Here is a 230,686-nt window from a genome sequence, read left to right as displayed (position 1 = left end):
GGCTTGTTCTGGATCATCGGCGACCGCCTGGAGGCGGCCATCCTGCTGCTGGCGATCGTGCCGCTGCTCGGTATGGATGCCTGGCTGCACCGGCGCACCCTGGCGTCGACCCAGGGCCTGGCCAGCCGCCTCGCCGCGCATGCCACGGTCCTGCGCGACGGTCGATGGCAGCAGCTGCCGGCGCGCGCCCTGGTTCCCGGCGACCTGGTCGAGCTGACCGATGGCGCCTGGTGCCCGGCCGATGGCCTGGTGATGTCCGGCGCGGACCTCCAGGTCGACGAATCCTCGCTGACCGGCGAGTCGCTGCCGGTCCGCAAGCGGCCCCTGCCCCTGCCGGCTGGCGACCGCGCAGCGACTGAGCACTGGTTGCTGGCCGGAACGCGCCTGCTCTCGGGTACGGCACGAATGCGCGTGGCCTGCACCGGCACGGCCACCCGCTATGGCGAGATCGTTGAACTGGCGCGCACCGGTCCGAAGTCGCGCACGCCGCTGCAGCGCTCAGTGACACGGCTGGTGGCAATGATGGTGCTCGCGGCCACCGTCCTGTGCCTGGCGCTCGCTGCGGTTCGCCTGGCCCAAGGCCACGGTCCCGTGGACGCCCTGCTGAGCGCGCTCACCCTCGCGATCGCCGCGCTGCCCGAGGAATTCCCGGTCGTGCTTTCAGTGTTCCTGGGCGTCGGCGTGTTCCGGCTGGCGCGCCGCCAGGCGCTGGTGCGCCGGGCCGTGGCGGTGGAGGCGATCGGCCGGGTCGACGTGCTGTGCAGCGACAAGACTGGCACCCTCACCGAAGGCCAGCTTCGCCTGGTCGGCAGCCATCCGGCCGACGGTGCCGACCCGGCCGGCCTGCTCGCCCTGGTCGCCGCCTCGATCCGCGCCGACAGCATCGATGCCCTGGACCGCGCTGTGCTGGCGGCGACCGCCGGGCGCGCTGGCGAGCGGCTCGGCGGCGTGCCGTTCACCGAGGCGCGCCGCCGGGAATTCGCCCTGTTGCGCCTGCCCGACGGCGGACTGGCCGGCGTCCTGAAGGGCGCGCCGGAACAGGTGTTCGCGCATTGCACGCTGGACCCTGCGACGCAGGCACGCTGGCTGGCGCGGGTCGCCGACCTCGCCAGCCAGGGCCAGAAGGTGATCGCCTGCGCGCAGCGCCCGCTACCGCCGGGCAGCGAACCGACCGAAGAGCCGACGCATGGCTTCCTGCCCGCCGGCCTGCTCGCCTTCGCCGATCCGCTGCGCGCTGACGCCCGGGACGCGGTCCAGGCCTGCCAGACGCAAGGCATCCGCGTGGTGATGGTCACCGGCGACCATCCGGACACGGCGCGCGCCATCGCCCTTGCGCTGGGCCTGGGCGGCGGCGATCCGGCGATCCGCGTGCCGGGCGATGGGGCCGGGGCGGCCGATGACCTGGCTGCCGTCGACGTGGTCGCCCGTGCCACGCCGCGCGACAAGCTGGATCTGGTGCGCGCGCTGCAGGCACGCGGTCACACCGTCGCGGTCACCGGCGACGGCGTCAACGACGTCCCCGCCCTGGAGGCTGCCGACATCGGCATCGCGATGGGCGAGCGCGGCACCCGGCCGGCCCGCGAGGTCGCTGCCATCGTATTGCTCGACGATGCACTGGCCACCCTGGCCGGTGCGGTCGCCGAGGGCCGGCAACTGTTCCGCAACCTGCAGCTCGCCTTCGTCTATCTGCTGCTTGTGCACATGCCGTTCGTGGCCAGCGCCGCGCTGTTGCCCCTGCTCGGCCAGCCGCTGCTGTTTCTGCCCATCCACGTCGTCTGGCTGGAGCTGGTCATCCACCCGACCGCCCTGCTGGCCTTCCAGCAGGCCGCCGACCTCCGCCACCGCGCGCCGCCGCGCGGGCGCCATGCGCTGTTCCCCACGGGCACCGTGCCGCGACTTCTGCTGGCGGGCACGGTGGCGACCGCGGCGGTCGCGGTCGCCTACCAGGCCGGCCTGGCAGCGGGCGCCGAAGTGCCGGCGGCGCGCAGCCTGGCCCTGGCGGTGCTGCTGCTGATGATGGCCGGGTATCTGACCGCGCTCACCCGGCTGCGCACCCGGGTGGCGCGCGGCCTGGCGCTGGCGACCCTCGCGAGCATCGTCCTGCTGCAGGTGCCGGCGGCCAGCGCGGTGCTGATGACGCGGCCACTATCGCCCGGGCAGTGGCTGCTGATCCTGCCCCTGGCCGGTGTCGGCCTGCTGGCAGCGCTCCCGCTGCTGCACGGACTCGCCGTCGCGCGCAGATTGGCGCCGACGCCGCGCACCGCGCGACCCGGCTATGGCCGCGAGGACGCCTGCTGATAGGCCGGTCAGCGCAGCGTTCGGTCGAACAGGGCCAGGGTACGCGACCAGGCCTCGCGGGCCGGGCCCTCGGAGTAGCGGGGTGTGGTGTCGTTGTGGAAGCCGTGCAGGGTGTCGTCGGGCTGGAACAGCGACCAGGCGACATCGGCGGCATCCAGGGCCTCGCGGTAGGCCGGCCAGGCGTCGTTGACACGGGGGTCGTCGCTGGCCAGCACCACCAGCAGTTCGGCACGGATCGCCGGCACGTCGTCGAGCGGCGCGGGGCCGCCGTAGAAGGGCACGACGGCGCGCAGCGACGGCACCCGCGTGGCCAGGAAGTTGACCATGGCGCCGCCCCAGCAGAAGCCGACCGCGCCCATCCGCCCGTTGCCGCCCTCGACAGCCGCGAGGTGGTCGATGGCAGCGAGGAAGTCGTGCCGGGTCCGCTCCTGGTCCAGCGTCGCGAACAGCGCACGAGCCTGGTCCTCGTCGCCCGGATAGCCGCCGAGCGGGAACAGCGCATCCGGCGCGAAGGCGATGTGGCCGGCCAGGGCCAGGCGCCGTGCGACATCCTCGATGTGCGGATTGAGGCCCCGGTTCTCGTGGGCCACCAGCACCAGTGGCAGCGGAGCCTCGGCGGCCACCGGCCGAACCAGGTAGCCGCGCCCGCTGCCGTTGCCACGGGGAGCGTCGAAACCCACGTAGCCGGCCTCGATCCGGGGATCGTCCTCGGCCACCTGCCGGGCCTGGACGAAGCGCGGCATCAGCGCGGCCGCGACGCCGGCCGCCGCGGCGCTGCCGACCAGTTGCCCGAGCCGGCGCAGGAAGCCGCGGCGGTCCAGCTCGCCATGCACGTAGGCGTCGAACGCGATCAGCACCTGGGGGTCGAAATCGCGCGCACGGGTCCGATCTGGGAGCGTCATTGGCGGGGCCGTCCGGGAAGGAGGGTCCCAGCCTGCACCGGGCGGCGTGAAGGATCAATCGCCGGTGTCGACCCGGGGCTTCCGGCCCTGCCCATGGTTGGACCTTGCGCCTGGAATGGCGCCCCCTCAGTCCGCCCCGAACTGCCGGCCAAAATGATCGAACGCCTGGTCGAACGCACCCTGTATGCCGCCCGCTGGATCCTGGCGCCGATCTACCTGGGCCTGAGCCTGGCGGTGCTGGCGCTCGGCCTTAAGTTCTTCCAGGAGGTGTTCCATGTCCTGCCCCGGGTGTTCGAGATGGCCGAGGCCGACCTGGTGCTGGTGGTGCTCTCGCTGATCGACCTGGCCCTGGTCGGCGGCCTGCTGGTGATGGTCATGCTGTCCAGCTACGAGAGCTTCGTGTCGCGCCTGGACACCGCCGCCGGCGACGGCCAGAAGCTGGGCTGGCTGGGCAAGATGGACTACACCAACCTCAAGAACAAGGTCGCCTCCTCGATCGTGGCGATCTCCTCGATCCACCTGCTGAAGGTGTTCATGAACGTGCCGGGCACCGAAAGCGACAAGCTGATGTGGTACGTGGTCATCCACCTGACCTTCGTCGTCTCGGCGGTGGGCATGGGCCTGCTCGACAAGGTCACCCGGCAGGCCACCTGAGCCTTCGCCTGCGGCCGGTGCACGCCGTCAACGTGCCTGGATGCCGGCCACCTCCAGCGAGAAAGGACCGGCGCGGCGATCGGCGATCAGCAGGCCAAGGTCGAGCACCCGACTGCGCTCCAGACGCGGCGCCGGCACCTTCTCTCCCCGGCACATCGGCACCAGCGCATCCAGCTCGACCTCGACCTGTTGCCATGGCCCGGCATGGGCGACGAACCGGCAGCCATGACCGACGCGCCGGCCCTGCCAGAGCGCGCCGTCGTGAAGGCGCAACTGGTATTCGCGTCCGTCTCCCCGCACGGTCAGCAGCAGCGCGGTGCGGCCGGCCAGGTTCCAGGTCCGGCCCACGGTGCGCACCGACGAGAAGCCGCCGCCCCCCGCCAAGGACAGCTCGCCGGTGAAGCGCATCACGCCCGACTCGAACAGTACCTGTCCATGCGAACGTCCGCCCATGACGGGGTCGTCCACCGCCTGCCAGGGCGGATCGCCCGGTCCCCGGGCGGGATCGATCAGGGTCAGTGGCTGTTCGGCCATGCCCCGAGACTGCACCACCTCTGCGCGCCCTGGCAAGACGCGCTGGGACGGGAATGCCGGGCGGCGATGCGCCCGGGTCGCTCCGCACCCCCGACCTGCGCCGTCGTGGCCCGGTCACCTGATGTCGGGGCGTCGTCGGCCGCTGCGGAAGTCCTCGAACACCTGGACCATCCGGTCGGCCTCGAGCACCCCGATGTACCGCCAGAGCGTGCGGCCATCCGGCCCCAGCAGCAGATGCTGCGGTACCGTCCGCGTGCTTTCCTCCTCCACCGCCACCCGGTCGGCAGGCACGCCGAGCGCGACGCTCCAGGCGAGCGCATCGCCCGGCGTCGCTGCCTCGAAGACCTGTGCACCGCCGGTCAGCACCACGGCGACGGACGCAGCCTCGGGAAACGCGCGGAAGGCCTGCGCCGCCCAGGCCTGCTGTTGCCGGCTCGCGCTGCACCAGTCGGCCACGTAGAGCACCCACAGGTGGCGACCCTCGTGGCCCTGGCAGGCGCCAAGGCGGGTCCCCGCGGGCGTCGCCCCCCAGGGCGCGTGCACGCCCGGCGCCCGGCAGGCGCCCGCGCGGTCCCAATCGCTGTACCACTCGCCTTCGCGCGCCGTCCGGCAAGAGGACAGTGCAAGCGCAAGCACCAGCCAACCGATCAGGTGGGACGCACGCAATACACGGCAGGTGGGCGCTGGCCGTTTCACCTGGATGCCGGACTCCGGTTCCGATCGCACACCATTCGCAGCTTCCACCCGTTCATCAGCAACGAACCCGGATCGCCGGGCGTCAGGCAAGCCCGCTCGATCCCCGACGCCGGGCGGGACATGAGGTAGGAAGGTACCGCGGCTTCGACTTCGCTGTCGCGACGGCGGGCAGTTCCGCATGGGGGCAAGGATCCTCCGGAATGCATGCGGCAGGTCCGACGAGACCCATCCACAGCCTTGTGAAACGCAAAGGTCCCGCCCGCCATCTCCGCTCGCCCAGCCGGCACACTTGCCGACGCGATCCCGGCGAGACGACCGCTCGCCTTGTCGCTTCGCCGGGCTGCCATTCATGGCCGCTGCCCGCAGGACGCGTATCGACGGCCTGCTAGGCTTGCGCCTCTCCTCGCCCCGACTCCCCATGGCCAAGCTGTCCATCGGTCCCGGTGCCCTGGTCGCTGCCGCCTTCATCGGACCCGGCACGGTCACCGCCTGCACCGTGGCGGGCGCCGACTTCGGCATGGCCCTGGTGTGGGCCCTGGTGTTCGCCACCGTGGCGACCGTGGTGTTGCAGGAGATGTCGGCGCGGCTGGGTGTCGGGGCCCGGCTGGGCCTGGGCGAGGCCCTGATGGCCGGCGCCGGCGCCCGCCCGCTGCGCTGGGCTGTTGCGCTGCTGGTGCTGGTCGCACTGGGCATCGGCAACAGCGCCTACCAGGCCGGCAACCTGACCGGCGCGTCCCTGGGTGTCGAGGCCCTGGTCGGGCCTGTCGATCGCAGGCTCGTGGTGGCCGTGCTGGCCCTGTTGGCGGCTCTTGCGCTGATGAGCGCCAGCTACCGCCGTATCGAGCGTGTGCTGCTGGTCCTGGTCGCGGTCATGGCCCTGGCCTTCGCGGGCAGCGCGGTGCTGGTCCGGCCCGATCTGTCTGCGCTGTTCGCCGGCCTGGTGCCGAAGGTGCCGGCCGGAGGGCTGCTCACTGCGGTCGCCCTGATCGGTACCACGATCGTGCCCTACAACCTGTTCCTGCATGCCGCGGCAGCGCGCGAGCGCTGGTCCGCGAGCGATGGCGACGCCCTGGCCGCAGCGCGGATCGACACCGGCGCCAGCGTCGGACTGGGCGGCCTGGTCTCGATCCTCATCCTGGCCACCGCCGCCGCGACCGTGTTCGGCACCGGCGCGACCGTGACCAGCGGTGCCGACCTGGCGCGTTCGATCGAACCGGTGTTCGGGACGGCGGCGCGCTGGCTGGTCGGGGCCGGCCTGTTCGCGGCCGGCCTGACCAGCGCCATCACCGCGCCATTGGCGGCGGCCTACGCAGTCGCCGAGGTCGCCGGCCGACCGCCACGCGGCGCCCTGTTCAGGGGCGTGGCGCTGGCCGTCCTGCTGGTCGGCACGGCGGTCGCCCTGCTCGGTCTTTCCCCGGTCCGCCTGATCCTGCTCGCCCAGGTGGCCAACGGTATCCTCTTGCCAGTGGTCGCCGGCTTCCTCCTGTACACCATGAACCGTGCCGACCTGCTGGGTCGGCACCGCAACGGCCCGGCCAGCAACCTGCTCGGCGCCGCGGTGCTGCTGGTGACCATCGGCCTGGGTCTGCGCCTGGTGCTGCGGGCATTGGGCCTTTGGCCATGAACGGATCGATCTGTCTGAACGCCGATCTCGGCGAACTGCCCGGCCGCGCCGGTCGCGACCTCGATGCTGCGCTGCTGGCCCTGGTCAGTCGCTGCAACATCGCCTGCGGCGGCCATGCCGGCGACCCGGAGTCGATGGCGGCGACGGTAGACGCGGCCGCCCGACGGGATGTCGGCATCGGCGCCCACCCTTCCTATCCGGATCGCGCCGGGTTCGGACGGCAAAGCATGGCGATCTCCCGTTCCGCCCTGGCCGATTCACTCAGCGCCCAGGTCACCGCACTGGTCTCGATAGCGACCGCCCAGGGCAGCCGGGTCCGCCATCTCAAGCCGCATGGCGCCCTCTACAACGATGCCGCCGCTGATCCCGCCCTGGCGATGCTCGTTGCTCGGCTCGCCATCGATGCCCGGATCGGCGAATTGCTGGGACCGCCGCGCTCCGCCCTGGCAGAGGCGGCAGCACACACGGGTTTGCGCTTTGTCGCCGAGGGCTTTGCCGATCGCGCCTATCAGGCCGATGGCGGTCTGGCGCCACGCAACCTCCCGGGCGCGGTTCTCGGCCGACCGGCGGCGCTGATCGCCCAGGCGCTGCAGATCGTGCGCACGCACACGGTCACCGCCCGCACCGGCGAACTGCTCGAGCTGCACGTGCAGACCCTGTGCCTGCACGGCGACACGCCCGCAGCGCTGAGCCTGGCCCGCGCGCTGCGCGATGCACTGGACCAAGCCGGCATCGCCGTCCGGGCCGGGGAATGAGGTCTTCGTGAGGATCAGGCCCTGCGGCGACGACGCGCTGCGCATCGAACCGGACGATCCGGGCGCCCGTCATGCCCTGGCCGAGCATCTGCGCAGCCTGGCCGTCTGGAAGGAGGTGGTTCCGGGTCGAACCGGCGTCACCGTGCAGATCGATCCGGTCCGGCATGGACTGGCGCAGGCCCGGGCCTTGCTGGAGAAACAGGTCGACTGTCGGATCCCCGGTCTTTCCGAGGCGGCTGGGAAGCGCAACCTGACGGCCGTCTTCGGCGGCGAGGCGGGTCCGGACCTGGCGGCACTCGCCGCGCTCAACGGCATGGCGCCTGCCGAGTTCGTCGCCCGTATCTGCGGCGCCGAGCTGCGGGTCGACCTGATCGGCTTCACGCCGGGATTCGCCTACCTCGACGGGTTGGATCCGGCCCTGCGTGCTGCGCGCCTGGCCACGCCACGCCGACGCGTCGCGGCCGGATCGATCGGCCTGATCAGCGGCCAGGTCGGCCTGTACGTGTTGCCGGGGCCCGGCGGCTGGCCGTTGGTGGGACGGCTTTGCACGCCGCTGTTCGATGCCGCGAGTGCGCAGCCGTTCAAGCTGCGGGTCGGCGAGCTGGTCCGGCTGGTCTCGGTGCAGCCCTCATGAGCCTGGAGGTCCTGGTCGGCGGGCCGCAGTGCACCGTCCAGGGCGCGCCGCGCATCGGACTTCGACACCAGGGCGTGCCCCTGGGGGGTGCGGCCGACCCTCTGTCGATGGCGCTGGCCAACCGGCTGGTCGGCCAGCCGGCCTGGGCCACGGCGCTGGAGGTCGCCCTGGGTCCGGCACGGCTTCGGTTCGGGGCAGCGGTCTGGTTCGCCGTGACCGGTGCCCAGGCGGCGCTGCATCTGGCGGGTGCGCCGGTCTCCTGGCACCGGGTTCTGCACGCCGACGCCGGGGACGAACTGTCGATCGGACCCTGCCGAGCCGGGGCGCGCGTGTATCTGGCGGTGGCGGCCAGATTCGATGCCGAGGTGTTCCTCGGCTCCACCTCGACCCATCTGCCGGCGGGCGTCGGCGGCCACAAGGGCCGCGCCCTGCGCACCGGGGACGTGCTGGGCTGGACGGATGCACGCGAGGCCGATCCTCGCCTGGAAACGCCCCAGTCGCTTCGCCCGCCCCTCAGCCGCCGTTGGACGCTGCGCGCGGTCGCCGGCCCTGACTGGCCGGTCGCCGCCGGCTGGCCGGCGACGGTCGGGCTGCGTGCCGGCGGCCGGATGGACCGCATGGGCGTAGCGCTTTCCGGCGAAGTCCTGCCCGGTTTCGATGCGTCGTCGTCGCACGGCAGCGAAGCGGTGTTTCCGGGCGCCGTCCAGTGCACGCCCGATGGCCAGGGCTTCCTTCTGCTTGCCGACGGCCAGACCACCGGCGGCTACCCCCATGTGCTGCAGGTCATCCGCGCCGATCGCCATCTGGCCGGCCAGATCCGTCCCGGCGACGCAGTGCGTCTGGCCGGCATCGATCAGCGCGCCGCCGAGGCAGCCCTGGCCTACAAGCAGTCGCTCCTGGCGGATTGGCTGCCCGGGTTCCGGCTTCCCTGATCCGCAATCCCACACTCGCCGGGAGCACCGCCCACCCCGGCCGGCCCGCTGCCCCGACCGACCGATCAGGTGCAGCCTGCTGCCCGCCATGGCATGACAGGGCCGCCTTTTGCGTAACTACCTTTGATGGTCATGCGCTGGTCGGCAAAGACGCTGCCGGTGCGGGGTCCCCGGTTCGCGGGGAAAACTGAGGAGGAGAGTGACTATGAGCGGTATCGTGTCATTGACGGCGGCCCTCGCCGTCGCGTCCCTGTCGGCTTCGCCGATCCAGGACAATGGCGTCACCGGGGAGTGGCGCATGCATGTCGGATCGCCCGAGGCGCCGGTCACCCTGGACGTCGAGTTCGATCCTTCCGATGCCGGCGTCGCCGGCGTGCTGCCGAGCACCGGCTGGGTCAACGCCCTCGGCTTCGAGATGCGCGGACGAAACTCGACGCTCGACTACGCGACCAGTACCTCGGCGGGTTCGATGTGGTGCCTGGCCAGCAGCACCGAGAACTTCGCGGACATCCGGCTGCACGTGCCGCACAACGCCCGCATCAGCTTCTTCCGGATGTGGGGCTTCGATGGCTCGGCCGACCACGACCTGGCCTCGTTCCTGTTCGAGAGCTGCCTGCCCAACCTGTCGGCCGGGTCACCCGTCAACACGGTGCTGGCGCAGCTTGCGAGCTCGGGCTCGCCCGGCAGCTTCACCGAAACGATCAGCATCCCCACGCCACACCCGGTCACCGACACCCGGAACTGCACCTACTGGGCGAGGGCGCGCTTCGCATCGGCCTGCCAGCCGGGCGGCGGCCTGATCCTCAGGAAGTTCCGCATCCAGTACACGCTGGTGCCCTAGGACGAGAACCGGAGACGACCATGAAGACACTGGCATGCATCACCCTGGCCATGGCCGCGACAGCCCTGGGCTCCGCGCCGGCCGCCCTGGCGGTCGAGGAGGACCCCCAGGTCATCGCCGGCACCCCCGATCTCGGCTTCTACCGGCAGGACTTCCGCTCCCAGGTGGGCATGGGCGCCCGTCGAGCGGCACCCAGCGCCCGCTATCGCAGCAGCGACGGCACGTCGTCCTACAACTGCAACAACAACGCGGCGGGCGGCGAGCGCACCATCCGCTACCCGTTCACGGTGCCCGACAGCCGGGTCCTGGAATGGGTCCGGGTGTGGGGCGTCAAGGGCGCATCGACCTCGGACCTGACGCTCAATGTGCACCGCAGCTGCATGGCGCAGAGCCAGGTCACCCCGACCACCGACCTGATCGTGGGAACCACGCTGACCTCAACCTCCGGCCAGTTCTCCACGACCCTGTTCGCGGGCAACAACGTACCCAACAACCTCGACTGCAAGTACTGGCTGGAGGTGGTGTTCGGCAGCAATGCAACGGCATGCGCAGCCAACCACGTCAACCTGCGCATCTACAAGATGCGCATCCAGACGCTGATGCCCGACCGGCTGTTCCGGCATGGCTTCCGCATTCACGTTCCGGGTTGAGGAGGCCCCGACCATGAAGATCATTCCCGTACTGGGCACCCTCGCTGTGCTGGCCTGTGGCAACCTCGCCGCGCAACCCTCCGAACCGGTCGAATGGATCACCGATCCGGCCGAACTGGCCGCCCGCGGCTTCGATCCGAACGGTCCGCCAATCCAGCGGCTGATCATCGAACCGGACACGCGCCCCCTCGCCGAGCGCCTGGCGGAACGCGAGCTGATCGAGAGCGCCGTCGATGTCGGTGGCGGCGACGTGCGCTGGGCCAGCGTCCAGGCCACCGATTTCATGCTGCTCGGCGACGAGGCGGCCTACACCACCCAAGGCAACTTCAATTTCAGCTGCCTGGAGGGCACGCCGACCAACCTGTTCGCGGACGCGCCGATCCACTTCCGCGACGACCGGCGCCTGCGCTTCTTCGATGTCTGGACCCACGACTCGAGCGCCGGCGGCGATGTCGAGGTCCTGCTCTACCGCGTCTGCCAGCCGGCGTTCGACGCGGAGGCCCCAGTGGTCACCGAGCTGGCCTCGCGAAGCAGCACCGGCTCGGGCGGCAACCAGTTCAGCTTCGTCAGCATCCCGGGCGTGGTCCACAGCCAGAACAGCACCTGTTCTTACTGGGTGCGGACGCGCTTTCCGAACTGCTCGGCCGGCATCGACCTCAAGGTGCTAAAGGCCCGGGTGATCTGGGACTGACCGACCCTCGGTGACCGGCGCGGTCCGCCCCTGGCCCGGGCGGATCGCGGCGGTCCGGAGGTTGGACCAGGCGTCCCGATCCGGCAGGGCCGGGTCGGGGCGCTGTATCGGCCCGCCTCAGCGGGCGGCCACGGGCTGGGGCAAGGTCAGCGCAGGGGCCGTCGCGAACGGCCGGGTGCCGAACTCGGCATGGATCTGCGGCGGGTAATAGACCGTGCCGTCCTTGACCACCATGCGGATCGCCTTGAGTGTGCGCAGGTCGGCCAGCGGGTCGCCGGCGACCAGGAAGAAATCGGCCAGCTTGCCGGTCTCGATCGAGCCCAGGGACTGGTCCTGACCCAGGTAGCGGGCCATGTCCAGGGTCGCCAGGCGCAGCGCCTCGGCGCGGCTGAAGCCGACCTCCTCGAACAGCTGCAGCTCGCGGTGGAAGGTCAGCGCGCCGCCCAGGTCGGTGCCTGGGATCAGTTGCACGCCGCGCTCGCGCAGCGCCCGGACCGTGGCCAGCAGGGTTTGCCAGGCCCCGGCATAGGCCTCACGGTCGCCCGGCGCCGACATGTCCGACCAGGCCCGGCGCGCGTCGCGCTGCACGCCCACCGGCATGTGGTCCAGATAGTCGGCCGCGCCGCGCGGCACCTCGCCGTGCTGGTTGAGCAGCAGGTTCTCGTGGATGGCGATGGTCGGCTCGACCGCCACCTTGTTGGCGACGATCGCATCCATGGTCCGCCGCACCCGGGGCGAGTCCAGATCCAGGCCGTCCAGGCGCTTGAGCGCGGTCAGGCGCAGCAGGGTCCGGGTGTCCTCCTCGGGCTCGAGCACCCAGCCCAGCATGATCTGGTTGATGTGGGTGAGTTCGTCGTAGCCGGCCTCGATCATGGCATCGGCGTTGCTGAAGGCCGGCACGTGGCCGGTGGCGCGCAGCCCCAGCCGGTGCGCCTCCGCCACCGCCGCGGCGCTCCAGGCCGGGTTCATGCTGTTGTAGAGCTTGACCTGGTGGAAGCCCCGGGCGGCATACCAGCGCACCGCAGACAATGCCTCCTCTTCGCTGGCTACCAGCATGCCGTTGTTGGAGCTGTAGGGGCTGCGGCCCTCGATGAAGCCCGAGCGCACGATGCGCGGACCGGCGATGGTGCCGGCCTCGATGCCGTCGATCATCGCGGCCAGCACGGCGTTGTCGTTGCCCATGTCGCGGATGCTGGTGACGCCGGCGGCAAGATTGAGCAGCGCCGCTTCCTGGCCGGTATGGCCGTGCATCTCGAACATGCCCGGCACCAGGGTGCCGCCCTCGCCATCGATCAGCACTTCGCCCGGGCTGGGTGTCGCCCCGGCCGGCTGCACGCTGGCGATGCGCCGCCCGGATACCACCACGTCCACGGCCGCCGAAAGTTCCAGGGTTTCGGGCTGGAAGAGTCGGACATCCCGGATCCGCACGGGCGCGTCGAAGCGCTGCGCCAGCCGCTGCTGCATGCCTTCCAGGCGCTCGCGTCCGAGACGCTCCGCCAGGGCGCCCAGCCGCTCGTGTTCGGCTTCATGGCCTTCACGGACGATCACGAAGCGCGGCGAGATCACCGCGAAAAATGCCGCTTCCTCGTCCAGGAGGAAGTGGGTCGGGCCCAGCGACAGGCCACTGATCGAGTGCACACGGACCTGCCGGCGGCCATTGCCCTGCCCCACCTCGAACATCTCGCCCACCTCGAGACGGAGCTCCCCGGCCGGCAGTACCGGCAGGCTGCGGTCCGGGGCGGCGAGCAGGGCGCGCGCGTAGATGCCAAGCGCCCACGGACTGGCACCCTGGCCGATGTACAGGCGCCCACCGCCCTCGGCCGCGCTGCCCTCCCCCGTGCTGTCGGTCCAGCGTGCCGACCGGCCTTCCCGGGCGAAACGCTCCTCCACCCGGCTGCCGAACGTGCTGGTGCCCTCGATGGTCCATGTCGACGGCAGGCCATCGGCATCCAGGACCAGGGACTCGGTCATGGTCGGCCCACGACCGTTGTTCTTGAAATCGAAGTCGATGGCGACCCGCCCGCCATCGACCGTTGCCACCAGGTGGCCGACACGGGTACCGGCAACCAGGACGCTGTAGCGCTGTTCGTCGGGCTGGGCGAGCGCCGTGCCGGCGGACAGGACGGCTGCCAGCAGCACGCAGGATCTCGACATGAGCGACTCCAGAAAGGACACCCCGCCACTGTCGGCCATGGCCACCCGCAGGGCAAGGCGGACTGCCGTGGACCGACGGCGGCCTGTCGCTTGCCAGGGGGCCGGGAAGCACGAACGCGCAAGGCGCGGGTAGCCGCCAGCCCGCAACGCCCTGCGCCTCCACTGCAGGGCAGTGTCGGTGCACGCTACCCGGGCCGACTTCCGGATGCCCCGGCGTCAGGAGCCGCGACCGGCCGGTAGCCCCAGTCGCGAACGCCCTGGATGGCCTCGTCGACGTCCTCGGTGGGAACGTCCAGCATGCGCAGGGCAGTGCCAGCCAGTCTGAGGCTGGCCTCGATGATTTCCGGATAGGCATGGACGGCGCCGGCCTCGAGCAGCCGCGTGCTCGAGGCCAGGTCGCGGGCGCGCGCAAGCACGGGCACTTCCGGGCACAACCGGCGCAGGTGGCTGACCGCCGCCAGGGCGATGTCCGGCTGGTCGACGGTGATCACCACCAGGGCCGCGCGCTCGACATGGATTGCCGAGAGCAGTGCCGGGTCGCCGATGTCGCCGTAGAAGACCGGGTAACCGTCGGCGCGCCCCTGGGTCACCCGGGCCGGGTCCGGGTCGAAGGCGATGAACGGCACGCCGCTGGTGTGCAGCATCACCGCCACGGTGTGGCCGACCCGGCCATAGCCACCGATCACTACCAGGCGTTGGGCATCGACCGGCAGCTCCGCAGTCTCCACGGCCTTGGCCGTCGGTTTTTCGCGCGCGCCGGCCAGACGCGCGGCAATGGCGCCGTTGAAGCGGACCAGCACGGCGCCCAGAACCATGGCGAACAGCACCGAGGCGATCGCCACCTGGCCCAGGCGATCGTCCAGGACCGTTGCGTCGAGAGCGATCGCCACCAGGGCCAGGCCGAACTCGCCGCCCACCGAGAGCAGCAGTCCGGTGCGCCAGGCGGTCTGCAGATCGATTCCGGTCCGTCGCACCATCGCCGCCACCAGCAGCGTCTTGCTGGTGAGGATCAACAGCGCGCCGAGCATCACCAGATGCCAGATCGGCGGCAGTGCAAGGGGGTCAAGGCGCATGCCTATGCCGATGAAGAACAGGCCGAGCAGGACGTCCCGGAATGGTCTGACGCTGGACTCGACCTGATGCCGGAACTCGGTCTCGCCCAGCATCATGCCTGCGAGGAATGCCCCGAAGGCCAGCGACAGGCCGAGCCCGAAGGTAGTCCAGGCCGCCAGCAGCGCAACCAGCAGCACGGCCAGCGTGAACACCTCCGCGGAACGCCGCTGCGCGACCAGGAGGAACAGCGGCTTCAGCAGCCAGCGCCCGGCCAGCAGCACCAGCGCGAAGGCGAATACCGCCTTGGCCAGCGCCCAGGCCAGGGTGCCGGCCAGCACACCGGCGCCGACCGCCGTGCCCAGCACCGGGATGATCACCAGGAAGGGCACCGCCGTAACGTCCTGGAACACCGACATGGCCAATCCCAACCGGCCGTGCCGGCTGTTCTGCTCGCCCTGCTCGGCCAGCAGGCTGGCGATGATGGTGGTGGACGACTGCGCGAACACGGCACCGAACACGAAGGCCACCGGGAGCGGCATGCCGGCGAGCCACACCAGCAGACCGACCAGCCCGGTGGTGAAGGCCACCTGGCCACTGCCCAGACCCAGTACCTGGTGGCGCAAGGCCTGCAGCTGCGGCAACGAGAAGTTCAGGCCGATGGTGAACAGCAGGAACACCACGCCGAACTCGGCGAGCTGGACCAGCTCGGGCATGGCGATGTTCGGCCCGAAGGTGTAGGGCCCGAGGATCAACCCGACCAGCAGGTAACCCAGGCTGGTCGGAACGTGCAGCCGCTGGCAGATGAGCACGACGCCGAGCGTCACAGCCAGCAGGAGGAGAATCTGCGCGAGGTTTTCCATGGGCCTGGTTGGAGAACGTTCCAGCGGCGAGGGACCTGGGCCGATCATTCTAGTCAACGGTGCCGTTCTCAGCGTGCAGTTGCCGCCGCGCGCGCTATGGAAGGATGTGCATGCACCCGTCCGGCGGCTGCCGCGTCCTGCCGGCTTTGGCCTGCCCGGTCAGCGCTCACTCCTGCCCGCACTCCGATCGACCGGATCGTCCTGCAGAGTCTGCGCCGCAATGGTCCTGCAGCCGATCGTGCAGGACGTCGGAAGGCGGTGAGTGCCCCTGCGCGTATGATCGGCAGCCTGGAGACCAGCGGGCGACATGGACGAGACGGAGAAACTTCGGGAGCAGGCCCGCCAGGCGACGCGGGCGATGGCCCCGGCACGACCGGCGGCCGGCGATCTGGAACGCGCCCGACGGGGCGCCCTGCGCGTGCTGGATGGACAGCTTGCCCGGCTGCCGTCGGCGGTGCGCGGCCAACTGGCGTGCCGGCGCGGGTGCGCGCTGTGCTGCCACCTGCGGGTTGCGGTCACCGCCGTCGAGGTGCTCGCGCTTGCCGCCTATATCCGAAGCCAGCTCGACGAGGCGGGCTTCGTGGCATTGCGGGAGCGGATTGCAGACAGCGCGGCGCAACTGCATGCGCTGCCCACCGGACGCCTGTTCGCCACCAACCTGCCCTGCCCGCTGCTGGCGGCGGACGGCGCCTGCAGCATGTACGCGGCGCGTCCGTTCAACTGCCGCGCCTACCATTCGCTGGACTACGCCGCCTGCCTGGCGTCGTTCCAGCAGCCCGAAGATGCCACCCTCGGCCATCCCCGCAGCGTCGCGGTGGCCCGCGTCCACGCCGGTGTCCAGCAGGGTCTGCGCGAGGCCGGAGAGACGGCCGGCACCGACACCGATCACTACGAACTGGTCACCGCTCTTGCGGAAGCCCTCGGCGATCCAGGCGTCGATGCGCGCTTCGCCGCCGGCGAGACGGCCTTCCGGACCGCACTGCGGCTTTAGCCTTCTGTCGCCATCGGCGGCCACCCGCATGCGCCGGGGCGGGGCCGGCCCCGACCGGGTCCTGGCCTTCGAGGTGCGTTGGCGTATGCTGGGCCACGCGCGATTTCCAGTGCGAGGGAGGACATCATGAGCAAACGACTGTTCGCCGAGTTTCTCGGCACGTTCTGGCTGGTCCTGGGTGGTTGCGGTGCCGCCGTGCTCGCGGCGAACTTCGGCGGCGCGGGGAACCCGCTCGGTATCGGGTTGCTGGGCGTCTCGCTGGCGTTCGGTCTGACCGTGCTGACCGGCGCCTATGCGTTCGGGCATGTCTCCGGCGCCCACTTCAATCCTGCGGTCAGCCTCGGACTGTGGGCCGGCGGACGCTTCCCGATTCGCGACCTGCTGCCCTACGTGCTGGCCCAGACGCTGGGCGGCGTCGCCGCCGGGCTGCTCCTCTGGCAGATCGCCGGCGGCTCGCCCGCCTTCTCGCACGATCCGGCCGCAGCCGGCAACTTCGCCAGCAACGGCTACGCGGCGATGTCGCCAGGCGGCTATAGCCTGACCGCCGCGCTGCTCGCCGAAGTCGTGCTCACTGCGATGTTCGTGGTGGTGATCATGGGCGCAACCCACCACAAGGCCCCCGCAGGCTTCGCGCCGATCGCCATCGGCCTCGCCCTGACGCTCATCCATCTGATCAGCATTCCCATCACCAACACCTCGGTGAACCCGGCGCGATCGTCCGGGGTCGCCCTGGTGGCGGGCGGCCCGGCGCTGACGCAACTGTGGCTGTTCTGGCTCGCCCCCCTGGCGGGGGGCATGGCCGGTGGCCTGATCTACGCCTGGCTGGGTCGGGAGGACCGGCCGGCCATCACCGGTCACGGCTGATTCCGGGGCCGGCGGCGGTGGCCGCCTGTCGGACCTTGCAGGCCAGGGACGGCCCGCTGGCGCGTGGCCCGGTCGCCGGGACCGGGCCCAGGCGCCGGGAGGCTGATTCGCCAGCGCCCAGCCCGGGTGTTTGCTGAGGGTGCGTGGCGAAGGCCGCGCAGTGGCGGTCTTGTCAGGTTTCCGGGTCAGCCGCCGGGCAGGAGTTGCGATGGCGGACAGCTCAACCGGGTCTCCATGCGCGCCGTGCGCTGGTCGAACTGGCGTTGCTGCGCTGTCACCGACAGCCCCCCTGAGAACAGCGTCGCCTCGGCGATCACCTCGGCGGGTAGGGTCGTGCCGAACCGGTTGGCCAGCGAGAACCGGTAGCTTTCCTGCCAGTCGCCGGTGCCGCACCGGTTCTGTCCGGCGATCGAGGGCTCGAAGGTGGATCCGAACGGCGACACCAGCGGTTCGCCGTTGATCTTGATGTCGATGCACTGGTTGTTGGACGAGCGCAGGCTCACGGAAACCTCGGCCAGCGGCGGACCGGGGCGATCCAGGCAGAGCACGGGCGGACTGAGCGACACGCCGAGTATCTCCCCGGTGGTTTCGGCCCGGGTTCCCGGCGGACGGGAGGTGCCGACGATGCTCGCCACACCGGCAAGGATCACCGCCGCGGCAAGCAGCGGCCTGCTGCGCATGGATTTCATGGATTCGACTCCTCGCTTGGGGTTGGTTGGATGGATCCCGGCGCCGGCGCGCCGGTCGGAAACAGGACGATCGCCAGCACGGCACCGGCGATCGCGGCCAGGACGTCCAGCGGATCGGCCTGGCAGCCCAGGCCACCGGGGAACAGCGCGTGGCTGCCGTACAGCGCCCCGCCAAGGCAGGCCAGCTCCGCCAGCAGGGCCACGGACACCCAGAACGCGCCCGCGATCAGGGCGACCCGGCGGCCCCCGCCCATCGCGACGCCTAGCAGGCACGTGAATGCGAACGCGTGCAGGGCGCTCGGCCACCAGCCGCCGAGCATCGCCGGGCAGGCCACCGGTGCCCACCTCGCGTCCAGCCAGCCCAGCAGCCAGGGCGGTTCGGGACGGCATGCGCGATACAGCAGTGCGCCTAGCAGCAACGCCAGGGCGGCAACGGTCAGCAGCTGAGCCGCCCGCCTGCTGTCCGCCCGCGGTGGCTCTCGCCTGCGCGGGCCGGGCACGCCCTGCCCGGCAAGTCGTCCGGTAGATGACGATCTCGCCCGGGGGTGCCGATGCATGCGATGTCCCCGAATGCCCATGCCCGCCACCGATCCGTGATGCGTCCCTATCCTTGTCACGGCAACCGGATCGGGTTTTTGCCACGACTGGAGCTTGTCGCCGGGTCCGAACGCCTGGACCGGGCGACCGACGCGCCGTCTGCCGGAACGATGCGTCCCACCGGCATTACAATGGCCGCTCCCGATCCGTCTCCTGCCCATGCCCTCCTTCGACATCGTCTCCCAGGTCGACAAGCACGAGCTGACCAATGCCGTCGACCAGGCCAATCGCGAGCTGGCCACGCGCTTCGATTTCCGCGACACCGAGGCTCGCTTCGAGCTGGCCGAGCCCTTGATCACCCTGCAGGCACCCAGCGAATTCCAGCTCCAGCAGATGCACGACATCCTCAAGGCGCGGCTGATCGCCCGGAAGATCGACATCCGCTGCCTGGACATCGCCGATCCCGAGGTCAACCTGGCCGGCGCCCGCCAGAAGGTCACCGTGAAGCAGGGCATCGAGGCGGCCCAGGCCAAGAAGCTGGTGGCGGCGATCAAGGCCGCGAAGCTGAAGGTCGAGGCCCAGATCCAGGGCGACAAGCTGCGCGTCACCGGCAAGAAGCGCGACGACCTCCAGGCAGCGATCGCACAGCTCCGGGCGGGCGAGTTCGAGCTGCCGCTCCAGTTCGAGAATTTCCGCGACTGAGCCGGCATGCCGCGCCCGGCGCCGGCGCGGCACGAGGCGGCCCGGTCCCGGTCGTCCTCGGGTAGCGGCTCCGAGCGCAATGAGGCATTCGCCGCGCTGCCTGCGCAGTACCCAAGGCAATGCCGACGGGCCGCCTCCGGCCGGCCCCGACACGACCGACTTCCCTCACCGACACAGCTACCGCGGCTTCGCCCATGCCTGCCCGACCTGCCGCCGCGATCACGCTCCTGTGCGCCCTGCTGACGGCGGTCGTGGCGTCTGCGCCGGTCCGGTTGCAGGCCGATGCCGGATCGCAACCTGGCGGTGAGCCCGATTCTGACTACCGTCGGAACTGGCGGGGGCAGCCCTACTGGTGCCGGGGCGGCAACTGCCTGGCCCATGGCCGCCGGCGCATGTCCGGCGCCGACCCGTCCAGCTTCAGGCCCCTGACCGGTGGCTATGCCGTCGATCGCCACCGGGTCTGGTTCCAGGGCCGCGAGGTCGAGGCCGGCGACCCAGGCACTTGGCGGGTGCTGGCGCCTGGGTTTGCACGGGACCATCGCCATGTCCATGTCGGTGGCCATGCCGTGCCCGGGCTGGATCCCGACCGGACCCGCTACCTGCCCCGCCACTACCTCGCCGACCACCGGCAGGCGCTGTATGGCGAGTTCCAGGAAGAGCGCCCGTTCTTTCGCCGCCTGGCCGATGTCGATGCCGATCGCCTGGCCCTGCTGCCTGGCTTCAGCGATGTCCTGGCCACCGATGGCGCCCGCCTCTACGTCGCAGGAGAGCCCGTGCCGCTCGACCTGGAGGCGGATTTCCGGCCGCTCTGGTCGGGCGGCGGCATCGGCCTTGCTTTCGCCTCCGGCGGCCGCCTGCACCTGCTCTCCCGATCGTCCGGCGTCGATCCGCGCTCCCTCGCGCACCGCGTTCCCGCTCGCAGGCAGGACCGGCTGCTCAGCCTGCAGGTCTCCTGGCAGGGCGACGGCCACTGGGGCCTGGCCGACGGCCACCTTCTGGTGGTCGCCCACCAAGGCGATCTGCTGGTGCTGCGCGAGGGCGTTTCCGAGCTGCGCCGGCTGCCAGACACGCCCTTCCATGCCGTGGTCGACGGCCACCTGCTGTTCCGCCACCCGAACCGCCCCCCGGAGCTGATCGATCTGGGTCCTGCCAAGGAGGGTCTCCGGGTGATCGATGCCTGGGTGGTGGAAAACGGCGGCAGTCGGTGGAAAGGCGGAGTGCTCGATCCTTGAACGCTGCGCCTGCGGCGTCCTGTTCGCCCCTGACCTGCCCAGCCCACACCCAGCGCTGGTCCAACCCTGTCCTGTGCCCGTCTTCGGAGAACTTCCTGTGCAAACCTGCCGACCGCTGATGCTGTGCTTCCTGTGCCTGCTGTCCGCCCCCCTGGTGGCCGAACAGCTCCCCGGCGGCGACCCGGCGCCGGGCGCGCCCCAGGTCCTGGCCGCAGACGGCCAGGCCGCTCCCGACGCCGCGCGTGAAGCGAAAATCGCCGGACTCATCGAAGCGCTGGGCTACCGTGAACAGGTGGCACGGGGCATGGCGCGCATGGGCACGGCCGCGGCACAGCGGCGCGTCGAGCGCACCAAGGACCGGCGCCAGCGCGAACAGCGCCTGATCCGCCTGCGGAACCTGGCAGACCGCTTCGAGCAGACCTTCAACTGGGATCGCATCCAGCCCCTGATGGTCGCGTCCTGGCAGGACCACCTGGACGACAGGCAGGTCGATGCGCTGACGGCGTTCCTCGAGACCGAGGCCGGCCGTCTCTACGCCAGCAAGGGTCAGGTCGTGATCAACGAGGCGGCCGTCGACCAGGCCATCCATCTGGATGCCGCGATCGATGCCGTGTTCGATCGACCCGCCGATGTCGCGCCGCCCAGGTTGCCACGGGTCCGCGAGCCGGCGCCCGGCAGCCATGCCGGCCTTGCGCTGCGCTGGCTGCGCCTGCACGATCCGGCGCATGCCCAGGTCTTCGCGGAGCGCAAGGCGCTGGGCCTGGAAGGCGCGCGCACAGCCTTTCAGGCCGCGGCGGATGAAACCGGACTGCCGCCGGAGTACCAGAGGATCCTGGACGCCTACGAAGCCGAGATCAGGCTGGTCGACCTGGAGCAGATCGCCGTCCGTCGCGTGGTCCGCGAACTCAGTCGCGCCGAGCTGTCGATCCTTGCCGAGGCCTTCGACACGCCGGCCATGCAGTCCCTCGCCGCTGCGCGGGCACGGGCCGACCGGGCCAGCGGCGAGCGTCTGGGCGAGCTGGTGCAGCAGGAGATGGCCGGCGGCCTGATGTGGGAGCTGCTGCGCGTGACGATCGACTAGCAGGCTGTTGAAAAACAGCCTGCTGGCGGCGGTCATGGATGGTCGCTCGGCGAAGCAAGTGCGTAAGCAGTTGATTCGACGGGAGCCCGTCGGGACATGCGCCGGACGGGCGACTTGAAAAACGACCAGGAAGGTCGTTTTTCAACAAGCTGCTAGCGCGGCCGTTTTCTGACGACGCTCAGCGAGGACGACGATTCCTGCGCCCTGACGGGCAGATCGGTTGCCCCAGTCCCGACGCTCCGGGGCTCCCGGGCCGGGCCGGCCTCAAAGGGGCGGCAGCGACTCGAACCCTGACGCGAAGATCGTGTCGGACTGCCGCTCGAGCGCCCCCAGGTCGGTGAGTGCTGGCGGCGAGCGGCGCATGGTCCCGGCGAAGTCCCGCTCGGCATCCGCGCGGCGCGCCACCTGGGACAGGGCCGGGGTCGCCTGCGCGGTCAGGCGCAGGTCGCCCGCGGCGGCGTCGACGAACCAGGAGGTCTGGGCCGATGTGACGTTGTGCCCCAACACCGGTACCGCCCCGTTGCGCGGCATGATCGCGGCATCGGCAAGGTTGCCATGGACCTCCACCCCGGTGGCGCCTGCGTAGCGGACCTCGACGGCATTGCCGTAGCGCCCGCGGGTCAGCACCGTGTTGTGCAGCAGTCTGGCGTCGGGGGAGGTGGTGTACAGGGGTACGTCTACGGCATAGCTTGCGCCGACGTCCCAGCGCACCAGGGAGTTGCGCACCATGCCGCGCAGGTGGTCGGCCGGGCCGATCAGGCCCAGCGCGACGCCGCGCGAGGAGTCGAGGATGACGCTACGGTCCACCACGGTGTCCATCGACCCCTGCCAGGCCAGTATCGCCGGGCCGGCGAGACTGCCGTCCTGGCAACGGATGTCCCGTATCAGCGAATCGCGGATGGTCCAGCGGTGGCCGCCGGTGATGTCGATGCCGTTCGTGTAGCAGGTGTTGGGCGGGCTGGCATGCGGATGGGCGACCGCACCTTCGGTATAGAAGGCCTCGACGTATTCGACCAGCACATCGTCCGCGCCTGCCCCGGAACCCTTGATCAACTGCTGTCCGGCATCGAACACGCGCAGATTGTAGAGATGGATGTCGCGCGCACCCTGCGGACCCTCGATGCCGATGCCGTGGTAGAACACACCCGACACGCTGAGGTTGGCGATCGTCACCTGCCGGGCGGTGAACACCTGGAAACCGTAGGGAACCCGGGCATCGAGCATTCCCGCGCCCCGGATGACGACATCGCGCGGATCGTCGGTCGCGCCCCGGATCACGATATTGTCGATCGGCGCCGCACCGAAGCGGCCGACGGTCAGCCTTCCGTCGACGCCGTTGGGGAAGCTCACCGACGCCAGGTCGTAGGTGCCTGGCGCGATCACGATGGCCCGGTTGCTGGCCAGGTTCCAGCAGGCATTGGCCAGCGCTTGTGCGGTCGCCACGTGGACGACGGTGTACTGCTGCGGGTCCGGCATCGGCAGGACGGGCGCCTGCGCGGGCCAGCGCGCGTGACCGGCCGGAACCCACAGCATCGCGACGATCGCCAGCACGACGCCCCGGACGTCGTGCACGACCGGCGCTGCGAGCACGGGAGCGGGCATGCGGTCAGCATAGCCGGACCGCCCGACCCGCGTCATTCAGCGGCGCGGCTCCGGCCTGCGCGTCGGGGCGTGTTTGCGGCTGGAGATCCTCGCCCGCATACTGACTCGACGCAGAAACGATCCCGGCGCACCGCAGGGTTTCCTCGGGAGTTTGGATCATCGCAAGCCCGCAAAGCTTCGCGGCGCAGCCTGACTCAGGAGTGAGTCCTCCCATGGGCGACCCGGCACATCAGCGATACTGGTGGCTCTGCCTGCCCGAGATCATCGGGCTCTTCCTGCTGGGCGCCGCCACGCTTGTGCTCGGCGGCCTGGCCATCATCGGTTGGTCGGTGGAACGCTGGGCCGCCGGCGCGCATGCATCCGTTGTCGGCGTGGCGTCTGTCGCCATGCTGTCCCTGTGCGCCTTTGCCGTCGCGACGCGAGGAAGGCGTCGCGCGCTCGCGCTGTTGGCGGTGGTGGTCTGGGTGGGCCTTGTGGCCTGCATCCTGGCCGGTTACGGCATCTCCATCCCACCGGGATGGTGGTCCTAGCCGCAAGGGCTCGAAGCGCCAGCGACCGTGGGTGATTCGCGCGCAGCCGCGCGCGTTGCCGGTTGTCGAACGCGCACGGTCAGCACGCCGACACGTCATACACGGGGCGCATCGTCGAGACGCCGGTACCGACTGGGCGGGGCCGTCAGTCCCGGCCGACCGAGGCCAGCGCGTGGTCCAGGGCCCCGCATACGGCGGCGACCTGGGCTGCGATGCATTGCGCGGGGGTGGCCCTGGGACTGTCCGGGTACACCTCGGTGGTGGTGGTGAACGGGGCGTCGCTCAGGCCCGCGCACAGGCCCAGGGTCTTGAACGGGTAGAGGATCACGCCGTGCGCCACGACCGGCGAGCCGATGATCTCGCCCTTGTCGTCGGGCGGGGCGATGTGGGTCACCGGCGCCACCGCGGCGATCACCGCGCGCTGGAACTCCAGTTGCGGATTCGCGCTGTCGCCCACCGTGTAGAAGCCGTCCGGAATGCTGCCTGGCTCGAAGGCCTTGCCGTCGCGCGCCGCGACGGCGGGTCGGAACTCGCTCTCGTCCGTGTCGGTGGTTTCGTGCAGGTCGATGTGCAGCAGCAGGTCCTGCATCGGCGTCGCCAGCGCCAGCAGGGCCGCCGCCTCCGGCACCGCCGTGCCGATCCGGAAGGAGCGGTTCGGGTCCTCGGCGTCGGCATTCCAGCGCTGGATGTGCTCGTACGCCCAGGGGCTGACGCAGGGCGCCACCACAAGGTTGGCGCGGCCGGCGTACTCTCCGGCGCGCTCGCGCAGGAACGCCAGAGCGCCGTGCACGCCGCTGGTCTCGTAGCCATGCACGCCGCCGGTGACCAGGGCCACCGGCAGCCCGGGTTGCCAGGTGCGGCTGCGCAGGGCGTGGACCGCGTGCCGGGCCGGGCCATGCTGGATCTCGCCGTAGGATTCGATGGCGAAACGGTCGCCGAGTCTTGCGATCTCGCGCTCGACCTCGTCCGCATAGCTGCGCTGCCGGCGTTGCCGGTCGAGCCAGCGGGCGCGCTCGGCCGCAGTCCAGGGCACGCCGGGGGTGCCGATCGGATAGCCGGTCTGGTGGGTCATGGGCGGTCCAGGTGACAGGCAGGAAAGCATAGGACCGCAGCATCGGGGCGCCGTCGCGACGCGGCTCGATCCGGCGCGGGCCGCGCTCCGCTGACCTTGCCCGGTCCCCGGGACCGGGTGCGATCCGGAGCCCTGTTGAGACGGCAACCGCACGGACGCCTGCGACAAAGAGGGCGCAGGAGGTGCGATGACAGCCGCCGCGACGACGCCGTTGCCGGGTCGTCCGGCGCCGGTTCGAGCCCCTCGGCAGAACGCGCCAGGCCCGTTGCACCGGGCCCGTCGCGCCGCCAGCCTGCTGCTCGGCGGCTGAAGGCGGCTGGCTGGCCCACCGGCACGCTCAGGGCAGATGCTCGCCGGCGCCGCCGGCGGCGCCAACACCCGCGCCAAGTCCGAGGGCGGCGCCACCTGCGGCAGCGCCGCCACCCATGCCACCACCCTGCCCCCCGCCACCGCCCTGGCCACCGCCACGGACGCCACCTGGTCCGCCGCGGCCACCGCCCGCAGGACGCGTCGGTCCCTGCGAGGGCATCTGCAGTTCCGGCGGGATGGGATCCAGGTCGAGCACCTCCCGGATGAAGGCGCGCAGGGAGGCGACCAGGGGCGCGGTACGCACGCGGCGTCCGGCGACCAGGTCGGCGGCCGCCTGCGCGGCCAGGCGCACCTGCTCGTCGGTGCCCAGCAGCAGGATGTCGGAGAGCGCAGCCTCGACCGCGTCGCGGATGCGGCGGGCGCGCTCGGTACTGCCGCCGGGACCCTCGTCGCCCTCGGTCTCCCCGCCTGCGTCCTCCTTGCGCGGTACCGTCTCAGGCCGTCCTCGGAGTTCGCGGAGATGGGTGGGGTCGACCTCGAGATCGCCGGTGAAGGAGCCGCCCAGAACCTTGTAGGCGGCAATCAGGGTCCGCAATCGCTCGTTGATCTGGCGGTTTTCACGTTGCCGGCGGACCTGGATGGTCTGCATGACCAGCAGGCGGATGCCGACACCGATCAGGGTGATCAGGGCCAGCGCCACGATCGAGAAGGCCACGCCCTGCCAGGTGCTGAAGTCGAGTATGCGCATGGATCGAGCGTCCGGTGAGGACCGCCAGTATGGCCCGCACCGCTGCCCCTTGGGCGCCCGGCGGCGCGCATCACGCGGCGGATCAGGGCATCTCGCAAGGGCTGAGGGGTACAGGTGCCGTTTGCGCGGCCATGTCAGCAGTTGGCCCGTCTGTTTCCTTAGGAAGCATGGCGCGTCCGTAGAGCTTCCATCGTGGCACGGGCAACGACGCGTTGGACAGTGAATGATCCAGGCTTCAGGCCGCTGCGCTCAGGGATGTTCGTACGGCTGGCCACCTGTCGAAACGACCGGGACCACCCTGTTCGACATGCTTCTAGCGGCAGATCCGCGCCCGGCCCCGGTCGAAATGGAAGTGATCGGCGTGTCCGGCGTTGTAGTCGGGGCCCAGTACCGCGTCGAACCACCTGCAGGCCTGATCGCGCAGCGCCAGGAGGAAGCGCGCTTCCGGGGTCGGCAGGGCGTCCTCGCTGCCTCCCACCGCTCCGGTTCGGCGCCAGTCCCGCAGGACACGGATGCGGCGACCGTCGCTCAGCACGAATCCGCTGATGTCCAGCGCATCGGCAGTCGCATGCTGGCTGCGCCGCCGCCCCTCGGCGCCGTACAGGTTGCGACAGGCATAGCTGCCCAGCTGCTCGATGGCCCGGACCTCGGCACCGAGGTGCAGGCGCGCCGCCTGTTGCAGCGCATGCCGCTCCCACAGCGCCAGCGACAGGGCAGCCGGACAGCTGAGCGTGAACGGCGCGCCGACGTCGACCGTGCTCCGGTCGATGCGGAAGGCATTCTGGAACCCGCAGCCCGGCCCGGTCTCGCGATCGGGGACGGCCGACAGGCGGAAGCCCGAACCGGCCAGTGCCCGTCGGCAGGCCTCCGGGTCGGCACTGGCGCGTTTCAGCTTGAAGCCGGTCAGCAGGCCAGGCGACTCGGTCAGGTCCAGGGCTGCCCACGGATTCCAGCGCGGGGCCACGATTAGGCGCCCGGAGGACAGGGCCCAGACGACCAGTGCCGCGAACAGCAGCAGGAGCAGCAGGGCACGGCGTCGCGATGCGGGGACGGGATTCGGCACGGCCCCAGCGTTGGCCAGTCGGCGTCGCGGACGCGTGCAGACGCCCGCTCAGCCTGAATGTCGATACAGGAGGGCGCGCAGGCCGTGCCCGAAACGGCAGGGGCGGCGCCAGCGCCGCCCCTGCCTCGCCGCAGTGGTGCGCTCAGCCGCGACCGAGGTCCATCACCTTGGCCCAGGCGCGGGCGAAGTCCTCGACGAACATGTCGCGGCCGTCGTTCGCCGCGTAGGCCTCGGCCACCGCCCGCAACTCCGAATGCGACCCGAAGACAAGGTCGACCGGCGTGGCGGTCCAGCGCAGCGCGCCGGTGGCGCGATCGCGGCCTTCATAGAGCCCATCGTGACCGTCGGCCTTCGACCACTTTGTCGACATGTCGACCAGGTTGACGAAGAAATCGTTGCTGAGCGTGCCGGGACGGTCGGTGAACACACCGTGCCGGGCACCGCCGGCATTCGCATCCAGCATGCGCATTCCAGCCACGAGGACGGACATCTCCGGGACGGTGAGGGTCAAAAGGTTGGCGCGTTCGACCAGGGCCTCGGCCGGCGACAGCAGGTTGCCCTCGCCATACCAGTTGCGGAAGCCGTCGGCGGAGGGCTCCATGGGCTCGAACGAGGCGGCATCGGTCTGCTCCACCGTGGCGTCGGCACGCCCGGGCGTGAACGGCACGGTCACCGCGTGGCCGCCGTCGCCGGCCGCCTTCTCGACCGCCGCCACGCCGCCCAGCACGATCAGGTCGGCCATCGACACCCGCTTGCCGCCGCGCTGGCCCCGGTTGAAGTCGCCCTGGATGCGTTCCAGCGTCGACAGCACCTGCGCAAGCTCGGCCGGATCGTTGGCGGCCCAGTCCTTCTGCGGGGCGAAACGGACCCGTGCGCCGTTGCTGCCGCCGCGCATGTCGCTGCCGCGGTAGCTTGCCGCCGACGACCAGGCGGCGCGGACCAGCTGCGGCACGGACAGGCCACTGGCCAGGATGCGCGCCTTGAGATCGGCGATGTCGCGCGCATCGATCAGCGGATGGTCGACCGCGGGCAGCGGGTCCTGCCAGATCAGGTCGACATCCGGTGCATGGCTGCCCAGGTACCGGCTGCGCGGCCCCAGGTCGCGGTGGGTCAGCTTGAACCAGGCGCGCGCGAAGGCGTCGGCGAACTCGTCCGGGTTCTCCTTGAAGCGCAGCGAGATCTCGCGATAGGCCGGGTCTTCACGCAGCGACAGGTCGGTGGTGAACATGATCGGTGCATGGCGCTTGGCGGGATCGTGGGCATCCGGCACCAGGGTGGCGGCCTGGCCGTCGGCGGGAATCCACTGGATGGCGCCCGCGGGGCTGCGCGTCTGCACCCACTCGAAGGCGAACAGGTTGTCCAGGTAGTTGCTGGTCCAGGCGATCGGGTTGAACGTCCAGGCGCCTTCCAGGCCGCTGGTGATCGTGTCCGGGCCGCTACCGGTGCCGCACCTGTTCTCCCACCCCAGGCCCTGCTGCTCGATCGGCGAGCCGGCCGGATCCGGACCCAGGCACTCGTCCGGCTTGTGTGCGCCGTGCGCCTTTCCGAAGGTGTGGCCGCCTGCGATCAGGGCGACCGTCTCCTCGTCGTTCATCGCCATCCTGCCGAAGGTCTCGCGGATGTCGCGCGCCGCGGCGATCGGATCCGGATTGCCGTTCGGTCCTTCCGGGTTGACGTAGATCAGGCCCATCTGCACCGCCGCCAGCGGCCGCTGCAACTGCCGGTCGCCGCTGTAGCGGGCGTCCTCGAGCCACTTGTTTTCCGGGCCCCAGTAGGTGACGTCGGCCTCCCAGTCGTCGGTCCGACCGCCGGCGAATCCGAAGGTCCGGAAACCCATCGATTCCAGCGCCACGTTGCCGGTCAGCACCATCAGGTCGGCCCAGGAAATCGCCCGGCCGTACTTGCGCTTGACCGGCCAGATCAGGCGTCGGGCGCGGTCGAGCGCGACGTTGTCCGGCCAGGAGTTCAATGGCTCGAAGCGCTGCTGGCCACCATCGGCGCCGCCTCGACCGTCGAAGGTGCGGTAGGTGCCTGCGCTGTGCCAGGCCATGCGGATGAAGAAGGGCCCGTAGTGGCCATAGTCGGCCGGCCACCAGTCCTGGGAGTCGGTCATCAGCACCCGGAGGTCGGCCTTCACGGCATCGAGGTCGAGCGCGGAGAACGCTGCCGCGTAGTCGAAATCCGTCCCGTAGGGATTGGAGCTCGGGGCGTGCTGACGCAGCCAGTCCTGGTTACCCATCGAGCGCACAGGGATCTCCCCCTGTTGCGCCATGGTCTGCACGCTTTCCGCGTGCGCGCCTGCGGCGGCACCAAGCGCGGCGGCGAGCGCCAGCACGAGGGTTCTGATCCTGATCATGGCTATCTCCCTTGTTGGTTGCTACGGTCCGGACAGCCTAGACCTGCATGAATCGTCGCTGAAATCGATTGATCCGATCCGTTTCATTGACGCCTCGAATGACGCGCCGCGGCAAATCCGGCTATGGGCGTATCCCGTCCAGCTGTGCGCCGACTCACCGGCCCGAACAACGCGCGAAAAAAAAGTCCGCCTTCTCTGGCACTCAGCCGATCAGCAGATACACCCCGATCGCCAGAGCAAACAGCAGCACCAGTCCGCCGAGGGTGCACGGCAGGCACCATGTCGGTTCCGCCCTGGCTTGTGCCGGTGTCGAGCGCACCGAGCGATCGTCGCTCATGGCGACTCCCCGCGCCGGGCGCCGAACATCGTGTTGGCCAGCGTGCCAGCCAGGCAGCCGACATGCGCAACGGCGACCAGTGCACGACACAGCGCCTGCCCGATGCCACCAAGCAGGTTGCCGACCAGTGCCACCACCGCCTGCGCAAGCCGGCACGCCACCACCACCGCAACGGCCGCAAGGGCGACTGCGCCGGCGACCAACAGTGCGCCGACGGCGATCGCAAGATCGACCACCCCGGCAACCACAGCGACCGCCGCGCAGCCGGAAGCGGCAACCACAGCGGCGGCGCGACAAGCGGCGCCAGTCGCGATCGCGCCAGCCACACAGGCTGCGCGCTGGGCCTCGGCGCCCACCCTGCAAGCCAACCTGCGGGTGGCAGCAAGGGCAACGCACGCAATGCGCGACGCACGGCAAGAGTAGCGCCGGGGGTCGAAGGCGCCGAAGTCGTTGCAGTTGGTGAATTGCGTGCAGCTGATATTGCAGGCCCCGGCCAGCGTTTCCGCAAGCGTTGCGTTGCATTCGGCGATCGCGGTCGCCTCGCTGGCCGCGCAGGCGTCGATTTCCGCGCCCGTGCCCGCGAAGCAGTCAGCCGCTGCCGCCGGCGCGGCGGCCATGCGGTTCCAGGCCGCAGCAGCGACGCCGAGCACCTGTCCGGCAATGCCGAACAGCCCACCTGCCGCACCCTGGCACGCTTCTTCCATGGTTGTACGCAGGCGCATCGCTCCGAAATCCCAGCCGTCGCGCCATGCCGTGCAGCGCCGTCGACGCCTGGCCCGATTCTGGTCGCAAGGTGTGCGGCTGGGTGAGAGCAGTCCGGCGAACTCAAGCTCGTCGATGATCGAATCCGCGTAGTCGCGGGCGCCGGCGACATTGGGATGTCCGACCGAGGCCATGATCGCCTCGAGATCGCGCAAGGGGTCGCCCATCGCCGCCGCGGTCACCGCCGCCCGCCGCTGCACCGCCACCTCGTCCTGCGGTGTCACCCCGGCCAGCAACAGCGCCACGTCCAGAAGGTCGACGGGCAGCGCGTCGATCTTGCCGTCGTAGTCCCAGAGCATCGTGGCGGGGCCGAACAGGCAGTGGGGCCCGGCGATGCCTGAGCGGGCGAAGCAGACGGTTCGCCCCGGAAACTCCGCCGCAATCCGCCTGACTGCCTGACGCAGGCGGTGGTTGCTGGCGATCTGCCAGATCCTCGATGCCCGGGCCACGGCGTCCAGGGACGCCGGAGCGACCCAGCCGGAACCAGGCACGGCGAACATTGCGGCCACCGCCTGGATGCGCAGCAACGCCGCCCGCGAGTACCAGGAAAAGATGGGGAAGTAGCCGTTGACGACCACCGTGGCCGCCGGGAACGATGTCAGGGCGAAGCGCAGCGTGTCCTCCATCTTGCAGCGCACCTTCCGCGCTGCCGCGAAAAGCCAGGCCTCCCAGGACGCCAAGGGGCCGCCCTCGTCGAGCGCGGCGGTGGGGGTGAGGATGTTGATGATGCGGGCATCGTTGATGCCCCCATCGAGAAGGATCAGGCGCACCGCTGCCGGGTCGCCGCCACTTGCGGGCGCCTGCAGCATCCCGAGGGCGGCCTTGAGCTGGCCCAGCGTGGTCGGGGTGGCGCTGGGCAACTCCCTGACAAATCCGTCCGGGTTGTAGAACGGCCGGATGGACGGTGCCGTATCGGAGAGCAACCTGTTGACCAGTGCGCGATCGTCGGGCTCCACGGAGCCGTTCGAGGCCGGAATCGGCGTCGGCGTGCAGCGGGCGCCGGAACGCGCCATGGCCAGTTCGGAGACGGACGCCTGCAGGTCCGCCTGCAGGCGCGCCCTGACCAGCTCCCGGAACCGGTTGCCCGGCAACAGGCCCTGGCCCCACATCAGCGAATCGCCGGCGCTGATCATCAGCGGCGCGGCTACCGGAGGGGCGGCGGTGGCGCCGTTGAACGCAACCAGGGGGACGGCCATGCAGGCTCCTCGGGACGGATCGGCCCGGCAGGCCTGACACATCGCGTCCATTCCAGTACACGCGAACGGAACCCCGGGTTTGCCATGTCCCACATTTCCGGATGTCGGTCATTGCCGTGTGGTTCGCCATGGCCCAACGCAGTCGGGCGACCGCCAGCCCCCAGGCAGATCCGGTCGCGGGGCTGCTCCACCGCCGCAGCGTCTCCGTCCCGGCCCACTGCGACCGTCGGCCGGCGACGGACATCCCTGCAGTCGTCCGTCCGCCCAGGACGGACGATCGGGCGCCCGTCAGTGGCGAACGCGGACATCGAGGAAACCAATGAAGCGACCCAAGATCCCGAGCATCATCCGCTACGTGCTCATCCTGAGCATGGCACCTGCTCCGGCGACGGCCGGATCGCCCTGCCCCGCCCTGCCCGGCAACCCGCTTCCTGCCTGCCTCGTCACGCCGGCCGGCTGGTTCTACGCGCGGACGGATCAGGATGCCGAGCGGCTGGCGGCCGATGCCGCGCTCGCGGGCGAGGGTTTCCAACGCCACTTCGGGCGCGCGCCGGCGCGCGGTGCCGTGCTGGCCGTGGGGACATCGGGCGGGATCACCGAGGCGCAGCGCAAGGTACTGCGCGCGGCGGGCGCGCAGTGGCTGCTGCCGTGGCTGGATCCGGACGAGCGGCGGGCGCTGCGCCGGGAACACCTTCGTGGCGCGATCACCCGGCAACTCGGCGAGCTGGCCACGCCGGCACGTGTCGAGCAGGCCCTGACCCAGGCGCTGGCGGCTTCCGAGGGCCAGATGGGCGCCGTCGAGGTCAACCGGGGGGCGCTGCGGCACGAGATCGGCCACCTGCTGCTGATCTCGGGCTTCTGGCCCGACGCGCTGTCGGGACCGGCGGCCGATGGCGCTCAGCATTACGGGGGGCCGGGACCGGACTGGCTCGACGAGGTGGCCGCCATCCTGCTGGAAGACCCCGAGCTCGCCCGGTCGCGCCGCACCGCCCTGCGCGAGGCGCGCGACGGAGCGGCCCTGCCGCCCCTGTCCGGATTCCTCGCGGGCGATCACCCCCTGCGGGCCTGGGCCCTGACCCAGGCAGCAGCCCGGACGGCCGGAGCGGAGCGGTCCGGGGAGACCTTCGTCCAGGTGGTCAGCGGCGAGCAGGCCCGTTCCCTGGTGGACCAGGGTGCCGTCTTCTACGCGCAGGCCCGGGGCTTCGCCGACTTTCTCGAGACGCACGGCGGCACGTCGGTGTTCGGGGCGATCGCCACGGCCCTGGCCGGGGGCCGGTCCTTCGACGACTGGCTGGCCGCAGCCGGCCCGGCCCATGGCTTGCCGGCGACGGTGGCGGCCCTGGAAGCGGCCTGGGAACGCTGGCTGGCCGACGAGTGACCGGGCCCGCTCACGCCCGCCAGTTGGCGTGGTGCTCCCAGTACGCCACGCTGCGCGCGTAGGCAGCGCGGTCGATCGCCACGCCCGAGCCGCCTTCGGCCACGCCCAGCGCGTTGCGCAGCAGGGTCGCCGGCGCCATCGGGATCTCCTCCGGACCGGCCGTGTACAGGCAGCCGACCACGCCCCAGTCCGCCTCGATGGCCGTGCCCTCCCGCGCCAGTTGCGCGCGGTCGTACAGGATCGCCAGCAGGTACCCGGCCACGGGCGGCTCCACGCCCTCGAACCAGCGCACCAGGACCGGCAGTTCGGCGTCGTTGCGGGCCTCGTAGCCGGAGCGCAGCAGATGCCGGTTGGCCGCCGTGACCGGCACGGTCAGGCAGCGTGTCGAGGTCCAGTTGCGGTGCACGTGCAGCACGCAGAACGGCGCGTAGCCGGGCAGGACGCGCTCGGGCGCCTGGCTGTTGAGGTGCCGCTCGAAGGCCTCGGGCGTGCAGTCCTGGATGGCATTGAGTCGGGGCTCGCGCGGGAACAGGCGCCGCCGCGCGAACTCGGTGAGGACGATGGTCATGGCGGATCAGGGCTGAAGGGAGCGCCACGATAACGCCCCGGATGCCGGAGCGCGCCGGGAGGATCCGGGCGACGTGCCCGGAGGGCCGGTCATCCTGGGCCGCCTGTGGAACGCGCCCCGTCAGGCCGACAGTCGCGCACCACGTCCTGGCGCGGATCGCGGCGGCATCAGCAGCCGCCCATGAGGCACCCGGGCAAGAGGTCCATGTCGAGGCCGGCATGCGACATCGCAGTCGATTCCTGCGCCATGCCGGAAAACCCCGTGCCGGGGCCCAGGGAGTCTACCCATGCCTACCCGATCGCCATCGCCCACCGTCCGGTGCGCCCTCGTGTGGCTCTGGCTGTTGGCGACGTGCGCGCCGCCCGCACTGGCCGTGGTACCCGGCCTGATCGCCGATATCAACCCGATACCGGCCGACGCCGAGTTCGGCGAGGCGATCCGGGTCGGCAACCGGGTGTACTTCGCCGCGTCCAGCGACTGCACGGGCCTCGAGCTGTGGGTCACCGACGGCACGCCCGCGGGCACGCGCATGGTCAAGGACATCCGGCCTGGTTCCGCGAGCGGGATGGGGCTGCAGACCGCAGCGATGACGGCCTTCGGTGATCTGCTGCTGTTCTTCGCCGACGATGGTGTCCACGGCCTGGAGCTGTGGCGCAGCGACGGGACCGAGGCCGGCACGGTCATGATCAAGGACATCTATCCCGGGCCGATCGCGGGAGTGAACCCCTTTGGCGGCGCCATCCCTGTGTCGTCGGTGGCGGTGCTGGATGGATTCGCCTACTTCAACGGCCGTACGCCGACCCATGGGCGGGAGCTCTGGCGCACGGACGGCACCGAGGCCGGAACCGTCATGGTGCGCGACATCTTCCCCGGCAGCGGCGATTCCAGTCCGCGCGGGTTCACTGTCATGGACGGGACGCTGTACTTCGCCGCCAGTCCGTCGGCAACGGTCGGATTCGAGCTGTTCCGGTCGGATGGGACCTCGGCCGGCACAACGCTGGTGGTCGACATCAACCCGACGAGCAATCAAAGCGGCGTGCCGCAGGGGGCGATGATCGCCGTTGGGAACACGCTGCTGTTCCAGGGAACCACGTCGGCCAGCGGCACCGAGCTCTGGCGCAGCGACGGCACCGCTGCCGGGACCAGTCTGGTGCTGGACATCAATCCAGGTAGCGCCAGCGGCGTCTCCAGCGAACCCTGGGTTCAACGCGACGGCGTCCTGTACTTTTCCGGCTTCACGCCCGAGCACGGCCTCGAGCTGTGGCGCAGCGATGGCACTGCGCAAGGGACCTTCATGGTGCTGGACATCAATCCGGGTCCCGCCAATGGCCTGATGGGGTCGCGGCGACTGGTGGCCGCCCAGGACTATCTGGTGTTTTCCGGGACGACACCGGACGCTGGGCGGGAACCCTGGCGCAGCGACGGTACGGCGGCGGGTACCTTCCGGCTGCGCGATGTTGCGCCGGGCACCGCCAACGGCTGGTTGGATCTGGGGCGTGCACTGGCCGTCGGAAACATCGTCTACTTCCCGGCCGCCGACCCGGCCACCGGTGGAGAACTCTGGCGTACCGATGGCACTGTCGCCGGCACAGCGCTGGTCCGAGACCTGTTTCCCGGCGCCGGCAGCGCATTCCCGGGGGCGCTTGCCGCCCTCGACAGCCAACTGCTGTTCCGCGCCAATGATGGCCTGAGCGGCCAGGCGCTGTGGCGCAGCAACGGCACGGCCGTCGGCACCACCCTGCTGGCCAACCCGGAACCCGCAACGATGAACGCGACACCGGAACTGCTGACGGTATCCGGCAACCGGCTGTTCTTTCGCGCCAATGACGGCGTGACCGGCGCCGAGCTGTGGGTCAGCGACGGCAGCGCGGCAGGCACCCGCCTGACCCGCGACATCGGCCCGTCGCTGGGCAGCCCGGGGCCGGCGTCCCTGCATCCGTTCGGCGGTGGCGTCCTGTTCAGCCACTCCGAGCTGACCGCCGCCAACCGCGAGCTGTGGAAGAGCGACGGCAGCCTCGCCGGCACCACCCTGGTCCGCGACATCAATCCCGGCGGATTCGGGTCTTCGCCCGCCGATTTCGTGACCATGGGCGGCATCGCCTACTTCTCCGCCACCACCGCCGCGAACGGTCGGGAGCTGTGGCGCAGCGACGGCACCGAGGCCGGCACCTTCCTGGTCGTCGATCTCGTGCCGGGCAGCGGCAGCGGCAATCCGCAGGAACTGTTCGTACTGGGCACCACGCTGTACTTCAGTGCCACCGATGGCGTGCACGGCTTCGAGCTGTGGCGCAGCGACGGCACGGCCGCCGGTACCAGCATGGTCAAGGACATCCAGCCCGGCGCCGGCAATTCGCTGCCGCAGTTCATGGCCGCGATGAACGGCGTGCTGTACTTCTCGGCGCGCACGGCGGCCAACGGCTTCGAGCTGTGGCGCAGCGACGGCACCGAGGCCGGCACCTGGCTGGTCCGGGACATCCAGCCCGGCCCGAACGATGGCGACCCCTATGCCATGACCGCGATCGGCAACGTCCTGTACTTCGCCGCCTCCGAGGACGACATCGGCTATGGCCTGTGGCGCAGCGACGGCACCCCGGCCGGCACCACCAAGGTGCTGGAGATCGACAGCGGGACCGACAACGAGCTGTGGACACTGCGGGCGATGGATGGCGTGCTGTACTTCTTCAACATGCCGAGCGATACCGGCACCCAGCTGTGGCGCAGCGACGGCACGCCGGCCGGAACGACGCTGGTCCGCGATTTTCCGGGCGACGAGCCCTGGTACCCGCTCGACGCCGCCGTCTTCGACGACGAGCTGTGGTTCCAGGGCCGGGACGACCTCCATGGCTACGAGCTGTGGCGCAGTGACGGCACCCCGGCCGGCACCCGGCTGGCATCGGACGCGATCCGCCCCGGCCGCTGCAGCGCCTTTCCCTACGAGCCCGTGCCGATGGCCGGCCGCCTGTACTTCGGCGCGTTCGGCGCCGGCAGCGGCTATGAGCTCTGGTCGGTGGCAGGCGAGCGGATCTTCGCCAGCGGGTTCGAATAGCCTCACACCCTGCAATCACGGGGCCAGGATCGGGCCGGCCACGAGCCTGCCCGGTCCATGGAAGGACGACACCGGTGAGTTCCGGCGCATCGATGTCAGTTGCTGGCCTGGGTGTCGTCGGCCATCCCATGGCGACACTCGCCAACTTCCCGCGCTGTTTCGGAGGAAATCCCATCCGCTGGCGCGGCCTGCAGCGCCCCGCCCAGCATCCGATTCTTCTTGTGTCGGACCGCATCGGTATGTATGGTTTACCGGACACTTGATCCGGTTAACCAGACATCCATGCCACGCATCCTGTTGATTCTCATCGCCGCCTTGAGCCTGGGCGCATTGCTTGCCTTCAGTACTGGACAGCTGCCGGTTCGTCCCGGCGTGATCGGCTTGCTGCTGATGCTGGCGAGTGCCGGCCTTGCCCGTCGTCACTGGCATCGGCAGCCGCCCGCCGAGGCGACCGGCTCCCCCGAGCGCGCGCTCTGGCACGGCCTGGCCAGTCACGGCGTGCTCGCCGGGCACCTGGCGATGGGCACCTGGATGCTGGCACCGGCGTTCGACATGCACGGTGCCCTTGGCCACGCCATCGCCACCGACAGCTGGACCCTGATCCTGGGCGCGCTGCTGAGCTACGCGATCGCCCGCGATCCGGCGCCCCGCCAGGACGAGCGCGACGCCGGGATCGCCAGCCTGGGCTGGCGCTGGGCCCATGGCGCGCTGCTGGCGATGCTGGCGGCCCTGATCCTGGGCCTGGGCTTCGGCGCCGGCACCGCCCTCGCCCGGGCCAGCCAACCCATGCTGGCGCACATCCTGATCCTGATCCTGCTCGCGCACGTGCTGGTCAATTTTGCCGTGCGCCTGCATCTGTACGCCCGGGAGGCCGTGGCCAACGCCGCCGGCGAGGGCCCGTCGGCGTGAAGACCGGGACGCCGGTCGGCAACCACCTGCGCCGGTTGCGCTTCGAGCACGGCGAGCTCAGCCAGGACGCCCTTGCCCGGGCGGTCGGCATCACCCGTCAGACCATCGTTGCCCTGGAGGGTGGCCGTTACGCGCCGTCCCTGGAACTGGCCATGCGCCTGGCGCACTTCTTCGGCCGCACCGTCGACGAAGTTTTCTTCTGGCGCGAGGGTGCTCCACCCGCGCCCTGATCCAGCCTGCCCAGATTCGCCCCCCACCCTCCCTGAACGAGAAACTTCGATGAACTCCGCTTCGCGTACAAGGCGCCCGGGGCGCTGGCTTGCCCTCGGTCTGCTGCTCGCCCTCGCCTGGCTGGTGTTCCACCTGTTCGAGCCGGTGTTCACCTGGAAGCTGGGCTGGCATGACCTGCCCCTCGGCGAACCCCAGGCGGTCGGTACCTCGGCGCCTTACTGGGCGAGCGTTGCCGAACGCGCCGACGCACTGCTTCGGCAGGCCTACGGGCGCCTTCAGGCGCCCGCGGTTTCCGCCGCGGTCATGGTCGATGGCGAGCAGGCCTGGGCCGGCGCGATCGGTCTGGCCGATGCCGGCACCGGGGAGTCGGTCACCCTGGACTCCCGCTTCCGGATCGGCAGCACCTCCAAGGCGGTCACCGGACTGGCCCTGGGCGTGCTTGTCGAAGCGGGCCTGATCGACCTCGACCACCCGATCCATCGGTACCTGCCGGAATTGCCCGGACACTACCGGGACGTCACGGCTCGCCTGGCAATGAGCCACCTGGCCGGCATCCCCGATTACGGTTGGTGCCCCTGCTTCCCGGTGTGGGAACACCGCAACCGCCGACACTTCGAAAGCGTCCGCCAGGCACTGACCGTGTTCGTGGACCGGCCACTGCTGGCGCCGCCAGGCACCGCGTTCCGCTACAGCAGCTATGGCACCAATCTGGTGGGTGCCGCCATCGAGGCCGTCGCGCGACAGCCATTCAACGATTTCGTCGCGGAAGCGGTGTTCAGGCCGCTCGGCATGGGTCACAGCGGCCCGGACCTGGCCGGTGCGAACCTCCCCGAACGGGTCGCCTTCCACGAGATCGAGGGGGGGCGCTGGAAGTATGCCGACCCGGTCGACAACAGCATCCGGTACCCCGCCGGCGGCATGCTGTCCACGCCGTCCGACATGCTTCGACTGGGCCGGGGCTTCCTGTCGGACGCGCTACTCGACCGGGAGACCCGCGACCTCCTGGTGACCCCGCAAGTCCTGGCGGATGGCAGCGCGAACCCGCAGGGCTACGCGCTTGGCATCCGGGCAGGCACGAAGACGACGCTGGCCGGCCTCGGGCATGGCACGGCGATCTGGAGCCACCACGGCACCGCCGTCGGCAGCACGTCCTACTTCGCCATCTATCCCGAGCTGGGCATCGTGATCTCGGTGATGATGAACAAGGGACAGACCAGCGTGGAAGCGCTGGCGCCCGAGGCCGACCGCCTGGTGGAACTCTTTCTGCCGCCACCCTGATGCCACACCCGGGCGAACAGGCGCACTGGGACGCCGCCATCGGCCCGCGTCAGGCAGGCCTCGACAGCACGATTCGGAATCCGGGACATCGCCTGACCGCAGTGCCGCGGCACCGGCGGCGTGCGATCGGCGGGGGAAGCCGAGGCTCGACGCTGAGCGGACCAGGAAAGGTGCGCCGCTGCTTCGCTCAATCCGAGTCCGGGCGCCGACCCAGGCGGGTGCCCTCGAAATAGGGCTGCAAGGCCTCCACGAAGGCATTGCGCAGGATGCCGAGGATCGCACCCCAGGTGCCCAGCTCGGCATCGCCCAGCTCACCGCGGATCTCGATGCGCGTCGCGAACTGGTCGGCCGGCGCGTTGCGAAAGAGCCGGGTCACGCCCTCCGCCACCGCCTCCCAGGCGATACGGAACGGATTCTTGGAGGCCTCCACCACATCGCTTTGCCAACTGAAGATCTGCAGGTTCTGCAATAGCGGCTTGGCATAGCCGGAGAGTTGCCGGTCCCTGGCTTCCAGTTCCATCACGAACTCGCCGTTGCCGGATTCGAAGTCCAGCGCGGCATAGGCCTGCGCAAGGTCGTTCAGGCGGGTGAGCTCGATGTCGAGGATCCTGAGCGCGAACTGGAAATCGTCCGGCCGACCGATGGGGTCGAACCTGGCCGAGGCTTCGAGGTCCGCGCTGTCGAACAGTCGTGCTTCGGCCTCCAGCTCGGCCGCGCGGCGATCGTCGGCGTCGCGCACATTGGTCAGGTTGTCGATCCTGGCCTGCACCTGCGTGGCCTCGAGGTTCACCGGCGGATCCGACACGAAGTTGTGGAACACGACGCGGCCATCCCTGATCCGCACCTCGTCGATCCGGATCGGCACGAGGTCGGCGAGTCTGGCGCGCCAATCGACGCCCGTGCCGGCCTGCGAATCGCCCGTGGACACGCCGTCCACGAAATGCACCGTGGGGCCGTCGAACAGGACTTCGGCAACCACCGCGCCCCTGAGAAGATCGTTCCAGCTGATCGAGATCCCCACCCTGGGCGCCTCAAGCAGGGGCACCGCCAGATCGCCCGTAGCCTTCTCGATGCGCAGGTCGCGCAGCCTGTAGGCGCCGCGCCAGATCGCCAGGCTGACGTCCTGCACGGAACCCGTGTAGTCGCCCATCGACGCCATCCGGGCGTTCAGGCTGTCGCGCACGATGCCGGGAAGCAGCAGGCGGATCGCCACCGCCGCCAGCAGCAGCACCGCCACGACCATCCAGACTGTGCGCCGACGCGTCATGGGTCGAGCTTGTTGGTGCGCACGCACCGGGTCAAGGTGTCTTCACCTGGTCACCACGATCGCGTTCCAATGGGATTCACACTGCCGCGCTACGCGTCGGAATCGATTCCCCTGCACACCGACAACGGGCTCCGGGCAGGCGGTCTTCTTGTCGGTGTAGCGCATAGTTCGCCGACTGTTGCCCGAACCTCTGCGGGGGCTCGCTTACCTGGAGGCTGGACACGGCTCAGAGGGTCTGCGTCACCTTGCCGCCCAGGGCGGCCAGGCATTCCGCTGCAGCCGTGCGCTGCCGGGCCGATAGCGCATGCACCACGACCGCGGTACGACCCGCCGCGAGTGCGTCGCGGGTCGCATGAATGTAGGGATCGTGATCCGGACGCAGGGAGACCAGCCCGCCCAACAGCAAACCGGCGATGCCGCCGAAGCCAACCATGGCCAGGCCCGCCGCCCACGGCGACTCGACCACGAAGGCGACCCCGCCGACGATCAGCAGCACGAACAGCAGGCCGCCGGCAACCATGCCGGCAAGTCCCAGCCAGACGTGCGCGACGACGATGGTGCGCCGGATTCCGCCGCCCTCCGGTTCCAACTGGATGCCGACATCCGTGGCCCCGGGTGCCAGCACCCGAACCTGTGCCTGCTGAAGGGACAGGCGGGCGACCGCCGAAGCAGCCGCTGCGCGGGCCGACTCCTGATGATCGAAGACCGCGACCAGCTTGCTGTTGGATGCCTCTCCCGTCACTGCGATGTCGGACATGGCGCGACTCCTGAACAGTTTTCGCCAGTGTCGTCCTGACCGCCCTGTACCCGGGATGAGTGTGGCGATGTTTGCCGGCACGTGGTGACCCGCGATTCAGGTCGAGTCGGCGGGCAGCGGGCACAGCCTCCCCCCGGGGTCGACAGCGCCTGCCCGATGGCTCAGGACCATCGCGATAGCCGTGGCTAACGCTCCTGTCGAGGCAAGCCCGGGATCACCACACTTGAGTCGTCGATAGGAACGTCCTGATCCGATCCGAACGGGCATCTATCGATCGGACAGCTCGACACGGATCTTGCCGAACGGGCTGTGATTGCGCCGCATTGCGCCCCCACCGCTCATGGCGACCACGCCACCCGCCATGACCCCCGTGCCCACCGTGGGCGTATCGTGGAACCGGCCCAACTCATTCGATGGGGTATGGACGATGAGGTATCGCACGCTGTCGCCCGGCTCCAGTTGCAGCGTGTTGCCGAATTGATACCGGCCGCGCGCCTCGACCCGCTGGAATTCACCCGCTTGCACCTGGCGCACCACGTCGAACCGCTCGTCGAGCAGTGTCAGCATGGGCATGAAGATGTCGCCTGCGTAGTAGCTGCCCACGTAGAGCCGAAGGGCCTTGTCCGGCTCGGCGATCCGGAACGCCAGAAAGTAGCTCTTGCCCTCTGGAAACTGGAAGGCGGGACTGGCGCGATCGATCTCATGGGTGCGCGCATGGCCCACCGGAAGGAACTGGTAGGGGAGCCGATCCAGTCCGCTGCAGCAGGACGGCGTCGCGCGCAGGGTCTGCAGCGCCTCGTCGACTCTGGGCAAGGTGATGCAGCCGGCGAGCATCAGCAGGCACCCCAGTCCGCAGGCCAGAAACCTCGATGAGATCGTTCCCATGAATGGACTCCCGAAACCGGCCTAGGGCCGTGAATGACACGAGGATATCAGCCGATCGACGCACAGCCGCGTGGATGCACGACCTGCGCGGGCCGGTGCCAGCGCCCCCACGCTCAGCCGCAGGGCGGCAGCTCGAAACCGTCGCACCAGATGCGGTCTGACGGCGGACCGGCGTGCCGTTCGAACGCACCCAGGTCAGGACCCGCGCCGACATGGTCGTCGTTGATGTTCGGCAGGACCTCGCCGACGTCGACCACGCGCGGGTCGTCGGCCAGCACCAGCGAGACCGGCAGGTACTGAACCAGGGGGTTCTGGGGAAATGCTGGCACGTTCTCGAACACCGTCATGTCGACCTGCTGACCCTGGGTCTCGCTGGTGTTGCTCCGCATCTGCGCGAGCGATTCGAAACTCGCAGCGCCGATGCGGCCACGGAAATCGCTGCGCGTGGTGCCGTAGCCGTTGAAGTTGAGCGAGGAGTTGACGGTCTGCAGGGACTGCAGGTCGACCACCCGGCCGCTGCCGCTCGAGTAACCGTTCCAGGTGCCGGCCTCGCCACCAAGGAACAGGTTGTTTCGTGCGTAGGCGCGGGCGATCGGCGTGCCCGGGTAGGCGTTGAAGCCGTCGCCGGTCTTGACGATGGTGTTGTGCAAAAGCACGTCGCCGACGCTGCCGCGATACAGCTTGAACGGGATGTGGACGACGTTCCAGGCGCTGTTCCGGATGAACCAGGTCGGTCCGCCCAGCGAGGGTTGCGAGGAAAACGCGATGAAGCTGTTGGTCAACCGGTTGCCGACGATCCGGCAGTTGTGCTGGCAGAAGTCCGCCTCGATGCCGTCGTCGGCGGATTCGCCGACCTCGTTGTCCAGCACATCGATGCTGTACTGGTCGACCGCCTGCGTCTCCTCCAGGAAGGAGATGCCGTCCCGGAACCCGCGCACCGTGTTGCGCACGATGACATGGCCCGGCCCGGTGACCGCGATGCCCTCGCCCCGGTTGACGCCATTGCTGCCGAAGGCCGCCTCCGTCCAGGCCGTGGTGCCGATCACCGTGTTGTCGGCGATGTAGGCGCGCGCGCATCGCGCGAGGCAGACGATGCCATCGCCGTTGAACTGGGTCGCCGATGCGTGCACCGTGCTGCCGATGATGCTGATGTCGTCGGAGGCGTTGAAGCGGATCCGGCCGTGGACGGTCAGGTCCTGGAGCAGCACGTGCTGCCGCGAGAACAGCCCGAGTTCGCCATCGATACGGGATCCCGGCAAGCCGCGCAGGGTCAGGGGTTGGCCGGCGGTTCCGCTGCGACCGAGCACGAAACCGGGATAGCTGCCGGTGGTCAGCTCGACGATGTCGCCGGGCTGCGCCTGGCCGAGCACGGTCGCCAGGCTGGCCGGCGTGGCTGTATGCACGCTGCCCGTGCCAGGCACCGGTACCGGTCGGGTACGGGCGCCGACCACGTGTTGCGCACTGCCGCCATCCGGGTCGCTGAGGGTGAGCTCGATCTCGTAGTCGGTATTGGGCTGCAGGCCGAACAGGCTGCCGGCGTGCCGGTTGCCCCAACTGAAGCCGCTGCCGCTGCCAGCCGGGACCCGCCGCAGTGGCAGGCCTGGCCGCCACTGCGCGGCGCCCTGCGCACGAAACCGCACAGTCACCTGGCCATTGGCGTTGTCGTCGCCGCCGATCGCCCAGACGATGCTCAGATGATTCAGGGTCGGCTCGGGCAGGCTGACCGCCCCGGGCGTGGTCGCCGACTGCGCGTGCAGCAGCGCGCCGGGCAGGAACAGGAGGATCGCCGCGAAAACGCGCAGGACCACGACAGGCAATCCAAGGACAGCAGGATGGCGGCGGCCATGCAGCCCCTCCCGACAAGGCGGCTGCGCGGGCGGTCGAACAGCCGGAAACCGCTCAGGTCCTGCGCCGGAGGGACGTGTGCGGCGACCGGGTCGGTCGTCCTTCGGCAGGCTGATCGGGGTCTTCATGTCCTGCTCGCGTTCGAGGTGGTCGCGACAGGGCCGCGCCTGCGCGTCGTACGTGCCCGATGCGGCCTGGTCCGTGCCCTGCCGCTACCAGCGCGACTCCAGGTCGAGCAGCACACGATGGGTGGCCCGGTCCAGGCCGTCGCGGGTCTCTCGGAATCCGCTCAGCCGCAGTCGCCAGCGCGCGTCGAAGGCATACGTGTACCAGAGGGCGTGGCCACGGGCAAAGCTGTGGAACCACCAGTCGTCGTCGCTGAAAGCGGCCATCACGGCATCGCGCTGGAAGCGCTGCACCGCCCAGCCCAGCTCCCATCCGCCAGGCGCCGTGGCGTCGCCCAGGTTCAGGTCGAAGCGTGCGCCATCGCGCAGATCGTCGGCGCCGAGGTTGCGGACCAGGTCGAGCCGCGCGCGCAGCGGTCGGTCGGCGATGCGGACCCGGCCTTCCAGCAGCAGGTCGAGCAGGCGGTAGTCGCTGACCAGGCGGCCGCCGGCCACCCGGTTGGTGCGCGCCAGGCCATTGCGCGTCAGGGTCTCCAGGCGATCGAAATCGAGCAGGGCCAGGTGGACCGAGGCGCTGGCTGGCGCGCCTTCGCGCCCGTGCCAGGCGATCTGGACCGCACTGAGGCGCGAATCGTCGCCGAAAAGGTGCTGCCCGGCCCAGTGGCCGCCGACCAGGCTGAGGCGATCGAAGTCCCCAAGCGCCACGGCATGGTCGATCGCCAGGCCCGCGGGTCGCAGGTCGGGGTCCCAAAGCAGCGGCGTGAGCGTCAGCGCCAGCGCATCCTTGCCCAGCGTCGCCCGGGTGTGCTCGCCCAGTCGCCAGCGCAGCACCAGGCGGTCGAGGCCGAAGGCGCGGCTGCGCTCGTTGTCGTTGTTCACCCGCGTCCGATCATTGCCGGTGCTGCCGGCCAGCAGCCTTGCGCTGGCCGCCATCTCGAGCCGCTCGCCCAGCCAGCCCTCGATGCCGAACCGGAGCCGACCGCGCAGGCGCTCCAGGTCGGCGCGCTCGTTGGGCAGGCCCGATGTGTGCTCGCCGCGCACCTGCAGGTCGCCCCGCCAGGACCAACGCCGTTCCTCCTCGACGTCGGCCAGCGGATCGAAGGGGTCCTGGCCCATGGCCACCGCCGAGAACGCAGCCAGCGCGAGCACCTGGAGCGCACGTAGCCGCCCAAACCCGGTACCAGGGGCGCTCATGCGCGGACCCCGGCAAGCGCCTGCTGGAGGGCCTGGGCGGATCCGAACCGGTCGTCCGGATGCAGCGCCAGGCAGCGCAGCACGATCGCCTCCAGACCCGCCGGCAGCGCGATGCCGCGCGCCGAGGGCGGTACCGGCTGCTCGCGCATCTTGGCCACGTAGAGATCCATGGTGTTCGCCGCCTCATGGGGCAGGTGCCCGCCGAACATCTCGCACATCACGACCCCCAGGGCATAGATGTCGGCCTGGGGTCCCACCGCATCGCCGGCCATCTGCTCGGGCGCGGCGTAGCGCGGCGTGCCGACGAAGCTGCCGATCTCGGTGTGTCCCTGCCCCTGCCGCTGCACCGGACGGGCAATGCCGAAATCCATCAGCTTCGCGTTGCCGCTGGTCTCAAGAATGATGTTTTCCGGCTTGATGTCCCGGTGCAGTACGCCCACCGCATGGGCGGCAACCAGACCGGCGGCCAGTTGCCGGGCGATGCGCAAGCCTGCCGAGGGCGGAATTCGCCCGCTCGCGGAAAGCAGGTAGCGCAGGGTCATGCCGCGCACGAACTCCATCGAGATGCACGGGCCACCGTCGATCTCGACATAGTCGAAGGTGCGCAGCACGTTGCCGTGCGTGATCCGGCGCGCCAGCCGGATCTCGTCCTTCAGCCGTTCGCGCTGCGTGGCGTCCGGTGCGACATCGGCGCGCAGCATCTTCAACGCGATCACCTCGTCCAGTTCGAGGTCGCGCACCTTGTACACGGCCCCCATGCCGCCGCTGCCGAGCAGGGAAATCACCTGGTAACGGTGGCCCAGCACGCTGCCCGAACCCGCCACCGGGCCATCTACGGGTGCTGCCTGGTCGCCTGGCGATACCGGGACCGGCGCGGCGGGGCTGGGCAAGGCCTGTGGGCGCAGGCTGAGGAAGGGTGCGCCGCCTGGACCGCGCGCCACCACCACCGCGGCCGCGCCCAGCCCGGTCCGGCATCGCGCGGCGGCGGCTGGCGTGAGCAGCAGGCCGCCCGCGGCGACCTGCGACAGCAGCCGGCCGGCCAGCTCCGCGGCCGGGCCTGCCACCACCGGCAACGCCGAGGCTCCCGTGAGCCTGAGATCGCCATGCAGGACACGACCGACATGCAGCACCGCCGCAGTCCGCCCGGCGGTCCAGCGTTGCCGCAGGGCAGCCAGGGCCCGCAGCGCAGAATCGAGTCCATCCTCGCCGGGGCAGGCCATCAGCACGTGCACGCCATCGATGGCGACCAGGGCACCCGGTGCGCTTGCGAGCGCCGCGTTCACCCCCTCCTGGTCCAGGGCGAACACCTTCTCGGGTCGATCGTCCTCGTCGACCGTCGGCAGTCGCACGGCAAGCAGCACCGCCTCCAGGGTTCGCGGCACGGCCCGGGTCGTCGGCAGGTTCGACGGCGCATCGCCGCCTTCCGGAAGCGCGCGTGCCAGGTCGCCCAGGTAGCTTTCGATATCGCTCTTCTCGCGAAGACTGGCCAGCAGGCTGTCGATGCCACGCGACAGCCGGCCGAGTTCGTCGCGGCCGCCCACGGCGACCTCGGCGCGATAGTTGCCTGCGGCGGCCGACTCGGTGGCTTCGGCCAACCGGCGCAAGGGTCGCAGCACGCCCTTCGACAGCAGCAGGGACAGCAACAGGGCCAGCGCCAGGGATGCGAGGCCCGCCAGCAGCACCGAATCCTGGAACTGCCGGAAGGCGGCGGTCGCCGCGCGCGAAGAGGCCAGCGTCAGCACCTGACCGAGCGCCGGCTGGGCGTCCCCCGCCGTGGCCATCAGGCGACCCATCCAGGGGTGCTCGCCCAGCTGCAGTTCGAGGCGGTCTGGTCCACCGGTGGCATCGCCGCCGGGTGTCGCCTGGGCCAGCGCCGCCGGCAGGCCGGCAGCGACCTCCGGCGCCAGGGACGAGGCGATCACCCGTCCGGGTGGTGCGTCGAGCAGGAAGGCGATCTGGGCGCCGCTCACCCCGGCGATGCGGCTGGCAAAGGCGTCGTCGACGCGCACTGCCAGCAGCAGGAACCCCACCAGGTCGCGATCCTGCTGCAGCGGCACGATGGCCGCCTGGTACAGGGCATCGTCCAGGCGCCAATAGCCGCTGTAGGGCGTCAGCGCGTCGTGCGCCGCGCCAACCAGCGGGTCGTCGCGCAGGTCCTCTGCGAAGAACTCGGAACTGTCGGTGCGGGCCAGGACCACCGCGCCTTCGTCCAGGACGATGGCCAGGTCGAAATCGTGGACCTCGCGTCGCTCCAGCAGGAGATCGCGGATCGACAGGCCGCCGGACGCCGCCTGGCCGTCCAGGCCGAACGCCAGCGCACCGGCATCGGCGATATAGGTGACCAGGCTGGCATCGGCGGCGAACTGCTGGACCATGAACTCCAGCTGCTCCAGGCGGCGCTGCTCGAACTCGCGCTGCACGGCGATGCTGGTGGCCAGCGCCCGCGACAGCTCCTGTCCGGCGATGCGCGCACCCTGTCGCCAGGCAACCGCCAGCGCCGTGGCGGCGACCAGCACCACCAGTGCGGCACTGAGCAGGAAGATGCGCAGCCACAGGGGCGGTACCGGCAGGCCGGCCATCAGTAGCCGCTCCGCGGGGTGGTCTCGTAGGGGCGACCGAACTTGTTCATGTGTGGCGGAACCCGACGCTGCGAGAGCTCCATACGCACCGCCAGCGACTGCGATGCCTGCCCCGGCGTGGCCGGCTGCCGCCAGGGTCGCGCGCGATCGTGCCAGACCACCAGTTCGCCAGGCCCGGGCGGCAGGCCGTCCAGACGGAACCCCCCCTGGGCATCCGGCCGGGTGAAGAACGGCGTATCCAGTACCAGCAGGTGCCCGACCATCGCGTGGTGCACGTTGCAGTAGATGCGCACGTAGCCCGCACGGTCGAACACGACCTCACCGTGCTCGCCGACGCCGAGCAAGCCGACATCGAATGCATTGCCCGCCGAGGTCGAGAACACGTTGTGCAGGATCGGATCCTCGTTGGGAAAGCGCACCCGGCTGCCGACCGTGATGGCGAGCGTGCGCGGCTGGAAGCGCTTGCGGCGGGTGGTCATGACGGTGACCTCCGGCATCGGCACCACCGCCACCGGCGTCCGTGGCCGGAAATAGACGATGGCCTCCCGGGCCTCCTCGGCACGCAGCGCGCGCTGCTCGGCGAACAGCTCGATGCGACCGGCCAGGCTGTCGGCTGCCGCTGGCGGAACCAGCGCCGCCAGCAGCACGAGCAAGCCGCCCCGAGTCCCCCGCATCCTCCACCCCCCAGCAGTCGCGCCGATCATAGCGCAGGCATCCATTTCCTCGGGGGGTGTCCAGGAGTGCCGGTCGGTGCCCTCCGGGGGCGGATCCGAACGGGCGCGGCTCAGGAAATGCCCGGCACGCCCCTGCCGTCTCCAGCCCAGACGCCGCCTTGCCCGCCGCCCGGAACTGGCGGACTGGCGAAACACGCGGTTGGGACGTGCCGTCGCGTTTTCCGTACACTGCTCCCATCCACCCAGCGAGCAACCATGGCCAAGCCGAATTATTCGTTCGAAAAGCGTCAGCGCGAGCTGGCCAAGCAGAAGAAGAAGGATGAGAAGGACGCGCGCAAGCGCGCCGAGCGCGAGGCCGCCAAGGAAGCCACGCCGGAGCCCACGCCCGTCAACGAATGAGCGACCCGTCCCCGCTCGGCCCGCAGATCTGGGTCGACGCCGACGCCTGCCCCGGCGTCGTGAGGGACATCCTGTTCCGTGCCGCGGAACGCACCGGGGTGCCGGTCACCCTGGTCGCAAACCAGTGGCTGCGTACGCCGCCATCCCGACATGTCCGCGCCCTGCAGGTCTCGGGGGGCTTTGATGTGGCCGATGATGCCATTGCCGAACGGGCACAGCCGGGCGACCTGGTGGTGACCCAGGACATCCCGCTGGCCGCGCGGGTGCTGGAACGCGGTGCCGAGGCGATCACCCCGCGCGGCGAGCGCTTCACGCGCGAGAACATCGCCGAGCGGCTGTCGATACGCAACTTCATGGACGAACTGCGCGGCGCTGGCGTCCAGACCGGCGGTCCCGCAGCATTCCATGCCCGCGACCGCCAGGCCTTCGCCGCGCAACTGGACCGCTGGCTGGCCGCACGCCGCCGGGCCTGAGCCAGGGACGCTGCAGCGCTGGCAGCTTGTTGGAAAACGACCTTCCTGGTCGTTTTCCAAGTCGCCCGTCCGGCGCAGGTCCGGACGGGCTCCCGTCGAATCAACTGCTTACGCACTTGCTTCGCCGAGCGGCCATCCATGGGCGCGGCTGGCAGGCTGTCTTTCAACAGCCTGCTAGCATTGACGCAGTTTCCCGGTATGGAGTGTGCAATGTCCTACATCGATGGCTTCGTCATCGCGGTACCGACCGCCAACAAGCAGGCATTCATCGAGCACGCCCGCCGGTTCGACCCGGTCTTCGTGGAGTACGGCGCCACCCGCGTCGTCGAGTGCTGGGGCGATGACGTTCCGGCCGGCAAGCAGACCGACTTCCAGCGCGCCGTGCAGGCCCGGGACGACGAGACCGTCGTGTTCTCCTGGATCGAATGGCCCGACAAGGCCACCCGGGATGCCGGCATGGCGAAGATGATGGAGGACCCGCGCATGGACCCGAAGACCAACCCGATGCCGTTCGACGGCATGCGGATGATCTTCGGCGGTTTCGAGCCGGTCTTCGTCCTGGGCGGTTGACGGGGCGGCCGACTTCAGTCGCCGAGGGCCTGGATCACTGCATCGATGAACGCCGGCAGGTCGTCCGGCATGCGGCTGGTGATCACGTGGCCGTCCACCACCACCTCGGCATCCCGCCATCGGGCACCGGCGTTGCTGACATCGGTGCGGATCGACGCGTACGAAGTCATTTCGCGGTCCTTGGCGACGCCGGCCTCGACCAGCAGCCACGGACCGTGGCAGATGGCGGCGAGCGGCTTGCCCTCGGCGTCGAAGTGGCGGATGAAATCGATCGCCGTCGCGTCGCCGCGAAGGCGGTCGGGGTTGATCACGCCCCCGGGCAGGATGAGGGCGGCGTAATCGGCCGCCGCAGCGTTCGCCAGTTCGACGTCGACCGCCACGGGCTCGCCCCAGTCCTTGCCCTGCCAGCCGCGGATCCGTCCCGCTTCCGGCGACACGACATCGACCTTGAAACCGGCCTTGCGCAGGGCGTCGCGGGGCTCGACCAGCTCGGACTGTTCGAAACCATGGGTGGCGAGAATGGCGATGCGCTGATTCTTGTGCATGTCGGTCTCCGGACGATGGATGATCCGGGACTGTGCCAAGGGCGTGCTGAACGAAACCCCGGAGACCGGTATGGCGCGCCCTGCCCCTCCGCTCCCGCCCACCGCGCGCTGCCGCCCAGCTCGCGCCGGCCGGTTCGTTCCGCCGGTCGCTCCGAGCCCGATCGCGCGCGACCCCCGTCCTTGCAGATCGGCCGTCAACGCCCGGGTGTGGCGGCAGCCTGGTCTGCACCTGCCTCGAGTACCGGACGGAACATGCGCCGGTAGTCGCCGGGGCCGACCCCGGTGCGGCGCCTGAACAGTCGCCGGAAGAACGAGGCATCCTCGTAGCCTACGGCCGCGCTGATGCCGTCGATGGAGCCTTCGCCCGATTCCAGCAGGCGCTTCGCCCGCTCGATGCGCAGGTCCTGCAGGCGCTCGATGATCGAACTGCCGGTTGCCGCCTTGAAGCGCCGCTTCAGGGTTCGCTCGGGGACGCCCGATTCCCGCACCACGCGCTCCACCGCGCCGGGCTCCAGGCAGTGCGCATCCAGCCAGTCCTCGCAGCGCCGGACCACCGCGTCGCCATGAGGGCCCCGCCGCACCAGCGCGGTATAGGGAAGCTGCCCTTCCGCATGCCACTTCAGGAGGTAGACCTGGGCGATCCGCATGGCCTCTGCCGGGCTGCCGTGGCGGGCGATGATGTGCAGGGCCAGGTCGTGCCAGGACGTGGTGCCCCCGGCGGTAACGATGCGTCCGACCGGATCGGCGAAGGCCAGGTTGGGTTCCGGCCGGAAGCGCACCTTCGGGTAGTCGCGCCGGAACAGACCTTCGTAACCCCAGTGCGAGGTCGCGTCGCAGCCATCGAGCAGACCGGCCTCGGCCAGCAGGATGGCACCCGAGCATGCCGAGTAGAGGGCCGTGCCAGCGAGATGGCGACGACGCAGCCACTCCATCATCGCCCCATGGCGACCCGCCAGCGAGTCCTCGGGAGCGAGCCAGATCTCCGGAACGATGACGATCGCCGCCGCCGGATCGTCCTCCAGTGCCAGGTCCGGCGTCACCGGAATGCCATGGCCGCACCGGAACGCCGCCCGCGATGGCGACACGACTCGCACCCGGAACAGGGGATGGCCAGGTGCCGTGCCTGCCAGCGTCTGCCAGATCGTTCCGGCCGCCGACAGCACGTCGACCATGCCATAGAGCGCCGACCCCGCTGTCTCCGGAATCGCCAGGACAAGCACCTCGATGGGCTCGGACATTTGCCTCTCCGAAAGTGGCACGAATGAACCGATATTGACCGGATTGCCGCTTCTGGCCGTGTTGCTCGCCGCCTAACCTGCAGTCACGCCGGTTCCCCGCACCTGGGTGGCCGGTCACCCCGCAACCCGACGAGGCCTGCCATGACCCTGCAAACCACCGCTTCCCAGTCCGATATCCGCCGCAACGGCGTCAATGTCACCGCGTTGTTCGACACCATCGACACCGTCAGGGCCGACCCAGCCCTTGGCGCGTTCCGCTTTCGTGCCGACAACGCCTGGCGCTCTGGAGGCCACAACCGCTCCAGCATCCGCTCCTTCTACGGATGTGGCAAGGAAGACGCAAGCCGCCAGGCGCCGTTCGTGCTCGACGCCGACGAGCCGCCCATCCTGCTTGGCGAAGACCGGGCCGCCAACCCGGTCGAGTTCGTGCTGCACGCCCTGGCGGCGTGCCTGACCACCACGCTGGCGTACCACGCCGCGGCCCGCGGCATCGAGATCGGCTCGATCGAATCCTCGCTGGAAGGCGACCTCGACCTGCGTGGGTTCCTGGGGATTTCCGACGAGGTCCGCAGAGGCTTCAGCGAGGTGCGCGTGCACATGAAGGTGGCCGGTGCCGCCAGTCCGGACCAGTTGCGGGAACTTGCCGCCTTCTCGCCGGTGTACGACATCGTCTCGAACTCCCTGCCCGTGCGGCTCAGCTTCCAGTCCTGCTGAGGCCGCAACGGCGTCCGGCCGGATGGCCGGACGCCGTACTCGAACCTGCACGCCTGGCGGCATCGCGCACTGGCCGGCAGGAATCGTCCCAGGAGCGGACCGGCGGGGCGGTCATCGGTGTCGCGGGCATGAGGCATCCGCCAGGGACTAGACTGCCGGCTGCGGGCCTCCTCGGGTGACGTCCGTCCCACCGTTGCAGGAGGATCGGGTGATCACACGACGCACAGGCGCTGCTGCCCTGCTCTTCCTGGTCCTCCCGGGCGCGCTGGCGCAGCGTGCCGCTCACGCCTCCGACGCGTGGCGGGACAACGGCCAGCTGCATGTCTGCACCGGACCCCTGCCGGCTCAGGCCGCAGTGCTGTGCGTGCGTGCCGGCAGCCCCCCCGGCGGTTCCGGGACCGCGCCCGCACCCTACGCTGGCATCGGGGTGGCCATCGCGGCCGCCAAGGCCGGAGACATCATCCAGGTCGCAGGCGGAACCTACCTGGAGAACATCGCCATCGGCTCGCTTGCGAGCCAGGCCGCCAAGCCGTTGACTCTCCTCGGCGGCTTCGCTACGGACTTCACCGCCCGTGATGCCGCACAGCATGTCGCCACCATCGACGGCGGCCAGCTCGCACCGGCGGTGCAGCTCCACGTCGCCTCCGCCCAGACCACCACACTCGACGGCTTCCGCATCACCGGTGGCCGCGGCCTGGGAACGTCCTGGCAGGACGGCGGCGGCCATGGCGGCGGCGTCTACGTACGCCAGGGCGGCAACGGCACCACGGTGGTCTCCAACAACCTGATCGAGGGCAACCGCAGCAACAACCACACCAGCATCGACTCACGTGGCGGCGGCATCCATGCCGACAGCCAGGCCTGGGGCGGCGCCACCGCAACCGTGCGCATCGAGGACAACCGGGTCCGCGACAACCATGCCGGCAAGGGCGCCGGCGTCAACGTGGTCGGTCGCCGCGCCGAGCTGCTGCGCAACCGCATCGAGGACAACACCGGACACAGCGACCACGGCGGCGGCCTGTACATCTCCACGGCCAGCACCCTGGTGCAACACAACACCGTGGCCGGCAACGTGATCGGCGCCACCGTCGGCTACGGCTGGGGCGGCGGCATCCTGGTCGCCGGCGCCTCGGCCGACCTGATCGGCAACCTGATCACCGACAACCATGCGCCGACCACCGGCGCCGGCATCTTCTGGGACGAGGGCGCCACCGGCACCATGCGCAACGACCGCGTGGTGGCCAACCGCTGCCCCTCCGGCAGCCGCTCGGGTGCCGGCATCTACCTGGACGGCGGGCCCGGCGGTCCCTCGATCGTCAGCATGGAGAACCTGACCATCGCCGGCCATCTCTGCCCGGGCACGGCGCCCGACGGGGCCGCCGTGGTGATCGAGGCCGGCTCGACGGCCAGTTTCAGGAACACCATCCTGTGGGGCAACACCCGCGAGTTCCTGACCCTGTCCGGTGGCAGCTTCAGCATCGTGCATTCGCTCACCCAGCAGGCCGGCACCGGCAATCTCCTCGCCGACCCGCTGTTCGCCGATCCGGCGGGCGGCGATTACCACCTGCGGTCGGCGCATGGCCGATACACGCCGGGCGGGTGGGTCAGTGACCTCGTCACCAGTCCGGCGATCGATGCCGGCGACCCTGCCTCCGCGTTTTCGCTGGAGCCGCTTCCGAACGGCGGACGGATCAACCTGGGCGCCTACGGCAATACACCCCAGGCCAGTCGAAGCGCAGGCGGCGACCTGATCTTCGCAAACGGTTTCGATCCCTGACGGCAGGCGACCGCGCGGCTGCTCCGCCTGCCCGGTCGAACCGGGTTGTTCATGTGCACGCGTTGCGAGGCAGGCGAGATCGCCTCGCGGTGCGGGCGGCGGACCCTCGCACGGTGAGGGCGTAGCCGACACCAGGTCGAACTGGTCAACGGACGCGGACCCCGCCGAGGTGCCAGGAACGGCAGCCGCAGTAGCAGCTTCATGAACCAACCGGATCAAGGCCGCCCTGCTTTCGTCGGGGCCGCCGTCCCAGCTCTGCGGAGCGCCCCTGCACGCAGCTGCCAACCCTTGCATGAACCCGGCGCCGGGCGCGTTCATCCAGGTGAACCCTGGCTGGACGCTGGATGTGCATATGAGGTGAAGGTTTTCGGCCGCTTCAGGAAGGCGGCGTTGAACTGTGTGCGAACGATCCGACGAGACCAGATCGATCCCGAATGGCCGATCTGCGGCGATCAACGCCTGTCCCGTCGGAGCGCACCGCATCCACAACAGGAGACCTGCCAACCATGAACCATCGAATCCTCCCCCTCGCCCTGGCCGCCGCGCTGGCCGCGCCGGCCGCCTTCGCCCAGTCGGGGGACTCCTATCGTCCGGACCTGCGCAGCGGCCAGGGTCACTGGTTCGCCTCCGGCAATGTCGGTCGCACCGACGGTGGCACGGCGGGCACCTTCGGCTCCGGCGATTTCAACCTGTTTCGAAGCGCGGAAGGTCGCCGTACCGGCTACGGCGTCGCCACCGGCTACCGCTGGAAGGTCGGTCCGGCCTGGGGCATCGGCATGGAGGCCGGCTACACCGATCTGGGCAACATCCGGATCACCAACGTCTTCGAGGACGATCCGGTCAACCAGCGCGAAAGCCAGAACGCGCTGCGCGGCTGGCATCTGGGCGGCAATGCGCGCTTCAATCTCGGCCCCGCCTGGTACGTCGGCGCCCGTGGCGGCTACTTCAGGGCCTCCGACAACAATGCCCGCTACTACAACAACGTCGGGCAGGAGCTCGGCCTGGTCAGCGGCGGCCGGGATGGCCGCAACAGCTGGTACGGCGGACTGGGTACCGGATGGAACGCCACGGAGCGGCTCAGCGTCGGCGTTCATTACGACTACTTTCGCGCCAAGACCGGGGACCTGCGCGATCCGGAGACCGGCTTCGAGTTCGCTGGACCCAAGCGCTCAACGGCCCTGCTGGGCCTGACCGCCGAATACACCTTCTGAGCGCGCCTCGACGGGACGGCCGGAGGCCATGACAGGGCGGCGCGATCCGCCCGCCGGACAACGAAGCCGCGCCACGCGGCGCCCCATCGCCGGGGAGGGCGCATCCGCCCTCCCCGGTCAGTTGCCGAAGCCGTCCGCGAAAATCAGGTCGGTGGGCGCCAGGCCGACGTCGATCGCGCCAAGGATGACCCGGCCGGCCGCATCCCGGGGACTGCTGTGCAGGGTCACCGGGGTGCTGCCCGGCACCATGGGCAGCAGGCGGGCACGCAATGCGTAGCCGCCGGCTGGCGTGCCCTGCGGCAGCACATGGTCCTCCTCCACGAGCAGCGCCTGGTCAGGCAGCACATCCCGCAGATCCGCGCCGGACAGCAGGCTGAAGCGCACAACGCCGCCGCTGTCGACGCCGTCGATCGCCAGCAGGTAGCGGTGATACAAGGGAGCCGTTCCGCCATTGCCCAGCTCCAGGGTCAGGGAGAACGGCTCCCCCGGCACCAGCGCGTCGGGCAGCACGACACGGTCCAGGTGCAGCCGGTAGCCCAGATTCGCCCGGATCTGGCTCATCGCACCGGCATGCCCGGGCTCCTGGTGCTTGCCGGCGGGGCCGAGAAAGCTGAAGTGGAACGAACGCAGCAGGCTGACGACGTCCGCGGTGCGTTCGGTCCAGGTGTTCTTCTGGTCACTGAACGGACTTTCCCCGGACAGTGGCGCGCTGCGCCAGTTGTCCTGCGAGGCGGGCGTGACGTTCAACATCGCCCACTCCAGGTTCCAGTCGCCGGTCGAACTGCAACGCGGAAAAGCGGGGACGAAACGCGAACACAGCGCGGTGAACGAGGGGAAGTAGTCCTCGTGGAAACCGAACTCGACGCCGACCGCGTCCGGGTTGCGCGCGTAGCGGGTCTGCAGCGGCGTCTGGCCGAACGCCGCGGCATAGGCATCCCGGACGCTCGCCTTGACCGCCGCACCGGGTGCGTTCTGCGGACAGCCGGACTGGTGCCATTCGCCCCACAGCCCAAGCAGACCGACCTGGATCGCCGTGATCCGCGGGTGGCCGTCGTAGCGCGCCGCCATCGCCGCGACCAGCTCCGCCATCTGCGCCGCCATCCGGGGATGGTTCCAGTCCGGCGTCCTGCCGGGGCCGTCGCCATTGCAGCTTGCGTAGTCGACGCCGGGGATGTTCAGGGGCGGCTGCTCCAGGAACAGCGGGTAATCGCGCTGGTTCTGGCCCCCGCTGTAGTACGTGGTCAGGCCGCTGGCGGCGCCGTTGGGATAGTCCGCCACCAGCCTGAGCACGAAGGTCGTGTCCGGATTGGCGGTCAGGAAGGGCTGCAGACGCCGCTGCTCGAAGCCGTCCCAGTCGAACACCTGATCGCTGGTCTCGATCTCCCGCCAGGGCACATAGACGTGGCGGATACTCGCGCCATAGTGGTTGCTGGCGCCCGTGGTGGTGCCCCACAGCATGAATCCGACGTGCGGATTGGCCAGGAGCTCCTCGGTGCGGCCGGGACGGAACTCCGCAGCCAGCGACGCCCCGGACAGCGTCAGAGCGAACTGCAGCAGGACTGCGTGCGCCAATCCGCAGCGGAGCAGGACGATCGACGCTGGACGTGTCATTGGCGTGCCCTTCGTAAAGATCGGCGGCCGGCAAGCAACGCCGAGTGCCGGGGATTCTGACGCCATCCGTGCCTGCCGACAGCAACCGGCTGCACTGTCGGGGTCCTGAGCAGTGTCCTGTCTCAGCCATCCCCAGCCAGGCCGCCCCCCCAGCGAAGCGCGTGCCGCCCCTGCGACGGCACCACACTTCTCCCCTGCCACCGCGCGGGGGAAGGGGCAGCGCAGAGGGCTTCCCCGGCCAGCGTGCACTCCAGGAACGGCAACGATGCAGGCCATGGCAAGCGCCGGTCCTCTGCCCCAGCCCTGCTCCCGGAAGGTGAGCAGGGCAGATTGCGCTCCGCTGAGCCAACCCCAACGGCCGGTCCCAGCCCGTCCCGCTCTCCGCTCTGCTGCCCGATCGCGAGCTGAGACACCGCGCCGACCAGGTACCCGAGCACAGGGCGGATACCAGCCCGGACGAGCGCCCGGGAGTGCCGATGCCGGCCGCGCGGCCTCCCCGGTGATCGCCACCAGCGATGGAATGCATGATCGCGGCGGCAACGCTTTGCAGGCGCAATCCACCTCCAGCGCCCTGGCTATCGGCCGCCGCGCCGAACCTGTCCACAAGCACCTGCATCTGCCGCTTTCATCCTGAAGCACCAGGGAATCCACCTTGCAGCGGGGCTGGAAGGGCTGCCTGGATCAGGCCAAAGCCGGCACCAGCACCTCGTCGTGGTAAGGCGCCGCGCCCAGCGATTCGGTGGTCTGCAGCCGGGTCTCCCTGTCCAGCGCGTTGACCAGCTTGCCGCGCGGCACCTCGGTGTCGTTGTCCTTGCTGCCGTGCTTGCCCTCCAGGGTCGATAGCAGGGACACCATGCGCCGTGCCGCACCTGGCGCCGCGCTGCCCTCGGGGAACCAGATCCGCCACAGCGACTTCGGGGTCGCGTTCAGGCTGCCATGGTGGCCCACCTTGTAGACGGAGATGTCGTCCAGGTGCTTGCGCAGGGACGGGGTCTTGAGGGCGTACTGCCAGTTCTCGATCTGGGCATCGCCGGGGAACAGCAGCTTCTGGTCGCCGCACTCGAACAGCAGGACCAGGCTGGTGTTGTTCATCGCCGCATCCAGGATGCGCACGATCTGCAGGAGCTGTTCGGCGTTCTCGGAACGCATGGCGTTGACCAGCCAGCGTGCCGTGGTGGGCGCGGCGCCGCCGCTGGTAGACCGGTACCCGCCGAACAGGGCGTCGGTCCGGGAAGCCGCGGCCCTTGCCCCGAAGGCGAGCGAGCGCGCCTGCAGGTGCCAGAACTCCTCGTTGTCCCGCGCACGCTGGCGGGCAACGCCTTCATGCTGGCGGACGGTCGGTGGACCGAGCACGCGGACCGTGACGCCGGGCAGGAACCGGGTCAGGCGGGTACCCCTGCCGGCATGCACATAGTCGTTCGGCGCCATGGTCATCAGGTTCTCGACCGCGCGCAGGTTCTTGATGTTGTCCCGACCCAGGAAATCGAGCTGAGCAGCGAACCGCTTCGTGGTCTGGCTGCGGCGCAGGCGCGGCACGTGGTGCGCCACGACCTGGCCGGCGACGGCGTTGAGCTGCTCGAGCGTGTTGCGGCGCAGGGCCATGCCGCGGCGGGCCACCGGGGCACGGGCCTCGGTCGGAAGCGCCGGATCCTCGGTCCAGGGCTGGACCACGAAGCGCGGCTTCAACCCGGCGATCACGGCACCGGGACCCTTGCCGTTCGTACCGGGATCGAATCCGGAGACATGGTCGGCGTGGCGGTGGGTGGCGACCACCGCGAACGGATCATCGCCCACCGTGTCCGCGATGTGCCGCGCGACCCGCATGATCAGGCCGGCGGGCGCACCCTTGGGCGAGGCCATCGAACCGCAGTCGATCAGCACGTGCCTGGCCGGCCTTGGCGCGTAGTCGAAGCTGAGCAGGAAGCAGTCGCCGAAGCCGACCTGGTACATGCGGATGCGGATGGAAACCGGTGCGCTCATGTTGGCTGCTCCCTAGAGTCCGCGGGCACGCGCCAGGTGCAGGCGCGAAAAGAATCCCCGGCTGAACGCCGCCTCTGAGCGGTGCTCGAAGAAGCCGCTCTCGGCAAGATGGTCCAGGCGCCGCTGCTGGCGCTCGATGTTCAGCACGCTGTTTCCGACACTGAACTTGAGCTGCCCGTACTCGTCGAACACCAGGACCGCGCCGCCGTACAGGCGCACCTCCCTGAACGCCGGCATCTGCGGCGGTTTGCGCAGTCCCAGGCGCGCCAGTTCGTTGCTGCGCACCGACAGGATCTGCATGAAATCGACCACGGTCTCGCGCACGATCAGGCCATCCGGCGCGACTCGCGCAAGAGGACGCACACCGGTGACCTGGGTGTAGGCATCGTTGTTCAGACGCAGCGCCGCGGCGTTCTGCCAGATGAAGCGAAAGGCCTCGTCGGCGTTGCGTTGCAGGGACTCGAAGCGGATGTTGCCGTGGTCGACCGGATGGCAGAAGGACTCCCAGCAGCCGTCTCCGTCCGGCCGGCTGGTGGCCACGATTCCCCACTTGCCGAACTGCTGCCGCACGGCGTGCCGGTAGCCATAGCGGGTGTCGTCCGGGACGGTCTCGCGATCGGCGGTCAGCAGGGCACTGAGGTAGTCCCCGAACTGCAGGTCGGTGGGCGGCGCATAGTCGAGCGCGCGGATGCACATGGTCAGCAGGTGGGAGGCCGCGGTGGCGCCTTCCTCCACCACGCGCTCGGCATCCAGGTGACCTTTCTCGATCTCGCCCAGTCCGCGCAACCGGCTGCGCCAGACCTCGATGAAGGCGTTGAGCACGGCCGCCACCAGGATCTCGCCCCGGCGGTGCGGCTCCGCGAACCCGGGGTCGTCCAGCAGGGCTGGATCCGGCCTGAGTTTGGCCGACTGCCGCAGAGCCGTGGCGGCACCGTTGGGCAGTGGCGAGCCCATGCACTCGGCCAGGCCGGTCAGCGTGGATCGCCGCAGCGCCCGTGCCTCCAGCTTGCCCTTGGGCACCAGCTTCCTGCCCTTCCTGATGATCTTCTCCTGGGTCAGGACCGCCTCGACGATGCGCCGGTCGGACAGGATGGACAGCAACGCGATGATGTCCGAGAAGCCCTCGTGGAAGCCGCCCTGGTCGGGCGAGGACGGGTCGATGTAACGGGGCCTGAGCCCGTCCAGAAGGGCATGGGCGGTCTCGTGGGCGACGATGTCGTGGGACAGGCAGGTGAAGACCATCTGGCCGGCGCTGTCGGGAAAGTAGCCGAAGCACAGCGACCGGCTCTCGCGCGAGTAGTAGGCGTTGGCCTCCGCGAAGGCATGCGGCGCGATGTGCAGCTGGTGGCTGTTGAACCCGAAATTGACCCGACGGCCCAGGGCATGCTCGAACCGGCACAGGATCCGCATCGCGACGGCATAGGCGTTCTGCTGGTGGAACCGCGGATCGCGCAGGCGATGTTCGCCGGGCATGGCGGCGTAGGGATCGAGCGGCTGGCCATCCGCCTCATAGCCACCCTCCAGCGGCAGGTACAGACGGTCCTGGCTGGCGTCGTAGTCGACCACCTTGACGCGTGCGCCGCACGGGCCGGGCAACAGCGGCTCGCACGGCAAGGTGACGTCGGACCACAGCGGTTCGCCCGCCACCCGGACATTCGGGTCCTGGGCCAGGATGGTCAGTTTCCGCCACAGCGTCCGATCGCCGCGGGTCACCACGCCGGGACCGGGGGGAGCGTGGCTGGAGCCTGTGGACCTGGTCATTGCGATTCTCCCTGGTTGGTGACGGCCTGTGGAACGACGGTCGCATCGGCCGCTTCCTGATGTCGCCCGTTCGCGGCAGGTCTATTCGGACTCCGGGCAAATTCCCTGCCTGCGCAGTCGCATGGCCAGGATGTTCAGCAAGGTCGCTGTTTCGGTTGCGTGTCCTTCGTTGGAGCCCAGGCTGTCCGGCCCGCCCTGCATCGCCTCAGCCGCCCGCCTGTCCATCGACGGCCCGCCAGGGCCCTGCCCCGGCGTCCGCGCTCAGGCAGGCTGGTCGCCATGCAGCGTGGCCAGCGACAGCCCGCGCGTCTCCGCCCAGGCGTCCAGGTTGGCCGGTCGATAGGTGGCGTCCGCGTGGTACTTCACGAACACGCTGGCGTCGATGGTTTCCCCGATCGGTGTCGACCAGCCACCGCGGACCTTCCGGCTGGGCGCGCCGATCGGGCGGTGGAAGCGCTTGCCCAGGCGCACGATCCTGTAGACCCCCTTCATGAACCGGGCATAGGAGTCGACCGGCGGGGTCAGCACGTCGTCCGGGCGCAGTGAGATATCCGAGGTGAACACCAGGCCGTGTGCGGCAGCCATGCGCTGCATCCAGTCCAGGGGCAGCAGGTACAGGCGGTCGTCGCGGTAGCCACCGCCGACATTTGAATGGGCACCGACGAACCAGCGCTGCTCGATCCGGGGCGGCGGCACGTGCGGGTCCTGGGCGGGGTCCTTGCCTTCCGGCGTGAACCGCGTCCAGAGCGTCGGCTTGTAGGGACCGCGGTGCTCGTCGATGGCCAGCGCGTGGTAGCAGTGGTCGAAGATGTTGCTGGGGTTGGTGTTGTGGAAGTAGAAGTTCTTCCTGCCGACCAGTGGTGCGGCGGTCCAGGGCACGCCCAGGGCGCCGACGGTGTCCCAGACGCCGAGCATGTGGATACGCACGCGCCGGCTGTCCGCAAGCAGGCGCGTCTCCTCGTCGTCGAGCGGGCGCTGGCCGGTGCGCCTGATGTGTTCCAGGCGGTAGATGGGCTCGACGGCCTTGCCGGCCCGGTAGCGTGCATAGACCTGGTCCGCGGTCAGCGCGGCGCCGGACCGAAGCAGGCCGCAGTTGACGATGACGCCGGCCAGGCTACGCGCGCTGTAGGCGCCCCGACTGAAGCCGAACAGGTAGATCTGGTCGCCATCGGCATGGTTGTCGACCAGCCAGCGGTAGGCGGCCAGCACGTTCGCTGACAGGCCGGACCCGAAGGCGCCGCCGCGCAGACGCTCCGTCCATCGCGTACCGACGCCGGTGCGGTAGAAGCTGCGCTGTTCGACGCCATCCGGGGCGAGGCCCACCAGGGTGCGCTGCCGCAGTTCATGCACGCTGGTGGCATCGTCGGGGGTATTCCAGGTGCCGTCGAGAAAAATCGCAAGTCGCTTGCTCATGAGGTCCGTCCTTCTCCTGCTGGACGATGATCGCGAAGGCCGGCCGGCACGCGGGGCACCGCCCGTTGCCGGCAAACCGCCTGGCGGCCTGTTGGCGACCGACCGGCCCGGTCCTGGTTCTGACTGCCCGACCGGGACACGCCGGGGCCGGCTTCCGGTCATCCGCGTGGGGCGTTGGCGGTCGGCTCCTCAACGGTCTGCTGGTCCGGTGGCTACCGCTCGACGACGATGCGGTCGAGCTGACGATGGAGCCGTTCGACGTTGGCCGCGCTCGCCTGCAGTTCGGTGCGGACGCGTGCGGTGTCGAGTTCGTCCAGGCGGGCGCGCACGGTGGGCCGGGACCCATCCGCACCGCCCTGGGCCTGCTCGAGGAGTATGCGATGGGCGCGGTCGAGTTCGGTGGCGCGCGCGGTCGCCCGTGCCAGCTCCTGTTGCAGGGCCTGCGCCTGCGCGGAGAGCTCGCCCTGCGCCCGGACCAGGCCGACCTGCTGCACCGCCAGCGCCTGAGCCTTCTGCTCGACCTGGGCCCGGTTCACCACCGCCTCGGCCCCGGAGATCACCGGCCCCCAGAAGATGCCGCAGGCCAGGCTGAAGGCGATCGCATGGCCGGTCTGGGCGGGATCCGTCTTGGCGATCAGGTACACGCCCAGGTAGCCGGCGATGCCGCCGAGGAACATGTAGGCGGGAACCGCGAAGATGGTCTCGCTGATCAGCGGGTCCGGCCCCACGGTCCGTGCCCAGACCCAGGCACCGAGGCCGCCGACCACGCCGGCGATGATGATCATCAGCGGTTTGCTTTCCATGACGCAGGATCGCCCCTCGCCTTCCAGTCCGGCGCCGGTTCGATACCGCCGCCTGGACTACAGGAGCAGCCACCGGGCGGGCTGTCCCACCGCCCGGCGGGACGCCCTCACCCCCCCTGCAGCCCCGAGGGCATGTCCGTCATGCGTCGCCGACCTTGGAGACATTGGGCGGACCAGCGCGCGCCGCTGGGAAGGCGACGCTGCAGATCAAGGCAAGCGCCGGCTCTTTCCCCGGCCCGCTGTCGGGGCGACTGGATCAGCGGCCGATCTCAGCCATCCCCAGCCAAGGCCGGCGCTCACCCAAGCGCGTGCAGCCTTGCGACGGCACCGCACCCTCCCCTCCCCCGCCCTGCGCGCGGAAGAGGGCCGCCCCGACCTGCGCGCCGCTCGAGAGGCGACGCTGCGGATCATGGCAAGCGCCGGCACTTTTGCTGACGGATCAACATGTTAGGGCCGGACCGTCACTCCACTCGGCGGGACGCCATGGCAGTCCATCCGCGGGCCGTGGTGGCGAAATCTGACGTATGCAGACCGTCCTTCGCGGATCGATAACAGTTTTTCCCCGGGCCTTGCGTTTCCGAAAAAGCAGAACCTCTTGAGACCTTCGCCATGCCGTCCCCGGTCCGCACCCTGCTCCTGCTCATCCTCGCGATTCCGCCCCAGGCCCACGCCGAAGTGTTCCGGGTCGGCAGCGACGTCCATTGCACCCATGCCACGCTGGCCGCCGCGCTGGCGGCCGCCGCCGCCAACGGCCCCGGGCACGACGAGATCCGCCTGACGGTCGGCGTGCAGACGACCCAGGCACGCTTCCACATCGAGCACACCGACGTGCTGATCGCTGGCGGCTACACGGCCTGCGGCGTGGTCTCCCCGGGCGCGGGTGCGCACTCCCTGGTTGTCGGCAACGGCCATGATTCGGTGTTCTACATCGGCAATGGCCGCCAGGTGGAGCTGCGGCAACTGGCGATCACCAATGGCGGCCGGCATGGCATCGCCAACGGCGACTTCGCCGTCGGCGGCGGCCTCTGGCTCAACGGCGGCGTCGCGGTGCTGCGCGGCGTGCGGGTGATGTACAACCGCGCCCGGCTTGGCGGCGGTCTGGCGGCGACCGGCAATTCGGTCCTGGTGATCCATGGCGGTGCCCAGCGCAGCGAGATCGACCACAACGAGGCGATGCTCGGTGGCGGCATCTACGTCGGCGAACGCGCCACCGTGCGGATCGGCAACGACAACGTGCACGTGGTCCACAACGCCGCCAACGGCAGCCCGACGGCCTGGGAGAACGCCGGCGGCGGCATCTACGCGACCGGCGGCGCGGGCAGCGCCTCGTCGGTCGAGGTCGGCTGGCTCGACGTCGACCCCGACCTGCCGATGCCGGTGCCCCGGGGCTTCCTGCTCGCCGACAATCTCAGCACCGGCAATGGCGGCGGCATCGCGCTGAACGGCGCCGCCAGCTTCAACGCAACCGAAGCGACCATCCGCGACAACGTCGCAGGCGGCTCTGGCGGCGGCCTCTACCTGTACGGAAACCAGGTCGGCGCCGGCGCCTCGGCGCAGATGAACCGGCGGCTGACCTTCCTGCCCGCCTGGCTGCGCAATTGTGAGGGCCGCTATGGCTGCAACGCGCTGACCGGCAACGTCGCGCGCACCGGCGGTGCGGTGATGGTCATGCACGGCCAGCTGCGCCTGGGACAGCTGCTGGTCGCCGGCAACCGCAGCACCGACGGCGGTGGTGCGGCCATCCACTCCGGCAGCATCGCCAACGTCGCCGCGCCGGTGAACCGGATCTGGCTGGATTCGATGGTGCTGGCCGGCAACCAGTGCACCGGCACGGCGAGCACGCACTCGCCTTGCGCCACGCTGTTCCTCGGCGCCGGACCGAACCAGGTGCACATGCAGCACCTGACCCTGGCCGACAATGTCCTGGCCAGCGTCGGCTCGGCGGGCAGCCGCTACGAGATCTACTACGGGCCCTCGGCGCTGCCGCTGGTGCTGCGCTCGTCGATCGTCGAGCCGGCGGCGGGCGTGACGCCGGTGTTCTCGGTGGCACCGGTGGATGGCGACTGCCTGATGGCACCGCCGTTCTCCGGCATCGGCACCCGCGCCCTGCCGCGCACGCCGCCCTATGCCTTCGTCTCGCGCGCCGCCCTCGACTACCGGCCCGCGGCCGGCGACGCCGCCATCGACGCCTGCGACACCGGCCAGCTGCTGGACAGCGGGATGGGTGGCCCGGACCTGGTCGGCCACGGCAGCGTCGACGACCCCACCGTGCCCAACCGTCTGGGCCCGAATGCCCGGGCCGACATCGGTGCCTTCGAGAAGGAAGTCAGCGACGTGATCTTCGAGAACGGCTTCGGCGGCTGAGTCGCAGCCGTTGCGACCAGTCGCGACGTGGCCTGTTGCCCGACGCGGCCTGAGCGCCCTGGCGAAACCGACGGCTCAGTCTTCGAAGCCGTCCGCGAACAGCACATCGGTGACGGTCACCTCGACCGGCACCGACACCGAATAGTCGCCCTCCACGATCAGCACCGCGGACGCCTGCGGCTGCTGTGCGGACAGGTAAAGCGTGCAGTCCCCGCCCGGGAACAGCGGATCGGTGCAGCCCGCCAGGTCGATCTCGATGTCGACACCGTCCGGCACCACCACGCGCAGGTCGTCGACGACCACGGCCGGCTCGCCCAGGTGCAGCACCGTCAGCGCGCCGCTGCCGCCCGCCGGGAACGCCAGGGTTGCCGGCAGAACCTCGAGGTTGGCGAGCAACGGCGCGGCCACCGTGATCTGCAGCGTGTTCGCGGCGCTGGGCTGGTAGCACTGGTTGGGATTTCCGCCGATGCACATGACCGGTCCGCCGGAGACCCCGGCGGGTGGCAGCGCTGCACCCAGCAGGACCAGTTCCAGCACGCAGGACCCGTTGCCGGGCACCGGAACGTCCGGCGCGCAGCGGCCTGCCCCGATCGCGATCTGCTGGATGCCCTGGATCGGCGCCATGACCAGCAGCCGGGCAATCTGGGTCGTGTTCTGGACAGAGTAGGCAACGCTCGCCGTGGAGTTCACCGGCACCGCGACGGTGGTCGGCGTGAGCGGCTGGAAGGTGATCAGCGGCTGCGCCGACAGTGCGGATGCCGCAATCAGCAGCGGCACGCCGAGGGCGGCGGAAACGCTTTTTTGCCGCCGCGCATCCACTCTGCCCGACCTCCCGGATCTACGACACCAGTCTAGCGGAGGACCGCCCGCACAGGCCATGCGCAAAGCGCAAAACCGTCCGCAGACAGCGGCCCCGATGAATGGTTCCACAGCGGAACACCTCGTCGCAGCCCGCAATCGCCCGGCCGCAATGCCGTGCCGGTCGTGACTTCCGGGCCATCGCCCCGGCGCCTGCCAGGCGCATGGTGCGCACCGTCCCGGGCCCTGCGTGCCATGCCATGAAACTGACCGAAGCCTCCCTGCGCAATCCAGCCGCCGTCGCGGTCGCCGTCGCGCTGGCCTGCCTGTTCGGACTGCTGGCGCTGGGCAAGTTGCCACTGCAACTGTTCCCGGAGATCGACCGGCCGCAGTTGTCGATCGTCACCGGCTGGCGCGCCGCATCGCCGCAGGAGATGGAGGCGGAGATCGTCGAGCCGATCGAGACGGTGATGCTGGGCCTGCCGGGCCTGGAGGAGATCGCCTCCAATGCCTCGCCAGGTTTCAGCAACATCAACCTCACCTTCGCGGTCGGCAGCGACATGGAGGCGATGCTGGTCGAGGTGCTGGCGCGCATGAACCGCCTGCCGCCCCTGCCCCGCGACGCGACGCCGCCGGTGGTCCGTACGGCGGCCGACGTCGCCAATGCGTCGCTGACCTTCCTGTTCGTCCAGAAGCTGCCTGGCACGACCGGCGACGTGCGCGACTACCGGCAGATCGTCGAGGACCGTGTGGTGCCGCGACTGACCGCCATCCAGGGCGTTGCCGGCGTCGAGGTCAATGGCAGCGAGCCCGAGGAGCTGTCCATCACCGTCGACCTGGCGCGCGCCGCCGCCCTGGGCATCGGCATCCCGCACATCGCCGCGGTGGCCGCGCGCGCCACCGACGTCTCCGGTGGCACGGTGCAGGCCGGCCGCCGCGAATACGTGCTGCGTTTCGCAGGGCGCTACAGCCCCGACGCACTGGGCGGCATGATCCTGGACTGGCGCGAAGGCGTAGCCGTGCGCCTGGCCGATGTGGCGACCATCGAGGTGAAGCGCCCCCAGCAGCGCTTCTACGCCTACCAGAATGGCAACCCGGCGATCGGCCTGCGCGTGCTGCGCAGCAACGGCGCCAATGTCCTGGACACCCTGGCCCAGGTCCGGGCCACGCTCGAGGACCTGCGCGTGCAGGAACTGGCGCCGCTCGGCCTGGACATCGCCCAGAGCTTCGATGCCTCGGTGTTCATCCACCGGGCGATCAGCCTGTTGTCGGGCAGCCTGTTCGCCGGCATCGTGCTGGCGGTCGGCTGCCTGTGGTGGTTCCTGCGCGACGCCCGGGCCACGGCGCTGATCGCCTGCGCGATCCCGATCTCCTTGCTGACGACCTTCATCGTCCTGCAGCTCACCGGACGCAGCCTCAACGTGGTCTCGCTCGCCGGCCTGGCTTTCGCAGTGGGCATGGTCATGGATGCCGCCGTGGTGGTGGCCGAGAACATCGTTCGCCTCCGCGAGCAAGGCATGCCGGCGGCGCGTGCCGCGCTGACCGGTACCCGCCAGGTCGGCGGCGCCCTGCTCGCCTCGACCCTGACCACGGTGGCGGTGTTCGTGCCGGTCGTCTTCATGCGCGACGTGGAGGGCCAGCTGTTCTCCGACCTGGCGATCACCATCTCGATCGCCGTCGCCGTTTCTCTGCTGGTCGCCGTGGTGGTGCTGCCCGCGGCCGCGGGAAGCTGGCTGCGCACACGCCCCGATGCCGGTCTCCGCCACGGCTTCTGGCGGCTGGCCAGCGACTGGGCGATGCGCGCCACCGAGGGCCGTTCCCGGCAGTGGACCTGGGTCGGCGCCCTGGTGGTCGCGCCGGTCCTGCTCGCCGCCGTGCTGATGCCGCAGGTCGACTATCTGCCGCCGGTCAAGCGCGCCGCGGTGGACGCCAGTTTCAGCTTTCCACCGGGCATGAGTCCGGAACGCGTCAACCGCGAGATCGTGCCGACCCTGCTGGCGCGCATGCAGCCCTACATGGACGGCGAGCGCGAGCCCCGCCTGAGCAACTGGTACATGCAGTTCTGGCCGGGCGGTGGCGCCCTGGGCGCACGCGTCCAGGATGCCGCTCAGATCGGTGAACTCGAGCGCATCGTCCGCGACGAGGTGGTCAGCGGGTTCCCGGATACCCGCGCCTTCGCCCGCGAGGGCGACCTGTTCGGTGGCTTCGGGGGGTCGCCGCGCGCCATCGCCATCCACCTCCAGCACGGCGATGGCGAGGCGCTGTCGCACGTCGCCGAGCTTGGCCGTCGCACGCTGGCCGAGCACTTCCCCGGCGCCAACGTGCAGGTCTGGCCCAATACCGACATCGCCACCCCCGAGCTGCGCATCTCGCCCAACGACCGCCGACTGGCCGAGGCCGGCTGGCAGCGTGGCGACCTCGCCACGGTGGTGCGCGTGCTCGGCGACGGCCATTGGCTGGGCGAGCAGTTCGATGGCGACCGCCGCCTGCCGATCATCCTGCGCAGCGACCGCGACGATGCCCTGGAGCGCTTCGGCCGCGTGCCCCTGGCCACGCCGCTGGGCGGCGTCCTGCCCCTTGCCGAGCTGGCCCAGATCGACACCCTGCTGGCCGCCACCCAGCTGCGCCGGATCGACCGTCGCCGCACCGTGACCCTGACCGTCGATCCGCCCGCGAACCTGTCGCTGGAGCAGGCGCTGAGGACCGTGGAGGCCGACATCGTGCCTCGCTTGCGCGAGGCCCTTCCCCCCGACGCCGCCGTGCGCATCGCCGGCAGCGCCGACCGCCTGGAGGGCGTGATCGCGACCATGGCCGGCAACTTCGGCCTGGCCCTGCTGGTGCTGTTCGCGCTGATGGCGGCGATGTTCCGCTCCTTGCGCGACAGCGCCTACGTCATGGCCTCGCTGCCGCTGGCCGTCCTGGGCGGTGTGCTCGGCCTGCGCGCCCTCGACCTGGTGGCCGGCCAGACCCTGGACCTGCTCTCGATGATCGGCTTCGTGATGCTGATGGGCATGGTGATCAACAACGCCATCCTGCTGGTCGCGCAGACCCGCGAGGCCGAGGCCGGCGGTGCCGGGCTCGACGATGCCCTGCGCCAGGCCCTGCAGCAGCGTCTGCGGCCGATACTGATCGCCGCGACCACCGGCGTGTTGGGCGCGTTGCCGATGGCGCTCAACCCGGGCCCGGGTGCGGCGATCTACCGCGGCATCGCCGCCCTGTCGATCGGCGGCATCGCCCTGAGCCTGGTGTTCACCGTAGTGCTGGTGCCGGCGTTGCTGCGCCTGGCGTACCGGCCCCCGCGGAGGACGCAGGTTCAGACCGCCCCCGCCCTGCCCCTTCCCTCGATGTAGCCCCAGGTGGAGTCCGCCATGCGAACCGTGCACAAGGTCCTGATCCTCTCCGCCCTGACCGGCGCCGTCGCGCTGTCCTTCACCCGCTGCGACGTCACCGCCAGCACGCCGCCGCCCGGTCCACCCGCCGCCACCGTGAGCGTCGCGCCGGCCATCGATGTCGCGTTCTCGCCCAGACACTGGGCGCCAGGCAGCGTGATCAGCCGCCGCGACGCCCGTGTCGCCGGCGAACAGGCCGGCCGCGTGACCGGGGTGGCCAACGTCGGCCAGACCGTCGCCGCCGGCGACGCCCTCGCTGTGCTCGACGACACCGCCCTGGGCCTGCGCGAACGCGAGCTGGTGGCTGACGCGGCACGGATCCGTGCCCAGCTGACGATGGCCAGCCAGCAGGTGGAACGCTACGCCTCCCTGGCTGCACAGCAGAGCATCGCCCGCGCCCAGCTCGACCAGGCCGGTGCCGACCGCGACGTGCTCACCCAGGAGCTCGCGCGCGCCCAGGCGCAGCTCGACCAGGTCCGGCTGCAGCGCCGCCAGATGGTGGTGCGCGCACCGTTCGCCGGCGTGGTCGCCGAGCAGCATGTCCAGCCGGGAGAGTATGTGGTGCCCGGGGGCGTGGTTGCGCGGCTGGTGGATACTGGAAGCCGGGAGATCCGCGTCCGCGCACCGGTCGAACTGGCCGCCCTGGTCGCAGCCGGCACCCCCGTGCAGGTCCGCGACGGCGCCGGCAGCCACGCACTGCAGGTCTCCGCCCTGGTGCCGATCGGCGACGAGGCCTCCCGGCAACTGGAGTTGCGCATCGACATCGCCGGCCATGCCTGGCCGGTCGGCGCCGCCCTCGACGTCGGCCTGCCACGCGCCGCCGCCCGCAAGGTCGTGGCGGTGCCGCGCGACGCCCTGGTGATGCGCCGCGAAGGCAGCTATGTGCTGCGCGTCGGCGACGACGGCATCGCCGAACGACTGGACGTCACCCCTGGGGAGGAGATCGATGGACTGGTCGAAGTGGACGGCCGGGTGATGCCTGGCGACGCCCTGGTGGTGCGCGGCGGCGAGCGCATCGCTCCGGGACAGGCAGTCGTGGTCGAACCCGGCGGCAAGGCGCTGGCGCGCCGCTGACGGTCACGATGCGGACCGCACTGGAGCCGTCTCCTGAAGCCCAATCCAGGGCCGGAGAACAAACGCTTCGTAGCACCACCCTCTCCCCAACCCCTCTCCCGCGTCGCGGGAGAGGGGAGCAGTTCAGGACCCGAGTTTCGAGTTCACGGTTCCGAGTTCACGGTTCCGAATTCCGAGTTGCAAGTCGCAAGTCGCAAGTCCCGAGTCCCGAGTCCCGAGTCCCGAGCTTCGAGTTCCAGGTTCCGAACTGGCCGCGGCCCCCCACTTCGCCCCTCCCCCGCCTGCGGGGGAGGGGCGGGGGAGAGGGCCGCCTCATCCAGCGCGCCAGGCCTCCAGGCGCCCGGATTGATCGCAGGCCCGCAAGGCGGAAAGCAGGCACTCTCCTGCCCGCACGAACCGGATGCGCGCTCCACACAGCAGCCGCACCCGACACGCTGTTCGACTCCGAAGCCGTCGCCGCGACGGGAGCGCGTCCGGACCTGCGCCGGACTGGCGTCTTGAAGAACGACCAAGACGGTCGTTCTTCAACAAGCTGCTAGTCCGCCTCCTCAAGTAGGTTCTGCAGCCTGCCGGCACTGGCCTCCAGCGCCTCCGGATCGCTCAGGCGCGAATGCGCCCCCAGTGCCGCCATGAGCCTGTAGAGGTCTCCTGCTGCACTGCCATCGGGGAAATCGGAAGCATCCGCGCAGAGCCAGCCAGCCACCCTCACGCGCAGCTCGTCGCCGTGCAGCACCTGGTCCTGCAGACGGTCGAACGATTGCCGGGACCGCGCCTGCATCAGCGACCTGGCCACCTGGTCTTGGATCCGTCCGATCAGCGCCGCCGAGAGCGGGGCCGACACCTGGACGGGGCGGCTGGCATCCGGCCCGCGTGCCTCCCCATACGCGGGGCGCAGCAAGCGCATCGCTTCCTGCAATGCGATCGAATGGACCCGGTCGCTGCCCAGCACCACGGCCTCGTCGTCGCCCCAGGCGTCCAGACGCAGGAACCAGAGCGCGTCGGGACCGGAGGCGAAGTCCAGGACCCGCTGTTCCAGTGCGTGGGTCCGGGTGTCCGACTGCTGCGGGCACCAGAACAGTTGCCCCGGCAATGCCACCGAAGGCTGCTGCCCAGGCTGCTCCTCGAGTGCGAGTCGGGCTCCCACCCTGACGCCCGCAGTGAAGAGAGCCATGGTGGCCGCCATGGCGAGGGTCAAAGCCAGGATGACGCCCCATCGAAGAGCGCGCTTCGGTTTCGGGCTCACTGCATCGGCCTCCGTTCCGTGATGGGCGGCATCGCCATCGCGCAAGGTTTCCCTGACGGGCCAGGCAGCCACTCAGCACGCCTCAGTCCTGGCTGCGCGCACCGTGCCGTCGCGTGTCCGGTCTTCGGCAGGGCGCCGTGCCTGGTCCATGGGCCAGCGAATTCGCGCGATCGCTCGACTGCCCTCCCCAATCCCTGGCCACAGCAGACGCCTGCGGCCACGATGTGGCGATCAACTTTCACCGGCCACGCACTCGCCGGTCAGCAGCCGGGCCGGCGCGTCGCCGCCCTCGAGCCAGGCCTGCGCACTGTGGTAGGCGAAGCGCCGATTGGCCGGATTCATGACAAAGGATACGCCGGGGTATGCCGAGCCGGCCACGTACAGGGCCCCAGCTGTCGGCGCCGGCGCGCCATCGAAATGCCGCCAGCCGTCGGGGGCCAGGAAGGCCGCCACCCAGGTCCCGCCCGGAACCTCCGATACCCGGAACTCCACCGGCGCAGTGAACAGGGCCGGCTGCCAGCTGCCCTCCACCCATTCGCTGCCGCCACCGGTGGCCTGGCAGGTGTAGACGGTCTTCACCGCGGACGCAGCGGCGTCGGCGCCAGCGCCGAGGATCAGGAAGAACGATGCGAGAGCGCGAGTGGCAATGCGGGCCATTGGTTGATCTGCCTTTGGTCGGGAGGGTCGGGGCGCACGGCGAACGGTGTCAGGGGCTGGTCGCGGGATCCGGTGTGCCGGGCGGGGGCTGGCAGGTGGGGGCGGTCTCTGCATCTCGCCGGAGCCGGAGCCGGAGCCGCGACAGCGTAGCGGAGTTACGCCTGGGCAGCGCGTCGGCGTCGGCGCGTGCCGTGAGCGGTTCGCCTGCAGGCAGGAAGCGAAAAGACAGACCGTTGGGTGCCTGCGAACTCCAGCGGCCTTCAAGGCAACCGACTCGCCGGTGCTGCCACCGCCCGCCACCCAGGTCGCGCCGGGCGTGACTTGCGGCCCATTGCATCGGGTGAAGTTTCGCGTATTTTTTCACCCATGCGCCGGAAGCCCGCCCCGTTCGTTCCCCACCCCGTCGACCGCCCCGACCAGATCCGGGCACTGGCCTCGACCGTGCGCCAGGACATCGTCGACACCGTGCAGGCCCTGGGCAGTGCCTCGGTGCCCGAGCTGGCCCGGCACCTGTCCCGGCAACCGGACTCGCTCTACTACCACGTGCGCGCCCTGCTCAAGGTCGGCCTGCTGGTGCGCCAGCCCGCCGACCGCGTCCAGGGCGGTCGCAGCGAGGCGATGTACGCGACGGCGCGCCCGGACCGGCGCCTGCAACTGGCCTACCCCAGCCGCGACGGCAAGGCGCGGGCGGCCCTTGAAGCCCTGGTCGGGAACATGCTGCGTTCGGCGCATCGCGATTTCACTGCCGCGAGCAAGGACCCCGATTGCATGCTGACCGGTCCCCGGCGCGCACTGTGGGCCGGTCGCAGCAAAGGCTGGCTGAGCACGACCGAACTGGAACGCTGCAATGCCCTGCTTGCGGAACTGACCGGCCTGCTGTCCAACGTGCGCACGCCCGAACGCGACCGGCTGTTCACCCTGCAATTCCTGCTGGCACCGGCCCGACGGCGCCCGGAGGCGCCGGGGGACCCGGCAACCGGCGGATCCACTCCCCGCACTTCGACACGCCATTCGCCCCGGAGCCGATCATGAACAAGCCCGCCCTCGTTCTCGCCCTCACCCTGCTGTCGGTGGCCGCAAGCACCCCCGCTGCCGAGATCCGCTTCTATCCCGGCCAGGTCCTGTGGGCCCAGCAGACCGAGGCCGCGCGTGGCCTGAACAATGTCGTCATGGCGAATGCCGCGGTGGTCCATACGGGCGATGCGCCGCGAACGCTCGTGGAGGTTCGCTTCGAACTTCTATACGGCGACGAGCCGCTGCAATCGCAGTACCTGCGCGGATCGCGACTGGACGCCGTGGCGCGCAACGGCGGTGCCCTGGCGCGCAGCGGCATGATGCAGGCGCTGGACTTCCAGTTCGGCGGCACCGACCTGCTGGGCGAAGGCACCACGGTCTCGGAGGACTCCGTGCTGCAGCAGGGCGAGGCCCTCTACCTGCCGACCCGTTACTTCGCCTATGCCGGTCTGCCGGATCGCCTTCGGGTGACCGCGATCTTCGACGATGGCGAGCCTGCCGTCGGCGAACTTCCGATCCGCCATGACACGGCACCCGGCGCCTTCGGCTTCCCCGCCCGCGGCCGCTGGTTCGTCGGCGCCGCAACCACGCCGCACAGCCACCATCGCTGGGCGGTGCCGCAGGAATTCGCCCTGGACCTGATCCGCATCGGCAAGGACGGCCGCAGCCACCGCGGCGATGGCACCCGGGTGCGTCACTACTTCGCCTACGGCCAGCCTGTGCTGGCGACGGCCGATGGCGAGGTGGTGGCGGTGCGCGACGAGCTGCCCGACAACATCGACCTGCTGCGCCGCTCCGGCGAACCGGTCGACGCGCAGATGGCCCGGGTGATGGCCTTCCAGGACGCCGCCCTGGCCGGCGGCGGCGAGGACATGATCGGCAACCACGTGCTGCTGCGGCACGCCGAGGGCGTGTACACGGTCTATGCCCACCTCGCCCCCGGCAGCGTGCGCGTGCGCGCCGGCCAGGCAGTCGCCCGCGGCGAGACGCTGGGCGCGGTCGGCAACTCCGGCAGTTCCACCGAGCCGCACCTGCACTTCCACGCCTGCGATGCACCGCAGGTCCTGCGCTGCGCGGGCCTGCCGATCGCCTTCGACGACGTCGAGCTGCCGTTCGCCGACCACCCTCGGCAGATCCAGAGCGGCGACTTCGTCGACGCACGCTGAGCACCTCTGCTCCGCTATTGCGATACTTCCTTTCGCAGCCCCGGTCACGGCGCCTGATCGCGTGCGCCGGGGCTCTCGTCAGACAGCACTCGCACAACCGCCTGGCCGGCTCACTGGCGGAGAAACGTCTCCGGGTCCTCGGGCAAGAGGCGCTCGACCATCCTGCCGCCAGCCTCGTCATGCAGTGCGGCGAGGTCATCGATCATGCAGGTCTGGCTGAGCCGCTCGATAAGGGCGGAAGTCCGCTCCGGCCCGAGGCGACGCTCCAGCGCCACGTCCATCGCAGGAACCGACAGGGCCGTGTAGATGGCGGCGTCCGGACGTCGATCTCCCGCCAGCCGGTAGGTCGGCAGGCTACTGGCCGCGATGCGTGCGAAGAAGTCTGCCGTGACCGTGCAGCGCGGCGGTGGCGATCGTACCCAGAGCAGCAGGCCGCCCGCCGGCTTCACACTTCCCGACGTCTCGATGATCACGGGCAAGGCCACGCAACCGTAGCCAATGCGGAACCTGCCATCCACGGTCAATTTGGCCAGGGTGCGTCCCTCAGGGACCCAGTACTGCGGCAGATCCCGCTGCGAAACCACCACGAGCTCGCTCGCCTCCACAGCAGAGGCGGCAAGAAGCAGACTGCCAAGCAGGAGCGATACGGCTCGCAGCCGCGCAGCCACACCGATGCGTTTCCTGTTCGAAACGACTGCCATGTGTCTTGCATCCCCTCCAGGGCCGAACGAATGTGGATTTTGACCGCTTCTGGCGCGGGCCACCAGCACCAGCCGGAGTGGGGCCGCTGGAACCCGACCAGGCAGGTGACCCAACTACCCCTCCATCCATCCTGATCCATGTCGTACCTCGGCCAGCCCCCAACAGCCAGGCCTCACCTTCCTCCGAGGCGCGCGGCGCGAATGCGACGGAACCGCATCTCTCCCCCGCCCCTCGCGGGTCTCGATCCCTGCCCTACGATCATGCGCTGCGCTTCCACGTTGATCGGGTCGCGAGCAAGGCAAGCAATCTCAGTCGCCGGCAGCCGCCGAGCGCGTTTCGTCTGAAGGCTGGACACCCCGAGCGGCCGGCAGCCCCCATGCCTCCGGATGCAGATAACGCCCGCGCTCGCCGGCCGGCTTCATCTCCTCCACCGGAATCCGGTGCGCCTCCGCCCAGGCATCCTGGCGGATGCCGGTGACCATCCAGGACACCCGGGCGCCGGGAAGACCGCCTGAGATCACGAAACGTCCATCGCGCATGGTCTGCGAAATGAACAGACCCGGCATCGAGGCGTCCAGGGCCGTGAGCTGGTACCGGAAGTCGCGGTTCAAGGCCTCGAACCAGTCCGCCATCTCCACCACCGCCGAACCGCTGGCATCCAGCATCGCGATGCCGTCATAGATGTTCTTCATGTCCGGCGATTCCACGAAGGAGTGGTAGAGGTACTTGTTCTCGGGATCCAGCGGGTGGTCGATCCGGAAGCTGCCGCCGCCCTTGCTCAGGCTGCCGCTGACCTGGACGTTGCCGAAAAAGCGGCCCGCCAGGGCGCCGCTACCGGACGCGCTGCCCTCGACCGCGATGTTGTTCGCGCCATTGGCGATGCCCCAGATCGCCCGGCTGCCGCCGGCCGCGATCGCCTGCCCGAACACCGCGGCGGAGTTGGGATTCGTGCTGGAGGTGGAACCATAGACGCCCACCGACTGCGAATCGGCGTTGAAGATGAGGCCTGCGATACCGGCGCCGTTGAAATCGGTCAGGGTCGAGCTGCTGCCTTCGATGGCCCGCGCATTCTCGCTGCTGGGGACGACCCGAAGCCCGTTGCCCGAACCGGACCAGACCTGTCCGTAGTGGTTGTGATCGGACCGCGCAACGTTCGTGGCGGAACCGCTACCTGCGAAGTTGACTGAGAGGGCGACAGTGCCCGCGCTGCCGCCGCCGCTCAATCCAGGGCCGGACTGGACGCCGGCGATGCCGGTGCCCTGGATCTGGATGGTGCTGCCGCTGGTGACGACACCCACCGTGCCCGTTCCGCTGAGGCTGACGCCGTCCTGCAGGCCATTGAGACTGCGCACGACGTGGCCGTTGGCGATCTTGCTGCCGGTGACGACGGCCGGCGCGAGCGCGGTGGCGTTCTGGGATCCCACCACCTCGCCGGCCAGCGGGGCAGTGAAGGTCGCAGCAGTATCCGCGCTCACGGCGTGCTGGGCGTTGGTGGCGTTGGTTGCGTTGGTGGCGTTGGTGGCGTTGATCGCATTGATCGCGCTGGTGGCAGTCTGGGCCTGGTCGGCCGTACCTGCGTGGCTGGCGAAGCTGGCGCTGTCGGCGTTGCCCTGGACATCGCCGCGCAGCAGGCTTGCCTCGATGGCGCCATCGCCATCCCGGCGGACCAGGGTATCGGCTTGCACGCCCACCCGGGCACCCGTCACCCGGGTGCTGCGACCGGAACCGGTCACCTCGCCCCGAAGGTCGACATCCATCGCGAACTGCGAGACCGGCGAGGCAAGGATGGGCTGCCGCGGAAGAATCACGTCGCCATTGACCGCCATCTGCAGCCAACGTTGCCGGCCGTCGAACTGGCCGGGAAAGCTCAGCTCCGCGATCACCAGGCCATCGACCACCGGCCAGGCCGGCAACTCGACGACCGGGTCCATGGGCCCGGTCAGCACTTCGTCGGCATGCAGCGAGAAACGCAGATCGAATTCCCCCGTCGCCGGAATCCCCTGCTCCAGCAGACGGCCCTGGTAGCTGAACTGTTCGGTCTGCAGCCCCTGGGCCGCAACTCCGAACACGAAGAACCCGCCGACAAGGAAAAGCAGGGTGCGCAGCGTCATGCTCATGGACGACATTCCTCGAAGCGATGGAAGAAAACGGTGTCGGCACGCGTGGCACCGGCTCCGGCCCAGAACCCGTGTTGCACCGACCAGCGGCCTGTGACGTCGGCCCCTGTGCCGGCCAGGTCGGGACCCGGCTCGCCACGCAGTTCGAAGCAGGTGCCTCGCCGCAACCGGTTGTCGGCAGCGCCCAGGTGCCCCGCGGAAAGCGAAAAGCGAGGCAGCCCGGACAACCCTTCCGCCGGCGCGTCCGCCTGCAAGGGCAGGCTGACCGCCAGCCAGGCAAGGGCCGGCACGGCAACGAAGATCAAGCGGACGGATCGGCGCATGGACTGACCTGAGGTGGCGATGATCGGGTTCTGCTGGCGCAAGCGTCGGATTCGATCGATTCCTATCACGCGGCTCCGGGGCGGGAGAACAGGCAGTTCCAGGTCATCGTCGACAACCGGATCGTCCACTACGAAATGCGCTGGACGAACGGTCCCAGCAACGCCACCGGGCACCAGGTCTGCTTCGCCGTCGGGCAGATTGCCGCCGAGGTCCCGGGCTGTGCGCGGGCCGGCCACTGCTACTCCTGCAACCCTGGTACCGGTTGCGACTGCGACCATCGGGTGCGTGATGTCCTCGTTGGAAAATGTCCCTGACACCTTTCCTGTCAGCCCCTCGGCGGTCCGGAAATGTCCCTGGCACCTTTTTTAGGTCAAGATGCGCCAGCAGGTAATGCCAACAAATGTCCCTGACACCTTTTTTGCCCGAGGCATCATGAAGCTGATTTCTCTTGGCCTGATCGCCAGCGCTGTCCTTTCCTTTTCGCATCACGCACTGGCGCTCGGTCCTGAGGCGGCGAGTGCCACGTCGCACCGGGCCCAGGCGGCGTCGGGTCAGGCCTTGTCCGGGGACAGGCCCTACCGGCGGGCGCTGCATGAGCTGGTCCATGAGCGGACCGCGCATTCAAGGACCCTGCAGAACGACGACAGGACGCGCACGGTCGTGATGTCCTCGGTGCCGCTGCACTACCAGGACGAGCACGGCAACTGGCTCGGCATCGATCAGCAACTGACCGATCTCGGCAACCGGCTCGTGTTTCCCTCGCACGGCCCTGGCCTCGTCTACGACAAGCACGACGGCAGCATCGAACTGGCGGGGGCGGATGGGCAGGCCGTCACCCAGTCCGGGCGTTCCCGGCTGCTGCAGGTCGGTCCGTCCAGCCAGGTCATCGCACGCTTCGAGCGCGCGCAGCGGCCGGCGCAGCGGCTCGACGGCAATACGCTCACGTACGAGGACGGCTTCAGCGGCATCGACATCGAGCGGCAGTTCCAGCATGGCGGCCTGACGAACACCTACGTGCTGCGCAACGCCAACCTGCTTTCCGCGACGATCGATCAGCTGGTCTTCGAGGAGGACCTGGCGCTGCCGGCGGGCTACTCGCTGCGGCATGCGCCGGGCACTGCCGAGTCGGGCAACGGCATCCAGGTGCTGGATGCCCAGGGCCAGCTGGCCTTCATCATCGAGCCCCCCCTCGCCACCGACGCCCAGCCGGTCGAGGCCAAGACCCGGCACCTGTACGCGCCCCACCAGGCCGGGCTCTCCTTCCAGGACAACGGCGATTCGAACTACACGGTGCGGGTCGCGCTGGCCGCCGACTGGCTGCAGCGCGCCGGGCGGACGCTTCCGGTGACGGTGCGATCGACGATCACTGTGGTGAGCAACGCGGTGATCGCCTCCTGCCACACCCCCGCCTTCCAGCAGTCGACCCTGGTGGTGGACGTGCCCGAGGGCGACACCATCCTCTGGACCGACATCGAGTACGACTTCGTCTCCATCAACCAGGCCTGGCGCTCCGAGCAGCGCAGCTTCGTGTCCGGACCGGCCGGCCAGACCCCGGTCTTCTCCGGCACCGGCGACACCACCGGAACGCAGACCTACGCCCTGCCCCTGTCCGAGATCGGCAATGGCGTGTCGACCGGGACGGTGCCCTACGTCTTCCACTCGGCCCGGACCTGGGGCGGCTCGGGCTGCAACAGCAGCTTCAGTTTCCTCAACCGGCGGCAGCTCTCGGTCACCTACGGCACGGTCGAGTTCGGTGACGGGCCGGTGTCGATCAACGAGTACTCCGCCTCCAACCGGACCTTCCTGGACGGCTTCGGCCGGACCGAAGACTGGATCGAGCTTCGCAACGCCGACCCCGAGCGCTTCTTCGACCTCAGCGGCTACCACCTGAGCAACGATGCCAGCGCGCCCACCAAGTGGCGGATCTCGAACGGCATCATCCCGCCCGGCGGGCACGTCATCGTGTTCGCCTCCGAGCGCGACCTTTCCTCGGGCATGGTGCAGCACGCCAGTTTCGATCTCACCCAGCTCAGGCCCGACCAGATCGTGCTGGCCGACCCGGATGGCGTCATCCTGGAGTCGCACACGATGCACGTCACCCAGGTCAACCATTCCTACGGCCGCATCCACGACGGTGCCGACCAGTGGGGCGTGTTCACCTCGCCCTCGCCGGGCAATGCCAACGCCAATGCCCGGGTGACCTACGCCTCCCGGCCGACGCTCAGCGTCGCGGCGGGCGCCTACCAGGGCAGCGTCACCCTGGCGATGGCATCCGCCGGCAACAACGAGCAGATCCGGTACACCACCAACGGCGCGACGCCGACCGCGTCGTCGAGCCTGTACACCGCGCCCATCATGCTGAACCAGACCGCCGTGGTCAGGGCACGCGCCTTCAGTACGGACGCCGACATCCTGCCCAGCTTCATCGAGACCCGGACCTACCTGATCGATGAGACCTTCACCCTGCCGGTGTTCTCGTTCTCAGGCGACCAGGACCTGCTGAGCCTGTTCGGCGGCAACCAGAACCTGGAGCCGCTGGGGCACTTCGAATACTTCGAAGCCGACGGCCAGTTCGTCGACGGCAATTTCGGCGACTTCAACAAGCACGGCAACGACTCCTGGAGCTACCCCCAGCGCGGCGTCGATTTCGTCTCCCGCGACGACTACGGCTACAAGCGCAGGCTGGAGCACCGCTTCTTCGAGACCTCCGACCGCACGCGCTTCCGGCGTCTGATGGTCAAGGCCGCGGCCAACGACAACTACCCGTTCCAGAACGGCGGCGCGCACATCCGCGATTCCTACATCCAGCACCTGTCGCAGCTTGCCGGGCTGGACCTGGACGAGCGCAGCTCGAGCCACGTGCTGCTGTTCGTCAACGGGCAGTACTGGGGGGTCTACGACCTGAGGGAGCGGGTCGACGACAACAACTACACGGACTACTACTACGGGCAGGACTACACCTACCGCGAAAGCGACGTCCACCTGCAATTCCTGAAGACCTGGCAGGGCACCACCGCCCACTTCGGCAACCAGCCGGCGCTGAACGACTGGGCCAGCCTGCGGCAGTACGTCCAGAACAACAACATGGGCGACCCGCAGCACTACGCCTATGTGCAAGGCCAGCTCAACATCGACAGCCTGATCGACTACTTCGTGATCAACTCCTGGGTGGTCTCGCGCGACTGGCTGAACTACAACACCGGCTGGTGGCGCGGCCTGAACCCCGCGGGCTCGGCCCAGCAGTGGCGCTACATCCTGTGGGACCTGGAGGCGGCCCTGGGCCACTTTCACAACTACACCAACCTGCCCAACCCCACGCACACGGCGCCGCCGTGCCAGGCCGAGGCGCTTCCGGTCGGCAATGGCCATACACAGATCCTGAGCAAGCTGATCCAGCAGAACCCCGAGGTCCGCCGGCGCTATGTGACCCGCTACATCGACCTGCTCAACACGCACTTCTCCGCCACCAACGCCGTCGCCGTCCTGGACGGCATGATCGACACCATCGCGCCGGAGATGCCCAGGCAGATCGCGCGCTGGGGCGGCAACCTGACGACCTGGCAGAACAACGTCGCGGCAGTCAGGAACTTCGTCAACAACCGCTACACCTACCTGATGAACACCGGGCTGGCCAGTTGCTACGGCGTGACCGGGCCCTTCGCCACGCAGTTCGATGTGGTGCCCGCGGACGGCGGCCGGATCCGGATGAACTCCGAATGGCTGCCCGACTATCCGTTCCAGGCCCGGCTGTTCGGCAACATCACCACCCGGGCGCTGGCCGAGCCCGCCCCCGGCCACACCTTCAGCCACTGGGAAATCGACGGCGTGGCGGTCCTGCCGGTGCTCACCGACCCGCAGATCGAGGTGCTGATCAGCCAGGCCAGTTCGGTGACCGCCCACTTCACGCCCCCGGTATCGGGCGGCGAGCTGATCCACTACTGGCACTTCAACGACCTGGTCACCCCCAACGACGTGACCAGCATCGCCGCCGACCATAGCCTGATCGCGGGCGCCCCCCCGCTGATGACCTATACCGGCAGCGGACCGCGCGACATCGATGCCTACAACGAGGGCTCGGAGCTCAACCTGCACCTGGGCCAGCCGCCAGGACGCAGCGCACGGGTGCGCAACCCCTCGGCAGGCCGCAGCCTGGTGTTCGACCTGCCCACCACCGGCTATGGCCAGATCAACTTCAGCTACGCCGTGGAGCGCACCAACAACGGCATGCTGCGCAACCTGCTGTCCTACAGCATCGACGGCGTCAATTTCATCCAGAGCGGCCTGGACCCCGTCGAGTTCCCGCTGGACAGCGCAGAGACCTACTACCTGGTGAACCTGGATTTCGCGGCGATCGCCGGCGCCAGCGACAACCCCGACTTCAAGGTCAGGATCGCGTTCGACGGCAACACCACGGGCACCAGCGGCAACAACCGCATCGACAACGTCAGTCTCAACGGCGTCCGGATCGATGGCGCACCCGCCACCCGCCTCGGCTTCGGTGCGATCAACGGCGACAGCCCGGTCCATGTCGGCGAGCCCTTCTTCGCCACGGTCCAGGCGCTGGACGACCTGGGCAACCCGGCGCCTGTCACGCAGGACACCGAGGTGAGCCTGGCGCTGGTCGCCGGCGCCGGGACGCTGTCCGGCACCCTGGCCGGCATCCTGCCCGCCGGCAGCCACACCGTGGTGATCGACGGCATCGTCTACAGCCAGGTCGACCAGGACGTCCGCCTGGGCGCCACCGCCAGCGGCCTGGCCCCGGCCACCAGCGCGCCCTTCAGCGTGCTGCGCCGCAGCTTCGCCCTGGTCCTGGGCCAGAACGTCCAGGGCGCCGGCACGGTTGACGGCGGCGGCATGTACTTCGAGGGCGACCCCGTCACGCTCACGGCAAGCCCGGCCGACGGCTTCGTCTTCGAAGGCTGGATCGACACCACCGGCCAGGTGGCGTCGACGCAGGCGCAGTGGAGCTTCGCCATGCCCGCCGCCGCCCTGCACTACACCGCCCGGTATGCACTGACCGACAACGGCGCCCTGATCCACTACTGGCACTTCAACGACCTCGCGGCCGGCGACCTGGAACTGGTGCCCTCCGACTTCTCGGCGGTCGCCAGCGGCCTGATCACCTATCCCGGCATCGCGTCCGCCACCCCCAACGGCATCATGGACCGGCGCAGCCACAACAGCGCCAACCCGGTCAGCAACTTCAACCTGCGCCTGGACCAGCCGCCGGATGACGGGCACGTGCTGCGCGTGCGCAATCCCTCGCACGCGCACATGCTGCGCGTCCAGGCCCCCTCCACCGGCTATCAGGACCTGGTCGTGTCCTTCGCCACGACCCGCACCAGCAATGGCGCCTCGGAACAGGCGTTCCAGTTCTCCAGCGACGCCGGCCTGACCTGGATGGACGTGGGCGAGGCCTACGCCGTGTCCATGCTGGACGAGACCGGCTACCTGGCCCGGACCTTCCACCTGTCCGCGTTCGATGCGGTGAACGACAACCCCGACCTGGTGTTCAGGATCCTGTTCACCGGCGACGGCGCCAGCAACCTCGACGGCAACAACCGCTTCGACAACCTCAGCATCGAAGGCACCTCGGTCTTCAAGATCTTCGATCGCATCTACGCCAATGGCTTCGAGGTGCAGGCGGGGGTGGATGGGGGTACTGCGGTCGACCCGGGTGGTGCGGGCATGCTCGACGGTGCCGTGGGCGACCCCTGGGATACGGGTGTGGCGCCCGGCGCGGGCGATCCGCATGCCGACCATCCGATGTCCGGATCGCCAGCCCATGCCTCGGGCGACGAGGATCCGGCATGCCGCCCGATCGGTCATCCAGGTTCCGCGAACACCCTGCCCTGCCGTAATGCGAGTGCAACCCCGGAGGGCGAGGTGCGCGGCACGCAACCGGCCGCCGTTCCCGTGCCCGTGATGCGTCCGGCCGCACTCGCGCTCATGGGCCTGCTGTTGCTGCTTGCCGGGCTGTACGGTTTTCGGGTTCAGGCGTCCCGACGGGTCCCAGCGGGTCGGGCATGGCGATCAAGCTGCGCAGCCGCACCTGCCGCAAGGGAACGAAGCGAGTCGGCCTTGACCTGATCCATTGAGCGCAGGGCCCGCGCCCTGCATCAGCCTGTTGATACGGCGACCACCTGGTCCCGGCCGCGGCGCTTGCCGGCGTACAGGGCCTGGTCGGCCGCCTTGATCAGGGACTGGGCGCTCATGCCCGGGCGCGCGGTGGCGACGCCCTGGGTGATGGTGAGCATGACCGCCTCACCGGCCACCGTGAACGGGGTGGCCGAGATCGCCTTGCGCAGGCGCTCGGCGATGGCGTGGCCGGCGGTGAGGCCGGTGGCCGGCAGCAGCAGCAGGAATTCCTCGCCGCCCCAGCGCGCCAGGGTGTCCTGGCTGCGCAGGGTCGCGGCGAGCCGCTCGCCGATGGCGACCAGGACGGCGTCGCCGGCATCGTGGCCGTGGCGGTCGTTGATGGCCTTGAAGTGGTCGACATCGGCCATCACCAGGGTGAGCGGCTGGCCGGTCTCGCGCGAATGCGCAAGGGCCTCCTGCAGGCGCTCCAGCATGGCGCGCCGGTTGGCCAGGCCGGTCACGGCATCGGTGCCGGCGGCCCGCTCCAGCTCGCGGGCGACGCGGCGGCCCACCGTCAAGCGCCTGTAGGTGACCGCCGCCAGCAGCGCCAGCAGCAGTCCAGCCAGGGCAACCACGCCCAGCACCAGACGCTGGCGCTGCAGCTGCAGGGCCTGGATCTCGCCGGCGCTGCGCAGCAGCTCGATCTCGCGGGCCTGGCTGTCGGTATCGAAGCGCGCCTGGATCTCGGCGACCCGCTCGGCGTGGCCCTGGGCAGCCTGCGCGTCCTGCAGCCGGGTCACCTCCCGCTGCTGCGCCAGCGCCTCCCGGAAGTCGCCGCGGGCCTCGGCCACGGCGACCCGCTTGCGCACGATCTCCAGCCGCAGCCCGACCTCGGTGGCGTTGTCCGGCAGCAAAGCCTCGGCCGCATCCAGGTGGGCGGCCGCCCGGGCCGGCTGCCTCATGGTCAGCGCCGAACCAGCCAGGGTGACCCGCGAGTAGATCTCGCCATGCAGATCGCCCACCGCGGCGCGGATCGCCAGGGCGCGCTCATGGAAGGGCAGCGCCGCCGCTGGATCGCCCAGCCGATCAAGCGCCAGACCGACATTGCTGGCCGCATAGGCGATGCCGCGCTCATTGCCGAGCTGGGTGAACAGCGTCAGCGCCTCGTCGTTGAGATCGCGCAGACGCCGGTTCTCCGCACGCGCACCCTCCTCGTCCCCGGCGCGCTCGGCAGCCAGCGCCCGCTTGGCCGCCACCGAGCCCAGGTTGATCAGCGAGCCGGCGATGCCCGGCAGATGCTCCGCCTCCCGGAACCCGTCCAGCGCCTGCTCGTGGTAGCGCTGCGAGGCGTCCAGTTCGCCAAGATTGTTGTACAGGTTGCCGATGTTGCCGGCGGTCTTGGCCGCCTCAAGCGCATCGTCGGCACGCTGGCTGTGGTCCAGCGAGGCCAGATAGGCATCCAGGGCGCCTGTGTAGTCCTCGCTGTCGGCCAGGGCCAAGCCGGCACCGCGGTGCACCGTCGCCCACTGCGCCGCACCGGCATCCGTGCCGGCCAGCAGGTCCAGCGCCGCGCGGAACCGCGCCAGCGCCTCGGCGTTGCGGCCCAGGATGTGCAGGTTGCTGCCGACTGCCGCCTGCACCATCGCCGCCGCCACCGGACAGCCGCCCTGCCCGTCCGGCAGCTCCGCCAGCAGCGCCTCGCCCCGAGCCACGCCGGCCAGGGCGTCGCGGTCGCGCTGGGCGACGATGGTGTCGGCTTCGGTGAGGAGGTGCTCGCAGGGCTCGTTGGCCGTCGCCAACGACGAGGCAAACAAGAGGCCGACAAGCAGGGGGAGTAGCGTTGGCATGCGGAGATTCTACGCAGCTTGCAGGGCCCCGCGCCCCCGTCGACGCAGCTGAGGGTGGCGACACAAAGGTGTCGGGATGGAAGACGCCCATGTTTCCCAGACCGCGGGGCAATCTGTGTTCGGGACTGGGAAATGACAGCAGTACCGCCAACCCAGGTGAGACATCCATCACACATCCCGCTCCTGAACTGCCAAACAAGGCCCGGAGCACCCCCGTCTCCTGGCCACATCGCTGCCCAGGTCCGGGAGGAACACGCATGGCCACGCGATCCAGCAAGCACTCCAGCACTCCGGCAAAACGGAGCAGCAGGCCGGCAGTCAAGCGCACCCGAAGCACCGAGGCCACGACCGGCGCCGACCCGGGAGACAACGAGACACTGGCTCGCACAGTGATCTACGTGCACGGCATCGGCCCCAAGCCGGCCGAGGCGGTACTCACCTGCCAGTGGGATCGGGCACTGTTCGGGCACCTGATGGGAGATCGCACCCGGATGGCCTATTGGGTCAACCATGCACGGCATGGCTCGCCGGTGGAGGCCGAGTGCGACGATGGCGACAGCTCCGTGTCGGCCAGTGCGGTGCGCCAGTTCGGCGCCCTGGAGGCTGATTGGGACCCCCACCATGAACGCCTGATCGAGCACCTCTCCACCAGCAAGGAAGAGCGCGACTTCCTCCGGGAAATGCGCGACAACCTGGAGGAGCAGGCGGCGCCAGGCTCGTTCGGCGCCAAGGGCGTGTCATCCGCGTTCTGGAACAGTCTGTCCTGGCTGTTCACCCGTGCCTTCATCCGCGACACCCACGACTTCTTCTTCGATCAGGACGCTCGCACGCGGATGCGCGAATCGCTGATGGACGTGCTCAAGCCTGGCGGTGCGCCGTTCGTGGTGATCGGCCACAGCCAGGGCTCGATGATCGCCTACGACGTGCTGCGCGAGTTGGATCCATCCACCTACCCCGTCGACCTGTTCCTGACGATCGGTTCACCGCTCGGACTGAACACGGCGCGTGCGCGATTCAGGAAGTGGACTGGCAGCAAGCGGCTGCCCTTCCCACCCTGCGTGTCCCGTTGGCTGAACGTGGCCAACCGCGGAGACATCGTGTGCGCCGACCTCGACCTCACCAACGACATCCAGAAGACCCCGCGCTTCCAGAACGTCATCATCTCTTCGCCCAACCAGGAACTGAAGGACGACAAGCACGCCGCCACGGGCTACCTTCAGGTCGCTGAAGTGCGCCAGGCCGTGACCGAGGCCACCGGCCCCGGATTCGTGCAGCCGGTGGGCCCGCAGACCATCATGTCCGACCTGGACAGGGAGATGAAGGGCCGCCCCCGCACCGCCACCCATCCGGTGCTCATCGAGTTGGGCATCAAGCGCTTCGCCAGCCCAGCCGAAATCGGCGAAATGCGAGCGGCACTGGACCGGCGCATCCGCGACCTCGTCCAGACCCGGCCGGACCCCGATGCACGGGAACCCTGCGTGGAGACGATGCGCTACTGGCTGTCGGCGCAGCTCACCCGATCGGAGGTGGAGACGCTGCGCACCGAGTTCGCCGAGCTCAGCATCCGGCGCGTCTGGAAGGATGCCCAGAAGCACGCCCTCATCAACGTCTCCTCCGCGATGGTCCAGGCCAACGTCGCCAATGCCGCCTACTCGGCGCGCGGCCAGGGGATCACCTGGGCGGTCCTGGACACCGGCATCCGCGCCGACCACCCGCACTTCCAGACCCACGACACGGTCAAGGCGGTCTGGGACTGCACAGGCCGCGGCGAACCCACCGAGCTGGCCCTCACCGGCAAGGACCTTAGGGCGCTGGATCCGCAGGGCCACGGCACCCACGTCGCCGGCATCATCGCCGGCCAACTCGAGGTTGCCGAAGCGCCGGACGACGAGCCGAGGGTATTCGCTGGCCTGGCACCCGAGGCCAAGCTGATCGGCTTCAAGGTGCTGGACGAGGCTGGAAACGGCCGCGACTCCTGGATCATCAAGGCGCTCGACAAGATCGCAGAGATCAACGAAGCCGCCGGCAACCCCGTGATCCACGGCGTCAACCTCAGCCTCGGCGGCTACTTCGACCCGTCGGTCTACGGCTGCGGACATACGCCCCTGTGCCGCGAACTCAAGCGACTCTGGCGCCAGGGCGTCGTGGTCGTGATCGCCGCCGGCAACGAGGGCTACACGGTGCTGCGCACCAGCGGCGGCTCAAGCTGGCCGTCCAACATGGACATCTCCATCGGCGACCCCGCCAACCTGGAAGAGGCGATCGCCGTCGGATCGGTGCACCGGAAGAACCCGCACACCTATGGGGTCAGCTATTTCAGTTCGCGGGGGCCGACTGCGGATGGTCGGAACAAGCCGGACCTCGTGGCGCCTGGGGAAAAAATTCTATCCGCGCGCCATCACTGGCCTGCAAGTGGGCCAACCCAAAAGCATGCGGAAGATCTCTACGTAGAGATGAGCGGCACCAGCATGGCAGCGCCGCATGTTTCCGGGCTGCTGGCAGCGTTCCTGTCCGCACGACCCGAATTCAAGGGGGAACCCGACCTAACCAAGAATGTTCTTCTGAGAGCCTGCACATCTCTTGGTCGGGAAGCCAATGTGCAAGGATCAGGCATTCCGAATCTCGTAGCGATGCTAGCCACCAGCTAAGCGGCTTTGCCGGCGCACTCCTGCCCAATTGCGCTTCGAAACGGACTTCGATAAGGCATTAGGCGAGCAACCCCATGCCGCACTGCTCTCAAATCACTCCACTCCTCAAGACAAACTAATCGCCGGGAACAGAACGTGACTACCGAGCCCAACACTGAGGACCTGCGAGTCCGCAAACTGAACGATCTGCTCTTAGGTCTTGAGTCCAAGGTGGAGGCGACAAGGATCGAGTTAGATCAGGTTGGAATGGAGCTTGAACGGAAAATCGAGGCGTTCGAGTACCGCGTTGTTTCCGAAGCCACTTCCAAGCTAGTTCGAACCGTCAAGATTTCACTTGCAGCAGCAACTGCCGTGGTCGGCCTTATTGGAGTCAACATATACGATCAGTTGGCAAAGTTTCGCAATGAAAGGTCCGACTTGGTTGAATTGAGCGACCGCCTTAGGCAGCAGATTGACAAAAGCAATGAAGGCCTCTCCCAAAATATGGCTCAATTTGAAATCCTTAGGGAAAGAGAAGGAGAATTGTCAGTCGTTATTCGTGACGCCGAGGCCAACATTGATCTATTCAACTCGAAGGTCGAGGCTTTAGCCATGCAAGAGATTGGTCCTGCCCTCAACACGGCCAGGGACTCCATGAGGAGCATCTCAGAGGCTGCCAGAATGTACTCTGCACTGCCGGCGACCATTACAGACGTGGCTCATGATCTTGCACTTATTCGGTCCGATCAAGACGCAAGCACTCACGCTATTGCGGAAGTTGGCCTTCGCATAGAAACGGTAGCTAACGACCTTAGCCAGAACAAGAACTTGTCCCGAGCGCCTTTTGTGTTTTCGATCAGGCGTGGAGAGCCAATGGCTATTCCGGGTTTCGATGCATCAATAGTCGTACATCAAATTGGACGACGCGAGTTGACAAACTCCACCTTGCGCATCCACAGCGGACAACATCTGCGATTGCCATCCATTCCGTTCCACGAGCCAACCAACGTCCGAATTGGCAATCGGCCTGCCTGCCTGTTGGCCAGCCCGGCAGCCGGTGCGCCTTGGAACAGATACGCACTGTTGAATGTAGCTGACGGCGCATGCCCAGGACTAGACCCATGAAATGGCTCACGAAACCCCTTACCCAGACCACAAAGCTATTTCTCCTCTTGCTGTTCTTATTGGCACTCAGCGCTGCTGCGGCATGGTTCTCGCTAGACTACAACCCATGCCCAGGAGAATCAGCACAGCAACTGTGCGAAAAGGCAAGACACTTCATTTCCATTATTGAGAGGATGTTGGATGTCTTGATGTTGTCTGCAATTTTCGTGCTGCTATGTCTAATTTTCTCGCTCTTTGAAGACAATGATGAGCAGGCCGCAAGAAGGCGCGGGGCGCGAAGAAGAATTGTTGGTAGAAAACAATGAACTTCATTCTCCTGTCGATGTTCGTCGACACGGTTGGCGACAGACACCTTTCAGTTTGAAGTTCGGGATCAAGGACGCCTAGTAGGCAAATCTGAGCAAAGGATGAGCAAATCTGCTGCGACGTCTACGCCCCGATATCCAGACGCGTGACCCGGCCCCAAACCGACCCGTAGATCCAATCACCTCAACGCCCGCCTGACCCCCGGCATCACCCGCCGGCTCACCGGCACCGGGTCGCTGCCGCGCAGGTGCAGGGTGCCGGTGCAGGCGTCGCTGCGGTCCAGGCGTTCGATACGGCGGGTGTTGACCAGATGGGAGCGGTGCACGCGCAGGAAGGCGGGGGCGAGTTCGGCGTCGAGGTCGTTGAGGGTGGCGGTGTGCAGCAGGCGGCTGCCGTCGTCCAGGTGCAGCTCGACGTAGTCGCCGGCGCCCTGGATGCGCACGATGCGGTCGACCGACACCTGCCGCAGGGTGCCGGTGCCGGGGACCGATCGGGGTCAGGTTCACTTCCCGACAATGGATTCCCGATTGGCCAGCAGTCGCCCTCCCCTTCGGTCTCGTCGGCCACCCGCCTCTTCCGCCTGAGATGTGCCAACCGATGCGCCTCGGACAGTGACCTGCCCCCGTCAATAGGCCTTGGTGCGGGTGCGAGGCCTGGCCGGCGCGGACATCAGCCCGCCACCGTGTCGGCGGCCTCCGCATCGGCCATTTGCGCCTGCCAGTGCTGCCGGCGCCGGGCCACGCCGCGGACGATCTCGTCGCGGTGCTTGTCCAGGGCCTTCTGCAGTTCCTCGTCGTAGCCGTAGAGCGCCCAGGGCACGCGCTCGTGGATGATGGAGAGTGCCTCGTCCAGCTTCTTGTCCTTGGCCTGGATGCTGGCCTGGCCGTCGACGAAGTGGAGTTTGGCGACCACGCGGCTGCCCACTGGAACGAAGTAGATGCGCTGCCGGGTCACGTGCTTGTAGGCCCAGAGCAGGTCTTCGAGACGCAGCACATCGAAGCTCAGCCAGCGCGATCGCACAAGGAAGTTCTCGCCCAGCACCCAGCCGCTGAGCTTCATGCGGCTGGCGCCAAACTCCTTCTGCAGCGCTGGGCCAAGCGTCGATATGTCGCCCCAGGTGGCAACCCGCCGGGTGACCGGCGCCAGGCCGGGGTTGCGGACCTGTCGCACGGCCGGCACCGCTGCGCGCAGGAAGAAGAACAGGAAGACAGCGAACGCGGCAAGCGCGGCGTAGCCGGGGCTGCGGTAGTCGGACGTGTCGAGGATGAACGGGTAGAAGTGCTGCTTGTTGGCCGCCATTTCCGGCGAGGAGAACAGCTCCCCGGACAGCCGGCCCGGCATCGGCACGAGCTCTCCCTCGAACTCCGTACCGCCGAGATTGGACTTGACGATGAGGAATCGTCCGCCTGTCGCCAGCGCGTAGTAGTTGGCCGAAACACCGCGACTGGTCTCGCGGCCCCGCCGCTTGCGGACAGTGATCTCCTGGATCCCGGTCTCCATGACCTGCTCGCCCTGCACCCGCACGAACGGCGTGGCATGGGTTCTGACCTCGCCGATGCCGGCCAAGGTCTCGGAACTGGTCGGGAACGGCCCGAATGCGAAGTTGTACAGGTAGCGCCCTTGCAGGGCGAACAGCGCCAGCACCGCCGCAAGCACCAGTGACCAGAGCACCAGCCGCCGCCGGGCCGTCGTCCGTACCCGTTCTGTAACCCAGTTGTCCATGCGTTGCCTACCTGGAATGAAAAGAGCGATGTCACCCGGCAACGCGATGCAAGGAGGCGCCAGGACCGTGGTGCCGGCAAGTCTACGTTGCCCGTTGATGTCGTCAAGACGGATTCGGGGGCGGCTGCATATCCCGAACCGATGACGGGGCGAATGCCGGTGCCTGAGCCGGATTCGGGCTATTGCTGTGCAAGCCTGGCCGGGTGGGACTGCGGCCATGGCCCGCCTGCCAGAACACGCCCCCGACATTCCGCAGCAGGTGGTCCAACGCGGCAACAACCGTCTGTCCTGCATCCTTCGCCGGCATCCGCCGCCCCAACGCCTCCGCCCTCAAGCAGTTCCTTCCGACTGAGCAACCACCCGCCCTCGCCCACCCTGAAAGCCAACCTGACCCCGTTCGGCCCTCGCCCACCCCGAAAGCGAACCTGACCCCGTTCGGCCCACCTTTTCCGGGCTTTGAGTTATGTGAGACAGCGGGTCCCACGCCGACTCCCTTAGTGAGCAGTGCACTACAACCGGGTACCGCGTCGAAGCGTTGGCCGCCAGTCTTGCGCCTGCTCCACCACCTCGGTACGGAAGCCAGGTAGCCACCGGGGCTCTTGAACGGATCAATGCCAGGAAGAGCGAGATGCAGGAAGTCGATCGCACCACCGCGACTCGAAGGGCTCGGCGCAGGCTCATGCCCGCGGTCCTCATGATCGCCGTCATGACCTTATCGGCGTGCGCGAGCAACGGCATCATCGTCGAAAGCGTCAGCGACTATGGTCCCGATGATCAACTCCCAGCCGCCGTGATCAGTGGCGACGGCTTCCTCAAGGGCATGTTGGTTGGTTCGGAATGGGTGGGGAAGGCCCGGTACACCAACAGCGCCGTGTACGACACGGACTTCCTGGATCGAGATGTCGACTCGCGGGGCCGCGACGACCTGTACTTCGACCGCCCCGGCATGGCCATCTCGTACTTCACGGGACACGGCATCCTGGCAGACGGTTGTACGGCGACGCCCTGCACGTCATCAGGCACCTGCATGCGCCTGGGGGTGGGCAACCAGATCGACTACGGCGCCTGCAGGTTCAGCCCCCTGGATGCGCCCCGCTGCTGCTACATGACCCCGAGAGCCCTGGTAACCCGCAGCCCATTCGACAAGTTCAATGGGGTGGTGAACTACACCTCCGGACCGGTGCGGTTTGGCGAGAGCCGACAATCCGGCGGCTGGGCGGGTGCCGGGACCAACGGGGGCACCAACCTGGTGGTGCTGGATATCAGCCATGGCGTGCTACCACCGTATTGGCGGGAGACCCTGCAGGACGCCTTTGCGGGCGTTCATCTCATCGCCACCTTGATGACCGCAGGAGGCGATACTGCATCGGTTGCCGAACGCGGCCCGACGTTTGCTGCGCGGTGGGCGGCGGCACCGGATGGCAACGTGGCCCAGGCCTGGCTGGACACCATGGCCTGGCTGCCAAGCAGCTTGGGACATTCCTGTCCCGGTGGCGGTGGAGGCCGGGGATTCAACGGCTGCGGTTGTCACATCGTCGTGGCGATGGACGCAACGGCGCGGGGTGCCGCGAACAAGATGGCGGCGGGCTGGTCCCAGCTCCGCAATGATGGCTACGACGGCAAGGGAAATCGCTTCTACAGCGCCCGATGGCTCTGCAACTATCGCCTGGACACAGGAGATCAAGCGGCGTGGGTGCGCCCATGAAAAGCCTTGTTCCGCTGCTGGCACTTGGACTTTTGAGCGCGTGTGCGGGAAGGCCTGCACCGGTGCCCACCCTGGGTCCATCGGGTGCTGTCACCCGAACGCCCGACGACGTGCCGGGCTACCAGCATGGCGCGGATCGAACGAGGTTCGTGGTCGGCAACCGACCCCGCTGGCGTTTTGCCAACGGCCATGTCAGTTGGCAGGGCGACAACGGAACGTTCGCCATCAACCCGGTGAGCGGCGCGGCCGTGGGAACACCTGCCCGTGCGCGCCTCGCCGCCGCCGAAACCCGGGGCGGCACGCCACTGGACGCCGCGCGCCACTCTTCGCTGGTGCGGCGCTATTTCACCGAAATCGGCGTGCCCGATGAGCAGATTGGCAGCATCGACGACCTGACCTTGCTGGCCGAACACGGCGAGGTCTCCTCGCCGATCCAGCCTGCGCCGGTCGTGATCGGCTACGTCACCGCGCTGCGACGGGAAGTTGACGGGATACCGGTCCCCGACTCCGTTGCCTGGGCGCGGCTCGATAGTCAGGGCGCGGTGCTGGCCGAAGGAGTGCACTGGCCCCCCATTCCCAGGAGCGCCATCGACGAAGCGCGCAGGCTGCAGAACATTGCCGCAGATCCAGCGCGCCTTCGTGCCGTCATGACCGATCTTCCAACGGATGCTTCCCCGGGTATGGTCGTCATCCGCCATACCACGGCAGCGTCGTACGAGCAGCCAATCGCAGTAGCTGCCTATGTCGTCACCGCTGAACCCCAGGTATCCCACGGGAGAGAGACGCGGCGGACGGCGTCCCCGGATCTCTACTTCGACAGCAGCGGGAAAAGAGTGGTGCTGCCCAGCGAACGCGAGACACCGGTCGAGGAAACACCGCGGCGGTAGTCCGGTTACGCCCGCACCGACTGCTCGCCACCTCAACGGTCTGATATCTTGGCGACCCTGATCCGGGAGCACAGGCACCAAGTGGCGGGGCCCAGAGAGCGAGGCGGTCGCGGAGCTCGTCAGCCTGGCGGTGGGCACGCCGACTTCGGCCGCCTTCCTGGCCTCGGAATCGGGGTCCGGAATCGGAGTCAGGGTCACTTCCCGGGCCGGTGATGAGGCCAACGCCGGTACCCGCGCCGGAATCGGGGTATCGCAGCGCAGGCCCGGCCGGCAAAGCCCTGGGGCCATGACCCCGGATACCCGTGGCCGACCAGGGGCCCCGACGAAGGCCCCTTGCGGGGCGGGCGGACCGGTACTAGCGTGCGAATCCTGGGCCAGGTATCGGAGCGCTCATGAACCCGTTCCCGCAACTCGACGGCAGGCGAACCGGCACCGGTGTCGCGGCGCGCGGCCGCGCCTTCGGCCGCAGCGACAGCCGGCCCGGGCAGCAGCCATGAGGCAGGCGGACGACAAGGCGCTGCTCGAGGAGCTCGGCAGCCGCTGGGAAGTGCTCGTCGAGGCCCTGGCCGACCACCCCGGAAACGTCGCCCTGCTGACCGAGGCGCAATGGGTCAGCAACGAGATCATGTCCCTGTGCAGCCACCTGGGCACCAACCCGGTCTGGTTTCTGCTGTCGCACATGCATTTCTAGCGCACCCGCGAGGAGATCGGGGTCGAGATCGGGGTCAGGTTCACTTCCTGATGCATGCGTGGGCGAATTCCGGCGCCCGCGTCGGAATCGGGCCATCGAAGCAGCGCGTCCTGGGCCGCGACAGCTTCCGCGCAATGGTCGAAGCCCGTACCGCCCGGTTCAAGGGCATCCGCCTGGCCCATCGACCGCGTCTGAAAACCAAAAAAACGAGGTCAGGTTCGCTTTCCGACGCATGGTTGGGGGATTTGCGGCAACGGCGTCGGAACCGGGCCGTCGCAGCGCAGGGCTGGGCGATGGAGGCGGTGGCGGCAACGCCATCTCCACTGGCTGAGCGAAAACCTTTGACCCGACCCGGGCTACCGCGAAATTGCGCTCTGACCCCGGCTTCCGTGCCACCCCGGCCGGGTCACGGCCCGGTCCCGGCCAGAGTGTTTCCGCCGCCGGTCAGGGACAGGTCGCTTTCGCGCAGACGTTGCCGCCCATGTCGCGCACGGTGCCGTTGTACTGAGGGTTGGCGTTGTCGCCGTTGTTGTCGAAGAACGTGTTTCGTCCGAGGGCGATCTGAGGACTGCCGACATTGCCGTGGAATCCGAGCAAGGCGTTGGAGTAGAACTGATTGTCGAGCAGCGTGACGCGACTGCTTGTACGCGCGCCGGCACCGCCGTTGCCGATGAAGACGCTGTTGGTGATCCGCTGGCGCGTATCCCCGCCGAACGTCAGGTTGATGCCGTTGCCGCCGTTGCGAACGACGCGTACGCGCTCGATCGCCAGCTCGCTGGGGTTGACCGGTGCACCCAGGCCTGAGCGGATGCCCTCGCCCGGATTCTCGGTGATCAGCACATCCTGGACGACGAAGCCCCACCCAAAGCCGCCGCAGACCCCGTGTCCTGCGCCGCCGCGTACGGTCCCGTTGCGTAGCGTGCCGCTGCGAACGCTGAAGTTGATCATGCAGCTCGACGACGGACTGAACGAGCAGCTGGTGACTGGCGTTCCGCTGCAGGTGGTCGGACCGCGCACCGTGAAGCCGTTGAGATCGAGTCGGACGTCGCCATCGACAAAGGCGTTGATGACGGGGGAGGTGGTGTCGATGCTGAGATCGCTGGTCAGCCGGTAGTGGCCGGCCGCGGTTATGGTGACCGGAAAGCCAGGCGAATCACCGGTCATGCAGCCGGCCATGGCGCAGTCCTGGTTGATCTCGATGACGCCGTCGGCACGGGCAGCGTCCACTGCGAGCATGCCCGCAGTCAGTACGGCGAGCGGGAGCAGGATTCGGTACATGGCGTTCTCCTTAGGGGCTCTGAAAACCGGAACAGAACAGGTGGTCGGGGTGCGACATCACGGCCAGGGCCGCCAGCCTGGTTCGGGTCCAGTGCGGTGAGCGGCTCAGAAGGTCGTAATCGAGGCTCACTGCGCCGGTGCCGGGCCGATAGGCGAAGACGCGCGATCCGGTCAGTGCCAAGCCGGCCAACTGGCCGGTACCCGCGAACGCGATGCGCCAGTCATCCGGCGCCGCCAACGCGATAGCAGCGACCCGGGCCGCCGTGGTCAGGCCGGCGCCGGTACCGTCGAACTCACGTACCAGCGTGCCACCGGACTCGACGCGGACGACGTCGATCGGCCGGATCAGCAGGTCCTGGTGCGTGAAGCTGCGATCGAACGCCAGGCGCAGCCCGGCGCGATGGTCGAGGGCAGCGATGCGCACGCCCGGGGGCACGCCATGGGCGGTTCCGTCGAAGGCCTTGCTGAAGGCGCCGCTGGCATGGGCGACGACGTCGTTCGGACGATAGGTGACGCCGGCCAGCGTCACCGTCGTGTCGATGGCGAACCAGAGCTGGCCGGCGGCGCCGACGTCGAGCGCAACGATCCGGGCGCGGTCGGGCAGCGCCGCGACGACTTCGCCGGGGAGGTAGAGCTGGCCGTCGTCGATCAGGTGGCGGCGGTGGTCGACATGGAGGCCGTCGAAGGTCGCGGTCGAGCCGGGCTTGAGCGCCCACAGCAGCCGGTCCGGGCATTGCCCAGGCGCCGCGACGGCGCTGGCGGCGCTGGCGGCGCTGGCGGCGACGAACAGGGCCCCGGCGATCAGTGCACATCTGGGGTTCGGCATGGCGCTTCGGCTCCGTCGTCCGTGGTCTTTGCACAGACAACACGCGGAGCGGCGACAAGGGGCCACCGCGCCCTACGGGGTCAGGTTCACTTCCCGAAACGTCGATGGGGCGGATTCTTCTGCCCACGTCGGAATCGGTCCATCGCGGCGCAGGACCGGACGCTCGAGACTGCGGCCCTGCCCCCGTCATCCCCGTCCGGACCTGCCCGGCATTCCGCAGCATCTGCTGCAGCGGGGCGACAATCACCAGCCCCCCGTTGGTAGCGACCGCGGGAGCTATCGGTTCAATCGCCAGAAAGTGAACCTGACCCCGTTTGGTTGGGCGTTCGGGGGTACCATGCGCCCCCGTCTCAGTGCAGCCGCCAGCGGCGCGCCCCCAGCCCCACGTACCTCGTCCATGACCCACCCAACCGACACGCCCGCCGCCGTCACTGTCGATGACGACCCCGCCACCCTGCCCGACCGCGTACGTGTGGCCGTAGGGGTTCTGGAGGCGATCCGCGACGACCGCAGCCTGCTGGCGGCGCTGCCGGAGGCCGACCGGGTGCGGCTGCTGCAGGCGGTGGCGCTGGTGCACCATCCGGAGCCGCGGGCGCGCCGCAAGCAGGCGCGGGAGACGGCGCGGGAGGAGGCCCGGGAGAAGGCGCGCCGGACCGAGGCCCTGCTTGATAGCACCGGCATCCGCACCCTGCGCCGCAAGCCGGTGTTCACGACGCCGAACTACTTTCCGCCGCAGCCCGCGGGCCAGCACCAACCCGGCCACGACGCCGCCGGCGCCGCCAGCCCCGGGGAGTCGCCGGAGTTGCTGCACTGCTATGTCTGCAAGAAGAAGTACACCCAGGTCCACCACTTCTACGACCAGATGTGCCCGCCGTGCGCGGACTTCAACTTCGCCAAGCGCACCGAATCCGCCGACCTCGGCGGCCGGGTCGCGCTGCTGACCGGCGGGCGGGTCAAGATCGGCTACCAGGCCGGCCTGAAGCTGCTCCGCGCCGGTGCGGCGCTGATCGTGACCACGCGCTTCCCGCGCGACTGCGCCCAGCGCTATGCCACGGAGCCGGACTTCGAAAACTGGGGCCACCGGCTGCAGGTGTTCGGCCTGGACCTTCGCCACACGCCGAGCGTGGAGGCGTTCTGCGCCGAGCTGGCGGCGACCCGCGACCGCCTCGACTTCATCATCAACAACGCCTGCCAGACGGTGCGCCGACCGCCGGCGTTCTATGCCCACATGATGGCCGGCGAGACCCAGGCCCTGCACGCGTTGCCCGACCACGTGCGCCGCCTGGTCGGCGGCTACGAGGGCCTGCGCGCCGCCGACCTGCTGCCCGGCGAGGGTGCGGCGCTGGTCGGTGGCCGGGGTGCCGCGTCACTGCCCGGCCTGGCGCGGGCCGCCGAGCTGTCCCAGGTGCCCCTGCTGCCCGACGACCTGCTGGGCCCGGCCCACCTGTTCCCCGAAGGCCGCCTGGACCAGGACCTGCAACAGGTCGACCTGCGCGGGCGCAATTCCTGGCGCCTGCTGATGCACGAGGTGCCCGCGGTCGAGCTGCTGGAAACGCAACTGGTCAACGCCGTCGCGCCGTTCATCATCAATGCGCGCCTGAAGGCGCTGATGCTGCGCACGCCCGAACGCGACAAGCACATCGTCAACGTGTCGGCGGTCGAGGGCCAGTTCTACCGCAACTTCAAGACCAGCAAGCACCCGCACACCAACATGGCCAAGGCGGCGCTGAACATGATGACGCGCACCTCGGCGGCCGACTACCACGGCGACGGCATCCACATGAACGCGGTCGACACCGGCTGGGTGACCGACGAGGACCCGGCCGAGATCGCGGCGCGCAAGGTCGTCGAGGAGCGCTTCCATCCGCCGCTCGACATCGTCGACGGCGCCGCCCGCATCGTCGACCCGATCATCGACGGCTTCAACACCGGCCGCCACGTCTGGGGCCAGTTCCTGAAGGACTACGCGCCGACCGACTGGTGAGCGCGGAACGGGGCGCGGAACGGGGTCAGGTTCACTTCCTGACGCGCGGATGGGGCGAATTCCGGCGCTCACGTCGGAATCTGGCCATCGCAACGCAGGGCCGGACGTTCGAGAATGCGGCCATGGCCCGGCAGCCGCGACTCGATCTACCCGGCATCCCGCAGCATGTGGTCCAGCGTGGCAACAACCGCCTGCCCTGCTTCCTGGACGACTGCGACCGGCAGCGCTACCGACAACTGCTGTTCGAGGGCCTCCAGCGCACCGGCTGCGCCCTGCATGCCTGGGTGCTGATGGACAACCACGTCCACCTGCTGCTCACCCCACCCGCAGCAGGCGCCGTCGCCCAACTGATGCAGGCCCTGGGCCGCACCTATGTCGGGTGGTTCAACGCCCGCCATGGGCGCACCGGCACCTTGTGGGAGGGTCGCTACAAGTCGTGCCTGGTCGACAGCACGTCCTATGTGTTGCGCTGCTACCGCTACATCGAGCTCAATCCGGTGCGGGCCCGCATGATCGACGACCCGACCGCCTATTCGTGGTCAAGCTGCGCCAGCCACGCCAGCGCCCGCGCCGACCCGATGCTGACAACGCACCCGGCCTACCTGGCCCTGGGCAGCACGGCCGCGCTGCGCGCCAGCGCCGACCAGGCCCTGCTCGCCGAGGCGCTGCCCGACGAACAGATATCCGAGATCCGCGCCTACCTGCAACAACAGCGCGCCCTGGGGCGCGACAGCTTCCGCGCCATGGTCGAAGCCCGCACCGCCCGCTTCGCCGGCATCCGCCCAGCCCATCGGCAACGTCGTCAATCCGGCCCCGCGGGCTGAACTACCCTACGGTCTCGCCAGCCCAGGAAGTGAACCTGGCCCCGTTCCGGATCGGTTGAGGCGCCGGTGGGCACGGAGTTCCGGCCACCCCCGAAACAACTGTACGCTTGGTCTACATGTTGTTCGCTTCGTCCGCTTGATCATCGCCCTGAGACTTAACGTGGTTCAGCGACTCCTTTCCAGCTGGGACCTGAACAGTACAAGGCAGAACCACAATGAGCACACGCGCAACCTACGTCGCCTGCCTCATGGCCGTTGTCTGCCTGCTCCTTAGCGGCTGCGCCCGGCTTACCTCAATTCACCGCACGGCCAATCTCCCTGGCGACAAACCGCACGCCATCAGTGTGGACGCAAAGCAACGTATGGTCCTGACCCAGCCATGGTCAAACCAACACGGAACAGTTCTCAGGATCTGCGCGGAGCCTCCACCGGATGCGTTTACGGCCTTGGCAACAAGTGTTGGCGCGGAGGCCTCTGTTTCCGGCGAAGCGTCTGCGGACATCGCCGCTAAACTCGCAACCTCGCTGTCCGAAAACGCCGCGACCATCGAGCGTTCGCAGACAATTAACGTGCTGCGCGAATTCATGTACCGCAACTGCGAACGCTACCTTAGCGGCGCTATAGATTCGGACGAATTTGTAGTCCAGGCTGCGCGTGACCAGCAGCTAATTGTGCAGGTCTTAGCCATTGAGCAACTCACCGGGGCATCTCGCGCCCAGGCGGCTGTCCTGACAACGATGGCGCAGGCGGCTGCCTCGGGGGTATCCGACGCGAGCCTAGAGATTCTTGCTGCGGCCCGATCGGGCCTGGAAGCCGCGCAAGCCACCAGCGACAAAGCGCTAGTTGACGCCAATGGACTGCCGCCCGTAGGCCATTGCCCGGCCTTGCCGATCGATCCGGCAGCTCCTCCCGCCGGAGTCACCGCAGCCCAGGCAACCGCAAAAAACGATGCCTGCGCAGCGGCGAAGGTAACGCAGGCACGAACAAGCGAAGCGCAAGCGCATCTGGCCGTGGTGCAGGATGCCGTGGCTCGTCAGGCCGACGTTGGCAGCATGGCCGCGGGCCAGATGTCCTCCGCAGCTCGTGACGCATCACAGGCTTCGAGTTCGTTGGCTCGCCACGTTGTCGATATCGTGAAGCAGAACCATGTCTTCGATGAGATTGTCATGGCATGTGTTGTGCAATTGCGCAGGGGAAACGTTTCACGTCATTGTGAAGAAATTCTTTCCCAGAGCGTCGGCGCTCGGCAGGCTCAGCTGCTGAGCCTGGAGAGCCGCTTCGACCCAGATTTGTGGCGACGCGTCGGCCAGCTCGTACCGGAAATCGACGCGTCCGCGGAGGCGGTGCTTTCTTGGCTGGTTCAGCGGGGAGGTAACAACGCAGCGAACTGGGACACTCTGCAAGAAATGGCTGGACACCAGGTTCCCCGGCCGATACTTGCAGACCTCATAGCAGCGGGGGTGGACCGAGCCAGGTTCGCAGTCGTGTTCGCGCGCCTAAGCCAACCGATTGCAGACGCACTTCGAATGTCCTTGAACTAGTGCCCGCCAGGAGAAGCAGGATGACCGAACTACTGATTATCTGGGGAGCCGATCGTGTTTCTGTGGATGCTCTCGCCCTTGTTAGGACTCAAGGTCGTGAAGCGAGAGTGTTACGACGCGACGAATTCGCCCTTGTAGCCGCGGAGGATGCCCGTGGGCTCGGCGCGATAAATAGTCACGAGACGGCCTACTGTCTCGTGCTGGAAGTAAAGTAGTCGAGTTGTGCCCACCACGGGCGCCGTAGAGTGTCACTCATGAGAAATAGGTGTAAGGCGACGCTCTAGCCTTCCTCTAAGGCGCCACTGAATCGTAGACTCCCCCATCCGGTTGACCGACCAACCGTGCCGAGCCTGCCCAAAAGGTGAACCTGACCCCGTTCGGGTAGGGTAAGCACTCAGCTAAACCCTTTACGATCACTAAGCGGCGCCATTACGCGATCCCGGGATATTTCAACTGAGGCGGTCGGTGACAGAAGCGAATCCCTATGAGAGTACTTCTGGTCCAGGCCGAGTCTGGCAGTTGCGCGACCGCTTCTTGCCGGGCAGACTGCCCGTAAAGGGCGATTGAACTTTCTATACGTCGCTAATTTCCAGTTCTACCGCACCATGGGTACCCTCACAGAGCACTCTAGAAATGAATGGACAGTCGACGTCAAGCGAAGAGGTGCGCCGTGTGGTGGTTACTGTGCATGGGATTAGAACCTTCGGGCAATGGCAGGAGCGTTTGTCGGCCCTTATCCACAAGGCAAATGATCGGGTGGCCACCGAGAACCATCACTATGGCTATTTTTCCGTCCTTTCGTTTCTCATCCCGCCGCTGCGATGGTTTGCGACGCTCAAGTTTCGCCGCCATCTACGCCAAATCGCAGAGCGCTATCCAAATGCGGTGCTGGATCTCGTGGGGCACAGCTTCGGGACGCACCTGATCGGGTACAGTGTGTACAACATGCGCGATCCGAGTGCTCCGCGATTCGGCACGATCCTACTTGCGGGCAGCGTCCTTCGTTCCTCTTTTCCATGGGGCGATCTGATCAATGAAGGTCGTGTGAGCCGCGTCATCAACGACTGCGGGATTCACGATAACGTCCTGCTCCTGAGCCAGTTCGCGGTGCTATTCACGGGCATGGCGGGTCGACTGGGCTTCCGTGGAATGACCAGCACGCGTTTCCTCAACCGATACTTCGAGGGCGGGCATAGCCATTACTTCCTTGCCGACGGCAAGGAAAGCGACGCTTTCATGGAGCGGTACTGGCTTCCTGTCCTCGCATACCAGCAGGAGCCGGAACATCACGACGCTCGTGCAGTAAAGGGACCACTGCAAGGCGTCGTGGTAACCGCACTGCAGATCGCCGATCCAATCAAACTGGGCGCATATGGATTGGTCGCAATACTGATTGTGCTCAATGCCTACGTTTACCCCAAACGCGAGGCGCGGGCGAACGCAGCGGCAGCGGTCGAGGCAGACAGGGCTCGGCGAATCGAGCTGGCGCGGATGTACTTCGAAGGCCGAAACGACCTCGCTCGCGCCACGGCGACGCTCGCGGATCTGCTCGGCGACATTTCCGGCCTGGTAGGGGACACGCGAACCGAGAAGCAGTTGTTGAGGTATTGGCTTCCCCAACTCGTCGCCGCTGATGATGCCGTGGCGAATGTTGCCAGGCCTGCGGTTCTCAAGCACTCATTCGCTTCCTATCTACTCGGAAGCGATGTATACCGAGTCGATGGCGGCGAAGTGGAGGTCGCTATTCCACTCGATGGCGGCAAACGCGGCGCGCTCTTCATGATGGGAGGTACGGTCGAAATCGTTGATTTCGAGACGCTCGAGACAAGGTCTATAGCGCTCGGCATGGTGCAAGAGGCGATGCAGAGTGATGCGTTCGGGACAGCCCGAATGGAAATGAGACTTCGAGATCGTGTCCTAGCGCGATTCGACGACTCAGGAGAACTCTGGAGTGCCGAGGCCGAATTAATCGACAAGACCAGTCTGGACGGCGCAGTATTTGCCGACCTGGACCAAATCAAAGAGGGGCAGATCGAGGATTACCAGACCGTCGTGGAGCCGCTCACCTGGCGCTATGCGGCACAGGACGAACAAACCGGACGCATTGTAACTTTCGGGTACAAGAAGAGCCACTCTGCAGGCGGACAGATTCCCAAGATGCTTGTTATCGATCCGCGCACCGGCACAACGGGCGCTATCGAAGTGGAACACATTTACGGAGCAGGTCCCGCCTGCGGCGAACTTCGCCTCCAAGGCGCCCTCGTCAGACCCGGGTTGGAGGGCGAAGACCCAGTCGTGGTCACTCCCGCCGTGAGTGATCTCAGGGGGAGAATAGAATTCGATCTTGAATCTCCGCCCCACTGTCCGAGGCGGACCACCCTGCTGACGCGAATGGCATTTCCCAGAGCTCGGGAAGAACATGAGCTCTGGTCCCAGAGCACAACGACGTACGAGAACTGGGAGCAAAAACACCGCTTCGACGAGACCGAACTAGTGGATAACGACTATTCCCGCGAGACCGACGCTCAGCTTTCCACCCCTTTCCGGACCATCGACGGTCGAATCGATCCGACGGTTTTCGCTGGGCTGGAATCTGGAGGCGTGCCCGCTGGTGCCATCTACGAGGGGGACTTTTCGGCGTACAACCCGAGCGTGCTCGCGTGGGATAAACAGATCGCTTTCGTCAGCGGTTCAGACGGGTCGAAATACGGCTTCACCACTATGTGTCGATTCCAGGACGGCATCACGACTGCATGCGTGCGAATCCGGTGCATGGGCAACTTCTGTCACAGGGCCGAGGCCCCGGGTCAGCGACTGATCGCGCTCTCCTCGATGAAGGAATTCGGCAACGACAGCCTCTATGTACTGGACGTGGACAAATTTGAGCTGATCAGCCTGCCCTCCACTCCAGAAGGCGGCGTAAACAGCTTGGAGTTCGACATGATAGGGCGCCTCGCTGCAGTAACCAGTCTCGGGGAACTGTGGACTTACGGCAACCTGAAAGGCGACATCACCGTGAATCAGACGGCTCTCACGCCTTTCCATGGCAACGAAGACGAAGTCGAGTTCACCTTCTACCCGCCCGAGATCGACGACGATTTCGTTTCGATCTTGACCGATGCAAGCGTATCCCGCGTCAATCGGTTCACCCACCAGCCGCGCTGGATAAGCACGCCCGCGTTCCCCACAGTCAAGGGAAGACTCGGCGTGGTTGCCGAGGACGGGGTCATCGCCGTTTTTGACGTCTCCAGCCTGCGCTTGCTGGATGCGGAAACCGGTATCTATTTGTCGGGCGTGATGAGGTTCGAGAAATTCCTCGCAGAGCTCCCCGGGGCCGACCAAGACTTGGCGACGACGCTGCATCAGATGCTGTTTGGAGTGAACGACGACGGCAGCGTAGACATTGTGTTGAACGGGATCGAATTTACCCGCGCACGTCCTTTAAGCGATTCCGAGCTTTCTGAAGCTTTGGAACGTGTTCCGACGTTCACTGGCGTTGGTGCACAAGGGACTTCGCTCCCCGATCTGCCGCTGAGCACGACCGCGAAGACGAGAGCCGATCGCGGCGCTGCCGACAGGATGCCCGAAGCAACTCGAGCGGCAGGACAGGCCGGCGACTGAAACTGCGGCAGGCGATTTCCCATGCCCTGCAGCGGTGTCCTCAAGTTCGACACCCAATTTCCCAAGTACCGTAAGCTCCCCCATCCGATAGACACCCAATAGGTAGAACTTTCGTAAGCGTCCGCCGTCGACACCTTGCCGCTCCCGGCTGAACCGTGGCAGGGCTCAGCTCAGCGGGTGATCGGTGTCGCCAGGGGCAGCAGCGAGTCGATGTCCCGCTGCAAGGTGGTAGGCAGACGGGTTAGCGTGCCGGTCAGCCAGGCGTGGGGGTCCAGGCCGTTGGCTTTGGCCGTGGCCAGCAGGCTCATGATGGCCGCGGCCCGCTGGCCGGCGCTGTCGGAGCCGGCGAACAGCCAGTTCTTGCGGCCGATCGCGATCGGCCGGATCGCGTTCTCCACCGGGTTGTTGTCAAGCGGATAGTCACCATCGTCCAGGAAGCGCACCAGCGCCGGCCAGCGGCCGAGGGCGTGGTGCACGGCCTTGGACAAGGCGCTGCCGCCCAGCGCCTTCCCGGACAGGTCCAGCAGCCAGGCGTGCAGAGCCTCGACCAGTGGCCGGGCATGCTGTTGGCGCCAGGCGTGGCGCGCCTGGGCGGTCAGGTCCCGCGCGCCCGCCTCCACGGCATAGAGCGCGGCGATCCGCCGCACCGCTTCCTGCGCGATCGTGCTGCCGCTGGCCTGGGCCACATCCACAAATTTGCGTCGCACGTGCACCCAGCAGGCCAACTCCGTCACGCCGTCCCGGAACAGGGCCTTGTAGCCGCCGTAGTCGTCCACCATCAGGGCGCCGCGCCAGTCCCCCAGGAACTGCCGGGCATGCTTGCCGCTGCGGCTGCTGGCGTACTCGAAAACCACCTGTAGGACGACACCCTAGCCTGCCGCTAAGGCGACACCCAGATTTACGCACCCCCGGGTCGGTCACCTAGCCTTGCCTGCTTTCGTGGTCCACGGAGGCGGGCGTGGCGATCACCGATCTGGAGCTACGCATGACGATCAAGACTCTGGCAGCCAAGGGGCTGCCAAAACGGGCCATCGCCCGGCAACTGGACCTGGCCGAGGGCACGGTCCGCTACCACCTGCGCCGGCAGGCCAGCGGCGCGCAGGACGGCCGGGGGAACCAGCCGCGCCGGGCTGACCAGGCTGCCGAGGCCATCGACCACTGGCTCAGCACCCAGTCGCAGCGCAACCTGGCCGCGCTGCACGCCTGGCTGGTGGCCGAGCATGGCTACGAAGGCAGCCTGCGCTCGGTACAGCGCTACGTGGCGCAGGCTTACCCACCGCCTGCGCGCCGAGCCCGACGCCGCGTCGAGACGCCGCCGGGTGCCCAGTCCCAGGTCGACTGGGGCTTGTTTCCCGGTGTCGTCGTGGCGGGGCAGTCGATGACTCTGCAGGACTTCCACATGGTGCTGTCGCACTCCCGCATGGATGCGGTGGTTTGGGTGTTCAGGCAGGACCAGTTGTCGTGGCTTGCCGGGCACAACGGGGCCTTCGAGCGCCTGGGCGGCATCCCCGCGGTGGTCCGGGTCGACAACACCAAGACCGCCGTCGTGCGCGGTGCCGGTGCCTGGGGCCAGCTCAACGAGACCTACCGTCGCTACGCCCTGACGGTGCGCTTTCACATCGATCCGTGCCAGCCCTACAGCCCGGAGCACAAGGGCAAGGTCGAGCGGGCTGTCCGCAGCCATCGCGGCGCCGCCGATCCGACCGCCCGGCCATGGGACAGCCTTGAAGAACTACAGGCAGCCACCGATACCGCGATTGCGGAACTCGCCACGCGCCGACGCTGCCCAGCCACCGGTGCCTGGGTGATCGATGCCTGGCAGGCCGAGAAGGCCGCGCTGGCGCCGTTGCCGCGGCTGCCGCAGCCCTTCGACCACGTGGCCACGCGCCGGGTCGGCACCGATGCCCTGGTCAGCTTCGAGGGACGCCAGTACTCGGTGCCGTTTGCCTACCTCGGGCGCATGGTGGAGGTCCGCGGCGGCGCAGGCACGGTCCAGGTCCTGGCTGACCAGGCCCTCATCGCCGAGCACCCGCGTGCCACCGCGCAGCGGCTGCTGATCGACCCGGCGCACTACGACGGCCCCAGCACCGCCCAGGTCCAGGCGCCGCCCCCCTTGGGCCGTATGGGGCAGCGCCTGGCAGAGCTGATGGCCACGCCCGTCGAGCGCCGGCCGCTGGACCTGTATGCCGCACTGGCGGAGGTGGCCCGATGAGCAAGCGCAGCCTGGATGTCGATGGCACCCGGAACCGCCTCAATGCGCTGGGACTGGCCTATGCCGCCGAGCAGCTGGAGCCGGTGCTCAGTGAGGCGGTCAAACAGGGCCACGCGCCCCATCTGGTCCTGGACCAGTTGCTCGACCTGGAACACCAAGCCCGGGAGGGACGGCGAGTCCGAACCTCGTTGCGCCTGTCCAGCCTGCCCACCGGCAGCACCCTGGCCGATTTCGATTTCGCCTTCCAGCCGGCGATCGAGCGGACGCGGATTGAGACCTTGGCGACCTGCGCCTGGATCCGCAGCGCCGAGACCTTGCTGATCCAGGGGCCGCCCGGGGTCGGCAAGACCCATCTCGCGGTCGGGCTGGCGGTCAAGGCGGTCGAGCACGGCTTTTCGGCCCAGTTCTACCGGTTCGACGAACTCAAGCTGCAGCTCAAGGCCGACGCCCACCTGCCGCCGGCACGCCTGCGCCGACGCAAGTACCTCTCGACCGCACTGCTGGTCATCGACGAACTGGGCTTCGAACCGATGAGTCGGGACGAGGCCAGCCTGTTCTTCCGGCTGGTGACGTACCGATACGGCCGTGGCTCGATCCTGATCACGACCAACAAAAGCGTGCGCGACTGGACCGAACTGCTGGCCGGCGACGAAGCCCTGGCCGCAGCGATCCTCGACCGCCTGCTGCACAAGGCCAACGTGCTCAACATCAAGGGGAGGAGCTATCGACTCAGGGACCTGGATGCCACGCTCGGGACCGCCCGGGCCTGACCTTGCCCCGACCCGGGGTGCGTAAAGGTGGGTGTCGCCTTAGTGCGTGAGACTGGGTGTCGCTTGACACTGTGTCCACGACGACCGACATGTGTTTGGGCCGACAGGCAGGGGCCGCTCCGGCGGCCTTGATCCAGAAGGGTGACTGGCGCGGTTCTCGCGCCCCCGACCAACACTGCGGAAGCCGGTCAATGCCCAGGACGGGAATTTCCCCCCACTACCCGGCTTCGGGAGAGCGGCATTCGCCCTGTTAACAGGCTGCGGCGAAAGGGTGACCCCGTTCGGACGATCCATCACCAGAAGCTATGCCGATGTCATTTCTGGATCAAGAAGGGGCTAGTCGAACGGTGTTCGTCCTCATCACCATCGCCGGTCAGTTCGTAAGCCTGCTGCGGATTTACCGTCTGCAAGTATCCTAAGATCCCGGCACGGCTGTGGTTGGAGCTAGCGGCCCGATACGCATCTCGGAACTGCGCAAGCCTCCTCCCGGTAACCCGCAAGCTGCCCCGAGATAGCTCCAGGTTGAAGGTCGTGACCTGGGGTGCCGGGCCCTGCTTCTTGGCAGCACTCAGTGGAAATCCAGCAGCACCGGCAACGTCTTCGAGTTCGGAAGCGATCCTCAACAGCTCCTGTTCGTCGTGGCCCGATATGAGGATGTCATCGACATACAGGCTAAGGCTGAGATCACTTCGACCGTCCAGCTTTCGCAGATACGGGCCAAGCTTGCTTCTGTCGAGCGCCAGTGAGGCAAGGATCGGCGACTGGACGAAACCGTAGGGCAACACGAACCCTTCGAACCCTGGCCTCTTGACCACGCTTTCGCTCGCCATTGTCCGTGCGTCTTTGTATGACAACCACGTCTTGAGGCATCGGGTGACCCGCGAGCGGTTCACCTGTCCGAAGAAATCAGCGATGTCTGCGTGCACGAAAAACGAACTGGACGCATGGCGGCGAACCGCCGCGAGATGCCCTCCCGCCCGTAGGTGGAAGTAGAAGCTAGGCGCCTTCCAGTGCTTGGCCACCAACTGCTTGATTCGTTTGCCGAAGGCCCGGCTCTCGTCAGTCGGTGCGAACGCCCACCGCCCCGGGCTGATCTGAAACCGATGGGTCCACTTCGTAGTCACGATGCCGAGAATAGTTAAAGACCACGTCCACGAGTGCCGCCAGGAAGCGGAAGAATCCGCCACCAAAGATCAAGCACGCGAGGACTAGGCGGAATCTACGATTGTTCATCGGCGATTCTCCTTTACTCAAAGCCTTGGCACGCCTAGCACCGAGGTGCATGGACATTTAACCAATAGCAAGCCCATGACATATAAGGGCAAGCAAACGGTCACTAAGTGACAGAGCAAAGGGATAGGCAAGGTGCCTATTGCCAAGGCGGCGCTAGTATAGCAGCTACCTACCGCGCATAGAATCACTTCTGACCGCGGTTGCGGGCTCTCAGGGTGTACCCTCAGCGTCAGAGTTGTTGCCGTCCCGATAGGATCTTCACCTCAGGGGCGAAAGGACTCGGAACGTGGCTCGATACGGAAAGGCATTCAAGGACCGGGCGTAGCGCGTTTTCTGCCGCCTGAAAGTGCGGATGTGAAGGTGGTGGCTCAGCAGGTGGGCGTGTCGGCGGCGACGTTGGAGCGCTGGCTGGCCGAAAGGCTGGGAACTTGTCATCCAGAAGCAAGGAGCTGAACTCTATCCGATCGTCTACCTGCAGGGTATGCGCTAGGACGTTCTGAATCTCAGCAAGCTTGACCGCAGCCTCCGCTGCCATTCGTTCGAATTCCTCGATGCGATCGGCCATGTAGCGTTCCTTGGACTCGCGATCTGCGACCTTGCGACGCCGCTCCGCTGCCGCATGGTCTCGACGCTCCTGTGCCGCCAAAGCACGAGCGGATGCGGCGCGAGCACGGGCGTTCCTTTCTGCCTGCAATGTCGCGTGGCGCTGCCGGGCCTGCGCTTGTCTCGCAGCCTGCGCATTTGCGCGAATGATCCCTGCCAAGAAGCTCCTCGTTGCCATTTCCGTCCCCGCAACAGTTCTAGCGAACCAATTGAAGGGAGTCACACTACAGCGCTTGGAATGCTTACTCCATCACTAACTGGCGCCTGTAACAATCATTCACATGCTGCACTACGGAAACGGGTTGATGCTGATGCTCTGCAGATCCCCGGATTCGGCTGGACGTGTGTTTGGGCCGAAAGGCAGAGGCCGCTTCGGCGGCCTTGATCCAGAAGGGTGACTGGCGCGGTTCTCGCGCCCCGACCAACACTGCGGAAGCCGGTCAATGCCAGGACGGGACTCCATCGCACCACCCGGCATCGGGAGAGCAGCGTTCGCCCTGTTGACAGGCTGCGGCGAAAGGGTGACCCCGATCGGTTGTCTGGCTAGTGTTACCTTCACTTGAAATACGTGCTGAAAAGGTCATCGCCGAGCGCCTTCCAAGCACTGGACTTGTACTTATCAAATTTGAACGTCGGAAGGCCCGAAAGTTTTGCCTCGTAACTCGAAGAACTGCCCAGCTTGCCGTGCCTCACCAGCTGACGAAGACAAACAATAAAACCGTTCACAACGGTGGGCGACAACTTCTTTTCTTTCTTGTTTTCCGGCAATCTCCAGAGGGACGTGTCGCACTTCTTCGCGGCATTAAGTAGCGCATTAATCGATTCAACGCAAAAATCGACGTAATCCTTCAATATTCTGTCTGCCCCTTCGACTTGCCCGCCAGCCTGCATGGTCACCATCTTCATCTTCTCTTTGTCCGTCCAAGCTGAGAAAAGCGAGTCTGATCCGTCTAGTTTAAGCAACGGCCGAAGCCCATAGCTTACAATCGACGTTGTTTTCAATAGACCAGGTGAGTCGAAATAATTTGTCTGAAGCATCCCCTTAAGTGCGCCCGAACTGTTTAACCTCTGAATAACCGACTTCGCTATGGATATCGTCGAGAACGGATTCAGGATTAACTCGATGCTTTGTTTTAACTCAGAGCCTGTTCGCTTTTGTTTATCGTTAATTTCAAGAAAAAGCTTTGCCTCGAAGCGTCGCTTTTGGAGATCCGAAAAGCCAGGAGGAAAAATTATTCCGGTGACGAGAAGGTTCTGACGGTCACGGATGGCTCGAATCTGAGGCTCCAGCTTATCGTTGCCTTCGTGATAACAGAAGACTCGGTGCTGACCGTCAACTATGCCTATAGTATTCGAGCGACTCGGGACAGTAATGTTTGCAGCCACGACGCCACTAATGCTCTTTGGATCAATGTTTTTTCCACTGCCACCGATCTCATTGAGAACAGTATCATCCGGCAATGTTACGATTATGTTATTTACAAAAACGCGCTTTTCCGATGTCAGATACTTCCGCATTTGGTTCATGCGACCCTTCTGCAAGACACGCTGATACATTGCCTCCTCATCCCGCCAGCTGTCGCGGCGAAAGACGTAAGACATTTTCAGAAGGGTAGCGGGATCCGCGTAGAAGGAAACGATCTTAAAGTCTTTGGGGAAGCTGCTAAATGTCTCCGGCAAGACATGACCTTCAAATCCCGTTCTAGCCGTCGAGGTTTTTTTTACCTGATCGCCGATTTCTGTAAATCGAAGGCCTAGATACTTGAAGAACTCGAAACGCGCAGTTCGATGAATTGCCTTTGCAAGCGCATCAAAGTATCTGAAGGTCGTCCCATCAAGAAAGTTGATATAGTCAAATGCTTCCGACACTTCGTCCGAAACGCCTTCGGTGGAGATATAGCAAACCGCAACACGGTAATCGCTTTCCAAGTAGCCGCTCTGGTCAAATAATGCTTGAAAATCGGCGTATTGCGTTACGGCATAGCCTATCCATGCCGTAGGGGCACCCCTTATTTTACTGTAAAGAATGGACTTTTTTGAAACGTGCGCGGCAGTCTCCTTGCCGACCGTGTACTCAACGAGCAACATAATGTTCTCGCTTACGTAGATGTCATCCAGCTCACCGGTGCGGCCATCAAACTTGATTGTTTTGCCGTCGCTTTTCACTCGAACAAAGCCCAAGCGACCGAACAGATTGCGAGCGGCCCGGAGCTGTTTTCGCTTAGCAATGTCTTGAGGGCTGAGAACCGCTTTCGGATTCGCCTTGTTCCTGTTGACAGAGCCGCCCCCCTTTCTTTTCGCCGCCTTCTTCGCGGTTGCAGACCACGCAGACTTCCCAAGTACAGGCGCCACGACTACCCCCTAAAGTGCTCGGGCTTCTTCGCGACCGCGTCAGTCGGCCGCGGCTCATGAATTGCCTGCTCTAGTGGTCGAAAACGAGCGACGCCTTTTCTCGCATCGCGGATGCGCTCGACGGCAACATCGACGTACACCTGTTGGATCTCTCCGCCCAGGAAACGCCTGCTCTCAACAGCAGCCGCGACTCCTGTAGAGCCGACACCCATGAACGGGTCAAGCACTAGCCCGTCAGGGGGGCACACCGCGCGAACAAACTTCAGAGGAAGGGCGACGGGAAACTGGCAGGGATGCAGTGTCTTTTCGACGTGGTGCCCCTTAACGTTGGGCACGTCCCAAACGTCTCCCGGGTTTTTACCCAAAGGGTTCCCGCTAAACTCGCCCTTATTCGGGCCTCGGTAAGATCGTTTACCTGGGTACTTTTGTGGGATGCGGACCGAGTCGAGATCAAAATGGCTGCTTTCACCCTTGGTGTACCAAAGAACAACCTCGTGCCTACCGCTGAATCGCTTTTTTGCATGCAACCCGTGTGCGAAGGACCAAATAATCCGATTACGCAGCCGGAGCTCTTCGGACCTCGTAAATATCTCGTGCGCAATGAAGTCAAGAGGAGTAACTTGATGCTTAGCAATGTGGTAGCCCACTTGCCAACAGATGGACCCCCCCGGCTTGAGAATACGGATCAAATCCGGGGCGAGCGCTGAATGACTTTCTCGGAAGTCATCGACCGAGGAGCTGCTCTCGTATTCCTTCCCCATGCAATAGGGAGGCGAGGAGAAAATTAGGTCAACTGACGAGGCTGGCAACGCTCTCGCCAGCGCATGCGCATCACCATGAAGAACGACATCGCGAGCCTGGCGCTCGCATGCACGTTTCGCCGCCCAAGCGGCATCGCGGTAAATTATCGGCTTAGACACGATTTGGCTTACGGCCTTCTGTTCACTCGCGCAACCAACTTGCGCCGCTGAATTGGATTACGCACCAAACTGCTTCATCCGCGCAAGCCAACAGGGGTCCACCTACCATCTCATGCGAGAAGCGTTTCACATATTCCTCCGATACTCCCCGCCCACGTCGTAAAGGGCATGACTGATCTGCCCCAACGAGTGGGTCTTGACTGCCTCCAACAGCGCCTCAAACACATTCCCCCGCCGTCTCGCCGTGTTCTGAAGATACGCCAAACCGTGGCCATTGTGAACTTCGTCGGAACCTGTTTCGCCTTCCACTAGGTGGCCATGCTCGGTCTCGCCTTCCGGCGCCAGCGGGTTGCGCGAGGCCTGCCAGGCCTTGACGTTGGCGATCTGCTGGACCTTCTCCTCGGGGGTGGAGCGGATCAGCTCGATCTCGGTGGCCACCTCGCCCGCGTGTTCCTTGGGCAGGAAGGTGTTGACGCCGACCAGGGGCAGGCTGCCGTCGTGCTTCTTGTGCTCGTAGTACAGGCTCTCTTCCTGGATCTTGCCGCGCTGGTACATGGTGTCCATGGCGCCGAGCACGCCGCCGCGCTCGCTGATCGCCTCGAACTCCTTGTAGACGGCTTCCTCGACCAGGTCGGTGAGCTGGTCGACGATGAAGCTGCCCTGCCAGGGGTTCTCGCAGAAGTTCAGGCCCAGCTCCTTGTTGATGATCAGCTGGATGGCGACGGCGCGGCGCACGCTCTCCTCGGTGGGCGTGGTGATGGCCTCGTCGTAGGCGTTGGTGTGCAGGCTGTTGCAGTTGTCGAACAGGGCGTACAGGGCCCGCAGGGTGGTGCGGATGTGGTCAGCAGCGGCCTTCATCGGTCAGGAAGCGCGCGGCCCAGTCGCACCAGGTCGATGCTCGGCGCCTTCAGGCTCACCCACAGCGAACGGAGCGCCATTGGCATCGACACTCACAAATCCTTGCGACGCCCGCGACCGGGCCACCGCGAAGCCCAGGTCCATGGCCTGCGCCAGCCACGTCCAACGGCGGGCATGCGACATGGCCAGCGCGTCGCGTCGATGGTTTTCCGCCGCCTGCTCCCAGGACACCGCCAACGGATCGCTCATGCGCCCTCCCGCTCGCTGAGCCGCAGTATATGGCGAAGCTCCTCGATGTCGCGCAGGTCCTGGGGCCGGCCCGCCTGCGCCTTCATGGCGATCAGGTCGTCGATGCCGGCGATGCGGCAGGCGGTTCGCCCAAGGTCGACGTGCTCCGAATTCGACCAGAGTTGCGCGAAGTCGATCGGGTTGCGAATGAACACGTCGACCGTGCAGAAGGCATCGTCCGGGTCCCATAGCTGGAATACCAGCATGTTGCGGTTGTGAAACCAGTCGTCCCGCTTCGCCGGGTCCGCGAACTCCTCGATGGCGACCGGAACGCGCGGCTTCATGCCCAGGGATGCCAGCACGCGCATGGCATGGCCGGCGTTGTCGGGCTCCAGGTCGATCAGCAGATCCAGGTCCTTGGTGAAGCGGAGGAACCCGTGCAGGTTGACGGCGAATCCGCCCGCGACGACATAACGGACCTGCGCTTGCTCCAGCGCGGCGATGATGTCCTCGAAGCGGGCGGCAGCCATGTTCGTTCCCGCTACATGTTTCGCCGGTACTCGCCGCCGACGTCGTAGAGCGCGTGGCTGATCTGGCCCAGGCTGTGCGTCTTCACCGCCTCGATCAGCGCCTCGAACACGTTGCGGCGGTCGCGGGCGGTGCGCTGCAGGTAGGCCAGACCGTGGCCGTCGTGCGGCTCGGTGGCCGCGGCCGCGTCGTCCTCCACGACATGGCCATGCTCGGTCTCGCCTTCCGGCGCCAGCGGGTTGCGCGAACCCTGCCAGGCCTTGACGTTGGCGATCTGCTGGCCCTTCTCCTCGGGGGTGGAGCGGATCAGTTCGATCTCGGTGGCCACCTCGCCGCCGTGCTCCTTGGGCAGGAAGGTGTTGACGCCGACCAGGGGCAGGCTGCCGTCGTGCTTCTTGTGCTCGTAGTACAGGCTCTCTTCCTGGATCTTGCCGCGCTGGTACATGGTGTCCATGGCGCCGAGCACGCCGCCGCGTTCGCTGATGGCCTCGAACTCCTTGTAGACGGCTTCCTCGACCAGGTCGGTGAGCTGGTCGACGATGAAGCTGCCCTGCCAGGGGTTCTCGCAGAAGTTCAGGCCCAGCTCCTTGTTGATGATCATCTGGATGGCGACGGCGCGGCGCACGCTCTCCTCGGTGGGCGTGGTGATGGCCTCGTCGTAGGCGTTGGTGTGCAGGCTGTTGCAGTTGTCGAACAGGGCGTACAGGGCCTGCAGGGTGGTGCGGATGTCGTTGAACTGGATCTCCTGGGCGTGCAGGGAGCGGCCGGAGGTCTGGATGTGGTACTTCATCATCTGGCTGCGCTCGTTGGCGCCGTAGCGCTCGCGCATGGCGCGCGCCCAGATGCGGCGGGCGACGCGGCCGATGACGGTGTATTCCGGGTCCATGCCGTTGCTGAAGAAGAAGCTCAGGTTCGGCGCGAAGTCGTCGATCTTCATGCCGCGCGCCAGGTAGTACTCGACGATGGTGAAGCCGTTGGACAGGGTGAAGGCGAGCTGGCTGATCGGGTTCGCGCCGGCCTCGGCGATGTGGTAGCCGGAGATCGACACCGAATAGAAGTTACGCACGCCGTTGTCGACGAAGTACTGCTGGATGTCGCCCATCATGCGCAGGGCGAACTCGGTGGAGAAGATGCAGGTGTTCTGGGCCTGGTCCTCCTTGAGGATGTCGGCCTGCACGGTGCCGCGCACGGTGCGCAGGGTCTCGGCCTTGATCCTGGCGTAGGTTTCGGCGTCGACGAGCTGGTCGCCGGTCATGCCCAGGAAGGCCAGGCCCAGGCCGTCGTTGCCCTGCGGCAGGCCGCCGCTGTAGGTGGGGCGCGGGCGGCCGGAGAAGAAGGCGTCGATCTTCTTCTGGGCGGCGGCCCAGCGCTCGGGGTCGGCCTTCAGGTATTTCTCGACCTGCTGGTCGATGGCGGTGTTCATGAACAGCGCCAGGATGATCGGCGCCGGGCCGTTGATGGTCATCGACACGCTGGTGGTGGGCGCGCACAGGTCGAAGCCGGAGTACAGCTTCTTCATGTCGTCCAGGGTCGGGATGTTGACGCCGGAGTTGCCGATCTTTCCGTAGATGTCCGGGCGCTCGGCCGGGTCCTCGCCGTACAGGGTGACGCTGTCGAAGGCGGTGGACAGGCGGGCGGCGGGCTGGCCGACGGACAGGTAATGGAAGCGGCGGTTGGTGCGCTCGGGCGTGCCCTCGCCGGCGAACATGCGGATCGGATCCTCGCCGGTGCGCCGGTACGGGTAGACGCCGCCGGTGTAGGGATAGCTGCCGGGCAGGTTCTCCTTGCCCAGGAAGGTCAGCAGCTCGCCCCAGGACTTGTAGCCGGGCGCGGCGATCTTGGGAATCTTCTGGTGGCTGAGCGATTCGCGGTAGTTCTCGACGCGGATGGCCTTGCCGCGCACCTCGTACTCGGTGACCTCGTCGGTGATCGACTTCAGCCGCGCCGGCCAGGCGCGCAGGCTGCGCAGGTTCTCGGCGGTCAGCGCCTGCACGGCGTCGTTGTAGCGCTGGCGCAGGGTGGCCAGGGAGCGGTCGCCGGGCACGGCGAGGTCGGCCTCGTCGTACAGGTCCAGGGCCTTGGGGCGCTTGCCGTCCTCGAGTTCGCCCAGGGCGGTCCAGAACGCCTGGGCGCGGTCGGCGGCTTCGGCTTGCTTGACGATGCCGGCATTGATCGCCCTGCCCTGCTCGGCGATCTCGGCCAGGTAGCGGACGCGGGCGCCGGGGATCAGAACCGTCGCCCGCGGCTCACGCAAGCTGGTATCCAGCGCGGGTTGGAAATCGCAGCGCGGCGACGAGTACCCCGCACCCTCCGCTTTCCCCTGTCCCCGGTCCCCTGTCCCCGGTCCCCGCTCCAACAGCAACCGGCAGAGGTTGACGAACATCCAGCTCACGCCGGGGTCGTTGAACTGGCTGGCGATGGTCGGGTAGACGGGGATGTCCTCGTCCTTGACCTGGAAGGCGGTGCGGTTGCGCTTCCACTGCTTGCGCACGTCGCGCAGGGCGTCCTCGGCGCCGCGCTTGTCGTACTTGTTGAGCACGATCAGCTCGGCGAAGTCGACCATGTCGATCTTCTCGAGCTGGCTGGCGGCGCCGTAGTCGGAGGTCATCACGTACATCGGGAAGTCGACCAGGTCGACGATCTCCGAATCGCTCTGGCCGATGCCGGCGGTCTCGACGATCACCAGGTCGAAGCCCAGGCCCTTGAGGAAGCCGATGCAGTCCTTGAGCACGGCGTTGGTGGCGACGTGCTGGCGACGGGTCGCCATCGAGCGCATGTAGACGCGGTGGCTGCGCAGCGAGTTCATGCGGATGCGGTCGCCGAGCAGGGCGCCGCCGGTGCGGCGCCGGGTCGGGTCGACGCTGATCACGGCGATGCGCATCTGCGGGAAGCTGGCAAGGAAGCGGTTGAGCAGCTCGTCGGTCACCGACGACTTGCCGGCGCCGCCGGTGCCGGTGATGCCGATGACGGGGACAGGGGACCGGGGACCAGGGACCGGGGGCGACTTGCCGGTGTCCAGGCCGGACTGCCATTGCCGGCGCAGCAGGGCCAGCTCGGCCTCGGTGTATCGGCCATCCTCGATGTCGGACAGTACGCGGCCAATGGCGATTTCATCGTCGATCGCGGGGCGGGCGTCGTGGGACCGGTCCCCGGTCCCCGGTCCCTGGTCCCGCGCGCGCGCAGCGCGCGCAACCACATCCTCGATCATCTCCACCAACCCCATCTTCATCCCGTCGTTGGGGTGGTAGATGCGCTCGACGCCGTAGGCCTCGAGCTCGCGGATCTCCTCGGGGGTGATGGTGCCGCCGCCGCCGCCGAACACCCGGATGTGGCCGGCGCCGCGCTCGCGCAGCATGTCGACCATGTACTTGAAGTATTCGACGTGGCCGCCCTGGTAGCTGGACAGGGCGATCGCGTCGGCGTCCTCCTGCAGGGCGGCGCGCACCACGTCCTCGACGCTGCGGTTGTGGCCCAGGTGGATGACCTCGGCGCCCTGCGCCTGGATCAGCCGGCGCATGATGTTGATGGCGGCGTCGTGGCCGTCGAACAGGCTGGCGGCGGTGACGAAACGCAGCGGCGTGCGCTCGGTCTGCGCCTGGCTGGCCGGCATCTGGCTGGCGGGTGTGCTCATGCGGTCGTTTCCCCTGCGGGGCAATGGCTTTATGGGATTGCCCGATTGTAGCCGGTGGGGTTGGTGGGGATCAGCGGGGTGGGCGGGGCAGGCGTCGGGGACTTGCGTGGTGTGGGCGTGGCCTGAAGGGGCATTTCGGCGGCGTGGTGCTGGGCCTGATACGGCTTTCCCGCGGGGTGGTGTCGGGCCCGATGCGGCTTTCCCGCGACGTGGTGCCGGGCCTGATGCGGCTTTCCCGCGGCGTGGGCCCCTCTCCCCAACCCCTCTCCCCGGGGGAGAGGGGCTTTTTCTCGCGGCTTGGGTAGCTCGCGCTGTGGAGCTTTCCGGCGGCGTGGTGCGGGGCCTGATGGAGCGGCGCGGCGGCGGGGACCCCTCTCCCCAACCTCTCTCCCCGGGGGAGAGGGGCTTTTGTCCGGTGGCTTCGTACATCTCGCGCTGTCGAAGTTCGGGTCGGTGACGCGGAGGTGACGTGGCCCGCGCGTGCAGGCCTTCGAGCGGGGTGGCCCTGCACTGAATCGCCCCGGCTTTCCCGGAGGCTTCTTCCCTGCCCGGCTGCTTGCCGCGGCACCGCACTTCTCCTCTCCCCCGCGATGCGGGGGAGAGGCGGGAGAGAGGGCTGCCTCAGGCAGGCGTGGTCCTGCGGGCGATACCGCGCACCGGGATGCCGCCCAGATGAACGGACACCGCACCGCAGGCCGCCCCTTCCACGCCCTGTTCAGGCGGCCGTTGCTGCAATCGGTCAGGCATCAGGGCACCTGTGCCCGTCACATGGAGATCGCGCCATGAAAACTCCCATCGCAGCCGCCCTTACCACCGTCCTGGTCGCCGGCGGCGCCGTCGCCGCCTGGCAGGTCACGCGCGGCGAACATGCCGAGGTGATCGAGGTGCAGCCGGTCACGCAGACGGTGGACGTGGTGGCCCGCGTGGTGGCCAGCGAACCGGTCACCCGCACGGTCACCGGCACCCGCGAGGTGTGCGAAGACGTCGAGGTGGTCTACCAGTCGCCCGATCCGCGTGACCCCAACCGCATCGCCGGCACCGTCGCCGGGGCGGTGATCGGTGGCGTGCTGGGCAACCAGGTCGGCAGCGGCAGCGGCCGGCGCATTGCCACTGCGGCCGGTGCCGCCGGTGGCGCCTATGCCGGCCGCGAGATCCAGGGCCGCCAGCAGCAGGGCAACCAGCGCAGTGAGGTGCGCACCGAGCGCAACTGCCGCACGGAATCTGCACCGCGCGAACAGGTGGTCGGCTACGATGTGCAGTACGAACTGGACGGCGTGCTCGCCACGATGCGCACCGAGGCCAAGCCCGGCGACACCCTGGTGATGGGCCAGCGCGACGAGGTGATCGGCTATGACGTCACCTGGCGCCATGACGGCCAGACCGGATCGGCGCGCCTGGCCAGCGACCCGGGCCGGCGCCTGCCGGTGCGCGACGGCGTGGTGATGGTGCCGGCGCCGCCTGCCGGCGACTGAGGAGAACCGGGGTCAGAGTGCCTTTTCCCGGCGCCTTCTTCGCCTTCCCTGAGCCGTCGGGGAAAAAGGCACTCTCACCCCGGTGTGGAGAGGGCGCGGGCGGCATGGCGTGAATCCGGCGCGGATTGCGTCCTGGTTGATGGGGCGGCGGGACCGCTCCGGAAACCGGGGTCAGAGTGCCTTTTCCCGGCGTCCTCTTCGTCCTTCCCTGAGCCTTCGGGGCGGGAAAAGGCACTCTGACCCCTTGGAGAACCGCCGCATGTCGTTCCGTCCTTCCCTTGCTCTGTGCGCGCTCGTCCTGCTCGGCGCCGGGCACGCCGCCCAGGCCCAGTCCTGCGGCGACACCCTCACCCACTCGATCACGCTGAGCGCCGACCTGCACTGCAGCAGCGGCTGGGTCGCCTTCGATGTCGCCGCACCGGCCATCACCATCCGCCTCAACGGCCACACCCTGTCCGGCACCTCCGCGTTACAGGGCATCCGGGTCATCGGCCAGGAAAAGGTCCGCATCCTGGGGCCGGGGCGGATCAGCGGCTTCTGGGGCGGCGTGAATACCTACGATGCCAGCCGCCTGCTCGTGCAGGGCGTGGAATTCGCCGACCTGGGCGCAGGGATCATCCTCAATCGCAGCGGCGGCTCGAAGATCGTCGGCAACGGCTTCTTCCGCATCGGCAGCGAGGCGGTGAGCATCATCGATCCGCTGGTCGGCAGCACCCTGCCCGCCGGCAACAACGTGGTCTCCGGCAACGTGATCGGCAAGGTCGACACCGGCATCACCCTGTGCGGCGGCGCCGCCGGCGGCAACCTGGTCGAGCACAACACCATCAACGCCGCCTACGCGCGCGGCATCCACGTGGTCGATCACAGCAGCGGCAACTACATCAGCGGCAACCGCCTGCACAATGCTGGCGCCGGCATCGTCGTCGAGGCCTCCAACGGCAACACGGTGATCGACAACCAGGTCGCGCAGGGCAGCGCCGGCATCGCCATCGGCGCCACCTTGCAGGGCCGTTGCCAGCCCGATCCGCTGCAGACGCACGACAGCGTCGGCCACAAGGTCTACGACAACCGCCTGAGCGACGTGGTCACCGGCATCCATGTCGGCAACGACCCCTACCTGGGCAAGGCGATCGGTTCGGTGTTCGCCGGCACCGTGGTCGAGAACGCGACCTATGGCGTGCTGCTGAACGTCAACAGCGTGTCCAACCATGTCTTCGGCAGCACCTGGATCGGAGTCGCGACGCCGATCCTGGACCTGGGGTACGACAACCACTGGTAGGGCAAGGCGCGGGGCAGCGGCGCCCCACGGATCGCCTGCTGCCCACCCGCTGCCCATCCTTGTGAAAGGCGGCCGTCCTGGCCGCTTTTCTTCGCCCCCCGGTGCGGGTCCCTGCGGGCTTTCGACCGGGCGTGGATTCCGGCGTTAACCAGCCGCCGCCCCGCCCTCCGGCGGTGCCAGGCATGCCTGCCCTGCCCCTGCCGACCGCCCGGACGGCGCCCTGGCCGTTCCCCGACGTGATCGGGCGCACGCTGCGAGCGCGAACGCGCGCCGGGAATCGGCGATGGATCGTGAACATTGGTGACCGTTCGCCAATTGTGCGAACGCTGTCACCAACAGCCGGGCGCGGCTGTCCTGCAATGGCACCACTACAGGTCCGCCGCAATGACGGCGGGCCAACGCTCAAGTGGTCCCACCCTGCACGGAGTCCGCCATGCCATGGCCGGTCGATCCGCTCCACCCGCACGTCACGTCCCGCCGGTGCGCACCCGGCACCCGTCCCCAGAAGCCGTCGTGAGCCGGCCCAGGTCGCCTGTCGTGGGCCTGGAATCGCGACACGGTACCTTGCGGCGGCTGCGCCAGCGTCTTGCCGAGGATTTCCGGCTGGCGGTGATCCTGCTGTGCGGCGGCTGCACGATCGCCGGCATCCTGCCCTTCCTCGTCACCCGCGCCTTGCGCGGCGAATGGCTGGTGGTGGCGCTCGATGTCCTGGTCATCCTCGCCATCGCCAGCGCCAATGTCTACGCCTGGGTGCGTGGTCGCACGCGCGGACCCGGCGCCTTCCTGGTGCTGGTCAACAACGCCGGTGCGCTCAGCCTGACGCTGATGGCCGGCATCGCCGGCGTGCTGTGGACCTTCCCCGTGCTGCTGATGAACTTCTTCCTGGTGGACCGCTTGCCGGCGCTGTTCGCCAGCATCGCCCTGGTCGCCCTGGTCGCAGCCCAGCCGACACTGTTTGCCGATCCCATGCACGCGGCAAGCTATGCCGTCACCGCCGCCCTAGTCGGCCTTTACGCATTCATCTTCGCCTTCCGGGCGGCGCGTCAGCACGGCCACCTGGAGGGGCTGGCACGTCGCGATCCGATGACCGGTGCCGGCAACCGGCGCCAGATGGAGGCCGACCTGGCCGCGGCAGTGGCGCGCTTCGAGCTGACCCGGCCGGGCATGGCGGTGGCCCTGCTCGACCTCGACCACTTCAAGGGCATCAACGACCGCTACGGCCACGAGGCCGGCGACCGGGTGATCGTCAGCTTCGTGGACCGGGTGCGCGAGTGCGTGCGCGGTCGCGACCGCCTGTACCGCTTCGGGGGCGAGGAGTTCGTCCTGCTGCTGGAGAACGTCGACGCCGCCGGCGCGTTCGCGGCGCTGGACAAGGTCCGCCGGCATGTCGGCATGACCCTGCATGCGCCTGGCGGGCCGGTGACAGTGTCGATCGGCGCCGCGGTGCTGCGCGAGGACGAGCCCTGGCAGCCCTGGCTGGCGCGCGCCGACGCCGCGCTCTACGCCGCCAAGCGCGGCGGCCGTAACCGGGTGGTGCTGGCCGGCACCATGGAACCCTCGGCCAGCGCCGCCAACGAGCCGGCCTCCGACCCCCGCCTGCGGCTGGTGACCTGAACGCCGCAAGCGCCACGGTCGGACGCGATCGCCAAGGCTGCCTGGTCGTCGTCGATGCCGCGCGACGCCGGCACTGAAGACAGGCAGCGCGGTGTGTGCGGCCTTGGCGGTCGGCACGCCACTGTCGCGCTTGAGCCTGGCAGCACGGGGCCGGGCCTGCCCTCTCCCCCGCCCCTCCCCCGCAATGCGGGGGAGGGGAGAAGTGCGGTGTCGCGGCAAGCAAGTTGAAGGCTGAAAAGCGCGGCGCGCTGGATGGATGGCGGGGCTGCGCGGCGCACTGGATGCATGGCGGGGCTGCGCGGCGCACTCGATGCATGGCGGGGCTGCGCGGCGCACTGGATGCATGGCGGGGCTGCGCGGCGCACTGGATGCATGGCGGGGCTGCGCGGCGCACTGGATGCATGTCGGGCAGCGCGGCAAGCAGGACGCAGGCCGGGCAGCGCGACGAGCGGGGGGCGCCTCGAAGGCGCGAATGGTCGAAGCTGCAGCGCGAGGTCGCGTCACCAGGCCATGGTTCGCAGCGGCGCCGATGCTTTGCCGGGTCGTCCGAGCCGGCGGGTTGCTCGCGGCGGCGCCCCACTTCTCCCCTCCCCCGCCATGCGGGGGAGGGGCCGGGGGAGAGGGCCGCCCCAGGGTCGCCGAAAACCTGGAACACCCCAGGGGCCGACCCCGGAAGCCCCGCCGACGTGAACCGCCCTGCCCCACACTGCGCCGGGACGCCGGAGGACCTCAGAACGGCGTGGCGTTGACCCGCGGGTCGAAGGGATAGCCGAAGATGCGGTCGGGATCGGCGAGCGGGAAGGCGCCCTCGTTGATCCAGTCCATGATCACCGACTGCTGCAGCAGGCTGAGATAGGGCGGTCCGCTGCGCGGCATGCGCAGGCCGTAGGCGTCGTCGAGGTTCTCGCAGTTGATCTTACGGAACAGGAAGCTGGCATCGATGTCGTCGGGCTCGACGCGATCGCGCATGGCTGCGGCATTGTCGGCCGGCACATTGACCAGATTGGCGTACGAAACGCCCGGGTCCAGCGACAGATTGCCGAACGCGCCACCGATGTGACAACCGTCGCAGTGCAGGTCGAAGATCGGCTGGACCTGGGTTTCGTAGTCGATGTTGTAGCCCAGCGGCACGGTGGAAAGATCCTCCGGCGAGCAGGCCAGGGTGGGACCGGCCAAGGCGATGGCCAGCAGCGCGGCCAGGCCGGCCGGACGAGGCGAAGTCGGATAGCGCATGTGTGCTCCGTGGGCCGCGCAGCGCGGCCAAAGTGGATCGGACCGGCCATCCTGGCCCCGAGGCGTGACGGTCGTGGTCGCCCTCCCGCCGGGGTCCGCCGCGCCCGCCTCACCGGCGACCGCGCTGACCCCGATGCCTACTTACGGAAAAAGCAACGCAAACCCCTCCCTGCGCGCGGATCATGGCAGCAATCGATGGCAGTGTGGCCTTTGGGTGCTCCGCCGGATCCGACCGCTACCACGCCCCGTGGCAGGCCGACGCTCACGGCCCTGGCGCCCGCCGGCGAGCCGACCGGGGAAAGGCCGACTGGCGCGCCTGCGCGCCGGCGTGTACGCGCTGGCTGCGACCATGGATGGCCGCTCGGCGAAGCGACTGCGCAAGCAGTCGATTCGACGGGAGTGCATCCGGACCTGCACCGGACGGGCGAATTGAAGAACGACCGGGATGGTCGTTTTTCAATTCGCTGCTATCCGCGCGCCTGCGCAGGCAGCAACCCGCTGCGGATCAGCAGTACGGCACCAAGCGCCGAGGCGACCGGCGCATGCTCGGTGCCGGGCTCGGCCAGCAGGTAGTCACCGCTGGCATAGGTTTCGCCGTCGACCAGGACAGCGCCCTGGATGACCAGGCACTCCTCTTCGCTGGCATGGCCGTGGCTGGGCACGCGCGCATGCGGCTGCAGACGCCAGAGGCTGGTCTCGCTGCCGGCAACGGGGTCCCGGCGCAGCGATTTGACCTGGATACCGGGGCACAAGGGGCGCCAGCTGCCCTCGTCGGCGCGCAGCACCCGTGTGGTGGCACCGGCGGCGCGGGCCAGGACCTGCTCGCGCAGCGCGGCCTTGCGCTGCGGCGACAGACTGCGGCCGGGCATCAGGGTCGCCAGCCGCGCCGCCAGCCAGCGGGTCAGTGCATGCGGCCGGTCAGCCATCGCCGCGATCCCCGTCGACGCGCAGGGCCCGGCGCAGGCTGGCCAGCCCCCTGCGCAGATGCGATTTCACCGTGCCCAGCGGCAGCCGCTCGCGCTCGGCGATCTCGGCATGGCTGAGGTCCTCATGAAATGCCAGGGCCACCATGCGCCGCTGGTCCGCGCTGAGCGCGGCCAGGGCACGGTTGATGCCCGTCGCGCCGGCAAGGGCTTCTATCATGGCGGCGGCAGGGTCTTCATCCGGGGCAGCATACGCTCGCGTGTGGCGCTCCGGATGCAGCTCCTCGCAGCGCCGGTGGCGGCGCTCACGGCGAACGCGGTCGACCGCACGGCTCCAGGCCATGCCGAGCAGCCAGGTGATTGCACTGCCGCGCGCGGGGTCGTAGTGGCCAGCCCGCTGCCAGGCCTGCTGGTAGACGTCGCCAGCGACCTCCTCGGCATCGGCCTCGTTCCTCACGATGCGCAGCGCGGTCGCATAGACGCGGTCGATGGTCAGGTCATAGAAGCTGGCCAGCGCGGCCTGGTCGCGGCGAGCCATCGACGCGACCAGCGCAGACAGGGCGTCGTCGCCCTCGAACCGGCCTGCACGCGATTGATTGCCCGTCACCGCCTCTCCACGATCGCTGCGTCAGGCAGTCTCGATACCCAAGCTTCGTGAACGCCCTGCGCAGATTCTGTGAACGCGGCTTCCGCGGGTCGCTGCCACCCTGCCGGGTGCCACGCCCGAGGCGACGACCACCGGCCTCCCGGGTACCTGATCAGCGTCGTGTCTCAGCTCAGGATCGGGACCAAGGGTCAGGACCCGGTGTTCGGTGAGCGGATCGCGCTGTGCTCCCCTCTCCCTGTGGGAGAGGGGCCGGGGGAGAGGGTCGAGGCTGGCCATGATCTGCATCGTTGCCGACCCAGCGGCGTGCGCTGGCCGGGACGGCCCTCTCCCCCGCCCCTCCCCCGCAGGCGGGGGAGGGGAGAAGTGCGGTGTCGTCGCACTCACGTAAAGCCGCCCGGCAACGGGCTGAGACACGACGCTGATCAGGTCCCGGGCAAGGGGGACACGAGGCGCCTGCGCGGCCCGACCCGGCCGACCGCCGTTCAGTGATCGCCCTGCCTGGCAGCCTCGACCTGGGTCCGCCATGCCGGCGTGGCGATCGGTTTCAGGGGGCCGGGCACGGTGTCGCGCACCAGCAGCAATGCCGCAATGTCTTGGCGCTGCGCGAATGCCAGACCGGCATCCGGCCCAAGCACGCTCAGCGCCGTGGCCAGCGCGCCGGCGCGCGTCGAGTCCTCCGCCAGCACGGTGACCGATGCCAGGCCATGGCGCACCGGCCAGCCGCTGTGCGGGTCGATGGCGTGGCCATAGCGCACGCCCTGGTGTTCGAAATGCGCCAGATAGTCGCCGGAGGTGGCGATCGAGGCATCGCGCAGGGCGACGATCGCCACCGGCGGGCCGCCCAGGGGATCGACAACGGCGACCTGCCACGGCCGGCCATCCGGACGCCTGCCGCGGGCGCGCAGCTCGCCGCCGATCTCGACCAGGTAATCGGCCACGCCATGGCGCTCCATGGTCTCGCCCAGGCGGTCGACGGCATGGCCCTCGGCGATCGAGACCAGGTCCAGCATCACCCCGCCGGGCTGCAGCACGCGGCCGCTGCCGGGCTCGTGCCGGAGCCGCTGCCAGCCGATCCGCTGGCGCGCAGCCGCGATCTCCGCGTCCGAGGGAGGCGTGCTGCGGGGCGCGGCGGCACCGAACCCCCACAGGGCGACCAGGGGGCCCACGGTGGGGTCGTAGGCGCCGGCGGTGGCCTCGGCCAGGGCCAGCGCCTGGGCGAGCAGGTCGTTGAAGGGCTCCGGAAGCGGCTGCCAGGTACCGGCCGGCGCCCGGTTGTAGCGGCTGATGTCAGAGTCCGGCTCCCAGGTGCTGAGCTGGGCGATGACCCGGTCGAGCTCGGCCTGCAGCGCCGCCGCCAGGGCTGCGCGGTCCAGTCCGGGCGGGAGCTGCGCCTGCACCGACCAGGTGGTGCCCATGGTTGCGCCGCCGTGCCGCCAGGTGCCCACCTCACCGCCTCTGCAGGCCGCCAGCGCCAGGAGCGCCAGCAGGAACAGGGCGCGTGGTCGGCCGGGCAGCAGGGGCGGACAGGTCCTCATGCCGGGATTATCGCGGCGCGCACGCGCTGGAAGCCGCTGGGCCGGCCCGCCCCGGCCAGGGGGGCTTGACGTCTGATATCATCGTGATATCTTTTCACCATCAGCCCACCCCATCCCCGGAGCCTCGCCATGGCGCACGAACGCCTCGTCAACGTAACCACCGGCCTGCCGGTCCTGCTGTTCCTGCTGCTGGTCAGCGCCGCCACGGTCTGGGCCTTCGTGCACGGCATCCAGATCGCCTCGACCTGGTGGGCCCTGGGCGCCGCGGTCGCCGCGGTGGTGCAGATCATCCTGTACGCCGGATTCTTCGCGCTCGAGCCCAACCAGGCCGTGGTGCTGACCCTGTTCGGCCGCTACGTCGGCACCGGCCGCGATGCCGGCCTGCGCTGGGCCAACCCCTTCTACGGCAAGCGCAAGCTGTCGCTGCGCGTGCGCAACTTCGAGAGCGGCAAGCTCAAGGTCAACGAACTGGAGGGCTCGCCGATCGAGATCGCCGCGGTGGTGGTCTGGCAGGTGGTCGACAGCTACGAGGCCAGCTTCCAGGTCGACGACTACGAGAACTTCGTGCATATCCAGTCCGAGGCGGCGCTGCGCCAGATGGCCACGCGCTATCCCTACGACCTGCACGAGGGCGTCGACATCGCCCTGCGCAGCCATGGCGCCGAGATCGCCGGCGAGTTGCGCACCGAGATCCAGGAGCGCCTGGCGACCGCCGGCGTGCAGGTGATCGAGGCGCGCATCAGCCACCTGGCCTACGCCGCCGAGATCGCCCAGGCCATGCTGCAGCGGCAGCAGGCCGGCGCCATCATCGCCGCGCGCGCGCGCATCGTCGAAGGCGCGGTCAGCATGGTGCACATGGCCCTCGACCAGCTGCGCGCCGGCGGCCAGATCGAACTGGACGAGGAGCGCCGCGCGGCGATGGTGTCCAACCTGCTGGTGGTGCTGTGTTCGGACCGGGCGACCCAGCCGGTGGTGAACACCGGCACCCTGCACACCGGCTGAGCGCGGACCCCGATGACCGAACGCAAGGCCTACCCGTTGCGCATTTCGCCGGCCGTGCTGGAGGCAGTGCAGCGCTGGGCCGACGACGACCTGCGCAGCGTCAACGCCCAGATCGAGTTCCTGCTGCGCGAGGCGCTGCGGCGCAGCGGGCGGCTCAAGCCCAGGCCGCCGGCCGAACCGGTCCAGGACGACGGCTGACGGGCTGGCGAACGACCGCAATCCGGCCGCGGCCAGGCAGGGCCGCGCTGCCAGGAGAACGCGCAGACCGATCCTTCGCCGGCCGCCGGTCCCGAATTGCTCGCGACGGATGACCCGCGCGACCACCCGCGACCTTGGTCGCTTCACCGCCACCCTGGCGCACCGGCCGGCCCATCGCGCCGACCCCAGATCACCAAGGAATCCGCACCCATGAAACGCTGGCAATACCGGACCATCGAACTCAAGCCGACCCTGCTCGGCGGCCTGCCCCGCGACCTCGACCAGATCCTCAACCGCGAGGGCGCACAGGGCTGGGAGCTGGTCAACATGTTGCGCGGCGCCCGCGTGCGGCTGGTCTTCAAGCGGGAGAACTGACCATGCGCCGGCCACGCCCCACCCTGCTGCCCGTCCTGCTCTGCATGCTCGCGCTGCCCGGCCTTGCCGCGGCGGCGGCGGTCGATGCCGAACTGCGCGAGGAGCGCGTCGCGGCGCTGCTGGACGCCTTCGCCCAGGGTCGCGTCGAGGATGCCGGAGCGCACTTCGACGATCGCATGCGCGCCGGCCTGCCACCGGCGCGCCTGTCGGAGGTGCGCGAGGCCCTGTCCGCCCAGCTGGGCCAGGTGCGCGGCCGTGGACTGGCCCGGCACGGCTGCAGCGAGGGTGTGGCCACGGTCTGGCAGCAGGTCGACTTCGAGCGCGGCGCCCTCGATGCGCGGGTCGGCTTCGACGACGAAGGACGCATCAGCGGCTTCTTCCTGGTGCCGCCGCAGCAGGCCACGCCCTGCCCCGGCGCCGCGCCGGCGCCGGACAGCGCGGACGACGCGGCGACCCTGCCCGCCGGGGTCCGCGAACTGCCGGTCACCGTCGATGCCGGCGACTGGCCCCTGCCCGGCCGGCTGACCCTGCCGGCGGGTCCGGGGCCCTTCCCTGCCGTGGTGCTGGTGCACGGCTCCGGCCCCAACGACGCCGACCAGACGGTGTTCGCCCGCGCGCCCTTCCGCGACCTGGCCCACGGCCTGGCCTTACGCGGCATCGCCAGCCTGCGTTACGACAAGCGCACCCGGGTGCATCCGGCGCGCCTGCAGGCGCGCCACCCGGACCTGACCCTGGATCACGAGGTGGTCGACGATGCCGTGGCGGCGCTCGTGCTGCTCACCGATCGCCCGGAGATCGATGTCGCCCGGCGTGTGGTGGTCGGGCTCAGCCTGGGCGCGCTGATGGCGCCGCGGATCGCGCGCCGCGCTCAGGACGCCCGCAACGCGCCGGCGGGCGTCGCCCTGCTGGCCGCGCCCAGCCGCCCCCTGCAATGGATCGTGGTCGCCCAGGTCGAGTACCTGGCGGCGCAGCAGGGGATCGCCGACACCCAGATCGCCGAACTGCGCCGGCAGGCAGCGCGCATCGATGCCCTGGCCGCCGGGCACGACCCGGGCGCCGAGCCCCTGATGCTCGGCCTGCCAGCCGCCTGGTGGCGCGACCTGGCCGGCTACGACGCCGTGGCCACCGCGCGCGACCTGGGTCTGCCGATCTTCATCGGCCACGGCGGCCGCGACTTCCAGGTCACCGATGCGGACCTTGCCGGCTGGCAATCCGGCCTGGCCGGCCATGAGCTGCTCACGGTGCGCACCTGGCCGGCGCTCGACCACCTGCTCGGCGCCGGCGAGGGACCCTCGTATCCGGGCGACTACCAGCGCGGCGCGCCTGTCGCGGCCGAGGCGATCGAGGACCTGGCCGCCTGGATCGCCGGGCTGCCCGCAGCACGCTGACCGTTGCCATCAATGGCTGAGTGCGCTTCGAGCGACTTCAGTCCGCGACCTCGAAGCCGTTGGCGAACAGCCGGTCGTTGCCGCCGACCCGGAACACGTGGACCAGCGGCCGGTCTTCGAAGGCTTCCGGCTGGATCACGTACAGCACAGTGCGAACTTCGTCGAAGGCGATCGCGCCCAGTTGCGCCCGGCAGGTCGGCCAGAACGGCGGGCCCGCGCGCAGCCGGGCATGGGGCAGCACCTGCCAGGCCGGCACGGTGCCGGCGGCGACCGCGGCCAGGTCGCGCGGCGAATAGAACAGGATCTGCGATTCGTAGGGGTCGCAGTGGTAGCCCTGGATGCCGAAGTCGCAGTCGCCCGGTTGCCCCAGTCCGTAGCGCTCCGCGCCGAGCGCCTTGCGGCCGGCCACCAGCACCGCGTCGCGACCGCCGCCCTGGGCATATACCGCGCCGCTCCAGTCGTCGCAGGCCCGGTACTCGGGAAAGTGGTTGCCGCCGGACGGGTAGTGCAGCAGGGCGATCGCACCGAGATGGCTGCCTGGCGCCGGTGGCTGGCCGTCCTGCCAGGGCGCGTAGGCGAACAGCGCCGGGCCGCGGCTGCTGCCGCAGCAGCCGGCCTCGCGATGCCGGCCCGAGACCAGGCTCTTGCCGCCCAGGTGCTGGTCGGCGAACGCCTGCGGCAGGTTGAACAGGTAGCGCGCCGTGCGCATGCTGTGGAACACCGGGTCGCCGGCCGGACCCAGGCGCCAGGGCCCGGCCGCCGCGGGCTGGGACAGGTTCAGTCCCGACTGCCCATGACTGGGGAAATCGATGCCGGCGACGTTGTAGTACTCGTACACGGTCCAGTAGAGAAGATCTGCGGACTGCCCGGGCTGCGCGGGCCGCCAGGCCAGGTCGCCGAAGTGGTCGACGCCGGCCTGGGCGCGCAGGCCGCCCGTGAGGTCGGCGAACGGCTGCAGGGTCTGCGCCACCGGCAATTGCGCGTATCCGGCCGCGTCGAAGCTGGCGGGGATCGCCGGTGCCGGGATGGAGATCTCCGAGACGCGCTGGTGGTGGGCATGGCCGCCGCCGTACAGCGAGCCGGGAAAGCCGTCGGCGCCGCCGCCCGGATCGCCGGTCGGCACATAGGTCAGCGCCCGGCCGCCATAACTCCAGGATTGCGGGCCGTCCTCGGTGCCCGGCAGGCGGAAGGCGCCCAGGTAGACGAGGTCCTCAGGTCGCAGGTCGTCGGGCGCGGTGCCGTGCGCATTCGAAGGTACGCGGTCCGTCGATGCTGGTACGACCGGCCGCGGCGCGCCGGCAAGCAGGCCGGCAAGGATCAGGATCGCTGCACGGGCAGCAGGATGTGTGTGCATGTGGGCTCCCCCCGGCGCCGGTTGTCGCAGCAGGCTCCCAGCTTGGCGGATTTCCTGCTGTGCGCAAGCGCACAGTTGTCTGGGGGACCGGGGACCGGGGACCGGGGACCGGGGACCGGGGACCGGGGACCGGGGACCGGGGACCAGGATGCGGGATCGGGATCGCAAAGGGGGATCCGGGCTTGGAGACTGGAGGGGCGAAGCATTTGGCCTGTCGGGAAGTCGTGTGGACCGACGCGGGCACCATTGGGCGGGCCAGGGCCTTGACGGCGCGTCGCCGCGGGGGGACTGATCCTCAGGTGCCGCAGTCGTCGCGCAGGCCCATGGCGGTGGCGATGTCCCGCCAGTCGAAGGCCATCACCGCCTCGTCGTCGTGCTGGGTGAACAGGGCCCCCTGGCGGAACGGGCCGTAGCTTCCGGCCTGGAACCAGATGCCGTCGATCATGCGGCCGATGCCGGGCCGGAACGCGCCCAGGTGGGCCAGGGTGACGCGGTCGAACACCTGGATGCGCTGGTCGTGCTGGTCCTGGTCGGAGACCAGCACATAGCCCTGGTCGTCGGGACAGGTGGCCAGGGTGATGCCCTCGGGTTCGAAGCGGAACACACCGGTGCCGAAAACCGGTCCTGTGTAGTTGCCTTCGAGGTCGTAGACCTTGATGTTGAGCTGGCTGTCGTGCTCGTCGGCGACCAGCAGACGACCTTGGGTGGGGTCGCCCCAGATCGACTCCACTCGCAGCAGCCGGCCCTCGCCCCGGGTCTGGCCGAACGCGCGCAGCAATCGCGACTGCAGGCCATCCCCCCCTACCGTGACTTCGTAAAGCTTGACCCTCTCGCCCAGCGCCGAGTCCGGCGGCACCTGGCGATCCGGGGTGTAGTAGCTGTCGGTGACATAGACGCGGTAGCGGCCCTCGCCTTGCGGCCAGACCCAGGCGCCGTAGGGCGTGTGCAGTTCGGCCTCGCCGAAGCTGCCCAGCGGCAGGTTGCGCGCCAGGTCGATGACCTGGACGCGGGCGCCGTCGCGTTCCACGACGAATGCCAGGTCGCCGGCCACGAACAGGCCGTTTGGATAGCGGAACTGTCCCGCGCCCTCGCCTTCCGAGCCGAGCGGGCGCAGGAACCGGCCGTCGGCGGCATCGTGGATGCGCAGGCGTCCGCCGCTCTTGGCCGTGGCCACCAGTTGCCAGTCCCCGGCCGGCGTGATCCAGACCGCGACCGTGTCGAGCACGTCGGCGCGCGCCGCTTCGCTGACCCAGCGTGCCTCGACGACGGGCAGCTGCCTTGGGCCCTGCAACGCGCACCCCGACAGCAACAGCAGGGCGCAGCAGAGGAGCCGGGGAGTCCAGGTCATGGGGGGCACCGATCGGGCAAGGCGGCGAGATTAGCGCAAAGCGCGCAGGCCGATCGCACCGTCTCGCGGGCGACCGCATCCTTCGGCCGCCCGCGTCCGTCCCTGACGTTGGAAGCTGGCAGACTAGCGCGGGTGCGTGACCGAGCGATGACATCCCAGCCCGACCTGCTGCTCAACGGCCTGCGCTGCGCGCTGCAGATCTCCCGGCCGGCCGGCGCGCCGCGCGCGTCGCCGCCGCAGATCGTCCTGCTGGACAAGGCGAGCGGACGCCCGCTGTGGCAGGACCGCGCAGGCCGCAGCCGCCAGCGCCCGACTCGCGCGGCGCTGCGGGAACTGGACCTGCTGCGCGACCGGCTTCGCCGGCCCGGCCGACCCGGCGCTGCGCCGGACCATCGTGCCTGGGCCGCGCAGGCGACCCGCGCGCTGGCGCGTCTGGACATCGCTGCCGATCTGCCGCGACGGCGCGGCCTGACGCTGTGTCCGGAGCCGCCCTGCCTGCACGCGTTCGGTCGCGACCTCGCCGACCGGACGGTCTGGCTGGTCCCCGCGGCCGGGCGGGCCTGGTCGCGCATGCGCGATGCGGCCGCCGATGAAGGAATCCGCCTGCGGGTGGTCTCGTCATGGCGGAGCCTGCTGCGCCAGGAGGCCCTGTTGCGGGCGAAGCTCGCTGCCGGCCGGACCCTGGCACAGGTGCTCGAGGTCAATGCCCTGCCCGGCTACAGCGAGCATCACCTGGGCACCACCCTGGACCTGCACGCAGGCGAGGGACCGGTGCTCGAGGAGGCCTTCGAGGCGACCGCGGCCTTCGACTGGCTGCAACGCCACGCCGGCGGCTTCGGCTTCCGGCTCAGCTACCCGCGCGGCAACCGCCACGGCATCGCCTACGAGCCGTGGCACTGGCGATGGCATCCGCCGTAGCCAGCCCGGCTGTCGAGGCGCGTTCGCCTCAGGTCGGCGCGCCCTGCGGCCTGCCAGGCCGTCGGTCGAAAGCCCGCAGGTTGCTCCAGTGCGCCAGGGCCAGCAGCACCCCGCCCAGCGCCAGCAGACCGGCATGCAGCCAGCGCCCCGGAAACAAGCGCGACAGGGCCAGCAGGAAGCTGCCGGCGCCGAGCAGCGCCAGACCGCCGGGCAATAGACGGCGATGGCGTCGCCAGCCCAGCACCAGGGCGGCAGCCGCCCAGGCCAGCGCGACCGCCACCAGCCAGCCTTCCAGTGCCTGCAACCGCAACAGGCCGATCGCCAGCGGTCGCAACGGGTCCTGGAAACTGTGCAGGGCCAGCACCAGGCCTGGCAGCAGGGCGAACATGACGGGCACCATCAGGCAGTGCAGCGCACACCCCAGCGCCAGCAGCATCCCGACCCGGTCCAATGTGCGCTGCATGTCGCTCGCCTCGTAGGGATTTCCGCATCGCGGGCGTCAGGATGGCCGGCATCGTTCGCCGCTGACGATCATCCCGGCTGCCGGTTGCCGGGCCCGTTGACGTTACTGTATAACACTTCGACCTGCCGAGGCTGCGCGTGCACAGGGAACCCAGCCCGGCGGCCACGGTCGAACCGCCTTTCACCTCACCTCCTGGAAATGTCGCCATGACCCGTCTGCTTCCCACCGTCCTCCTGCTGGCCTCTGGCGTCGCCGGCGCCCAGGTCGAGCACCAGCACGGCGCCCACGTGCACGGCGTTGCGCAGGCGACCCTGGTGGTGGCGGAGGGCACGCTGGCCCTGGAACTCACCGTGCCCGGTATGGATCTCATCGGCTTCGAGCACGCCCCGCGCGACGAGGGCGATCGGGCCCGTATCGAGGCCGCCCTGGCCACGCTGGAAGCCAGCGCGCAATGGCTGGCCTTCGAGCCTGCCGGCAGTTGCGTGGTCGTGCACGCGGAGGCCCACACCCATGGCTACAAGGCGGTCACCCATGCGGATGACGAACCCAAGGACGCCCACGGGCACCACGCACACGCGTCGGAACCGGCCAGCGATGCCCACCCGCATGGGCACGGGCACGACCACGGCAAGGATCACGATCACGACCACGATCACGGCGATGGCCACGGCGAGTTCCACCTGGAACTGCGTGGCACCTGCAGCGGTCGCCCTGGCCATGCCGTGCTGTCGCTGGACCGGCACTTCGAAGGGCTGGGCACGGTGCGCATCGACCTGATCGCCGGCGACCGCCAGGACCGGGTCGAGCTGCCCCACGGTCGCGGTCGCGTCGACCTGCGTTGAGGCCACGCCGCGGCGGCGGCGGCGCGCCCGCGGCCGCCGCGTGCCGCCGACGATCCGCGCGGCGATTGGCCGCACCCCGCGCGCGCTTCAGCCGGTCCGTCGCAAGGTCTTGACCGGCACCGTCTATCCTTCGGAATCCCTGGCAGGAAGGACCGCATCGACACCGCCATGCCCGAGACGACACCGCCCGTCGTGGCCCTCGAAGCGCTGCGCTTCGGCTGGCCCGGCCAGCCCGACCTGCTCGACCTCGACGATCTGCGCATCGCGGCGGGCGAACGGCTGTTCCTGGAAGGCCCGTCGGGCAGCGGCAAGAGCACCCTGCTCAACCTGCTGGCCGGCATCCTGGTGCCGCGGGCGGGGCGGCTGCGCGTGCTGGGCCAGGACCTCGCCGGCCTGCGCGCCGGTGCCCGCGACCGCTTCCGGGCCGACCATGTCGGCTTCATCTTCCAGCAGTTCAACCTGGTCCCCTACCTGGGCCTGGTCGAGAACGTCACCCTGGGCTGCCGGTTCTCGCCGGCGCGGCGCGCCCGGCTCGGCGATGCCGCGGCGCAGGCGCGCGAGGCGCGTCGCCTGGTCGCCGCCCTGGGCCTGGATGTCGACACCCTGGATCGCCGGCCGGTCACCGGCCTCAGCGTCGGCCAGCAGCAGCGGGTCGCCGCGGCGCGCGCCCTGATCGGCGCGCCCGAGCTGGTGATCGCCGACGAGCCGACCTCGGCGCTGGATGCCACCGCGCGGGCCGCTTTCGTGGAACTGCTGTTCGCCGAGGTCGAGCGTGCCGGCAGCGCCCTGGTATTCGTCAGCCATGACCCGGCCCTGGCCGCGCTGTTCCCGCGCAGCCTGTCGCTGCCGGCGCTCAACCGTGCCGCCGCCGTTTCTTCCACGGAGGTCGCCTGAGATGCTGCGCCTGGCCCTGAAGAGCCTGCTCAACCGCCGCGGTACGGTGCTGCTGACAGTGTTCACCATCGCCATCAGCACCGCCCTGCTGGTCGGTGTCGAGCGCCTGCGCGGCGAGACCCGCAGCAGCTTCGCCAGCACGCTGTCGGGCACCGACCTGATCGTTGGCGCCCGCGCCGGCACCGTCCAACTGCTGCTGTACACCGTGTTCCGGCTGGGCGAACCGACCGCCAATGTGTCCTGGGAAACCTACCGGCGCATCGCCGATTCGCCGATGGTGGCCTGGACGGTGCCGCTGTCGTTGGGCGACTCGCACCGCGGCTACCGGGTCCTGGGCACCACCGGCGACTACTTCCAGCACTACCGCTACGGCAGCCGCCGCCAGCTCGAGTTCAGCGCCGGCGTGCCCTTCGACGGCGTCTACGAGGCGGTGCTGGGCGCCGAGGTGGCGCGCGCCCTGGGCCACCGCGTCGGTGACGAATTGGTCGTCGCCCATGGCATCGGCCGGGTCAGCTTCGCCGAGCACGACGACAAGCCGTTCCGGGTGGTCGGCGTCCTGGCCGCCACCGGCACGCCGGTCGACCGCACCGTGCACGTGCCGCTGGCCGGCATCGAGGCCATCCACCTGGACTGGCAGTCCGGCGCGCGCGTGCCCGGCCGCGCCATCTCCGCCGAGGACGCGCTGCAGCAGGACCTGACGCCGCGTTCGATCACCGCCTTCCTGGTCGGCATGGAGAACCGCGTGCAGACCTTCACCCTGCAGCGCCAGGTCAACGAGTACCGGGCCGAGGCGCTGAGCGCCATCCTGCCGGGCGTCGCGCTTCAGCAGTTGTGGAGCCTGACCGGGGTCGCGGAGAACGCGCTGCGCATCGTCGCCGCCTGCGTGGTGGTGGTCGGCCTGCTGGGCATGCTGACCGCCCTGCTCACCACCCTGAACGAACGGCGACGGGAGATGGCGATCCTGCGCTCAGTCGGCGCCCGACCGCGTACCATCCTCGGCCTGATGGTGCTGGAGGCGAGCGCCCTGGCGGGCGCCGGCCTGCTGCTGGGACTGGGCCTGCTCTATGCGATACTCGCGGCGCTTCGCGAGCTGGCCGCGACCCGCTTCGGCCTGTTCCTGGGCATGGGCCCGCCCTCGGTACCGGAACTGCTGGCCCTGGCCGGCATCCTGGCCGGCGCCCTGCTCGTCGGGCTGGTGCCGGCCCTGCTGGCCTACCGGCGCTCGCTCAGCGATGGCCTGACCGTACGGATCTGACATGACTCGACTGACTGCCCTGCTCGCCTGCCTGCTGATCGCTGCCGCCGCTGCCTTTGCCAGCGACACGCCCCGCGAGCTCGACTGGCTGGAGCTGATGCCGGAGGACGAGCTGGAGCAGCTTCGCAACGCGCCGCCGGTGGACCACAGCGGCATGTTCACCATGGAGCAGCAGGGCTCGTTCCGCACTGTGCAGGCCTTGCACGAGCAGCGGATCCGGATGCCCGGCTACATCGTCCCGGTCGACGTCGACGACAACCAGAAGATGTCCAGCTTCTTCCTGGTCCCCTACTTTGGCGCCTGCATCCACGTACCGCCGCCGCCGCCGAACCAGATCGTCTACGTGACCCTGGCGACGCCGATCGATGTCACCGACATCTACGATGCGTTCTGGGTCGAGGGGACCCTGCGGGTCGAGACCGTGACGAAGGATGTCGCGGCCTCGGCCTACGTGCTGGCCGCGAACAAGGTCAGTCTCTACGAAGGCTGAGGAACCCGGCTTCGGGGGTTCGCTTCACCCCTGGCACAGGGCGGCGCGTCGCGCATCGGGCGCATGCCGATGGCATAGCGCCTGAGGGCTTCCAGGCAAGCAAGCCCGCCTCAGGCGTGTCGCTTGGTGTCGCCGGGGAACGCAGGCATTGCCGCTCCGCACCCCGTCCTGCGCACCTTGCAATCCGGCCAGATGACGTTACGCTATAACATTCTTGTCCAAGGAAGCCCTGCCATGCGTGTTCGCCCCCTGGCCACCGCCATCGCCGCACTGCTCGCAACGCCCATCGCCTTGCCCGCCTGGGCCCAGACGCATTCGGAACGCGAGCGGGAACTGGACACCGTGGTGATCCAGGCCACGCCGCTGCGTCAGGTCGGCGACGACGCGGCGCGACCCATCGAAGTGCTGGCCGGGCCCGCACTGGACGACAGCCGCGCGTCGACCCTGGGCGAGACCGTGTCCCGCCTTCCTGGCGTGCAGTCCAGCTACTTCGGCGCAGGTGTGGGCCGGCCGATCATCCGGGGTCTGGAAGGTCCGCGGGTACAGGTGCTGAGTGAGGGACTGTCGACCCAGGACGTATCGACGGTGAGCGTCGATCATGCGGTGACCATCGAGCCGTTCCTGGCCGACCAGATCGAGGTGCTCAAGGGACCGTCCACCTTGCTGTTCGGCTCCGGCGCGATCGGCGGTGCGGTCAATGTCGTCGACGGCCGCATCCACGAGCAGCCGTTGGAGGGCATCAGTGGCCGCGCCGAGATCCGCGGCAATACGGTGGCCGACGAGCGGGCCGGCATGTTCCGCATCGATGCCGGCAATGGACCTTGGGTGTTCCATGCCGACGCCTGGTACCGCCGCACCGCCGACTACCGGATTCCCGGCGAGGCAGAGCGGCACGACGACCACGACCACGAGCACGGCCACGATGACGACGACCACGGGCACGGCCATGGCGGCCGCCTGGAGAACAGCGCGACGCGCAACCGTGGCGGCGCCGTGGCGGTCAGCCGGGTCGGGGAGCGCGGCTTCCTGGGCATCGCCCTGAGCCGCTTCGAGAGCCGCTACGGCCTGCCCGGCCACAGCCACCACCACGACGACGAGCACGAGCACGATCTGCCGGTGGGCCTGCGGGCGGTGCACGACGACGACGACCACGACCACGAAGACGTGACGCTCGACATGCGGCAGAACCGTGCCGACCTGAAGGGCGCATTGAACGATCCGTTCGCCGGCCACGAGACGCTGCGCGTGCGCGTCTCGCGCTCGGACTATACGCACACCGAGTTCGAAGGCGACGAGGTCGGCACCGTGTTCGACAACAAGGCGCTGGAGGCGCGCGTCGAGCTGGTCCATGCGCAGATCGGCGGCTGGCGTGGCGCCTACGGCATCCAGGCGGGCCGCCGCGACTTCGAGGCGGTCGGCGAGGAAGCCTTCGTGCCGGGCTCGCGTGGCAGCGATGTCGGCCTGTTCCTGGTCGAGCGGCGGGAGTGGGATCGCTTCAACCTCGAGCTGGGCGGCCGGGTCGAGCGCAACCGCATCCGGCCCGATTCGGACGACCACGCCTCGGTCAGCTTCACCGGCGTCAGCGCCTCGGCGGCCGCGGAATGGCGGTTCACCGAGAGCCTGCACCTGCGCCTGGGCCTGGACCGCGCGCAGCGCGCGCCCAGCGCCGAGGAGCTGTACTCCGACGGCGAGCATGTCGCCACCCAGGCCATCGAGCTGGGCGACGCCGAGCTCGGCAAGGAGACCGCGAACAACATCGAGCTGGGCCTGCACTGGCATGGCGAGCGCGTCGACTTCCGGGCATCGGTCTACCGCACCCGGTTCGACGACTTCATCTTCCTGGCCGACACCGGCGAGGAGGACGACGGGCTGCCGATCCGGCAGTGGTCGCAGGCCGATGCCGATTTCCAGGGCGCCGAGGCCGAGTTGAAGGTGACCGTGGCCGATAACGCCAGCGGTCGCCACCAGGTGCGCCTGATGGCCGATACGGTGCGCGGCGAACTGCGCGACGGCGGCAACCTGCCGCGCATCTCGCCGGGTCGGTGGGGTGCCGGCTACGCCTGGTCGATGGGCAGCTGGCGCGCCGGGGTGGATGCCATGCGTTACCGCGCCCAGGACCGGGTGGCCGAGTTCGAGACGGCGACGGAGGGCTACACCCTGGTGGGCGCCGACCTGGCCTGGTCGTTCATGGCCGGGGGCACCGAACTGGAGCTGTTCGCGCAGGGCCGCAACCTGACCGATCGCGAGGCCCGGGTGCACACCTCCTTCCTGAAGGACCAGGCGCCGCTGCCGGGTCGCTCGGTGGGCTTCGGGGTGCGCGCGTTCTTCTGAGGAGCTCGGGCGGTCGCAGCGCAGGCATCGCGCGCTGGCCGGGCTGCCCTCTCCCCCGCCCCTCCCCCGCCGTGCGGGGGAGGGGAGAAGTGCGGTGGCTCGGCAGGTATGAGGGCGTGGAGTATGCCGGCCCAGCCAACGTTGCCGCACGGCGGCCTCTGGTCTCCAGCACTGCCGGTCCTCAAGTCTCCAGCACTGCCGGTCCTCAAGTCTCTAGCGCGGCTGGTCCTGAAGTCTCCAGCACGGCTGGCCCCCATGTCTCCAGCACGGCTGGCCCCCATGTCTCCAGCGCGGCTGGTCCTCGAGGCTCCAGCACGGCTGGCCCTCACGTCTCCAGCACTGCTGGTCCTCAAGTCTCCAGGGCGGGTGGTCCTGAAGTCTCCAGGGCGTCTGTCCTCCCGGCTCCAGCGTGGCGATCCACTCGACTCCGGGGCACAGCGGTCACGTCGACTCCGCGGTGGGGCGGTCCTGGCGACTGCGGAGCGTGGCGGTCATGTCCAGCCGGCGGCACGGCAGTTCTGTCGTTGCCCTCGCAGCGTGGTAACCCGGTCTCGCTCGTGCCGATCGGGTCCGGCCTGCGCTGCGGCGCGGTGGTCCGGTTGCATTCGCGGCACCGCGGTGCTTTCGTCTTCTGCGGCCCGCTGCGCCTTTCGCCTTCGTGGCAGGACGGGTCCGCCAGGTTTCCAGCTGAAGTCGGCGACGGCTCGACGACCATGCACACCCCTGGGCTTGAGCATGAGCGTTCGTACTGCAGACCTTCCCGATGCCGGTGGGGGAGTGTCCACCCGCCATGCCTCGCAGACCGTTCGCCGGAGTTCGTCCGGCCCGGACTCCGTCCTCGCCCAGGCGTTCGCGGATGGCCGTCGGGATCGGAGGCGCGCCACCGCCGATCGCGCGAGCGCCTTGCGACGCGCACGTAAGCCGCTGGCAATCGCCCGGTCGAAGCATGCAGAATAGGCACGCAGCGTGCCTTGCCCTCCACGTGCGCATGACGTGTCGCCACGTTCGGCACCAGAGGGCAACGGCACGCTGCACCCCCTCTTTGCCACCTGCTGGCGGATCGGGCGGCCGGCGTCGGCGGCACACGAGGGGTCGGGGAGCGCTGCAACGGAGCACGGTGCCGGCGCGAGCCGAGATCACCAGCACTGCAACGGGCCGGCGACCGGGAAACAGCAAGTCCACGCTTGGCGGCCAGCCTGGCGCGGCCGCAGAAGCGCGGACCTCCACCCCGCAGGCGCCCCCGCCGCTTTCGCAAAGCGCGTCCCCGCAGCGGTCCGCCTCGTCGTTCGCGGGCGGGCGCCCGGCCTTCGGACGTACATCGCGCGGGCGCTTGCGTGAGGCCGCCCAACACACCCAGGCGCCCTCTCCCGCTCGCGGTAGCGAGATTCGGAGAAGGGCTGAATGTGCCTAGCAGCTTGTTGAAGAACGACCTTCCTGGTCGTTTTTCAAGTCGCCCGTCCGGCGCAGGTCCGGACAGGCTCCCGTCGACTCAACTGCTTACGCACTTGCCGAGCAGCAATCAATGGCCGCCGCCGGCAGGCTGTTTTTCAACAGCCTGCTAGCCGGGGACCAACGCCGACCGGGACACCCGGGACTGCGATCAACCGCCAGCTGACGCCAGTGACGATGACCAGCGGGTCGCGCCGGACAGACAGGGCCTGCCCGGCGCCTCGGCCGGCCCGCTGTGGTCGCGGACCGGACGAGGGCTCGGCGCGACCTCAGGGACGCCGCTGCAGCTCCGTCTCGTCGCGCATCTTCGGCATCAGGTCCTGCTTGGTGACGCCAAGGCGGTTGAGCAGCGGCGCCGCGAACAGGATCGACGAGTAGGTGCCGACCACGATGCCGACGATCAGCACCAGGGAGAAGCTCTTCAGCGCCTCGCCGCCGATGAAGAACAGCGCCAGCACCGACAGCAGGGTCACGAACGAGGTGATGATGGTACGCGCCAGCGTGGTGTTGCACGCGACATCGATGGTCTCCTCCGGCCCCATGCGTCGCGAGGTGCGGAACATCTCGCGGATGCGGTCGAAGATGACGATCTTGTCGTTGATCGAGTAACCGGCCACCGCCAGCACCGCCGCCAGCGCGGGCAGGTCGAACTCGCGGCCGACCAGGGCCAGGAAGCCCAGGGTGATGATCACGTCGTGCAGCTCGCCGGCGATCGCCGCGAGACCGAAGCGCCATTCGAAGCGCACCGCGATGTAGATCAGGATGCCGCCGATCACCACCAGGATCGCGATGATGCCCTGCTCGGCCAGTTCCCTGCCGATCTGCGGCCCGACGAACTCGTTGCGCTTGAGTTCGGACGGCATGCCGGCCTGGGTGAGCAGGCGATGCACGGCCTCGCCGGCGCTCTGCGCGAGCCCTGCGTCCTGCGCCTCCTGCCGGGCCTCGTCGCCCTCCGCCGCGGCGCCGACATCGGCGTCCGGGCGCAGGCGGATCAGCACGTCGCGGGTGCTGCCGAACGACTGCACCTGGGCGCCCTCGTAGCCGGCATCGGCGAGCGTGCTGCGGATCCGGGCGAGGTCGGCCGATTCCTCGAAGCTCAGCTCGACCACGGTGCCGCCGGTGAAGTCCAGGGCGAAGTTCAGGCCCGGTCGCACCAGGGCGACGATGGACACGGCGACGGCGAGCAGCGACAGCCAGAGCGTGACGCGGCTCCAGCGCATGAAGGGAAGCTTCCAGGCGGGGTTGAACAGTTCGAACATGGGGGCTGTCTCCGTCCGCTCAGATGCTCAGGCCCTTGACCTTGCGGCCGCGGCCGTAGATCAGGGAAACGATCGCCTCGGACACCGTCACCGCGGTGAACATCGAGGTCAGGATGCCGATGCAGAGCACGACCGCGAAGCCGCGAACCGGGCCCGAACCAAACGCCAGCAGCGAAACGCCGGCGATCAGGGTGGTGATGTTGGCGTCGATGATGGTGGTCCAGGCCTTGTCGTAGCCGGCGCGGATCGAGCTGACCGGCGTGTTGCCGTTGCGTATCTCCTCGCGTATGCGCTCGAAGATCAGCACGTTGGCGTCGACCGCCATGCCGATGGTGAGCACGATGCCGGCGATGCCGGGCATGGTCAGGGTGGCGCCGAGCAGGGACAGCAGGGCGACGATCAGCACGACGTTGGCGACCAGGGCGATGTTGGCGACCAGACCGAACATCCGGTAGTAGACCAGCATGAACAGCAGCACGGCAGCGAAACCGATCACGATCGCCCGCGTGCCACGCTCGATGTTGTCCTGGCCCAGGGAGGGGCCGATCACCCGCTCCTCGACGATGTCGATGGGTGCCGCCAGTGCGCCGGCACGCAGCAGCAGGGCCAGTTCGCTGGCCTCGCTGGCGCTGTCCAGGCCCGTGGTCTGGAAATTGCGGCCGAACGGTTCGCGGATGGTGGCGATCGAGATCACCTCCTGGCGAATGCGGGTGCTGCGCACCTCGCGGCCATCGACCAGGCGCACGTCCGGGATGCGCTCCACGAACACCACGGCCATGCCCTTGCCGACGTTCTCGTTGGTGAACTCCTGCATGCGCCGGGCGCCGGCGGCGTTCAGCCGCACCGACACCATCGGGCTGCCGTCGCGCGAGTCGAAGCCGCTGGCGGCGTTGACCAGCTGGTCACCGGAGACGATCAGGCGCTTCTTCAGGACCACCGGGTTGCCGCGGCGGTCGGTGTAGAGCGCGCCGTCGGGCGGCACATTGCCGGTCTGCTGGACCTCGAAGGCGTTGACGGCCTCGTCGACCGCACGGTACTCCAGGGTGGCGGTGGCGCCGAGGATGCGCTTGGCGGCGGCGGTGTCCTGCACGCCGGGAAGCTGGACGACGATGCGCGACTCGCCCTGGCGCTGGATGATCGGCTCGGCGACACCCAGTTCGTTGACGCGGTTGCGCAGGGTCGAGACGTTCTGCTCGATGGCGTTGGCGGCGATCTCGCTGAGCGTGGCCTCGCTGATCCGGCCGTTGATCAGCCAGCCGTCCTCGCTGCCGCGGCCGAATTCCAGCACCAGCTCGGGCAGGTCGGCGGCGATCTCCGCGTAGGCGCGCTCGCGGTCGGCCTCGCTGCGCAGGTTGACGACGATGCCGGAGGCCGTCCGGCTGACGTTCTGGTAGCGCACGCGCTTGTCGCGCAGCAGCACCCGGATGTCCTCGACGAAGCGGTTCTCCTGCTGCTCGATGCTGGCCCGCTGGTCGACCTCCATGGTGAAGTGGACGCCGCCTTGCAGGTCCAGGCCCAGGGTCATCGACTTGCCGCCCAGCGATGCCAGCCAGTCGGGCACCGTCGACGCCAGGTTCAGCGCCGAGACGTACTGCTCACCGACCTCCTGGCGGACCAGCTCGATCGCGCGCAACTGCGTATCGGTGTCCGGGAAGCGGACCAGCAGGCGCTCGTCCTCGATCGACATCCGCGTGAACGGGACCTGGTTGCGCTCGAGCACCCCCTGGATGCGCTCGCGCAGCGCCTCGTCCACCACGTTGCCGCGATTGGCCTGCAGCTGGACCGCCGGGTCCTGGGGATGAAGGTTGGGCAGCGCGTAGAGCGCAGCCAGCAGGATCACGGCCAGGACCAGGCCGTACTTCCATTTAGGGAAATTTATCATCGCGGGTGGGGCTGTCTGGGTGGATGGGGGGCGCGCGCCGGCCTGGCAGGGCTCAACCGGCCTTCAGGGTGCCCTTGGGCAGGACGTTGCCGATCGCGTGCTTCTGCACCTTGATGGCGACGTTGTCGGCGATCTCAATGGTCACGAAGGCGTCGCCGACGTCGGTGATGCGGCCGGCGATGCCGCCGCTGGTGATCACCTCGTCGCCCTTGGCCAGCTGCGAGACCATCGACCGGTGCTCCTTGGCGCGCTTCATCTGCGGACGGATCAGCAGGAAGTAGAACACCGCGATGAAGATCAGCATCATGATCAGCGGCTGCATCGCCGACGGGCCTGCGGCGGGGGCCGCCTGGGCATGTGCGGAAGCGATCAGGAAGTCCATGGTCGGGCTCTCTTGGCAGGCGCGGGCCGGTGCCCGCAAAGGCGGCGATTATGGCACAGGCGGGCCGTCCGGCCGGCCGTTCCGGCGCGTCGCGGCGAGGCCGCCGACCGCGGGCGAAACGGACTGACGGGTGCCCCGCGCCAACGTGGGGCGGCCACATCGATCCGGTCGCCGCGCCCCTGCCCCGCGCCGGGACCGAGCCTCAGACCGGCGGACCGTCCACTCCGCGGCGGGCGTAGAAGTCGGCGACGAAATCGTCCAGGCGACCGGCCGCGATGGCCGCGCGCAGGCCAGCCATCAGCCGCTGGTAGTGGCGCAGGTTGTGCAGCGTGCCCAGGGTCGAGGCCAGGATCTCGTTGCAGCGGTCCAGGTGGCGCAGGTAGCCGCGCGAGAAGCCGCCGGCACAGGCGGGGCAGTCGCAGCCTTCCTCGATCGGCCCGGTGTCCAGGGCATGGCGGGCGTTGCGGATGCGGATCTCGCCGCCGGCGGTGAAGTAGTGGCCGTTGCGGGCATTGCGGGTCGGCATCACGCAATCGAACATGTCGACGCCGCGGCGCACCGCCTCGACGATGTCCTCGGGCCGGCCCACGCCCATCAGGTAGCGAGGCGCCGCGGCGGGCAGGTGCGGGACCGTGGCATCCAGCACGCGTTCGCGTTCGGCGGCCGGCTCTCCCACCGACAGGCCGCCGATGGCGTAGCCGTCGAAGCCGATCGCCTTGAGCCCCTCCGCCGAGACCTGGCGCAGGTCCGGGTACATGCCGCCCTGGACGATGCCAAACAGCGCATTCGGGTTGCCCTCGTGGGCGCGCCGGCTGCGTTCGGCCCAGCGCAGGCTGAGCGCCATGGAATCACGCGCCTGGCGCTCGGTGGCAGGGTACGGCGTGCATTCGTCGAAGATCATGACGATGTCGGAGTTCAGCACGCGCTGGATGCGCATCGACTCCTCGGGCGACAGGAATACGCGGGCGCCGTCGACCGGCGAGGCGAAGCGCACGCCCTCCTCGGTGATCTTGCGGCGCTCGGCCAGGCTCCAGACCTGGAAGCCGCCGGAATCGGTGAGGATCGGGCCGTCCCAGCGCATGAAGCCGTGCAGGCCGCCGTGCGCCTCGATGACATCCAGGCCCGGGCGCAGGAACAGGTGGAAGGTGTTGCCCAGGACGATCTGGGCGCCGAGGTCGCGCACCTGGTCGGGCAGGACCGCCTTGACCGTGCCGTAGGTGCCCACGGGCATGAATGCCGGCGTCTCGACGACGCCGTGCGGCAGGGAGAGGCGGCCGCGGCGCGCAGCGCCGTCGGAGGCAAGCAGTTGGAAATCCATGGGCGGCGAAGCTTAGCGCACGGCCCCGCCGGCGGGCTGCGCGGCGTGCGGCCCGAACGGACCGTGCGGTCTTCGCGACCCTGCGGCTGCCCTCTCCCCCCGGCCTGAACGGCGTCGTGTCTCAGCCCGCTGCCCAGCGGCTTGGCGTCAGCGCGACGACACCGCACTTCTCCCCTCCCCCGCCTGCGGGGGAGGGGCGGGGGAGAGGACCGCACCAGCAAGCACTCGCCGCTGGGCCGGCACCGATGCAGATCATGGCCAGCCCCGACCCTCTCCCCCGGCCCCTCTCCCACAGGGAGAGGGGAGCAAAGCGCGCTCCAGGTCGCGCACCCCGAGTCACGAGTCACGAGTCAAGAGTCCCGAGTCCCGAGTCCCGAGTCCCGGACTGGCCGCGGCACCCCACTTCTCGCCTCCTCCGCCTGCAGGGGAGGGGAAGAAGTGGGGCGCCGCCGCCCGTCGGGGCCGCGACCTGTTCGATCATGCGGAGACTTGCCGCGCCAGCCCTGGCTCGAGCGCGCAGCAAGACTGCACAGCCTGCCCCGCCCGTGCGCGGCACTCAGGCGGTGCGGCTGCGTGCGATCCAGTCGTCGATGATGCGCTCAAGCAGGGCCAGCGGCATGGCGCCGTGGGTGAGCACCTGGTTGTGGAACTCGCGGATGTCGAAGCGCTCGCCGAGCGCGGCGCGAGCGCGCTCGCGCAGTTCCAGGATCTTCAGCATGCCGACCTTGTAGGCCAGCGCCTGGCCGGGGTTGACCAGGTAGCGCTCGATCTCGGCGACCACGTCGGTCTCCGGCTGCCCGGTGTGCGCCAGCATGTAGTCGATCGCCTGCTCGCGGGTCCAGCGCTTGGCGTGCATGCCGGTGTCGACAACCAGGCGCACGGCGCGGAACATCTCGTCGCGCAGGCGGCCCAGGTTGTCCAGGGGATCGGACTGGAAGCCGGCTTCCCAGGCAAGCTGTTCGGTGTACAGCGCCCAGCCTTCCGAGTAGGCCGTGAAGCCCAGCAGGCGGCGGAAGGTCGGCACGCCCTTGAGCTCCTGCATGATGGCGATCTGGAAATGATGGCCGGGCACGCCCTCGTGGTAGGCCAGCGTGCGCATCGCGAAGCGCGGCATCTCGGCGACGTTGCGCAGGTTGGCGTAGAACACGCCCGGCCGCGAGCCGTCCATCGCCGGCGCCTGGTAGTAGGCGCCGGGCGCCGTCTTCTCGGAGAACTCGGGGACCCGGCGCACCTCGACCCCGGCCGCCGGGCGGACGTCGAAGTAGTCGCCCAGGCCTTCGGAGATCTCGTCGATGATGCGCTGGAACTCGTCCAGGATCTGCTGGCGGCCCTCGTCGGTGTCCGGGAACAGCTGGTCGGGTCGCTGATTGATGGTGTGCAGACGCTCGCCGATGCTGCCCTCCTCCAGGCCCTGGCTGCGCAGAATGGCGTCCATCTCGGCGCCGATCCGGGCGACCTCGGCCAGGCCGATCGCGTGGATCTCCTCGGCGCTCATCCGCGTCGTGGTGTGCACCTCGATCTGGTCGTCGTAGAAGGCCAGGCCATCCGGCAGCGACCAGGCGCCATGGTTGCCGTCGATCCGGCCGGCCAGGTGCTCGAAGTAGCCGATCAACGCCCCATAGGCCGGGTAGACCCGGCCGGCGACCGCCTCGCGTGCGTCGTGAAGGATCTCGACGCGCTCCTGGCCGGCCACCTTGCCGTCCAGGGCGTCGAGCTTGCCGACCAGGCTCGTGTACAGCAGGTGCTCCTCCGGCGGCATGGCGATGAAGTCGCGCATCTGCACCAGCACCTTGTCGACCACGAAGCGCTGCGGCAGGACGCCGATCGACTCGCGATGGCGCAGGCCTTCCAGCACCTGGTCGAACTTCACCGGGAACTGTTCCAGCCGCGCCACGTAGTTGCGGGCGTCGCGGGCGTTGCCGATGGCGTGCATCTGCACCATGAAGTCGGGCAGCGAACTCTGCACGCCGAACATCTGGTTGACCGGGAAGTTGTGGTACTGCCAGCGCTCGTTGCGCACCTGCTGGCCGAGGAAGTACTCGAGGATGTCGTAGGACAGGCGACCATCCGGACCCATCGACTCGCGGTCGTAGGAGCGCAGGGAGTCGAGGTCGCGGCGCAGCTTCTGGCGCATCGCCTCGCCGCGGGCCATCGAGGCGTCGGTCAGGCGGTGCGAGTAGAAGTCCATCCACGACGGCAGCACGCGCAGGTAGGACAGCATCTCCGGGTCGCCCAGGGCGTACTCGAAGAAGATCCGCTCGTAGAGCCAGCGAACGGTCAGCGGCCGGTCGGTCTTCCACTGCCACCAGGCGAAGCCGGCGCCCAGCACCAGCACGACCAGCACGGTCAGCGCCAGCCACTTGAGCAGGCGCAGGGGCCAGGGACGCCGCCGGCGGGCGACGGTGGGGGCTGTAGCTGTGGACATCGGACGACCTCCCGGCGCCGTGGCGGCGCGCGCGCCCGCTAAGCTAACCGACCCGGCGCCCGGCGCCACCCCCCAAAGGTCACGGCCCGGTCACCTCATGAACTATCGCCACAGCTTCCATGCCGGCAACGTCGGCGACGCGCTCAAGCACGTCGCCCTGCTGGAACTGCTGCGCCTGCTCACCGCCAAGGACGGCGCCCTGCTCTATCTCGACAGCCACGCCGGCGCCGGCGGCTACGAACTGGCCGGGGATGCCGACCGCACCGGGGAGTGGCAGCAGGGCATCGGCCGGCTCTGGGGCGCCACCGGCGCGCCGCCGGCGGTGGCGCGCTGGCTGGCTGCGGTGGCGGCCTGGAACGAGGGCGGCAAGCGCCTGCACCGTTATCCCGGCTCGCCCGGCCTGGCCGCCGACGCCCTGCGCGGTCAGGATCGCCTGCTGCTGTGCGAGTCCCAGCCCGCGGTAGCCGAGGCCCTGCGCAAGCGCCTTGCCGGCCACGACCGCCGCGTCCAGGTGCTGGAGGGCGACGGCTACCACGCGCTGAAGGCGCATCTGCCGCCCCCGGAACGCCGCGGCCTGGTGCTGATCGATCCGCCCTACGAGGCCCAGCAAGCCGAGTTCGACGCCATCATCGCGGCGTTGCGCGAGGGCCTGCGCCGCTTCCCGACCGGGGTCTACGCGATCTGGTACCCGATCAAGCAGGCCAGCGCCGTGGCCCATTTCCTGCGCCAGCTCGGCGATCTGCCCGTGAAGTCGGCGCTGACCCTGGAACTGTGGGTGCGCGCCACCGATTCGCCACTGCGCATGAACGGCAGCGGCCTGGCCGTGCTCAACCCGCCCTGGAAGCTGGACCAGGACGCCGCCAGCAGCTGGCTGCCCTGGCTGGCCCGGGAACTGGCCCAGGAGCGCGGTGCCGGCTGGCGTTGCCACTGGCTGCGGCGCGAGACGGCCGCAAAGGCGGCCGACGCCGACCCGCCGCCCGGCAAGCCGCATCCGGCCGCAGCCCGCCGCCCTGCGCCGCGCGCGCGACCGCGGACGCTGCGCTGAGGTCCGGGGCGCTGAAGCCCCGGTCGCAACCCAAGAGGCCGGGCCGCCCGGTAGCCTCGTGACACGCTGCGCCGCGTCCACGCCCATCCGTGCGCGGCCCGCCAGCTGCGCACGGCTAGGTCCCCGGCGCCCCCGTCCTTGCGCGCCTGAGGCAGCCGCGGCTAAACTTCCGCGCCTGTCGTGGGGCGGTAGCTCAGCTGGGAGAGCGTCGCGTTCGCATCGCGAAGGTCAGGGGTTCGATCCCCCTCCGCTCCACCAACGACGTAGCAACGACAAGGGCCGGCTCTCGCCGGCCCTTGTCGTTTCCGGGGTAACCGTCGGCCGCGGCCGGACGGACCCGGGGGCGCGCCAGCCGTCCCGCGCAGGACGGCTGGCGGCAGGGCGCTCAGCGAGCGTGGCGCGTCGACTGCGCGGTGGCCGCCTGGCGGCGACCGCCGGCGCTGCGCGACGAGGTCTTCCACCAGCGACCCAGGCGGGCCACGATCGCGAGCACGGCGACCTTGCGGATCAGTCGGAACATGGGGAACTCCTTCGGGCAAAGGGCCTGGATGGCCCGGACCCCGTGGGTCCAGCAGTTTTCGTGCCAACCGTGGATCGCTGGCGCAACCTGGCCTCCTGGGGGCGTGTCCGTTCCCTTGCCTGGGCGCAGCCTGCCCGGCGGGAAGATGCGCGCCGTGCGCTATGCACGACAGCCCAGGTCAGCGCGGCACCACGAAGGCCGCGCGCGCCGCCAGCGCCGGGGCCCTGCCCGGGCAATCCTCGAGGTGATCGTTGACCATGCCCACCGACTGCATCATCGCGTACATCGTGGTCGGTCCGACGAAGCGGAAGCCTTCCTTGCGCAAGGCCTTCGACATCGCCTGGGACTCCAGGCTGGTGACCAGGGTCGCGACCGTGCTGCGGTCGATCCGTGGCGGCCGGGTTGCCGGGTCGGGCTCGAAGCGCCACAGGAAGGCGGCCAGCGAGCCGTGTCGGTCGATCACCTCCAGGGTGCGCCGGGCGTTGCCGATCGCCGCCTCGATCTTGCCGCGGTGGCGGACGATGCCGGCGTCGGCCAGCAGGCGCTGGATTTCGGGCTCCCCGTAACGGGCCACCCGTTCCGGCCGAAAGCCCTCGAAGGCGCGCCGGAAGTTCTCGCGCTTGCGCAGGATGGTGATCCAGCTCAGGCCGGCCTGGAAGCCCTCCAGGCACAGCTTCTCGAACAGGCGCACGTCGTCGCCCTGCGGCCTGCCCCATTCGTTGTCGTGGTAGTCCACGTACAGCGGGTCGTCCCCGCACCACCAGCAGCGCGCGCCCTCGGCCATCGATGCCCCTCCCGTCCCGCACATGGTAGGTCGCTTTCATACCAGTCCGCACCGGGCGACGCGGAGGACGGCCCGGTGGCCGCATGGCGACATCCGCGCCAGGGCAGGCGTCGCGCCCGGTCGGGCGCGCGACCTGCGCCGGCGAGGACGTCGGCCGAACGGCCGGCTGTGCGAGAATCCGCGCTCCCGGCCCCGTAGCTCAGCTGGATAGAGCGTCCCCCTCCTAAGGGGAAGGTCGCAGGTTCGAATCCTGCCGGGGTCGCCATCGCTCACCTCCCGGACGCCGCCTCGATGCCGAGTTTCGACCCCGCCCGACTGGACGCCGCCGCCGATACCCTGGCCGCGGCCGGTCGCTGGCTGTCGGGGCGAGGCTGGACACCCGCGACCAGCAGCAACTTCTCGCTGCGCCTGGACCAAGGCCATGCGGCGATCACCGTGTCGGGCCGCGACAAGGGCGCCCTGGGCCGCGACGATTTCATGGCCGTCGACCTCGATGGCCATGCGGTGGGCAGCGCCCGGCGCTCGTCGGCGGAGACCCTGCTGCATACCCACCTGTACCGGCGCGATCCGGCGATCGGCTGCGTGTTGCATACGCACTCGAAGGTGCAGACGGTCGCCTCGCGGCTGCTGGCCGACCAGGGCGGCGTGCGCCTGGCCGGCTACGAGATGCTCAAGGCCCTGGCCGGCAACGCCAGCCACGAGCTGGCCATCGACCTGCCGGTGTTCGCCAACACCCAGCACATGCCCGACCTGGTCGAACGCGTCGAGGCCTGGCTGGACGGCGGCGGCCCGGCCTGGGGCTATCTGATCGAGGGCCACGGCCTGTACGCCTGGGGCGCCGACTGCGCCGAGGCGATGCGCCACGTCGAGGCCTTCGAATTCCTGCTGGACTGCGAACTGGACCTGAGGAGACTGCGGACATGAGCCGCCTGCGCATCTTCACCGAGGCCGATCCCGCCACCCCGGTCGAGGTGATCGACGACCACGCCGGCATCGCCCGCGCCCTGGCCGGCATCGGCGTGCGCTTCGAGCAGTGGCAGGCCGGCCAGCCGGTGCAGCCGGGCGACGCGCCCGACAAGGTGCTGGCCGCCTACGCTGCCGACATCGAGCGGCTCAAGGCGGAGGGCGGCTACCAGGCGGTCGACGTGATCAGCCTGTCGCCCGACCATCCCGAGCGCGAGGCGCTGCGCCGCAAGTTCCTGGACGAACACACCCACAGCGAGGACGAGGTGCGCTTCTTCGTGGCCGGCTCGGGCCTGTTCACCCTGCACGTCGGCGAGCGCGTCTACGAGGTGCGCTGCGAGGCGGGCGACCTGATCGGCGTGCCCGACGGCACCCGGCACTGGTTCGACATGGGCCCGGCGCCGCATTTCGTGGCGATCCGCCTGTTCACCAACCCGGCCGGCTGGGTCGCCAACTTCACCGGCGCCGACATCGCCGCGAAGTACCCGCGCTACGAACCCGGGCAGGCCGGCTGACATGGCCCTGCGCGCCATCATCACCGACATCGAGGGCACCACCAGCTCGATCTCGTTCGTGCACGACGTCCTGTTCCCCTACGCGCGCAGCGCCCTGCCCGGCTTCGTCGCACGCCACCGCGACGACCCCGAGGTCCGGCGCTGGCTGCAGGACGTGGCCGACGAGATCGGTACCGGGCCCGATGCCCCCGAGGTCCTCGACACCCTGCTGCACTGGATCGACATCGACCGCAAGCACACTGCGCTGAAGGCGCTGCAGGGGATGATCTGGGATGCCGGGTACGCGGGCGCCGAGTTCCGCGCGCATGTCTATCCCGAGGTGCCGGCCCGGCTGGCGGCCTGGAAGGCGGACGGGCTGGACCTGTACGTCTACTCCTCCGGGTCCGTGAAGGCGCAGCGGCTGTTCTTCGGGCACAGCGAGGCCGGCGACCTGTCCGGCCTGTTCGACGGGCACTTCGACACCACCGTCGGTGGCAAGCGCGAGGCGGCCTCGTATGCGGCCATCCTGGAAGAGATCGGCCGGAACGGTGACGAAGTGCTGTTCCTGTCCGACGTGGTGGAGGAGCTGGACGCCGCCCGCGAGGCCGGCCTGCATACCGGCCTGCTGGAGCGCGGCGGCCCCGTCGCCGACCGCAACGGCCATCCTGCCTGGCCGGACTTCGACGCCGTCGAACTTCCCGGCTGAGCGCGCTCCGGCGTGGCGGCCGGACCGTGGCCCGACCCGGGATCCCGGCGAGGGCAGCGCGATCCGCTCCCGCATGCCTGTGTCCCGCGCACTGGCAGCGGCGCCTCCTCCCCGCGCCTGCACGCCTCCTTCACGCCCGCTTGGAATGCAGGTCACAGGCGGCGTTCCGACCGCCGCCGCCCGCAGCGCGAGGACAAACCTGAAGGAAAGTCCCGGGGGCTGTTCGAGAGGTCTTGCCAGCCGCGCCGATTCCAGCGAGTCTGATGGCCATGCGCACACGACTGCTGGTTCAACTGATCGCCCTTGGCCTGGCCCTGCCGGCGACCGCCCAGGAAGGCACGAACGAACCGGAACGGCGCATCACCGCCATCCGCATCGCCGGCAACGCGATCACCGACGAACGGGTGATCCGCCGTGAGCTTGCGCTGGGCGTCGGCGACGTCGCCACCCCGCAGGGACTGGCCGATACCCGCCAGGCGATCCAGGACCTCGGGCTGTTCCGGCGCGTGGTGGTCGAGGAAGTGGTCGAGGGCGACCAGGTGCTGCTGGTGGTGGCGGTGCGCGAGAAGCGCTACCTGCTTCCGATCCCGCGCCTGGACGGCAATTCCGACGGCGACTACAGCTATGGCGCGCAGTTGCGCTGGTCCAACCTGTGGGGCCTGAACCACCGCATGGTGGCCTACGTCGAGCAGGGCGAGATCCGTTCCGAAGCCGACCGCGACCGCGAGCGTTCGGCGCGGGTCTCCTATACCGCCCCGTACATCGGCGACACGCCATGGTCGGTCGGCCTTTTCGTCAATCGCACCGAACAGGTCACCCTCGACCGCCAGGGTCGCGCCTTCGACGAGAACTTCCACCAGTTCCAGGCATTGGCCTCCTACGACCTGCGCGATACCCGGCCGAGGCGCGGCTGGATCCTGGGCGGCGGCGTGTTCTGGCAGCACCAGGAAACCCAGGGGCAGTTCGCGCCGCCGCCCGATGGCCACGCGACCGCCCTGGTCGCCACCGCCGAATACCAGGACTTCCATTTCAACCTGTACAGCCAGACCGGCAAGAGCCTGGTCGCCCGCGCCGAGTACGCCGGCGACGGCTGGCTGGGCTCGGACTACGGCTACGAGCGCCTCGAGGCGACCTGGCGCGACTACCGCGCGATCGGCAGCCGCGACCACCAGACCGTGCATTTCATCGCCGCCGGCGGCGTGCTGAGCGGCGGGCCGCGCAGCCGCAACGCCTTCGAACTGGGCGGCTCCTCGCGCATGCGCGGCTACGATCGCGACACCATCCGCGGCGACAGCTACTGGTACGTGTCGGGCGAGTATCTTCGCCCGCTGGGTTGGGACTGGCTGCGCATGCTGGCCAACGTCGAGGTCGCGGGCGCGCGACGCAACGTGTTCGGCGAGCCCCAGCGCAGCGCTTACGCCAGCGTCGGCCTGGGCCTGCGCGCGCGCATCACATGGTTCGTCGACATCGAGATCGAGGCGGGCGTCGCGATGCCCCTGGTGGGCGGCGACGGCCTGCGCTTCTTCGCCAGCACGCTTTAGCCTGCCCGCTGGCAGTGCGGTCGCGCAGCGACCGCCGTCGGGCCGCTGGCACTACGAATCAATTCGTCCTATCTTCGCGACTGACCCACGATGGAGCTCGCGATGACACGGACGCACTGCGCCGGCGTGCGCATGACGGCACTGGCCACGCTGGCCCTGGCGCCGCTGGCAACCTGCCTTGCCAGCCAGGACGATGCGGCCGGCGGGCACGCGGACGGTCCGGCACTGACGCGCGGCATCTCCTGGCTGCCGACACCGTCGGTCCCGAAGCGCGTCTCTGAGCCGGTCACCACCGGCCTGCCGGTCGCGCTCCTCGCGACCCTGCGGGCGGACCGTCCGGAAGCGCTGTCCGGCGCGTCCGCCCTGCCGGTGCGGCATTGGCGGCAATGGCACGAAGGCGTGCCGGTGTTCGGTGCCGGTGTCGCCGAGTTGCTCGATGGCAACGGCGCGACCCGTGCGGCCACCGTGGTGCTGGCCGATCTGAGCGCGGCACCCTCGTCAGGTCAGGCGTTCGTGCTCGATGCGCAGGGCGCCGTCGCAGCCGCCTTGACGGCCGCCACCGGCGGAACCGGGTCGCCCACCCAGCCGCTGCGCAAGCTGGCAGAACAGGGGCCCTGGCACCGTATCGAACTGACCCCCTCCGCCGGCTTCACTGCGCAGCAGCCTGCCCGCGCGCGGCCCTGGTGGTATGCGACGGAGAACGGGCTGGTGCCTGCCTGGCAGGTGGAACTGGTCGGCCATGACAGCGCACGCGGCAGCCTGGTCGCGTTGTCGCTGTGGCTGGCTGCCGACGACGGCCGGCTGCTGCGCCGGCAGAGCCTGCTGCACGACGTTCGCCCGCAGGGGCGTGGCCAGTCCTGCCCGCCGGCCTGCCCCGAGGCCGAATTCGGCTACCGCGTGATGGCCGATCGCCGCGGCGTCCCCTACACCGATCCCTACGGCCGTACCAGTCCGCACCCGGAGGGCCAGCGCTCTCCCTGGCTGCCCGCGCAGCCGGCGCCCAGCACCCTGGTCTACCTGCGCCACGCCCGCCAGGGCGATGGCGACCCGTGGCTGCCGGCCAATGCCAGCAGCACGGTCGGCAACAACGTCGATGCCTTCTTCCATGGCCTGCGGGTGGAAGCCGGTCGCTTCCACCCGGACCTGTTCGCGAGCTGGGGTCCGGCGTTCAATGCCGGCAACGGCGATTTTCGCGCACCACTGGCGGGCCGCGGCGCGTTCGACTACCACTACGACGTCGGCGCGGCGCCGCAGGACTATTTCCAGGTTCCGGGCGCAACGGCCACGCCGGTGCCCGCCGGATCGCCGCAGCTGCGCGCCAAGATCGTGCAGTCGTTCTATGCCGCCAACTGGCTGCACGACCTCTTCTACGACGCCGGCTTCGATGAGGCGGCGGGCAACATGCAGCACGACAACTTCGGGCGCGGCGGGCTGGCGGGCGACCGCCTGCTGGTGCATGCCGGCTTCCCGAACACCTTCGCCTTCGTGCCGGGGGACGGGACCAGCCCGGCGATCAGCCTCGGCCTGAACACCTTCAGCCTGGGCAACCGCGACGTCAGCGGCTTCGACCTGGGCGTGCTCGCCCACGAGTGGGCGCACACGATGTTCGCGCGGCTGACGACGATGCGCTACCAGGGCCAGCAGGGTGCCCTCAATGAGGGCACCGCCGACTTCATCGGCATGTTCGTCGGCGTGCAGGCCAACCAGCGGCACGCTGCGCCGGGCACCGGCGACTTCCATGGCGCCTACCCGGTCGGCGCCTACTGGAACCGCGAGTACGATTTTCCGGCCGACCCCTATCCGCCGGCCGGATCGCCCGGCTATCCCGACCACGCCCACTGGCATGGCATCCGCAGGTTGCCGTACTCGGCGAGCATGGCGATCAATCCACTGACCTTCCGCCACATCAGCGCCGACAACCCCTTGCCGGCGGGCCTGCCGATCTTCGACTGGAAGCTGCGCTCGCTGACCCAGCACGAGATCCATACCGCAGGCGAGATCTGGGCCTCGGCGCTGTGGCAATGCGCCCGCAACATCCTGGCCGCCACGCCGGCGCGCGGGTTCGATGCCGCGCACCGGCGGTTCCTGGCCAGCCTGGTCGCCGGCCTGAAGCTGTTCCCGGTGGATGCGACCTGGACCGAGGCGCGCAATGCCATCCTGGTGGCGGTGCGCACCGGTGGCGAGGACGACTACCGGCGCTGCCGCGCCGGCTTCGCGCAGCGCGGCCTGGGCGCCGGCGCCGTCTCGCCGCCGCGAATGGCCAACGACAACCGCGGCGTGGTCGAGGACTTCACCGACGCGGATCCGCCGGGACTGCAGGACGGCTGATCGTATCCGCATCGCCCATCGGCCCTGGTAGGGACGCTGCAGTCTTCGGTGGCCGCAGGCGCCTGCGGTCGCCCGTCCGGATATCCCGCGAGGCCAGCAGGGAGGTCGTCGAGGTCTCCCGTGGCACAGGCGGCGCGGTGGTGGAGGGTGACGGCGCAGGCGGACACGGCGTAGATCTGACCCACCGCCACGGCGCGGCGATCGGCCGCCGCCGCGGCGATCGCTCGAGGCAAGCGCCGACACAGCCCACAGTCGCAAGCGCATGGCGCCCGACCAAAGCGGCCGCGCGCGGTTTCGTGAAGGCCATGTCTAGACCACGGGAGCCACTCATGCTGCGCTCAGGCGCGCCGCGCATAGTTGGCGACATTGGTGTCCGGATTGGATGCCCGAATCGCCACATGACGCATCCGCTCGCAATCCCAGGAGACACGCCATGATCAAGCGCACTTCCCTCGCCTTTGCCCTGGTCGCCGCGCTTGGCGCCGGCGGACTGGCCATCGCCCAGGTCCAGGACGCCGCCGGTGTCCGCGCCGCCCTGCAGCAGGCCGGCCACAACGAGATCCGCGACATCGAACAGGATGACGGGCTCTGGGAAGCCAAGGTCCGCGGCGCCGATGGCCGCTGGTACGACGTCCACGTCGATCCGGGCACCGGCCAGGTGCTGGACGCCCGCGCCGGCACCGCGCTGATGAGCGCCGACCAGGTGCGCACCGCCGTCGAATCGCAGGGCTACACGCAGGTGCGCGACCTGGATCTGGACGATGCCATCTGGGAACTCGACGCCAACGATGGCGACGGCCGCAAGGTCGAACTGAAGGTGAGTGCCCTCGACGGCCGCGTGCTGGTGGTCGACTACGACTGACCCGGGCCTTCCATGAGACCCCTGCTGCGCCCGCCGTTCTCTGCGCCGTGGCGCAGTCGGCTCCCGTTGGTCGGAACGACGCCGTGTCACGCAGATGCTGCGCAACGGTCCGCTGACCGCACCACGACTCGACGACGACGGCCGCACTTCGCCTCCACGTGAACAGTCCGGCCGGACCTGATCGGCGTAGAGTCTCTGCCCACTGCCAGGCGGCGCGTCGCCGGTGCGACGGCAACGCACTTCTCCCCTCTCCAGGATCTGATTGGCATCGTGCCTCAGTCCACTGCCAGGCGACGTATCGCCAGTGCGACGGCACAGCACTTCTCCCCTCCTCCGCCTGCGGGGGAGGGGCGGGGGAGAGGGCCGCCCCGGCCAGCGCACGCCGCTGGGCCGGCAGCGATGCAGATCATGGCCAGCCCCGACCCTCTCCCCCGGCCCCTCTCCCAGAGGGAGAGGGGAGCAGCGCGCGCTCCAAGTCGCGCACCCCGATTCCCGATTCCCGATTCCCGATTCCCGATTCCCGATTCCCGAGTCCCGAGTCCCGAGTCCCGAGTCCCGAGTCCCGAGTCCCGAGTCCCGAGTCCCGAGTCCCGAGTCCCGGACTGGCCGCGGCACCGCACTTCTCCCCTCCCCCGCCTGCGGGGGAGGGGCGGGGGAGAGGGCCGCCCCGGCCAGCGCACGCCGCTGCGCCGGCAGCGATGCAGATCATGGCCCGCCCCGCCCTCCCCTCCGGCCCCTCTCCCACGGGGAGAGAGGAGCACAGCGCGCTGCGCTCACCGAACACCGGGTCCTGGCCCTTGGTCCCCGATCCGGAGCTGAGACACGACGCTGATTAGCCGGCCGGCGGCGTGGCTCCGGGGACAGCCCGGGCCCGTATCGCTTCGCGCGTCCCCTGTCCGCCTCAGCAGCGACGTCTCCGGACGAGCACCATCGCGATGCCGGCCAGCACCATGGCGCCGGCGACTGCAACTCGCAGGGTGAGCGCTTCGGCGAGCAGCACGGCACCCGCCACCGCGGTCAGCACCGGCACCGTCAGCTGCAGGCTGGCGGCGGTCACGGCTGGCAGCCACGGCAGCGCCGCATACCACAGGGCATAGCCGATCCCGGAGGCCAAAGCGCCGGACAGCACCGCCAGCAGCGCGCCCTGCCCATCCATGCGCAGGCCGGGCCAGGCGATCAGCAGCAGCGCGACGGCCATCGGCAGCGTGCGAAGGAAGTTGCCAGCGGTGTCGGCCAGCGGTGCGCGGCTGCCGCGACCGCGCAGCGTGTACAGGCCCCAGGCGACGCCAGCCGCCAGCATGGCGCCCGCCGCCAACGGCGACGGGGCTGCGAGTCCTGGCAACAGCAGCACCACCACACCTGCCATGGCCAGCAGCAGGCCGGCAAGACCCGCCACACCCGGCCGCTCGCCGGCCAGCAGGCCGGTACCGGCCACGGTCACCTGCACCGCCGCGAACAGCAGCAAGGCACCGGTCGCCGCGGTCAGGCCCAGATAGGCCCAGGAGAACAGCGCGGCATACGCGAACAGCCACAGTGCCGCGCGCCAGTTGCCGGCCAGCCGCTGGCCCTGCCGTGGCAAGACCAGCAGACCCAGCACCACCGCCCCGCTGGCCAGCCGCAGCGCGGTGAAGCTGGCCGGATCGGTGCCGGTGCCGGCCAGGGCGGCACGGCACAGCAGCGAATTGGCGGCGAAGCCGGCCAGCGCCAGCGCCGCCGCCAGCAGGCGCAGCGCCGGGATCCGCACGCTCACGGCGCGGCCAGCGCCAGGTCGAGGAACCAGTAGCCGTCGCGCAGCACCCGCGCTCCAGGCTCCAGGTGCAACGGTGCCCGAAAGCCCGGGCCGCCGGTGACCACCGTGTGGTACTCGCCCTGCTCGCCGGCCAGGTCGATGCCGGTCGCCGCGAACTCGGCGAGCAGACCGGCATCGAGTCGCCGTCCGAGCAGGTCCGGCGCCAGCACGTCGGCGCGCACCGCGACTACGGTCGCCTCGATGCCGCGCGCGATCGCCTCCTGCACCAGCGCCTCGCGCGGCTCGCCCCACAGGGGGTGCAGACACTCGACGCCGGCCTCGGCGCAGGCGCGCAGGCACCAGTCGCGATGGGCCTGCAGGTCGATGTCGCCAAAGACCGCAGCGGTCACCCCTTGCCGTTCGCGCAGACCGGCCAGGGTGCGCACGAACACCGGCGTGTAGTCGTCCCAGGTCGCCGAGCCGGTGACCAGGGGCAGGCCCAGCGCAGTTGCCTGGGCTTCGAGGATCGCGCGCACCAGGCCATGCGCACGCGAGCGCTCGCCGCCCTCGGTGAACATGGTCAGCACGATGCCGTCGTCACCCAAGGCCTGCCGTGCCCGCGCCAGCGCCAGCGCGCTGTCCTTGCCGCCGCTCCAGGACACCACGAAGCTCATGGCACCGGTGCCGCATCGGTCGTCGACGCAGCATCCTGGACTGCCGCTCCACCCTGCACCGCCCGCTGCGGCCACAGCCCGCCGCGACCCAGGCAGCCCCAGCCCCAGCGCAGCCAGCCGAGCAGCGCATTGGCCAGCCACAGCGCCCAGGCCAGGATGGCGAGCTGGTACAGCCACAGCGGCAGGCTCAGCACGCCGACCTGCGGCAGGCCATCGCCGGTACGGTCGAAGAACCAGCGCAGCACACTGGCGCTGGAGCCATTGCCGGCGACATGCATCTCCGGCTGGCCGAGCAGGGCCACAGGAATCGCGGTCAGCAGGCCCAGCAGCGCGATCGCGGTCAGGCCCAGCAGGCCGACCTGCAGCAGCGCGAACGCCCGGTGACCGGCCAGGTCCGCCTGCCTGCCGCGCCAGCCCAGCACCAGCAGCCACGCCGCGACCACGGCCCCGGCCTGCCAGGACACCGTCGAGAAGCCCAGGCCCAGCAGCAGCCAGGCGCCGGTACCCAGCGGCGTCAGGCCGGTGCGCGCCAGTGCCACGGCGACCGCCAGCAGCACGACCAGGTAGGGCCAGTACAGAACGGCCGGACCGACCCCGCCGCCGTGCGCCCACAGCAGCCAGCGGCCACCGGGGGGCGCCATCTCGAGATCGAGGTTGGCGACCGGCACACCCAGGTCCACCGCCGGACTGCGCCACCACGGACCGACGCCGCCGGACTGGCGGAACAGCAGCTCGACGCGACGGCTGCCGGGCAGCACCGGCAAGGTCAGCACGCCGTCCTCGGGCAGCAGGTGGTGGGCTCGGCCATCGATGGCCACCGACAGCAGTTCGGCATCGGCCGGCAGGCGCAGGCTCTGCTGGCCGGCACGGGTGGCACGGAGCACGTAGTTCAGCCGTGCCTCGGTCAGGCGGGGATTGCCGACGACCAGCAGGTGGGCGCGGTCGATGGCCTGGCTGCTGCCCGCGAACGCACCCGGGCGCGCGACCTCCAGCACCAGGTGCTCGCCGGGGAAGGGTGCGAAGTGCCAGGTGCTGCCCGGGTCGCCGCTGGCCAGGGCCGGCGTGCCGGAGAAGCCGGTCCGCCAGAACGGCCCGACCACCACCAGCCAGCGCTCGGCGCGCTGCGCCAGCGGGGGTGCCTCCAGGCGCAGCTGCGGGGTCACCGGCAGCGACGACCGCCAGGCCACCTGCTGCTGGCCGCGCGAGAAGGCCAGGCGCACCTGGCCGTCATCGACCTCCAGGCGATCGTCGTGCGGGCGCTCGCCAGGCAGCAGCGGCACCGTCACCGTGAAGCCCGCGGACGACGGCGCGACGCGCAGCACGCGCGTCGAGACCGTCCAGTCCAGGCCCAGGTGCACGGTGCGTTCGACCTGCACGAAGACCGGCGCCTCGACGCCCGCGGCGACGTCTTCGGCATCGTCCTGGCCGGCAGGGGCCACCTGGCGTTGCCGGGCCAGCTGCAGGCTGTCGCCCTGCAGGCGCGGGCCGTCCAGTCCGGACACGTCCCAGCCCGGCGCACGCACTGCGACACGGCCTGGCGCCAGCGGGAAGCGCAGGTCGACGGCGTCGCCGGCGGCCAGCACCAGTTCCAGCTCGGCCTGTTGGCGACCGGGCTGCAGACGCAGCCAGGTCTGGCCATCGCGGCGCAGCACCGGCACCTGGCTGCCGCCAACCCGCACCGCCACCGGTGCGCTCAGGCGGCCGCCTTCCGGCAGCGGCGCCAGCACGTCGGCCGCGGCATCGAAGTCCAGGCGCAGGCGCAGGCGGCGACCGTCGAGCTCGATCTCCGCCCGGTCCAGGCGCGCGCAATCGGGCACGCAGGGCGGCGCGCGCAGCAGGCGCTCGCGCAGTTCGGCGAGCAGCTCCGGCGACGGCAGGGCGCCTGCTTGCGCCAGCGCCGGCGCCTGCTGCAGAAACCCCGCGATTGCCAGCAGAGCGGCCGGAAGCGCCGTGGCCCCCGCGGCGTGACCGGACCCCGGCCAGCGCAGGCCGCGGAACAGGGCCCGGGCATCCTGGCCCGGCCGCAGGCGCCAGAGCAGCCAGCCCAGCAGCACCACCAGGGCCAGACGACCCAGGCGGGTCAGCCAGGGTGGACTCAGCCACAGGCGCAGCGTCTGGTCTTCGGCGACCGGCCCGGACAGCAGGATGTCGACGTGCTGCCAGTGCCAGTCCGGGTCGCCCTGCCCGGCCTGCAGGACGGTGTCGGCCGGATACTCGTCGAGAGCGGGCGCCGGCTCCACCGCCACGGGCGGTGCCGCCGGCGCGGGTGGCGCCGCCGGGGCCCGGAGGGCCTGCATCCGGCTGCCGGTGACCTCGACGCGGTCGAGCGTCGCCTCGGCACTTTCCGTGGGCGGCTCCATGAACACCGGCGCGACCTCGTTCCTGGCCTGGCGATGGCGCGCCAGTGCCGCTTCCTGACCGGACAGCACGCGGTCCTGCTCGAGCTGCGGGTACAGCGCCAGGCGCACCTGGCCCGCCGCGAACGGCAGGGCGACCAGGACCGCCGCGACGAAGGCCACGCCCCCGGTGACGACAGCGGCCCGGTCGACACGACCGGATGGCAGCCAGCCGCGCACCAGGGCCAGCACCAGCAGCGCCACCAGGGTCCACAGCGGCGCCCCGGCGCTGTGGTAGCCCAGCAGCAAGTAGGCAAGCACCACGACCGCCGGCAGCGGCCCCAGCGCCCGCAGCGCCAGCACCACCAGCAGGCTGGCCAGGAACACGTCGAGCAGGCGCCAGCGCGCGGTCCAGGCGGCCGGCACCCGGTCGGCGCCCGAGACATGCGCCAGCGACCAGCCGGGCGGCAGTTGCAGGCTCAGCGATGCGCCATCGAAGGCGTGCCGCCAGCCGGCCACCGGCACCGTGTGCCAGCCGGCCAGGCGCGCGGTCGCGGCGAGGTCGAGGCGAGTCTGGCGCAGCTCGACACCGGTGCCCTGCCCGGCATCGGTCAGCAGCTGGTCCTGGCCGTCGACGCTGGCGCGTTCCAGGCGCCAGGGCGGCGCCATGTCCAGGCGGGTGCCCTGAGCCAGCTGGCCACCGATGCGGTCGCGCGCGACCAGGCCGCGGCCGTCGAAGTCCAGCCACAGTGCGCGCGTCAGCGACAGCCGGTGCGGCGCCCCGACCGGGCGGCCGCGACTGCGTTCGGCCAGCGCCAGTCCGCCTTCGGCGTCGACCAGGAAGGCCGGCAGGCTGCCGTCGAAGGGCGAGCCGGCCTGGCCCGGATCGACCGGCCGCGTCCCTTCCGGCTGCACCACGCGCAGGCCGGGATCGGTCTGCACGCTCCACACTTCCTGCGCCGGCCAGGGTGCCGGTGCCGTCGCGGCGGCGAAGTCCGCGCCGATCTCTTTCCCGCGCGCGTGCAACGTTAGAACCCAGGTGCCCGGGCGTACCTGCACGCGCAGCCGGCCCTCGCCGTCCAGGGCCGCGGGAAGCGGACCGTCCAGCGCGGTGATCGCGAACCCTGGCGGCAAGGCCGGCCCCAGCACGATCTCGCGGGCGCGGCCGCCGACCTCGACCTGCAGGCGCGTCTCCAGTCGCTGCGGCACGCCGTCGGTCAGCAGTCGGAACACCTTCAGGCCCAGGCTGTCCTGCGCCTGCTCGACCTGCCGCCGGCCCAGCCAGAGCTGGGCGCCGGCGCGCTCGGGCACCGGCACCGGCTCGCCATCAAGGCGCAACGCCAGCAGGGCGATCGCCTCCGGCACCGCCAGCCGTTCCGGCCGGCGCGTCCAGTCCAGGCGACCCTCGATGCGGTGCTCGCCGGCGGCCAGCCACAGCATCGGAACCCCGCCCCGCCATTGCCACGCCGCCGGCCGGCCATCGACGGTCACCGCCAGCGGCGGATGCCGCGCCTCGCCCGGCAGCGCCACCCAGGACGGCGCCAGCACCCGCCAGCCCAGGCTGAAGCGGGCGCCCTCGGCGGTCACCGCAAGATCGAGCAGCCCGGGCCAGGCACAGGCATGCTGCCCGGCACCGCCCGGCCCCTGCCCCAGCACGAACGGACAGCGCCGGTGTTCATGACCCTCCAGCACCCAGGCCGTCCACGGCGCCAGCGCCGCCGGCACCTCGACCGCCGGCTGCGCCGGCACCGCCGCCGCGCCCAGAAACAGCGCAGCCCACCCCACGAACCCGATCACCCAGCGACGCATGTGCTTCCCCTACCTGGTGGCGATGCAGGGTAGCAACGCGCGGGGGGCGGGGGTGGGGTTGGCGCGGGCGCCCACCGCCACGACATCCGGGCCACGCCCGGAATCAGCTCACCACTTCACTCCTCAGACGAGGCGAGCCTCGGCCGCACTGCTGCAACAACGACCTCGTCGCGAGCATCCACCATCTCGATATCAACCTTGCCGGCTATCGCAACCTCCATGAGAGGTGCAACGGAAGCACAGGATCGCATCAGCTTTCCTATTGCCAATGGAAGCCGCATTGCATTCAGGATGCCACCCAGTACAGGCTTCGCGTCGGATTCCTCCATCAACCGCAGGACCTTGAGGAACAGTCGCCAATCCTTGTTGGACATCTCCACCAGGAAAGCCTCCCGCTTGAGCAGCCACGTCACCAGGGCACGCTCCTTTGCCGAGTCACTCGTCAGCAGGGATACCTTGGTGGTAGTCATCATGAAAGTTGCATCTGATTCGATCAGACAAATTGCTGGCCATACGGTACACGCGCAGAGGCGCGCCCAACCTGACCACCACCACTCAGGGCGTGCTGGAGCATGTCACGTCAATTGTATGGTCGCGGCGCGCCCGTTCTTACAAACAACACCTCGGATATGCCCTACGACAGCGGCGAATCGTGATCCCCGGATAGCCGCCTTACATTACCGCGGCACGTCGGCTTGCCGTCGCGTTGCAGATGCGCGCGGCACAACTACAAGCATGAAGTACGCCGCAGCAGCGAATACCCCAAGGAAGACCAAGCACACCGTCACAAGCCGAGCGGACTCAGGCGCGTAATGATGGAAATGATCCATCAACATGGAGACCCAGAAGGCCAACAAGATGGTCCCAGCAACTGCAACAACAACCAGCCCGGCAGGCTTGAACAAGAAACCAAGCGCAGATCCGCCCACAAACAAAAGGGCTGCGAAGCTCAGTGCCAATACGACCAATGCCGAGTATCCCAGCAACATCTTCATAAGACCCATGGCGACGATGTTGCCCAGGACATCGACCTCGAGGCAGCGGGCCAGCAACGCCACCTTCCCACCGTTTGCCACAAAGCGCAACCGTCAGGCGATCAATCGTGGATTGGACCTCCCGGCGGCGGGGGCGTGGCCCAGCGGTGCCCCCGATCAGCCAGCGACGCATGTGCTTCCCCTAACTGGTGGCGATGCAGGGTAGCAACGCGCGAGGGGCGGGGGTGGGGTTCCAGCCCCCGATCAGCGGAACTTCCTTCGCCGGTCTACCGGGGCCAACCCGACCCGGGATCAGTCGGGCACCACATCGGGACAGGTCGGTCCAAGGGAGTACCCGCCACGCTGCCGCGCTCTCTCCAGGCTGCCGACGATTTCGGACACGAACTCCAGGCGCCTGACGATCTCCTCACGCCCCGCACTGGACTGCTCGTCAACTCCGGCCAGCGCGGGATCTGAAAAGTCACCGATCAGGCTCTCCAAACTCCCGTACACATACCAGCGATCCCAGAACATCTGCCGCCACTTCTGATCGCACTCGGGCATGCAACGCAAAGCATGATGTTTGCGCTCGCGCGCGGCCTTGACTGTGGTGTCGATCCACTCCTGCAGTTCTTCGTCGTTGTGCTGCACCAGTGTCGCTTGGAGCTCAGAGACCAGCTCGCCAAGCTCCTCCTCCGCGATGTCCGCACAGAGGAAGCGCTTCGCGCATGAGGCAAGAAGCAACGAAACCAGAATCAGGAGGCCGAAGCGCAATGCGTGGCGGTACATGTGTGCTCCTGACCTGCCCCCTGGCCGGAGATGCGGACGCGAAGGCGGATGAGATGCCTGGTCGGTCAGGATCGCGCACTCCGCGCAGCCCGGAGGCGATCTAGCCACCAGAGGATCCCCGTCCATTGCAGTAAGGAACAAGCCAGGAATACCAGCCAGTATCCGATTACCGCGTATGGGTACCCGGTGTGCGCCGCGTCAACAAGCTCGCCAGCCAGGTAGATCACTGCCAACGCCATAAGGCTGGATGGAAACCCGAGAATCGTCGCAACCCCGATGAACATGAGCTCCACTTCCACCGGCGCACCACCCGTCGCCCCGGCCGACCACCACAGCCACCACGCAAGGACCAACATCCAGGCCAGTACGATCAGGACAAGAACCTTCAGGTAACGACGACGCGGAAAGCGATCAGAACTGCTCACGATCAGGCACCCTCTGGAATGTCCGGGGATTGATTCACGACCTCGCCAGCTCCCCGGCGATCAGGGTCGAGGCGAATCGACGCTCCCCCACTGGCGCGGCGAAAAGGCCAGTAGCTCCTGGAACGGCGACGGAATCCGGCGCCAGGGCACCTTCCACGCGACAGCCCCTCCGTGCGGTGCGATCGTCAGGCGCCCGCGTCATGGTCGGCAACTGCGGGGGTTCGATCCGCATGTGCCTGCCGCCCCCGATCTTGCGCAAGCGCTTCGACAGGTGTCACGGTCCATCGGAGTCTTCGCCCGCACAGCCCGCGCTACGGCAAGTGGCCTCCCCAGGCAGGTCGCCCGCCGCCGGGAGATCCGATGGGAGACCCAGGCGGGGCAGCGAACTCAGGAGTGTCGGCAGCGAAGCCGCGTACTCGAGTGGCTGAGGCAGCAAGGCAAGGCGTTCCGCGTGGGACTGCACGGATCCCTCCAGCAGCCCTGCCAGTGAGCGCAGCGACCGCTGGCAGGATGCGTTCGACTCCACTCCCGCCTCATGGCGCACAAGCTTGTGCCAGGTCCATGTGTTGTTGAGGGCCTCGAGATGCACGTACGTGGACCCATGGAGGTGGCCCAGTGCGTAGGCCATCCACAAGGTCGCAATCACGGCAGCACACTTGAGCACCCACATCATGGCCTGCCCTCCTTCGCACCCACTGTCGCTCGATCGCGCGCACCGACGGGCCGCGGCGCAGCGAACACCGCTGCACTCACCCGCTCGTCCGGGCCCTGGCAGGATGGCGCCTGCCGACCACACAGCAAAGCAAGCCAAATCTCGACCCCTGCTCCGACGGCGGCCAGGCGCTTGACCATCGTCACTTGCCTTGTCGGCCATGTCCTTTTCGGGAAGGGCACCGGCCACGCCATTCGGCCATGGACTCCGGACAATTCCGCCTAGTCGCCACCCTTACCGCGAGGCTTTCGGCTCAGGACATGAATTATGACAAGTGCCATTCCCGTGAACGCAGCATACCCCCACCTCTCAAGCACTACAAATAATATAAAGAAGATCGCGGCAAACCACTTTTCCACGATCATTACTGGTAGTCCACAAGGCAAGGGAAGTGTAAGCAGGCGGCGCTGCATGAGAAACCGGAGGCGACAGCGTAGGCTCCAGTGCCCCATTTCGCCCACCTAGCAGCCTTTCTCAGCGGCCCACAGTCGGCATAGGGCTTTGGGGGCGCATTGGTTCCATTAGGCAACTCGAAGACTTCCGGAGCTGTGAGTGCCAGAGCGGCAATAGCAAACTCAGGAAGGTTCGTTCTTGACGTACAAAAATCGAGACACTCGCTGAACTTGGAATATGTCCACTGGCACACGGGTAGTGGATTACATAGATCTTCCTTGCAGGCCCTACCTGGCCTTGGGCTGGTGGGATCCAACTCCCAAGAGTATCCAGCGAACAGGCCAAGTTGGTCAATATAATGCATTGGGCTCAAATTTGCGTAGCTGTAGGAGCTAATCCCTCCAATCAGACCGATCGGATCAGACTGAGTATAGCGACCCGTATTGGGCTCGTAGTCGCGGAAGTAGTTGTAGTTCAACCCCGACTCGCCATCCGCCCGCTGCCCGGGATATCTCAGGCCGAACACGAACGGTGCGTTGCCCTCCTGGGCCGGCGCCACCGGGTCGTGCTCGCCGAACGCACGCCCCGTAAGCGGCCAGTGCCACAGCGTCGCATTGGTCGCGGCATCGACCACCACCCGGGGCGTGCCCAGGTGGTCGGTTTCGATGTAGACGAGTCCGTGCGTGGCGAAGGCGGCCACCGGCAGATCGCCAAGATAGACGTATTCGATGATCGGCTTGCCGCTGGCCTGGTACTCGCCGAGCAGGCGTCCGCCGGTGTCGTAGACGAAGCGGGTCAATGTTTCGCCGACCCAGGCGCAGGTGCGCTCGCCGTGGCCGTTGTAGGCGTAGCGGGCGATCTCGGCACCGTTGACGAGATGGCGCTGGTAACGGTTGTGGGCGCCATGCTCGTAGCCGAACTCGGTGCGGCCCTCCGTGCGCTGCGCCAGGTTGCCGGCGGCGTCGTACGTGCGCTGGTCCGTGCCGGTGTCGAGCAGCCAGTGGCTGCCGGGGGCATATACATAGGACTGCTGGTTGCCCTGCCAGGTCTTGGTGGTGCGGTTACCGGTCGGGTCGTAACCGAACGCCTCGATCAGGGCCAGATTGGCATCGCGCACCTCGGTCAGCCGCGACAGCGCGTCGTACTCGCAACGGCGGGCCGCCTCCTGCGTCTGACCCGGTTCGGGCGTGATGGCGATGATGTTGCCCAGGACATCGACCTCGAGGCAGCGGGTCAGCAACGCCACCTTCCCACCGTTTGCCACAAAGCGCAACCGTCAGGCGATCAATCGTGGATTGGACCTCCCGGCGGCGGCGTCGCCCAGCGGCGCCCCCGATCAGCCAGCGACGCATGTGCTTCGCCCATCTGGTGGCAATGCAGGGTAGCAACGCGCGGGGGGCGGGGGTGGGGTTTCGTTTGAGCGAATTTTCCTGCGGAGATGCCTTGAACCGACACCTGCGAACCAACCCGAAACCTCGGGCATTGCAGCTAGTTTTTTTCGCGGCCCAAAGCGCCCTGCGGACATGTCACGTCGACCGAATAGTCGCCGCGTACCCGCTTCGCGTCGAAGAATTCGACGGTTTCTGTGATGTAGTCCAAGCGTCTGAGGATCTCCGCCTGCTGCGCAGAGTGCTCCAACCGTCCGGATTCGGATCCGGAGCTCCCGAAGTCCCGCAGAAGGTCGCCCATCATGCGGTAGGCATACGACAGGTCCCAGAATCGCTGCCGTCGAGCGACATCGCAATCCGGCATACAAAGAAGAGCCAGCTCCTTTCGGCGCTGCGCATAGCCAACCACATCATCAATCCAGCCAGCGAAATCCTTGCCGTCTACTGCCTCCGCCGCTTCGCGCAGTGACTGGACTGCCAGACGAGGATCTTCTTCGTGGAGATGAGCGCATCCCACCGTCCTCGAACACGAGGCCAGAAGTGATGCTGCAACCAGCAGGAAACCTAGCAAACGTGGACCAAACACTGGCGCCTGGTCGGTGAACCATCTCCCGTGCGTCCTCTTGAATTCACCCGCGCGGCGAAAGAGACCAAAGGGCTGTTCCAAGTCAAAAACAGGTAAGCGCCCAAGATCCACGCTTCCAGCGTCGCCGACGAGGGGCTGGTGTGCCTGTCGGAATATCCTCACAAAGTACATTCCACGAAATCCTAGGCTCCGTTTGCTCCATTGCACCCCACATGCGCCTGACTTCGCAGTCGGCGTCCTGCCAGGCTCAACGACAACGCTCACTTGCGCCTCGATCAGGACCTGGTTGGCGTCGCGCACCTCGGTCAGCCGCGACAGCGCGTCGTACCCGTAGTGGCGGACCGCTTCCTGCGTCTGCCCCGGTTCGGGCGTGATGACTAAGTTGCCCAGGACGTCCACTTCACTGCCGTGGAACGGCAGCGCCACCTTCCCACCGTTTGCCACAATGCGCAAGCGTCGGGCGCTCGATAGTGGAATATTCGTTCCGGCCGCAGGGTGGTGCGCCTCAGGACCTCACTGCAGGTGCCTGAACCGGAACTTGGCCCCTGCTCGCATCCAGTTCGATAGGGCCGGTGCCAGTCCCTCGCTCCTGGCGTCCTGTCCCATGAGCCCCGGACCGGGTTGACACGTTCCGGTGGCGCCAAGCCGAGCTCATCCGGCAAGGCGCGGGACTCGACCCGGTCGGAAGCGCAACGCGCACCCACCGGGCGAATCCGGAACGCGCAGCAGCCACGTCCGTGACGCGCCCGAAACCCAAGGCCCGGCAAGGCATTCCAGGGCATCCAGCAGGGCCGGTTCGGCGATCCTGCGTGGTAGCATCAGACAGCTTGGAAAACCACTGCCTGCCGTGCTCGCGGGCGCCCTGGGAGGGGCGCGCCCCGGGACGGTTCTCCTCGAGGATTTCGACCTGCATGGGTGACACCAAGGCGAACCTGCTGACCCTGTTCGGTGCCACCGGCGATCTTGCCCAGCGCATGCTGCTGCCGTCCTTGCACGGCCTGCAGCGCGATGGCCTGCTGCCGCCGCGGCTGCGCATCCTGTGCACCGCCAGCAGCGAGGGCGACGACGAGTCGTTCCGGCACCGGGTCGGGGCGCTGCTGGAACCGCAGGTGGCCGGCGATGCCCAGGGCGAGGCCGCGCTGCGCGCGTTGCTGGCGCGCATCGAGTACCTGCCGGCCTCGATCGATGCCACGGGCGATCTCGAGCGCCTGACGGCGGCGATCGCCGCGCGCCGCGACGGCGAGGTGGTCTACCACCTCAGCCTTGCGCCGCGCTGGTACGCGCCGATCTGCGCGTCGCTGGGCGAGCGCGGGCTTGCCGATGCCGGCACGCGGGTGATGCTGGAAAAGCCGCTGGGCCAGGACCGCGCGAGCGCCGTGGCGATCAACGATGCGGTGACGGCGATCTTCGACGAGACGCGTGTGTACCGGGTCGACCACTACCTGGGCAAGGAGGGCGTGCAGAACCTGATCGCCCTGCGCTTCGGCAATGCCCTGTTCGAGCCGTTGTGGAACGCCCGTCACATCGAGCAGGTGCAGATCACCGTCGCCGAGACGGTCGGCCTGGAGGGACGCGCCGACTACTACGACGGCTCCGGCGCGCTGCGCGACATGGTGCAGAACCACCTGCTTCAGCTGCTGTGCCTGGTGGCGATGGAGCCGCCCTCTCAGTTCGACCCCAGCGCGGTGCGCAACGAGAAGCTCAAGGTGCTGCGCTCGCTGCGCGGCATCGGCCGCGGCGATGTCGAGACCGAGAGCGTGGCGGGCCAGTACACGGCCGGCGCGATCGACGCGCGGGCGGTGCCCGGTTATCTGGAGGAGCTGGGTCGCGGCAGCGGCACCGAGACCTTCGTGGCCCTGCGCGCCCTGGTCGACAACTGGCGCTGGTCGGGCGTGCCGTTCTATTTGCGCACCGGCAAGCGGCTGCCGCGCCGCTGCACCGAGATCTACCTGCAGTTCCGGGCCGTGCCGCACTCGATCTTCGCGGGCACCGGCGCCCGGGTCGAGCCCAATGCCCTGCTGATCCGCCTGCAGCCGGAAGAGCGCATCGAGCTGATCCTCATGCACAAGACGCCCGGGCTGGACCGCAACGGCCTGCGCCTGTCGCGGGTGGCGCTGGACCTGGACCTGCACGAGGAGTTCTCTGGGCATCGCCGGCGCCTGGCCTACGAGCGCCTGTATCTGGACGCCATCGAAGGCAACGGCACGCTGTTCGTGCGGCGTGACGAGACGGAGGCGGCCTGGTCCTGGGTCGACGGCATCCTGGACGGCTGGCTGCATGCCGGCAGTACCCCGCGTCCGTATCCGGCCGGCACCTGGGGACCGAGCCAGGCGGTCCGCCTGACCGAACGCCACGGCCACAGCTGGCGCGATTGAACCCGTGGATGCGATGAACGCCATCGAGCACGCCCACCCGGATGACAACGTTGTCGCGGCAGCCCTGGCCGCGGACTTGGCGCTGCGCATCGACCAGGCCATCGACGCGCGCGGCCAGGCCCGGCTGGCGCTTGCGGGCGGCAACACACCGATGGCGCTGTACCGGCTGCTGGCCGCACACCCCCTGCCCTGGTCGCGGGTGGTGGCGGTGGCCACCGACGAGCGCTGCGTGCCGCACGACCACCCCGCCTGCAACCACGCCGCGCTCCAGCAGGCATTCGCGTCGGCGGAGGGACTCGACCTGCGCGCCCTGACCGTCGCCGACGGCGATTCCGGACGCAGTGTCGAGCATGCCAACGCGCTGCTCGCCAGGCTGGACCAGCCCTTCGACCTGGTGCTGCTGGGCATGGGCGTCGATGGCCACTTCGCCTCGCTGTTCCCCGGTGCCGCGCAACTCGCCGCCGGCCTGGCCGACGACGCACCCGACGCCCTGCGCATCGATCCGGTGCCGCTGCCCGCCGAGGCACCGCATCCTCGCATCAGCCTGAGCCTGCGGCGGCTGCTGCACAGCCGCCATCGGGTCCTGCTGATCAAGGGCCAGGCCAAGCGCGCTGTGCTGCAATCGGCCACTTCGGGGGGCGATACGCAGCGGGCGCCGATCGCTGCCGTGCTGCGGGCGCCGGGCCCGCCGCTGCAGGTCCACTGGAGTCCCTGAGGCCATGCCACTGCATCCCACCGTCGAACGCGTCACCACCCGCATCGCCGAACGCAGCGCCGCCACGCGACGGGCCTACCTGGACCGCATCGACGCGGCCCGCGGCGCCGGCCCGGCGCGACAGCGGCTGAGCTGCGGCAACCTGGCGCACGGCTTCGCCGCCGCCGGTGCCGACAAGCCCGCGCTGCGCGGCCAGGCGGCGGCCAACCTCGGCATCGTCACCGCCTACAACGACATGCTGTCCGCGCACCAGCCAATGGAGAACTACCCGGCCCTGATCAAGGCGGTGGCGCGCAACGCCGGCGGCAGCGCCCAGGTCGCCGGCGGCGTCCCCGCCATGTGCGACGGCGTGACCCAGGGCCGCGATGCCATGCAGCTGTCGCTGTTCTCGCGCGACACCATCGCGCTGGCCACCGCGGTCTCGCTGTCCCACGGCATGTTCGACGCCGTGCTGCTGCTGGGGGTGTGCGACAAGATCGTGCCCGGCCTGCTGATCGGCGCGCTCAGCTTCGGCCACCTGCCGGCGATCTTCGTGCCCGCCGGCCCGATGACCAGCGGCCTGCCCAACCGCGAGAAGGCTGCGGTGCGCCAGCGCTTCGCCGAGGGCAAGGCCAGCCGCGATGAGCTGCTCGCCGCCGAGGCCGCTTCCTACCATGGCCCCGGCACCTGCACCTTCTACGGCACGGCCAACTCCAACCAGATGCTGCTGGAGGTGATGGGCCTGCACCTGCCGGGCACGGCCTTCGTCAACCCGGGCACGCCATTGCGCGATGCCCTCACCGTCGCCGCCACCGAGCGCGCGCTGCGCATCACCGCCCTGGGCGATGCCTACACGCCGATCGGCCACACCGTGGATGAGAAGGCCATCGTCAACGCGCTGGTCGGCCTGGCGGCGACCGGCGGCTCCACCAACCACGCGATCCACCTGGTCGCCGTCGCCCGCGCCGCCGGCCTGGTGATGGACTGGGACGACCTCGACGCGCTGTCCCGGGCGACGCCGCTGCTGGCCCGCGTCTATCCCAATGGCGCGGCCGACGTGAACCAGTTCCATGCCGCCGGCGGCCTGGGCCTGGTGATCCGCGAACTGCTCGAGGCCGGCCTGCTGCATCCGGACATCCGCTGCGTGCACGGTGGCGACCTGCGCGACCAGGCCTGCGAGCCCTGGCTGGACGGCACGGCGCTGCGCTGGCGCGAGCCGCCCACGGCCTCCCTGGACACGAGCATCGTGCGCACCGTCGCCGACCCGTTCGACTGCGAGGGCGGGCTGCGCCGTCTACAGGGCAACCTCGGCCGGGCGATCGCCAAGGTCTCGGCGGTCGCCCCCGGGCACCGCCGCATCCTCGCCCCGGCACGGGTGTTCGAGTCGCAGGACGCCGTGCTCGACGCCTTCCGGCGCGGCGATCTGGTCGGCGACCTGGTCGCCGTGGTGCGCGGCCAGGGGCCGCGCGCCAACGGCATGCCGGAGCTGCACAAGCTGACGCCGACGCTGTCGGTGCTGCAACAGCGCGGCCAGCGGGTCGCCCTGCTCACCGATGGCCGGATGTCGGGCGCCTCGGGCACGGTGCTCGCCGCCATTCATGTCGTCCCCGAGGCACTGGACGGCGGCATGCTGGCGGGCCTGCGCGACGGCGACCCGATCTGCATCGATGCCGAGGCTGGCACCTTCGACGTCCACGTCGACACCGCCACGCTCGACGCGCGCCCCCTGGTGCACCCGGAGACCGCGCACAGCGCGCAGGGCGACGGCCGCGAGCTGTTCGGGCTGATGCGTGCCGCGACCGGCAACGCGGAACAGGGCGCCTGCGCGCTGTTCGGCGCCAGTCCTGGCACGGAGCCCGAAGGGTGAGCAGCGCGCTCGGACTGGTCGCCGACATCGGCGGCACCAACGCCCGCTTCGCGCTGACCGACCTGCGCGCCGAGCCGGTGGCGATCAGCCAGCCGGCGGCCCTGTGCAGCGCCGATTTCGCCAGCCTGGAGCAGGCGGCGGCGCATTACCTGGCCCAGGTCAACGTCCGTCCGCGCCGGGCCGCCATCGCGGTCGCCTCGCCGGTCGGCAGCGATGCGGTGCGGCTCACCAACCGTTCCTGGACGTTCTCCCGTCGGTCCCTGGGCAGCGCGCTCGGCCTGGACGAATTGCGGCTGCTCAACGATTTCGGCGCGGTCGCCCGCGCCGTGCCAGCCCTGCAGCCCGAAGACTGCGTGCACCTGTACGGCCCCGACCTGCCGGTCCTGCACGGCCCGGTCACCGTGATCGGCCCCGGCACCGGCCTGGGCGTGGCGGTGCTGGTGGGCTCGCCGGACGAAGGCTGGCAGGTCGTCGAGACCGAGGGCGGCCATGTCAGCTTCGCGCCGCTGACCGACCTGGAGGAGCGCCTGGCACGCTGGATCAGCATGCGCCACGGCCGCGCCTCGACCGAGCGCGTACTCAGCGGCGTCGGCCTTTCCCACATCGACGCCGTGATCCGTGGCGTCGAGGCCGATCCCGCGCGCACCGCCGCCTGCGACCTGCGCGATCCCGCGCGAATCGTCGCAGGCGCGCTGGACGACAGCGATCCCGTCGCCCGCCAGGCCCTGACGCAGTTCTGCGCGATACTGGGCAGCGTCACAGCCGATGCTGCGCTGATCCACGGCGCACGGACGGTGATGATCGCCGGCGGCATCGTGCCGCGCTTCCTGCCGTTCCTGCGCGCCAGTGCGTTCCAGGAGCGCTTCCTGGCCAAGGGCCGCTTCTCGGACTACCTGGCCTCGATCCCGGTCCGGGTCATCTGCCACCCGCAGCCCGGCCTGCTGGGCGCCGCCGTCGCCCTGCGCGAACCCTAGACGAGTCCCCCATGAGCGCCTCCCCCGATGCTTCCGCCTCCCCGATCGGCCGCCTGCTGCGGTGCGCGCCGGTGCTGCCCGTGCTGGTGGTCGAACGTCTCGAAGACGCAGTGCCGCTGGCGCGCACCCTGGTCGAGGCCGGCCTGCCGGTCCTGGAGCTCACCCTGCGCAGCGACGTCGCCCTGCACGCCATCGAGCGCATCGCCCGTGAGGTGCCCGACTGCGTGATCGGCGCCGGCACCGTGCTCGATGCCGCCCAGCTCGACGCCGTGCAGTCGGCCGGCGCCCGTTTCGCGATCGCGCCGGGCGCCACCGATGCGCTGTACCGGGCGGCGGCCAGCGCACGCATTCCCTTCCTGCCCGCGATCGCCACCGCCAGCGAGCTGATGCGGGGCTGGGAGCTCGGTCATCGCCACTTCAAGTTCTTTCCTGCCGAATCCTCCGGCGGGCCGGCGACGCTCAGGGCGCTTTCCGGACCCTTCCCGCAGGCGCGGTTCTGCCCGACCGGCGGCATCGATGCCGCGCGGGCGCCGGCCTACCTGGCGCTGGACTGCGTCCTCACCGTGGGCGGCTCCTGGATGGTGCCGCCGGCGGCGCTTGCCGAGCGCGACTGGCCGCAGATCCGTCGCCTGGCCGCCGCGGCCGCCGCGCTCAACCCGGTGGCGGCGCGCTGAGGCGCGGGCCCGGCGCACCGCCGGCCCGCATCATTCACCTGCAGCCAGCGCCAGCGCGGCACAGGCGAACAGGCCCGCCTCCGGGTGCACGATGGCGGCCAGGGGCACCCTGGTCATGGTTTCCGTGAAGCGTCCCTTGGCCTCGAAGCGCTGGCGGAATCGCTCGGGCGACAACCATGGCCACAGCTCGCGCACCAGGCCACCGGCGAGGTAGGCCCCGTCCCAGGCGCCGAACGCCAGCACCAGGTCGCCGGCGAAGTCGGCGAGCAGGTCCAGGCACACCGCCACGCTCTGCCGGCATAGCGCGTCGTCGTCGCGCGCCCCGGCGGTGATCGCCGCCGGGCTGAGCAAGGTTGCGCGCATGCCGGCGATCTCGGCCAACGCCTGGTGCACATTGGCCAGGCCGGGGCCGGAAATCAGCCGCTCCGTGGAAACCCGGCCGAACCGGCCGCGCAGGCGCTGCAGCAGCTCGATCTGCAGGGCATCGGTCGGCGCGAAGCCGACATGGCCGCCCTCGCTGGGCAGCGCCAGCAGCGCGCGCCGACGCCGCAGCAAGGCACCCACGCCCAGCCCGGTACCGGGCCCCAGCACCGCACAGCAGCGATCGCCCTCGCCCGTCCAGTCCGGCAGCGCCGGGCCGATCGCGCGCAGGTCGTCGTCGTCGAGCAGCGGCAGCGCGCGGCCCAGCACCGCGAAGTCGTTGAGGACGTCCAGGCGCTCCAGCTCCAGGTGGCGTCGGGTCGCCTCGATCTCGATGTGCCAGGGGTGGTTGGTGATGGCCACCTGTTCGCGCTCGACGCGCCCGGCCACCGCGAACAATGCATGCCGGGGCCAGACCTCGAGTTCCGCCCGGTAGTGCAGGGCCGCCATGCTCAGCGACGGGAAGTCGCTGACCCGGAACCGCCGGATGCTCTCGGGGCGCAGCAGGCCGGTGCGGTCGGCGTCCGCCAGCGCGAAACGCACGTTGGTGCCGCCCAGGTCGGCGACGAGGGCGAGCCGGCTCATCGGCGCCCCCGCTGGACGAGCGCAACGCGTACCGACGAGGCGGCTTGGAATGTCCTGTCGATCTGGCAGAATCGAAGCCGTCGCCCAGGTGCCAGGACCGCGTTCCGCCCATGCCCAGCCGCATCGACGATGTCGCCCGACGGGCCGGCGTTTCGCTGAAGACGGTGTCGCGCGTCCTCAACCGCGAACCGAACGTCCGCGAGACGACCCGGGCGCGGGTCGAGGCCGCGGTGCGCGAACTCGACTACCGGCCCCACCCCTCCGCGCGCAGCCTGGCCGGCCGGCGCTCGTACGTGATCGCCCTGCTCTACGACAACCCCAGCGCCAACTACCTGATGCAGATCCAGGCCGGCGTGCTGGAGGCCTGCGAAGCCAACCACTACACGCTGATGCTGCGTCCGCTGGGCTATCGCGACCCGGACCTGCTCGCAGCGGTCAGGGGTTTCGCCCTGCAGTACCGGCCGGACGGCATGATCCTGACGCCGCCGATCACCGACCATGTCGGGCTGCTGCACCTGCTCGACAGCCTGGACATGCCCTACGCCAGCATCTCCTCCGGACACGAAGACGGGCATGTCGGCGTCGAGCTGGACGAAACCCGGGCGGCGCGGGAGATCGTCGGGCACCTGATCGCCCTGGGTCACCGCCGCATCGCGCATATCAGCGGCCATGCCGACCATTGCGCGAGCGGCTGGCGCCTCAGCGGCTATCGCCAGGCCCTGCAGGCCGCCGGTCTCGACGGAGGCGAGGAACTGATCGTGCCCGGCGAGTTCTCCTTCGAATCCGGCGTCGCCGCCGGCGCCCGCCTGTTCGACCTGCCCGACCCGCCCAGCGCGATCTTCGCGGGCAACGACGACATGGCGGCCGGTGCGCTCCATGCCGCCTACGAACGCGGCCTCACCGTGCCCGGCGACGTGTCCGTGTGCGGCTTCGACGACACGCCGATCGCCCTGCAGGTCTACCCGTCCCTGACCACCATCCGGCAACCGAGCAGGGAGATGGGGCGCACCGCCGCGATCCAGCTGATCGACAACCTGGCCGGGCACGGCGCGGGCGCGCGCGTGCGCGTCGAGCACCAGCTGATGCTGCGCAGTTCCACCGGGCCGGCGCCGGCCCGGTGAGCCGGCACGGCGGGTGCGGCGGGCATGCCCGCCGCGCGTCCCTGGTCCCTGCATCGCCCTACCAGAGCCAGGCATAGAGCGCGATCAGCGCCGCCGTGATGACCGCCGAGGCGACGTTGAAGCCGGTGGTCGTGGTGAAGCCGATCGCCGAGCAGTCGATCGCGCGCGGATCGGCGCCGCGGCGCTGCAGCAGGGAGACCACGACCAGCACGGCGGCGCACAGCAGGAAGACATAGCCGACGCGGTCCATGAACGGCATCTGCGGCAGCCCGTACCGGAATGCCAGCGAGAACACGAAGGAACCGATCGCGGCGGCCAGGGCGCCCAGCGGCGTGGCGCCCTTCCAGAACAGGCCGAACAGGAACAGCACGCAAATGCCCGGGGTGAAGAAGCCGGTGAATTCCTGGATGTACTGGAAGGCCTGCTCGAAGCCGCCCAGCAGGGGCCGCGCGGCGAGCATGGCGACGACGATCGCCACCAGGCCGGCGAGTCGCCCGACCGTGACCAGCTGGCGCTGCGAGGCGCCCGGCATGACCTGCCGGTACAGATCCATGGTGAAGATGGTCGACACCGAATTCATCATCGACCCCAGCGAGGAGACGATCGCGGCGACCAGGGCCGCGAAGATCAGCCCCCGGATCCCGACCGGCGCCAGGGCCATCATCGTCGGGTAGGCCTGGTCGGGTGCGGCCAGGTTCGGCGCCAGCACCGCCGCGGCGATGCCGGGCACGACGATGATCAGCGGCATGAGCAGCTTGAGGAAGGCCGCGAAGACGATGCCCTTCTGCGCCTCGGCGACGCTGCGCGCCGCCAGGGCGCGCTGGATGATGTACTGGTTGAAGCCCCAGTACGACATGTGCATGACCCACAGGCCGCCGAGCAGCACGCCCAGGCCCGGCAGGTTGTGGTACTGCGGATGACCGCGGTCGAGGATCATGTGGAACTTGTCCGGCATCTGCGTGGCCAGCATCACCAGACCGGTCCAGGGTCCGCCGGCGTCCCCGGCGATGCGGTCCAGCGTCAGCCAGGCGATCAGCAGGCCGCCCAGCACCAGCAGCACGACCTGGATGATGTCGGTCATGGCGACGGCCTTGAGCCCGCCGTACAGCGAATAGGCGACCGCGAACGCGCCCAGGAACAGCATGCCCCAGCCCATCGCCAGCCCGGTCAGCGTGTTGATCGCCAGCGCGCCCAACCAGAGCACCGCGGTGAGGTTCACGAAGATGTAGACGCCCAGCCAGAACGTCGCCATCACCGTCTTGACGCTGCGGTCGTAGCGCAGTTCCAGGAACTGCGGCATGGTGTAGATGCCCTTGGCCAGGAAGATCGGCAACAGGAACTTGCCGACCAGGATCAGGGCGATCGCCGCCGTCCATTCGTAGGAGGCGATCGCCAGTCCGATCACGTAGCCGGACCCGGCCATGCCGATGATCTGCTCGGCCGAGATGTTGGCGGCGATCAACGAGGCGCCGATCGCCCACCAGGGCAAGGAGCGGCCGGCCAGGAAGTAGTCCGCGGCGTCGCGCTCGTGGCCGGGACGGGAACGCGAGATCCAGAGCGCTATCCCGACGAGGACAAGCACGTAGATCGCCAGGACCACCAGGTCGAGTGTCTGCAGGGTGGAATTCATGCTCTGCTTCGCGGCGGGTGGGTGAGTGGAGGTGCGACGACCTGGCAGGCTGCCGCGGTCCGTCGCCGGACCGCGGCGGCGTTGCGCGGGTTCTGGCTCAGAACACCGCCTTCACGCGCACGCCATAGGTGCGCGGGTCGTTGAGGAAGCGGATGTTGAGCTGTGAGCCCACCAGTGCTTTCTGCGACACGTCGTTGCCGAGCAGGTTGCTGCCCCAGGCCTCGATCCGCCAGGCGCCGCCGGGCAGGCCGTAGCCGATTCCAACGTTGAGCGTGGTCTCGCCCCGCTGGCGATCCGGGAACCCGGCCTCGGCCGCCGACTCGATCCGGTCGACCGTGCCGCCGGTATCGGCCACGAACACGACATCGCGGTTGTTGAACTGGGTCAGGTAGTAGCCGGAGCGATAACTGGCCAGAACCTGCCAGTCGAAGGTGCCAGGACCGAGATCGAAGGCGTGCTGCAGGCGCGCGTTCAGGGTCAGCCGCGAGGCCAGCGGCAGCTCGTTGCCGGCCAGGTCGATCTCCGAGGTGACGCCGCCGAGGCCGTAGTCGATGCTGCGCACGTCGGCGACCACGCCGCGCTTGATCTCGGTGTCGAGGTACAGGCCGTGCAGCTGCAAGCTGAAGTCGCGCGAGAAGTTCAGCATGCTCTCGGCCTCGACGCCCATGATCCGCGACTTGCCGACATTGCGGTTGACCAGGGCGAAGCCGGTCGCCTCGCCGGTGTCGGGATTGAAGGCGATCGCGGTGAGGTCCTGGAAGACCTGGTCCTTGTAGTCGTAGTAGAACGCGGAGACGTTGAAGGTCGAACGCCGGCCCCAGAGCTGGAACGCGTTCTTGCTGCCGATCTCCCAGGCCAGGATCGACTCCGGGCGGTAGGTCTCGGGGATCACGTCCGGATCGAAGCTGTCGTTGAAGCCGCCGGCCTTGTGGCCGGTGGACAGGGTGCCGTAGACCAGGTTGTCCGGGGACGCGTCGTACTCGAAGCCGACGCGCCAGTCGACGAAGTCGAACTTGCTCTCGCCGACCTGCTGCGAGGGAATGCCCAGCACGATCCAGGGATGCGAGCCGTTCGGCGAACACAGCAGCGTGTTGCCGCCGGTGTCGGGACGGGCGACGCAACCGCCGTTCGGCAGGGTCCCGCTGGCGATCGGGCCGATCTGCTGGAAGATGGTGTCGTTGATGCCGCCACGCAGGATGCCTTCCAGCAGGAAGCGGGCGTAGTCGGCATTGGTGGTCAGCCCGGACACGTCGAAATTGGGCCGCCGGCTGAGCGCCGGGCGAAAACCGGGGGTACCCAGGCGGGTGCTGAAGCAGCAACCGTTCTCGGCGCCCAGGCCGATCGTCCAGTTGCCGCCGATGCCGTAGCGCGACTTGAACTCGTCCGTGTAGCGCAAGCCGCCCTTCAGGCGGAAGCTCTCGTTGAGCTCGTAGGTGCCGTCGCCGAACACCGCCCAGGAGCGTCCGCGGACCTCGGGCATGGTGAACTCGGTGCCCGAGTAGAACACGCCCTTGTCGGCGAGCGAGAACAGCGCCGCCTTCTGGTCCTCGTCGAAGTGGAAACCACCGACCGTCCACAGGAACCGCCCCTCGTCGGACGAGGTCAGCAGCAGCTCGTGGATCTGCGCCTGCGACAGGGATTCCCAGTAGTTCGAGGAGTACAGGTCGTAGTCCGGACGCGAGCCGTCGCCGGATCCGGGCGGGCGCTGGGTGAGGTCGCGCCCCGGCCAGTCGATGCCCTGGCTGCTGGCGTTGACCTGCCAGTAGTCGACGTCGCGGTAGCTGACGCCGTAGTCCAGCCTGACCGCACCGAAGTCGTAGCCGATCTTGGCCTGCACGCCCCAGTTGGTGGCGTCCAGCTCGCCCTGGGGACCGGTGTAGACCACCCGGCGCATGTCGAGATCCTCCGGCCGGAAACCGGAAACGGCAGCGCCGAAGATGTTCGCGCCCGGATAGCCGGTGCCGCCCTCCTTGCCGATGTCGGCCATCAGGAAGATGGACAGCGCGTCGGTGGGTTCGGCAAGGAAGGACACCCGGGCCGCCTTTTCGTCCTGGAAACCTGCCGCCTTGAGCGACTGGTCGCCGACGTTGCGGAACGAACTGTCCTTCTCCAGCCAGTAGCCGGCGACACGGAACGCCGCCCGCTCGCCGACCGGCAGGTTCAGGCCGAACTCGCCGCCCAGGTGGTCGCGGCTGCCGGCCTCGCCCAGAACGTAGCCGTTGACCTCGCCGAGGTCGGGGCGCCGGGTGACGATGTTGAGGGTGCCGGCCAGGGCGTTGCGGCCGCGCAGGGTGCCCTGCGGCCCCTTGTTCACCTCGACCCGGTCGAGGTCGTAGAACATCGCGCCCAGGCCGCGCGGACGCGGCACGTACATGCCGTTGATGTGGGGCGCGGCGCCCGGGTCGCCGAGCTCCGTGTTGTTGGCGGAGCCGACGCCGCGGATGAAGATCTCGACGTTGCCCTCCTGGTTGGCGATGCTCATGCCGGGTATCGCCCACTGGATGTTGCGCAGCTCGTTGTTGATGCCGAGGCCGCGCAGCTCGTCCTGGCTGAGCGACTGGGCGGTGCCCGCGTACTTCTGCAGGTCCTGCTCGCGACGCTCGACCGTGACGATGACGGTGTCGAGCTGGCGCGCCTCGTCCTCGTCGCTGCGTTCGCGGCTGCTGTCGGATTGTGCCTGGGCGTTGGCCGCGAGCGCGATCATGCAGGCGAGTGCCAGCTTCTGCCGGCGGTAGTTGTTCTGGTTCATCGATCTCACCTCCCTAGGTTCGATTCGTTCGTGGGTGACGGCACGCCGGCGGATGCCCGGCATCAACGACAGTCGATGCGGGCGCCCGAGCCAGTCCCCAGCTCGACCCGCGACAGCGACAGTACGGTGGATGCCGGCGCGTCCAGCGCCAGCATCGTCTCGATCCGGCCGGGATCGACCCCGGCCGACTCGAAGCATTTCAAGGAGATCGCGACCTGGTGCCAGGCGCCGCCCGGCAGGACCGCTGCGGGCCAGTCCAGCCAGCCGGCGCACGCCTCGCCACACCCCAGGCCGACGCGCGCGGGCCGAGCCCGATCCAGACGCAGCGTCAGCAGCAGATCGACGTCGCCATTGGTCTCGCGGCGCAGGTCGACGGGCTGGTCGCCCTGCAGCGCCAGCACGGCTCCCGCGTCGTGCCAGGTCAGCCGAAGGGCATCCTCCTGGGCCGCGTGGTCGGTGCGTTGCGCACCGACTCCGGCGCTCGCGTCGTCGGTCCCCAGCGCGGTCCACGACTCGCCGCCGCCCACCTGCCACCGCCAGCCCGGCACCGGTGCGCCGCGGACCACGAAGATCCCTGCCTCGGCACCGGGTGCGACCAGTTCGGAGGACTCGTCGAGGATCGGCAGGTCGCCGTCGTCGTCGAAGCCGAGACCATGGCCGATCGGGAACAGCGGATCGGCATCGAGGCCACCCGGCCCGTCGAACACCGGCGTGGGCGTGCGGGGCCAGGCGAACGACAGCCGCCCGCGCAACGGGTGGCGGATGCCGCCATCGGCGCCGCGCAACAGGACGTCGGCGATGCCGGCACCCTCCGAACCGGGTAGCCAGGCGGCAACGAAGGCGTCGGAGGCATTGATCTCGCGATTGAGCCACAGCGGCCGGCCCGAAAGGAACACGGTGACCACGGGAATGCCCTCGGCGCGCAGCCGGCGGATCAGCGCCAGGTCCCGGTCGTCGCCGGGACGGTAGGCCAGCGTCGCCAGGTCGCCCTGGAACTCCGCGTACGGCTCCTCGCCGATCACCACGATGGCGACGTCCGGGCGCTCGGCGTGACGGCCATCCGGGGCCAGCTCGGCGCGCCCTCCGGCCGCCTCGACATCGGCGCGGATGCCCTCCCATATCGAGGTCGCACCCGGGAAGTCCGCGCGGCGGGTGCCGGTGCCCTGCCAGGTGAGCGTCCAGCCGCCGGATTGCCTGGCGATGTCGTCCGCGCCGTCGCCGGCCACCAGGATGCGCTGGCCAGGCGACAACGGCAGCAGCCCGCCGGCGTTCTTCAGCATCACCAGCGATTCGCGCACCGCCTGCCGGGCCAGGGCGCGGTGGTCGGCATGACCGATCAGATCGAAGCGGCCACCCAGCGGCCGTTGCGACGGCGCCGGCGCCTCGAACAGTCCGAGGCGCAGCTTGACCCTGAGGATCCGCGCCACGGCCTCGTCCAGGCGCGCGGGCGGGATTGCCCCGGACTTCGCCTGGGCCAGCAGGTTTTCGAACAGGCCCTGCCAGGAGTCCGGCGCCATGTACATGTCCAGACCGGCGATCAGCGACTGCGGGCAGTCGACATTGCTGCAGCCCGGCACCTGGCCGTGGCCGTTCCAGTCACCGACCACGAAGCCGTCGAAGCCCATGCGCTCGCGGAGCGCCGTGGTCAGCAGGCCATGGTGGCCATGGATCTTTTCGCCGTTCCAGCTCGAGAACGACGCCATCACCGTCTGCACGCCGGCCGCCAGTGCCGGCGGATAGCCGGCGCCGTGGACGGCGACCAGGGTGCGCTCGTCCAGGCGGGCATCGCCCTGGTCCTTGCCGTCGACCGTGCCGCCATCGCCCAGGAAATGCTTGGCGCCCGCCAGCACGCGGTGGCCGGCCAGGAAATCCTCGGCGCCGAGCGCGCCCTGCAGGCCCTCCACCACCGCCGCCGCGAAGCTGGCGACCAGGGCCGGATCCTGCCCGTAGCCCTCGTAGGTACGGCCCCAGCGCAGGTCGCGCGGCACCGCCAGCGTCGGCGCGAAGGTCCATTCCATGCCGGTCGCCCGGATCTCGCGGGCAGTCGCCTCGGCGATCCGCCCCACAAGGTCGGGATTGCGACCTGCGCCCAGGCCGATGTTGTGCGGAAACAGGGTCGCGCCGATGACGTTGTTGTGGCCATGCACGGCATCGATGCCGAACAGCAGCGGGATCGCCACGCCGCTCTCGCCGGGAACCGCAAGCGCGGCGTGGTAGGCGTCGGCCAGTGCCAGCCATTCCTCGGCGGTCGCGTAGGCCTTGCCGTCCGGCGCCGAGTTGCCTCCGGCCAGCACCGAGCCCAGGCGGTACTGGGCCGCCTGCTCGGGCGTGATGCTGCCGATGTCGGCCTGCACCAGCTGACCGACCTTGTCGGCCACGCTCATGCTGCGGAGCAGGCCGGCGATGCGGGTCTCGATCGCGTCGTCGACCGGCATCGGCGAGGCCAGCGCCGGCCACGACTGCGGGTCGATCTGCGCCTGCGACCCGGCCTGCGCGGCACTGGCCGCCACGGGGTCTGCGCCTGGCGTGCCGGCGCAGGCCGACGCCCCCAGGCACAGGGTCGCCGCCAGCACCGGACCGATGACACGCGGGCGCGCACCCCTGCCGCAGCCCGTCACGCTCTCCGACTTGCTCATTGCCCCGCTGTCCTCCCCGACAATCGGTGGTCGCCGAGCGCGCGAGCGCCCGGCCCGGCGCACAGTTCCTCAGATTGACAGCGTTGTCAATCTGCACTGCGTCATCGAGTGGGCGCGCGGTTGCTGCCGCGACCCACGCCGGGAATCGATCGCAGAAATATCGCCCACTACCCTGTTTTACCTAGTCTTTGTCCTACGAAGCCGGGGTCACTCAGCTTCGCGAAACAGGCAGGCACGTGGGACAGGCAGCCGATGCGGGGGTCGGGCCTCACCCCGTGTGGCGACGTTCCAGTTCGGCGACCACCTCCTTGAGCGCAAGACCCCGTGCCCGCAACAGGACCAGCAGGTGGAACAGCAGATCGGCGGCCTCGCCCAGCAGCGCCGGGTTGTCGCCGGTGACGGCGGCGAGCGCGGTCTCCACGCCCTCCTCGCCGACCTTCTGGGCGATGCGCGGCAGGCCCGCAGCGAACAGGCGGGCGACGTAGCTGCCCTCGCCGCCCTCGGCGAGACGGCGGGCGATCAGGTCCTCGAGCGCGTTGAGCCAGGGCTGCGCCGGGTCATCGCCGTCGAAGCAGGTCGCGGTGCCGCGGTGGCAGGTGGGGCCGACCGGAACGGCCTGGCAGAGCACGGTGTCGCCGTCGCAATCGGCGCTGAGCGCGCGCACCTCCAGCACATGGCCGCTGGTCTCGCCCTTTCGCCACAGACGTTGCCGGCTGCGCGAGTGGAAGTGCGCCTGGCCGGTGGCGAGAGTGGCCTCGAGGGCCGCGCGATCGATCCAGCCCAGCATCAACACGCGACCATCGTGGGCGTGCTGGACCACCATCGGCAGCAGACCGTCGCCCTTGGCGAAATCCAGGCGATCCGGAAGGCCGGCGTCGAGCGCGGTGCGGGTCATATCGGCAATTCCGGGGCGGGCACGGGACGGATGGCAAGGCCGGCGGCGGCGAGTTCGCGCTTGAGCGCCGGCAGGGGCAGTTCGCCGCTGTGGAAGATGCTGGCGGCCAGGGCGGCGTCGGCGCCGGCCTGGCGGAACACCTCGAGAAAATGCGCGGCACAGCCGGCGCCACCGGAGGCGACCAGGGGCAGCCGGGTGGCGGCGCGCACCGCAGCGGTGGTCTGGAGGTCGTAGCCGGCGCGGGTGCCGTCGGCGCGCATGCAGTTCAGCACGATCTCACCGGCGCCGCGCGACTCGACCTCGGCGACCCAGTCGAGCAGGCGACGGCCGCTGTCGCCGCTGCGCTCGGGCCGGCCGCTGTCGCGCGCCAGGCCGCCGTCGCGGACGTCCATGCCGACCACCACGCACTGGCTGCCGAAGCGCGCCGCCAGCGCGTCGATCAGGCCGGGGTCGGCCAGCGCCGGGCTGTTCACCGAGATCTTGTCGGCGCCGGACGCCAGCACTGCCGCGGCATCGTCGACGCTGCGGATGCCGCCGGCCACGCAGAACGGGATGTCCAGCTCGTCGGCGACCCGGCGCACCCAGTCGGTGTCCACGCGCCGGCCGTCGGGGCTGGCGGTGATGTCGTAGAAGACCAGCTCGTCGGCGCCCTCGGCCGCGTAGCGGCGGGCCAAGGCCACGATGTCGCCGACCACCTTGTGGTCGCGGAAGCGCACGCCCTTGACGACCACGCCGTCGGCGACGTCCAGGCAGGGAATCAGGCGCAGGGCGGGCATGGCCGGGCCTTCAGTCCGCCCAGGCCGGGCCGGCATGGCCGGCCAGCGACGCGGTGGGCAGGGTGCCTTCCAGCAGCGCGGTGCCGGCGACGCAGGCGGCGGCGCCGGTGCCTGCAAGGGCCTGCACGTCCGTCTCGTTGCGCACGCCGCCCGAGGCGATCACCGCCAGGGTCGGCCAGCGGCCGGCCAGCCAGGCGTACAGGTCCAGGTTCGGGCCGCCAGCCATGCCGTCGCGGGCGATGTCGGTGCTCAGAACCCAGCGCAGGCCGGCAGCGGCGAAACCATCGAGCAGGGCCTCGATGTCGCGATCCACACTGGCCTGCCAGGCGTCGGCAGTGGGTTGCCAGCGGCCCGCGTCGTCGGCGCGCAGGTCCAGCGCCAGCACCAGGCGGTCGCCGTAGCGACCCAGCCATTGCGCGAAGCGGCCGGGCTCGCGCACCGCCATGCTGCCGACCACCACGCGCCGGGCGCCGGCCGCCAGCACCGCCTCGATGTCGGCCTGGCAGCGCACGCCGCCGCCCCATTGCACGGCCAGACCAGTGTCGGCCAGGGCCTGCAGCAGCGGCAATTGCGCAGGTTCGCCGGCACGCGCGCCGTCCAGGTCGACGGCGTGCAGGCGGCGCGCGCCGGCCTGCGCGTACAGGCGGGCCAGGCGCACCGGGTCGGTGTCGAAGCGGCGCTCGCGCGCGAAGTCGCCCTGGCTCAGGCGCACGACGCGGCCGCCGCGCAGGTCGATGGCGGGCAGGATGATCACAGGTCGAGGAAATTGCGGAGCAGGCGGCGACCGGCCGCCGCGGACTTCTCCGGGTGGAACTGCACGCCCAGCCGATTGCCGGCGCCGACCACGGCGCTGAAGGCGCCGCCATGGTCGGCGCTGGCCAGGGTCGAGGACGAGGTCGAGGCGGCATAGCCGTGCACGAAATAGAACCAGTCGTTGGCACCGATGCCGGCCAGCAACGGATGCCCGCGTCCCGCCGCGGTGGCGGTCAGCGTGGTCCAGCCCATGTGCGGCCAGGACGGTGCCGCCGGCAGGCGTTCGACGCGGCCGGGCAGCAGGCCGAGCAGGGGCACCTCGCCCTCGGCGCTGTGCTCGAACAGCAACTGCATGCCCAGGCAGATGCCGAGCAGAGGCACGCGCAGCCCTGCCAGCAGCTCGGCCAGGCGCTGGCTGCGCAGCGCCGGCATCGCCGCCGCGGCGGCGCCGACGCCGGGCAGCACCACGTGCGAGGCGCGTCGCAGGTCGGCCGGTTCGGCGCTGAACCGCGGCGTCGCGCCGACCCGCTCGAAGGCGCGCGCCAAGGAGCCGAAGTTGGCGCCGCCCACCGGCACCACGACCAGGTCGGGCACGGCGCTCACAGCACGCCCTTGCTGCTCGGCACCGTGGCCTCGTCGCCGTCGCGGCGGAATGCCTGGCGCAGGACCCGGCCGGTCGCCTTGAAGCAGGCCTCGACCCGGTGGTGGTCGTTGTCGCCGCGCACGGACATGTGCAGGCTGGCGCCCAGGGCCTCGGCCAGGCTACGGAAGAAGTGCGGCACAATCTCGGTGGCCAGGCCGCCGACGCGCTCGCGATCGAACCCGCCCTCGAACACGAAGGCGGCGCGCCCGGACAGGTCCAGCGCGACCTGGGCCAGCGCCTCGTCCATCGGCGTGGTGAAGCCGTAGCGGCCGATGCCGCGGCGCTCGCCCAGGGCCTGGCGCAGCGCCTGGCCGAGGGCCAGGGCGCAGTCCTCGACGGTGTGGTGTTCGTCGATCTCAAGGTCGCCCCGGCAGCGCAGCGAGAGGGCGAAGCCGCCATGGACGCCGAGCTGCTCCAGCATGTGGTCGAAGAAGCCGATGCCGGTCGCCACCGACGGCCGCGCCTGCGCATCGAGGTCGACTTCGACCACGATGTCGGTCTCCCGGGTGCGCCGCTCGACGCGGGCATGGCGGGCCGGCCGCAGCAGGGCGCGCACCACCGCTGGCCAGTCCAGGTCCGGCCCCAGCCGGTAGCCGGCGACGCCCAGGTTGGCGGCGAACTCCAGGTCGGTGGCGCGGTCGCCGATCACCGCGCTGCGCCGGCGGTCCATGCCGTCGGCACCGAGGTAGTGGCGCACGAGGCCGACGCCGGGTTTGCGTGTCGGGGCGTGGTCGTCCGGCAGGGTCGGGTCGATCAGGATCTCGTCGAACACCACGCCCTCGCTGGCCAGGATGTCCAGCAGCAGGCGCTGCGGCCCCTCGAAGGCGGCCTGCGGGAAGCTGACGGTGCCCAGGCCGTCCTGGTTGCTGACCATGACCAGCCGGTAGCCGGCCTCGCGCAGGCGGCGCAGCGCCGAGATCGCGCCGGGCACCATCGCGAACTTCTCGTAGGCGTCGATCTGCTGGTCCGGCGGCTCCTGGATCAGGGTGCCGTCGCGGTCGACGAACAGCACGGCCGGCGCGTTCATGCCGGCACCCCGTCCGCCAGCGCCGCCAGCAGGGCGTCGTTGTCGGCGCGCGTGCCGATGCTGGCGCGCAGGCAGCCGGCCAGGCCGGGCTGGCCTGAGACATCGCGCAGCAGCACGTCGCCAGCCAGCGCGCGCGCGAAGGTCGCGCCGGCATCGTGGCAACGCAGCAGCAGGAAGTTGCCGGCCGAGGGCCAGACCCGGTCGATGCCGGGCAACGCGGCCAGCGCCGCACGCACCCGCTCGCGCTCGGCGAGCAGGCCGTCGCGCAGCGCCAGGGTGCGTGCCAGCGCCGGCGGCGCCAGCGCGGCCAGCGCGGCGGCGACGCTGGGCGCCGGCAGCGGATACGGTGCGGCGATCGCGGCGATCCGTGCGACCAGCGGCTCGGCCGCCAGCAGGGCGCCGACCCGGGCACCGGCCAGGGCGTGCAGCTTGCTCAGGGTGCGCAGGATCGCCAGGTTCTCGTGGCGGTCGAGCAGGCCCGCAGCGCCCTCGTGACCGGCGAACTCGACGTAGGCCTCGTCGACCACCAGCAGGGCACGGCCGGCAAGGTCGCGCGCCAGCGGCTCGACCTGGGCGTGGAAGTCGGTGCCGGTGGGGTTGTTGGGCGAGCACAGGAACACCAGCCGGGTGTCGTCGTCGACCAGGTCGAGCAGGCGCTGCGGGTCCAGCGCGAAGTCCTGTTCCGGGTCGAGCGTCTGCCGGCGCAGGGCGACACCCTGCAGGGACGCGGCGACCTGGTACATGCCGAAGGTCGGCGCCAGGGTCACCACGTTGTCGCGGCCGGCCCGGCAGAACAGCCGCACCAGCAGGTCGATGGCCTCGTCGCTGCCGCGGCCGGCGTAGACCTGGCCGGGGCGCACACCGTACAGGCCGGCCAGCGCGGCCAGCAGCTCGGTCGGCTGCGGCGACGGATAGCGGTTCAATCCGCTGCCGTCGCCGGCCTGCAGCCAGGGCGCCTCGTTGGCGTCCAGGCGGATGCCGGCGCGGTGCCCGGCGCGGCGCGCCGAGGCATAGGGGACGAAGCCGGCCAGGTCCGGCCGGATGCGCTCGAGCACGCTCATGCCGCGGCGCTCCCCTGCCCGTCCCGGGCCAGGCGCAGGTCGACCGCGCGGGCATGCGCCTCCAGGCGCTCGGCGCGCGCCAGCACGGCGGCGTCCGGGCCGATCCGGGCCAGGCCGTCGGCGCTGAGTTCCAGCACGCTCATCCGGCGCACGAAACTGGCGACACCGACGCCGCTCCAGGCGCGCGCGAAGCCCAGGGTCGGCAGCACGTGGTTGGGGCCGGCGCAATAGTCGCCGACCGTCTCAGGCGACCACGGGCCCAGGAACACGCTGCCGGCGCTGTGGATGCGCGGCAGCAGCGCCCGCGGACTGCGGGTCTGGACGATCAGGTGCTCGGGCGCGTAGTCCTCGGCGACCTGCGCGGCTTGCTCCAGGTCGGCGACACGGATGAAACGGGCATGGGCCAGCGCCGCCGCGGCAATGTCGGCGCGGGGCAGGCTGGCGGCCTGCGCGCGGCACTGCGCCTGCACGGCCTCAAGCAGACCGACGTCGGGGCTGATCAGCACCACCTGGGAATCGGCGCCGTGCTCGGCCTGCGCGAGCAGGTCGGCGGCCACCAGTACCGGGTCGGCGCTGTCGTCGGCGATCACCATCACCTCGGAGGGACCGGCCGGCATGTCGATGGCGGCGCCGGCGGGGTCGCCGGCGACGGCCAGCTTGGCCTGGGTCACCCAGGCGTTGCCGGGGCCGAACAGCTTGTCGCAGCGCGGCACCTGCTGCGTGCCGTAGGCCATCGCCGCGATCGCCTGGGCGCCGCCCAGGGCGAACACGCGGTCGACACCGCACAGCCGCGCCGCCAGCAGGACCAGGGAATCGACCCGGCCGTCGCGGCCGGGCGGCGTGCACAGCACCACCTCGGGGCAGCCGGCCAGCTTTGCGGGTACCGCCAGCATCCAGACGGTCGACGGCAACGGCGCGCTGCCGGCAGGCGCGTACAGGCCGACCCGGCGGATCGGGCGAACCAGGTACTCGCACTGCACGCCGGGCTCGGTGCGCACGCGCAGGCGCTGCGGCACCTGCGGCGCGTGGAAGCGGCGCACGCGGTCGATTGCCCGTTCCATGGCGGCGCGAACCACCGGGTCGACTCCAGCTTCGACAGCGTCGAACTGCGCAGCGTCGACCTCGAAGCGGTCCAGGTCGGCGCCGTCCAGGCGCCGGGTGAGGTCGCGCAGCGCAGCGTCGCCCTCGACGCGGACCTGCGCCAGGATGGTGCGGACGCCCTCCACCAGGCTGGCATCGCGCACCGGATCAGGCCTCGCCAGGGTCCCGGCGCGCCCGGCGGCATCCAGGGCGGCCCAGTCGATCGTCCTCATGCCAGCACCTGCTCGACGTTGAGCACCATCAGGCCGTGCGCGCCCAGGCGTTTGAGCGCTTCCAGGTGCTGCCAGTCCAGGCTGCGCCCGCACAGCGCCTGCAGGGCGACCTGGTCGGGCGCATCGTCCAGGCGCAGCACGCTGGGCGCTTCGCGCGCGGGCAACAGACGGGCGATCTCGGCCAGCGCCGCACGCGGTGCGCGCAGCATCAGCAGGCGGGCGCCGTCGCCACCGAGCACGCCGCGGATGCGCGCCACCAGGCTGTCGCCGATGCCGGCCAGGGCCGGCGGCAGCGGGCGCGGCGACTGCGCCAGCACGGCAATGCTCTCCAGCACCGTTTCGACCTCACGGAGCTGGTTGGCGGCCAGGGTCGCACCGGTCGAGACCAGGTCGCAGACCGCTTCGGCCTTGCCCAGGCGCGGAGCGATCTCGACCGAGCCGTTCAGCACCACCACCTCGGCCTCGATGCCGTGCTCGCGCAGCCACTGGCCGAGCAGGCCGGGGTAGGAGGTGGCGATGCGCCTTCCGGCCAGGCTGGCCGGGCCGTCCCAGGGCAACTCGGCCGGCACGGCGATGGCCAGCCGGCACTGGCCGAAGCCCAGCGCCGTGCACACCTGCGGCGAGGCCGCGCCGGCACCGGTCAGGCGCTGCTCGTCGAGCACGTTGCGGCCGACCATGCCCAGTTCGCAGCTGCCCTCGAGCAGCAGGCCGCGGATGTCGTCGTCGCGGACCAGCAGCACGTCGACCGGCAGGTTCTCGCCGTACAGGAACAGCTTGTCGCGGCTGGCGCGGAAGGACAGGCCGGCGCGGCGCAGCAGATCCAGCGACGCCTCCGAGAGGCGGCCGGACTTCTGCACGGCGATGCGCAGGCGATCGCGGGAAGGATTCATGGCGGGAGGTTCCAGGTCAGGTGCGGGCGGCGCGCGGCTTGCCGCGGTTCGCCGCAAGCCGGTAGCCCCCGGCTCCCTCGGCAAGGGTGCGCGCGACGCGGCCGATGGTGGTGATGCTTACGGCGGTGTGTTCGTGGATTTCCCGGTAGGGCTCGCCGGCGAGCAGGTGCGGCACCACGCACCAGCGATCGCGCATGGCCTCGCGCTCGGCTGGCGTGCACAGGTCGGACAGGAAGGCGCGCACTTCGGGAACGGTGCGCAACGACAGGAAAGCCCGGCACAGGCGGGCCTCGGCATCGTCGTCCGGGAGTTCGGGCGTCAGCGAGCGGCGTTTCATGAAGTTAATGTGATAGTGCGTTAATACGTTGCACAGCGTAGGAACGTGCGGCGGCGTTGTCAAGCGGCGATGGTCGTGGTGACGGAAGGGCGCGCGCCGGGCGGCAGGACTGGGGCGGCGTTCACGGGAGCTGGGCTCGGCAACGCCCCCTATCCGCAGGGTGCGCGGCAAGTGACCAGGTCTGCGCCCTGTCCAGGCAACCCTCTCCCCCAGCCCCTCTCCCGCGCCGCGGGAGAGGGGAGCAGATCAGGCTCCGAGTCCCGAGTCCCGAGTCCCGAGTCCCGAGTCCCGAGTCCCGAGTCCCGAGTCCCGAGTCCCGAGTCCCGAGTCCCGAGTCCCGAGTCCCGAGTCCCGAGTCCCGAGTCCCGAGTCCCGCTACCGCCGGTCGCGGTGACCGAGCAGACGGGCCGGGAGGAACAGCAGTTGGCGGACGAAGGCCAGCAGGGCGTCCATCAGCGAACCGACGATGCGGAACGGGATCGACAGCAGCCACAGCAGCGGCCACAGCACCAGGATCAGCAAGGCCAGGGGCCAGGCCAGGACCAGGACGATGGCCCACAGCAGCAGGACGACCAGGACATTCATGGCGGCGCTCCAAAAGACGAAAACCAGACTGGCACAGGCGCCCGCTGGCGACATGGGCCGTTGGTCCCGGCACAGCGCATGTCGCCGACGCTCAGTCGAATCCGTAGCCGAACAGGCCGTCCTGGCCCGCGGCGCTGAAGCGCAGCAGACGGCCGCTTTCGATCAGCGCGAGGTAGAGCGCGCCGTCCTCGCCCTCGCCGAAACCGGCGTGCTCGAGGAAGGGACCGGCGGCACCGGTCTGCACGAACTGCCAGCCGGATCCGACGCGCCTTGCGAAGCGCAGGCGGCCGGTGCAGTAGTCGCTGGCCACGTAGAGCCCGCGCAGGCCGTTGATGGCGCCCCGATAGCGGAATCCGCCGGTCACCGAGGTGCACGGCGGCCCGTTGCTGGCATGGCTGTACTCCAGGACCGGCGCCACCGTGCCAGGGCAGTTGCCAAGGGTGCCCTCGCACATCGGCCAGCCGAAGTTCTGCCCGCCCTGCCCCGCAGGCAGCCAGTCGATCTCCTCGCGCTCGCCCTCGCCGACGTCGCCGACCAGCAGGTCGCCGGTGTGACGGTCGAAGCTGAAGCGATAGGGGTTGCGCAGTCCGTAGGCCCAGATCTCGTCGCAGCGGCCCGGGCCACCCGCCGTGCCGGCGAACGGGTTGTCCACCGGTATCGCATAGCCGGCCGAGCCGTCCGGTGCCGACGCGCACAGCTCATTGCCACCCGCCGGCGTCACCGCATCGACGTCGATGCGCAGCAGCTTGCCCTGCAGCGCGCGCGAATCCGGGTTGCCGCCGGTGCCGGTGAAACTGGCGTCGGCGGGACAGTCCGGGTCGTTGCCGTCGTTGGCTGCCAGGTCGGCCGGCGACAGCGACTGCGCCCGGTTGCAGGTATCCAGGCTGATGCCGCCGCCGCCGTCGCCGACCGACAGGTACAGGTAGCCGTCCGGACCGAAGTGCAGGTCGCCGCCCTTGTGGTAGGTGGTGTCCGAATCGATGCGCAGCAGCACCTGGACGCTGGCCGGGTCGAGGCGGTCGGGATCGCCCGGCAGCACGGTATAGCGGGCCAGCACGCCATCCGACTGCGCGTCGGTGTAGTAGACGTAGACGCGGCCGTTGGCCACGAACTGCGGGTGGAAGGCCAGACCCAACAGGCCGCCCTCGCCGCCCAGGCCGAAGCCGAATGGTGGCGGGCTGGCGCTGCCGCCGATGGCCAGGAACGGGGTGGCCAGCGGGCTGCCATTGCGGATGGTCCGGATGCGACCGTCGACGTCGACCACGAACAGCCGGCCGCTGCCGTCGCCAGCGTGGCGAACCGCGATCGGCCGGCCCAGTCCGCTGGCGACCTGGACGAGCTGCAGGTCGGACGGCACTTGAGCCCAGGCCGCCGATACGGGCAGAAGGAATCCCACAAGGCACGCCAGGACCCCGGCGAACGCGTGTCGGGGTGGACCGGCTCGTTTCGTCATCGGCGGGCTCCCTGGGAGCCGCCAGTCTACCCAACCCGGGATGGAAACGTGACCGCTATCACACTTGCTGACCCGCCTGGCGAAGACAGACCGTCAGCAGGGCCCGCAGGACCGGCTCGAGCAGGCCCGCCCGCGCAGGCGAGAACTCGCCGCTGTCCTCGTCCATGTAGGCCCGCTGGGCCAGCTCGAGCTGCACCGCCTCGACGCCCTGGTCGGGACGCCCGTAGTGGCGGGTGATATAGCCGCCCTGGAAGCGGCCGTCGATGACATGGTCGTAGCCGTCCTGCGCGGCCAGAACCGCAGCCAGACCCCGGGCCAGGGTCGCAGAGCAGCTGTGGCCACCCGCGGTGCCCAGGTTGAACACCGGAAGGCGTCCGTCGAAAAGAAAGGGCACCTCGCTTCGGATCGAATGGCCCTCCCAGAGCACGACCCGGCCGAAGCGCTCGCGCAACCGGGCGAGTTCCGACGCCAGGGCGTCGTGGTACGGCCGCCAGTAGCGGTCAACCCGACCGGCGACTTCGTCGGCATCGGGCTCCCGTCCGGGCAGGTACACCGGCTCGCCGCTGAACTGCCGCAACGGCAGCAGACCGGTGGTGTTCCGTCCTGGGTACAGCGAGATGTCGTCCGGCGGCCGATTCAGGTCGACCACGTAACGGGACCAGTGCGGGCACAGCACCGAGGCCCCCAGGTCGCGCGCGAATCCGTACAGGCGCCCGACGTGCCAGTCGGTGTCGGGCAGTGCCGCTGCCGACGCGGTCAGCCGTTGCCGCAGACCGTTCGGCAGCCCGGTGCCGTCGTGCGGCAGGCTCACCAGCAAGGGCGCATCGCCCCTGTGGAGGTGGAAAGGGTCCATGACGGCCAGTGTAGCGCCGCTTCACGGGCACGCCCCGGCCAGGTCGGCGCAGGCACCCCCTCGGCGCCGGATACAATCGCCGGGCCACCCCTCAGGAGTCAGGCATGCAGACGATGCGCATCGGCATGGGCGAAGCCCCGGTCGAGTTCCTGCCCCGCTACGGCAACCGCCACGGCCTGATCGCCGGCGCCACCGGCACCGGCAAGTCGGTGTCGCTGATGGTGCTGGCCGAGCACTACTCGCGGCTCGGCGTGCCGGTGTTCCTGGCCGACGTCAAGGGCGACCTGGCCGGGCTGTCCCAGGCCGGCGCCATGAACGAGAAGATCGCCGCACGCGTCGAGACCATCGGGCTTGCCGACTATCGCAGCGAGGCCAGCCCCGTGGTTTTCTGGGACCTCTACGGGGAACTGGGCCATCCGGTGCGCACCACGGTCAGCCAGGTCGGGCCGACCCTGCTGGCGCGCATCATGGAACTCAACGACACCCAGGCCGGCGCCCTTGCGATCGCCTTCGAGGTTGCCGATCGCGAAGGCCTGCTGCTGCTCGACCTCAAGGACCTGCGCGCCCTGCTCACCCATGTCGCCGACAACCACAAGCTGATCTCGCGGGCGATCGGCCTGGTCAGCCCGGCCTCGCTGGCCGCCATCCAGCGCGCCCTGCTGCGCCTGGAACAGGACGGCGCCGAGGCGTTCTTCGGGGAACCCGCGCTCGAGCTCGTCGACCTGATGCGCCAGGACATGTCCGGGCGCGGCATCATCAACGTGCTGTGCGCCGAGCGCCTGTTGCTGAAGCCGCGGCTGTACTCGACCTTCCTGCTGTGGCTGCTGTCCGAGCTGTTCGAGAACCTGCCGGAGGTCGGCGACCTGGACCAGCCCAAGCTGGTGTTCTTCTTCGACGAGGCGCACCTTCTGTTCAACGACGCCCCGTCGGCCCTGGTGCAACGCGTCGAGCAGGTGGTCAGGCTGATCCGCTCCAAGGGCGTCGGGGTGTACTTCTGCTCGCAGCTTCCCGACGATGTGCCCGGCCCGATCCTGGGCCAGCTCGCCAACCGCATCCAGCACGGCCTGCGCGCCTTCACGCCGCGCGACCAGAAGGCGATCCGCAGTGCCGCCGAGACCTTCGTCAGCAATCCCAACCTGGATGTCGCCAAGGCGCTGATCGAACTGGGCACCGGCGAGGCGCTGGTGTCCACCCTGGACGCCAAGGGCGTGCCGATGCCGGTCCAGAAGGCGCTGATCGCGCCGCCGCGCTGCCGGATGGGCGCGATCAGCCCGGAGGAGCGGCAGACGGTCCGGCTGCGCTCGCCGGTCGGCGCCAAGTACGACACGGCGGTCGATCGCGAGTCCGCCTACGAGAAGCTGATGGCCGCGGCCCAGGTCGCCACCGAGAAGGCGCCGACCACGCCCACCGCGCCGGCCCCGGCGGGCGAGGCCAGCCCCGGCATGATGGGCACCGTGAAGGAGTGGCTGTTCGGCACCCGCCGCCGGCAGGGCGCGCTCGAGGCGATGACCAAGTCGACCATGCGCACCATGGGCACCAAGCTCGGCAACCAGATCCTGCGCGGCGTGCTGGGCGGCATCGCCGGCGGCCGAAAGCGCTGACCTCCCCGTACCCCGACCGGTCGACCCGATCGACGTCCTGTTTCCGCTCAGGATCAGGGACCAAGGGCCAGGACTCGGGGTTCGGTGAGCGGAGCGCGCTGTGCTCCGCTCTCCCCGAGGGAGAGGGGCCGGCGGAGAGGGTCGGCACTTGCCACGATCTGCATCGTTGCCGGCCGGGCGGCACGCCCTGATCCCGGCGGCCCTCTCCGCCGCCCCTCCCCCGCAGGCGCGGGAGGGATGAGGTGGGGTGGCGTCGCACTGGCGCAATGCCGACTGGCAGCGGGCTGAGACGCGATTCTGATCAGGACCGGTCGAGGGATTCGCCTGCGCCTGCCCGCGACCCGGCAGGCGCAGGTTCCCTACTGGAAGCCGTCGGCGAAGATCGTATCGACCAGGGGCTCGAGCGCGCCGAGCGACGGCGCCGGCGGGCGCGGCCGGCCGAGCAGGTCGTCGACGGGCATGAAGGCGGGATCGGCCTGGCCGATGCCGGCGCCGCCCTGCCCCGGGACGCCCCAGGCCAGCGCCAGCGCAGCAAAGGCATCGGCGATCCGGTCGTGGCCGCCGTTGAACTGGCCGGCGGCGGCGTTCCACCAGGGCCGCACCAGGGTCGCCGGGTCCGGCAGGCCAGGGTTGCCGACCACCGCGCGGGCGTCGTTGCCGATGTTGACCAGTTCGGACGGGTGGTTGGGCAGCGCCGCCCCTGCGTTCCAGTACAGGTTGCGGTCCAGCACGAAGCTCGTGGTCTGGCCGACCGGCGTGGTGCTGAAGCGGGTCATGGTGCCGGTCGGATCGCTCCAGACGTTGTTGCGGAACGCCATGCCCTGGTTCGGCGGGTTGGCGCCCTCGGTGTTGAGGCGCATGGCGTAGGCGGTGCCGGGCAGGTTGCCGGACACGGTATTGGCGCGGAACAGCACGTCGCGGCAGCCCTTGCTGCCGAAGGCGGCGCGGATCGGGTTGCCGGCGTTGCCCAGGAACAGGTTGTTCTCGACCAGGACCTCGAAGGCCTCGTGGTAGGGATTGCCGTCTTCGCCACAGAGCAGGAAGGTCGAGCCAGGCGAGCCCTGCCAGTTCAGGAACAGGTTGCGCCGGATGCGCACGTCGCGGGCGCCGATCAGGCCGTCGTCGTTGCCGTTGGAGTCCTTGACGACGATGAAGCTTGAGGTGTCGTTGCCGACCGGCCGCCCGGACGCGGCGAAATCGTTGAAGAACACGTTGCCCTCGACCAGCACGTCCTCGACGCTGTTGATGTCGATGTGCTCGTCGCTGCCGGACTGGTTGTAGAACAGGTTGCCCAGCACCTGCACGCGGGTGGCGCCGTTGTTGATCTTCAGCAGGTCGTTGTTGTGGCTGTCGTGGATGACGTTGTCAGCCAGCACGATGTCGCTGGCCGGCTGCCCCGAGAGCGCCTGCACCTGCACCACCAGCGCGCCTGCGCCGGCGCCGGTGTGGGCGATGTCGAAGCCCTCGATACGGACGCCGCGCACGCCGACGCTGCCGTCGTAGACGGTCAGCACGGTGGCGTTGTGGCGCAGACGGGCCCGGTAGGGCTGCTCGGAACGGATGGTGACCGGCGGGTCGAACTGGCCGCGAATGCGGATCCGGCCGCTGTAGGTACCCGGCCTGACCAGCAAGGTGGCGCCGGCCGGCACGCGATCCAGGCCGTAGGTGATGGTTGCCCAGGGCTGTGCGGCACTGCCACCACCCGGCTGGTCGATGCCATCCGGGGCGACGTACCAGGTGCCGCCGGCCATCGCCTGGCCGGTGGCGAGCAGCAGGACGGCGCCCGCCGCCCGCAGGCGGACCGGCGTGGACCGCCCGCTGCGCTCAGCGGCCACCGCCACCGCCGCCACCGCCGCCGCCGCCGGAGCGCCCGCCACCGCCGCCGCCGGACGAGCTGCCCGGCGGCCGCGACGAAGAGGCGATCGTACTGCTCAGGCCGCTGCCGACCGCCCGGCTCAGGCTGCCGAGGTCCTTGACGCCGCCGCCCCGATACCAGGCGATGCCCGCCGTTGCCGCCGCTGCGGCCGCGGCGCCGACCGCCAGGGTGAACTTCTTCGACCAGGCATCCTCGACCTCCAGCGCCACCGCATAGGGCAGCAGGGCCTCGTAGCGCTCGGCATCGAGCACCGGCGGCTGGTCGGGGCCAGGCATGGCGGCGAGTTCGTCGCGCTCGGCGACGCTCAGATAGCGGCGCAGGCCCTCGATCTCGTCGAGCAGCTTGCGGCCTTCCGGTGTCGGGGCGCGCACCAGGCGCGCGAACACGGCCAGCACCACCAGCATGAGCACGCCGATCGCGATCATCAGCGCGATACCGGCGCCACCCGACAGCAGGACGGCCGCTGCCATGCCGGCCACGGCGATCAGCCAGGCGATGCCGACACTGCCCAGGTTGCGCTTGAACAAGGCCGGCTCGTAGCGGGTGATGAGGGCCTTGTTGTGCGCCATCTGCGCGCCCTGCACGGTCGAGGCATTGGTGTTGCGCAGCACCAGGGTGCGGCTGCTGCCGCGGAACAGCCGGGAGAACAGCGCCTGCTGGCTGTCCGCCAGCGGCCGGTCGCCGGCCTGCTTCTCCAGCTTCCACTCGTCCTTGACCAGCTTCTTGTCGCGCTCGATGCGCAGCGCGCCGGCCACCGCCATCGACAGCACGTCGCTGGAGAAGCAGCGCATGTCGTAGGTCATCCTCCGCATGAAGCGCAGTCCGGCCGGGGAATGGCCCTCGGGCGGCTCGTACCGCGCGATCACCACGCCACGTGGCGGATCGCGACCGACCTGGTGCCAGCGCCGGATGCAGTAGGCGAGCAACACCACCAGTGCGGCCAGGGCGATCAGCACGCCACGGTTGTCCTTGAGCAGCCAGGCGATGCGCTGGCCCTGGGTGGGCTCGGGCACCAGACCCTTGGGGAAACCAAGCACCACGGTCAGGCCTTCCTGCGGGCGCAGGCCGCGGGTCAGCGTCCATCGCGCCTGGCCAGGGCCGGTCACCTCCTGGGTGAAGTCGCTGCCCTGGGCGCCGTCCGGGCCGCTGTAGCCATCCAGGCGCATGTCCTGGGTGGCGACCGGCGCCGGCGCCCGGACGTCGACGCTGCCGGCGTCGATGGGGAACATCCAGCCATGACCGATGGCGTTGAAATAGAGCTCGTCGTGGTTCTCGAAGAAGCCGAGCTGACGGGTGGTCCGGTAGCGCAGCGTGTAGGTGTGCTTGGCCGGCACCGGCAGGAAATCGTCGTTGCCGGTGTTGATGCGCACGCCGTTGGCCATGCGCTCGGTGAACCAGGGCTCGGGCTGGCCGTTGCGCTCGACACCGAGCACTTCGAGCTCGACCACCACGTTGTTGCCGGCGCGATCCCGGTAACGGGTGGGGAAATCGCGGTAGATGCCGCGCCGGATATTGCGACCCTCGGCGCGCACCGCGATCGTCTCGACAACCTCCAGGCTGGCATCGGACTGGATTGCGATGTCGACGTCGTAGCGAAGGATGCGCTCGTCGGCCCGCAGGCTGCCGCACACCAGGAGCGCAAGGCCCGCCAGGGCCGCCAGGATTCCCTTCATCGTTGCAACTCCACGGCAATGGCCGCGCGCTCGCCAGCGCCGGCCTGGTAGAACTCCGCCAGGGCAAAACCGGCGGCACGGGCGACCAGCAGGTCGGGAAAGCGCTGCACCGCGTCGTTGAGGTCGCGGACCGCGCCGTTGTAGAAGCGGCGGGCGTACTGGAGCTGGTTCTCGACATCGACCAGGTCGCGCTGCAGCCGCTCGAAGTTCTCGCTGGCGCGCAACTCGGGATACGCCTCGCGCAGCACGAACAGGCGCGACAGGGCCTGCTCGAGCAGTCCCTCGACTTCGCCCAGCCGACCCGGGCTGGACAAGGCCATGGCCTGCTGGCGCAGGGCGGTGACCGTCTCCAGGGTGGCCCGCTCATGGTCGGCATAGGCGCGCACGGTGGTGACCAGTTGCGGCACCAGGTCGTGACGGCGGGTCAACTGGACGTCGATGTCGGACCAGGCGGTGCGCACCTGGTTGCGCAGACGCACCAGGCGGTTGAACAACCACACTGCCCAGGCCAGCAGGGCCAGCAGGACGATCGCGAACACCGTGCCGCTCATGAACCTGCCCTCCGACCCGCCATCGTGGTCTCCCCTGGATGTCGCCGCAAAGTATCGCCGAAGAGGCTGGCGCCCGTCCGGTCCACGGCGTGCCGGCCGCTTCGGGGCCATGGGCGACCCAGGCCGGCCCCGGTCTCTCCGACCGGTACCGGATGGCCCGCCCGGCGGCTATAGTCCGGCGCTGCACCGCCCGATGACGCCCGCATGACCGCCGCCGAACCGCTGCCGCCCGCACCGCCCGTCCGCCGCTCGGCGATCGACCGTTTCCTCAACATCGTCGAGCGCGGCGGCAATGCCCTGCCCCACCCGGCGACCCTGTTCGCGATCCTCGCGGTGCTGGTGATCGTCGCCTCCTGGCTGGCCTCGATGGCCGGGGTCTCGGTGCAGCACCCCAAGACCGGCGACACCGTCGAGGTGTTCAACCTGCTCAGCGTCGATGGCCTGCACCGGATCATGACCGGCCTGGTCACCAACTTCACCGGCTTCGCCCCCCTGGGCACCGTGCTGGTGGCCCTGATCGGCATCGGCGTCGCCGAGCACAGCGGCCTGATCGGCGCCGCCCTGCGCCTGCTGGTGCTGTCCTCGCCAAGGTTCCTGCTGACGCCGATCCTGGTGTTCGCCGGCGTGATGTCCAACATGGCCAGCGAGATCGGCTATGTGCTGCTGGTGCCGCTGGCCGGCCTGATCTTCATCGCCGCCGGTCGCCACCCGATCCTCGGCATGGCCGCCGCGTTCGCCGGCGTCTCCGGCGGCTACTCCGCCAACCTGCTGATCGGCACCATCGACCCGCTGCTGTCCGGGCTGTCGATGGAGGCGGCGCGCATCATCGATGCCGACTACACGGTGACGCCGCTGGCCAACTGGTACTTCATGATCGTCTCGACCCCGCTGGTCACCCTGCTCGGCTGGCTGGTGACCGAGAAGATCGTGGCGCCACGTTTCCCGGACACGCCCACCGCCGGCGCCGCCAGCGCCGACGATCCGCAGGCGCAAAGGCTGAGCGCCGCCGAGCGACGCGGCCTGCGCTGGGCGATCTACGCGACCCTGGCATTCACGGCCTTGCTCATGCTGGGCGCCCTGCCGGTCGGCAGCATGCCGGGTGCCGGCTTCCTGCGGGTCGCCGGCGAGACCGACCTGCTGCGCTCGCTGAAGCCGATGCTGGACGGTGTGGTCGCCATCATCTTCATGTACGGCGTGATCGCCGGCATCGCCTACGGCGTCGGCGCCGGCACCATCCGCAGCGACGCCGACGTGATCAAGGGCATGAGCGCCAGCATGGCGACCCTGGGCAGCTACCTGGTGCTGGTGTTCTTCGCCGCCCAGTTCGTGGCCTTCTTCAACTGGACCCAGCTCGGCCTGGTGCTGGCGGTGAACGGTGCGGCCTCGCTGCAGGCAGCGGGTCTGTCGGCGATCCCGCTGTTCGTGCTGTTCATCCTGCTGACCGCCTTCGTGAACCTGTTCATGGGCTCGGCCTCGGCCAAATGGGCACTGATGGCGCCCGTGTTCGTGCCGATGTTCATGCTGCTCGGCTACTCGCCCGAACTCACCCAGGTCGCCTACCGCGTGGGCGACAGCGTGACCAACATCATCTCGCCGATGATGAGCTACTTCGCGCTGATCATCGCCTTCTTCCAGCGCTACGAGCCGAAGGCCGGCATCGGCACCCTGGTCGCGGTGATGTTGCCCTACTCCATCGTGTTCCTGATCGGCTGGTCGGTGATGTTCGCCATCTGGCTGGCGTTCGGCCTGCCGATCGGGCCGGACGCCCCGCTCGACTACGTGCCCGCCGCCGCGGCCGCGGTCGCACCCTGAGCGCGCGGGCGCGGTCGTGGGTCGCTGGCGGCCGCCGCCGGAGCGCGCCACCGCGCTGGTCACCCGCGACGGCCTGCTGCGGCTGCAGGCCGAACTGGACGAGCTGTGGCGGCTGCGGCGACCGGAGGTGGTGCGCGCCCTTGCCGCGGCCGCGGCCGAGGGCGACCGCTCGGAGAACGCCGAATACATCTACCGCAAGAAGCAGCTGGCCGAAATCGACCGCCGGGTGCGCTACCTGGCCCGACGCCTGCCGTCCCTGCGTGTGGTCGAGACGGCGCCCGCGGACCCCGGGCGCGTCTGGTTCGGCGCCTGGGTCGAGATCGAGCACCAGCAGGTCGCAGGCGCCGACGCACGATCCGCCAACGCGGCACGCTGGGTGGCTGACGGGGCCCCTGGGCCCTGCGCGACCGATGCGATCGCGCGCCACCGCATCGTCGGCCCCGACGAGACCGATGCCCGCCAGCGCTGGATCAGCGTCGACTCGCCGCTGGCCCGGGCCCTGCTCGGGCGTCGGGTCGACGACGAGTTCGAGGTCGAGCTTCCCGCCGGACGCACGCGGGTCTGCATTCTCGAGGTGCGCTATCGTGAATTCGATTCCTGACCACCGGCACCTGGCCGACCTTCCCGGGAGAATGCGGACACCATGTGCGGCATAGCAGGCATCGTGCGCCCCAGGGGGGCCAGCGTTCGCCCGGAGGAGATCCTCCGGCTCACCGACCTGATCGCCCACCGGGGCCCGGACGACGCCGGCCTTCATCTGGACGGTGCTGTCGGTCTGGGACACCGGCGCCTGAGCATCGTCGATCTGTCTCCGGCCGGGCACCAGCCCATGTCCAGCGCCGACGGCAGCGCCTGGATCGTCTTCAACGGCGAGATCTACAACCACGCCGAGCTGCGACGGCAACTCGAGGGGCTCGGCCACAGTTTCCGTTCCACGACCGACACCGAGGTGATCCTGGCCGCGTTCCGGCAATGGCGCGAGGACTGCGTGCACCGCTTCGAGGGCATGTGGGCGTTCGCGATCTGGGAGCCGGCGCGCCGCCGCCTGTTCTGCTCGCGGGACAGGCTCGGCATCAAGCCCTTCTACTACGCGCTGGCGGCCGGCAGCTTCGCGTTCGCGTCCGAGATCAAGGCGGTGCTGGCCAGCGGCGTGGTGCCGGCACGCGCCGACCTGGCGGCGCTGCGGCTGCAGCTGGTCTACCGCGCCCGAACCGCCAACGACGCCACCTGCTTCGAGGGCATCGCCCAGCTTCCACCGGCCCACAACGCCGTGCTGGAGGACGGCCGTCTGTCGCTGCACCGCTACTGGGAGGCCGGCGCCAACCACGACCCCGGCGACTGGCGCGGTCCGGATCTCGCGACCCGCTTCCTGGACGAACTCGGCCAGGCGGTCGAATCGCACCTGCGCAGCGACGTGCCGGTCGGCGCCTGTCTGAGCGGCGGCCTGGATTCCGGCTCGCTGGCCTTGCTGGCGTCGCGCCGGATGGCAACGCCCCTGCGCACCTTCTCGGTGACCTACCCCGGCACGCCGTTCGACGAATCGCGCTGGATCCATGCCCTCACCGCCCAGGAACGCAATCTGGCGCCGACCGAGGCCCGACCCGACGGCAGCGACCTGGTCGATGTCCTGGAGCGCGCCACCTGGCATTACGAAGAGCCGCTGTGGGGCCACAGCGTCTACTCCTGGTGGCAGGTCATGAAGGCGGTCAATGCCGGCGGCATCAAGGTCGTGCTAAACGGCCAGGGGGCGGATGAACTGCTGGCCGGCTATCCGCGCTATTACCCCACCTACCTGCGCGAGCTGCTCATCAAGGGCCGCCTGCCCTCCTTCCTGCGCAATTTCGAAGGCTTCCGCAGGCAGCAGGGTGGCATTTCGCGCGCCGCCCTGCTGCGCGACCTGGCGACGCCGTTCTGGCCGGACTGGCTGCGCCGTGGCGCCCGTCTGGCCGGGCGCGGCCAGGCCTACGACGACCGCTTCCTGGCGCCGGCACTGCGCGAGGTGCGCGATCCGGCTACCGAGGCGCTGGCACGCCGGGCCTTCGTATCGCTGGACCGGCACCTGCGCAGCGACCTGACCGCCACCCGGCTGCCGGAACTGCTGCAGGCCGAGGACCGCTTCAGCATGGCGTTCTCGATCGAAAGCAGGGTGCCGTTCCTTGACCGTCGGTTCGTCGAGTTCGCCCTGGCCCTGCCGGCGCACGAGAAGATCGACGCGGGCACCACCAAGGTGGTGATGCGCAAGGCCATGCGCGGTCTGCTGCCCGACATCACCGTCGATCGGCGCGACAAGCAGGGCTATCCGACGCCGGGCGAGACCTGGCTGCGCGAGCACGGCGCCGAGTACGCCGGCGACCTGCTGGCCTCGCGCAGCTTCCGCGAGCGCGGCGTGTTCGACCCGGCCGCCACCGATGCCGCCTTCGCGCAGTGGCGCGCCGGCAGCGGCAAGCTGCCGGGGCTCTGGACCTGGCTTTCCACCGAGATCTGGTGCCGGCGCTACCTGGACGCCCAGGTGGCCTGACCCCGGGCAGGTCCTGCGCTGGTCGTGGTCGGCATCGTTGCCGGCCGAGCGGCGCGCGCTGGTCGGGACAGCCCTCTCCCCCGCCCCTCCCCCGCAGGCGGGGGAGGGGAGAAGTGCGGTGCCGTCGCACTGGCGGCACGAGCTTGGCAGGGCGCGGCCTGGCTGCGCGCGGCGGCTACAGGGCAACGCCAGCCGGGCCAGAGAGCGCCAGGATCAGACCGCGCTCCACCCACTGCAATCCGCTCCCCGACCCCGACCCCGACCCCGACCCCGACCCCGACCCTGATCCCTGATCCCTGATCCCTGATCCCTGATCCCTGATCCCTGATCCCTGATCCCTGATCCCTGATCCCTGATCCCCGGTCCCTGATCCCTGATCCCTGATCCCTGATCCCTGATCCCTGATCCCTGATCCCTGATCCCTGATCCCTGATCCCTGATCCCTGATCCCTGATCCCTGATCCCTGATCCCTGGTCCCTGATCCCTGGTCCCTGGTCCCTGGTCCCCGGTCCCCGGTCCCCGGTCCCCGGTCCCCTGTCCCCGGTCCCCGGTCCCCAGAGATTCCGACGAAACGCCACGTATCAGCAGATGAGATGCGAAGCAGGCATCCTGTCCTCGGCATCGTCCTCCGGCGTTCGCCACCGCGCTCGCATCACCTCCGCGGCCCAGGAAGCAGGACTTGGAAGCGACCGACCCCAGCACCGGCATCACCCTGTTGCGCGCCAGCCGCCTGGAGGCGCTGGTCAAACCCCTGCAGATGCTGCTGGCGCAGACCCGCCCGGACAACCCGCTCGTTGCGCAGACGGTGATCGCCGCCCATCCGGGCATGCGCCAGTGGCTGGCCGGCGCCCTGGCGCGCGAGGTCGGACCGGCACGGATCGTCGCCAACCTCGACCTGCTGCTGCCCAGCACCTGGCTGGACGGGCTCTCCGCCGCGCTGCTGGGCGAGCGCGCGGTGGCCTTGCCCCAGTACCGCCGCAGCCACCTGCGCTGGACGCTGCATGCGCTGCTGGCCGAACCTCGGAGGCACGGCGTGGGCGATGCCCGGGTGCTGGCCTACCTGGATGCCGGCGCCAGCGCCGACGAGCGCGCCCTGCGCCGCTTCCAGCTGGCCGACCGCCTGGCCCGGGTCTACTCGCAATACCTGGTGTACCGCAGCGACTGGCTCGCGGCCTGGGAGGCCGGCAAGCCGGTGTACGCGACCGCGAAGTCCGGGGATGCCGCCCTGCGCACGCTGGAATCGGCGTTCCTGGCGCCCTTGTGGCAGGCGGCGGCTGGCTCGCTGGGCGAGCACCGTGGTGGCCTCGTCGAGGCGCTGGTCGAGCGGCTTGCCGTCGCGGAGGAGCGGGCGCCCCTGCACGTGTTCGGCCTGTCGCACCTGCCGCCCGGCGAGCTGGCGGTGCTGCGCGCCTATGCGCGCACCGCCCCTGTTTTCCTGTACGTGCCCGACCCCTGCCGCGAGTACTGGGGCGGACTGCATCCCGCCATGGGCGAGGGGGCCTGGCGGCAGCCCGACGGGGCCGCCTGGCAGGCGTACCGCGGCGACGAGCAGGGCCGCCTCGACGACCCCGATGCCCTGGACTGGCGCGAGCAGGGGCACCCGCTGCTGGCCCGCTGGGGCCGGCTGGGCCAGCATTTCCTGGCCGCCCTGGTCGAAGGCGAGGTGCGCGAGGACATCCGGCACTGGCAGGACAATGCCCCGGTGGCGCCCGGCAACCGCCTCGAGCGACTGCAGGAGAGCCTGCGGCAACTGCAGCCCGCCCTGCTCCAGGAGGACGCCGCGGCAGCGGCCGCCCCGGCCGATGCCAGCCTGCGCATCCACGCCTGCCACACCCGGTTGCGCGAGCTGGAGGTGCTGCGCGACGCCCTGCTCGAAGCCGTGGCCGACGACGGTCTGCGGCCGGGCGACATCGTGGTGATGGCACCGGACATCCAGGCCTACCTGCCGTTGATCCCGGCGGTGTTCGGGGAACCCGGCTCGGCGCGTGAGCGCCTGCTGCCCTACCACCTTGCCGACGTGCCGGTGGCGCGCAGCCATCCGATGTTCGAGGTGTTCCAGGATCTGCTGGGGCTGGCCGGCGCGCGGATCACCGCCCCCGAGGTGGTCGACCTGCTGGGTGTCGCCGAGGTGCGCCGCGCCCTGGCGCTGGACGCCGCCGATGCCGACCTGCTGGTCGAATGGCTGCGCGCCAGCCGCGTCGCCTGGGCGCTGGACGGCCGCCACAAGGCGGCCCTGGGGCTGCCGGCGCAGGCCGGGCACAGCTTCGCGTGGGCGATGGATCGGATGATCGCCGGCTACCTGATGGCCGAAGCCGGTGCCGACGACGACCCGCATGCCGTGACCCTGCCCGACGGCACCACGGTGCTGCCGCTGGCCGGCATCGACGGCCCGTCCGCGGCCGCAGTGGGCAAACTGGATCGCCTGCTCGGCGAGCTGCAGGCGTGGCGCACCCTGGCCGATGCCGAGCTGCCGGCCAGCCTCTGGGCCGGTCTGCTGCGTGCGCGGGTCGACGCCCTGCTGCGCGCCGACCCCGACGATGCCGATGCCCGCGCGGCGCTTTCCGTGGTGCACCGGGCGATCGCCCAGGTGGCCGCCGAGCCGGCCCGCAACCGCGAAGATCCGTTGCTGCGCCTGGCCGTGGTCCGCGAGCTGCTCGACGATGCCCTGGCCGGCGCGCCGGAACGGCAGCGTTTCCTGATGGGCGGCATCACCTTCTGCGGCATGGTGCCGCAGCGCGCCATCCCGTTCGGGATGGTCTGCGTGCTGGGCCTGGACGAGGGCGCCTTTCCGCGCCGGCCGGCCGACGGCGGCATCGACCTGATGGCGCGCCTGCGCCGGCTCGGCGACCGCGACGTGCCCGGCGACGACCGCTACCTGTTCCTGGAAACCCTGATGTCGGCGCGCGCGCGCCTGCACCTGTCCTTCACCGGCCAGAACGTGCGCGACGGCAAGCACCGCAATCCGGCCGCACCGCTGGCCGAACTGCTGGCCGAGCTGGACCTGCACGCCGGCATCGCGCCCGACGACCAGGCCGCGCCCCGAGCCTGGCTGGTGCGGCATCCGCTGCAGCCCTTCGACGCACGCTACTTCGACGACAGCCATCCGGCGCTGTTTTCCTACTCGACGGCCTTCGCCGCCATGCAGGGCGACGGCCGGGCGCCGCTGCCGGGCCTGCGCGACGGCGGCCTGCCAGACCCCGAGCCACCCCCCGACACCTTGCCGCTGACGGTGCTGGCGAACTGGTTCCGCGATCCCGCCCGAGGATTGCTCAGCGACCACCTGCAGCTGTCCCTGGATGCCCTGGACGACGCCGCCGAGCTGCCGGAGGACGAGCCCCTGGACGGCATCGCCCGTATCGACGCGGTGGCGCGGCGCGTGTTCCTGGGCGCGGTGCTGCCGCGCAAGTGCGCCGACCCTTCCTGGCAATGGGACGGCACGCCGCCGGACTGGGTCCGCCATGGCGGCCTGCTGCCGCCCGGCGAGGCCGGCGAGGCGGCCTGGCTGGCAGAGGCCCGCGCGGTCGAATCCCTGTGGACCCGGGCCGCCGCCTGCGGCCGCTTCGACGGGCGTGGCGCCGACGGCGGCCAGGCGGTGCGTGTCGACGTCGCCCTGCACGAAGGCGACCCCGCCGAGCCGGCGCCGGCCGCGCCGCAACGGATCGCCGGCACGCTGCGCAATGTCTTTCCGCTGCGCGACTCGGTGCAGGGCGTGCACCTGGTGCTGGCCTTCCCGGACCCGAACGATGCGGATACCGGCCTGAAGAAACCCGAAAGGCTGAGTCTCAAGGAACGCGTTCCCGCCTTCCTGCAGTGGGCCATGCTGCGCCTGCAGCGCGCCAGCGAGGGCTCGGCCGCGCCGGTGCGGCTGACCATGCTGGCCCTGGAGGAGCCCGATCTGGCGACGCAGGTGAACGACTGGGATGCGCGCTACTGCGAGGCCGACGAAGCACAACGGACCGCGCTGGAGGATGGGCTGCGCGGGCGGCTGCGCGCGCTGGTGCGGCTGTGGCAGAACGGCTGCGCCGGCCGCTCGCGGCTCCATCCGCGCTCGGCCTGGGTGGCGCTCGGCAAGAGACCGCCCGGCAGCGACGACGAAGCGGGCTGGATCCAGTCCGCGGCAGGCGCGGTGGCCGGCGCCTGGGCGGGCAGCGAACACGGCGCCATCGGCGAGCGCGACTACGCGCCCGGCTACGCACGGTTGCTGGATGGCGACCTGGTGTTCGGCGATGCCGACAGCGATCCGGACCATCAGGCGCTGCGCGCGCTGCTGCGCGAGGCCCGGCAGATCGAGGCATTGATCATGCCCGGCGAGGACCCCGGACCGGCGATCGCCGAACTGGCCGCCGGACCCGGTGGAGACCCGGCATGAGCGGCGCCCCCGACTGGACCGCCCTGCCGCTGGCCGGCGATGGCCGCAGCCTGGTCGAGGCCAGCGCCGGCACCGGCAAGACCTGGACGATCGCGGCGCTGTACCTGCGCCTGCTGCTGGAGCAGGGCCTGGCGCCGCGCCAGATCGTCGTCAGCACGTTCACCAATGCCGCCGCCGCCGAGCTGTCCGAGCGCCTGCGCGGCAGGCTGCTGTGGGCGCTGGCCGAGGCCGGGCAGGCGCGGGCCGACGAGGCGCCGGGCGAGGCACGGGCCGACCGTGCCTGGCTGCACGATCGCTGGCGCGCCGGACCAGCCGCACGGGCACGCGACGTGCAGCGGCTGCAGGCGGCCCTGACCGGGCTGGACGGCGCACCGGTCGGCACCCTGCATTCGCTTTGCGCGCGCATCCTGGCCGAGCACCCGTTCGCGGCCGGTGCACTGTTCCGGGGTCGCACCCTGGTCGATGCCAGAACCCTCGAAGCCGACCTGGTCGCCGACCTGTGGCGGGTGATCTCGCAGGGCGATGCCGCCGACGAACTGGTCGGCCTCGCGCGCACCGCCGGGATCTCGCGCAAGGAGCTGGAACGCTATGTGCCGGCCCTGCTGCAGCCCGACGTGTGCGTGGCGCCGACGGCGGCGGCGACCGTGCTGGAACGGGTCGGCGACCTGATTGGCGATCCCGGGCGGTGGGCGGACGACCTTCAGGCCGTGCTCGCGCAGCCGGCGCTGCTCAATCCCAGGGGCAGGCTCGCCAAGGCATGGCAGAGCGTCGCAACGGCCTTGTCCGAGGGCGGCTCGGCACTGCCCGATGCGCTGTGCGCGCATCACGAGGTGCTGGCAGAGGCGGCGCAGATGACTGGCGTGAACAAGGTCGGCAAGGAGCATCCCGGGGTTCAGGCACTGGTGAAGCAGTCGGTGGCGCTTGCCACCGGTCTGCCGGCTGTGCTGCTGGACCGCGCCGCCAATCCCCTACTGCGCCGTTTCCTGGCCGCCGCCCAGCGCTGGTGCCGCAAGGCCATGCAAGTGCGCCTGGATGCCGCCAACCAGTCGACCTTCGACCAGCTGATCCACCATGTCCGCGCCGCGCTGGTGCCGCGCGACGGCCAGCGCGCCCTGGCCGACGCCCTGCACGCCGCCTGGCCGGTGGCGCTGGTCGACGAATTCCAGGACACCGACCCGGTGCAGTTCGGCATCCTCGATGCCATCTACCGCGACGGCTCGGGCGCAGCCCGCGGCCGACTGGTGATGATCGGCGATCCCAAGCAGGCCATCTACCGGTTCCGCGGCGGCGACATCGCGGCCTACGCGCGCGCCAGGGCAGGGGTGCCCGAGCAAGACCGGCTGACCCTGGGCACCAACTTCCGGTCCAGCCGCGGCTACGTGGAGGCGGTCAACCAGTTCTATGCGGCCACCGGCACCGGGCTGGGCCCACCGGGCACCGCCACCGACATCGTCTTCGAGCCCGTTCGGGGCACCGGCCGCCGCGACCCCGAGCCCTTGCGCGACGCCACCGGTCGGGCCATCGACAAGCCCCTGGTGCTCCACGAACTGTCCGCCGATCCCGATGGCGGCCGCCTGGACACCCAGGCCCTGCGCGCCTGCGCCGCCCAGGTTGCCCTGCTGCTTGCGCCGGGCGCCCGGCGCATCGGCGAGCGCCCCCTGGTGCCCGGCGACATCGCCGTGCTGCTGCCCGGCCACGCCCAGGTCGCGGCGCTGGCCGGCCTGCTCAAGGCGCTCGGCATCCCCTGCGTGACCGGCTCCCAGAAGAGCGTGTTCGAATCCCCCACAGCCCGCGACCTGCGCCTGGTGCTGCACGCCGTGCAGCACGCCGAGGATCCACGGGCGGTGCGCGCCGCGCTGGCGACGCGACTGCTCGGCGGCAGCCTGGCCGGGCTGCAGGCCCTGCGCCACGACCCGCTGGCCTGGGACAGGCATGCCGGCCGCCTGCGCGCCCTGCACGCGCGCCTGGAGCGCGATGGCCCGCTTGCGGTGGTCGCGGCGCTGCTCGATACGGAGGCCGCACGGCTGCTTGCCACCGTGGCGGGCGAGCGCATGCTCACCGACCTGCGCCACCTGGGCGAGCTGCTGCAGGACGCCTGGGTCGGCTGCGGCAGCGGCGAGCGGCTGCTCGCCTGGTTCGGGCGCCAGGCAGCCGACGACGCCAACCGCGGCGAGGCCGCCGAGAATCGGACGCTGCGCCTGGAGTCCGATGCCCAGCGGGTCCGGCTGATGACCCTGCACGCCAGCAAGGGCCTGGAGTTCGGCGTGGTGCTGCTGCCGCTGCTGTGGAAGCACACCCGCTCGCAGCGGGCCGCCTCAGCCGCCCACCTGCTTGGCGATCCCGGCGGCGAGGGCAGGCACCTGGTGTTCGGTCCGGCGAAGGTCCAGGTCAAGGCCCAGGAATACGAGGAGCGCTTCCGCATGCTGTACGTGGCGCTGACCCGTGCCATCCATGCCTGCCATCTGTTCGTGCCGGGCCCGGCGGTGCTGGCCGCGCGGCGCGCGCTCGCCGAGGTGCCGCTCAACGCCCTGGACCTGTCGGACCTTGGCGCCGGCCAGCACGGCACCGTCGACCGAATCGCGCGCATCGACGGCTGGCCGGAAACCGACGGCGCGAACTGGCAGGACGACCGCGCCACCGGCCGCGTGCGCAGCGCACGCCGGCTGCCGGCTGCCCCGACCGACCCGCTGCCGATGCGGCACAGCTTCACCACCCTGGCCGGCGGTGGCCGCCACCGCGTCGCGGATGAGGAAGGCGCCGCCGAGGACGAGACGGTCGCCGGCCTGGCGGATGGCATCGCCGGGGCGGAAGCGCCCGCAACGATCCCGACGTGCGCCGACCAGCCGCCCCTGGATACGGCCACCTGCCATGCCGATCTCGACGCGCTGGCAGCGGTCGCCGGCGCCGATTTCGGCAACGCCGTGCATGCTCTGTTCGAACACCGCAGGCCAGGCCGCGCGGTGGCGGCAACCGAAGCCATCGACGCCCTGCGCGAGCACGGCGTCCGGCCGCGCGAGGGGACGCTCGAGACGCTGGCCGAGCCGCTGGCCCGGCGCCTGAACGCGGTGCTCGGCGCGCGGCTTGGCGACGCCGCGGGGCCGTGCCTTGGCGACCTGCCAGCGGGCGACATGCGTGCCGAGCTCGAGTTCGACTACCTGCTCGACGGCGTCGACCTGCGCGCCCTGCGCCTGGCCTGCGAGGCGCAGGGCGAGACCGGCCTGGTGCCGTTGCGCGACCAGGTGCTGGCCGGCCTGATGAACGGCAAGATCGACCTGGTCTTCGCCCACGACGGACGCTTCCACGTGCTCGACTACAAGAGCAACCAGCTGGCCCGCGGGCCGCGCGCCTGCCTGGAGGACTATGCACCCGAGGCGGTGGCGCAGGCGGTGGCCGCCAACGGCTATCGCCTGCAGGCCCTGCTCTACACGGTGGCGCTGGAGCGCCACCTGCGCGAACGCATGGGCGCGAGCTACCGACGCGACCGGCATCTGGGCGAGTGCTGGTACCTGTTCATCCGTGCCACCGGCCTGCTCCTGCCCGATGGCAGGCCTTGCGGCCTGTGGCGACACCGCTTCGGCGACGGCCTGCTCGATGCCGTCCAGCGGGTGCTCGGCCTCGAGGCGGGGCAGCCGGCATGAACACAGGCATCGCAGGCGACCGTTACGGTTTCTCCCGCCCGTCCGGCGAGGCTGCCCTGCCCGAGGTCTGGCGCGAACTGGACCGCGCCGTGTGGCGCTGGGTGCTGGCGCATGGCGGCGCGCCCGCGGTGGCCGCGCTGGCCGGCTGGGCGAGCCATGCCGATGGCCAGGGGCACAGCGCCCTGCCGCTGTCGGCATCGCCGTGGGCCGCTGGCGTCGGCTGGCCGGACGCGCCCGCTGCCGCCCTGGCCGGCAGCGACTTCGTCTCCGTCGGGGCGCTTGCCGGTACCCGGCCCTTGGTGCTCGATGACGATCATCTTTACCTGCTGCGCAACCACCGCGCCGAGACCGCCGTGGCTGCGGCGCTGGCGGCACGCCGCGCTGGCGCCGTTCCGCCGCGGCAGCCGTTGACGGACGCCGACCTGTGCGCGCTGTTCAACGGCCCGGCGACGCCGGAGGAGGCCCGGCAGCGCGATGCCGTGGCCCGCGCGCCGGGCAAGCGCCTGATGGTGCTCACCGGCGGTCCGGGCACCGGCAAGACCAGCACGGTGCTGCGCATGCTGCTGGGCCTTTCGCGCGAGCACCAGGCCTGCCACGGGACGCTGCCGCAGGTGCGCATCGCCGCACCGACCGGCAAGGCCGCGCAGCGGCTCGGCGAGTCGCTGCGGCAGGGCGCCGACCGGCTGCTGGGCGCGACACCGCCGCTCGGCCCGGCCTGGGCCACGCATCTCTCCGCCGTGCTGGCCGCCGACGCCGGCACCGTGCACCGCCTGCTCGGCAGCCGGGGCCGGCAGGGCGGGTTCGTCCACCATGCCAGGCACCACCTGCCGGCCGACATCGTCGTGCTCGACGAGGCCTCGATGCTCGATCTGGGCTTGCTGCGCGCCTTGCTGGCGGCGCTCCGCGAGGACGCCGTGCTGGTGCTGGTCGGCGACGCCGACCAGCTCACCTCGGTGGCCACCGGTTCGGTGATGATGGACGTGGTCGAGGCCCTGGAGGCCGACCTGCGCGACGACCTGGTGCGCCTGGAACACTGCTTCCGAGCCGATGCCACCCTGGTGCCGATCCACGCGGCGGTACGCGCCGGCGACCCGCAGGCGTTCCGCACGGCGTGGCGCCAGGCCGCCGGCGATGGAAGCGCCCAGGGGCGCCCGGCCGCCGCCCTGCACGCGGTGGCCGATGCCGGCGACCTGCACCGGCGCCTGACCTCCTGGGCCGGAGACCTGCAGCGCCTGCTGGACGCGGCGCAACTGCACCACCCGGTCGCCCCCGACGATGCCGAAGGCCTGCGCACCCGCCTGGCCGTGACCCGTCGCCAGCAACTGCTGTGCGCGCAGCGCGAGGGCCCGTTCGGCGCGCTTCAGGCGGCCGCCTGGCTGGCCAGCCGCCTGCGCCGCGCCCCGATGCTGTCGGGCTGGGCCGACCAGGCCTGGTGGCCCGGGCGCTGCGTGATCGTCACCCGCAACGACGCCGCGGCGCAGCTCTACAACGGCGACGTCGGCATCTGCCTGCTGGTCGACGACGGCCCCGACGGCCAGCGGCTGCAGGTCGCCTTCGAGCCAACCACGCAGGCCGTCGAGGCCGGCCAGACGGTCCGGCTGTTCGACCCGAACACCCTGCCGCCCCACGAGGACGCCTTCGCCCTCACCATCCACAAGAGCCAGGGCTCGGAATACGACCACGTCGCCGTGCTGCTGCCGCCCGACCCCGAGTCGCCACTGCTCTCCCGGCAGACCCTGTACACCGGCCTGTCGCGGGCAAGGAGCTCGGTCGAACTGTGGAGCGTCCCGGACGCCACCGACAAGGCGATTGCCACCGTGCTCCGCCGCCATGGCCGGCTCGCAAGTCGCATCGTTGCCCAGGTGATGTCGACTTGAGTCGCGGAAGGGATGGCGTCGATGAATGCTGGACCCGCGCTTGTTGCATGCGGAGCCGGACCGGCTCCAGGGTTTCCAGCCACTCCCCACTGCTTGCCTCGTGGCGGCGGACGGCGCCCTAGTTCTGAGGTTCGACCGCCGCTTGCGTTGGGCTGCTGGGCAGTGGGCTCAAGGCTCCCCAGCCCCGCCTCACACAGGCAGCAGACGTGCCAAGGCGGCGTAAGGCTTTCGCGGCGTCGGCACGCTGAGGCTGTCGTGGGGCCATCGCTCAACTTGTTTCGAGACGGGGGGCCGCTTGTTCGCACGTATCAGGGCAACTGGCTACCTTGATTTCTTCCGCGCAAGCCTTTCCAACGACGAGCTGGGCCATTCCACACCCAGAAGTGTGGCAAGGAGCTTTCGTGGCCAAGCTGGATCGTGTTCCTGAAATGAGCCCTTCAATTCGCGAGTGTCGACCTGACCACCTTCGACTGGGCCAATCCAGTACCTTGAGTTATCGCCGAAGGGCTCAATCACCACGAAATCGATGTCGTGGTAGGTGAACCTCACCCTGACGTCCCCCCATTTCTGAAAGGGTGCTCGTCGAACCACTTTTTCTACACCTGGCAGGCGCTCCAGCAGGCGGGTGATACCGGAAATTCCTATATACGCGCTGTCCACTTCGAACCCGATTGATTCCTCGTCTGTGCTATCGAGATCTGGGAAAATCTTCATCAATTGCTCCGAGGCGTTGATCAAGAAGAGGTGCCCCATCAGGTGATCTGTGTCAGCGCACGCGCAGATGGTTCATCTTCCGCCACCATCACAACCGCAGTCTTACGGTCCTCCGGCCGACGAAATCGCAACTCCAACCCCGTAAGCACTGACGATTCTGTTGGTTCTGCCCGCTGAAGCTCGGATCTGAGCGTCGTAGCGACCGGCCAGATTTGGTTATCTCCAGTGCTGGCTGGGCTCATTGAGGCCAGATGGACGTTTCGTCGAAACGAAGAGCACAAGACAAGTTTGAGTTGATCTCCACGCCGATTCGACCTCTTAGGCCGCGTGTTAAATACACGTCGATCACGCACTTGTGACGACCGCCGGTGGCTGTTTCGAACTCGAGATCAAGTGCGGAGTCAACCCGAGGAACCAGGACCTGCGTCGCGCTCATCCCACCAGGCAGAATTTCCAGGAGCGCACCCGATGATCCAGCGACCATTTCTATACTGCTGATTTCCATCCCTGAGTTGTTGCTGATCTCGACTCTAACCGCTGCTGAACAAGACGTGGTGCAAGCAACCAGGACAACCAAGGCCAATCGGGCAAAGAAGCGGGGAGGATTCATTCAGCTCTCCACTCACGGCCTGATGACGATCAACAAACCGCTATTGAGTTCGTTCATGCTTGCCACGAACAACCAACCGCACTGCCAGCGACAGAAGCGCCGACTCGATTGTTGCATTCGTTCATGTGTTTCTCTGCTGCCGGGTTCTGACCGTAAGCCGTGAATGTGTACCGCCCGGTCGCCGGATCGTAGTCCCGGAACACGTTGTAGGCCAGGCCGGTCTCGTCGTCGTGGTACTGGCCCGGGAAACCCAGGCCGTAGCCGCCGATCCGGTCCAGGTGCACCTGGCGGTCGAAGGCACGGAGCCGGGCGCGCCAGGCGATCTGGCCCTGACCGTCGCTGAGCAGCTCGGGGCGGCCCAGGTGGTCGGGCAGCACGAAGTACAGCACGCCATCGCGCACCAGGCCGACCGGCTGGCCCTGGAAGTACAGGTGGGCGCTGCGCCGGTTGCCCTGCACGGCATGCTTGTTTGGAAACCGACTGCGAGGGCCTTTCCTTTCCCCAACCCGAGATGCGTAAAGGTGGGTGTCGCCTTAACGCGTGAGACTCAGTGCCACTTTGCGGCTCTTGATGACTGGACAAGGCCGTGTCACGCCCCCCCCGCAGAGGAGTTCTTCATTAGCTCCAATAGTAGATCGCCGCACTGCCTCGGATGCCATGCACTTTCACTGGCCGGCTGCCTGCAAGCTCATCCAATTCTACCCAGCCTCCAAAGAAGGGCAGCGGTGATCGACAAAAAGAATATCGCCGCCATCAGAAGATGAATAATGATGCGCTTTCTGTCAGAACGATTGTTTCTCATTCGCAATGCTCAGTTGCCTGCCTGCCCATAGAGTTCCCGCCAGCGTCGAAGAACTCTCGGACTTGCTGAATGTGGCTCCCATGATCGTAGAATTGCGTTGTCATACGCCCACCCAGCGCTGACGAATAAGGCGTCTCCCCAGCACTGCCCAATCCAGATGCACCATGTGCGAGACCCACCCCATATCCAACCGGACCCGCCCAGCGGGCAACTTCAACTGGGACTCGCAGGAATGGAACGATGGTCGCAACACCTCCTATCACTGCAGCTTGCCCGTAGGCGTTTACGGCAGACCGCTGCTGATATTGTCTATTTAATGCGTCAACTTGCCGTTGGGTAAGTTGGGTCATTCTGGTCGCATAGATCTGCTCATCTCTTGATGATCCTGCTGGGCAAACACATCTATCCAACCCCAATGGATCAATGAAGGATATCGGGTTTCCCCCAACATAGGCATAGGTGTTGATTCCAGCCACCAACCCGATCGGGTCGGACTGGATGTACCGCCCGGTCGCCGGATCGTAATCCCGGAACACGTTGTAGGCCAGGCCGGTCTCGTCGTCGTGGTACTGGCCCGGGAAACCCAGGGCGTAGCCGCCGATCCGGTCCAGGTGCACCTGGCGGTCGAAGGCGCGCAGCCGGGCGCGCCAGGCGATCTGACCCTGGCCGTCGCTGAGCAGCTCGGGCCGGCCCAGGTGGTCGGGCAGCACGAAGTACAGCACGCCATCGCGCACCAGGCCGACCGGCTGGCCGGCTGGCCGTCGAGGTACAGGTCGTGGCTGCGCTGGTTCGTGGCCCGAAATGTCAATTCGACTCCGGCCGCCCTTCAACCTTGATCTCGCCGAGGATTCCCAGTTCGAAATCCCTGCTGCGGCTATGGATCTGGACCACTCGCGATCGAAATTCACGGCCACTCTCACACTGAACGCTAAAGTAATAGGGTTTTGGATTTGAGGCAACAACAACCATTACAGGCGTAGAGAACTTTGATTGAACGACATGAGATGGCGTCCGTCTGCCAGTCTCAACGGAGGCCACGTCGAGCCTGCATTCGGGGGCGACATCTCCGGACTGAGCAACGGGAACTGTCCCAGATACTCGAACAATCAGATCACCACCAAACATTGAACAGCCGACGAGAATCCCGGCGAAACACAGAAGACATGTAAGATGCTTCATAATCAGTTGCACGCCTTAGCCTTGTCGAGACAATCCTGAAATGCGGCGAAATTGCTATCCGCGAACGCATCAGCCGCATCTTCATACTTGTTCCCCTCAGCCCATGAGCCGCTCCGTGCAACCTCCGCAAGATAGGATCGTCGCGTCATCTCGCCAGTATTCCATTGCGCCAATACATGGTAATACTCATGCAAAACCAGATGAGGCCTGGCGAAGAACTCGTCGACGGACAAGCTGGGCGGAAGTCTGATGGAGTTTTTTCGCGTCGTCACAAAATTGTTGCGAACAAATTGCTTGCTTCTGATGCGGACCCCAGCGACCGATTGGCCGAATATTTGCTCCAAACAGTACGCCATCGCCCCCGACGCGGCCACCAGCCCAAGTGAGTCGAAGAAGCTGACCGGATTGCTCAGTGCGTAAGCGTAGGTGTTGAGCCCACCCGCCAACCCAATCGGATCCGACTGGATGTACCGCCCGGTCGCCGGATCGTAGTCCCGGAACACGTTGTAGGCCAGGCCGGTCTCTTCGTCGTGGTACTGGCCCGGGAAACCCAGGGCGTAGCCGCCGATCCGGTCCAGGTGCACCTGGCGGTCGAAGGCGCGCAGCCGGGCGCGCCAGGCGATCTGACCCTGACCGTCGCTGAGCAGCTCGGGGCGGCCCAGGTGGTCGGGCAGCACGAAGTACAGCACGCCATCGCGCACCAGGCCGACCGGCTGGCCCTGGAAGTACAGGTGGGCACTGCGCCGGTTGGCCCACACGGCATGCTTGTTCGGATACCGACAGCGGGGCCCGGCCTTGCCCCAACCCAACGTGCGTAAAGGTGGGTTTCGCCTTAATGCGTGAGACTGGGTTTCGCTCGACACGGCGCCACCGCCAGGTACCACTGCGTCGGGATCTGCATCAGCCGTCCCTCGGGCTGACCGGGACCAGCTCGAGCGGCGCCAATTGCGCCGCCCACCAGCGCCGACGCCAGGCCACGAACACATACAGCGGAATCCGCCAAATCCGACAGTACGCCGCCTGGCTCAGGCCGCTCATCTGCTGCGACAGCACATGCGAACGCCAGCGCCACGCATCTTCATGCACCATTACCATCGACCCCGGTTAGACCGGAACAACCTGCCGGAGCCTGAGATTAAGGGGAAGGTGGGCAGCGGACGCTTACGTCCAATCGGCTTCACTTCACCCGCGCCAGGGCAACCACATACCAGGCCCAATGGGTCTATAGACCTGACCAGATAGAGGCAAGACTAGATCCACCCGGCCCAGCGTACCTGCCCGCCATGCCACGGACGCTCTGGGAAGTCATCCACACGGAGCGACATAGTCCCGAATGTTCGGCGCGTTTCGGAAGGGCGATTATTGATATGATGATTCTAGCCCCCTCGATGGACACTCCGGGACCATCCCTCTCTCCAATATAATAGTTCGAAGCGCATAAATGGCCTCTTCGTTTTTTGAGACGCAGGCTATACTCATGCTCTTCGCCAGAGTGCTGTCCTCTGAAATGTCGGCATACTTTTCAATAAAGTACTGGTCTTTATAGATCACGGCGGTTTCGAGGATAGAATTGCCGGCATAAGGGGAATCATCGGGGCTGGCGCCGAAATGAATGTACAAGCCTATTCTCGCTTTTCGCAATGGCCCCCAAACGACATCCTTGTTGAGGATGTTACTCATAAGGCCCTCGCTCGGATTTACAAGCATTCTTGGCAGCTGAAAAAATAGCGCTGCAAATAGAAGTGAAAATAAAGTCAGAGAGACGACGGTCTTCATATTCCCACCACTCAGTCTAAGCAGCTTTCGGCCATAACGACTCTTTGGCGATAGATGTTTCCTTCCCTATCGCGAACAACTGTAGTCACCCCAGCTCTTCCATCAACACTTATAACGCCCGTAGTTACTGAGTAGCCTTGCTCTGCATAGACCCTCGACGCCCCCCCAAGGAATGCCTGAGCACCCTGATATCCGAGCAGCACTGCCCCAGGAATTCTGGATTGCGGAGCAAGGGCTGCTGCGCCTGCAACGAGCATGCGCATCTCGCTACCGAATTGATCGTAATTATTCCACATGTCGTTGAATCGATCCGCGCTCGCCTTGCTCGCCAGTACGCGAGAGCTTTGAGAAAAAACCGTCACTCTCGGCTCAGGTGGGGGTTGGCTTGAACACTCGCATAATCCCAGTGGATCAATTCCCGATATCGGATTACCCCCGACATACGCATAGGTATTCAGCCCACCCGCCAGCCCGATCGGATCCGACTGGATGTACCGCCCGGTCGCCGGATCGTAGTCGCGGAACACGTTGTAGGCCAGGCCGGTCTCGTCGTCGTGGTACTGGCCCGGGAAACCCAGGGCGTAGCCGCCGATCCGGTCCAGGTGCACCTGGCGGTCGAAGGCGCGCAGCCGGGCGCGCCAGGCGATCTGACCCTGGCCGTCGCTGAGCAGCTCGGGGCGGCCCAGGTGGTCGGGCAGCACGAAGTACAGCACGCCATCGCGCACCAGGCCGACCGGCTGGCCCTGGAAGTACAGATGGGCGCTGCGCCGGTTGGCCTGCACGGCATGCTCGTACAGCAGTTGGCCACCGGGGCTGTACACGAAGCGCGTGCTGCGGCCCTGCACGGTCTTGTGCACGCGCAGGCCAGTGGCGGCGACCTGGTAGCCGGCGTCGACGCCCGGCCCGCTGACCCCGGACAGGCGGTTGAACGGGTCGTAGCTGAAGCTGTACACCGGCGCCGGCGTGACCTGGAAGCCATTGCGGAACACCCGGTCGCCGCCCGGCAGCGAGCCGTTCACCTGGCTCAGTTCGCCGCTGGCCCGGTAGCCGAAGCCGCGCGGCTGGGCGCCGCTGATCTGGGTCAGGCGGTTGCTGGTCGGGCTGATCGTGTAGGTGGCGCTGGCGCCCGCCAGGGTGTGGCTTCGGCGGTTGCCGTTGTTGTCGTAATCGAAGGTCTGGTTGCCCAGGCCGACCGAGCTGACACCGGTCAGGCGGTCCAGGTCGTCGTACGTGAAGCCCTGGCTCTGGGCGCCGTCGGCGAAGTTGGTGATCCCGGTGATCCGGTCGTTGCCATCGAACGCGTAGCGCAGCCCCTGCCCGAGCTTGCTGACGATGCTGTACAGGCGGCCGTCGCGGTCGTGGTAGTCGCGGCGACGCAGGCCGTTGCCATAGGTGCGCTCGTGGTAGTGGTTGCCCTCGCCGGCATCGAAGGCCCAGTGCAGGCCGCTGATCACCGTGTGCGACTGCCCGCCAAGGGTGACCGCCAGGTGCGTCATCGCGCCCTGGTTCCAGGTGTAGTCGGCCTGGATGTTGCCCGGATAGACGATCCGGGCCAGGCGGCCACGGCCGTCGTAGCCGAAACTGTGGGTGTAGCCGGTGCCGGCCACGGTGGCCGCCTGGCTGGCCAGCTCGCCGTAGGGCGTATAGCCCAGCACCAGGGTCTGGTGCGGGTCCTGCACCCGGCACAGCCGGCCCAGGCCGTGGTTGCAGCCCGGTGCGCTGTCCCAGGTCCAGGTGTGGGTCACGCCGCCGGCCGTGCGGCTGGTCGGCCGGCCCAGGGTGTCATGCCCGAAGGTCTCGGTGACGCCATCGGCGCGCGTCAGGCTGGTGCGCAGGCCGCCAGCGCTCCACTGCTGGGTGGTGAGGCCGGTATCCGGGCTGTCCAGGCGCCAGAGCTGGCCGAAGCCATCGTGCTCGTAGTGGGTGACCAGTCCGCGCGGATCGGTCACCTGGCGCACCCGGTCGCCGGCGTCGTGGGCGAACACCGTGCTGCCTGCGGCATTGAGCTGGCGCTCCAGCCGCCCCAGGGCGTCATAGCGCAGCTCGGTGGCGGGACCGGTGGTCGGCCGGATGAAGCGCAACCGGCCATTGCCGTCGTGCTCGAAACGCTGGTGCTGGCCGTCGTTGCCGCGCCGCGCGCGGACCCGGCCCAGTTCGTCGTAATCGGTCCAGGCCTGCTGCTGGAGGGTGCCGTTGCGACGCAGCGTGCTGCGCGTGGGATTGCCGGCCGCGTCCAGATCCCAGCGCTGCTCGAGGGTGTCGCCGCCCTGGTTCCAGACGATCGCCTCAAGGCGCCGGGCGGCGTCGTGTTCCAGGGTCTCGACCACGCCGTCGGGGTGGCTGATGCTGGCCAGCAGACCCGAGGCGGCATAGGTGTACACCGTGTCCTGGCTGCCGGCATTGCGGAAGGTGCGCACCCGGGTCACCCGGCCGCGCTGGTCGTACTGGTACTCCACCGCCTCGCCGTTCGGGCCGACCACCCGGCCCGGCTGGCCGCGACCGTTGTGCTGGCTGTAGGTCGTCGCCTGACCCAGACTGTTGCGCACTTCCAGCAGATCGCCCTGGACGCTGTAGGTGCTCACCACGGCATCGCCGGGACCGGGCAACGGCCCGTCGACGGTCACCTGATGCACCATGCCGTTGCCGTGCAGGCTGAAGTTCACCGTGGTGGTGCGCACCTGCCCGGCGACGCCATGGCTGGACAGGTTGCGCACCGTCAAGCCGGCCGGCCGATGATCGGGACGCCACAGGTAGGTCTCCTCGCGGTCGCCCTGCACGGTCATGCGATCCAGGCGGTTGTTCACCGTGTCCCACTCGTAAACCGTGGTGCGGGCCTGCCCGGTGCCGACGCCCTCGACCTTGCGTTCCAGCCGTCCTGCGGCGCTGTAGTCGTAGTCGGTGCGATGGCCCTCGAAGTCGTCGACAAGATCGGGGTAGCCGTTGACATCGTAGGTGCTCGCCGCGGTGTAGCCGGGGCAGTTCGGTGAGGGCTGGCCGTCGGTTTTGGTCAGGCGTCGCCCCTCCTCGAACTGGTAGATGGTCTGGCGGCCCAGGGGCGAGACCTCGGTGACCGATTGCACCTGACCCTGGCTGGCGATCAGCGCGATCGCGGCCTCGCTTTGTTCCTGCCGCTCTCTTGCAGCCTGTTCGCTGTCGCCCGGCGACAGGGTGCCCTGAGGGTGGACGCAGGTATTGGTGTTGGGATTGCACACGCCACCGGGCGGCGGCGGGCGCGGCGGCGGGTTGAGGGGACCGCCTGGAACGACTGAGTAGGTCAGGTCGTAGCGGTTGATGAAGAAGCTGTGCTGGCTGCGCCAGACGCGGCCGTCACCGGTGTACTGAAAGGAGCTGTAGCGGACGCCGTCGTAGGAAAGTCCTGTCAAGGCTCCGGGAAAAGCGCCGAGTTCATGGTGGTGGGTCACGATGGTGGCGGGCGGTCCAGGCAGCGTCACTGTCCTCAGCCGATGGAACCCCGCGCCGTAGGCGTTCACCTCGTAGTCGTAGTCGAACCAGGCACCTGCCGGGTCGACGACGCGCGTCAGGCGTCCCTGGGTCCAATGGAACTCGACTTGCCGTCCACCGGTGTGGGTCACCGACTGCAGGTAGTTGTCCTGGTAGCTGAATGTCCAGCCGATGCCCTGCCGATTTCGGACTGTCCGGACATACCCGAAACGGTCATAGGTCTCGACCATCAGGTCTTCGGTGTGCAAGGTGTAGCTTTGATCTCCATGCCGAAGCAGATAGGCCACCGGCCCAGCCTTGTCCTCAAGGAAGCGTTGGCTTGCCTGATTCCAAAGGAAGCGGATTCGGCGGCCATCGGGCCGCTGCGCCCAGACAAGGTCGTCCCCGTCCGCCACCAGGGAATAGTCGAAGTTGCTCAGCCAGTGGCGCCCGAACAGACCTGGGTGGTTCCAGTAGTGGTTGTAACGGCGCTCGAGGTACAGGGCCATCTCTCCCTCGCTCCGGAAGTCCACGAAGCGGTCGACCTTGTTGCCCGTGGCCATGACCATCGGGTTTCCGGACAGCGTTCCGCATCCAGGGATCGTGGCGTCGACGACCTGGGTGTTGTTTCCGCCATTGCCCCAGAAATCGTCGTTCTGGAAATCGGTGCTGCCTCCGCCGCCTCCGCCACCGCCGCCAGGACCACCATGCCTGTCAGGAATCCAGACGCATCCAGCGGGTTGATAGGCGCCAGCGCCAACGGAGGTCTGGCCGCATACAAGCCGGGCTTGCACCGGGTTCGCGGCGGCCAGCCCGAACAGGGCGACCAGAACATAGCGGCCCAGCAGCGATCGGGATTCCGTTGTCGAGGCTGCTCGGCCGTGCACCAGCTCCGGAACAGTACGCGCGAAGTGTGACGGAGTGGTCATTTGTGCGCTTCAATGCCAAAAACCTTTCTTGGAACCTATGCTTTTTGTACTCCTGATGCAAGCTCACACCGCCCATGAGGGCAGGGATCCGATTGGCAGCACGGGTGGGGGTCGCTCTCTCCCGGCTTGCAACCACCAAAGCGACCATTGAAGCCTCTGGCCGCTCCACCACGCCTGGGCCTGATCCATGGCTTGTCGACAGGCGGTGTGCCAGGGCTGGCGCCCCCGCCCCGCCGCGACCTCCATCGAGCCGGCGCGAATGGCCTGGCCCTGGTGGCGATAAAGGCCCCCGACGGCGTGCAACCACTGAGGGTCGCGGAGGCCGTTCCGCCAGCACAGGGCTGCGGTGCACAGGCGCGCGACCCGACCATTGCCGTCGGCCAGGGGGTGGAGTATCAGCAGATCCAGCAAGGCGTCGAGCGGCCAGAATGGATTCCCGTCGTCCGGGTGTGCGCCCGCCAACCAACGAGCAAGGCCAGCAGGTACCTGTGCTGCCGGCGGAGGTGTGTGGATCACCAGCCCGGTACTGGGGCAACGAACCACACACCGACCGGGCGGCCGGAGTCGTCCGGCCCACGGGTGCCCCGGCAAAAGCATGCGATGCGCTGCCAGGATCGCCGCCTTGTCCAGTTGGGCCGGCATGGCCAGCCTGACAAAGGCCTGCCAATCGCGTCCGCCAGATGCGCTGCGGGCGGACCGAAGCCCGGCGTCCCTGTCCGTGCTGGCCAGTACCCCGAGACGCGCGCGTGTCTCGACCACATCCGGTGCTGGAAAACAGAGGGCTTCCAGGCCCCCGACCAGCGCCACGAACACCGCTGCCTCCAGGGATGTGTCCGACCCCATATCCAGGCTACGCGCTTCATCCGTTGCCTGATCGCTCACCGAAACGGGCATCAAGAGGGTGGCAGGACAACCGGAAGCGCCTGGCCAGGCCGCCAGTCCACCGCGACCAGGGCATCGAGCAGGGCGCAGACCTGGTCGCGGGCGTCGGCGTTGTGTACGGGCAGGACCAGGGTGTCGCCCGTCCGCGCCCAGGCGAGCAGGCCGCGCACGGCCTCGACCTCGTCCAGGCATTCGACCAGGGCCTCGGGCGGAACGCCGCCGTCGTGCAGGGCGCGGGCCAGGATGCCGGCGACCTCGCCGGCGCCACGGCCGCGCAGGTAGCCCTCCATGTCCTTGAGGACCACGCGGTCGGGCGCGAAGCGCGCGGCGGCGGTGGCCAGGTCGCGGATCTGCGCGTCCTCGCGGTTGCCGGCCTGGCCGAGCAGCAGCGCCAGGCGACCGCCGGGCTGGCGGCCCGCGACCTCCAGCAGGCCGGTCAGGCCTTCGGGGTTGTGGGCGTAGTCGAGCAGCACGGCCAGGCCATCCAGTTGCCAACGCTGCAGACGGCCGGGATTGTCGCGGGCGCTGGCGCCGAAGCGCGCAAGCACGTCGGCGATGGTGGCCGGTGCGATGCCCAGGGCGCGCGCGGCCAGTGCCGCGGCGGCGGCGTTGGCCAGGTTGTAGCGGGCGCTGCCGCTGGCAGTCAGCGGCATCGATGCCGCGGCGCCCAGGTCATGGCTGACGCCGTCTTCGTGCAGCCACAGGTGCCCGGCTTCGGGTGCGCAGCAGTGCAGGCCTTCCTGACGCGCGGCGACCAGGGCCGGCGCCGATGCGTCCAGCCCGAACCAGGCCAGCGGACAGGCCAGCGCTGCGGCATGGCGGACCAGCACCGGGTCGTCGGCATTGAGCACCAGCACGCCGTCGGCCTCGATGGCACGCGCCACGGTCAGCTTGACCCAGGCCAGGTCGTCCAGGTCGTGGATGCCGTACTCGCCGAAGTGGTCGGCGCTGATGTTGGTGACCAGCGCGACATCGGCGCGTGCCAGCGCCATGCCCCGGCGCAGCAGGCCGCCGCGCGCGGTCTCCAGCACCGCGGCTTCGACCTCGGGCCGGCGCAGCAGGGTGCGCGCGCCGGCCGGTCCGGACCAGTCGCCGCCGTCCAGCAGGTCCGCGTCCAGGTACAGGCCGTCGGTGCAGCTGTGCGCGGTGCGCCAGCCGTGGGCGCGCGCCATCGCCGCCAGCAGGCGTACCGTGGTGGTCTTGCCGTTGGAGCCGGTGACCAGGGCGGTGGGGACCACGGCCAGTGCCGGCCACGGCACCTCGTCGGTGGCGGGCAACGCCGCGAGCGGCCAGGTCCGGCCGGTACGGCCGCTGCCCAGGGTCAGCGCGTCCTCGTCGAGCAGCACCGGCAGTCGTGCGGACTGGGCACGCGCGAGCAGCGGCACGAGGGCCGGCTGCGCCTCGGCGGCGGCCATGCGGACCAGGGTGGCCAGCGCCGCGTCGCGGTCGTGGAGGGCCGGGTGGCCGGGCGCCAGCGGCGCCTCGACGGCCTCGCCCGCGCTGGCCAAGGCCAGCAGCCAGGCCCACTCGTTGAGCTCGGTGGCGGTGTAGAGCTGGTCGGCAGGGGCCGCAAGGACCAGCGAGGCGCCCCGGCAGTGGCGGCGCGCCAGCAGCGGGCCCGTGGGCCAAACAAGGTGTGCCCGCACCTGTTCGACCGTCGCACGCCAGGCCGCAAGCGTGGCGTCGCCGACGGCGGCCTCCGGCCCCGCCTCGAGTGCCGCCCCGGTGCCCGCGAAATACGGGTTCGGTCCGGTCAGGCGCCGGGAGTCGGTGAACGGTTCGCCGCTCACCGTCGTCGCCCGCCGCGGGCCGCGGACGCGGACGCGGACGCGGTCATGTCAGTCGTCGCCCTCGCGCGCGAACACCAGGCCGCGCTCGTCGCGCACCAGGCCGGCCATGTCGATGCGCGGCAGGTCCTCGTCGAGGCCGGCCGGCGCCAGTGTCGGCACCGGGGCGGCCGGACGCGGCGGCGGCGCGCCGTCGGGCCGGAACTTGGTGACCTGCTTCCAGGAGCGTGCGAGCTGGTCGGCGAACACCAGCAGCAGGTCGCCCGGCCGGCCCATGCGCAGGGCCGCGTCGATCGCCTGCTGCTCGTCGGGGATCTGCTCGATGGCGCCGGCCGGCACCCCGGCCGCCTCCAGCGCGCGGGCGATGATGCGCGGCACCTCGTCGCCGTCGCGGCCGCGCAGGCCGTCGTCGCGACGGCAGATGTAGTGGTCGAAGCGGCCGGCAACGGCGCGGGCGATCGCCTCCAGGTCCTCGTCGCGGCGGTCGCCGGGACCGGCGACCACGACGATGCGGCGGCCCTCGACGTCCAGGCGCTGCGCCAGGTCGGCCATGACGCCGACCGCATGGGCGTTGTGCGCGTAGTCGAACAGCACCTTGAACGGATGCTCGTCGAACACGTTCATGCGCCCGGGCGCCTGGAAGAAGGTGGTGTCGAAGGTGCGCAGGCCGTGCCGGATGGCGTCCAGCTTCATGCCCAGCGAGAACGCCATCGACGCCGCGACCATGGCGTTCTGGACGTTGTGCATGGCCCGGCCCTCCAGGGTCGCCGGGATCAGGTGCGTCCACAGCAGCGGGATGTGGCTGCCCTTGTCGTAGAGCGTGATCATGTGGCCGTTGACGCCGTTCTCCAGCGCGCAGGCGCGACCGCCGGCGCGGATGTGCTCGCGGACCAGGGCGTGCGAGGGGTTCATGGTCACGTAGCAGACCGTCTTCGCATCGGTCCGGGCCGACATCCGCAGCACGTTGGGGTCGTCGGCGTTGAGCACGGCGCAGTCGGTGGCGACCTCGACGACGATGCGCTTGACCTCGGCGAGCTGCTCCAGGGTGTCGATGCCCTTCATGCCCAGGTGGTCGGACTGCACGTTGAGCACGGCGCCGACGTTGACCTCGCGCACGCCCATGCCGGCGCGCAGCAGGCCGCCGCGGGCGGTCTCCAGCACCGCCAGGTCGACCTGCGGATCGGACAGCACCATGCGCGCCGACACCGGCCCGGTCATGTCGCCCTCGACGGTGCGCTGGCCGTCGATGTAGACGCCATCGGTGGTGGTCAGGCCGGGCGTGTAGCCGGCCATCTTGGCGATGTGCGACAGCATCCGCGCCGTGGTGGTCTTGCCGTTGGTGCCGGTGACCGCGGCGATCGGCACCCGCGACGGCGCGCCCGGCGGGAACAGCATGTCGACCACCGGACCTGCGGCGTCGCGCGGCGTGCCCTCGCTGGGCGCCACGTGCATCCGGAAGCCGGGCGCGGCGTTGACCTCGCAGATCGCGCCGCCGATGTTCTTGTAGCTTTCGGCGATGTTCGGGGTGATGAAGTCGACGCCGCCGACATCGAGGCCGATCGCGCGCACCGCGCGCACCGCCATGTCGCGGTTGTCGGGGTGGATGATGTCGGTGACGTCGGTGGCGGTGCCGCCGGTCGACAGGTTGGCGGTGGAGCGCAGATAGACGACCTGGCCGTCGTCGGGCACCGACCCGGCGGTCATCCCGACACGCTCCAGCATCAGCGCCGCCTGGGCATCGAGTTCCAGGCGCGTCAGCACCTTCTCGTGGCCGACGCCGCGGCGCGGGTCGCGGTTCACGGTCTCGACCAGCTCGGCGACGCTGTGCCGGCCGTCGCCGACCACGTGGCCGGGCGTGCGCCTGGTGGCGGCGACCAGCTCGCCGTTGACCACCAGCAGGCGGTGGTCGTCGCCGGGCTGGAAGGTCTCGACGATCACCGAGCGCGAATGCTCGCGGGCCGCCTCGAAGGCGGCGCGGATCTCGTCGTCGCCGCTGATGTCGATGGTGATGCCGCGGCCGTGGTTGCCGTTGTAGGGCTTGAGCACCACCGGCCCGCCCAGGCGCGCGGCGGCGCGCAGGGCGTCGGTGGCGCTGGTGACCAGCACCTGGCGCGGCACCGGCAGGCCCAGCGAGGCGAGGATCTTGTTGGTCTCCTCCTTGTCGCTGGCCAGCTCGACGGCGATGTGCGGGGTCTTGCCGGTGATCGTCGCCTGGATGCGTTGCTGGTACTTGCCGTGTCCGAACTGCACCAGGGACTGGTTGTTCAGGCGCAGCCAGGGGATGCCGCGCGCCTCGGCGGCGCGCACCAGGGAGGCCGTCGACGGCCCCAGGGCACGGCGCTGCGCGTAACGGATGAAGTCGTCGCGCGCCGCCTGCCACTGCCACCCCTCGGGCACGCTGCCGTCCGGGCGCAACGCCTCGGGCAGCAGCGAGCACAGCAGGACGATGGCCAGCTCGCCGGCGGCGATGCCCTCCTCGCGCTGGCTGTATTCGTAGACCACCGAATAGACGCCCGGCCGTCCGTCGATGCTGCGCGTGCGCCCGAAGGTGACGTCCTCGCCGGCGACGTTCTGCAGTTCGATGGCGACATGCTCCATGACATGCCCCAGCCAGGTGCCCTCGTCCTCGCGCATGCGCCGGATGAAACCGCCGGGCTCCTTGTAGGAGCAGCCGTGCTCGGCGAGGCCCGGGAGCGCCTCGACCAGGCCGTCGACATAGGCGCCGCCGAGCCGGCCGGTGGGCCAGTCCTCCAGCGCGCCGAGGTCCAGCACCAGGCGGATCACCGGGAAGTGGGCGTGCAGCGAGGGGCCGACGTAGACGTTGCGTTCCAGGATGCGCATGGGCGGGGTTCCTAGGTCTTGCGGGTGGCCAGGCGACCGGCGCTGGCACAGCGGGTGTGCAGGTTGAAGGTGGCGCCGGCGACCAGGATGTGGACGCGCAGGCCGAGCAGGCAGACCGGGTCGTTTTCCCCGGCGCGGTCCATCGACGAGAAACTGAGCTCGCTGGCGTCGACCACGGTGACCGTGCCGCTGCCCTCGACCTCGAGCGTGTTGTCCGGGCCGATGAAGGCGGCGGTGTCCTCGTCCAGGCCGATGCCGACCGCGAACGGGTTGTAGGCCAGGGCCGCCACCAGCCGGCCCAGGCGGTCGCGCTGCCGGAAGTGCTGGTCGATGATGAAGCGGTTGGTCAGACCCAGGCCCGGCGCCAGGCGCACCGAGC

At 69.3% G+C, this 230,686-nt stretch carries 178 protein-coding genes, 2 tRNA genes and 1 pseudogene (2 of these 181 only partly in view); 80 read left to right on the top strand and 101 right to left on the bottom strand.

Annotation, left to right across the window (positions count from 1 at the left end; translation table 11 throughout):
* Window positions 1–2,298 carry the 3' portion of a cation-transporting P-type ATPase gene (locus KF823_01380; protein ID MBX3724555.1) on the top strand. Its footprint begins 195 nt before the window's first position, so only the last 2,298 of its 2,493 coding nucleotides appear in the window; the start codon falls outside the window, past its left edge; its stop codon occupies window positions 2,296–2,298.
* 8 nt (window positions 2,299–2,306) lie between these two features.
* Here KF823_01380 and KF823_01375 read toward each other — a convergent pair whose 3' ends face one another.
* On the bottom strand, window positions 2,307–3,200 hold the full coding sequence (locus KF823_01375) for a dienelactone hydrolase family protein (GenBank protein MBX3724554.1): 894 nt from the start codon (window positions 3,198–3,200) through the stop codon (window positions 2,307–2,309).
* Window positions 3,201–3,353: 153 nt separating this feature from the next.
* Between KF823_01375 and KF823_01370 the strand changes: the two genes are divergently transcribed.
* Window positions 3,354–3,854 (top strand): TIGR00645 family protein, encoded by a 501-nt coding sequence (locus tag KF823_01370; protein ID MBX3724553.1) that lies wholly within the window; start codon window positions 3,354–3,356, stop codon window positions 3,852–3,854.
* A 27-nt stretch (window positions 3,855–3,881) separates the two neighbouring features.
* Here the strand turns inward: KF823_01370 and KF823_01365 are convergent, their stop codons facing one another.
* Window positions 3,882–4,388 carry a CIA30 family protein gene (locus tag KF823_01365; protein MBX3724552.1) on the bottom strand — a complete coding sequence of 169 codons (507 nt, stop codon included), beginning with the start codon at window positions 4,386–4,388 and terminating at the stop codon, window positions 3,882–3,884.
* Window positions 4,389–4,502: 114 nt separating this feature from the next.
* Entirely contained in the window at window positions 4,503–5,084 is a 582-nt protein-coding gene (locus KF823_01360; protein MBX3724551.1) for a hypothetical protein, read from the bottom strand.
* 418 nt (window positions 5,085–5,502) lie between these two features.
* Between KF823_01360 and KF823_01355 the strand changes: the two genes are divergently transcribed.
* The 7 genes from KF823_01355 to KF823_01325 all read left to right on the top strand — a co-directional run bounded on the left by KF823_01355 (window position 5,503) and on the right by KF823_01325 (window position 11,211).
* Entirely contained in the window at window positions 5,503–6,708 is a 1,206-nt protein-coding gene (locus KF823_01355) for an Nramp family divalent metal transporter (protein ID MBX3724550.1), read from the top strand.
* Window positions 6,705–7,463 carry a 5-oxoprolinase subunit PxpA gene (gene pxpA, locus KF823_01350; GenBank protein ID MBX3724549.1) on the top strand — a complete coding sequence of 253 codons (759 nt, stop codon included), beginning with the start codon at window positions 6,705–6,707 and terminating at the stop codon, window positions 7,461–7,463. Before KF823_01355 ends, pxpA begins: the two co-directional genes overlap by 4 nt.
* 7 nt (window positions 7,464–7,470) lie before the next feature.
* On the top strand, window positions 7,471–8,097 hold the full coding sequence (locus KF823_01345; protein MBX3724548.1) for an allophanate hydrolase subunit 1: 627 nt from the start codon (window positions 7,471–7,473) through the stop codon (window positions 8,095–8,097).
* Window positions 8,094–9,029: a biotin-dependent carboxyltransferase family protein gene (locus tag KF823_01340; protein MBX3724547.1), complete on the top strand. Its 936-nt coding sequence runs from the start codon at window positions 8,094–8,096 to the stop codon at window positions 9,027–9,029. The genes KF823_01345 and KF823_01340 overlap by 4 nt, the downstream gene beginning before the upstream one ends.
* Window positions 9,030–9,234: 205 nt before the next feature.
* Window positions 9,235–9,870 (top strand): hypothetical protein, encoded by a 636-nt coding sequence (locus tag KF823_01335; protein MBX3724546.1) that lies wholly within the window; start codon window positions 9,235–9,237, stop codon window positions 9,868–9,870.
* A gap of 20 nt (window positions 9,871–9,890) precedes the next feature.
* Complete coding sequence (locus tag KF823_01330; protein ID MBX3724545.1) at window positions 9,891–10,520, top strand: hypothetical protein; 630 nt, start codon at window positions 9,891–9,893, stop codon at window positions 10,518–10,520.
* A 13-nt stretch (window positions 10,521–10,533) separates the two neighbouring features.
* A complete protein-coding gene (locus KF823_01325; protein MBX3724544.1) occupies window positions 10,534–11,211 on the top strand; it encodes a hypothetical protein in 678 nt (225 codons plus the stop codon).
* A gap of 117 nt (window positions 11,212–11,328) precedes the next feature.
* On the opposite strand, the gene KF823_01320 is transcribed toward KF823_01325, so the two are convergent.
* Entirely contained in the window at window positions 11,329–13,365 is a 2,037-nt protein-coding gene (locus KF823_01320; GenBank protein ID MBX3724543.1) for an amidohydrolase family protein, read from the bottom strand.
* 185 nt (window positions 13,366–13,550) lie between these two features.
* The gene (locus tag KF823_01315) at window positions 13,551–15,278 is read right to left on the bottom strand and encodes a cation:proton antiporter (GenBank protein MBX3724542.1); all 1,728 of its coding nucleotides are present in this window, start codon (window positions 15,276–15,278) and stop codon (window positions 13,551–13,553) included.
* A 307-nt stretch (window positions 15,279–15,585) separates the two neighbouring features.
* Here KF823_01315 and KF823_01310 point away from each other — a divergent pair, with 307 nt between their 5' ends.
* Both KF823_01310 and aqpZ read left to right on the top strand, forming a co-directional pair.
* Window positions 15,586–16,269 (top strand): YkgJ family cysteine cluster protein, encoded by a 684-nt coding sequence (locus tag KF823_01310; GenBank protein MBX3724541.1) that lies wholly within the window; start codon window positions 15,586–15,588, stop codon window positions 16,267–16,269.
* Window positions 16,270–16,395: 126 nt separating this feature from the next.
* Window positions 16,396–17,133: an aquaporin Z gene (gene aqpZ / locus KF823_01305; GenBank protein MBX3724540.1), complete on the top strand. Its 738-nt coding sequence runs from the start codon at window positions 16,396–16,398 to the stop codon at window positions 17,131–17,133.
* Between the two features lie 185 nt (window positions 17,134–17,318).
* On the opposite strand, the gene KF823_01300 is transcribed toward aqpZ, so the two are convergent.
* Window positions 17,319–17,822 (bottom strand): hypothetical protein, encoded by a 504-nt coding sequence (locus KF823_01300; GenBank protein ID MBX3724539.1) that lies wholly within the window; start codon window positions 17,820–17,822, stop codon window positions 17,319–17,321.
* Window positions 17,819–18,241, bottom strand: coding sequence for a hypothetical protein (locus KF823_01295; GenBank protein ID MBX3724538.1), 423 nt, complete (start codon window positions 18,239–18,241; stop codon window positions 17,819–17,821). Before KF823_01295 ends, KF823_01300 begins: the two co-directional genes overlap by 4 nt.
* Window positions 18,242–18,578: 337 nt before the next feature.
* On the opposite strand from KF823_01295, the gene KF823_01290 reads away from it, so the two are divergent.
* The 3 genes from KF823_01290 (at window position 18,579) to KF823_01280 (ending at window position 21,374) form a co-directional block, all read left to right on the top strand.
* A complete protein-coding gene (locus KF823_01290) occupies window positions 18,579–19,061 on the top strand; it encodes a YajQ family cyclic di-GMP-binding protein (GenBank protein MBX3724537.1) in 483 nt (160 codons plus the stop codon).
* Window positions 19,062–19,255: 194 nt separating this feature from the next.
* Window positions 19,256–20,293, top strand: a complete 1,038-nt coding sequence (locus KF823_01285; protein MBX3724536.1) for a DKNYY domain-containing protein — start codon at window positions 19,256–19,258, stop codon at window positions 20,291–20,293.
* A gap of 97 nt (window positions 20,294–20,390) precedes the next feature.
* Entirely contained in the window at window positions 20,391–21,374 is a 984-nt protein-coding gene (locus KF823_01280) for a DUF2059 domain-containing protein (GenBank protein MBX3724535.1), read from the top strand.
* Window positions 21,375–21,638: 264 nt separating this feature from the next.
* Here KF823_01280 and KF823_01275 read toward each other — a convergent pair whose 3' ends face one another.
* Window positions 21,639–22,976 (bottom strand): hypothetical protein, encoded by a 1,338-nt coding sequence (locus KF823_01275; protein MBX3724534.1) that lies wholly within the window; start codon window positions 22,974–22,976, stop codon window positions 21,639–21,641.
* 212 nt (window positions 22,977–23,188) lie between these two features.
* Here KF823_01275 and KF823_01270 point away from each other — a divergent pair, with 212 nt between their 5' ends.
* A complete protein-coding gene (locus tag KF823_01270) occupies window positions 23,189–23,506 on the top strand; it encodes a hypothetical protein (protein MBX3724533.1) in 318 nt (105 codons plus the stop codon).
* A 145-nt stretch (window positions 23,507–23,651) separates the two neighbouring features.
* Here the strand turns inward: KF823_01270 and KF823_01265 are convergent, their stop codons facing one another.
* The 5 genes from KF823_01265 to KF823_01245 all read right to left on the bottom strand — a co-directional run bounded on the left by KF823_01265 (window position 23,652) and on the right by KF823_01245 (window position 31,349).
* On the bottom strand, window positions 23,652–24,578 hold the full coding sequence (locus KF823_01265) for a M14 family metallocarboxypeptidase (GenBank protein MBX3724532.1): 927 nt from the start codon (window positions 24,576–24,578) through the stop codon (window positions 23,652–23,654).
* 337 nt (window positions 24,579–24,915) lie between these two features.
* Window positions 24,916–25,635, bottom strand: a complete 720-nt coding sequence (locus tag KF823_01260; GenBank protein ID MBX3724531.1) for a hypothetical protein — start codon at window positions 25,633–25,635, stop codon at window positions 24,916–24,918.
* A gap of 313 nt (window positions 25,636–25,948) precedes the next feature.
* Window positions 25,949–26,698 carry an extensin family protein gene (locus KF823_01255; GenBank protein MBX3724530.1) on the bottom strand — a complete coding sequence of 250 codons (750 nt, stop codon included), beginning with the start codon at window positions 26,696–26,698 and terminating at the stop codon, window positions 25,949–25,951.
* Window positions 26,699–26,840: 142 nt separating this feature from the next.
* On the bottom strand, window positions 26,841–29,054 hold the full coding sequence (katG, locus tag KF823_01250; GenBank protein ID MBX3724529.1) for a catalase/peroxidase HPI: 2,214 nt from the start codon (window positions 29,052–29,054) through the stop codon (window positions 26,841–26,843).
* Window positions 29,055–29,387: 333 nt separating this feature from the next.
* Window positions 29,388–31,349 (bottom strand): hypothetical protein, encoded by a 1,962-nt coding sequence (locus tag KF823_01245; GenBank protein ID MBX3724528.1) that lies wholly within the window; start codon window positions 31,347–31,349, stop codon window positions 29,388–29,390.
* A gap of 319 nt (window positions 31,350–31,668) precedes the next feature.
* Between KF823_01245 and KF823_01240 the strand changes: the two genes are divergently transcribed.
* On the top strand, window positions 31,669–32,727 hold the full coding sequence (locus KF823_01240; GenBank protein ID MBX3724527.1) for a hypothetical protein: 1,059 nt from the start codon (window positions 31,669–31,671) through the stop codon (window positions 32,725–32,727).
* A 10-nt stretch (window positions 32,728–32,737) separates the two neighbouring features.
* On the opposite strand, the gene KF823_01235 is transcribed toward KF823_01240, so the two are convergent.
* Entirely contained in the window at window positions 32,738–33,295 is a 558-nt protein-coding gene (locus KF823_01235; protein MBX3724526.1) for a DUF3228 family protein, read from the bottom strand.
* 286 nt (window positions 33,296–33,581) lie between these two features.
* On the opposite strand from KF823_01235, the gene KF823_01230 reads away from it, so the two are divergent.
* From KF823_01230 to KF823_01215, 4 genes are all read left to right on the top strand, one after another.
* The gene (locus tag KF823_01230) at window positions 33,582–36,341 is read left to right on the top strand and encodes a hypothetical protein (GenBank protein ID MBX3724525.1); all 2,760 of its coding nucleotides are present in this window, start codon (window positions 33,582–33,584) and stop codon (window positions 36,339–36,341) included.
* A 282-nt stretch (window positions 36,342–36,623) separates the two neighbouring features.
* Entirely contained in the window at window positions 36,624–37,250 is a 627-nt protein-coding gene (locus KF823_01225; protein ID MBX3724524.1) for a hypothetical protein, read from the top strand.
* Window positions 37,247–37,480 carry a helix-turn-helix transcriptional regulator gene (locus KF823_01220; protein MBX3724523.1) on the top strand — a complete coding sequence of 78 codons (234 nt, stop codon included), beginning with the start codon at window positions 37,247–37,249 and terminating at the stop codon, window positions 37,478–37,480. Before KF823_01225 ends, KF823_01220 begins: the two co-directional genes overlap by 4 nt.
* Window positions 37,481–37,529: 49 nt before the next feature.
* Window positions 37,530–38,759 carry a beta-lactamase family protein gene (locus KF823_01215; protein MBX3724522.1) on the top strand — a complete coding sequence of 410 codons (1,230 nt, stop codon included), beginning with the start codon at window positions 37,530–37,532 and terminating at the stop codon, window positions 38,757–38,759.
* 187 nt (window positions 38,760–38,946) lie between these two features.
* Here KF823_01215 and KF823_01210 read toward each other — a convergent pair whose 3' ends face one another.
* The 7 genes from KF823_01210 to KF823_01180 form a co-directional block, all read right to left on the bottom strand.
* Window positions 38,947–40,026 (bottom strand): DUF748 domain-containing protein, encoded by a 1,080-nt coding sequence (locus KF823_01210; protein MBX3724521.1) that lies wholly within the window; start codon window positions 40,024–40,026, stop codon window positions 38,947–38,949.
* Between the two features lie 226 nt (window positions 40,027–40,252).
* Window positions 40,253–40,783: a hypothetical protein gene (locus KF823_01205; protein ID MBX3724520.1), complete on the bottom strand. Its 531-nt coding sequence runs from the start codon at window positions 40,781–40,783 to the stop codon at window positions 40,253–40,255.
* A gap of 267 nt (window positions 40,784–41,050) precedes the next feature.
* Complete coding sequence (locus KF823_01200) at window positions 41,051–41,668, bottom strand: hypothetical protein (GenBank protein MBX3724519.1); 618 nt, start codon at window positions 41,666–41,668, stop codon at window positions 41,051–41,053.
* 113 nt (window positions 41,669–41,781) lie between these two features.
* Complete coding sequence (locus KF823_01195) at window positions 41,782–43,476, bottom strand: hypothetical protein (protein ID MBX3724518.1); 1,695 nt, start codon at window positions 43,474–43,476, stop codon at window positions 41,782–41,784.
* A 249-nt stretch (window positions 43,477–43,725) separates the two neighbouring features.
* The gene (locus tag KF823_01190) at window positions 43,726–44,832 is read right to left on the bottom strand and encodes a putative porin (protein ID MBX3724517.1); all 1,107 of its coding nucleotides are present in this window, start codon (window positions 44,830–44,832) and stop codon (window positions 43,726–43,728) included.
* A complete protein-coding gene (locus tag KF823_01185) occupies window positions 44,829–47,411 on the bottom strand; it encodes a protein kinase (protein ID MBX3724516.1) in 2,583 nt (860 codons plus the stop codon). Before KF823_01185 ends, KF823_01190 begins: the two co-directional genes overlap by 4 nt.
* A complete protein-coding gene (locus KF823_01180; protein MBX3724515.1) occupies window positions 47,411–48,064 on the bottom strand; it encodes a hypothetical protein in 654 nt (217 codons plus the stop codon). The genes KF823_01185 and KF823_01180 overlap by 1 nt, the downstream gene beginning before the upstream one ends.
* Before the next feature lie 276 nt (window positions 48,065–48,340).
* On the opposite strand from KF823_01180, the gene KF823_01175 reads away from it, so the two are divergent.
* The 3 genes from KF823_01175 (at window position 48,341) to KF823_01165 (ending at window position 49,527) form a co-directional block, all read left to right on the top strand.
* Window positions 48,341–48,484 (top strand): hypothetical protein, encoded by a 144-nt coding sequence (locus tag KF823_01175; GenBank protein MBX3724514.1) that lies wholly within the window; start codon window positions 48,341–48,343, stop codon window positions 48,482–48,484.
* Complete coding sequence (locus KF823_01170) at window positions 48,481–48,957, top strand: YaiI/YqxD family protein (GenBank protein ID MBX3724513.1); 477 nt, start codon at window positions 48,481–48,483, stop codon at window positions 48,955–48,957. The genes KF823_01175 and KF823_01170 overlap by 4 nt, the downstream gene beginning before the upstream one ends.
* Window positions 48,958–49,167: 210 nt before the next feature.
* Window positions 49,168–49,527 (top strand): DUF1428 domain-containing protein, encoded by a 360-nt coding sequence (locus KF823_01165; GenBank protein ID MBX3724512.1) that lies wholly within the window; start codon window positions 49,168–49,170, stop codon window positions 49,525–49,527.
* Between the two features lie 14 nt (window positions 49,528–49,541).
* On the opposite strand, the gene KF823_01160 is transcribed toward KF823_01165, so the two are convergent.
* Window positions 49,542–50,072, bottom strand: a complete 531-nt coding sequence (locus tag KF823_01160) for a type 1 glutamine amidotransferase (protein ID MBX3724511.1) — start codon at window positions 50,070–50,072, stop codon at window positions 49,542–49,544.
* Window positions 50,073–50,266: 194 nt separating this feature from the next.
* Entirely contained in the window at window positions 50,267–51,310 is a 1,044-nt protein-coding gene (locus tag KF823_01155) for a helix-turn-helix domain-containing protein (GenBank protein ID MBX3724510.1), read from the bottom strand.
* A gap of 141 nt (window positions 51,311–51,451) precedes the next feature.
* On the opposite strand from KF823_01155, the gene KF823_01150 reads away from it, so the two are divergent.
* The 3 genes from KF823_01150 to KF823_01140 all read left to right on the top strand — a co-directional run bounded on the left by KF823_01150 (window position 51,452) and on the right by KF823_01140 (window position 55,012).
* Complete coding sequence (locus tag KF823_01150; protein MBX3724509.1) at window positions 51,452–52,024, top strand: OsmC family protein; 573 nt, start codon at window positions 51,452–51,454, stop codon at window positions 52,022–52,024.
* A 208-nt stretch (window positions 52,025–52,232) separates the two neighbouring features.
* Window positions 52,233–53,801: a hypothetical protein gene (locus KF823_01145; protein MBX3724508.1), complete on the top strand. Its 1,569-nt coding sequence runs from the start codon at window positions 52,233–52,235 to the stop codon at window positions 53,799–53,801.
* 506 nt (window positions 53,802–54,307) lie between these two features.
* A complete protein-coding gene (locus KF823_01140) occupies window positions 54,308–55,012 on the top strand; it encodes an outer membrane beta-barrel protein (GenBank protein ID MBX3724507.1) in 705 nt (234 codons plus the stop codon).
* Between the two features lie 117 nt (window positions 55,013–55,129).
* On the opposite strand, the gene KF823_01135 is transcribed toward KF823_01140, so the two are convergent.
* From KF823_01135 to KF823_01115, 5 genes are all read right to left on the bottom strand, one after another.
* Window positions 55,130–56,623 (bottom strand): DUF4832 domain-containing protein, encoded by a 1,494-nt coding sequence (locus KF823_01135; protein MBX3724506.1) that lies wholly within the window; start codon window positions 56,621–56,623, stop codon window positions 55,130–55,132.
* A gap of 681 nt (window positions 56,624–57,304) precedes the next feature.
* Window positions 57,305–58,603, bottom strand: coding sequence for a hypothetical protein (locus tag KF823_01130; GenBank protein ID MBX3724505.1), 1,299 nt, complete (start codon window positions 58,601–58,603; stop codon window positions 57,305–57,307).
* Window positions 58,604–58,615: 12 nt separating this feature from the next.
* Window positions 58,616–60,364 carry a hypothetical protein gene (locus KF823_01125; GenBank protein MBX3724504.1) on the bottom strand — a complete coding sequence of 583 codons (1,749 nt, stop codon included), beginning with the start codon at window positions 60,362–60,364 and terminating at the stop codon, window positions 58,616–58,618.
* 261 nt (window positions 60,365–60,625) lie between these two features.
* Window positions 60,626–61,777 carry a DUF2235 domain-containing protein gene (locus KF823_01120; GenBank protein MBX3724503.1) on the bottom strand — a complete coding sequence of 384 codons (1,152 nt, stop codon included), beginning with the start codon at window positions 61,775–61,777 and terminating at the stop codon, window positions 60,626–60,628.
* A gap of 212 nt (window positions 61,778–61,989) precedes the next feature.
* Window positions 61,990–62,580, bottom strand: coding sequence for a hypothetical protein (locus KF823_01115; protein ID MBX3724502.1), 591 nt, complete (start codon window positions 62,578–62,580; stop codon window positions 61,990–61,992).
* A 609-nt stretch (window positions 62,581–63,189) separates the two neighbouring features.
* Between KF823_01115 and KF823_01110 the strand changes: the two genes are divergently transcribed.
* Window positions 63,190–64,944 (top strand): hypothetical protein, encoded by a 1,755-nt coding sequence (locus tag KF823_01110; protein ID MBX3724501.1) that lies wholly within the window; start codon window positions 63,190–63,192, stop codon window positions 64,942–64,944.
* A 75-nt stretch (window positions 64,945–65,019) separates the two neighbouring features.
* Here the strand turns inward: KF823_01110 and KF823_01105 are convergent, their stop codons facing one another.
* Window positions 65,020–65,721, bottom strand: a complete 702-nt coding sequence (locus KF823_01105; GenBank protein MBX3724500.1) for a hypothetical protein — start codon at window positions 65,719–65,721, stop codon at window positions 65,020–65,022.
* Between the two features lie 281 nt (window positions 65,722–66,002).
* Between KF823_01105 and KF823_01100 the strand changes: the two genes are divergently transcribed.
* Window positions 66,003–69,092, top strand: a complete 3,090-nt coding sequence (locus KF823_01100) for an efflux RND transporter permease subunit (GenBank protein ID MBX3724499.1) — start codon at window positions 66,003–66,005, stop codon at window positions 69,090–69,092.
* Window positions 69,093–69,110: 18 nt separating this feature from the next.
* A complete protein-coding gene (locus KF823_01095) occupies window positions 69,111–70,205 on the top strand; it encodes an efflux RND transporter periplasmic adaptor subunit (protein ID MBX3724498.1) in 1,095 nt (364 codons plus the stop codon).
* A 535-nt stretch (window positions 70,206–70,740) separates the two neighbouring features.
* Here KF823_01095 and KF823_01090 read toward each other — a convergent pair.
* Both KF823_01090 and KF823_01085 read right to left on the bottom strand, forming a co-directional pair.
* Window positions 70,741–71,520 (bottom strand): hypothetical protein, encoded by a 780-nt coding sequence (locus KF823_01090; protein MBX3724497.1) that lies wholly within the window; start codon window positions 71,518–71,520, stop codon window positions 70,741–70,743.
* A 159-nt stretch (window positions 71,521–71,679) separates the two neighbouring features.
* A complete protein-coding gene (locus KF823_01085; GenBank protein MBX3724496.1) occupies window positions 71,680–72,105 on the bottom strand; it encodes a hypothetical protein in 426 nt (141 codons plus the stop codon).
* Window positions 72,106–72,471: 366 nt separating this feature from the next.
* Between KF823_01085 and KF823_01080 the strand changes: the two genes are divergently transcribed.
* Both KF823_01080 and KF823_01075 read left to right on the top strand, forming a co-directional pair.
* Complete coding sequence (locus KF823_01080) at window positions 72,472–73,137, top strand: helix-turn-helix transcriptional regulator (protein ID MBX3724495.1); 666 nt, start codon at window positions 72,472–72,474, stop codon at window positions 73,135–73,137.
* On the top strand, window positions 73,134–74,285 hold the full coding sequence (locus KF823_01075; protein MBX3724494.1) for a M23 family metallopeptidase: 1,152 nt from the start codon (window positions 73,134–73,136) through the stop codon (window positions 74,283–74,285). The genes KF823_01080 and KF823_01075 overlap by 4 nt, the downstream gene beginning before the upstream one ends.
* Before the next feature lie 110 nt (window positions 74,286–74,395).
* Here the strand turns inward: KF823_01075 and KF823_01070 are convergent, their stop codons facing one another.
* The 3 genes from KF823_01070 to KF823_01060 all read right to left on the bottom strand — a co-directional run bounded on the left by KF823_01070 (window position 74,396) and on the right by KF823_01060 (window position 77,664).
* On the bottom strand, window positions 74,396–74,986 hold the full coding sequence (locus KF823_01070; GenBank protein ID MBX3724493.1) for a hypothetical protein: 591 nt from the start codon (window positions 74,984–74,986) through the stop codon (window positions 74,396–74,398).
* A 309-nt stretch (window positions 74,987–75,295) separates the two neighbouring features.
* Window positions 75,296–77,104: a hypothetical protein gene (locus KF823_01065; protein MBX3724492.1), complete on the bottom strand. Its 1,809-nt coding sequence runs from the start codon at window positions 77,102–77,104 to the stop codon at window positions 75,296–75,298.
* Window positions 77,101–77,664, bottom strand: a complete 564-nt coding sequence (locus KF823_01060; GenBank protein ID MBX3724491.1) for a hypothetical protein — start codon at window positions 77,662–77,664, stop codon at window positions 77,101–77,103. The genes KF823_01065 and KF823_01060 overlap by 4 nt, the downstream gene beginning before the upstream one ends.
* A gap of 196 nt (window positions 77,665–77,860) precedes the next feature.
* On the opposite strand from KF823_01060, the gene KF823_01055 reads away from it, so the two are divergent.
* On the top strand, window positions 77,861–83,518 hold the full coding sequence (locus KF823_01055; protein ID MBX3724490.1) for a CotH kinase family protein: 5,658 nt from the start codon (window positions 77,861–77,863) through the stop codon (window positions 83,516–83,518).
* A 29-nt stretch (window positions 83,519–83,547) separates the two neighbouring features.
* Here KF823_01055 and KF823_01050 read toward each other — a convergent pair whose 3' ends face one another.
* Window positions 83,548–85,353, bottom strand: coding sequence for a diguanylate cyclase (locus KF823_01050; protein MBX3724489.1), 1,806 nt, complete (start codon window positions 85,351–85,353; stop codon window positions 83,548–83,550).
* Window positions 85,354–85,610: 257 nt separating this feature from the next.
* Here KF823_01050 and KF823_01045 point away from each other — a divergent pair, with 257 nt between their 5' ends.
* The 3 genes from KF823_01045 to KF823_01035 all read left to right on the top strand — a co-directional run bounded on the left by KF823_01045 (window position 85,611) and on the right by KF823_01035 (window position 89,410).
* Window positions 85,611–88,001, top strand: coding sequence for a S8 family serine peptidase (locus KF823_01045; protein MBX3724488.1), 2,391 nt, complete (start codon window positions 85,611–85,613; stop codon window positions 87,999–88,001).
* A gap of 135 nt (window positions 88,002–88,136) precedes the next feature.
* Window positions 88,137–89,105 (top strand): hypothetical protein, encoded by a 969-nt coding sequence (locus tag KF823_01040; GenBank protein MBX3724487.1) that lies wholly within the window; start codon window positions 88,137–88,139, stop codon window positions 89,103–89,105.
* Window positions 89,102–89,410: a hypothetical protein gene (locus KF823_01035; GenBank protein MBX3724486.1), complete on the top strand. Its 309-nt coding sequence runs from the start codon at window positions 89,102–89,104 to the stop codon at window positions 89,408–89,410. Before KF823_01040 ends, KF823_01035 begins: the two co-directional genes overlap by 4 nt.
* A 179-nt stretch (window positions 89,411–89,589) precedes the next feature.
* Here KF823_01035 and KF823_01030 read toward each other — a convergent pair whose 3' ends face one another.
* Both KF823_01030 and KF823_01025 read right to left on the bottom strand, forming a co-directional pair.
* Window positions 89,590–89,871, bottom strand: coding sequence for a LytTR family transcriptional regulator DNA-binding domain-containing protein (locus KF823_01030; protein MBX3724485.1), 282 nt, complete (start codon window positions 89,869–89,871; stop codon window positions 89,590–89,592).
* 209 nt (window positions 89,872–90,080) lie between these two features.
* Window positions 90,081–91,133, bottom strand: a complete 1,053-nt coding sequence (locus KF823_01025; GenBank protein MBX3724484.1) for a hypothetical protein — start codon at window positions 91,131–91,133, stop codon at window positions 90,081–90,083.
* 628 nt (window positions 91,134–91,761) lie between these two features.
* On the opposite strand from KF823_01025, the gene KF823_01020 reads away from it, so the two are divergent.
* From KF823_01020 to KF823_01010, 3 genes are all read left to right on the top strand, one after another.
* A complete protein-coding gene (locus KF823_01020; GenBank protein ID MBX3724483.1) occupies window positions 91,762–92,838 on the top strand; it encodes a hypothetical protein in 1,077 nt (358 codons plus the stop codon).
* A complete protein-coding gene (locus KF823_01015; protein ID MBX3724482.1) occupies window positions 92,835–93,725 on the top strand; it encodes a hypothetical protein in 891 nt (296 codons plus the stop codon). Before KF823_01020 ends, KF823_01015 begins: the two co-directional genes overlap by 4 nt.
* Before the next feature lie 493 nt (window positions 93,726–94,218).
* Window positions 94,219–94,416, top strand: coding sequence for a hypothetical protein (locus KF823_01010; protein MBX3724481.1), 198 nt, complete (start codon window positions 94,219–94,221; stop codon window positions 94,414–94,416).
* Window positions 94,417–94,860: 444 nt separating this feature from the next.
* Here the strand turns inward: KF823_01010 and KF823_01005 are convergent, their stop codons facing one another.
* Both KF823_01005 and KF823_01000 read right to left on the bottom strand, forming a co-directional pair.
* Window positions 94,861–95,694, bottom strand: a complete 834-nt coding sequence (locus KF823_01005) for a right-handed parallel beta-helix repeat-containing protein (protein MBX3724480.1) — start codon at window positions 95,692–95,694, stop codon at window positions 94,861–94,863.
* Window positions 95,695–95,704: 10 nt separating this feature from the next.
* Entirely contained in the window at window positions 95,705–96,520 is an 816-nt protein-coding gene (locus KF823_01000) for a hypothetical protein (GenBank protein ID MBX3724479.1), read from the bottom strand.
* Window positions 96,521–96,917: 397 nt separating this feature from the next.
* On the opposite strand from KF823_01000, the gene KF823_00995 reads away from it, so the two are divergent.
* From KF823_00995 to KF823_00975, 5 genes are all read left to right on the top strand, one after another.
* Window positions 96,918–98,504, top strand: coding sequence for an SDR family oxidoreductase (locus tag KF823_00995; protein ID MBX3724478.1), 1,587 nt, complete (start codon window positions 96,918–96,920; stop codon window positions 98,502–98,504).
* A gap of 122 nt (window positions 98,505–98,626) precedes the next feature.
* Window positions 98,627–99,328: a transposase gene (locus tag KF823_00990; protein MBX3724477.1), complete on the top strand. Its 702-nt coding sequence runs from the start codon at window positions 98,627–98,629 to the stop codon at window positions 99,326–99,328.
* Window positions 99,329–99,543: 215 nt separating this feature from the next.
* Window positions 99,544–100,869: a hypothetical protein gene (locus tag KF823_00985; GenBank protein MBX3724476.1), complete on the top strand. Its 1,326-nt coding sequence runs from the start codon at window positions 99,544–99,546 to the stop codon at window positions 100,867–100,869.
* A gap of 20 nt (window positions 100,870–100,889) precedes the next feature.
* Window positions 100,890–101,084 carry a hypothetical protein gene (locus KF823_00980; GenBank protein ID MBX3724475.1) on the top strand — a complete coding sequence of 65 codons (195 nt, stop codon included), beginning with the start codon at window positions 100,890–100,892 and terminating at the stop codon, window positions 101,082–101,084.
* Between the two features lie 418 nt (window positions 101,085–101,502).
* Window positions 101,503–104,490, top strand: a complete 2,988-nt coding sequence (locus tag KF823_00975) for a hypothetical protein (protein ID MBX3724474.1) — start codon at window positions 101,503–101,505, stop codon at window positions 104,488–104,490.
* A 170-nt stretch (window positions 104,491–104,660) separates the two neighbouring features.
* On the opposite strand, the gene KF823_00970 is transcribed toward KF823_00975, so the two are convergent.
* Complete coding sequence (locus KF823_00970; GenBank protein ID MBX3724473.1) at window positions 104,661–105,344, bottom strand: IS66 family transposase; 684 nt, start codon at window positions 105,342–105,344, stop codon at window positions 104,661–104,663.
* 131 nt (window positions 105,345–105,475) lie between these two features.
* Between KF823_00970 and istA the strand changes: the two genes are divergently transcribed.
* Both istA and istB read left to right on the top strand, forming a co-directional pair.
* On the top strand, window positions 105,476–106,702 hold the full coding sequence (istA, locus tag KF823_00965; GenBank protein ID MBX3724472.1) for an IS21 family transposase: 1,227 nt from the start codon (window positions 105,476–105,478) through the stop codon (window positions 106,700–106,702).
* Window positions 106,699–107,472 carry an IS21-like element helper ATPase IstB gene (gene istB, locus KF823_00960; protein MBX3724471.1) on the top strand — a complete coding sequence of 258 codons (774 nt, stop codon included), beginning with the start codon at window positions 106,699–106,701 and terminating at the stop codon, window positions 107,470–107,472. The genes istA and istB overlap by 4 nt, the downstream gene beginning before the upstream one ends.
* 314 nt (window positions 107,473–107,786) lie before the next feature.
* Here the strand turns inward: istB and KF823_00955 are convergent, their stop codons facing one another.
* The 8 genes and pseudogenes from KF823_00955 to KF823_00920 all read right to left on the bottom strand — a co-directional run bounded on the left by KF823_00955 (window position 107,787) and on the right by KF823_00920 (window position 117,825).
* Window positions 107,787–108,566, bottom strand: a complete 780-nt coding sequence (locus KF823_00955; GenBank protein ID MBX3724470.1) for a hypothetical protein — start codon at window positions 108,564–108,566, stop codon at window positions 107,787–107,789.
* Between the two features lie 368 nt (window positions 108,567–108,934).
* Window positions 108,935–109,270 carry a hypothetical protein gene (locus tag KF823_00950; GenBank protein MBX3724469.1) on the bottom strand — a complete coding sequence of 112 codons (336 nt, stop codon included), beginning with the start codon at window positions 109,268–109,270 and terminating at the stop codon, window positions 108,935–108,937.
* Between the two features lie 593 nt (window positions 109,271–109,863).
* Window positions 109,864–111,660 carry a DGQHR domain-containing protein gene (locus KF823_00945; GenBank protein MBX3724468.1) on the bottom strand — a complete coding sequence of 599 codons (1,797 nt, stop codon included), beginning with the start codon at window positions 111,658–111,660 and terminating at the stop codon, window positions 109,864–109,866.
* 2 nt (window positions 111,661–111,662) lie between these two features.
* Window positions 111,663–112,421 (bottom strand): site-specific DNA-methyltransferase, encoded by a 759-nt coding sequence (locus tag KF823_00940; protein MBX3724467.1) that lies wholly within the window; start codon window positions 112,419–112,421, stop codon window positions 111,663–111,665.
* A 285-nt stretch (window positions 112,422–112,706) separates the two neighbouring features.
* Window positions 112,707–113,417: pseudogene (locus KF823_00935) on the bottom strand (methylmalonyl-CoA mutase).
* A 24-nt stretch (window positions 113,418–113,441) separates the two neighbouring features.
* Entirely contained in the window at window positions 113,442–113,687 is a 246-nt protein-coding gene (locus tag KF823_00930; GenBank protein MBX3724466.1) for a hypothetical protein, read from the bottom strand.
* Window positions 113,684–114,196, bottom strand: coding sequence for a hypothetical protein (locus tag KF823_00925; GenBank protein MBX3724465.1), 513 nt, complete (start codon window positions 114,194–114,196; stop codon window positions 113,684–113,686). The genes KF823_00930 and KF823_00925 overlap by 4 nt, the downstream gene beginning before the upstream one ends.
* A gap of 11 nt (window positions 114,197–114,207) precedes the next feature.
* A complete protein-coding gene (locus tag KF823_00920; protein MBX3724464.1) occupies window positions 114,208–117,825 on the bottom strand; it encodes a methylmalonyl-CoA mutase family protein in 3,618 nt (1,205 codons plus the stop codon).
* Between the two features lie 782 nt (window positions 117,826–118,607).
* On the opposite strand from KF823_00920, the gene KF823_00915 reads away from it, so the two are divergent.
* The 3 genes from KF823_00915 to KF823_00905 all read left to right on the top strand — a co-directional run bounded on the left by KF823_00915 (window position 118,608) and on the right by KF823_00905 (window position 122,190).
* A complete protein-coding gene (locus KF823_00915; GenBank protein MBX3724463.1) occupies window positions 118,608–119,297 on the top strand; it encodes a glycine zipper 2TM domain-containing protein in 690 nt (229 codons plus the stop codon).
* Between the two features lie 259 nt (window positions 119,298–119,556).
* On the top strand, window positions 119,557–120,576 hold the full coding sequence (locus KF823_00910) for a right-handed parallel beta-helix repeat-containing protein (GenBank protein ID MBX3724462.1): 1,020 nt from the start codon (window positions 119,557–119,559) through the stop codon (window positions 120,574–120,576).
* A 513-nt stretch (window positions 120,577–121,089) separates the two neighbouring features.
* On the top strand, window positions 121,090–122,190 hold the full coding sequence (locus tag KF823_00905; protein ID MBX3724461.1) for a GGDEF domain-containing protein: 1,101 nt from the start codon (window positions 121,090–121,092) through the stop codon (window positions 122,188–122,190).
* 729 nt (window positions 122,191–122,919) lie between these two features.
* On the opposite strand, the gene KF823_00900 is transcribed toward KF823_00905, so the two are convergent.
* The 4 genes from KF823_00900 to KF823_00885 form a co-directional block, all read right to left on the bottom strand.
* Entirely contained in the window at window positions 122,920–123,423 is a 504-nt protein-coding gene (locus tag KF823_00900; GenBank protein ID MBX3724460.1) for a hypothetical protein, read from the bottom strand.
* A 467-nt stretch (window positions 123,424–123,890) separates the two neighbouring features.
* Window positions 123,891–124,349: a cupin domain-containing protein gene (locus tag KF823_00895; GenBank protein MBX3724459.1), complete on the bottom strand. Its 459-nt coding sequence runs from the start codon at window positions 124,347–124,349 to the stop codon at window positions 123,891–123,893.
* Window positions 124,342–124,953: a sigma-70 family RNA polymerase sigma factor gene (locus tag KF823_00890; protein ID MBX3724458.1), complete on the bottom strand. Its 612-nt coding sequence runs from the start codon at window positions 124,951–124,953 to the stop codon at window positions 124,342–124,344. The genes KF823_00895 and KF823_00890 overlap by 8 nt, the downstream gene beginning before the upstream one ends.
* Window positions 124,954–125,435: 482 nt before the next feature.
* Window positions 125,436–126,488 carry an FAD:protein FMN transferase gene (locus tag KF823_00885; GenBank protein ID MBX3724457.1) on the bottom strand — a complete coding sequence of 351 codons (1,053 nt, stop codon included), beginning with the start codon at window positions 126,486–126,488 and terminating at the stop codon, window positions 125,436–125,438.
* 129 nt (window positions 126,489–126,617) lie between these two features.
* Here KF823_00885 and KF823_00880 point away from each other — a divergent pair, with 129 nt between their 5' ends.
* The 4 genes from KF823_00880 (at window position 126,618) to KF823_00865 (ending at window position 129,451) form a co-directional block, all read left to right on the top strand.
* The gene (locus tag KF823_00880; GenBank protein ID MBX3724456.1) at window positions 126,618–127,490 is read left to right on the top strand and encodes an SPFH domain-containing protein; all 873 of its coding nucleotides are present in this window, start codon (window positions 126,618–126,620) and stop codon (window positions 127,488–127,490) included.
* A 12-nt stretch (window positions 127,491–127,502) separates the two neighbouring features.
* Window positions 127,503–127,688 (top strand): Arc family DNA binding domain-containing protein, encoded by a 186-nt coding sequence (locus KF823_00875; protein MBX3724455.1) that lies wholly within the window; start codon window positions 127,503–127,505, stop codon window positions 127,686–127,688.
* A gap of 210 nt (window positions 127,689–127,898) precedes the next feature.
* Window positions 127,899–128,063, top strand: coding sequence for a DUF4177 domain-containing protein (locus tag KF823_00870; GenBank protein MBX3724454.1), 165 nt, complete (start codon window positions 127,899–127,901; stop codon window positions 128,061–128,063).
* Window positions 128,064–128,065: 2 nt separating this feature from the next.
* Window positions 128,066–129,451, top strand: a complete 1,386-nt coding sequence (locus KF823_00865) for a DUF3887 domain-containing protein (GenBank protein MBX3724453.1) — start codon at window positions 128,066–128,068, stop codon at window positions 129,449–129,451.
* Window positions 129,452–129,488: 37 nt separating this feature from the next.
* Here KF823_00865 and KF823_00860 read toward each other — a convergent pair whose 3' ends face one another.
* Window positions 129,489–130,805 (bottom strand): hypothetical protein, encoded by a 1,317-nt coding sequence (locus KF823_00860; GenBank protein MBX3724452.1) that lies wholly within the window; start codon window positions 130,803–130,805, stop codon window positions 129,489–129,491.
* A gap of 295 nt (window positions 130,806–131,100) precedes the next feature.
* Complete coding sequence (locus KF823_00855; protein ID MBX3724451.1) at window positions 131,101–132,153, bottom strand: phytase; 1,053 nt, start codon at window positions 132,151–132,153, stop codon at window positions 131,101–131,103.
* A 147-nt stretch (window positions 132,154–132,300) separates the two neighbouring features.
* Between KF823_00855 and KF823_00850 the strand changes: the two genes are divergently transcribed.
* Entirely contained in the window at window positions 132,301–133,071 is a 771-nt protein-coding gene (locus tag KF823_00850) for a D-alanyl-D-alanine carboxypeptidase family protein (protein MBX3724450.1), read from the top strand.
* Between the two features lie 28 nt (window positions 133,072–133,099).
* On the opposite strand, the gene KF823_00845 is transcribed toward KF823_00850, so the two are convergent.
* Complete coding sequence (locus KF823_00845; GenBank protein ID MBX3724449.1) at window positions 133,100–133,534, bottom strand: MerC family mercury resistance protein; 435 nt, start codon at window positions 133,532–133,534, stop codon at window positions 133,100–133,102.
* Between the two features lie 206 nt (window positions 133,535–133,740).
* On the opposite strand from KF823_00845, the gene KF823_00840 reads away from it, so the two are divergent.
* The 5 genes from KF823_00840 to KF823_00820 all read left to right on the top strand — a co-directional run bounded on the left by KF823_00840 (window position 133,741) and on the right by KF823_00820 (window position 139,346).
* A complete protein-coding gene (locus tag KF823_00840; GenBank protein ID MBX3724448.1) occupies window positions 133,741–134,376 on the top strand; it encodes a DUF2796 domain-containing protein in 636 nt (211 codons plus the stop codon).
* Window positions 134,377–134,544: 168 nt separating this feature from the next.
* Entirely contained in the window at window positions 134,545–135,270 is a 726-nt protein-coding gene (locus KF823_00835) for an ATP-binding cassette domain-containing protein (GenBank protein ID MBX3724447.1), read from the top strand.
* Between the two features lies 1 nt (window position 135,271).
* A complete protein-coding gene (locus KF823_00830; protein ID MBX3724446.1) occupies window positions 135,272–136,525 on the top strand; it encodes an ABC transporter permease in 1,254 nt (417 codons plus the stop codon).
* Between the two features lies 1 nt (window position 136,526).
* Window positions 136,527–137,015: a DUF3299 domain-containing protein gene (locus KF823_00825; protein ID MBX3724445.1), complete on the top strand. Its 489-nt coding sequence runs from the start codon at window positions 136,527–136,529 to the stop codon at window positions 137,013–137,015.
* 192 nt (window positions 137,016–137,207) lie between these two features.
* The gene (locus KF823_00820; GenBank protein MBX3724444.1) at window positions 137,208–139,346 is read left to right on the top strand and encodes a TonB-dependent receptor; all 2,139 of its coding nucleotides are present in this window, start codon (window positions 137,208–137,210) and stop codon (window positions 139,344–139,346) included.
* Between the two features lie 1,718 nt (window positions 139,347–141,064).
* Here KF823_00820 and secF read toward each other — a convergent pair.
* From secF to KF823_00795, 5 genes are all read right to left on the bottom strand, one after another.
* Window positions 141,065–142,054, bottom strand: a complete 990-nt coding sequence (gene secF / locus KF823_00815; protein MBX3724443.1) for a protein translocase subunit SecF — start codon at window positions 142,052–142,054, stop codon at window positions 141,065–141,067.
* Window positions 142,055–142,073: 19 nt separating this feature from the next.
* Window positions 142,074–143,936 carry a protein translocase subunit SecD gene (gene secD / locus KF823_00810; protein MBX3724442.1) on the bottom strand — a complete coding sequence of 621 codons (1,863 nt, stop codon included), beginning with the start codon at window positions 143,934–143,936 and terminating at the stop codon, window positions 142,074–142,076.
* A gap of 52 nt (window positions 143,937–143,988) precedes the next feature.
* Complete coding sequence (yajC, locus tag KF823_00805) at window positions 143,989–144,318, bottom strand: preprotein translocase subunit YajC (GenBank protein MBX3724441.1); 330 nt, start codon at window positions 144,316–144,318, stop codon at window positions 143,989–143,991.
* Between the two features lie 202 nt (window positions 144,319–144,520).
* A complete protein-coding gene (tgt, locus tag KF823_00800) occupies window positions 144,521–145,636 on the bottom strand; it encodes a tRNA guanosine(34) transglycosylase Tgt (protein ID MBX3724440.1) in 1,116 nt (371 codons plus the stop codon).
* Window positions 145,637–146,192: 556 nt separating this feature from the next.
* Entirely contained in the window at window positions 146,193–148,061 is a 1,869-nt protein-coding gene (locus KF823_00795; protein ID MBX3724439.1) for a DUF885 domain-containing protein, read from the bottom strand.
* 97 nt (window positions 148,062–148,158) lie between these two features.
* On the opposite strand from KF823_00795, the gene KF823_00790 reads away from it, so the two are divergent.
* Entirely contained in the window at window positions 148,159–149,106 is a 948-nt protein-coding gene (locus KF823_00790; protein ID MBX3724438.1) for a 23S rRNA (adenine(2030)-N(6))-methyltransferase RlmJ, read from the top strand.
* 182 nt (window positions 149,107–149,288) lie between these two features.
* Window positions 149,289–149,364, top strand: a tRNA-Ala gene (locus KF823_00785).
* A gap of 440 nt (window positions 149,365–149,804) precedes the next feature.
* On the opposite strand, the gene KF823_00780 is transcribed toward KF823_00785, so the two are convergent.
* Window positions 149,805–150,410, bottom strand: a complete 606-nt coding sequence (locus tag KF823_00780; GenBank protein MBX3724437.1) for a DNA-3-methyladenine glycosylase I — start codon at window positions 150,408–150,410, stop codon at window positions 149,805–149,807.
* Between the two features lie 188 nt (window positions 150,411–150,598).
* Here KF823_00780 and KF823_00775 point away from each other — a divergent pair.
* The 7 genes from KF823_00775 (at window position 150,599) to KF823_00745 (ending at window position 157,304) form a co-directional block, all read left to right on the top strand.
* Window positions 150,599–150,675 (top strand) — tRNA-Arg (locus KF823_00775).
* A gap of 26 nt (window positions 150,676–150,701) precedes the next feature.
* Window positions 150,702–151,334, top strand: a complete 633-nt coding sequence (locus KF823_00770) for a methylthioribulose 1-phosphate dehydratase (protein ID MBX3724436.1) — start codon at window positions 150,702–150,704, stop codon at window positions 151,332–151,334.
* Window positions 151,331–151,888 (top strand): acireductone dioxygenase, encoded by a 558-nt coding sequence (locus KF823_00765; protein ID MBX3724435.1) that lies wholly within the window; start codon window positions 151,331–151,333, stop codon window positions 151,886–151,888. The genes KF823_00770 and KF823_00765 overlap by 4 nt, the downstream gene beginning before the upstream one ends.
* Window position 151,889: 1 nt before the next feature.
* A complete protein-coding gene (gene mtnC, locus KF823_00760) occupies window positions 151,890–152,573 on the top strand; it encodes an acireductone synthase (GenBank protein ID MBX3724434.1) in 684 nt (227 codons plus the stop codon).
* 269 nt (window positions 152,574–152,842) lie between these two features.
* On the top strand, window positions 152,843–154,114 hold the full coding sequence (locus tag KF823_00755) for a BamA/TamA family outer membrane protein (GenBank protein ID MBX3724433.1): 1,272 nt from the start codon (window positions 152,843–152,845) through the stop codon (window positions 154,112–154,114).
* 102 nt (window positions 154,115–154,216) lie between these two features.
* Window positions 154,217–156,442, top strand: coding sequence for a M36 family metallopeptidase (locus KF823_00750; GenBank protein MBX3724432.1), 2,226 nt, complete (start codon window positions 154,217–154,219; stop codon window positions 156,440–156,442).
* A gap of 433 nt (window positions 156,443–156,875) precedes the next feature.
* Window positions 156,876–157,304: a PepSY domain-containing protein gene (locus KF823_00745; protein MBX3724431.1), complete on the top strand. Its 429-nt coding sequence runs from the start codon at window positions 156,876–156,878 to the stop codon at window positions 157,302–157,304.
* 901 nt (window positions 157,305–158,205) lie between these two features.
* Here the strand turns inward: KF823_00745 and KF823_00740 are convergent.
* The 9 genes from KF823_00740 to KF823_00700 form a co-directional block, all read right to left on the bottom strand.
* Window positions 158,206–159,054 carry a DMT family transporter gene (locus KF823_00740; GenBank protein MBX3724430.1) on the bottom strand — a complete coding sequence of 283 codons (849 nt, stop codon included), beginning with the start codon at window positions 159,052–159,054 and terminating at the stop codon, window positions 158,206–158,208.
* On the bottom strand, window positions 159,051–159,707 hold the full coding sequence (locus KF823_00735; GenBank protein MBX3724429.1) for a diphthine--ammonia ligase: 657 nt from the start codon (window positions 159,705–159,707) through the stop codon (window positions 159,051–159,053). The genes KF823_00740 and KF823_00735 overlap by 4 nt, the downstream gene beginning before the upstream one ends.
* Entirely contained in the window at window positions 159,704–163,852 is a 4,149-nt protein-coding gene (locus KF823_00730; protein ID MBX3724428.1) for a hypothetical protein, read from the bottom strand. Before KF823_00730 ends, KF823_00735 begins: the two co-directional genes overlap by 4 nt.
* A 116-nt stretch (window positions 163,853–163,968) precedes the next feature.
* On the bottom strand, window positions 163,969–164,325 hold the full coding sequence (locus KF823_00725) for a hypothetical protein (GenBank protein ID MBX3724427.1): 357 nt from the start codon (window positions 164,323–164,325) through the stop codon (window positions 163,969–163,971).
* Between the two features lie 204 nt (window positions 164,326–164,529).
* On the bottom strand, window positions 164,530–164,910 hold the full coding sequence (locus KF823_00720) for a hypothetical protein (GenBank protein MBX3724426.1): 381 nt from the start codon (window positions 164,908–164,910) through the stop codon (window positions 164,530–164,532).
* A 228-nt stretch (window positions 164,911–165,138) separates the two neighbouring features.
* A complete protein-coding gene (locus KF823_00715; protein MBX3724425.1) occupies window positions 165,139–165,615 on the bottom strand; it encodes a hypothetical protein in 477 nt (158 codons plus the stop codon).
* 65 nt (window positions 165,616–165,680) lie between these two features.
* Window positions 165,681–166,040, bottom strand: coding sequence for a hypothetical protein (locus tag KF823_00710; GenBank protein ID MBX3724424.1), 360 nt, complete (start codon window positions 166,038–166,040; stop codon window positions 165,681–165,683).
* 1,076 nt (window positions 166,041–167,116) lie between these two features.
* The gene (locus tag KF823_00705) at window positions 167,117–168,391 is read right to left on the bottom strand and encodes an RHS repeat-associated core domain-containing protein (protein ID MBX3724423.1); all 1,275 of its coding nucleotides are present in this window, start codon (window positions 168,389–168,391) and stop codon (window positions 167,117–167,119) included.
* 242 nt (window positions 168,392–168,633) lie between these two features.
* Window positions 168,634–169,545, bottom strand: a complete 912-nt coding sequence (locus KF823_00700) for a hypothetical protein (protein ID MBX3724422.1) — start codon at window positions 169,543–169,545, stop codon at window positions 168,634–168,636.
* A gap of 485 nt (window positions 169,546–170,030) precedes the next feature.
* Here KF823_00700 and zwf point away from each other — a divergent pair, with 485 nt between their 5' ends.
* Genes zwf through eda form a run of 5 tightly spaced genes read left to right on the top strand, consistent with a single transcriptional unit; the run spans window position 170,031 to window position 175,703 of the window.
* Window positions 170,031–171,494 (top strand): glucose-6-phosphate dehydrogenase, encoded by a 1,464-nt coding sequence (zwf, locus tag KF823_00695; protein ID MBX3724421.1) that lies wholly within the window; start codon window positions 170,031–170,033, stop codon window positions 171,492–171,494.
* Window positions 171,495–171,498: 4 nt separating this feature from the next.
* Window positions 171,499–172,209 (top strand): 6-phosphogluconolactonase, encoded by a 711-nt coding sequence (gene pgl / locus KF823_00690; GenBank protein MBX3724420.1) that lies wholly within the window; start codon window positions 171,499–171,501, stop codon window positions 172,207–172,209.
* A 4-nt stretch (window positions 172,210–172,213) separates the two neighbouring features.
* Window positions 172,214–174,055, top strand: coding sequence for a phosphogluconate dehydratase (edd, locus tag KF823_00685; GenBank protein MBX3724419.1), 1,842 nt, complete (start codon window positions 172,214–172,216; stop codon window positions 174,053–174,055).
* On the top strand, window positions 174,052–175,029 hold the full coding sequence (glk, locus tag KF823_00680; protein ID MBX3724418.1) for a glucokinase: 978 nt from the start codon (window positions 174,052–174,054) through the stop codon (window positions 175,027–175,029). The genes edd and glk (KF823_00680) overlap by 4 nt, the downstream gene beginning before the upstream one ends.
* 11 nt (window positions 175,030–175,040) lie before the next feature.
* On the top strand, window positions 175,041–175,703 hold the full coding sequence (gene eda / locus KF823_00675; protein ID MBX3724417.1) for a bifunctional 4-hydroxy-2-oxoglutarate aldolase/2-dehydro-3-deoxy-phosphogluconate aldolase: 663 nt from the start codon (window positions 175,041–175,043) through the stop codon (window positions 175,701–175,703).
* Between the two features lie 30 nt (window positions 175,704–175,733).
* On the opposite strand, the gene glk (KF823_00670) is transcribed toward eda, so the two are convergent.
* Window positions 175,734–176,708: a glucokinase gene (gene glk, locus KF823_00670; GenBank protein MBX3724416.1), complete on the bottom strand. Its 975-nt coding sequence runs from the start codon at window positions 176,706–176,708 to the stop codon at window positions 175,734–175,736.
* Between the two features lie 110 nt (window positions 176,709–176,818).
* On the opposite strand from glk (KF823_00670), the gene KF823_00665 reads away from it, so the two are divergent.
* Window positions 176,819–177,829 (top strand): LacI family DNA-binding transcriptional regulator, encoded by a 1,011-nt coding sequence (locus tag KF823_00665; protein MBX3724415.1) that lies wholly within the window; start codon window positions 176,819–176,821, stop codon window positions 177,827–177,829.
* Window positions 177,830–177,887: 58 nt separating this feature from the next.
* On the opposite strand, the gene KF823_00660 is transcribed toward KF823_00665, so the two are convergent.
* From KF823_00660 to hutG, 15 genes are all read right to left on the bottom strand, one after another.
* Window positions 177,888–179,459, bottom strand: coding sequence for a sodium/sugar symporter (locus tag KF823_00660; protein ID MBX3724414.1), 1,572 nt, complete (start codon window positions 179,457–179,459; stop codon window positions 177,888–177,890).
* A 97-nt stretch (window positions 179,460–179,556) separates the two neighbouring features.
* Entirely contained in the window at window positions 179,557–182,208 is a 2,652-nt protein-coding gene (locus KF823_00655) for a TonB-dependent receptor (protein MBX3724413.1), read from the bottom strand.
* Between the two features lie 62 nt (window positions 182,209–182,270).
* A complete protein-coding gene (locus tag KF823_00650; protein ID MBX3724412.1) occupies window positions 182,271–184,844 on the bottom strand; it encodes a glycoside hydrolase family 3 C-terminal domain-containing protein in 2,574 nt (857 codons plus the stop codon).
* A 268-nt stretch (window positions 184,845–185,112) separates the two neighbouring features.
* Entirely contained in the window at window positions 185,113–185,739 is a 627-nt protein-coding gene (locus tag KF823_00645) for a bifunctional phosphoribosyl-AMP cyclohydrolase/phosphoribosyl-ATP diphosphatase HisIE (protein ID MBX3724411.1), read from the bottom strand.
* Complete coding sequence (hisF, locus tag KF823_00640; protein MBX3724410.1) at window positions 185,736–186,515, bottom strand: imidazole glycerol phosphate synthase subunit HisF; 780 nt, start codon at window positions 186,513–186,515, stop codon at window positions 185,736–185,738. The genes KF823_00645 and hisF overlap by 4 nt, the downstream gene beginning before the upstream one ends.
* Before the next feature lie 10 nt (window positions 186,516–186,525).
* The gene (locus tag KF823_00635) at window positions 186,526–187,269 is read right to left on the bottom strand and encodes a 1-(5-phosphoribosyl)-5-((5-phosphoribosylamino)methylideneamino)imidazole-4-carboxamide isomerase (protein MBX3724409.1); all 744 of its coding nucleotides are present in this window, start codon (window positions 187,267–187,269) and stop codon (window positions 186,526–186,528) included.
* Window positions 187,266–187,862 carry an imidazole glycerol phosphate synthase subunit HisH gene (hisH, locus tag KF823_00630; GenBank protein MBX3724408.1) on the bottom strand — a complete coding sequence of 199 codons (597 nt, stop codon included), beginning with the start codon at window positions 187,860–187,862 and terminating at the stop codon, window positions 187,266–187,268. Before hisH ends, KF823_00635 begins: the two co-directional genes overlap by 4 nt.
* 5 nt (window positions 187,863–187,867) lie before the next feature.
* Complete coding sequence (hisB, locus tag KF823_00625; protein MBX3724407.1) at window positions 187,868–188,938, bottom strand: bifunctional histidinol-phosphatase/imidazoleglycerol-phosphate dehydratase HisB; 1,071 nt, start codon at window positions 188,936–188,938, stop codon at window positions 187,868–187,870.
* The gene (hisC, locus tag KF823_00620; GenBank protein ID MBX3724406.1) at window positions 188,935–189,999 is read right to left on the bottom strand and encodes a histidinol-phosphate transaminase; all 1,065 of its coding nucleotides are present in this window, start codon (window positions 189,997–189,999) and stop codon (window positions 188,935–188,937) included. Before hisC ends, hisB begins: the two co-directional genes overlap by 4 nt.
* On the bottom strand, window positions 189,996–191,312 hold the full coding sequence (gene hisD / locus KF823_00615; protein ID MBX3724405.1) for a histidinol dehydrogenase: 1,317 nt from the start codon (window positions 191,310–191,312) through the stop codon (window positions 189,996–189,998). Before hisD ends, hisC begins: the two co-directional genes overlap by 4 nt.
* Complete coding sequence (locus KF823_00610; GenBank protein ID MBX3724404.1) at window positions 191,309–192,202, bottom strand: ATP phosphoribosyltransferase; 894 nt, start codon at window positions 192,200–192,202, stop codon at window positions 191,309–191,311. The genes hisD and KF823_00610 overlap by 4 nt, the downstream gene beginning before the upstream one ends.
* A 16-nt stretch (window positions 192,203–192,218) precedes the next feature.
* The gene (locus KF823_00605) at window positions 192,219–192,539 is read right to left on the bottom strand and encodes a DNA-binding transcriptional regulator (protein ID MBX3724403.1); all 321 of its coding nucleotides are present in this window, start codon (window positions 192,537–192,539) and stop codon (window positions 192,219–192,221) included.
* Window positions 192,540–192,914: 375 nt separating this feature from the next.
* The gene (locus KF823_00600; protein MBX3724402.1) at window positions 192,915–193,124 is read right to left on the bottom strand and encodes a hypothetical protein; all 210 of its coding nucleotides are present in this window, start codon (window positions 193,122–193,124) and stop codon (window positions 192,915–192,917) included.
* A gap of 91 nt (window positions 193,125–193,215) precedes the next feature.
* Entirely contained in the window at window positions 193,216–194,481 is a 1,266-nt protein-coding gene (locus KF823_00595) for a PQQ-dependent sugar dehydrogenase (GenBank protein MBX3724401.1), read from the bottom strand.
* Window positions 194,482–194,635: 154 nt separating this feature from the next.
* Window positions 194,636–195,430 (bottom strand): N-formylglutamate deformylase, encoded by a 795-nt coding sequence (gene hutG, locus KF823_00590; protein ID MBX3724400.1) that lies wholly within the window; start codon window positions 195,428–195,430, stop codon window positions 194,636–194,638.
* A 104-nt stretch (window positions 195,431–195,534) separates the two neighbouring features.
* Between hutG and KF823_00585 the strand changes: the two genes are divergently transcribed.
* A complete protein-coding gene (locus tag KF823_00585) occupies window positions 195,535–197,031 on the top strand; it encodes a DUF853 family protein (protein ID MBX3724399.1) in 1,497 nt (498 codons plus the stop codon).
* Between the two features lie 359 nt (window positions 197,032–197,390).
* Here the strand turns inward: KF823_00585 and KF823_00580 are convergent, their stop codons facing one another.
* The 3 genes from KF823_00580 to KF823_00570 are packed head-to-tail and all read right to left on the bottom strand — an operon-like array spanning window position 197,391 to window position 201,131.
* A complete protein-coding gene (locus KF823_00580) occupies window positions 197,391–198,908 on the bottom strand; it encodes a hypothetical protein (protein MBX3724398.1) in 1,518 nt (505 codons plus the stop codon).
* Entirely contained in the window at window positions 198,856–200,580 is a 1,725-nt protein-coding gene (locus KF823_00575; GenBank protein ID MBX3724397.1) for a DUF2207 domain-containing protein, read from the bottom strand. The genes KF823_00580 and KF823_00575 overlap by 53 nt, the downstream gene beginning before the upstream one ends.
* On the bottom strand, window positions 200,577–201,131 hold the full coding sequence (locus KF823_00570; GenBank protein MBX3724396.1) for a LemA family protein: 555 nt from the start codon (window positions 201,129–201,131) through the stop codon (window positions 200,577–200,579). The genes KF823_00575 and KF823_00570 overlap by 4 nt, the downstream gene beginning before the upstream one ends.
* Before the next feature lie 204 nt (window positions 201,132–201,335).
* Here KF823_00570 and KF823_00565 point away from each other — a divergent pair, with 204 nt between their 5' ends.
* The 6 genes from KF823_00565 (at window position 201,336) to recD (ending at window position 215,346) form a co-directional block, all read left to right on the top strand.
* On the top strand, window positions 201,336–202,943 hold the full coding sequence (locus KF823_00565) for an AbgT family transporter (GenBank protein ID MBX3724395.1): 1,608 nt from the start codon (window positions 201,336–201,338) through the stop codon (window positions 202,941–202,943).
* Between the two features lie 16 nt (window positions 202,944–202,959).
* Window positions 202,960–203,544: a GreA/GreB family elongation factor gene (locus KF823_00560; protein MBX3724394.1), complete on the top strand. Its 585-nt coding sequence runs from the start codon at window positions 202,960–202,962 to the stop codon at window positions 203,542–203,544.
* A 42-nt stretch (window positions 203,545–203,586) separates the two neighbouring features.
* Window positions 203,587–205,461 (top strand): asparagine synthase (glutamine-hydrolyzing), encoded by a 1,875-nt coding sequence (asnB, locus tag KF823_00555; protein MBX3724393.1) that lies wholly within the window; start codon window positions 203,587–203,589, stop codon window positions 205,459–205,461.
* A gap of 680 nt (window positions 205,462–206,141) precedes the next feature.
* A complete protein-coding gene (gene recC / locus KF823_00550) occupies window positions 206,142–209,831 on the top strand; it encodes an exodeoxyribonuclease V subunit gamma (protein ID MBX3724392.1) in 3,690 nt (1,229 codons plus the stop codon).
* Window positions 209,828–213,469, top strand: a complete 3,642-nt coding sequence (locus KF823_00545; protein ID MBX3724391.1) for a UvrD-helicase domain-containing protein — start codon at window positions 209,828–209,830, stop codon at window positions 213,467–213,469. Before recC ends, KF823_00545 begins: the two co-directional genes overlap by 4 nt.
* Window positions 213,466–215,346, top strand: a complete 1,881-nt coding sequence (gene recD, locus KF823_00540) for an exodeoxyribonuclease V subunit alpha (protein MBX3724390.1) — start codon at window positions 213,466–213,468, stop codon at window positions 215,344–215,346. Before KF823_00545 ends, recD begins: the two co-directional genes overlap by 4 nt.
* 321 nt (window positions 215,347–215,667) lie before the next feature.
* Here the strand turns inward: recD and KF823_00535 are convergent, their stop codons facing one another.
* From KF823_00535 to KF823_00480, 12 genes are all read right to left on the bottom strand, one after another.
* Window positions 215,668–216,099: a hypothetical protein gene (locus KF823_00535; protein ID MBX3724389.1), complete on the bottom strand. Its 432-nt coding sequence runs from the start codon at window positions 216,097–216,099 to the stop codon at window positions 215,668–215,670.
* Between the two features lie 199 nt (window positions 216,100–216,298).
* Window positions 216,299–216,670 carry a hypothetical protein gene (locus KF823_00530; protein MBX3724388.1) on the bottom strand — a complete coding sequence of 124 codons (372 nt, stop codon included), beginning with the start codon at window positions 216,668–216,670 and terminating at the stop codon, window positions 216,299–216,301.
* 53 nt (window positions 216,671–216,723) lie between these two features.
* Window positions 216,724–217,128 carry an RHS domain-containing protein gene (locus KF823_00525; protein MBX3724387.1) on the bottom strand — a complete coding sequence of 135 codons (405 nt, stop codon included), beginning with the start codon at window positions 217,126–217,128 and terminating at the stop codon, window positions 216,724–216,726.
* Window positions 217,129–217,468: 340 nt separating this feature from the next.
* Window positions 217,469–218,167 carry an RHS repeat-associated core domain-containing protein gene (locus tag KF823_00520; protein ID MBX3724386.1) on the bottom strand — a complete coding sequence of 233 codons (699 nt, stop codon included), beginning with the start codon at window positions 218,165–218,167 and terminating at the stop codon, window positions 217,469–217,471.
* A 486-nt stretch (window positions 218,168–218,653) separates the two neighbouring features.
* Window positions 218,654–219,313 (bottom strand): RHS repeat-associated core domain-containing protein, encoded by a 660-nt coding sequence (locus KF823_00515; GenBank protein ID MBX3724385.1) that lies wholly within the window; start codon window positions 219,311–219,313, stop codon window positions 218,654–218,656.
* 238 nt (window positions 219,314–219,551) lie between these two features.
* Window positions 219,552–219,740, bottom strand: a complete 189-nt coding sequence (locus tag KF823_00510) for a hypothetical protein (GenBank protein MBX3724384.1) — start codon at window positions 219,738–219,740, stop codon at window positions 219,552–219,554.
* 270 nt (window positions 219,741–220,010) lie between these two features.
* Window positions 220,011–220,427, bottom strand: a complete 417-nt coding sequence (locus tag KF823_00505) for a hypothetical protein (GenBank protein ID MBX3724383.1) — start codon at window positions 220,425–220,427, stop codon at window positions 220,011–220,013.
* Window positions 220,428–220,438: 11 nt separating this feature from the next.
* Window positions 220,439–224,797, bottom strand: coding sequence for an RHS repeat protein (locus KF823_00500; GenBank protein MBX3724382.1), 4,359 nt, complete (start codon window positions 224,795–224,797; stop codon window positions 220,439–220,441).
* A gap of 63 nt (window positions 224,798–224,860) precedes the next feature.
* Window positions 224,861–225,691 carry a Fic family protein gene (locus tag KF823_00495; protein MBX3724381.1) on the bottom strand — a complete coding sequence of 277 codons (831 nt, stop codon included), beginning with the start codon at window positions 225,689–225,691 and terminating at the stop codon, window positions 224,861–224,863.
* Window positions 225,691–227,469 (bottom strand): Mur ligase, encoded by a 1,779-nt coding sequence (locus KF823_00490; protein ID MBX3724380.1) that lies wholly within the window; start codon window positions 227,467–227,469, stop codon window positions 225,691–225,693. Before KF823_00490 ends, KF823_00495 begins: the two co-directional genes overlap by 1 nt.
* A 48-nt stretch (window positions 227,470–227,517) precedes the next feature.
* Entirely contained in the window at window positions 227,518–230,307 is a 2,790-nt protein-coding gene (cphA, locus tag KF823_00485) for a cyanophycin synthetase (GenBank protein MBX3724379.1), read from the bottom strand.
* An 11-nt stretch (window positions 230,308–230,318) separates the two neighbouring features.
* On the bottom strand, window positions 230,319–230,686 hold the final stretch of the coding sequence (locus KF823_00480; GenBank protein ID MBX3724378.1) for a cyanophycinase. Its footprint extends 472 nt past the window's final position; only the last 368 of its 840 coding nucleotides appear in the window; its start codon lies beyond the right edge, outside the window — the gene reads right to left on this strand; the stop codon is at window positions 230,319–230,321.

The organism is Lysobacterales bacterium, from assembly GCA_019634735.1.
Lineage (GTDB): Bacteria > Pseudomonadota > Gammaproteobacteria > Xanthomonadales > UBA2363 > Pseudofulvimonas.
The sequence above is the reverse complement of the archived record's forward strand: the minus strand, read 5'-3'. Positions and strand labels throughout refer to the sequence as shown.

Coding starts and splice junctions, on each gene's coding strand:
- KF823_00900 (MBX3724460.1), bottom strand. CDS start 123,423: ATGCGCTATCCGACTTCGCCTCGTCCGGCCGGCCTGGCCGCGCTGCTG.
- KF823_00860 (MBX3724452.1), bottom strand. CDS start 130,805: ATGCACACACATCCTGCTGCCCGTGCAGCGATCCTGATCCTTGCCGGC.
- hutG (MBX3724400.1), bottom strand. CDS start 195,430: ATGGACCCTTTCCACCTCCACAGGGGCGATGCGCCCTTGCTGGTGAGC.
- KF823_01365 (MBX3724552.1), bottom strand. CDS start 4,388: ATGGCCGAACAGCCACTGACCCTGATCGATCCCGCCCGGGGACCGGGC.
- KF823_00845 (MBX3724449.1), bottom strand. CDS start 133,534: ATGCAGCGCACATTGGACCGGGTCGGGATGCTGCTGGCGCTGGGGTGT.
- KF823_00990 (MBX3724477.1), top strand. CDS start 98,627: ATGGCCCGGCAGCCGCGACTCGATCTACCCGGCATCCCGCAGCATGTG.
- KF823_01175 (MBX3724514.1), top strand. CDS start 48,341: ATGGCCAAGCCGAATTATTCGTTCGAAAAGCGTCAGCGCGAGCTGGCC.
- KF823_01170 (MBX3724513.1), top strand. CDS start 48,481: ATGAGCGACCCGTCCCCGCTCGGCCCGCAGATCTGGGTCGACGCCGAC.
- KF823_00535 (MBX3724389.1), bottom strand. CDS start 216,099: ATGGGGCACCTCTTCTTGATCAACGCCTCGGAGCAATTGATGAAGATT.
- KF823_01315 (MBX3724542.1), bottom strand. CDS start 15,278: ATGGAAAACCTCGCGCAGATTCTCCTCCTGCTGGCTGTGACGCTCGGC.
- KF823_00855 (MBX3724451.1), bottom strand. CDS start 132,153: ATGACCTGGACTCCCCGGCTCCTCTGCTGCGCCCTGCTGTTGCTGTCG.
- KF823_01020 (MBX3724483.1), top strand. CDS start 91,762: ATGCAGGAAGTCGATCGCACCACCGCGACTCGAAGGGCTCGGCGCAGG.
- hisD (MBX3724405.1), bottom strand. CDS start 191,312: ATGAGGACGATCGACTGGGCCGCCCTGGATGCCGCCGGGCGCGCCGGG.
- KF823_01270 (MBX3724533.1), top strand. CDS start 23,189: ATGGGCGACCCGGCACATCAGCGATACTGGTGGCTCTGCCTGCCCGAG.
- aqpZ (MBX3724540.1), top strand. CDS start 16,396: ATGAGCAAACGACTGTTCGCCGAGTTTCTCGGCACGTTCTGGCTGGTC.
- KF823_01330 (MBX3724545.1), top strand. CDS start 9,891: ATGAAGACACTGGCATGCATCACCCTGGCCATGGCCGCGACAGCCCTG.
- KF823_00825 (MBX3724445.1), top strand. CDS start 136,527: ATGACTCGACTGACTGCCCTGCTCGCCTGCCTGCTGATCGCTGCCGCC.
- KF823_00880 (MBX3724456.1), top strand. CDS start 126,618: ATGGCGCACGAACGCCTCGTCAACGTAACCACCGGCCTGCCGGTCCTG.
- KF823_00765 (MBX3724435.1), top strand. CDS start 151,331: ATGAGCCGCCTGCGCATCTTCACCGAGGCCGATCCCGCCACCCCGGTC.
- KF823_00650 (MBX3724412.1), bottom strand. CDS start 184,844: ATGAGCAAGTCGGAGAGCGTGACGGGCTGCGGCAGGGGTGCGCGCCCG.
- KF823_01165 (MBX3724512.1), top strand. CDS start 49,168: ATGTCCTACATCGATGGCTTCGTCATCGCGGTACCGACCGCCAACAAG.
- KF823_00835 (MBX3724447.1), top strand. CDS start 134,545: ATGCCCGAGACGACACCGCCCGTCGTGGCCCTCGAAGCGCTGCGCTTC.
- KF823_01070 (MBX3724493.1), bottom strand. CDS start 74,986: ATGGCAGTCGTTTCGAACAGGAAACGCATCGGTGTGGCTGCGCGGCTG.
- KF823_00925 (MBX3724465.1), bottom strand. CDS start 114,196: ATGGCTGCCGCCCGCTTCGAGGACATCATCGCCGCGCTGGAGCAAGCG.
- hisC (MBX3724406.1), bottom strand. CDS start 189,999: ATGAGCGTGCTCGAGCGCATCCGGCCGGACCTGGCCGGCTTCGTCCCC.
- KF823_01035 (MBX3724486.1), top strand. CDS start 89,102: ATGAAATGGCTCACGAAACCCCTTACCCAGACCACAAAGCTATTTCTC.
- KF823_01215 (MBX3724522.1), top strand. CDS start 37,530: ATGAACTCCGCTTCGCGTACAAGGCGCCCGGGGCGCTGGCTTGCCCTC.
- KF823_00975 (MBX3724474.1), top strand. CDS start 101,503: ATGAATGGACAGTCGACGTCAAGCGAAGAGGTGCGCCGTGTGGTGGTT.
- KF823_01355 (MBX3724550.1), top strand. CDS start 5,503: ATGGCCAAGCTGTCCATCGGTCCCGGTGCCCTGGTCGCTGCCGCCTTC.
- KF823_01205 (MBX3724520.1), bottom strand. CDS start 40,783: ATGTCCGACATCGCAGTGACGGGAGAGGCATCCAACAGCAAGCTGGTC.
- KF823_00510 (MBX3724384.1), bottom strand. CDS start 219,740: ATGGTGCATGAAGATGCGTGGCGCTGGCGTTCGCATGTGCTGTCGCAG.
- katG (MBX3724529.1), bottom strand. CDS start 29,054: ATGATCAGGATCAGAACCCTCGTGCTGGCGCTCGCCGCCGCGCTTGGT.
- edd (MBX3724419.1), top strand. CDS start 172,214: ATGCCACTGCATCCCACCGTCGAACGCGTCACCACCCGCATCGCCGAA.
- KF823_01285 (MBX3724536.1), top strand. CDS start 19,256: ATGCCTGCCCGACCTGCCGCCGCGATCACGCTCCTGTGCGCCCTGCTG.
- KF823_01375 (MBX3724554.1), bottom strand. CDS start 3,200: ATGACGCTCCCAGATCGGACCCGTGCGCGCGATTTCGACCCCCAGGTG.
- KF823_00870 (MBX3724454.1), top strand. CDS start 127,899: ATGAAACGCTGGCAATACCGGACCATCGAACTCAAGCCGACCCTGCTC.
- KF823_00655 (MBX3724413.1), bottom strand. CDS start 182,208: ATGAACCAGAACAACTACCGCCGGCAGAAGCTGGCACTCGCCTGCATG.
- KF823_01230 (MBX3724525.1), top strand. CDS start 33,582: ATGCCTACCCGATCGCCATCGCCCACCGTCCGGTGCGCCCTCGTGTGG.
- KF823_00910 (MBX3724462.1), top strand. CDS start 119,557: ATGTCGTTCCGTCCTTCCCTTGCTCTGTGCGCGCTCGTCCTGCTCGGC.
- KF823_00605 (MBX3724403.1), bottom strand. CDS start 192,539: ATGAAACGCCGCTCGCTGACGCCCGAACTCCCGGACGACGATGCCGAG.
- KF823_01235 (MBX3724526.1), bottom strand. CDS start 33,295: ATGACCATCGTCCTCACCGAGTTCGCGCGGCGGCGCCTGTTCCCGCGC.
- KF823_01210 (MBX3724521.1), bottom strand. CDS start 40,026: ATGACGCGTCGGCGCACAGTCTGGATGGTCGTGGCGGTGCTGCTGCTG.
- KF823_00915 (MBX3724463.1), top strand. CDS start 118,608: ATGAAAACTCCCATCGCAGCCGCCCTTACCACCGTCCTGGTCGCCGGC.
- KF823_00885 (MBX3724457.1), bottom strand. CDS start 126,488: ATGAGGACCTGTCCGCCCCTGCTGCCCGGCCGACCACGCGCCCTGTTC.
- KF823_01325 (MBX3724544.1), top strand. CDS start 10,534: ATGAAGATCATTCCCGTACTGGGCACCCTCGCTGTGCTGGCCTGTGGC.
- KF823_01340 (MBX3724547.1), top strand. CDS start 8,094: ATGAGCCTGGAGGTCCTGGTCGGCGGGCCGCAGTGCACCGTCCAGGGC.
- KF823_00770 (MBX3724436.1), top strand. CDS start 150,702: ATGCCGAGTTTCGACCCCGCCCGACTGGACGCCGCCGCCGATACCCTG.
- KF823_01200 (MBX3724519.1), bottom strand. CDS start 41,668: ATGGGAACGATCTCATCGAGGTTTCTGGCCTGCGGACTGGGGTGCCTG.
- KF823_00755 (MBX3724433.1), top strand. CDS start 152,843: ATGCGCACACGACTGCTGGTTCAACTGATCGCCCTTGGCCTGGCCCTG.
- KF823_01245 (MBX3724528.1), bottom strand. CDS start 31,349: ATGGCCGTCCCCCTGGTTGCGTTCAACGGCGCCACCGCCGCCCCTCCG.
- KF823_00780 (MBX3724437.1), bottom strand. CDS start 150,410: ATGGCCGAGGGCGCGCGCTGCTGGTGGTGCGGGGACGACCCGCTGTAC.
- KF823_01045 (MBX3724488.1), top strand. CDS start 85,611: ATGGCCACGCGATCCAGCAAGCACTCCAGCACTCCGGCAAAACGGAGC.
- KF823_01050 (MBX3724489.1), bottom strand. CDS start 85,353: ATGCCAACGCTACTCCCCCTGCTTGTCGGCCTCTTGTTTGCCTCGTCG.
- KF823_00730 (MBX3724428.1), bottom strand. CDS start 163,852: ATGCGTCGCTGGGTGATCGGGTTCGTGGGGTGGGCTGCGCTGTTTCTG.
- KF823_01275 (MBX3724534.1), bottom strand. CDS start 22,976: ATGCCCGCTCCCGTGCTCGCAGCGCCGGTCGTGCACGACGTCCGGGGC.
- KF823_00660 (MBX3724414.1), bottom strand. CDS start 179,459: ATGAATTCCACCCTGCAGACACTCGACCTGGTGGTCCTGGCGATCTAC.
- eda (MBX3724417.1), top strand. CDS start 175,041: ATGAGCGCCTCCCCCGATGCTTCCGCCTCCCCGATCGGCCGCCTGCTG.
- KF823_01185 (MBX3724516.1), bottom strand. CDS start 47,411: ATGGCCGGCCTGCCGGTACCGCCCCTGTGGCTGCGCATCTTCCTGCTC.
- KF823_01055 (MBX3724490.1), top strand. CDS start 77,861: ATGAAGCTGATTTCTCTTGGCCTGATCGCCAGCGCTGTCCTTTCCTTT.
- KF823_00750 (MBX3724432.1), top strand. CDS start 154,217: ATGACACGGACGCACTGCGCCGGCGTGCGCATGACGGCACTGGCCACG.
- KF823_00820 (MBX3724444.1), top strand. CDS start 137,208: ATGACGTTACGCTATAACATTCTTGTCCAAGGAAGCCCTGCCATGCGT.
- secD (MBX3724442.1), bottom strand. CDS start 143,936: ATGATAAATTTCCCTAAATGGAAGTACGGCCTGGTCCTGGCCGTGATC.
- cphA (MBX3724379.1), bottom strand. CDS start 230,307: ATGCGCATCCTGGAACGCAACGTCTACGTCGGCCCCTCGCTGCACGCC.
- istA (MBX3724472.1), top strand. CDS start 105,476: ATGACGATCAAGACTCTGGCAGCCAAGGGGCTGCCAAAACGGGCCATC.
- KF823_00985 (MBX3724476.1), top strand. CDS start 99,544: ATGAGCACACGCGCAACCTACGTCGCCTGCCTCATGGCCGTTGTCTGC.
- zwf (MBX3724421.1), top strand. CDS start 170,031: ATGGGTGACACCAAGGCGAACCTGCTGACCCTGTTCGGTGCCACCGGC.
- KF823_00950 (MBX3724469.1), bottom strand. CDS start 109,270: ATGGCCGATCGCATCGAGGAATTCGAACGAATGGCAGCGGAGGCTGCG.
- KF823_00565 (MBX3724395.1), top strand. CDS start 201,336: ATGACCGCCGCCGAACCGCTGCCGCCCGCACCGCCCGTCCGCCGCTCG.
- KF823_00930 (MBX3724466.1), bottom strand. CDS start 113,687: ATGAGCGATCCGTTGGCGGTGTCCTGGGAGCAGGCGGCGGAAAACCAT.
- KF823_01085 (MBX3724496.1), bottom strand. CDS start 72,105: ATGGCCCGCATTGCCACTCGCGCTCTCGCATCGTTCTTCCTGATCCTC.
- KF823_00735 (MBX3724429.1), bottom strand. CDS start 159,707: ATGAGCTTCGTGGTGTCCTGGAGCGGCGGCAAGGACAGCGCGCTGGCG.
- KF823_01290 (MBX3724537.1), top strand. CDS start 18,579: ATGCCCTCCTTCGACATCGTCTCCCAGGTCGACAAGCACGAGCTGACC.
- KF823_00530 (MBX3724388.1), bottom strand. CDS start 216,670: ATGAATCCTCCCCGCTTCTTTGCCCGATTGGCCTTGGTTGTCCTGGTT.
- KF823_01225 (MBX3724524.1), top strand. CDS start 36,624: ATGCCACGCATCCTGTTGATTCTCATCGCCGCCTTGAGCCTGGGCGCA.
- KF823_01125 (MBX3724504.1), bottom strand. CDS start 60,364: ATGACCAGGTCCACAGGCTCCAGCCACGCTCCCCCCGGTCCCGGCGTG.
- KF823_01370 (MBX3724553.1), top strand. CDS start 3,354: ATGATCGAACGCCTGGTCGAACGCACCCTGTATGCCGCCCGCTGGATC.
- pxpA (MBX3724549.1), top strand. CDS start 6,705: ATGAACGGATCGATCTGTCTGAACGCCGATCTCGGCGAACTGCCCGGC.
- KF823_01320 (MBX3724543.1), bottom strand. CDS start 13,365: ATGTCGAGATCCTGCGTGCTGCTGGCAGCCGTCCTGTCCGCCGGCACG.
- KF823_01265 (MBX3724532.1), bottom strand. CDS start 24,578: ATGACCCACCAGACCGGCTATCCGATCGGCACCCCCGGCGTGCCCTGG.
- KF823_00505 (MBX3724383.1), bottom strand. CDS start 220,427: ATGAAGACCGTCGTCTCTCTGACTTTATTTTCACTTCTATTTGCAGCG.
- mtnC (MBX3724434.1), top strand. CDS start 151,890: ATGGCCCTGCGCGCCATCATCACCGACATCGAGGGCACCACCAGCTCG.
- KF823_01150 (MBX3724509.1), top strand. CDS start 51,452: ATGACCCTGCAAACCACCGCTTCCCAGTCCGATATCCGCCGCAACGGC.
- KF823_01260 (MBX3724531.1), bottom strand. CDS start 25,635: ATGCGCATACTCGACTTCAGCACCTGGCAGGGCGTGGCCTTCTCGATC.
- KF823_00865 (MBX3724453.1), top strand. CDS start 128,066: ATGCGCCGGCCACGCCCCACCCTGCTGCCCGTCCTGCTCTGCATGCTC.
- KF823_01075 (MBX3724494.1), top strand. CDS start 73,134: ATGAACAAGCCCGCCCTCGTTCTCGCCCTCACCCTGCTGTCGGTGGCC.
- KF823_00995 (MBX3724478.1), top strand. CDS start 96,918: ATGACCCACCCAACCGACACGCCCGCCGCCGTCACTGTCGATGACGAC.
- KF823_00665 (MBX3724415.1), top strand. CDS start 176,819: ATGCCCAGCCGCATCGACGATGTCGCCCGACGGGCCGGCGTTTCGCTG.
- KF823_00570 (MBX3724396.1), bottom strand. CDS start 201,131: ATGAGCGGCACGGTGTTCGCGATCGTCCTGCTGGCCCTGCTGGCCTGG.
- KF823_01010 (MBX3724481.1), top strand. CDS start 94,219: ATGAGGCAGGCGGACGACAAGGCGCTGCTCGAGGAGCTCGGCAGCCGC.
- KF823_00940 (MBX3724467.1), bottom strand. CDS start 112,421: ATGGGGAAGGAATACGAGAGCAGCTCCTCGGTCGATGACTTCCGAGAA.
- KF823_00575 (MBX3724397.1), bottom strand. CDS start 200,580: ATGAAGGGAATCCTGGCGGCCCTGGCGGGCCTTGCGCTCCTGGTGTGC.
- KF823_00610 (MBX3724404.1), bottom strand. CDS start 192,202: ATGAATCCTTCCCGCGATCGCCTGCGCATCGCCGTGCAGAAGTCCGGC.
- KF823_00645 (MBX3724411.1), bottom strand. CDS start 185,739: ATGACCCGCACCGCGCTCGACGCCGGCCTTCCGGATCGCCTGGATTTC.
- KF823_00850 (MBX3724450.1), top strand. CDS start 132,301: ATGACATCCCAGCCCGACCTGCTGCTCAACGGCCTGCGCTGCGCGCTG.
- KF823_00875 (MBX3724455.1), top strand. CDS start 127,503: ATGACCGAACGCAAGGCCTACCCGTTGCGCATTTCGCCGGCCGTGCTG.
- secF (MBX3724443.1), bottom strand. CDS start 142,054: ATGTTCGAACTGTTCAACCCCGCCTGGAAGCTTCCCTTCATGCGCTGG.
- yajC (MBX3724441.1), bottom strand. CDS start 144,318: ATGGACTTCCTGATCGCTTCCGCACATGCCCAGGCGGCCCCCGCCGCA.
- KF823_01110 (MBX3724501.1), top strand. CDS start 63,190: ATGCCGTCCCCGGTCCGCACCCTGCTCCTGCTCATCCTCGCGATTCCG.
- KF823_01190 (MBX3724517.1), bottom strand. CDS start 44,832: ATGAGCGCCCCTGGTACCGGGTTTGGGCGGCTACGTGCGCTCCAGGTG.
- KF823_01155 (MBX3724510.1), bottom strand. CDS start 51,310: ATGTCCGAGCCCATCGAGGTGCTTGTCCTGGCGATTCCGGAGACAGCG.
- hisF (MBX3724410.1), bottom strand. CDS start 186,515: ATGCCCGCCCTGCGCCTGATTCCCTGCCTGGACGTCGCCGACGGCGTG.
- KF823_01025 (MBX3724484.1), bottom strand. CDS start 91,133: ATGGACAACTGGGTTACAGAACGGGTACGGACGACGGCCCGGCGGCGG.
- KF823_00495 (MBX3724381.1), bottom strand. CDS start 225,691: ATGCCCGTTTCGGTGAGCGATCAGGCAACGGATGAAGCGCGTAGCCTG.
- KF823_01300 (MBX3724539.1), bottom strand. CDS start 17,822: ATGAAATCCATGCGCAGCAGGCCGCTGCTTGCCGCGGCGGTGATCCTT.
- KF823_00715 (MBX3724425.1), bottom strand. CDS start 165,615: ATGTACCGCCACGCATTGCGCTTCGGCCTCCTGATTCTGGTTTCGTTG.
- KF823_00895 (MBX3724459.1), bottom strand. CDS start 124,349: ATGGCTGACCGGCCGCATGCACTGACCCGCTGGCTGGCGGCGCGGCTG.
- KF823_01015 (MBX3724482.1), top strand. CDS start 92,835: ATGAAAAGCCTTGTTCCGCTGCTGGCACTTGGACTTTTGAGCGCGTGT.
- glk (MBX3724416.1), bottom strand. CDS start 176,708: ATGAGCCGGCTCGCCCTCGTCGCCGACCTGGGCGGCACCAACGTGCGT.
- KF823_00500 (MBX3724382.1), bottom strand. CDS start 224,797: ATGACCACTCCGTCACACTTCGCGCGTACTGTTCCGGAGCTGGTGCAC.
- KF823_01100 (MBX3724499.1), top strand. CDS start 66,003: ATGAAACTGACCGAAGCCTCCCTGCGCAATCCAGCCGCCGTCGCGGTC.
- istB (MBX3724471.1), top strand. CDS start 106,699: ATGAGCAAGCGCAGCCTGGATGTCGATGGCACCCGGAACCGCCTCAAT.
- KF823_01240 (MBX3724527.1), top strand. CDS start 31,669: ATGAAGCGACCCAAGATCCCGAGCATCATCCGCTACGTGCTCATCCTG.
- KF823_01065 (MBX3724492.1), bottom strand. CDS start 77,104: ATGAGCATGACGCTGCGCACCCTGCTTTTCCTTGTCGGCGGGTTCTTC.
- KF823_01135 (MBX3724506.1), bottom strand. CDS start 56,623: ATGACACGTCCAGCGTCGATCGTCCTGCTCCGCTGCGGATTGGCGCAC.
- KF823_00920 (MBX3724464.1), bottom strand. CDS start 117,825: ATGAGCACACCCGCCAGCCAGATGCCGGCCAGCCAGGCGCAGACCGAG.
- KF823_01120 (MBX3724503.1), bottom strand. CDS start 61,777: ATGAGCAAGCGACTTGCGATTTTTCTCGACGGCACCTGGAATACCCCC.
- KF823_00725 (MBX3724427.1), bottom strand. CDS start 164,325: ATGATGACTACCACCAAGGTATCCCTGCTGACGAGTGACTCGGCAAAG.
- KF823_01140 (MBX3724507.1), top strand. CDS start 54,308: ATGAACCATCGAATCCTCCCCCTCGCCCTGGCCGCCGCGCTGGCCGCG.
- KF823_00795 (MBX3724439.1), bottom strand. CDS start 148,061: ATGTCCACAGCTACAGCCCCCACCGTCGCCCGCCGGCGGCGTCCCTGG.
- KF823_00980 (MBX3724475.1), top strand. CDS start 100,890: ATGACCGAACTACTGATTATCTGGGGAGCCGATCGTGTTTCTGTGGAT.
- KF823_01005 (MBX3724480.1), bottom strand. CDS start 95,694: ATGTACCGAATCCTGCTCCCGCTCGCCGTACTGACTGCGGGCATGCTC.
- KF823_00830 (MBX3724446.1), top strand. CDS start 135,272: ATGCTGCGCCTGGCCCTGAAGAGCCTGCTCAACCGCCGCGGTACGGTG.
- KF823_00790 (MBX3724438.1), top strand. CDS start 148,159: ATGAACTATCGCCACAGCTTCCATGCCGGCAACGTCGGCGACGCGCTC.
- KF823_01130 (MBX3724505.1), bottom strand. CDS start 58,603: ATGAGCGCACCGGTTTCCATCCGCATCCGCATGTACCAGGTCGGCTTC.
- asnB (MBX3724393.1), top strand. CDS start 203,587: ATGTGCGGCATAGCAGGCATCGTGCGCCCCAGGGGGGCCAGCGTTCGC.
- KF823_00840 (MBX3724448.1), top strand. CDS start 133,741: ATGACCCGTCTGCTTCCCACCGTCCTCCTGCTGGCCTCTGGCGTCGCC.
- KF823_00745 (MBX3724431.1), top strand. CDS start 156,876: ATGATCAAGCGCACTTCCCTCGCCTTTGCCCTGGTCGCCGCGCTTGGC.
- KF823_00545 (MBX3724391.1), top strand. CDS start 209,828: ATGAGCGGCGCCCCCGACTGGACCGCCCTGCCGCTGGCCGGCGATGGC.
- KF823_01160 (MBX3724511.1), bottom strand. CDS start 50,072: ATGCACAAGAATCAGCGCATCGCCATTCTCGCCACCCATGGTTTCGAA.
- KF823_01095 (MBX3724498.1), top strand. CDS start 69,111: ATGCGAACCGTGCACAAGGTCCTGATCCTCTCCGCCCTGACCGGCGCC.
- tgt (MBX3724440.1), bottom strand. CDS start 145,636: ATGGATTTCCAACTGCTTGCCTCCGACGGCGCTGCGCGCCGCGGCCGC.
- KF823_00585 (MBX3724399.1), top strand. CDS start 195,535: ATGCAGACGATGCGCATCGGCATGGGCGAAGCCCCGGTCGAGTTCCTG.
- KF823_01335 (MBX3724546.1), top strand. CDS start 9,235: ATGAGCGGTATCGTGTCATTGACGGCGGCCCTCGCCGTCGCGTCCCTG.
- recD (MBX3724390.1), top strand. CDS start 213,466: ATGAACACAGGCATCGCAGGCGACCGTTACGGTTTCTCCCGCCCGTCC.
- KF823_01310 (MBX3724541.1), top strand. CDS start 15,586: ATGGACGAGACGGAGAAACTTCGGGAGCAGGCCCGCCAGGCGACGCGG.
- KF823_01115 (MBX3724502.1), bottom strand. CDS start 62,580: ATGGAAAGCAAACCGCTGATGATCATCATCGCCGGCGTGGTCGGCGGC.
- hisB (MBX3724407.1), bottom strand. CDS start 188,938: ATGAACGCGCCGGCCGTGCTGTTCGTCGACCGCGACGGCACCCTGATC.
- KF823_01000 (MBX3724479.1), bottom strand. CDS start 96,520: ATGCCGAACCCCAGATGTGCACTGATCGCCGGGGCCCTGTTCGTCGCC.
- KF823_01080 (MBX3724495.1), top strand. CDS start 72,472: ATGCGCCGGAAGCCCGCCCCGTTCGTTCCCCACCCCGTCGACCGCCCC.
- KF823_00600 (MBX3724402.1), bottom strand. CDS start 193,124: ATGAATGTCCTGGTCGTCCTGCTGCTGTGGGCCATCGTCCTGGTCCTG.